Raw genomic sequence first — 230,686 nt, 5'->3', positions numbered from 1 at the left:
GTTCCTTGCAGGTAGAAATGCTGGCTGCCAGTCGGCAGTTAGGCCGTCTGCCATTTATTATACCTGGTACCTTGCGCGCCGTTATCACAGAGTTGGCAGCTGATAATCCGGTGCTGGTATTCCAGAACCTTGGGCTGTCGATATTCCCGCAGTGGCATTATGCTGTTGTCATTGGTTATGACATGGCGCGCCGCGAACTCATACTGCACTCCGGACTGACAGAGAATTACGTAGTGTCGATGAGAACTTTCGAGCGAACCTGGCAGCGGGCCGGACACTGGGCGATGTTGACACTCGCACCCGGGCAGCTTCCCGTCAGCATGCTTGCTGCAGATTATTTTCGCACGGTTGCTGAGTTTGAAGCCTTACATTCGGACTCTGCAGAAATGGCCTGGCGGGCCGGCTATAAACGTTGGCCGGATGATCCTTTAATTGCCATGGGATATAGTAACTGGCTGGCCGCTGCGGGGCACACTTCCAGAGCGATCGAAATACTGCAAGAATTGCTTGCGACGCATCCGGACTATGGCCCGGCGCAACAGAATCTGCAGGTTTTGCAGTCGCCCGATGCCAGTGACCTATAAGGTATCAAGCGGGAAGTACAAGCCCGCGCGCAGACTGCGACTTTTTTTATTGTAACTGATCAGTGCCTCGCCATAACCTTCGTAATAGACCAGATAAAAAGCACTGTTCAGCCAGGGGCGCTGGTATCGTATGTCGGCCTGATAGCTGATCTTGGAATGATTACGGCCTTTGATGATTCGGGCACGGATCACGGTCCTGTCATTAGGCTCAAAGTTCAGACCAAGCTGGGCTGACCCCAGATAATCCCGGATATCTGCATTGTTTTCTTCATCTGATACAACTGACCACAGTTTCAGGTCGACAGTGAAATTGTCAGCAAGCTGAAATGATTTCTGTGCATAAAGTCTGTCCCAGCTTCGCGAATCCAGGCCACTCTGTCCATTCGATTGGTGCTCAAAACCGATTATGTCGATCAGCGGGTGATCAAAGCGCCAGAACATTTCCGGATTGTAGTTGTGCTCAGTAAATGGCGAGGAATCCTCTGTAATATTCCACCATGAGCGCTGCGAATAACCAAAGCGGAGTGGGTCCAGAAAGTCGAAGGACTCACTGTTGTCAAAAAAACTGAAGGTCATGCCCAGTTCAAATTTGATATCCAGATCCTCTCCGCTGAATGGCGTGCTGCCGTCTTTCATCCGCATGCGCCCGACAGACAGGTAGTTATCTTTGTAGGGACTGAAGAAGCGTGCAGGTTCCTGGTCAGCATCGACAACCGGCGTTTGCGCCTGCAGGCTGCTGCCAATTGATAGTGTGAGAATCAGCGAAATAACAGATGATAGTAGTGTTCGGGTGACAGACATGTATTTTAACAACCAGAGGTGGAGGTGAACGGACTTGCCAAGGGCGTCATTTTACTGCATCGTCCTCACAATTCCATTACAAGTCGAATAAGCGGGATGAAGTTATGACACTGAAGGTTTTAAGGGTGTTTGCGTGGGTGGCGCTGTTTTGCGTTCCCGGAGTTCAGGCTCAGGATGCGGCGCCGGTTGTGCAAACGCAGCAGGGTAAGCTGATTGGTACTTTGTCTGAGCGTAATGCGCGCGTAGCAGAGTTTAAAGGTATACCGTTTGCCGCACCGCCTGTTGGTGTCAATCGTTGGCGCCCGCCGCAGCCGGCGCCGGGTTGGACGGGTGAGCGCATGGCAGACACTTTTGGGCCGGATTGTATGCAGCAGCCCTACCCTGAGGGTTCGTTTTTTTATCGCCCCGCTCGCATCAGCAGCGAAGATTGCCTGTATCTGAATGTATGGAGTGCTGCGCAAGCGGACACAGAGGCGAGAAAACCGGTTATGGTCTGGTTGCACGGTGGAGCTCTGACGCGTGGCTCCGGTGCGATTGACACCTATGATGGCGCTGAGCTTGCGTTGAAAGATGTTGTGGTTGTTACCGTGAACTATCGTCTTGGGGTCTTTGGCTACTTTGCGCACCCGGAATTGATTGCCGAGTCACCGAACTTTTCCGCCGGTAATTACGGGATTCTTGATCAGATTCAGGCTCTGCAATGGGTGCAGGACAACATCGCGGCGTTTGGCGGAGATCCGGACAATGTCACCATTTTTGGCGAGTCTGCCGGTGCCTGGAGTGTGCACTTTCTGGTCAGCAGCCCGCTGGCCGCTGGCCTGTTCCATAAGGCTATCGCGCAAAGCGGAGCGCGACTGGATACCCGGGTGGAGCTGGATCGCCCCACCTCAGCCGGTCCGGCGGCTATTTCTGCCGGTACCCGTCTTGCCGAACATCTGGGGGCGCAGGATCTGAGCGCACTACGTGCCTTACCAGCCCGCGAGCTGATGGATTCGGCAATGAGTGCTGGCTTCCGTACGGATGGCATTGTTGACGGCTGGGTTATCCCGGAGCAACCCTATGCCTTGTTCTCTGAGGGGCGTCAAAACCCGGTACCGGTGATGGTCGGCTTTAACAGCGAAGAGGGAACAACCTTGGGGGCCGCTGGCAATCTACCGGTCTCTGCAGAAGCATACAGGGCTCGATTGCAGGCGCAGTATGGTGAGCTTGCCGATCTGATCGAGGATGTGTACCCGGCCACTGATATACGCCGGTCAGTACTGGACAGTTTCCGTGATGCGACTTTTGGCTGGAATATGGTGACCTGGGCCAATTTGAATCGCCTGGTTGATCAGCCAGCCTATCTCTATTACTTCACCCACCGTCCCCCGGGTCCGGCGTCGGAGGAGTTGGGTGCTTATCATGCGGCTGAAATTGCCTATGTATTTAATAATGTACATACGTTGCGCAACCGGGCATCGGCCATGGATTATCGGCTGGCCGACATCATGTCTGATTATTGGGTGAATTTTGCGCATTTTGGTGTTCCGTCGGCACCGGGTCAGCCTGAGTGGCTGCCATACACTAACAGCGCGCGAAATTATCTGCTATTGGACACTGAAGTCAGCGCCCGCACGGATCTGATGCCGGAAAACTGGGCCGTTTTTGACAGGGTGATGGACCGGCGGCGCCAGGCGGTCGCCCCGTAAACTGTGATCAGAGCGCTGTACTCAGTAAGCAGCAAAGTGATCCTTGAGCAGTCGGGCCAGGGCCGTGGTGGCCGGCCCGATACTGTCAGAAGAGGCCATGATCATATATAGCTGCAGCTGCCGTTCGGCCCCCATGCTCAGAGTTAATTGTTTTAGCTGACCATTTTTCAGATCGGCCGCGACCCAGTCTTCAGGCAGAAACGCAAAGCCGTGGCCGGCCCGCAGGATTTTTAAGGTCGTGGAAAAATGGCTGACGGTCCAGCGCTGCTCAGAGCCAAGCCATCCGGCGTCCTGCTCACGCCGCTGGCCACTGTCGCGCAGCACAATCTGACGCCAGCTTCTTAGTTCATAGTCGTTGATGCCGGAATCGGTGCTTACACTGAACAGCGGATGCTCAGGATGAGCAACGGCAATCATGCGCACCCGTTTCAATGGTGTACCCATGTATCCGATCGGGATATGACTGCCGATGACCAAGTTGGCTTTTTTTTCCAATAACGCTTCTTCGGTGCCGGACAGTTGAGTTTCCAGCACCCGCAAACGTGTCATAGGGTAGTGCCGTGAGAATTTATCGAGAACTGGCAATAGTTGCGATGGTTCCAGCAGCCCGTCAACCGCAATCACAACTTCCGGCTCCGTGCCGCTGGCAAGCTGTCTGGCAATATCCTCCGCAGTCTGGGCTTGTTGCAGAAGCTGGCTGGCACGCCGGTACATGACTTTGCCCTCGGCTGTCAGTGTCGCCTTGCGTCCGCTCAGCACCAATACGGGTTTTGGCAGCAGCTCATTAAGTCTGGCAATCGCGTAACTGATACTGGACTGGCTTTTGTTCAGTCGCTCAGCCGCTTTTGCAAAGCTGCCCTCATCGACTACCGCGATAAATGCAGCCCACTGGTCCAGCGATATTTTTGGTAGTTTCATGTCTGATGCCTTATCTATCAGAAAATCAGATCTTTTTGTGCGTTAATTTGTATTAAAAGATCAGTCAGGCAGGGTTAATATGGCAATCGTTACTCAGGAGGCAGAATATGGCAAGTAAAACTATTGAAGAAATCATCGTCGCACGTCCTTCCTCGGATGGGGACGGTGTCAAGCTGTTGAGAGTCTTTGGAGGTATGGGTGATCCTGCGCGATTCGATCCGTTTCTGATGATGGATGAGTTTGGATCCTATGAGGCCAGTGACTATATCGGTGGATTTCCGCCGCACCCGCACCGGGGGTTTGAAACCGTGACCTATATGCTGGAAGGGCATATGGAGCATCAGGACCACATGGGCAATGTGGGTGATTTGCAAAATGGTGATGTGCAATGGATGACGGCCGGAGCGGGCATTATCCATTCGGAGATGCCCAAACAGACCGAAGGTCGCATGCGCGGTTTCCAGGTCTGGCTGAACCTGCCGGCTCATAGCAAGATGCAGCCTCCGGCCTACCAGGATATTGCCTCAGATCGCATTCCAGTAGAGTCAATGCCCGGCTTACAGGTCAAAATGATTGCGGGGCAGGCGCTTGTTGATGGACAAGCATTGAGCGGCCTGGTGGATCGTCCGGATACCCGACCGGTCTATTTTGACCTGGCATTGACACAGGCCGGGCAGAAGCATGTCATTGAGCTGGCCGCGGATTCGACTGCACTGGTGTATGTCTATGAAGGCGAGCTGCAACTGGGTGAAAACTTGACAACGGTCGCCCGTGGCAAATTGGTTCGCCTGTCGCGTAAAGGCTCTCATCTGCACATGCAGGCAGGCAGTGATGATACCCGGGTGGTGTTGCTGTCGGGTGTTCCGCTCAAAGAGCCCATTGCACAGTATGGTCCATTTGTGATGAATACCCGTGAAGAAATAGAGCAGGCTCTGGATGATTATCGCAAGGGCACACTTGCCCGGCGGTTCTGATTTTTTAGTCCATTAGTGAAATATATTAGAATCAATAATTCTTTTATGTAATAAAAAGTCTGCTCTATACTGCCTTTCCCGATAACGAAGAGAGTCTTTAGTGTGGAATGGCAGGCATTTCTGGCCGTAACGGCCACCCTGGGCGTGCTGGTCACATTGATCAGCACGCGTCTGGCTCCTCATGTAGTATTGATGACGGCACTGGCCGTCTTGAGTCTGTCCGGCGTACTCACGCCGACCGAGGCTCTGGCAGGGTTTGCTAACCCGGGGCTGGCCACTGTGGCAGCCATGTTTGCAGTGGCGGCTGGACTGCATGCCTCCGGTGGCATTGACCTGTTGATTAATCGGTTTCTGGGTCGTCCACGATCCGTGCGCACGGCCATGCTGCGGCTGTTTTTGCCCGTTGTGCCGCTGAGTGCATTTTTGAACAATACCCCGGTGGTTGCCACCATGATTCCGGCAATTAATGCCTGGTCGCGCAAGACCGGGATTGCGCCATCACGGCTGCTGATACCACTGAGCTATGGCGCCATTGTCGGCGGTAGCCTGACCCTGATCGGTACCAGCACGAATCTGGTGGTTGCAGGACAGTACCAGGCTTTGACCGGGCGTCAGGATTTCTCTGTTTTCTCCATCACCATGATTGGCCTGCCGGTGGCTCTGGTGGCCATCACCTTCATGCTATTAGTGTTGCCGCGTATTCTGCCGGACCGCAGCGCCCGACAGCCCTTTGCCAATATGCGTGAATTTACGTTGGAAGTTGCCGTTGATCCACAGGGGCCATTGGTAGGAATGACCGTTGAGCAGGCCGGGTTACGCGACCTGGAACGGCTTTACCTGGTGGAAATAAGCCGGGGTGATTCTGTTGTTACGGCGGCGCCATCGGAAGAAACCCTGCTGGCCGGCGACCGATTGGTATTTGCTGGCGAAACTGAGGCGGTGACCGATCTGCTGCGGATTCACGGCCTGACAGCCTCGGCCGGGGAAAGCACGCTGATGCAACACGAGCGTGCCGAGCGCCGTCTGATAGAAGTGGTAGTCTCTCAGTCCTGTGCGGCCGTTGGTGAAACCATCCGCAGTTGCCGCTTCCACGATCGTTATGGTGCCGTGGTGATGGCGGTGGCCAGAAATGGTGAGCGGATTGCGGGAAATCTGGGCAATATTATTATAAAGCCGGGTGACACACTGTTACTTGAAGCACGTCCGGCATTTGTCAGTCGACAGCAGTTCAACAAGGATTTTCTGTTGATTAATGACCTGGACAAGGTGACACCGAGGCATGAAAAGGCCGGGCTTGCGTGGGCTATTCTGTTGTTGTCGGTCAGTGCCGCAGGCCTGGGATTGTTGTCGATGTTGAATGCCGCTTTGCTCGCGGTGATTGTCATGCTGACCACTGGTTGCCTGACGGTCAGCCAGGCGGAAAAGAGTCTGGACCTGCCAGTACTGATTACCATTGCGGCATCGTTTGCACTGGGCGCCGCGTTGCAGAAGACCGGCGTTGCAGCCATGCTGGCTGAGGGGATAGTCAGCCTTAGTGGCGGCCGGCCCTGGCTGTTATTGATTTTGACTTATATTTCTGTGTCCGTGCTGACTGAATTGATTACCAATAATGCGGCAGCCATTATCATGGTGCCGCTGGTTCTGGCTATCACACATGCGGCAGGGCTCGATCCGCGGGCTTTCATGTTTGCGATCATGATCGCGGCATCATCCAGTTTCGCAACACCGCTGGGTTATCAGACCAACCTGATGGTCTACGGCCCGGGTGCTTATCGTTTTACTGATTTTCTGCGTGCCGGTATTCCCATGAATATTGTGGTGGCCGTCACGACGCTGTCAGTTTTGTTATGGTTAATGCCATTACAATGACGTTGGTCGTGACGGTTCCGGATTCGTGTTGCCGGTGTCAGGGCAGCGCAAAAACGTAGACCGCATTCCCGCTTCTGGGAGGGTTTATTTCGGAGGCGACCACGCGCGGCACCATGCGTGGACTTGTTCCGCCATTTGCCGTGGTGACAGCAATGTATTGCTTGCCATCAATGCTGAAGGTCAAGGGGTGCCCCTGGACTGCAGTTCCCAGGCGCGTTTCCCACAGTATCTCACCACTCAGTGCATCAAACGCACGGAAACGACGGTCCAGGTCACCTACAAAGGCCAGGTTGCCGGCGGTAGACAAAACGCCGGTGATAAACGATGCCCGCTGCTCGTAACTCCATTTCTCTTCAAGTGTGTCAACGTCATAGGCGGCCAGCTTGCCAAGATTGCCATCAGTGCCGGGCATCTCGTAAAAGCGTCGATTGGAGGCCAGACCGCCTGATCCGGGGGCCAGCTCTACCGCACGGGCGCGATTGTCCAGGCAGGTCTGGCTGAGTGGCGCAATCAGCGCGCCACTGGGTTCGTGATAACTCATGGCGTGCCAGTTTTTGCCGCCGGCGCTGCTGGGGCAGGCGGGAATCCACTCGTCAAGCTGGGCATTGATAATATCATCACGATAGGTCACTGCACCGGTTTCAGGGTTAATGTGCGTGAAGACATTCTGATACATGGTCTCGGCATAACCCAGAAATTCGCCGGTCTCCCGGTCGTTCTTCCATAGAATGCCGTGTTTGCCAATGGACAGCACCAGCTTGCGTCCGTTGCGATCAACCAGTACCCGCTCAAACACCTCATCCAGATCCAGCGCTTCGCCGGGGACGTGCTGGAAGTGCCAGACCAGCTCGCCGGTATCTACATCCAGGGCCAGAGTCGAGTTGGTGTACAGGCCCGCATCATGTATGGACATATGACGGCTCGGCGGCGCCCAGGGTTTGGCCTGTGCAACGCCCCAATAGGTCAGGCGCAGCTCCGGGTCGTAACTGCCGGTGATCCAGGTTTCACCGCCGGCACGGAAAATATCATCCAGATTACCCCAGGTATCACCGCCAGGCTCTCCCTGCTTGGCGATTGTATTGAATCGCCATTCCAGTTCGCCGGTGTCCGCATTGTAAGCGCTGACATAACAATCTTCAGGGATATAAGTGGCGCAACCGGCCAACCCGACAATGATTTTGTTGTCTGCTATCAGCGGCCCGCTGGAGTTGGCAAACCCCTTGCTGCTGTCGGCAAGAATCTGTTGCCAGACCTGTTCGCCGGTGCGGGCGTCCAGAGCTATCAGGCGGGCATCCGTCGTGGCCTGAATGATCTTGTCGTTGTAGATAGCTATATTGCGCATGTCTTCGCCGGTGTCAGGTCCGGCGGCGTGTTCCCAGATCAGTTCGCCGTTGCGGGCATCCAGAGCCTGCACAATATTGCCCGGGTTAATGAGATACATGATGCCATCATAAACAATCGGTGCGGGTTCAGAGTCGCCTTCGTGCATGTTCCAGACCCACTCAAGACGCAGGCTGTCGATATTATCTCGATCTATCTGATCCAGTCGGCTGTAGCTCCATGCCTGCGGATTGCCGCGCCACATCAGCCAGTTTTCAGCCGATGGATTCATCAGCTCGGCTCTGCTCAGTGGCCTGAAGTTGGTGATAGTGCCGGCGACGGTCAGTCGCGGACCGGTTGGTTCGGCTGACGAAGCCTGCTGCAAGCTGCCAGCGCTGGTTCTGGGTAGTGACTGCAGGGTCGCCGTATTATTTGCGTTCAGCGCGACATCGCCAGCACTTACACCATTGGCATTCAGGATATAGGCAGTGACGTTGTAGAAATCTGCTGTTGATAGACTGGCAGCGCCACCGGGCGGCATGCTGGTATTGATCAGCTGAATCAGTGCGCTCACCGACTGCCCTCTCCAGCGACTGTTGAAGGCTTCGCCCTGCAGTGCCGGGCCGGCACCACCACCTTGCAGTGACTCGCCGTGACACAAGGCACACTGCGCGGTATAGATATCGGCACCGGCATCAGCCTGCTCACTGGTGAACGTTGCAGCAGTTTGTGCCTGCAGCGAAGGCACGCCCAGACTGGCCAGTGTCAGGGTAATCAGGCTGAAAAATTTAAGTTTTTGGTTTAAAAGTCGCAATTTCGGGTCAGAAAGTCGGGCAGGTACTGGCATGATGACGTCCGTTAGTATTATTGTTGGCATAAACTCTATATGATTCCGGTAGTTGAGTATAGCGGATAAGGTCACAGGGTCGGAATGGCTGGCATGGAAGTTAAAACAACCTCTGCAATCTGGATGAGTATCGTGCTGCTGCTGTTATTGGGGCGGTTGCCTGATGCAGTGGCGCTGGAACTGGACAGCTTTCCCGGCGGGCTGGTGCCCGGCACGGAAATGCTGCTGCTCGATGATATTGAAGGTGAACTGAGTTTTGAGCAGGCCCGCGACCAATTGAACGCGATCGGACAGCCCTGGGTTGCGCCCGGGCAGCCTAACCTTGGCTATCGCCGCAGCGCGCTCTGGGTTCAGGTTACCTTGTCAAACCGCTTCGATGACGAGCGCACCTGGCTGGCCTTCACCAACTTTGCACAACTGTCCCGGGTTGACTTCTATTATCAGGACCAGGCTGGAGAATGGCAGCAAAAATCGGCCGGCAGCGAGTTGCCATTCCGGGCCCGTGACCGGCTGCATCGCAGTATCAATTTCGAATTCCCCGTGCTCCCGGACCAGCAACAACAACTTTATTTCAGGATTGAAACAGCAGGATCCCTGCAGTTCCCTCTGGCTCTGGGCAGCGAAGCATATTTCTCGGCTGAAACCCAGCGGGTACTGTTTACATCGGGCCTGTATTTCGGGCTGATGCTGATGATTGTGATATACAGCTTTACAGTCTGGTTTACCAGCAAGGAAGAAGGGTTTCTGTATTTTGGCCTGCTGGTAGTCTCCGGTGCTCTATATTCTCTGGCATCCATGGGCCTGGGCTACCAGTACCTGTGGCCGGAAAGTCCCGCCTGGGCAAACCGTGCGACCAGTGTGTTTGCATTGACGGCAAACGTGGCGGCCATGGCCTTTGTGCGCAGCTTTCTGAATTTACGACACCTGCATGCCGGACTTGACAGGCTGGCGCGTATTTATCTGGCCGTTGCACTGTTGGCCCTGGTTCTGGGTTTGATACTCGACTCGGCAACAGTCAATCGACTGGCTTTGGTAACCAGCTTCACTCTGATGGCGATTATCACAATCAGCGGATTGTTGGCTAAACGTCGACAGGCTCGTGCTGCCAGCTTTTTTATATCCGCCTGGATTATCCTGTTGATTGGCGTCATGATGGAGCTGGTGCAGCGACTCGGCGTGCTGATACCGCCATTGCTGGCTTACAACGGTGTGCAACTGGCCACGCTAGCGGCAATCACGGTGCTGGCAATCGGTCTGAGTGATCGCCTGCAGGGAATGATGGAGGGCTTCAAAACAGCTCAGGAAGATCTGCTGAAAGCCAATCAACTCAAAATTGATGCCCTGCAGCAGGCGGACACCGTCAAGGAAGAGTTTATTGCCAATGTCTCACATGAATTGCGCACGCCGCTGACCGGCATTATCGGCCTGGCTGAAATTATGTTGGCAGACCAGGCTGGCAATCTTAACAGTTCACAGCGCGAAACACTGACGTTAATGAAGGTCAGTGCACAGAGATTGTCCAGTCTGGTCAATGATGTTATCGATTTTTCAGCCATAAAGAACGGACAACTGGCGCTTAATCGAAAAGATGTTGATTTGAAACAGGTCTGCGGGGTGGTGGTCAGAATGACCCGGCCACTGATCGGTGATAAACCCATCAAGTTAATTGAAAATTACCCGCCGGGTCGTGTGATTGTTGAAGGGGATGAGGACCGCCTGCAACAGGTACTGTTTAATCTCGTTGCCAATGCGATTAAATTCACGCCACACGGCAGTGTTACCATCGCCGTCGAAATATTGGAGTTGGATGTACGTGTTTCAGTGAGAGATACCGGTATCGGCATTTCCCAGGAAGAACAGAAAAAAATATTTAAACGTTTCTATCAGGTCGATTCGGATGAAGCCCGTCATGCAGGTGGCACTGGCCTTGGATTGTCTATTTCACAGCGGTTGCTTGAACTACATGATTCCGAGATTGTCTTGCGAAGTACGCCCGGCGAAGGCTCGCTGTTTTACTTTGATCTGGTGTTAAAAGAAGCGTTACCGGAAGACAAATCATCCGTAAGGAAAGGACAAAAACAAGACTTGGAACTGCTTGCAGAAGTAAGCGAAAAATCACCTGATCTTGATGCAGCGCTTAAGGCGACCGGCTTGTCGGATCGACGTCGTGGACTGAGACCTGGTACCGAGATAATCGAGCATGAGTCCGCTGCGCTGGATCGATCGCAGGTCACTGGCAAAATCCTGGTCGTGGATGATGAGTATCTTAATCTGCGTATTGTGGAGTCTCATCTGTCTGAGTCGTATGAGTTAACCACGGCGCTCAGCGGCGCCGAGGCGCTGGATAAGTTGGCGCATGAAAAACCTGATCTGATTATCCTTGATTTAATGATGCCGGTGATGACCGGTTATCAGTTCTGTCAGATTGTACGTAAACGCTACGATGCCGATGAGCTTCCAATCGTTATTCTGACCGCAAAAAATCGTGTTGAAGATCTTGTTAAAGGACTCAGTCTGGGTGCCAATGACTACATCACCAAACCTTTTAGCAAGGAAGAGCTGCGTATTCGTATTGATAAACAGTTTGAGTTGCTGCATCTGCAACAATTGAAAAGAGATAATCAGCGTCTCAATTGGCAGTTGCAACGCTACGAGGAAAACGAAAAGCGGTTACGTGAGCGAGAGCAGCGGCTGGCGGCTCTTTTGGACGTGACAGGTGACCCGTTGTTGGCGATTGACGAAGCCGGCATAGTGATTTTCATCAACGGCCCGGCTGAAGAACTATTGTCCGTGGAGAGTCGTGAGTTTTCACATCAGTCAGTCAACCGTATTGCTGATCATCTGATGGAGCGATCACCTGCGCTGGCAGATGCTGTGCACTTTCCGTTTAATGAAGCCATGATTTCGCGCCAGGACCGAACGGAGTATTTTGATTTTGAACTTGGAAATCAAAAAGGACGGTTCTGTCTGTTGACCATGAGCCAGCCTGACCAGGAGTTTTATCTGCTGGTGTTCGAGTTCAACCGGTCCGCGATATCTCATTCCGAAACTCCGGATGCTCAAGATGAAGATCCTGGATCACTGACCCTGCCCCAGATTATCGCCGAAATTAACCGCAATGTGGAGCGCACCCAGACGCTGGGTGAGTACCTGTCACATATCAAGCCAGAGGATCTGCAGAACCATAAAGAGCTGGTCACCGAGCTGAAAAATATTGATTCGCTGATTTCCAACCTGTCCAGCTCTCTGGGAGCCGAGACAGATGAAGATACCGAGATGCTATATCGTGAAGCATTGGTAAAGGTCATGCAGGATTGTCACTATTACTGGCAGAAGGTGACGGGTGAGTCGATTATTGACCTGGCCGAAAAAAGTCGTATCTGGAGTGTCAGTGTAGACAACGGGCGTCTCAGGACTCGTTCAATGAATCGCTATCTGTCTCTGGACAAATTGCCATCTAATCCGCGTTGGCGACAGGTGGCCAGGACGGCCTACTTTGTGTTGTCCAAGGTCAGTCATGATCAGGAGGCACGCGACGCACTGGAGGCTTCCGTTGCGCGTCTGCAGGAGATTGTTGAGCAAAAAGCGTTGAACTGATTCGGTAACCCGGCTTGTCAAAAAATGATAATAATAACAGGAGAAATTTAGTGATCCGGTTCAGTCTGCCGTTCTTGTTGCTGCTGTTGATGTCTCAGACAGGCATGGCACAGTATGGTGCGCCGGACGGTGAATGGCATACCTGGGGTGGCGACCATGGATTCACCCGTTATTCAGCTCTGGATCAGATAACTGCGCAGAATGCGCAGACACTGGAAATTGCCTGGCGATGGCGTGCCCTTCCTCTGGGCGATCGCCCGGACCGCAATATGAAAGCGACTCCATTGATGGTCAACGGGGTTCTGTATGTTCCAAGTGGCCAGCATCAAGTAGTGGCACTTGACCCTGCAACTGGCATCCCGCTTTGGCAGTTCGACCCGCAGCCCCCCACTGTTGACGATCGGGGGCTGGGATTGGGAAGTCGTTCACTGGCCTGGTGGTCGGACGGCCAGCAAGCCCGTCTGTTCCACAATACTCTGGACGGTCGCTTGATTTCGATTGATGCGCGGACCGGTCTGGCTGACCCGGCATTTGGCAACAACGGCACGGTATTGTTGAAAGAGCAACTCTATCCTGATGGCTCCGACGCGGAATCCGTGGGTTCGTCCTCCCCACCCGCGGTGGTCGGGGATGTCGTTGTGGCACAGGTGGTCGGTACTATCACGGCGCCAAATATCCGCGCTACACCTGGTCACATCCGCGGATACGATGTCAGAACCGGGGAGCTGCTATGGCGCTTTAATACCATTCCACAACCCGGCGAGACCGGTCATGAGACGTGGCAGGGAGACTCATGGCAATACACCGGCAACACCGGCGTCTGGTCCATGATGAGCGTGGATACTGAAACCGGCTATATTTATCTGCCGGTTGAGGCTGGCTCCAATGACTTTTATGGCGGACATCGCCATGGCGATAACCTCTTTGCACAGAGCCTGGTCTGCCTGGATGGCCGCACGGGCGAGCTGGTCTGGTATTACCAACTGACGCGACACGGACTCTGGGACTACGACCCACCGTCGGCACCGATACTCGGCGATATTGTTGTCAACGGGCGTCAGATCAAAACCGTGACTCAATTGACCAAACAGGGTATGTCATTTGTATTTGATCGTCTGACCGGCGAACCTGTCTGGCCGATCGAAGACAGACAGGTTCCATCAAGCGAGGTGCCTGGTGAGCGCGCGGCTCCCAGCCAGCCTTTCCCGTCGCTGCCTCCGCCCTATCTGAGCCAGGGCTTTAACGAGGATGACCTGATTGATTTTACCCCTGAGCTGAAGGCTGAGGCACTGGCGATTGCATCACAGTATGTGACTGGTCCCATGTATACCCCTCCAACGCCGATTCGTGATGGGGGTACCCAGGGCACATGGGTCAATCCCGGGTATCAAGGTGGCTCAAACTGGAATGGTGCCGCATTTGATCCGCAGACTGCCATGATGTACGTGCCACTGCGAAATGCGCCTATGGCGGCGGGGCTTCTTGAACCAGAGCCGGGTCGCACAGACTGGAACTATCTGCGAGCGCCTTCAGTGTTTATCCAGGGACCACGCGGACTGCCCATCATGAGACCTCCGTGGAGTCTGATCACTGCAACGGATATGAACCGCGCTGCACATACATGGTCTCGCAGTATCGGGCCGGCCTCCGATTACATCCGGGAGCACCCTGATCTGCAGGGGTTGGGGCTGGACTTTGATAACATGGGACATCCGATGATTCGCCCCGCTCCGTTGTTGACTTCGACCCTGTTGTTTATGGCCGAGGCCGGGCATCTGAGTGGCGACCCGGGTGGCCCCATGTTCAGGGCTTACGACAAACTCAGCGGTGACGTAGTCGCCGAGCTGACACTGCCCGCTAAAGCCAGCGGTGCGCCAATGACCTACTGGCATGATGGATTTCAGTATATCGTTATCGCAGTATCTACCGCTGAGCATCCGGCAGAGCTGGTGGCGCTGGCCTTGCCGGATGCTGCCGCCAGGGCGAGCAGCGCGCAAAACATACAACAGGCGCCTGCAGATAGCGGTGCAACGACGCAGCCGTTGCCGGATTTGACTCCTGAACAGCATCGTCTTGGCGAACAGGTCTACACTCAGTATTGTGTTGCCTGCCACGGTGTTGATGGACAGGGTGTAAACGGAGGCTCCGCGCCTTCAATCCGGAGTATTCGAAATCTGCAATCGATTCAGCAAATGGTCAGCCGGGGCGGTGTAGAGATGCCGGCGTTTGCATTGCAGATAAATGAAAATCAGATTGATGCCGTCAGCCGTTACGTTGCAGTGGTCTTAAGCTCGAGATGAGGTGGGATAACGTATGAACAATGAAATGATGAATCTGTTTGCCGTACCTGTGTATCGCGCCAGACTGGGCAGAGATTTCACCGCGCAGGAGCGTGGTTTTTTTCAGGATTGTCTGACTCAGCCAATCTCCGCGGTCTCCAATCTGGCATCACGTGACAAGCATGTGCTTGGCGCGCTACCGATGCAGGACATCCGTGCCATGATTGAGGGACACCTGGCCAATTACCTGGATACTGTATTCAAGACTACAAATGACGTGCGCTTGAAAATAACACAATCCTGGTTGACGCTTTCAGGAAAGGATCAGGCGCATCATATTCACACGCACCCCAACAGCGTGGTCAGTGGCGTGTTGTATATCAGTCTGGCGCAGGTTGATGGTATCAATTTCTACAGAGATGAAGACCAAAACTGGTTTGAACTGCTGCGCTCGGAGGAAACGTATTACAGCGCCCCGCAGTACTTTATTCAGGCAAGTATTGGTGACTTGCTGTTGTTTCCGTCGAATATCAGGCATGGTGTGCCGCCCGTGCGGGAAGATATAGAACGAATCAGCCTGTCGTTCAATACGTTTTTCTCCGGTAAACTGGGTCAGGATGAATTCTCCAACGCATTAACCATAGAGGTACTATGAGCGACAGACACGAAGTGCTGGCATTCAGTCAGGCCATCGCCCGGCAAGCCGGTGCGTTGATGCTGGCAGAGTTGAAGCGTGCCGGCGGTCCCCAGCAACACTATAAACAGGCAGGTCAGGAATTGGTGACCGAGGCTGATATCAAAGTTGACCGGCTGATATGCGAGGCGATAGCCAGACACTATCCTGAGCACCAGATACTGGCTGAAGAGTCGGCGCCTGATCTGGACGCACTAAGCAGTGTTAACACCCCCCTTTGGATAATCGATCCGATTGACGGCACGGTAAACTACGCCCATGACCACGCCCACTCAGCCGTATCCATAGCCTGGCTCAATGGTGGCCGGGTTCAGAGCGCTGTCGTCTATAATCCGTTCAGCGACGAAATGTTCACGGCGAGTTATGGTGATGGGGCCTTTCTCAATGACAAAAAAATCAGTGTGGGCAGCAAGACGGAGATGCGCCGTGCGTTGTTTGCGACCGGTTTCCCATATATAAAGGAAGACATGGCGCGGTTGGTTCGTCGCCTTGAAGTCATGTTGAACCATTGTGCAGATTTACGTCGCATTGGCTCTGCTGCACTGGATATTTGCTGGGTGGCCATGGGCCGACTGGATGTCTACTACGAAAATCTGAGTATCTGGGATTTTGCTGCAGCGCAGTTGATTGCTCAGGAAGCCGGGGCCTGTTATGGACACATTATGCCCGTGCCCGATGGGGTCAGTCCGGTATTCCACAATAAAAATATTCTGGTGGCTAACCCGGCGTTGTTCGACCAGGCCCGGGCCCTGCTCAGGTCGGTGGAATAGCCGTCAGTCTGAGTCCATCGGCACGTTTCAGCAGCAATGGCAGAAAGGTCAGGTCCAACAGAAGAGCCAAAACTACAATAGGCACCAGCAAAGTGGCAGCCTGTTGAAAATAGAGTGTACTGGCAAACAGTAATATGAATGTGCCCAGGGCTAACACAGCGGTTGTGATGGTCAGTGCCGGTCCTGCCAGCTGCGCAGCTTCTTCGCAGGCGGTATCGATATCCGCACCACCTTCGCGTTGGCGCTGAAAATGGCTGATCAGATGAACAGTATCATCAACCACTAATCCTATGCTGATGCTGAATAACATCATGACAAACGGGTCAATCTGCCCGACGAGTATTGCCCAGGCACCAAAGACCAGTGTGGCTGGCAACAGGTTGGCGGCGACAGATATCAGTCCCAGCCTTACACTGCGCAGGCCCAGTGTCAGAACCAGTGTAATCATGGTCAGGCTGATCGCATAGCTGATGATCAGCTCCACAGTTACAGTCTTGTCCATGCGTGCAAATAAAACCGTATCACTGCCATGCAGCAAGCGAAAAGTATCAGACAGGCCGCTGCGGTTAATGTGATCTGCCAACGCCGTATCCAGGTCGATAATCTGTTGATTGCTGAGCGGGCCGGTCGTCACAAAAAGCCGAACGGTTGATGAGGCGTCATGCAGAAAGCGGTCGAGAGCGTAGCTGTCACGCTGTACGGACAGATAGTTCATCAGATGCTGATCGATAGTGGATTGATCAGCAGGTATCCTGAAAGCCTGTTCCGGTGAGTCGTAGCGATTGCCTTCCAGTGTCTGGTTAATGGTTTTGATCACATCTGCAAGGCTGACAACAGCCGTGACGTCGTCGCGTGAGCGAAGCCATTCCGCAAGTCTGTCCAGCTCATGCAGCGTCGCTGGATCGGAAACCTCAATGTCGTGAATTTCCACTCCCCAACTGATCACATTTCCTCTGCCCATGTGTCGGGCAAGTAACTCAAAGTATTGGTGTAGTTGCGAATCCTGATCAATAAAATCCGTGCGATCGAAGTCGGTCTGATTGAGAGGCAGCAGCAGTGCAGCGATGGTGCCGGCCGCTATTGTGCCGAGGAATATGGTGCGCGGGTAAAATTGTCGCAGATGTCGACATGCGGTCAGGAACCGTCCGGCAAAGGCTATGCTGTCCTGTTTTTCGATATTGCCGCTGTCAGTCATAAGTACCAGCGCAGGAAAGGCCAGGAAGGCATAGCACCAGGCATACGTGACGCCTGATGCAACAATGCTGCCGAATTGGCTGATGGCTGGCGAGGACGCGTAGTTGAGGCTCAAAAATCCAATGGTTGTGGTCAGTGCCGCCAGTGTTACCGGTCTCAGGTTCAGGTTCAGGCTCTGCTGCATGGCTTCTTCAGGTGCGGTGCCATTTCTCCGTTGCTGTCTGAAAATAGACAGTAGATGCGCCGTGTTGGCAACAGCAATAATCACCACTACCAGGGGCGCCATAACAGAAATACTGTTGAATGCAGTACCTGACCAGGCCAGCGTGCCGACAGTTGATGCGACCGTAAGCAGGGTGACTATCAAAATAGAAGCGCCATGGCGCACAGATTTAAAACAGTAGCAGATAAATAATATGCAGATCAGAATCACCCAGGGGAGCAGGTAAATCAGGTCTTGCAGCATGGCGGCGCGTGTAGACATTTCATACATGGCCTCGCCGCTGCCGAAGAATCTGACGCCAGGGTGGTTGGTGTGCAGCTCATCGATTAACCGGGTCAGAGATGATGCGATTTCACGATTCTGCTCGGTAGTAGTATCAGTCAGGGACAGGGTTATGCTGAACAGGGCTACGACCTCGTCAGCAGACACCATGGTGCGACCGATCAACTGGTTGTTCATGGCTCGTTCGCGAGCATTTTGCAGTATCTCTGGATTGACGGATTCAAAGTTGCGGAAACGGCCGGCAATCAGGCCTATCTCGCCATAAGGCGAGTCGAAGGCAACAACGGAGCTGGCGCTCTTGGCGTAGGGGATCTGCCGGTAAGCAAAGTGCATATCACCCAGAGCATTGAGTACCGGCGGCGAAAACACCGAGATATCTGCTTGTGCGGCTGTGACCGCAATGTTTATCTGCTGGGGTTCCTGAAAGCGTTGGTTGAGCAGGTCGCGCTCGGCGATGAATGGATCGTTGTCGCCCAGCAGAATTTCTATGCGGGTGTCAAAGTCGGCGTGCCTGATGCCAGCCGCCAGAAACAGTGTCAGGCACACGCTGCCCAGCAATAACAAATTGCGTTGGCGAACCAGGAACTCAAACATTATTGATCAGGGCCATAGGTGCTGAAATGATCGGCGCCTTCCTCCTGGCACAGGGTCAACCAGTTGCGAATGCCAGCCGTGCGATACTTTTGTTTGTGCAGGATGAAATAAAAGCGCCGCATCCAGTCGCGTTGTGGCGCGTAAAGAGGGAGCAGGCTGCCACGGCGGAACGCTTCCTGTAGTGTAATCCGTGACAGACAGCCAATGCCCAGACCGGCCTCCACTGCGCGTTTAATAGCTTCAGTATGCTGCAGCTCCAGGCGCACATTCAGTCCCGACATCAGTCCATACATAGCGTGCTCGAAACCTTGTCGTGTGCCTGAACCCGCCTCGCGTATAATCCACTCCGCCTCTGCCAGATCGTCGTCATTAAGCGTAGGGCGGCCCGCGAGCGGATGATCAGGTGCGCAGAACAGGCTGAGCTCATCATCACGCCAGTGGATAATATCGAGATTATCATTTTGCAGCTCTCCCTCAACCAGACCAATATCCAGCTCAAAGTTCAGCACCCTCTGTGTGATTGAGCGTGTGTTTTCCACAGTCAGATCTACGCGGGAGCCAGGGTAGCGGTTCATGAATTCGGCCATAATGGGCACGGCCAGGTAGTTGCCGATGGTCAGGGTGGCGCCAACATTAATGTGGCCGATTTCGCCGCGCATGGCTAACAGGTTTTCGAACTCAACGGCCTGGCTCAGCAATGACTCAGCCTTTGGTCGCAGGCTTTTGCCAAAATCATTCAATTGCAGACGTTTGCCAACCCGGTCAAACAACTGAATACCAAAGCGTTGTTCCAACTCCTTCAATGCCGAACTGGCGGCTGATTGGGACATGGCCAGACTGTCGGCCGCTTGCGATACGTTTTCGTGGAATGCAGTTGCCAGGAATACCTCGATTTGCCGAAGGGTGTAATGCATGTCGAGCCTCCTTATTTGTAAAACAGATAAAGTTTAGCTTATTAAATCATTTTGGTTCTATTTGTTCCATGCGTATCATGCGTGCGTCGAAATTTGATGTTCAGTAGCTTTAAGGAATTTTTATGGCCGCAATATCCAAACAAAGTGTGACCAGCGTTCATCACTGGAATGAGTCGCTATTCAGTTTTACCACGACCCGCGATAAAGGTCTGCGTTTCGAGAATGGTCATTTTGTGATGGTGGGTCTTGAGGTGGATGGCCGACCCCTGATGCGGGCTTACAGTATCGCCAGCGCAAACTATGATGAAGAGCTGGAATTCTTCAGTATTAAAGTGCCGGACGGCCCGCTGACATCACGCTTGCAGAATATCAAAGTAGGGGATGAAGTCTACGTCAGCAGCAAGCCAACGGGCACTCTGGTGGCCGAGCACCTGCGTCCGGGTCGTAACCTTTACCTGGTTGGCACCGGTACGGGGCTGGCTCCGTTTATGAGTATCATTCGTGACCCTGAGGTGTATGACCGCTTTGAGCGAGTAGTGCTGGTGCATGGTGTACGCCGTATCGTTGACCTAGCCTACAAGGACTACATTACCAAAGAGTTGCCGCAAAATGAGTTTTTTGGTGATGTGGTGCGTGAAAAACTGCTTTATTACCCGACTGTTACCCGTGATGAGTTTGAGAATCAAGGGCGAGTGACTGATATTCTGGAAGATGGCACACTGGCTAGAAAAATTGGCCAGCCACAACCTGATCCGGAGCATGACCGTTTTATGTTGTGCGGTAGTCCCTCAATGCTCAAGGATATGTGTCGCATCCTGGACGAAGCCGGTTTTACCGAGTCTCGCCATGGCATTCAGGCGGAGTATGTGATTGAGCGGGCATTTGTTGAATAAGGAGCTAACAGGCAATATCAGCCCCTGAGAAAAAGAAAGGCCCGGCGGATTAGATCCCCGCCGGGCCTTTTTTGTCGCTTGGGCTGAACCGGATGCTCTAATCAGCTCAGGAAATAGCCAACCAGGCAGCCTTTGGCATCCGGGATGTCATTCATGTTGACAGTGCCGCCGGCCATCACGGTATCCAGCGCGTCGCGCAGATAGTGATGATTGGTCTCCAGTCGCTGAGTTTCGTAGCCCAAAGAGTCATCAATCGGGCCGCGGAAATGAACTTTACGCGTGCGCGGGTCAATGATGAAGACCTCTGCTGTTCGCTCCACACCCAGTGAGCGGGCGACTGACTGATCCGCGTCCTTCAGAATCGGGAAGGTGATATTGAACTCCTGCGCCTCCTTCTGGATACGAGGAATATCATCCTGAATGAAGGAATTGAGCATCAGAAATTCAATGTTTTTGTCAGCGTAGTCCTGACGTATTTTCTGGAAAGCCGGAACTGACAATCGGGCAATCGGACAGCCCGTGCCGTGAATGTACATGACCACCCAGTCACGTTCCAGGTACTCGTCCATGGTGTGCGACTGACCCATGTGGTCGGTCAGTTCGAATTCCTTGATGGTCTTCAGGAAGGACTCGTTGGCCATGGCCAGAGAGGCCAGACTGCCAACAGCCAGCAGTAATAATGTTGTGATTGCCTTACGCATGGTAGAAACTCCTGTACATAACTGTGAAGCCTCAATGCCGCCGAAGCTCATTTAATCTTACCTGAACTGGCGCGGACTTCCACCGATATTACGAAATACGCTCCCAAATAGACCAATTATGTTGACCCATATCAAGGCTCAATTTGTGACGAATTGTGAGACCCTGATTACCCGTGGGGCCGCATTCCCCATAACAATTTAAGTGCCGACAAGGTATAGTTCTCCGGTTGTTTCAGGAATGGAAAAATAGACATGCGAGTTTTTTTGGCGCGGCTGTACCGCACACTGGTTTTTCAGCGACCCTTGGTTGTTATCGCCCTGTTGCTGTTGCTGACAGCAGGTTTTGCCTGGTATGCGCAATACTTCCGGCTGGATGTGTCGGCTGACTCGCTGCTGATGGAAGATGATAAAGAACTGGAGTATTCCCGTGAGGTCAATCAGCGTTATGGCGTGCGTGACGCTGTCACGATTGCCTTCACACCCCGCAATGTGGATCTGCTGAGTGAGCAATCACTCTCAATCATGGCTTCGATACGTGATGAGCTTCTGGCAATGGAGCGTGTGGAGTCCGTCGACAGTCTGTTAAACGTGCCGGTCTTTGGAGATACCCCGCTGACGGGTATTTCTGAAGACTACGCTACTGTTACGGACGAAGGTCTGGACCGGGAAGCTGTGCGTCAGGAGTTGATGACGAATCCGGTTTTCAGTAACGCGATTATCAGTCCTGACGGAAGCACCGGGGCCATGCTGGTCAGTTTCTATCTGGACACCCGTTATATCGAACTGATAAATCGGCGTACTGAACTCAGTAATAAGCAACGTGCAGAAGGGCTGACTGACGCGGAGAGCGCCGAACTGCGTCAGGTGAGCAATAAATTTGACGCCTACAGCGTGGAAGCCGCTGAACGGCGGCATCAGGATATCGGTCAGATCCGGGAGATTCTGGCAGGCTACCAGGATCAGGTGCAGCTCTATCTGGGCGGTGCACCCATGATTGCCGATGATCTGGTGACCTTTGTACAGAGTGACCTGGCCACGTTCAGCCTGGGCGTATTTGCATTTATTGTGCTTGCCCTGGGGCTGATTTTCAAGCGCCTGCGCTGGGTTTTCCTGCCGCTTGCCTGCTGCGCCATCGCTGGTGTCATCGTGGTGGGCATATTGGGGGTGATGGACTGGCGAGTGACGGTAGTGTCGTCAAACTTCATGTCCTTGCTGCTGATCATTACAATTTCGCTGACCGTGCATCTGATTGTGCGCTACCGTGAGTTGCGTGCCACGCGCCGTTTCAGCCCTCACCATCGCCTGCTCAAGCACTCAGTGCTGGTCATGTTCCGGCCCTGTCTTTATACAGCACTGACAACCATTGTGGCTTTCGGTTCGCTGGTTGTCAGTGGCATAACACCCATTATTTCTTTTGGCTGGATTATGGTGATGGGGGTGCTGACCGCACTTTGTGTTGTTTTCCTGCTGTTTCCGGCCATGATGAGTCTGCTGCCTAAAGACGTCACTGATTATTCGAGGCCGCCAAAACTTAACCTGACTGGAGCGCTGGCGACTCTTACGGAGCGTTCCGGCAATAATCTACTGTGGATCTATGGTCTGGTGTTCCTGGTCAGCGCGCTTGGCATCAGCAGATTGCAGGTAGAAAACAGTTTTATTGCCTACTTCGACAAGGACACTGAAATCTACCAGGGGATGAAGCTGTTTGATGACAAGCTGGGTGGTACTCTTTCCTTTGATGTGCTGGTCAGTCTGCCCGTGATAGAAGACAGCTTTGACGATGGTTTTGACGATGGTTTTGATGACGGTTTTGAGGAAGAGGATAACGACGCCTATTGGTTCACTGCGGACAAGATGAACGAGATCAAGCGCATGCATGAATATCTGGATGCGCATCCGCAAACCGGTAAGGTTCTGTCCTTTGGTGCAGTGGTGCAGTTGGCTGAGGAGCTGAATGGCAATCAGCCGGTTGACAGTTTTCTCTGGGCTCTGCTGTACTCCATGTTGCCCGAGACCTTGCGTTCTACCGTGTTGACGCCGTTTTTATCCGTGGAGCATAACGAGGCGCGATTCAACGTGCGGGTTATTGAATCCGATCCCGACCTTAACCGTGATCAGCTGATCAGTGATGTGAAGCAGGGCATGCAGGACGAATTTGGTCTGGCCCCGCAAGAGGTCAGGGTTACGGGCATGCTGGTGCTGTACAACAACGTCCTGCAGAGCCTGTACCAGTCGCAGATTTTGACTTTGGGGGTCGTGCTTGGTGCCATCATGCTTATGTTCCTGGTGTTGTTCCGCTCCCTGAAGATAGCGGCGCTGTGTATTATCCCTAATATAATTGCGGCGGCACTGGTGCTTGGCATCATGGGCTGGATGGGCATCCCGCTGGATATCATGACTATTACCATAGCCGCCATTTCTATCGGCATTGGCGTCGATAATACCATCCACTACATGCACCGATTCCGGCGAGAATTCCATCGTATCGGCAACTACCGGCAGACCATGTTCTATTGCCATGACAGTATCGCCCGGGCCATGTATTTTACGTCCATGACCATTGTGGCCGGTTTCTCGATCCTGGTACTGTCCAATTTTATTCCGACCATGGTGTTTGGTCTGCTGACCAGTATCGCCATGATTGTAGCTCTGCTTGGTGCGCTGACGTTGCTGCCACAGTTGCTGATTACCTTCAATGCACTGGGGGCTGAGTCACACCCGGACGCTGCCGACTGAAGCCATGTTATGATTGGGTTTACGCACGTCAGATTACGCTGCGATTTTGAGTTTCTGGAGAGAATTGATGATGCAAGAAAGTTCGACAATGTCTGCTGAAGAGCAGGAATCACCCCGTGGTCGTCTGCTGGACGAGAAGCTGTTCAAAACCCGTACGGTAACAATCTTTGGTGAAATTAATGATCGGCTGGCAAGACAGGTGACTGAGCGCTTACTGGCACTGGCGGGCGAGAGTAATGAGCCGATCACTTTGTATATCAGCTCTCCGGGTGGACATGTAGAGTCGGGAGATGTTGTTTATGACATCATCAAATTCATTGAGCCTGAGGTCAGGGTTGTCGGTACCGGCTGGGTGGCCAGCGCAGCTACCAACATCTACCTGGCCGCCAAAAAAGAACATCGCTTTGCCTTGCCGAATACCCGGTTTCTGGTACATCAGCCTTCCGGCGGATCACGCGGCAGTGCATCGGACATCAAAATTCAGGCTGAGCAGATCGTGAAAATGCGTGCCCGTATTAATCGCCTGATTGCCGAGGAAACCGGTCAGCCGGTCGAGCGCGTTGCCAAGGACACTGATCGTGATTATTGGATGACGGTTGACGAGGCCATTGACTATGGCATTGTAGGCAAGTGTATCCGTACCATGGCGGAGCTCGGTTAAGCTTGGTTTAATCCGGAATGCGCTTGATAAAACGGGCCTGCTGATTGCGCACCAAAGTGCAGATCACGTGGTAATCGGGCTGACAGGACATGGGGCGGACAATCGCGCTGACTGTGTCCTGCAACTGCACCAGCACCTTTGCGGTCACGCCCTGGTATTCAATATCAATTGTCCCGGTGTTGCCGTTGATGACGCCATTGCTGGCCTGCCACTCGATAGAAGCAGGCTCCAGTGGCAAGACAGTGAAGCGTTCGCCAGCCGGAATGACCCGCAAACTGAATGGCATGCCTTCAGCCTGCCACTCCCCATGCCAGACATGCTCGCTTGCAGGGCGTTCAGCACCCAATGAATGTGTGGCGTCGATAGCCAGGCTGAACAGGATCAGGATTTTAGCTGCTGGATTCGTCATAGAGGCGAGTATATCAAAACGTTTGACTCAAGAACTTAAGAGAGGGCAAAAAAAAGCCGGAATGACTTTTGGGGTTACATTCCGGCCAAGAGGGATCGTCAATTCAATACACCTTCCTTCAGTTACTGAGGTTTGTACGTCAGCAAACTCAAACTCGATGACGTCATGGTAGTTTTTTATTGTAAATAGATAAAATGAATTAAATGTATTACTATGATATGGAAAACGAATCGTCGATGGGTCTCCTATGAGTCATTTACCTACTACCAAGCAGTTGCGTTATTTTGTTGCCCTGGAGCAATATGAGCATTTTGGCAAGGCCGCCGAAGCCTGTTTTGTATCTCAGCCGGCTTTCAGTGTAGCGATCAAAGAATTGGAGAATATGCTTAATATTCAGTTGGTTGACAGGACAAACAAGAATGTCACCATTACCAGCCTGGGTCGCGATATTGCCCGGCAGGCGCGAGTAGTGCTGCGAGATCTGGAAGATCTGGTTGATCTTGCCAAAGGCAATCAGGCCCCGTTGACGGGGCAGCTGAAAATGGGTGTGATTCCGACCATTGCGCCTTTTCTGCTGCCTAAATTATTACCAGCTCTCCGTAGAGCCTATCCAGACCTGAAGCTCTATCTGAAAGAAGATCTGACCGAGCGGGTGTATGAGCGGCTGATGGAAGGTGAGTTGGATCTGGTATTGATTGCATTGCCTTACGAGTTGCGTAACGTCACGGAGATGCCTCTGTTTGACGATCATTTTTTTCTGGCTCACCACAAGAAGAGCCGGTTTGTGAGTTCCAGCCACTACAATGTGAGTGAATTGCCGACTGACAGCGTTTTACTGCTGGAGGATGGGCATTGTCTGCGTGACCATGCTCTGTCGGCCTGTAATATCAAGAATGCTGATAAAGTCAGTGACATTACGGCAACCAGCCTGTTGACTCTGGTGCAAATGGTTGATGCTGATCTGGGCATTACCTACTTGCCGGAAATGGCTGTGCACTCTGCGCTTTTGAAAAATACCCACATCCAGACCGAACCGCTGGACCCGGGCAGTTATCGTCAGGTGGGTCTGGTCTGGCGAAAAGCCAGTACACGTCATAAAGAGTTCACTATGCTGGGTGATTTCATACGTCAACATTATCGTCCGGATTAACACCGGGGGCGTTCCGGCCATTGCGTTCGGGAGTGGATGACTTTTGACCGATTGACTTGAAAATGAACTCTATATTGAATTGGCACGTATACAATTACGTACATTCATCTATCAACCGAGTGAGGTTGCCATGAGCATTGTCAGGTCGTTTGTTTGGCTGACTTTTACAGTTTTTTCACTGCAGGCCGCGGCGCAGTCATCTGAGACTGTCAGTCGGGCTGCAGACTTCACCTTGATCGATCATCAGGGCAAGGCCTTTAATCTTCATTACCATGCACAACGTCCGGCGATTGTGCTGATTGGTCATGCTGAAGGTTCGAGTGATGCATTGCAGGCGGCGAAAGCGCTGGAGGCTCGCAACTGGCAGGGACGTGGGCTGGTTGCAGCGCTGGTCAATCCCGACAGCCAGTCATCGCGGCAGAGCAGTGCTGAGCTTGCCCGGCAGCATGATGTGGCATTACCAGTGCTCATGGATACAGCCGGTCTGATCGCCAATACCTATCAGTTAAGCCATGTCGGCGAAACCCTGGTGATTGACCCACGGCGCTGGCAGATTGTCTACCGCGGTCCTGCGATCGACGCAGGCAGCATTCATCCGCAATTGCAGGCCACTGTTGAAGCATTGCTGGCTGAGCAGGATGTGACGCCGGCCACTGTTCCAATGCTGGCAGCCGATCCACTGCCGGATGTGACGCATAGCAGCACAATTGCTTCGTACAGCGAAACCATTGCCCCATTACTGGTTGAGAAATGTGCTGACTGTCATCGCCCTGGCGGTATTGGACCGTGGGCCATGACCAGTCACGCCATGATTCAGGGATTCTCGCCCATGATCCGGGAGACCATCCTGACCCGTCGTATGCCACCCTGGCATGCTGACCCTGAAATCGGCGAGTTTGAGCATGATCTCAGCCTGAGCACCGCTGAGCAGCGGCAGGTGGTTGCCTGGATTGATGCTGGCGCACCGCGTGGAGATGGACCCGATCCCCTGGCTGAGGTCGCCGCGGTCGATACGGAGTGGGAAATGGGCGAACCGGACCTGATCGTAACCCTGCCCGCCTTTGATGTGCCCGCCACTGGTGTTCTGGACTATCAGTTCTTTGAGGTCAAAAATCCCCTGGATCGGGACGTATGGGTAAAAGCTGTGCAGATTGCGCCGGGTGATCGCCAGGTGCTGCACCACGCCATCGCGACCTTTGGTGCGAGTTCAAGTTTCGAGGGTCAGGTTGACAGCGGTGAGTCATTGCTGCAACCGCAACTCATGACTTTTGTGCCCGGCAACGAAACCTATATATACCCGGAGAACACCGGGGTGTATGTGCCGGCTGATAGTTCATTCTATACGCAGATGCACTACACCACCTATGGGCGCGAAACACGTGATGAGACGCGGATCGGTCTGTATTTTGCTGATGAAGCGCCTGAGCACGTGTTGCAGCACTACTCAATTCTTAACCTGGGGCTCGAGATACCGCCAGGAGTGGCGGAGCACGAAGAGGCTGCCTATTATCAGCTCCAGCGGGATGCGGTTATCTATGCGCTTTTTCCGCATGCCCACTATCGAGGACGTGCATCTGAATTTGCCATACGCTATCCGGATGGCAATGAGGAGATAGTGCTGTCAGTCCCGGATTATGATTTTAACTGGCAGCGATATTTCCAGTTTAAGGATCCCATTGAAGTACCGGCAGGCTCTATGGTTATTCATCGCACCACTTACGATAACTCCACGGCCAATCTCAGCAATCCGGATTCAAGTATTGCGGTCAATTTCGGCGAGCAGACCTGGGAGGAGATGTTGTACGGCGGAATATCCTTCCGCTACGCGGAGCCTGGGGAGAACGATTTCGAGATCAATGTCGAGGACTATCTGACCGCTGTTGTGATGGGTTATATGGATAAAGAGATGAAAGGTCAGATCGCGCTGAGCGATATGCCGGAATCTTCGCGGCAGTCGCTGGCTTTGCCGTTTACCATTCTTGACCGCGACAAGTCAGGCGGCCTGGATTTTGACGAGTTCAGGCAATTGATGATCCAGACAAATATGACCAATGAACGTTCTATTATGGATTAGGTTCAGAAGGCAGTGGTAAAAAGCCCGGTCGCTGTTGAGGCGACCGGGCTTTTTTGTGGTCAGGTATTTTTGAGATTCTGTCTTAGACCGAGTTGCGGCCCTGTTCAACCGGGGTGGGCAAAAAGCGATAATGCTTGAGTGGCAGTTCACGCACCCGTTGGCCAGTCAGTGCGTAAATCGCATTACCGACAGCGGCGGCAACCGGTGGTGTTGCCGGTTCACCCAGGCCGCCTACCGGCGCATCCGGTGACTCCAGGATCACAACATCTATCTCGGGTGATTCGGCAGGCCGGAGCATCTCGTAGTCATGGAAATTACTTTCTTTGACGCGACCCTGTTCAATGCTGATCTGGCCGTAAAGCGCGGCTGTTAATCCGTAGATGATGCCGCTTTCAATCTGCGCCGCAGCACCATCCGGATTAATTGCCCGACCACAATCAATTGCACACACTACCCGGTTTACCCGGACAGCGCCGTCTTCTTTCAGGCTGACTTCTGCCACCTGGGCCACAATGCTGCCAAAGCTTTCCTGAAGGGCAATACCTCTGGCTCGTCCTTCAGCCGGGGGCGTTGTCCATCCGGCACGCTCGGCCGCTTCTCGCAGCACTCGGGCATGTCGCGGTTTGTCAGCCAGCAAGTCCAAACGGAACTGTAACGGATCCTTGCCCTGGCGCCAGGCCAGTTCGTCGGTGAATGATTCCAGGAAGAAACCGTGCTGGGAATGTGCCACACTGCGCCAGGCCCCGAACGGGATATGTGTGGGACTTTCTACAAAATCAATCTGCTGATTAGCTATTCCGTAGGGAATATGGGCGGCTTCGGCTGGTTCATTTTTACCTATGTAAGCGTTTTCCCAGGCGATGATATTACCCTGCGCATCGAAACCAGCGCGGAAGCGGCTGCTGACCGCCGGCCGGTAGTAATCCTGCCGGGTGTCTTCTTCGCGACTCCACAAGGTTTGTACCGGAACATCAAATTGCCGCGCGATCAGGGTAGCCTGAACAATTGTGTTGGTTGAAGTGGGCAGTCGACGGCCGAATCCGCCACCCAGATAATGCGGGTGGACGGTAACCTGATTTTCATTCAGCCCCGCCGCGCTGGCGACCTGGCCCCGAATACCCAGATTGTCCTGGGTGCCAGTCCAGACATCACAAACGCCATCATGGAAATGCACGGTACAGTTCATTGGCTCCAGCGCCGCGTGTGCCAGATAGGGAACCCGGTAGCTTGCGGTTACCACTTCGTCGGCTGAGGCCAATGCAGCCGTTGCGTCACCGGCAGCGACATCATTGTTGCGCTCCCCTGACTCCAGCGCCTGGTCAAAATCCGCGAAAATGTCAGCGCTGCTGCGCTGATCATGCTCTGTTGTTGAAAACTGCGGTTGCAGCAATTTAAGGGCTTCGCTGGCGCGCCAATAGTTGTCCGCCACGACCGCTACAGCATCTTCTAGCTCAATGACCTCCTTGACGCCCCGACGCTGCATGACTGCATCGATATTGCCAGTGTTCTGCAACTTGCTGCCAAACACGGGTGCGGTCATCACTGCAGCAAAAAGCATATTGTCCGGGCGGGCATCGATGCCGAATTTTGCGCTGCCATCCACCTTGGCAGGAATGTCTACGCGAGCTATGGGTTTGCCCATCAGCGTGAACTGACCAGGATTTTTCAGCAGTGGCGAGCGTGGTGGATCAAATTGTGCTGCTGCGCTGGCCAGCTCACCATAAGTGGCGCTGCGGCCACTGGCTTGATGGCTCACCAGGCTGTTGGCAGCCGTTATCTCACCGGCGTCAACGTTCCACTGCTGAGCTGCCGCGCTGACCAGCATCTGGCGCGCCGCCGCGCCAGCCGCGCGCATGCCCATTTCGCCGGTAAAGCGCACTGAGCTGCTGCCTCCGGTAATCTGCAGGTTCATGATCTCGGCGGCCTTCAGGGTCAGCGCATCCATGCCGCGATCCAGAAACGCGGGCACTGTAAAACCCAGGGAGGCAGCAAAACCTTTTACCAGCACGCCGTTGGCAAACAGGTCTGTTGCCGGTGCCTGCTCGACACGGACCTTATTCCAGTCTGCATCCAGTTCGTCAGCCGCCATCATTGCCAATGAGGTGTGCACACCCTGACCCATTTCTGAGTGCGGAACAATCACAGTAACCTGATTGTCGGGGTCAATGCGCAACCAGGTGGTCAAAAATGTCTGCCCCTCTTCGGCCAGATCCCGATTGGCCAGGCTTTGTCGACTGGGGCGGGTCGCCGCATAGCCGATCAGCAGGCCGCCGCCTGCGAGCGCCGTACCCAGCAGAAAACGTCGTCTGGAGATACTCATGCTGTTTCCTCCTGCAGGGCCGATTGCTGTCTTTGTGCGATCAGTTCCTGCACGGCCTTGCTGACCCGTGGATACGTGCCGCAGCGACAGACATTGCTGAGGCTCTCGGCGATGGCGGTCTCATCGGCCTGTGGGTTGCTTTCCAGCAGGGCGCTGACAGCCATGATCATGCCGGACTGGCAGTAACCGCACTGTGGAACCTGGTGGTTGATCCAGGCTTGCTGAACATCGGTCAGCGATGCTGCATTGTGAGCCAGACCTTCAATGGTGGTGATATTCATATTGCGGGCAGCGCTGACCGGAGTCATGCAGCTTCGCACGGCCTGGCCATTAATGTGCACGGTGCATGCACCGCAGGCGGCGATACCGCAGCCGAATTTGGTGCCGGTCAGACCCAGTTCATTGCGCAGCGCCCAGAGCAGCGGCATCTCTGGCTCAATGTCCAGTTGGTGCTGCTGCCCATTTACAGTAATTTCTATCATGGCAGGCCTCAAATTTTTTGTATGACTAGACTTCGAGCTTAATGCAGAACCGGGTCAGCATCAATTTAAACGCGATGAAAGAACCACGTAAAAAGGCCTGTTGCCGACGAATTATGAAAAGATTCAGCAATCCATCACAAAAATCGGGGCATCAGCCGATTTAGTCGTTGACCTGCGTCGTTTTCGGGATCAAAGTAAGCGCGCAAATTTTGCATTGCTGTTTGGCAAAAATTTCAACGGGAAATATTTGAAGGGGATTTCAAAATGATTAAAAGAACTGGATCGCTGGTCGCAGGCATGCTGGTAGCACTGCTGTTGAGTGCATGTGCAGGGACATCGGCACCACACCCGGCAGTGGGAAATTGGGTGATCACCATTGATACTCCAATTGGTGCCATGAATGCCAACCTGGTTATTAATGAAGATCTCAGCGGCGAAATGCGATCTCAGGATCTGGGTTCATCACCGCTGCACTCTGTTCAGCTGGCTGATGAGCGCGTCGCCTTTGCAGCTGATATCGATGCCCAGGGCACAGCTATGACACTGGCGTTTTCCGGCACAGTGGAAGGCGACAGCATGAGTGGCAGCTTTAATACTGACTTCGGTGCTATTCCGGTCACTGGTCGTCGCGCTGAGTAACAGGCCAGTCTGCTGTTTGATGTGACTCCGGCCCGGCAACCGTTCTACGGGCTGCCGGGTTGCTTGTCCTGCCCGCCTTTTGTCGCCGGGTTCTCCCGTTTTTCAGTGCAGCATCAGATAATGCTCAATTCGCCGCTTGATTCCCGAGAGCAATGCTGCCTGTCGTATAATCCTTTCACTTCCTGAACGTCCCTGATACTCTTTTCTGTTGATGTGAGCCGCGTACAAGTGGCCTGAAAAAGAACAAATTCTGCAGGAGATTATCATGTTGCAACAACATCTTTCGGATTTGGGTAGTCTGGGCAGGCGCTGTATGGTTCTGCTGGTGATCAGTGCCGCCTTGCTTCAGATACCTGCAACTCAGGCTCAGAATGCCCAGCCAGAGTTGCCACGACAGATGGCGTGGACGGCTTACAACCTCGGTACCACTGGATATAACCAGTCGGTTGCCATTGGTGCCATGTTGCGTGATGAATACAATATTACCCTGCGTGTCATCCCCGGCCAGAATGACGTCTCCCGGCTGTTGCCACTCAAAAATGGTCGGGTAGAGTTTTCAGCGAACGGAGTGGCCACCTATTTTGCCCAGGAGGGGGTTTATCAGTTCGGCGATCAACAGTGGGGACCGCAGGCTTTGCGGATGCTGATCACATCGAATGGTTTGAGCAATCAGGCGGTTGCGGTCGCCGCCGATGTGGGCGTCAGCAGTTTCGCGGAGCTGAGGGGGCGTCGAGTACCCTTTGTACGGGCTGCGCCTGCACTCAATATATCCATGGAAGCTTACCTGGCCTGTGGTGGCCTGGGCTGGGACGATGTGGTCAGAGTCGACTTTCCCGGTTATGACGCTATGTGGGAAGGGCTGATAAATGGCGACGTTGATGTGGCATTTGGCACGACTGTGTCAGGCCCGACCCGCCGTCTGGAGGCCTCGCCGCGCGGTATTGCCTGGCTGCCCGCTCCACACGATGATGAAGCCTGCTGGGCGAACTTGCTTTCAGTAGCTCCGTATTTCACCCGTCACATGGCAACGCGTGGACCGGGCATCAGCGACGAAAATCCTCAGGAGGCCGGTACTTACCCCTATCCCATGCTAATCACACAGGATAGTCAGGATGAGAACACAGTGTACTGGATGACACGCGTCATTCACGAAAACTATGATGCCTACAAAGATGCTGACCCTGGTGCCATAGGCTGGGCGCTGGACCGCCAGGTGTTTGACTGGGTGGTTCCGTATCATGAAGGTGCCGTGCGGTACTGGCGCGAAATCGGTGCCTGGACCGATGCTCTGGACGCTCATAACAATGAGCTGATACGACGTCAGTCAGTGCTGGCCGCTGCCTGGCAGGAGGCGACATCCGAGCGAATCCGGGATCGCGATGAGTTTCAGCGCAACTGGCAGCAGGTGCGTAGCAGGCATCTGCGCGAAGCCGGCTTTAATCCTGTGTGGGAGACCTGGGACTGATGAGTCGTTCCTCAACTGCGATACCCGGCGCGGTTCGTTGGCTGCTGGCCTTCAGTGCGGTGGCCAGCGTGTTTCTGGCCATGGACTCTCTGCGGTTGTTTTCCGAACAGCCGCTTATGGACTTTGTGATCACAGTACAGAACCATTACTACTACGCATTAATGGCCTTGTTGCTACCGATGTGTTTTCTGGTTTACCCGCCAACGGCAAAATCTGAGCGTTATTGGTATGACATCATACTTAGCCTGGCAGCGCTTGGCGCCTGTGGTTTTTTCTTTTTTAATGCTGAGACCATGCTGGATTTTGGCTGGGAATTTTCGGCTCCGACCTATGCCGTGTTTATCAGTTACCTTTTGTGGGCGCTGACGCTGGAAGCGGTCAGGCGCTGCGGCGGCACCACCCTGTTTGTTCTGGTACTGGTTTTCTCACTGTACCCGATTGTCGCCGATCGCATGCCGGGACCAATTTCCGGCATGGCGTCATCAGCGGCAGAAACTGCGTCATATCATGTAATGAGCATCGAGAGCATTCTCGGTTTGCCGTTCAGGGCCTTTGCGCAACTGGTAATCGGGTTTCTGGTGTTCGGTATTGCCTTGCAGCATACCGGTGGCGGGCGATTCTTTATCAATCTGGCGTTTGCGCTGTTTGGTCATGTGCGTGGCGGTTCCGCCAAAGTGGCTATCGCCTCCAGTGGCTTGATGGGATCCATGAGTGGCAGTGTGATTACCAATGTGCTGACCACCGGGCAAATGACGATTCCAGCCATGAAAAAGAATGGCATGTCACCGGCTTATGCCGGCGGTGTTGAGGCCTGTGCCTCAACGGGTGGCGTGCTGCTGCCGCCCATCATGGGCTCAACGGCGTTTGTGATGGCCACTTTTCTGAACGTGCCCTATACCTCGGTCGCGCTGGCGGCGGCCATACCCGCATTACTGTACTTTTTTGGACTGTTTGTGCAGGTGGATGCTTACGCAGCACGCACCGGGCTGCAGGGAACACCCAAGTCGGAATTGCCGGATCTTAAGGAGACCTTCCGGGATGGCTGGTTCTACATCGCCTCCTTCGCTGTGCTGATTTTCCTGTTGATATTCATGCAACGTGAAGCGGTGGCGCCGTTTTATGCCACTGGTCTGCTACTGATTCTTAATCAATTGTCTGGCAAGCATCGTTGGGATCTGACGGCGGCCGCCACATTTTTGGTGGCATCCGGAAAATTACTGGTGGAATTATTGGCCATCATGGCTGGTGTTGGACTGATTGTCGGTGCGTTGTCAGTGACCGGCTTGTCAGGAACACTGGTAAATGATTTGCTATATCTGGCTGGCGACTCAGTTTTGATGTTGCTGCTCATGGGTGCCCTGACCAGCTTTATTCTGGGTATTGGCATGACGGTAACGGCCGCCTATATTTTTCTGGCGATCGTGTTGGCACCGGCGCTGGTGCAGGGCGGTCTTAGCCCGATGAGTGTGCACCTGTTTATCCTGTATTGGGGCATGCTGTCCTTCATAACGCCACCGGTAGCCCTGGGCGCGTTTGCGGCGGCCAGCATCGCCGGTGCCTCCTCACTGGCCACTGGTTTCAAGGCTATGCGATTGGGCAGTGTCATCTATTTCATTCCCTTCTTTTTTGTGCTGGACCCGGCGCTCATTCTAGAAGGCAGTCCCGGGCAGATTGCCATGGCCACGCTCACCGCTGGAGTTGGGGTTTTGTTGATTGCCGGCTCACTACAGGACTATCTGCCAGGGTTTGGCTTTCTGGATAACGGCGGAGTCGCGGGTTCAGTCGGTCGTTTACTGACTGGCACCGGCGGGGGGTTGATTGCCTTGCCCGGGCTGGAGACATTGGGTTTTAATGTCAGCAATACAGTATTATTGATCTCAGGGCTTGTACTGGCAGCGGTAGGCGTTGTCCTGTCGCGTCGCCGAATTGTCCCGGAGGAAGGGTATGCGAATCATTGAGCTGTTTGATTGCAAGGCATGGGTGCCCCGATGGTTGCTGCTGATTATCAGCCTGTTGGCAGGTCCGACTGCTGCGCAGTTTGCTCCGGATCCCTTCCCGGTGGAGCCCGATGAGGCAGGCGAGTTCGCCTTTGTCAGAGTTCAGTATGATTCTTATTATCAGGGTGGATTTGGTTATGGTCCCTGGTCGGTCGATTTCCCGGATGCTGATCGAAACTTCTTGCGTGGTGTCTCACGCCTGAGCAATGTGCGTGTTCAGCCAGAGCCAATTGTCCTGCGTCTGGACGACGAGCAGATCTTTGAGTACCCCTTTCTGTATATGCTGGAAGCCGGCCGGAATGGCGGCCCGTTTTTTAATCCGACGGAACTGGAAAACCTTCGAGAATACCTGCTGCGGGGCGGTTTTCTGCTGATTGATGATTTTTGGGGTAGCCGGGAGTGGCAGGCTTTTGAGAATTCGTTCAGAGCCGTCTTTCCGGAGCGTGAAATTGTGCGATTGCCACCGGATCATGAGATTTTCAGAGTGTACTACGACGTGGATGGCGCGCAAATGATTCCGGCGCTGGGAAATCCCGACAACATCCCGGAACGCGATGCGGTTGCTGCCGAAACATTCGGAATTCTTGATGACAGCGGCCGAATCATGGTGCTGATCAACTGGAACTCTGATATGGGGGATGGCTGGGAGCATACCTATCACCCAAACTACCCTACTCGATATGCGAATCTTGCCTACCAGATGGGGCTGAATTTCCTGATTTATTCCATGACGCACTAAGTCTTGCAGCTTCAGTTGTCTGAGCTGCTTTGCAGTTCGGCGCAGTAATCATCAGTTCGGACAGCCGGTGTAAACCAGATAAAATCATAGGCTTTTCGGCCGCCCGTCTCAGGTACATAGTCGCCTGCCTGCTCCAGACCGGGAATCACCTCCAGGAAGGCCAGGTTGACGACGCTGCCGCTATTGGGGGGCAGATAATTGCTTACTCCCAGATCATGGCGTACATGAAAGTTACCGGCCAGCAGCGCGGCGGCCTTCTGCTCGGGGGCATTCTGTAAGGAAATGGCCAAGGCGCGGTCACGCGCCTGCTGCACGCGAACCATGGCCGGGAACTGTGATTCCGGCAGCATCCCGCAATGGCTCAGATCAATTTCCCGCGTCAAGGCCGCGAGTTGCTCAGAATCAAGCTCCTGAATTGATGTGTCGGACTGTGTATAAATATTGCGGACCTGCTGTCGATCAATATTACCTGCCCGCAACTCCAAGCCTGATTGTATGGCCAGCAACAGGGGGCTGCGATAGAACTCCCAGGTCCATGCCTCGTCCCAGGACAGAGCCTCAATTACCTGCTGCTCACCATGAATAGCGTTGCTGTCTTGCAGCCCGGTCAGTGCCGTTTGCTGGGAGTTATCCATCATCTCAAAGCTGAGTAATGAGATATGGCCATCGTGAATTAACGATTCCAGCAGTGACAGTCGCAGTCGGTGATGGTCGGGGTTGTCGTGTTTTTCGCCCAGCAAAACCAGTTGGTTCTGACTCAGACTGCCAAGCAGCATGGTCGGAGTAATAAACGTCTCTGTAGTCGTTTCGAAGATCAGGCCGGACAAGGGATGGTCGGTAAAGTGTTTACTTTGCCAGGCTTGTTGCGATTCACTTTGTCCATGGCAGGCAGTTGCGCTCAGTAGCAGACAAAAAATTGAGGTGACAACGCTTCGGCGCATGCTGCTTTCCTGTTGGCGGGTCAGCGGACTTTCTTGGGGTAGTCCAGCTCGGCCAGGCGAGACATGCCGAACTCGAGTCGGGACCAGCTATCTACCGGAATCTCCAGCTCTGCTACACAGCAGGTCGGCATGTTGTCCAGTCGGGTGTTTTCACAAAGGTCGTTTAAAAAATCGGTCAAGGCCGGATTGTGACCAACCAGCATGATGCAATCTATATTGTCATCCTGATGACGTACCAGATTCAGGAGATGTCCGCTACTGGCCAGATAGATCTGCCGTTCGTGGTGGATCAGCTCATTGGGAATGGCCAGAATGTTAGCAAACACCTCTGCCGTCGATACGGTCCTGAGCGCCGGGCTGCAGAGAATTCGCTGCGGATGAGTGCCGCGCTGGTTCATGCGCTCTGCCATCATCGGCGCGTCATGACGTCCACGCTCATTCAGTGGGCGGTCTATATCGCGCTGCGCCTGATCGTTCCAGCTTGACTTGGCATGTCGTACCAGAATCAATGTCTTCATGCGAGTGATCTCCCGTCACTACCAGTTCCGGCATTGTAGCGCTTCTTGCAGATATTGAACACTCTGCGCGCCTAAAGGCAAAGCGCTGGACAATAGCGGGTGAATTGCTCAGAATCACGCTTTTGGCAGCATGCTGTCATGATCTACAAGCTGCACCTGTTTGAGTTGCAGACCTTTATTTTTTTGCGAGGACTTTTGCATGGCTTTTCAACTCCGGCACGCTCTGTGTGCGAGCTCAATCGTTTGCGCCCTGGCTGCCACGCAGACGCAGGCTCAGAGCTGGGATCTGGCGTCCGAGATAGAGCTCGGCGCAGTAATGACCACGGGTAATACGGAAGACGAGAATATCCGCTTCCGGACACGCTTTGATGCGGTCAGAGAAGCCTGGTCATATCGGCTGACGCTGGACGGGTTCAGATCGTCAAAAAATGATCAGCTCGCCGCTCAGCGACTCTATACGGTGGGCAGTTCAACCTACAATTTTGATCCGGATAATTTTGTGATGGGCCGGGTTGCTCACGAAGATGATCGCTTCAGTGGTTATGACAGCCAGACAGATATTTCAGTGAGTTATGGTCAGGTCCTGCTCAGAGATCGTGAGAATATGTCATTGAGCTACACTGTGGGTGGTGGTATGCGATCTTCCCGTGGAGCTGAAAACGGTGCGGATGATTTTGATGAAGCCATACTGCGTCTGTCTACTGACTATAGTTGGGATATCTCCGACAACGCCCGTTTTCTTCAGACCTTGTCAGTTGATGCGGGTGAGCGCTCCAGCATTGCCCGTTCAGAGTCGGCCATTGAGTCCGACATCATGTCCAATATGTCGATGAAATTTTCAATCAAGGTGAAGCATCAGACAGAGGTGCCGGTGACGCGCGAAAAGACAGACACAGAAGCGGCCGTAACTCTGTTATTACGGTTCTGATATTTATGAGATATGTGGCACCTTTGTCAGTCGAAGAGGCGGCGAATGTTCTGGGCTCAAGTGCGGGACGGGCCCGGCTCATGGCGGGTGGTACTGATCTGCTGCCCCGTTTTTCATCAGGATCCGGGTATCCCGATGTGCTGGTTGACATCAAGCGCATTCCCGAGTTGATGCAGATAGGCACGCATGCTGATGGCAGTGCGACAATTGGTGCGGCAGTTTGCGGGGCTGATATTTATGAGCATGCCGAGCTGCGTCGCTATTGGCCGGGTGTCACCGAAGCGACGGATCTGATTGGGTCAGTACAGATTCAGAGCCGGGCCAGTCTGGGGGGGAACTTGTGCAATGCTTCACCGGCTGCGGACTCAGTGCCGGCGCTGATTGCTGCGCGGGCACAATGTCTGCTGGTCGGTTCGACCGGCATGCGGCAATTACCGGTTGAACAGATCATCGTGTCGCCAGGCAAGACCTGCCTGCGTGCTGATGAAATCATGCTGTCTATTACGCTGCCATCGCGTCCTCCGCGCAGCGCAGATGCATATTTGCGCTTGACGCCGCGGGCTGAAATGGACATCGCGGTGGTGGGTGCTGGCGCTAATCTGGTATTGGACGAAGAGGGAGCTGTCGTCCAATGTCATGTTGCATTGGGCGCGGTTGCGCCGGTACCGGTGTTAGCCAGCGAAGCGGCTGCATTGCTGCTGGGATCCAGGCTGGAAGATGATGTGATCAAACGCTTTTCCCACAGGATCAAGGCTGCATGTCACCCGATTGACGATAAGCGTGGGACGGCTGATTATAGAACGGATATGGCGGCCGTGTTGGCCGTGCGGGCAGTCAGAACAGCCAGGCAACGGGCTTTGTCGGGGGAGAGATGACAACGCAGGTGAACACGACAATCAATGGCAACCCAGTACAGTTTCATTGCGAGCCGTCGGATACCATGCTCAAGGTGTTGCGTGATAATCTGCATTTGACCGGAACAAAGGAGGGCTGTGGGTCTGGCGATTGTGGAGCATGCAGCATCATATTTGATGGTAGGCTGGTGTGTTCCTGTCTGTTGCTGGCAGTGGAGGCGCAGGATAAATCGCTGGAAACTGTTGAGGGCATGGCGAGTGCCGCTGCGTTACATCCGCTGCAACAATCTTTTCTTCAGCATGGCGCCCTGCAATGCGGAATTTGTACACCGGGTCTGTTGATTGCAGCAGAAGCTTTGTTACGTAAAAATCCTCGCCCGACTGAGACCGAAGTGCGCTTTTGGATATCCGGGAACCTCTGTCGATGCACAGGATATGACAAAATTGTCCGGGCTATTCTGGATACCTCCAGGCAAATGTCGCAGTCGGGCTTGCCTGACAAAACAGGTCTGCAGCCATGAGTGATGTATCGGCTCAAGCCTGGCGTGTATTGGGTTCGCGACCAATCAGGCCGGATGGTGCTGATAAAGTAACGGGCGTAGCCCTGTATGGTGCCGACAAAGACTTGCCGGACAGTCTGACGGGCAAAGTCTTGCGCAGCCCCTACGCTCACGCACGCATTCTGCATCTTGATGTTTCGGCGGCGCTGGCCATCGAGGGTGTAGAGGCAGTTATAACGGCAGCCGATATGCCGGAGCTGCCCGATGATCAGTCTGAAGATTCGCCGCCTCCCAACTTCAGAGATCTGTCGGCCAATCTGCTGGCGCGCGGCAAGGTGCTTTATGAAGGTCATGCGGTGGCCGCTGTTGCCGCAATTGATGAAGAGACCGCTGCCCGGGCTCTGCAGGCCATTGATGTTGAATACGCTGTTCTGCCGCACGTCATTGATGTGCAAAAAGCAATGGAGCCGGATGCGCCTCTTTTGCACGAGCGTCTCTATACCAAAGGTATTGAACCTGCGCCAAAAGCTCCGTCCAATATTGCCAGTCGCTATGTGCAGTGTGTGGGAGATGTTGAAGTGGCGTTTGCCCAGGCAGATATTATTGTCAGTGAAGAATTTACTACGGCGCCTGTGCATCAGGGGTATATCGAACCGCATGCCTGCCTGGCGCGGGTCAATGCCGATCAAAAGGTCGATATCTGGTGCTCCAGTCAGGGGCAATTTATGGTGCGGGATTATTGTGCCCGATTGTTGGCGATGGATTCTTCTGCAATCCGCGTGCACCCTCTGGAAATTGGTGGCGGATTCGGCGGTAAAACTACTATCTATCTGGAGCCATTGGCGGTACTGCTGGCACAACGCAGCGGGCGGCCAGTCAAAATGCAGATGAGCCGTGCCGAGGTGTTCAAGGCAACCGGTCCAGCCCCGGGTACTTATATCAGTTTGCGCCTGGGTGCCCGAGAGGATGGCTGTCTGGTGGCTGCGCAGGGTGTTCTTTGTTACCAGGCTGGTGCTTTTCCGGGATCGCCGGTGCGTACAGCCTGCATGGCTGCGTTCGCGCCTTACGACATTCCGAGTGTGAAGCTGATTGGCTATGATGTGGTGGTCAATCGGCCCAAGAGCGCGGCCTACAGGGCGCCCGGTGCCCCTATGGCGTCTTTTGCCGCAGAAAGCCTGCTGGATATGCTGGCCAGAAAACTGGACATGGATCCTCTGGAGCTGCGCCTGAAAAATGCAGTTGCCGATGGCAGTATGACTTCATACGGCGTCATATTGAAGAATGCCGCCTACCGGCAGGTCCTGCAAGCGGCCCGTCGTCATCCCCACTGGACGGCGCCGTTGGCGGAAAATCAGGGGCGAGGCATCGCGTCCGGGTTCTGGTTTAATATTGGTGGCCAGTCCAGTGCATCTATCACACTTAACGACGATGGTACCGTCAATGTGCTGACAGCAAATCCCGATATTGGTGGTTCGCGAGCTTCCATGGCCATGATGGCCGCCGAAACACTGGGTATAGATCTGCAGCAAGTCGTGCCGCAGATTGTTGATACAGATTCTATCGCTCATTCGGATCTGACCGGTGGCAGCCGGGTCACTTTTGCCGTGGGTACTGCCGTTACTGAAGCCTGTCATGCGATGATAGCGGAGCTGCGTGAGCGCGGGGCTAACATCTGGGGTCTGGATATTGATGCTGTGCGATGGTCGGATGGCCAGTTACACGCTTCGATTGACGGTAATGATGTCTCCCTGTCGCTGGTTCAGATCGCTGCCCTGGCCCGCCAGGCCGGAAAGTCGGTGGCCGGGCATGCTTCGTTAAACGTAAAAGGTGCGGCACCGGCTTTCGGTACGCATATCTGTGATGTTGAGGTTGATCCGCAGACGGGCCAGGTCCGGGTGCTGCGTTATACAGCAGTACAGGATGTGGGCACGGCTATACATCCTGATTTCGTTGAAGGGCAGATTCAGGGAGGCATTACACAGGGCATTGGCTGGGCCCTGAATGAAGCCTATTTGTATGATGACAATGGTTGTCTGCTGAATCCGGGTTTTCTGGATTATCGCATGCCGGTTGCGGCTGACTTGCCAATGATCGAAACCGTGCTGGTCGAGGAACCAAATTCGCGCCATCCTTATGGTGTGAAGGGAGTGGGCGAAGTGCCAATCGTTCCGCCACTGGGCGCTGTTGCAAATGCTATTGCCAGTGCCACAGGTGTGCGACTGACAGATTTGCCAATGAATCCGCCGACTGTTTACAAGGCACTGAAACGTGCAGCTATGTTGAGGCGACGCTGATGCACTATCCCAAACGCAAATTGTTCCTTGACCTTGTGCGGGCTGTTTTCCGGCTGAATGGCCTGCTGTTGGCCGATGGTGACCGAATGGCTGAGCGTGTTGGTCTGACCAGTGCGCGTTGGAAGGTGATTGGCATAGTCGCCTTATCCAGAAACGGAGTGACTGTGCCGGCTATTGCCAGAGCACTGGGGCAGTCACGCCAGGCGGTGCAGCGCATCACTGATGTGATGTCTTCCGACGATCTTATCGAATATGCAGAGAATCCCCGACATAAACGTTCCTCTCTGGTAAAGCTGACGGAGCATGGGCAGGAAGTCTACATTTCTTTGCGGGCGGTTCAGGATCCATGGGCAATCGGTCTGACCGATGATGTACCGGCCGCCGAACTGGAAACGGCATTGCGACTGATGCAGCGCCTCATTAACCGGATGGAATAATTGATGGCAGAGCCTCTGTACACGGCTGAACAAGTCAGACAGATGGACACGCAGGCTATTGCGTCGGGGATCGGTGGTTTTGAGCTGATGCAGCGTGCCGGAGCGGCGGCGTTCCAGACTATCGGCAAGCTATGGCCAAACGTGCGGCGATTGCTGGTCTTTTGCGGTCCCGGCAACAATGGCGGGGATGGTTATGTCATTGCTTACCTGGCAATGCGCGCCGGATTCGATGTGCAGCTGTTTAGCCTGACCGATCCGCAGAAATTGCAAGGCTCGGCCTTGCAGGCCCGGCAGATGGCGGAAGATGCCGGATTAGTGACGGGCAGCTGGCAATCAGCCGGTTTTCAATCGACCGCTGCCCGCTTACGCAATGAAACGCTGATTGTTGATGCGTTGCTTGGCAGTGGTGCTCGTGGCGGGCTGCAGGGGCTGTTTGCTGAGGCGGCGCAGAGCATCGCTCAGAGTGGTCTTCCTGTGCTGGCGATCGATGTCCCCAGCGGCGTTAATGCCGATACCGGGCAGGTGATGACCTGTGCGGTTCCTGCTTCGGCAACCCTCAGCTTTATCGGCCGCAAACAGGGGCTTTTTACCGGGCAGGCGCCGGACTATACAGGGCGCCTGCTGTTTGACAGCCTGATGCTTCCTCAGCAGGTTCTGATGTCTCATCCGGGTAACAGTCCTTCGGCGCGCGCGATCAGTATTAATGATGTTATTGGGTCGCTGCCGCGACGGCGCCCGGCCGACCACAAAGGCCGTGCCGGTCGGGCGGTGATTGCGGGGGGCGACCTGGGCTTCGGCGGTGCTGCTCTTATGGCGGCACAGGCGGCGGCCCGGGTCGGCGCCGGGACGACGACTGTTTTGACCCGTCCGGAGCATGTTTCCGCCATTCTGGCGCGTCAGCCGGAAGTCATGGTTCACGCGGTGGGCAGCAGGCAGGCAGCGGCTGCGCCTGATTGCCGGAAGCTGCTTTCGGCGGCGAGCGCCCTGGCGGTGGGGCCGGGATTGGGACAGTCTGATTGGTCCCGGGTCCTGCTGAATGAAGTGCTCAGCCGTGCCGGAAAATCATTAACTCCTCTGGTGCTGGATGCCGATGCACTGAATTTACTGGCCACTTTTATTGATGACTGGAGTGAGTTGGCGCCAGCCGAAGCGAGGCGTCATTGGGTACTGACACCACATCCCGGGGAAGCTGCCCGACTTTTGAAAGCCAGCGTTGCTGATGTACAGTCAGATCGTTTTGCTGCAGTACGGGCGCTGCAACAGAAAACAGGTGCTGTCTGCCTGTTAAAAGGCGCCGGCAGTCTTCTGGCTTGTCCGGGTGATGGCGGTGCTGTCGTGGATGTCTGTGTTGAAGGTAACCCCGGCATGGCATCTGGCGGTATGGGAGACGTGTTGACGGGCATCACACTTGGCCTGCTGGCGCAGGGCATGAGCGCCGACAGTGCTTTGCGTCTGGCTGTGTGTGTGCATGGAGAAGCTGCTGACCGGCAGGCGCAGTTGCACGGAGAGCGAGGAATGCTGGCAACTGATCTACTGCATGAGGTACGCGGGTTGTTACAATGAGCGTTGGTACACACTTTCTTCAGGATGAGTATGCTACCGAGCAATTTGGTGCGATGCTGGCTAAGTCCCTGGGCAGAGACGGGCTTATCATATTCCTTCAAGGCGACCTGGGTTCGGGAAAAACGACCCTCAGCAGAGGCTTGATTCGCGCCCTGGGTCACAAGGGTGCTGTTAAAAGTCCGACCTACACACTGGTCGAACCTTACGAAGATTTTGACTTTCCCCTCTATCACTTTGATCTTTATAGACTATCGAACCCGGAAGAGGTAGACTTCCTGGGTGTTGATGAGTATTTTCAGCCGCCCGCCGTGTGTCTTATCGAGTGGCCGCAGCGTGGCAGCGGGCATCTGCCGGCAGCGGATTTGCAGTTAAGGCTGACTGACAAAGGGCGTGGACGTCAGATTGAATACCAGCCGCTGACCCATCGCGGCCAGGCTGTGGTTGGTCGCATGCAGGCTATGTTGTTGTAATATACTGATCAACAAATATTTTTTTGAAAAAATGCCGGGAACGTTTTAATGCGGTCAGTTGTCGCTGGACATATCAGGCTGTTGCCGACATTGCTTGTGCTGCTGTGGACGTTGGCAGGTGCCCAGGCGTGGGCGGCTGATGTGCGCGAGCTGCAGGTGCAACAGTCAGGTGATGCCACGCAACTGGTGCTGGACCTGAGCGAAGCGGTTGAATACAGCGTTTTTGTGCTGGAGAATCCACACCGGGTCGTGATTGATCTGAAGCATTCGCGTTTGCGGGCTGACACCCGCCGCCTGTCGCTTCGCGATCTACCGGTACGCGCCATTCGCAGTGCCGTGCGCAACACAACTGACACTCGAATTGTGCTGGATATGGATCGCCCGATGAATCCCAGCAGCTCCCTGCAGACATTTGCTGGCGGTGCGGGGCATCGGCTGATTGTTGATCTGTATGACCTTGACAGAGAGGTACCGGCCCGTGGCGTCCGCCAGCATACCGGTACAACGGCGATAGCCAGTGATTCCAGCTCGCGGCGCAATATTGTTGTGGCAATAGATGCCGGACACGGTGGCACAGATCCGGGTGCGATTGCCTATGATGGGAAAATCTTTGAAAAAGAAGTGGCGTTCTCGATTGCTCGGGCACTTTACGAGAGGATCAAGTCCTTGCCTGGCTTCGAACCTGTCATGATCCGCCAGGGCGACTACTTTGTTCGACTGCAGCAGCGGCCTCAGCTTGCCAGGCAGAACCGTGCAGATATATTTCTTTCTATTCACGCCGATTCCCACAGCGGCTCTCGCGCAGAAGGTGTGACCGTTTACGCACTGTCGCAGACAACGGCTGAGGACGAGAATATTCGCAGAGTGACCGAGAAAGAAAACTCGGCTGATCTTCTGGGCGGTGTGTCAGGCGATACCAGTCTTCGGAATTTCGAAGATGATCTGGCCCTGACTCTGCTGGATATCTCCATGGCCTGGAGCATAGAGCAGAGCATGTCAGCGGGTTCCCACATACTCGAATCGATCGGGCGTGTCACGCGGCTTCGCCGGGACGTGCCGCAGCAGGGTAATTTTTGGGTGCTGCGCTCCCCGGACATCCCGTCGCTGTTGATTGAAACGGGTTATTTGTCGAATCCCAATGAGGCGCGCAAACTCAACTCGCCCGACTATCAGCGCCGCCTGGCCGATTCCATAGCGCAGGGAGTGGTGAATTATTTCTATGACCGGCCGCCGGATGGAACGCTGCTGGCCTGGCAAAAGGCCAATAATCAGGGACCTGACCGAGAGTACGTTGTTGTGCGGGGTGACAGTCTCTCGATGATCGCCCAGCGCCACAATGTCGAGCTCGCTCGCTTGCGGGCCGCAAACAATCTGCGAGGTGATACCATTCATGTTGGTCAGAAGCTGATCGTTCCGGGTGGCGGACCAATCGCCATCGCGTTGACTGCGGCGCCGGTTATCTCGGAGCATACGATCAGTCGAGGTGAGACTTTGTCCGGTATCGCACAGCGCTACCGTGTCAGCCTTGCAAGTTTGCGTGATGCCAATAATCTGCGAAATGATACAATCCGCATTGGTCAGGTATTGATAATCCCCTCCTCTTGAAAACATCGCAGGACTGCTTATGAAACGAATAGCTTTGCTCAGCCAGCGTCTGGCCAACCAGATTGCGGCCGGCGAGGTAGTTGAGCGTCCGGCATCGGTGGTCAAAGAGCTGCTGGAGAACAGTCTGGATGCCGGTGCACACCGCATCGATGTCGAAGTGGAGCAGGGCGGCAGCAAACTGATCCGTATTCGCGATGATGGCAGCGGGATCCCGAAAGACGATCTGACTCTGGCTCTGAGTCGACACGCCACCAGCAAAATTGCTGACCTGGATGATCTGGAAAATATTCAGAGCCTCGGGTTTCGCGGGGAAGCCCTGGCCAGTATCAGTTCTGTCTCCAGGCTGACGCTGACATCACGTGCTTCAGACAGTGGCGAGTCCGGTGGCTGGCAGGTTGAAGCGGCCGGGCAGGATATGGCTGCCACACTCAGCCCTGCGCCGCATCCGACCGGTACAAGCGTTGAGGTGCGTGATCTGTTTTTTAATACGCCGGCGCGCAAAAAATTTCTGCGCACAGAAAACACTGAGTTTGGTCGTATCGATGAGGTGGTCAGGCGCCTCGCGCTGAGCCGTTTCGACGTCAGTCTGAGTCTGCGTCACAATCAGCGCACCGTGCATCAATTACATAGTGCGCAATCGGTACAGGAAAAGCAGCGCCGGATCGGCCTGGTCTGTGGTCCGGCTTTTCTGGAACATGCTGTTTATATCGATATGGAGGCGTCGGGGCTCAGGCTTTGGGGCTGGGTGTGTCTGCCGACTTTCTCGCGCAGTCAGCCTGATCTGCAATACTTCTACGTGAATGGCCGCGTGATACGAGACAAACTGGTCTCGCATGCTATCAAGCAGGCCTACCGTGACGTTATGTATGGTGGTCGCCATCCCGCGTTTGTGCTTTACCTCGAACTGCAGCCGTCTCTGGTGGATGTGAATGTGCATCCGACCAAGCATGAAGTCAGATTCCGTGATCAGCGTCTGGTGCATGATTTTCTGTTTCGCTCTTTGCATAAAGCGCTTGCTGATGTGCGACCGGATGATCAACTGGCCACGGCCCAGGGCAGCGCGTCTGCGCCGCCGCATGTTCCATCGGCACAGCAATCATCGTTGGGGTTGCGGGTTGATCAGGTTACCGGAGAAATTCTTCCCTACAGCGAGCGAGACCAGTCCGCGCCGATCAGGCCGACTGGGCTTGGGTCGCAGGGACACGCCAGTGGGTATGGTCGATCCATCTGGGCGTTATCGCCGGAACCTTCGTCAGCACAACTCCAGGATCAGGCCGCTGCTTATCAGCGCCTTGTTGCCGATGGCGAAGTCCCGCCGCTGGGCTTTGCTCTGGCTCAGCTGCATGGCGTTTATATATTGGCACAGAATGCTGAGGGCTTGATTGTCGTGGACATGCATGCCGCCCATGAGCGTATAACTTATGAGCGGATGAAATCAGCGGTTGATGCGCAGGGTATACGCGCTCAGCCTCTGCTGGTGCCTGTCTCAGTCGCGGTGAGCAGCGCAGAGGCAGATTGTGCGGAAGAGCAGGCATCGGCCCTGGCCGCTCTGGGCTTTGAGCTGGAGCGTGTTGCCAGTGAATCAGTTTTGGTACGACAGGTGCCGGCCTTGCTGGTGCGCGCCGACATAGAACAACTGGTGCGTGACGTATTAGCCGATGTGCGTGAGCATGGCAGCAGCCAGAGAATCAGCGATTATCGTGATGAGTTGTTGTCCACCATGGCCTGTCATGGGGCGGTGCGAGCCAACCGGCAGTTAAGTGTGCCGGAAATGAATGCTTTGTTGCGTGACATGGAGCGCACCGAGCGTAGTGGTCAATGTAATCATGGTCGTCCAACCTGGGTGTTTCAGAGCATGGCAGATCTGGACAAGCTGTTTCTCAGAGGGCGCTGAGGACTGTGCACTTCGACCCTGAAACATGCCCTGCTGTCTGCCTGATGGGTCCGACTGCATCGGGCAAAACGGCACTTGCCGTTGAACTGGTAAAGCGATTACCGATGGACATTATCAATGTTGATTCGGCGCAGATCTATCGTGATATGGATATCGGTACCGGAAAGCCGGATGCTGCAACACTGGCCATAGCACCCCACCGGCTGTTTGATTTTCTGGATCCTGCGCTGAGTTATTCTGCGGCGCAGTTTTGTCAGGATGCGGTATCGGAGATGGCGCAGATCCGCCGGGCAGGCAGGGTGCCTTTACTGGTTGGCGGCACCATGCTTTATTTCAAGGCACTGCGCGACGGCCTGGCTGTTATGCCGCCTGCCAACCAGCAGATTCGCGATGAAATTACTCTTCTGGCACAGAAATCGGGTTGGGATGCGGTTCATGCCGAGCTGGCTGACGTGGATCCGGCGTCGGCAGCGCGAATTCATCCCAATGACCCGCAGCGTCTGCAGCGGGCTATGGAAGTTTACCGGTTGACGGGGCAAACCATGACCGCCCTGCATGAGCAGGCCAACCGGGGAGCAAGCAAGGAGAATCTGCTGTTTCTATCAATCCAGCCGTCGGCGCGCAGCGTATTACACAGCAAGATCGCCAGACGATTTCACCTGATGCTGGAACAAGGCTTCGTTGCTGAGGTCGAACAGTTGTACAGGCGTGGAGATCTCAATGTCGCCATGCCGTCGATTCGCTGTGTTGGATATCGCCAGATCTGGCAATTTCTGGCTGGTGAAATCCGCTATGATGAGATGGTGGAAAGAGGTATCATTGCCACGCGGCAACTGGCTAAACGTCAGGTGACCTGGCTCAGAAGTTGGGAAAATGCGCTCAATTTCGACAGTGAACGCGACGATACCATGGATTCTGTCTTGAAATATCTGCAGACAGTCTCCATGTAATGCTCAGATAATTTGCCACGCTGGACGGACCCGTACTGCTTGGTTATCACGGTCAACGCTTTTATTTTTAAGGAGAATAGCAATGTCAAAAGGGCATTCCTTACAAGACCCTTTCCTGAATGTGCTTCGCAAGGAGCGTATTCCTGTATCAATCTATCTGGTCAGCGGTATCAAGCTGCAGGGCCAGATAGAGTCATTCGACCAGTTTGTCATCCTGCTGAAAAATGCCGTGAACCAGATGGTCTATAAGCACGCGATTTCCACAGTCGTTCCGGCCCGGACGGTAAAGATCCCGACCCAGGGCGGCGACTTCAACCAAGATGACGATGAGTCAGCGCCAGGTAATGTTGCCTGAATCGAGGGCATGATTGTTTTTTGAACGTCCCGAAGGTGGCGAGTCTTCCGTACTTGTTCACATAGATCTGGATTCAGAGCGTGAGCAGGAAGACCCCGTAGAGTTTGAGGAACTGGTCAGATCATCTGGATCGGAGCCGGTTTGTTTCATCAAAGGCAGCCGCAAGACTCCAGATGCCCGGACTTTTATTGGTCAGGGCAAGCTGGAGGAAGTCGCGGAAGCCGTCAGGCAGCATGAAGCCGGGCTGGTGCTCTTTAATCATTCGCTGTCCCCGAGTCAGGAGCGAAACCTTGAGAAGGCACTGAAGTGCCGGGTTCTGGATCGTACCGGACTGATTCTTGATATCTTTGCGCAGCGTGCGCGCACTTACGAAGGCAAGTTGCAGGTCGAGCTGGCTCAGTTACAGCATATGGTCACGCGTCTGAAACGTGGTTGGACTCACCTGGACCGCCAGAAAGGCGGAGTTAATCTGCGTGGTGCGGGGGAAACCCAGCTGGAGCTCGATCAGCGCATGATTCGTCAGCGCATCAAAAATATCAACAAGAGTCTTGCCAAAGTGCGGGCGCAACGCGAGCAGGGACGGCGTTCGCGCAAGCGTGCAGAAGTGCCCATCGTTTCTTTGGTTGGCTACACCAACGCCGGCAAGTCGTCGTTGTTCAATGTGATGACTGAATCCCATATTTACGCGGCAGATCAATTGTTTGCAACGCTGGATGCAACGCTCAGGCGTATTAATGTGCCCTCATTCGGGGAGGCGATTCTGGTTGATACGGTCGGGTTTATCAGCCACCTGCCACACAAGCTGGTAGAGGCGTTCCGGGCGACCCTGGAAGAAACCAGTCAGGCAGATTTGTTGTTACATGTGGTGGATATCGCCAACGAAGACCACGATTATTACATCGAGCAGGTGCATGAGGTGCTGACTGAAATCGGCGCTGATGATATCCCGACACTGCAGGTGCTGAACAAGATCGATTTGCTGGATGGTTTTGAGTCCAGGATAGATCGCAACGACCAGGGCCAGCCGGAGCGGGTGTGGATCTCAGCACGTGACGGCCTGGGTATTGATCTGCTTCTGCAAGCAATCAGTGAGCGACTCGGTCACGATATAGTCAACCGGCAGCTGACCCTGTCTCCGAATCAGGGCAAGTTAAGGGCACGACTCTATGAGCGTGGTGCAGTCACGACAGAGCAGGTTGATGATCATGGGCAGGTGGTGCTGAGCGTCAGATTGCCCAGACAGGATTTCGATCGATTGATGCAGGAAGACGCCCGCCGCTGAGCTTTGTCAGTAATGCTGGGTTAATGGGTAATAATTCGTTAAAATCGTCCGGCATTCGCTGGGTATGGAGTAGACGATGGCTTGGAATGAACCAGGAAATAAAGGTAACGACAACGACCCATGGGGTAATGGGGGTGGTGGTCGTCGCGGCAATGATCAGGGTCCGCCCGACATTGACGAGCTGATACGTAATCTCAGCAAAAAATTTAATGCTCTGTTCGGTGGTAAAGGCGGTCAGAGTGGTGGCAGCGGCGGTTCCGGCGGTGCTGGCGTGTCGGCAGGCATGCTGGGTGGGCTGGTGGTGCTGGCAGCCGTTGTCTGGGCGGCGATGGGTTTTTACACAGTTGATGAAGCGGAGCGCGGCGTTGTGTTGCGTTTTGGTGTGTTGCAAAACGAAGTCGTGATGCCGGGTCTGCGTTGGAACCCCCCCATTATTGATGAAGTGCAGAAGGTCAATATTTCCAGGGTTAACACCCGTTCATATTCTAACGACATGCTCACTACAGACGAGAATATCGTCACGGTAAGCATCTCTGTTCAATATATCGTGCTCGATCCGGTTCGCTTTGTGCTGCAGGTGCGGGATCCGCAGCGCGGTCTTGATCAGGCGGTTGAGTCAGCTGTACGCCATGTTGTTGGTGGCACTACAATGGATCGGGTACTGACTCAGGGGCGTGCGGATGTGGCGGCCGAGGTACGTGAGCGGACCCAGAGCTATATGGAGACCTATCAGACGGGTATTCAGGTCACTCAGGTTAACGTTGAGAATGCTCAGCCGCCGGTCGCTGTGCAGGCCGCCTTTGACGACGTGATCAGGGCAAGAGAAGACGAACAGCGTGCCCAGAACCAGGCACTGGCCTATGCCAACCGTGTGATTCCGGAGGCACGTGGTGAAGCGCAACGTATCATTGAACAGGCAAACGCCTACCGTGATGAAGTCATTGCGCGGGCAGAGGGTGAAGCCTTTCGTTTTGAGCAACTGCTGACCGAGTACGAAAAAGCACCTTCAGTGATGCGCGAGCGTCTTTACATCGATGCCATACAAGAGGTGTTGAGCAACACCAGCAAGGTGCTGATTGATGTAGAAGGTGGCAATAACATGATGTTTTTGCCCCTGGATCGCCTGCTGAGTGAAGCCAGCGATACCACGACGGGAGCAACGCCCCGGTTGCAGCTCAACAGTCAGCAGATTCGGGATCTGGCTGACCAGGTCAGCCGTGAAATCAACTCACAGTCAGGATCGGACCGGGCCCGTGTCCAGTCTGTCCCGGTACGGAGGTAAGCGACGTGAAAAATTTCTTTTTTGGAGCTGTCGTAGTATTGGCGGTATTGATTGGTGCCAATTCGATTTTTGTGGTCAAGGAAACCGAGCGCGCGGTGTTGCTGCAGTTTGGCGATATTGTGCGAGCAGATATCCCGCCGGGAATTCACTTCAAAGTACCCTATATCAATACCATCAGAAAGTTTGATGCCAGGGTGTTAACCGTTGATGCGACTCCGCAACGTTACCTGACACTGGAACAGAAAGCCCTGCTGGTTGATTCTTATGCCATGTGGCGTATTACCGATGTGTTGCGTTTTTATACCGCCACATCGGGTGACGAGGCGCGCGCCAATGCACTGCTGGCACAACGTGTCAATGACGGACTGCGTAACAAATTTGGTGAGCGCGATCTGCAGGAAGTCGTCTCCGGTCAGCGTGATGCGCTGATGATGGAATTGACCGAAGAGCTCAACACATACACAGCCGATGAATACGGCATTGAGGTGATTGATGTGCGAGTCAAGCGTATCGATTTACCTGACGATGTCCGTTCCTCTGTTTATGAAAGGATGACCTCGGAGCGTCAGCGTGAAGCTCAGCAGTTGCGTTCGCGTGGTAATGAGCTGGCTATTGGTATTGAAGCAGATGCTGATCGCCAGGAAGCCGTTCTGCTGGTTGAAGCATACCGGGATGCGGAACGCATCCGCGGTGAAGGTGATGCCCAGGCGGCCGCCATTTACTCTGCGGCCTACACCAAGGATGAGGAGTTTTATTCATTTACACGCAGCCTGAACTCCTATCGGCAGACTTTCTCCTCCAAGAATGATGTCATGCTGTTGGAGCCGGATAGTGAGTACTTCCGATACCTGAGATCTGAACAGGCGCGCTGAACAGGCCTTACAATACCGGCACCGCACGTCAGTGCGGTGCCGTTTTGATTTTAAGTAAACAGTAAAAACAGGACGCAACAATGACAAAGGCTGACCGCTGGCTGCTGCCAGAAGGGGTGGAGGAACTGTTACCCCCGCAGGCTGCCAGGCTTGAGTACCTGCGCCGCGAGATTCTGGATCTGTATCAGGCCTGGGGTTATGAATTTGTCATTACACCACTGGTTGAATATCTGGATGCTTTGCTGGTTGGCTCATCGCACGACCTGGATCTGCATACCTTCAAGCTGACAGATCAGTTGACCGGACGGATGATGGGCTTGCGGGCAGATATAACGCCACAGGTCGCGCGCGTTGATGCACGCAATCTGCATCGAGAAGGGCCCGTGCGGTTGTGTTATGCCGACAGCGTCGTACACACACGTCCGCGTGGCCTTCTGACGTCGCGCGTGCCGATAAAGCTTGGCGCTGAGTTATTCGGCTATGCCGGCATTGCCTGTGATGCTGAAGTGATTTCCCTGATGGCGGAAACCCTGCGCGTTGCGCAGATCGAGTCAGTGCACATTGTGCTGGGTCATGTTGATATATTCCGCAGTCTGGTCGCAGCAGCCGGCCTGGATGCTGATGCCGAAAACGAACTGTTTGACGCCATGCAGCGCAAAGTTTACGACGAGATTGATACCTGGCTGGATCAACGGGTGGAGAATATAAACCTTGCCCGCATGCTGAAGTCGCTGGCCCGTTTGAGCGGCGATGCCGCGGTGCTGGCAGAGGCCGAACAGGTCTTGGCGCATGCGCCGCCCCAGACCCGACAGGCGCTTGCTGAACTGCAGCAGATAGCAGAATTGCTGCAGCGGAATCTGAGTGATGTCACCCTGGGCTTCGATCTGTCAGAATTACGAGGGTATACCTATCATACCGGCATCGTGTTTGCCGCTTACACGCCTGGTTATGGTCGGGCTGTTGCCAAAGGCGGACGCTATGATGATATAGGTAAAGCATTCGGACGGGCCCGCCCGGCTTCAGGGTTCGATGTCGACCTGAAAATACTGGCCAGGCTGAGCAAAAGTTTGCCGCCACATCGTAAAGTTGTGCTGGCACCCAATTCTGATGATGCCATGCTGGTTGCATTGATTGGATCATTGCGCAGTAGCGGCAGTGTGGTGATTCGTCACCTGGATGATTCAGAGGCGAGCAGGGACTTGTTGGCAGAACTGAAGTGCACGCACCAGATTGTTGAAAAAATGCCGGGTGACTGGCAAGTAGTTGAATTGAACACCACAACTGATTGATATTAGAAAGCAGAGACAAATGGCTATGGGTAAAAGCGTTGTTGTTTTAGGCACACAATGGGGTGACGAAGGTAAAGGTAAAATTGTTGACCTGCTGACTGAACAGGCGGCGGTCGTCACTCGCTTCCAGGGTGGTCACAATGCCGGGCATACGCTGGTGATCGGTGGCAAAAAGACGGTTCTGCACCTGATTCCGTCCGGCGTTTTGCGTGATGGCGTTACCTGTGTGATCGGCAATGGCGTGGTGGTCAGCCTGGAAGCCCTGATGAAAGAAATTGCTGCGCTCGAAGCGCAGGGTGTGCCGGTTCGTGAGCGGCTGAAAATCAGCGGTGCCAGTCCGGTCATTCTGCCATCCCATGTCGCTTTGGATCAGGCACGTGAGCAGAGATTGGGCTCCGGTAAAATTGGCACCACGGGTCGGGGTATCGGCCCGGCCTATGAGGATAAGGTTGCGCGCCGTGGCATTCGTCTGGGTGAATTGTTTAATACGGAACATTTTGCTGCCCGTCTCAAAGAGGTCATGGAGTTCCATAACTTCATGCTGACCCAATACTATAATGCCGAAGCCGTTGATTATGATCAGACGCTGAGTCAGTGTCTGGACTATGCTGAACAGATCCGTCCAATGCTGGCAGACACTGTGGAGCTGATTCACGAACATCGTAAAGCCGGCGACAACCTGATGTTTGAAGGTGCCCAGGGGTCGTTGCTGGATATCGACCACGGCACTTATCCGTTTGTCACGTCTTCTAACACCACCGCTGGAGGCACAGCAACCGGCAGTGGTTATGGGCCACTGTATCTGGATTATGTACTCGGTATTACCAAGGCTTACACGACGCGGGTTGGTTCAGGTCCTTTCCCGACAGAACTATTCGACGAAGTGGGTGCGCATCTTGCGGATGTGGGCATGGAAAAAGGTGCGACGACTGGCCGCGCAAGACGCTGTGGCTGGTTTGATGCGGCGGCCGTAAAACTGGCTATTCGTATCAACAGTGTTTCCGGCATCTGTCTGACCAAGCTTGATGTACTGGACGGGCTGGAGACTATCAAGGTCTGCGTTGGATATGAAGGACAGGATGAAAGTCAGAACGGTCTGATGACTGTGGATCGTTATGAAAGCCTGCGGCCGGTTTATGTGGAATTGCCAGGCTGGAAGGAGTCCACGGTTGGCGTGCGCTCACTTGAGGCTTTGCCCGAGAATGCCCGAGCTTATATCCGGTATATTGAGCAGGCCATTGAGGCGCCAGTTGACATTATCTCGACCGGACCGGATCGTGATGAAACCATTGTTTTGCGCCACCCTTTCCAAAGCTGATTGATCAATACTGAAGGCTGCCGAGCAGGCGCTGCCGGTATCAAGTCGGAGGTATCATGGACTTTGTGTCCATTAACAGTCTGTTTCTGATTGGTGCTTTGCTGGTCGGATTCAGTGTTCTGGTCAGTGCATTGTCGTCGCGCCTGGGGATACCCATTCTGGTGATATTCCTGGGTGTCGGCATTCTCGCCGGTGAGGAAGGCCTCGGCGGCATTCTGTTTAACGACTATTCTCTTGCTTTTTTCGCCAGTAACCTCGCGCTCGCCATTATTCTGTTTGATGGTGGTATGCGAACCCGTGTCGCCACTTTTAAAGTGGCACTTGGCCCAGCACTGTCATTGGCAACCATCGGCGTAGTCATCACCGCTGCTCTGACAGGTGTGGTTGCGGCCTGGTTATTTGAGTTAAGTCTGCTGCAGGGGTTGTTAATCGGGGCCATAGTTGGCTCTACGGATGCGGCTGCGGTATTCTCATTGCTGGGTAGCCGACATATCAATGAACGGGTGCGGGCAACGCTGGAAATTGAATCGGGCAGCAACGATCCGATGGCAATATTTCTGACCGTAGCGCTGATCGGTATGCTGGCGCAGGTTCAGCAAGCTGACCCTCCCACCGCCATCGATTTTGCCTTGCAATTGGTTCAGCAGTTTGGTCTGGGCATTGTGTTCGGTCTGGCCGGTGGCTGGGCACTGCTAAGGATTGTCAATTATTCAACATTGGCGAACGGTCTCTATCCATTACTGGCGGTCAGCGGTGGGCTGCTGGTCTTCTCGATAACCAATTATTCAGGTGGAAGTGGCTTCCTGGCCATTTATTTGTGTGGGCTCTTTCTGGGAAACAGACCATTGCGCAGCCGGGTCTCGATTCTCAGTGTGCTGGATGGCCTGGCCTGGCTCAGTCAGATTGGTATGTTTCTGGTGCTTGGACTGCTGCTCACGCCCAGTGAGCTGCTGCCGGTTGCCTTGCCTGGATTACTGCTGGCGTTGTGGATGATTCTGGTTGCGCGGCCACTGGCGGTGATGCTCAGTTTGATGATGTTCAGTCGCTTCAAGATGCGCGAGCGCTGGTATATCTCATGGCTGGGACTGAGGGGTGCGGTACCGATTATTCTGGCGGTTTATCCGGTGATGGCCGGACTGCCGGATGCACAGCTTTATTTCAATCTGGCATTTTTTGTTGTCCTGGTGTCCCTGGTGGTGCAGGGCTCGTCAATACCGTTAGCGACCCGACTGGCAAAAGTTCAGATTCCGGCACAACCGCAACCCATTTCGCGCGCGGGGCTGGAAATTCATCCGACCAGTGAATGGGAGTTGTTCGTCTATCGGCTGGGTTCGGAAAAGTGGTGCATTGGTAAAGAGTTACGCGGTTTACGAATGCCGGAAGGGACCCGCATTGCCGCGCTGTTCCGCGGCCACGAGTTGTTACACCCTACCGGCAGTACGCGACTTCTGGCCGATGACATTCTCTGCATAGTTGGCCACGAACATGATTTGCCCGCTCTGGGTAAACTGTTCAGCCAGGCACCGACACGCGGTATGGACGACTGGTTTTTCGGAGACTTCATTCTTGACGCCGCCGCGCGAATTGCGGATCTGGTGCCGGTATATGGTCTGCACCCGGATCCATCCGCGCTCGACCAGACCATCGGCGAATTTCTGCAGCGCCGAATGGGTGGTAAACCGGTCCTGGGTGATCAGCTGGAGTGGCAGGGGTTTGTATGGACAGTTGCCGCCATGGATGAGCGGGGCATAAAGCGCGTGGGTATGAAACTGGCGAGCTAACTTTTAAGGCCGAATAAGGTACACTTGCAGTCAACCAGCTAAAGACTGTCTTAAAAACAATAACACCAGGCAATTACAGGAGAATTTCATGTTATCAGATCGTGTGCTTACCGGCTTGCGTCGGCCGCTTTTAGGCGTCGCTGCAATTATTTTGAGTGTTAGTGCCGTCGCCCAACAAACATTCACTCCGCCGGATGAGGCGCCATCTGACTGGGGTCCGGTTTCCATGATGATGGAAGAAATCGCCTACCCGCACCCCGTCGAATTCATGCCGATCCGCCATTTTGGTCAAGATGGTGTGATGGCTTATATGGACGTGGCTCCGACAGGTCCGGCGAACGGGCAGAATGTTATGTTGTTTCACGGCATGAACTTTGGCGGAATCGGGTTTGCGCCAACCATTGATGAACTGGCGGCGGCTGGTTTTCGCGTGATCATTCCTGACCGCGTGGGTTACGGCAAATCGTCCAAACTGGATATCCCCTACAACCTGCACATCTTTGCGTCGGATTCAAAAAAGCTGCTTGAGCATCTCGGCGTGGAAAAAACCGCGATTGTCGGGCATTCCATGGGAGGCATGCTGGCAGCACGTTTCACCATGACTTATCCGGAAACAACCACGCACATGGTGCTGGTCAATCAGATTGGCATGACAGATCAGCGACAATCGCGCCCCTGGCGAGATGTACATGAGGCCGCTGAAGGTGTGAGAACGGGCACGACTTATCGCTCCATCCTGGCTAATCATATGCGCTACTACAACACTGAAATCAAGCCGGAATATCTGGATTTCGTGCGGCTCCAGTATGGTCAGACGCTGATCGATGAATGGCCCATGCTGGCGCGTGTGCGCGCCTGGCAGCAGGCTATTCTGTATTTTGATCCGGTGGTTTATGACTGGCAGCACATCAGCACCAAGGCGCTGGTGCTGGGCGGTCAGGATGACCGACTGAGCCCCGGATTTGCAGAGTTGTCCCAGCATATTGCTGATACGCTGCAGAATGCTGACATCCATCAGTATCCAGGCATCGGGCACAATCCGCACTTTGAATATCCGGAGCAGTACCACAGAGATCTGATTGCATTTTTGCGCTCAGATCCGGATACGGCAGCGACAGATTGGTAGTTCGGTGAGTCTGTTGTCAGATCAAAGAGGGGAGGTCTGAATGGCCTCCCTTTTTAGTCTGGAGGCAGACGGTTGAACTGGATGGTCGACCAATACTCAGCGCAGGTCTATAATGTTCGAGCGGTCGTTCTACTGATTGCTGCGCAAATTTCAATTGAAAGTTAAGGAAACTGATCATGTCAGATGATTCATTCAAGGACAGTGCACTTCGCTACCATGCCGAACCTGTGCCCGGAAAACTGGCTATTCGGCCGACCAAACCACTGGCCAATAATCGTGATTTGTCCCGAGCCTATTCACCGGGCGTGGCATTTGCCTGCGAAGCGATAGCCGAAGATCCCACTGAAGCGGCGCGATTGACTGCACGCGGCAATCTGGTGGCGGTGGTTTCCAATGGCACCGCCGTACTGGGACTGGGCAATATTGGACCACTGGCGGCCAAACCCGTCATGGAAGGCAAGGCTGTTCTGTTCAAGAAGTTTGCTGACCTGGATGTATTTGATATTGAAATCAATGAAACGGATGTCGACAAGCTGGTAGAGATTATTGCCTCCCTGGAGCCGACCTTCGGTGGTATCAATCTGGAAGACATCAAGGCGCCCGAGTGTTTTCTGGTGGAGCGTAAACTGCGCGACATCATGAAGATTCCGGTTTTCCATGACGATCAACACGGTACCGCCATCGTGGCGGCGGCGGCTGTGTATAACGGCCTGCGCATCGTCAATAAATCCTTTGAGGATATCAAGCTGGTCGCTTCCGGTGCAGGAGCGGCCAGTATCGCTTGTGTGGAACTGCTGCTGACCATGGGCGTGAAAAAAGAAAATGTCCGCATGCTGGATCGCAATGGTGTGATCTATAAGGGGCGCACGGAAGGCATGAATCCCTGGAAGGAGAAGTTTGCCGTCGAGACTGAGGATCGCACCATTCGTGATGCCATCGTCGACGCTGACCTGTTCCTGGGGCTGTCAGGTCCCGGCGTGCTGGATGCCGAGATGGTCAAAACCATGGCCCGCGATCCGCTGATTCTGGCCATGTCCAATCCCATTCCGGAGATCATGCCGGAACTGGCGCGTGAAGCCCGACCTGATGCCATTCTGGCCACCGGCCGTTCGGATTATCCGAATCAGGTGAACAATGTATTGTGCTTCCCGTTTATATTCCGGGGTGCCCTGGACTGCGGCGCAACACATATCAATGATGAAATGAAGCGTGCCTGTGTGCGGGCGATTGCTGACCTGGCAACACGGGAGATTTCTGAAACAGTTGCCAAGGCCTATATTGACGAAGACCTGAAGTTTGGTCGTGAGTATCTGATTCCCAAGCCCTTCGATCCGCGGTTGATCGAAGAAGTTCCGCTGGCGGTGGTCAAGGCCGCCATGGAAAGTGGTGTGGCAACACGACCGATTGAAGATCTGGATGCCTACCGGAACAAGCTGAGCGCCTATGTAAACAGCAGTCGCCTGTTCATGCAGCCGAATATTGATCTGGCTAAAAAACACCCGGCACGTATTGTTTATGCGGAAGGTGAAAATGATGATGTGCTGCTTGCCATGCAGGCTGTCGTAGATGAAGGTGTTGCCAAACCAATCCTGATCGGGCGTCCCCAGGTCATCGCAGAGAAAATTGAACGTATTGGTCTGCGCCTCGAGCCGGGCCGGGACTTTAAGGTGTTTAACTCGGAAGAAGCCGATGTGCATAAACGCTATTGGCAGTTCTACCACGAACATGTGGGCCGCTCAGGTGTCTCCGTGGAGGCTGCCAAGAATGCTGTTCATACCAATACAACGGTTTTGGCGGCACTGATGGTGGCACTGGGAGAAGCTGATGGTATGGTGTGCGGCAAGGTCGGCCGTTTTGATTCACATTTGCGTGACATCCGCCCCATCATCCGTTCTACGAAGCCCGGTGCCAGACTGTCTTCTATCTGTGTCCTGCTGATGGACGATGGGCCGCTGTTTCTAGCCGATCCTTTTGTCAATGTGGATCCAACAGAAAATGAGATTATCGAGATTGCCAAAGACGCTGTTAAATTTGTCCAGCAGTCCTTTGATATCGAACCTGTTGTGGCTCTGCTTTCACATTCAAACTTTGGCACTTACGAAGATGCTTCGGCGTTAAAAATGAAAAGTGCCGCGCACCGCCTGCGTATGGAAATGCCTGAGGTGCAGATTGATGGTGAAATGCATTCTTTTTCAGCATTGAATCCGGAGCTGCGTGCCACGGTATTTGAAGGGGCAAATATCAAGGGTCGGGCCAATGTTCTGATTATGCCTAACATGGATGCTGCCAGTATTGCGCTGGGACTGCTGCGTTCGCTGACCAATGCACGTTTGATAGGCCCTTTCCTCAATGGCCTGGAAAAACCAGCGCACATCCTGATTCCGTCTGTTTCTGGTCGCGGTATTCTGAACCTGACAGCACTGGCATCTGCGGATATCTACCAGCGCAATCAAAGCAGCTCAGTCTGACTGAGCTGCTTTTGAATCAGGCAGCACTGGAGTCCTGCGGTGTTGTGTGGCCTGCTCATAACTGTAAGCAAAACCGATCAGCTTTGCCTCGCTGAACAAGTGGCCGATCAGACTGATGCCGGCTGGCAATCCGGGGCCGGCAAAACCCATGGGGACGGTGATGGCGGGCAGTCCGGTGTGCGGGGCGATATGTTGGCTGTTATCTCCGGCGGGACTACTGTTATCGCCGATACGGCGTGGTGGAAAACTCCACGTCGGGTAGACGATGGCATCAACACTATAAGTCCGCATGGCATCAAGCACGGCTGCTCTGAAGGTGTTGTTGCGAGCATGATTAAACAGGTCCGGGCAGTCGGCAGACGATTGTGCACCGGCTTGCATTCCCTGCAAACTGTCGGCGATTCCCGGTAAATACAGACCAGACTCGATGACTTCTGTCAGCGAGTGGGTGGCAAAGGCCTGTGTTTGAGTACTCAGGTAATGATTCACGTCGATTTCAAAAGTGTTGCACCAGTTGTTCTGAATCAATAATTCAAAATCTGGAATGCTGAAATCCTCGATAATGATGGCGCCCAGACTTCTCATGTCTTCCACGGCCTGATCAAACAGCCCAAGAATTTCCGCATCAATTGATCCCTGACGCCGGTAGTAGCCCATAACGCCAATGCGGGCACCTCGCAGGCTGTCGGCGTCCAGCGCATTTACATAGTCGGTCGGCAGAACATCAGGTCTGTGGACGCTTGCCGGATCGGTGTCATCGATGTCTGCAATAGCCTGCAGCATAATGGCAGCATCAGTAACAGTGCGAGCCATTGGTCCGGCGATGTCGTTGCGAAGATACAGCGGGACGATTCCCATGCGGCTGACCAGGCCCATGGTGCTGCGTATGCCGACCAGGCCGTTATGAGAGGAGGGGCCCCGAATTGAGTTGCCGGTGTCCGTGCCTATACCAGCTACCGCAAAATTTGCTGAGACACCTGCCCCGGTCCCGCCGCTGGAGCCTGCCGGCGTGTGTTGCAGATTGTAGGGGTTACGGGTAATGCCCGCTGCCGAACTGACCGTCACATTCGGGCTGAACGCCCATTCAGCCATATTGGTCTTGGCTAAGATGATAGCGCCTGCAGCCCGCAATTGCTGAACCAGAAAAGCGTCAGTTTGGGCGATATTGTTTTTTAAGGCCAGGGAGCCGGCCGTGGTTGCCAGTCCGGCGACGTCGACATTGTCTTTGATCAGCACCGGAATGCCATGCAGTGCTCCTGACGTGCCACCAGTCCGGCGCTGTTCGTCGGCTTGTCGGGCATCGTCCAGCGCGTCGGGGTTGATCGTTGTAATGGCATTGATGCCGCTCTGCTGGTCGATTTCGCTGATACGCTGCAGATAGAAGCGGGTGAGAGTCTCACTACTCAATTGGCCGCTGTCAAACATCGCCATGATGTCAGGAACCGACAGTTCCAGCCATTCATCATTGGCCTGGCCAGCTGTGGTGTTGAGTCCCAGTATCAGCCCGGCTACCAGCGTCGCAATCCAGTGTTTTGACATTATTGTTGCTCTCTCAGGATGTCAGGGGCGCTCGACGATGGCGGCAACGCCCATGCCGCCTGCCGTGCACACGGAAATCAGGCCGCGACCGTTGCCACGTTCCTCCAGAATGGCAGCCATGTTGCCAAGCACGCGGGCGCCGGTGGCGGCAAACGGGTGGCCAAAGGCCAATGATCCGCCTTTGATATTCATCCTGTTTCTATCGATGGCACCCATGGCATGGTCGCGGCCGAGTTTGTGGCGACAAAAGTCAGGGTCTTCCCAGGCCTTCAGGGTGCATAAAGCCTGTGCGGCAAATGCCTCGTGAATTTCGTAGCTATCGAAATCCTGCAATGTCAGACCTGTGTGCATCAACAGCTCGCTGACGGCAACGGTCGGCGCCATCAGCAGGCCTTCGCCATGCACAAAATCGATGGCGCTGCTGCGCCCGGCGGTCAGGTAAGCCTGGATGGGCAGGTCGTTAGCCTTGGCCCACTCCTCACTGCACAGCAGAACGGCTGCGGCGCCGTCAGTCAGCGGTGTGCTGTTGCCGGCGGTTAAAGTGCCATGTTTTTTGTCGAAGGCTGGCTTGAGTGCTGCCAGTTTTTCCAATGTGCTGTCAGCGCGCAGATTATTGTCGCGGGCTACCCCTTCGTACATTTGCACCATGTCATCAAAAAAACCGGCATCGTAAGCCGCTGCGGCTTTCAGGTGACTTTCCAGGGCCAGTTGATCCTGCTCCTGACGGGTGACCCCCCACTCGTGGGCCATGAGTTCACAGTGTTCACCCATTGCCAGGCCGGTGCGTGGTTCGCCATTAGCCGGGGCTTGAGGAGCAAGCTCAGACAGCCTGAATCCTTTCAGAGCCGCCAGCCTGGCTTTCATGTTGCGGGCCTGGCTGACTTTTAATAATCGATGGGCGAATCGGCGCTTGAAGACAATAGGCGCATCGCTGGTGGTATCAGTGCCGGCGGCAATAGCACAATCGATTTGTCCGGTAGCAATTTTAGCGGCTGACATCAATGCTGCCTGCAAGGATGTACCGCATGCCATCTGAAGTGTGATACCTGGCGTAGCGGGGGAAAGTTCTGTGCTCAGCAGGGCCTCGCGGGCCAGGTTCCAGTCTTTACTGTGCGATGTGACTGCGCCAGCCACCACTTCATCGATTTTTTTGCCAGCCAGTGAGAATCGGGTGCTTAACATCTGCAGAGTGTCCGCCAGCATATCCAGATTGCTCAGCTCAGCATACACAGAATTTGATCGGCAGAAGGGGATGCGTACGCCGCCGGCAATGACGACTTTGCGAAGCGTGTTACTGTGATTCTCTGAGTTATACACGATTATCTGTCTCCTGCTGCTTATGTTGCTCCAGGTAGTAGAGCGGGCCACCACGAAACGGCGCGAAACCCGTGCCGAAAATCATACCGGCGTCCAGCAGGTCCGCATCTGCCACCACGCCATCAGCCAATGCCGCCTGACATTCCCTGGTATAGGCCTGTACCAGCTTGTGAGCCAGCTCTTCAAGATTATGTCCGGCAATGTTGTTGGCGTTCTTTTGCGGTTTATCTTTCTCCCAGCGATATAAACCTTCACCGGATTTTTTGCCGAGTTTGCCGGCGTCGACCAGTTTCTGGATAAAGGCTTTTTCCGGGCTCTCGGGCAGACCTTCTTCCTCGTTGCCCAGAACACCAGTAACCATCAGGCAGACATCCAGGCCCACGGTGTCAGCCAGTTCAACCGGACCCATGGGCATGCCGAATGCCTCGGCTGCTGCATCCAGTGCTTCAGCCGGTACGCCTTCCCTGTGCAACTGCAAAGCTGTCATCATGTAGGGTGCCAGTATGCGGTTGACCAGAAAACCGGGACTGCTTTTCACTGGCAGCGGAAAGCGACTGATCTGCTGGCAGAATGCGGCGCCCTTGCTCAGTTCAGCCGGATCTGAGTCCTTTCCGCCAACCACTTCGACCAGTGGCATTTTGGGAACCGGATTAAAAAAGTGCAGTCCTATCAATCGCTGCGGTTTAGCCAGCACTGCTGCCAATTCTTCAAGTGGTATTGCGGAGGTATTTGTGGCCAGTATCGCGCCCGGCTTTAATGCCGGTTCCAGTGATTTGAACAGCTCCTGTTTGGCCTCTCTGTTTTCGAAAATAGCTTCAATCACCACATCGGCCATGCCAACAAATTCGGCCTCCGGATCGGGTCTCAGCCTGTCCAGCGCAGCCTTGACTTTGGCGGGATCGCGCAGTTTTTTACGGAACAGGCTTTCGGCGCGCTTCAGAGCTGGTGTGATGTATTTCATCTCACGGTCCTGCAGGCTGACATTAAGTCCACGCAGGACACACCACGCGGCAATGTCACCGCCCATCACGCCGGCACCAATCACGTGCACATGTCGCGCTTTAAAATCTGCCTGCTTGCCCTGGGATTTTAGACGTTCCATCAAATGAAATACACGTCTCAGGCCGATAGCGGCGGGTGAAACCATCAGCTCGCCTACGGCGCGAGCTTCCTCTGTCATCATTTTCTTGCGATTGCCGCCAAACTGCTCCCAGGTATCGATCAGACGATAAGGTGCCGGATAGTGCTCCGGACGGGCTTTGCGACGGGTCTGTTTGCGCATCTGCTCGGCCAGTAATGGTCTGATGGGCCAAAGGTTGCTCAGCCTGCCGACCAGACCAGGGCCACGGTGCCGCTTGCCTTTTAATACCGCATTGCGGGCTGCCCACAGCAGCTCTTCATGTCGTCCGATCAATTGGTCAATCAGGCCGATCGCCTTTGCCTGCCGCGCTTTAAGCTGGCGGGCTGTCAGCATCAGCTCCATGGCTTTCAGCCCACCAACAGTTCGTACAGAGCGGACTGATCCGCCAAAGCCGGGGAATATACCCAGCTGCACTTCCGGGAAACCAATGCGGGTGGCGGGTACATCTTTGGCGATCCGGTAATCGCAGGCCAGAGCCATTTCCAGACCACCGCCCAGGCAATAGCCTTCAATGGCGGTCACAGTTGGGCATTTCAGATTTTCCAGACGGTTGAACATGTCATGCACGCGCTGGATCTCTGCGGTCACTGCTGCCGGGTCGGTAAAGCCTTCAAATTCTTTGACATCGGCCCCGAATACAAAGCCGGTGGATTTGCCGGACAGCAGCACCAATCCACGTGGCGATGAAGTTTCTGCCATGACGATGAGCTGCTCAAACTCTTCCAGAACGGCTCTGGACAAGGAGTTTACACGCTCACCTTCTCTGTCCAGGTAAGCGTAGATAATATTGTCGCGATCCCGGCTCAGACGCCAGTGGCGAAATTTACTCGCATTGGCGTCGATCGCTTCCGGCACCGTATTGGCTGATGTCTCTGACATGACTACCTCGCTCAGTCATTGCATTGCTGCTGAATCCGTTCATTTTGCCTGAGCGAGCAGTGGCTGACAAATGCTTAACTCACCAGCCCAGTGCGTGCCGCATGACATAGTAGATATAGTGTTGCTCATGTACACCATGGAAAAGATGTGCCCATGGTCCCTGAGCGAAGATGGCTACGTCCTCGCCGGCATGGCCCTCCGATTCAAGAGGCACCAGCGCCTCTTGATGGAAGTCCGGGTGTGTGGTGTCTACCTCTGACAGATTATGGCGTCCGGCAGCTACCGGCTGCGCATAACGCCGATCACCTCCGGCGGCTTCCGAATATCCCATACCGTCGCGGTAGCCTAGAGTGGTGAAGGGCATCTGGTCTTGGGCCAGGCGAGGGGTGTCGTGAGCATGCCCATGATCGTTGTTGGCGATGACGGTGCCAAGAATCGGGTTGCCGCGGGTGGCGTAACCGCCGATGGTCAGGGTATGACTGTGATCGGCGGTGACGATAATAAGCGTGTCTTGATCCTGCGTCAGTGACTGTGCAACATCAACGGCTCTCGCCAGCTCTTCAGTGTCATGCAGTGCACGAAAGGCATTGCCGGCATGATGCGCGTGATCAATACGACCAGCCTCGACCATGAGGAAAAAACCGTTATCCCCGGACTGATTCTGCAAGAGCTGAATGGCCGCCGAAGTCATTTCTGGCAGCGTGGGTTGACCGGATTCGCCCACCGGTCGGTCAAAGGCATAACTCATCTGTGAGCGGCTGAACAGGCCCAGCAGGTGCCGGGTATTTTCAAGATCCAGGCTGTTTAACTGATCGCGATGCCAGATAAAGGCACTGTTGTCGTATTTTTCCTGCCATTCACGGGTCAGGTTGCGACCATCCTGGCGCGCTCCTGCCCGCCCGCTTACCGGCTCTGTTTCTGTGCTCGGCACAAATGCCTCAATGCCGCCGCCCATGGCCACATTGATGCCATGCCCATAATCAAACGCCAGCAGTTGCGCAGCAATATCCACACAGCCGTTGCGGCGCGCTTCGTCACTCAGGTCTGCATCGCTTTCCCAGTCCCGTTCCGGGCTGTGGGCAAAGGTGGCTGCCGGGGTGGCGTGGGTGACCCGGGTGGTTGTCACAAACCCGGTGGCCATGCCGCGCCCGGCAGCCTGCTGCATGAGCGAGGGAACTTCAGTGCCCTGAGCCGAGGCGCAGTCCGCCCGGGTTGCATATTGATTGACACCGATAACACCAGCGCGGGTTTTGATACCGCTCATCATGGCGGTCATGGTGCCGGCAGAATCTGAGGTCTGCTGATTGGTGTTGTAGGTTTTTGATAATGCGACATGCGGGAAGTGTTCAAAACTAAGCAGGTTTTCTTCACCGCTGGATCCCTGCATCTGGCCGACGAAAATCCGAGCTGCCGTGATAGTTGAGATGCCCATGCCGTCGCCAACGAACAGGATGACATTACGAGCCTGGTTGGTATTGGGTTGAGTGGCCAGCGCCTGCTGCAAAGCCGTCGCGCCGCTTTGCTGCCAGAATTCGGGTGTTTCATCAGTCGGTGCAGGGTAGATGGTTGGCTGCGCTGCAACAGCCGCACTCAACAAGGTGGTCAGAATGGTCCCGGCGAAAAGGTGTCGGACTGTCATAATGTCTCCGATAGAATTGATTTATCGAAATTAACTAAAAAAATGAACGCATTCATAAAGACGCTGTCATGTGAATTGCGTACAATGGGTATACCATAATTTATTACTGTTGTTGTGACACGCTGAGAGGAATCTATGTTTGGTGCAATTATGAAGTTCATGCGCGATAACAATGTATTGCCGCGCATCTCTGATACCGAACGACAGGCATTGGAAGCGGGCACCGTCTGGATAGACGGGCAAATCTTTTCGGGCAATCCGGACTTTGTCAGCATGCTGAAAGAGCCCTACAACCGCCATTCAGAAGAGGAACAGGCCTTTATCGACGGACCTGTTGAAGAACTGTGTCGCATGATTGACAGCTACGACATCATTACCTCCCGCCGCGTGCCCGAGCAGGTGCTGGACTTCATCAAACAACAGGGGTTTATGGGACTACTGATACCCAGAGAGTATGGCGGCAAGGAATTTTCGACCCTCGCTATTTCCTCGATCATGGCCAAAATTAACGCCTACAACCCGACCGTTGGCACCTTTGTAGTGATACCGAACTCGCTGGGCGCTGCAGAGCTGCTGAAACATTATGGTACTGATCAGCAAAAGAAAGATTATTTGCCCAAGCTGGCCAGCGGCGAATATGTGCCGTGTTTTGGTCTGACAGAGCTGACGGCCGGCTCCGACGCCGCTTCAATCAAGGCCGAAGGCGTGGTGTTTAAAGACGAGGCAGGCGAAGTCAAAATCAAGCTGAATTTCCGCAAGCGTTATATCACTCTGGCGCCGGCCGCCAATCTGATCTCACTGGCCTTTCAGATGCATGACCCGGATAACCTGCTTGGCAAGGGAGAGTACCCCGGCATTACCGTCATCATGCTGCATAAAGGCACGCCTGGTCTGCATAATGGTGATCACCACCTGCCCATTGGCATGAGTTTCTATAATGGTCCGATTATCGGTGAGGATGTGATTGCCTCGCCCGAGCAGATTATCGGCGGACCAGAGTACGCGGGGCAGGGCTGGCGTATGCTCATGGAGCAGTTGGCCGGAGGTCGCGCAGTGTCGTTGCCGGCGGGTGCCATCGGTGGCATGAAATATATTGCTGCGGCAACCGGAGCCTACTCCATGATTCGTCATCAGTTTGGCATCCAGATTGGTCTGATGGAGGGTATTCAGGAAAAACTGGCACGTATTGCCGGATTTGCCTATATGTTTGAAGGTGCTCGGGTTTATTCCTGCTCGGCACTCGATGCGGGTGAACAACCGCCGGTGATTTCGGCACTGCTCAAGTCAAGTAGCACGGAATACACGCAAAAAGCTATTATTGACGGCATGGATGTGTTCTCCGGCGCCGGTGTCATGCAGGGGCCCAATAATATTCTGGGTGGCGGTTACGCCAGCGCACCGGTCAGTATTACGGTGGAAGGCGCCAACATCATGACGCGCACGCTGATTACCTTCGGTCAGGGCGCAACCCGCTGTCATCCTTACGCCCTGCCGCTTGTGAAAGCGGTTGAAGACGGCGATGCCGGTGCTTTCCGCAACAAACTGCTGGGCTGGTTGTGGCATACCGCCAGTAATTTCTTGCGCAGCAAAGTGCGCGGCCTGACCCGTGGCTTCAGTGCCGGCAGTCCGGAGCCTGGCCCGGTGGCGACCTATTACCGCCGTCTGGCATGGGCGTCATCACGCTATGCCTTGCTGGCTGACCTGGCGCTTTATCTGATCGGCGGCAAACTGAAAGCGCGTGGCAGCCTGGGTGGACGTTTCGCTGATGCACTGACCTGGCAAGTACTTGCGCTGTCTGCGCTGCGACGTTACAAAGCCGAAGGAAACCGGCCGGAAGATCTGCCGCTGCTGCAGTTCAGTTGTGAGTTCGCGCTGGCGCAGGTACAAGAGGCTTTTGAAGGCATACACGCCAATTTTGAAGCGCCATTGGTTGGGTGGTGGCTGCGAGGTCCGTCTGCATTATTCCTGCGACTGAACCCGCTGTCGCGAGGCCCCTCCGATAAGGTGGTACGCAAGGCGGCGGCATCCATTCAATTAATGGATGAACAATACAAACGTCTGACCGATGGCATTGCGCCGGCACCGGAAGATGAGCCTGGTATGGGGCGTCTGATGAAAGCCTTCCGTTTATACACCGAGGTGCAGCCAATCTCCCAAAAGATTGCCAGGGCACAAAAGACACGGACTCTGCCGCGCGGACTGCCTTATGAACTGGCCGATCAGGCGGTGGCCGCAAAAGTCATCAGTCAGCATGAGGCCGAGCAGTTAAAAGCTGCCAATGAGGCGGCGATGGCGGCCATTGAAGTGGATGTTTTCAAGCCGGAAGATTATTTTCAGGACAAGTGAGAGCCGCCATACAGCGCCTGAGTTACAGGCGCTGTATGGCAACACCGTCCTGCACCAGATCAGACGGGAAAATGATTACCTCATCACCGGCGCTCAGGCCATCCAGGACCTGAGCATCATCCCGGCTGCGCTCGCCGACAGCCACTTCGCGTAATACGGCTGTATCGTTCATCACAGCAAACACATGCCAGCGTCCATCACGTCTGAACAAGGCGCTGGTTGGCACTTTCAATACATTGTCGTGCTGCCAGACTACGATGGCCGCTTCAATTCGGTATCCTGCGCCTAACGGATGGTTGTCTTCCACCAATGAGGCGATGACATTGACTCGTTGCTCTTCCACACCCAATGCCGAATACTTGGTAAAGGCCAGTGGTTCCACGTAGTCAACCACCGCTGACAGGACCTGCTCACCACCCCAGCCGGAAACCTGTATCGAAGCACCAGGGGTTACTCTAACGGCATCCTGAGTCAGTAAATCGACTACCAGTTCCAGGGCGTCATCATTGCTGATCTGGAACAGGGGGGTACCAGCGGTCACAACACGATCACCGCGTTCGTAGATTTGCTGGATGGTGCCTGAAGCGGGCGCTGTAACCACAATCGCGGAACTGTCACTGCTGTCGGTCTCTGTGCCCATCAGCCGGGCGCGGGCACTGGTTTCATCAGCCTCGGCAGCACGCAGCGCGGACTGTGCACTTAACAATCGTGAGCGGGCGGCTTCCTGAACCTGCAGATAGGCGTCGCGTTCCTCCTCGCCAATCATACGATCAAGAAACAAGCGTTCACGCCGCTGAGCTTCCCGCTCGGCGCGTTCAAGTGAGGATTCGGCCTCTGCCAGTGAAGCGGCGGCCGCATTACGCCGGGCAATGGCGGCGGCCAGGTTAGCCTGATAGCTGGCTTCCGTGCGAGTATCTTCAGTAAGCAGCGCCAATGTGGCCAGCGCCTGTCCGGCCTCTACGCGTTGCCCTTCCAGCCAGGTGGTGCGTCGCATGTGCGCATTGACCGGGGCTGACACCGTAAAAGGCAGTCGGGCCCGTGTGCGACCCTGTTCCTGCACTGTTACAGTAAGGGGTCCGTTTTCTGCCACCCTGGTCTGCACCCGCACTGTCTCCTCACCGCTCAGGCTGAAAAGCAGCAGGGCCAACAGGCCAACAGCAGCGACTATCCATTTAGTCATGTTCTACTCCCGGGTTTTCAGTACGCTGATCAGATCAAATTGATCCAGCCGATGCCGCACGGCCACCGCACTGGCTGCCGACGCAAGCAGAGTAATGGCTCCAGAATACAACCATGTATCGGGGTTGACCACATACGGCAGCCGAAACATGTCGGTCTGCATCGCCTGCACGACGGCCCAGGCCTGTCCGTAACCAAGCAACCAGCCCATGGGTATGGCGATCAGCGTAATCACAGCCTGTTCGCCCAGCAAAAGCACGGCTACTTCGCCTCGCTGAAATCCCATTACCCGCAGGCTGGCCAGTTCTCGACCCCGCTCAGACAGGGCAATACGGGCGCCGTTGTAAATGACGCCTACGGCGATTACCGAGGCAAAGCCGACCAGAAAGCCAACCGATATAAATATATTCTGAGCCATTTCTGTTTCGAATGAGGCCAGTGACTCGGCGGGTGCAGCTACACCGGCTACCATCGGAATTTGTTTCAATGTCCGGTAAAGCTCATCCCGACTGCCTTCCTGGACGCTCAGGTAGGCACCGCTGATCAGATTCTTTTCGCCGCTAAGCTCGTAGAGCGCCGGTAGATCCATGTAGGCCGTGACGCCCATAAAATCATCCAGAATGCCGCTGACCAGAACCGGTGCCTGTTGACGCTGACCCTCCAGCATTTGAGCATCCACATAATCCCCTGCAGATACCTGCAGTCGCTCCGCCAGCATTCGGCTCAGCACGATGCCTTGCGCTGGCAAGGGATGCACAAAACCACTTTCTGATACCAATCGCCGCAGCGCGCCATCGCCGTTTAATCCCATGATTGCAGTGTCCCGGCTGAGATGCTGGTTGCTCAGTTTTACCGGGGCTGAGCGGAAAGGCTCCACACGTGTGACGCCGGGTAATCGCCACAGGGATTCCAGAACCTGATCAGATTGATGCTGGTGGAAATTGACGGATACATCTTCGCGCTGAATCTCCCGGAATTGCAGATCCATCAGATAGCGGACGCCGTCAAACATAAAAAAGCCGATCACCAGAATCGCGACTGAAAAAGCAACGCCCAATGATGAGAAAAAACTTTGCCAGGGCTTACGCTCAAGGTTGCGCAAGATCATGCGTCCGGATGAAGGCAGCAATCGACCAACGCCGGAACGCTCCAGCAGTCCTGGCTTAAAGCGCGGCGGTGGTTCCGGCCGCATGGCTTCTGCCGGAGGTAATCGGATCGCCTTGAGTACACCGCTCAAGGCGCCAGTGCAGGCGCCCGCCAGACTAATTAATGACGCTGCAGTCAATAATTGCCAACTCAGCCTGAACTCCAGACCAGGCAGGTCAAAGTACTGATCATAAATCCCGATGTAAGCCTGGCCCAGCATGCCACCACCTGCCGCTCCCAGCAGCACACCCAGAAAAACCGCTGTCAGGGCAAACATCAGATAATGCAGGCCGACTTCGAAATCACGATACCCAAACGCTTTTAATACGGCAATCTCGCCACGTTGTGTCGCAATTAATCTGCTCAGTACCAGGTGTAACAGAAATACCGCGACAGCAAGAAAAATGCCCGGGACGATGGTCCCCATGACGCGGTTCTGATCGAGTTCGCTTTGCAGGATGAGGTGGGAGGGTTGATCCCGGCGCAGGTAAGCGCCATAACCGCCATAGGGGTAGAGCAGGGTGTTCAGGGCATCAATCACTGCCAGTGGACTAGCATCCGGCGACAATTTCACAAAGGCTTCATTAAAGGCGCCGTCCATATCCCAGGCCGGCCCCAGTGCCCGTTCGCCCATCCACAAAATACCATAGCGCTCATCATCGGGCATCAGGGAGCCAGGTGGCATGGCGTAAATATGCTCGGGTGAGATGGCAACGCCCACAATATCCAGATCTCTGGCCCGACCATTGATAATGGCAGTGATGCTGTCGCCCGGATTCAATTGGCGGGCAATGGCGAACTTTTCATTAATAATCACTTCGTCGGCAGATCCTGCTTCAATATAGCGGCCGCGCAGAATCATGATATCGTTCAAAACCGGCGTCCGGGATTCAGGCAGTGAAATAAATCGCCCAATGGCCGGTGCCTCAAGCCCGGGCAAGTCGAGTGTCGCCATTAGCGTTATACGGCGTTCCGCTGATGCAACCCCGGGAATATTGCTGATATGGGGCATAAGGGTTTCGGGTGCTCTTCTCAAGGATACCCAGGCATCGGCAAAGCGGGTTTGCTGGTAATAATCCTGTTGCGCGACGACCAGAGATTCATAGCTGCCACGCATAGTCACAACGGTCATGATACCGGTGGCAACGACCAGCGCGATGGACAGCATCTGGCTCTTCAAATGCCAAAGCTCCCGCAGTAATTTCAGGTGCAGAGCGCTTACCATTCGATACTCTCGACATCGGCTCGGCTGGCGTTACTTTGTCGGTCAACGATTTGTCCGCTGCTCATGCGTACAACTGTGTCACCGAGCGCGCCAATGGCTGCATTGTGGGTAATGATGGCGGTTGTGGTGCCGGTTTCGCGATTGACCTGATCCAATACCGACAGAACCAGCTTGCCGGTTCTAGCATCAAGTGCGCCCGTTGGTTCATCACACAGCAGAATGTCAGGTCGCTTGGCGACAGCTCTGGCTATGGCCACGCGCTGTTGTTCGCCGCCAGAAAGCTGGGATGGAAAGTGATTGATTCGGTCTGACAGTCCCACCAATTCCAGTGCCTGTTCCGGACGCATGGGTTTGTGAGCTATATCCGTGACAAGCGCGACGTTTTCCAGGGCTGTCAGGCTGGAGACCAGGTTGTAGAACTGAAAAACGAAACCGACATGATCGCGCCGGTAGCGGGTCAGCTCCCGGTCGCTGGCCTGGCTGAGGCGGGTTTTGCCATAGTAAAGTTCGCCGGACGTCGGGACATCAAGACCTCCAAGAATATTGAGCAATGTGGATTTGCCGCTGCCCGAGGCGCCCAGTAAAACCAGCAGCTCGCCACGCACCAATTGCATATTGACATCGCGCAGTGCGTTCACTTTGACGTCGCCCATCTCGTAGACTTTGCAAAGCTGGCGCGCTTCTATGACGATGTCAGCTGTTACATTGTCCACTTTGTTGCCGTATCCATTCATTGATCAGTGCCAGTCCGCTGTCGTGAGTCAGACTGCGGCCGACCTCAGGCATCAGTACACCCACTTCCTGACTTTCTATCCGATAGCTGAGTATGGACTGTTCAGGGTGACCTGGCACAATGGAATAGCGGTGTCCGCCAGCACCACGTCCTGCGGCTACCGGCGGTTTGCAGACACCCATAGCCAAAGCGGAAGTCTCTTTGTAGTCCAGAAACAGGCCGGAGGTATCGCCGCTGCCGCCGCGTTGATGGCAATGACCGCAGTTAACATCCAGATAACTGCGTGCCCGGTGCTCCAGATTGTCGGTGGCACCAGGTGACCAGAGCGCGGCCGCAGGCAGCTCGGACGCCGCTGGCAATCCGCTCAGCCAGTCGCGTTCAGCCAGTGCCTGCAACTGGTTGAGTTCCTGTTCGGAGGAATAAGCAAAAAGCCGGTTAAGGTTGCGAGCTGATGGGCCGATTGGTGATAGCTCATCACTGTTTTGATCCAGAACGTGACAACTGGCACATTCGTTCCGGTTGGGCACTACATAGGCAAACGGTTCAGAGTCCATAGCCAGCCGAAAAACAGCGCCGGTGATCTGCAGCTCAGCATCGGTTTGCTGTTCATTCCAGACATAGGGCAAAGCCTGCCAGCCGTCAGTTTGCCGAACCAGCAGGCGGGTTTCTATCAGGCGCACTTTAGTCAGGTCGAGTTGCTGGCCAACAAAAGCATACAGGCTCTGCTCCGATTTCGTGACGCTGCCGTCATCGGCAGCCAGCGTATCAGTCGGGTAGTAGAACGTCTTGCTGATGACGGTGCCTACCGGAAATTCCAGGCTGCCTGATTCGGTATACTTGGCCTGAGTATTATCCGGCAGCCACAGGGTACGCAGCTTCATGGCATAGTCACTGAACAACGGTGTCGCCAGATCGTAAGGCATAACATCATCATCAAGTTGCAATGTGCTGCCTTGCACAGACATCAACTGCCATTGCGAGAGCAGGTCTGGTGTGCTGTCCCGCCCATAAGAGCGGGCATCCTGCTGCGGGGTGCAGGCCAACAGCAAAGTGCCGAGCATAAAGACCAGACCCGATGAGTGCAGACCTTGCATATCAGCTATCCATGAATTCAGGCAGCATGACCTGCGGCAGCCGTTCGTGCTGGCATTGATGTGGTTCGGCTTCGATGCGTGGATTCTGGCTGTCGTTGGCGCCATCTATGTTAAGAACCTGAGCATCGCCGTTGTCGACGCAGATCGCGTAAGCGGGTGCTGTGCGTTCGGGGTGTACGATACCGTCCCAGACGATGTCCGGGAAGCTGCCTGATTCGCCGAACATGGCCTGACGCAACATGTCCAGTTCCGGGAAGCCGGGCGCATTGCCACCTGGCCCGAAGCGATTGTTGTAGATGAAAATGGTCTCCGGGTAAGGGTCAAATGCCTCTGCCATCTGGCGATCCGAATAGCCGGCGCTGAAGTAGCTGGAAATCAGAATATTGGCAGTCTGATTACCACTCAGATCGTTGTCAAAGATTTCGACCTTGTCATTGGAATTGATAATCACTCCTGATCCGGCAGGCACACTGGCGACAGCCGTGCCGGGTGGCGCAAAATTGACTGTGTTGTTGTTATTGATCGTGTTGTTGTACACGCGCGTTGTATGCCCTTCCACTGGCAGGTTGGGCATATTGAAGACCAGAATGCCACCTGTATTATTGATGGCCACGTTTTCATAGACATCTGCGCCGCGGGTGTTTTCGATTTCTATACCGGCGACATTAAATTCCGCCCGGTTGCGGCGCACGATGACATTTTCTGACTGGCCAATATAGATGCCGGCATCAGAGGCAGCAATAGCAACGGAATCTTCGATCAATGTATGCCGGGTCTGCACCGGATAGATACCGTAGGCACCGTTGCTGGTATCGGGACCGTTGGTCCACTCAGTTCTGACGCGTCGGATGATGATGTGATCGCCGCGGGCAACCTTTAGTGCGTCACCCCGTGAGTCCTCAATAGCAAGATCCTCGATGGTGAAATGACTGGCATTGACCATTAACCCTTCGGCACCGGCCACCTGATCCCTGAAGCTCAGTACAGTCTGATCCATGCCCGCACCGCGCAGCGTAATATTGTCAATGTTCAGGGTCAGGCCTCTATCGAAACTGAAGGTGCCCGCTGGCAGCTCGATAACATCGCCGGGCTCAGCCTCCAGCAGGGCAAGTTGCAGTTCGCTGGATGGGTCAACCAGTCGTGTCAGGGCTGAATCGGTATTGATGCCGGTGGTGTTTGTGTCGGGACTGCAGGCGGCCAGCAGAACGACCGTCATTATGGAAAGCAGTGTAGTGAGGGGGCTTCTGTTCATGTTGTTATTCATCAGCTTGCACCTGTAGGGAAGTGGCCGGAGTTCCTGTTCAAAATTACCCCTGTCCGGCATAATTTGCAACTTGTCGCGCCCAGACAGGCGGGCTAAGCTGGCGGCATGACAGATCAAATACAGCAGACGGATGCAGAAGACTGGAAATCACAACTTTATGAGCGTCTCGCAGAAGATGATGAGGGTCGCGTTTGCAAGGACATCAGCGACGAGGCCTGCCGCGAGACGCCCGGTAATTTTCTTGCCACTCTGATCGCCAATACCTGCAGCAATATTGCTGACAAACTGGCCAATTCTAAAACCACGCTGCCATGGTTGTTATTGCAGTTGGGCGCGCCAGCCTGGATTATCAGTGTGCTGGTGCCGATTCGCGAGTCGGGCTCGATGCTGCCCCAGATGTTTATTGGTGCGCTGGTTCGCAGGCAGGCCATCCGCAAATGGATCTGGGTGGCAGGTGGCACGGTGCAGGGTTTTTCCCTGTTGGCGATGGCCTGGGCTGCCCTGGTGTTGCAGGGACTGACATTGGGTCTGATCGTGGTCGGCTTGCTGATTCTGTTCAGCCTGGCACGGGGGGCCTGCTCGGTTGCCTACAAAGATGTGCTGGGCAAAACCATACCCAAGACCCGGCGCGGCAGATTGTCAGGCTGGATCAGCGCGATCGCCGGGCTCTGTGCATTTATGACGGGAATGTGGCTGAGCGCGCAGGGCGAGAGTGAATCCGCCGCTTTGTATATTAACCTGCTGGTGGTAGCGGCATTGCTCTGGTTTGTGGCAATCGCGGCCTACGCGCGTATTGTTGAGTTTCCAGGTGCCTCCGGGGGCGGCGCCAACGGGTTTACCGAGGCGGTACAGAAACTCGACTTACTGAGGCAGGACATTCCTTTCCGGCGCTTTGTAACGGGGCGGGCATTGGCCATGGGTTCAGGGTTGGCCGCGCCTTTTTATGTCTCTTTAGCGCGTAATGACCTGGGCAGCGCTGCCTCCCTGCTGGGCATGATGATTGCGACTGAGGGGTTGGCTGGCCTGCTCAGTTCGCCGGTCTGGGGCCGCTGGGCTGATCATTCCAGTCGTCAGGTCTTTGCCGTTGCCTGTGGGTTGTCCGGTCTCACTACTCTGCTGGTGGTCGCCTGGTCACTGATTGACTTTTCAACAACGGCATCCCTGTGGTTTTTCCCCCTGGCGTTTTTTGTGCTGGGCATTTCTCACGCCGGTGTCAGACTGGGCCGCAAGACCTATCTGGTTGACATGGCTAGTGGTAACAAACGCACGGACTATGTGGCGGTCAGTAATACAGTTATTGGATTTTTGCTGCTGTTGACTGGCTTGCTGGGCGCGCTGGCGGCCGCCGTATCAGTGCATCTGACACTGATACTGTTGGGGTTGGCCGGTTTGCTGGGTGCGGGATTGAGTCTGAAATGGAAGCAAGTTTCCGGCTGACCACCGGCAAGCTCAGTCAAGCGGTTTGTGCAAGGCCGGGTGGTCGGCATCAGGGCGGTCCAGAAAGTAGCCCTGTGCCAGATCAATGCCCAGTTTTTGCAGCATCTCAAAGGTCTCGCGGTCTTCAACAAACTCGGCCACAGTGATCTTGTTGAGTCCTTTGCCAACGTCGACCATGGCTTTGACAAATGCCTGGTTATCCCGGTTGTTGGGTAAGTCACGAATGAACATGCCGTCAATTTTGAGGATCTCCACGCCCAGGTATTTCAGATAGGCAAAGGTCGAGAAGCCAGTACCAAAGTCGTCCAGACAGACTATGCAGCCGGTTTGCTGCAGGGCCTCGATAAAGCGCTGGGCGTCCTGCATTTCTGATACGGCGGCTGTCTCGGTCAGTTCGATCAGCAAGCGCTGGGGAGCGACATTGTATTCGTGCAGCAATTGCTGAATGGTTTGTGGTAAGCCGGGTTCATCAAAGCTGCGGCCGGAAATGTTGACAGATAAGGCATTCAGCTCAGGGTGATTCGCAAGCAGCGCTATGCTGTTTCTGAGCACCCAGCGATCAATCTCCAGTATCTGACCACTTTTTTCTGCAATCGGGATAAATTGCCCTGGCATAATCAGCTCATCGGGTTGCGCGGGGTCCCGCATGCGCACCAGGGCTTCCAGGTGACTCAGACTTCGGTCAATCGTCTGATAAACACCCTGAAAATGCAGCTCCAGTAAATTGCTTTCCAGGGCGTGCGCAATGCGGCTGACCCAGTTCATGCGCGTGATCATCGCCTCGGTGGCATCCTTGTTAGCATCATAAATCGCCCAACTGTTTTTACCGGCGTTTTTGGCCTGATACATGGCCGTGTCGGCATGCGCGACCAGATCTTCCGCGTTATCACCATGCTGCGGGAAGATGGTGATACCAACACTGGTAGTCAGGCGCAGATTGCTGCCACGAAAGCGGAAGGGGATGGCAGCGATTGCATGGCAAATGCGCTCTGCCAGCGGTTCCGGGTGGTCTTTGTCGTGCAATTCAGTCAGGATGGCAAACTCATCACCACCCAGACGGGCAAACATTTCACCCTGACGCACCAGGCTGGCGACTTCACCGGCGGTGCGTACCAGTACATTGTCACCAGCCCGATGCCCGAAGGTATCGTTGATGTACTTGAAGTCGTCCAGATCGAAATACAAAAGGGCAAAGCGTGTGCCGTTGCGTCTGGCACTGAGGATCATCCATTCCAGCTGTTCCTGAAAACGATGACGGTTGTGCAAACCGGTCAACGGGTCATGTTCGGCCAGGTAGACCAGTTGTTGTGCTGTCTGGCGCTCATGCGTGACGTCTTCATAAATCCACAAACGACCGATCAGACGGCCATCTGTATCCGATACGGGATAGGAAAGCTGGGTGAGAATACGGCCGTCGTACAGGTCAACCTCAAAGCGCTCGCTGATTTCATGGGTATCCAGAACGTGCAAGACATGACGGGAGGCATGGTCGGGGCGGGCGAAGCGATGTGTTGAATGCTCAAGAACACGGCGGGTTGGTTCGCCTATCAGATTGACCTTGTCACTTACTGCCCACATGCGACGAAAAGCCGGGTTAAGATACTCCACCCGGCCATCGCGGTCTTCAAACAGGATGCCAATGCTCATGGCGGACAGCAGAGCCGCCATGCGACCTTGCTCTTGTTGGGCCAGCGTCAGTGCCTTGCGCTGAGCCTGTTCGGATGCTTGCACCTGTTGCATGCTGATCTGCTGCCTGGTTACATCCAGCAGAGTTCCGCTATAGCGTACGTACTTGCCCCGGCCTTCAAAGTGCCAGCTGGGCATAAAATAATGAACGGGGCCAAAGTCGGGGTTGCTGCGGAAAACTTCCGCTGTCGGCGCTTCGCCATTGGCCATATCCTGCAAGGCCTTGCCCGTTTTGTCACGATCTTGGGGATGAATGCGTTCGAGAAAAGTGGATGCGTCTGGCGCAGCATCTTTCTCAACTGGAAGTCCCAGCATGCGAAACATTTGCTTGGACCAGATGCCGGTGCCGGTGGCGGGATCGAACTCCCAGTGACCCAGCCTGGCGAGCTCTTCCGCACGCTCCAGTCGCAGACGGGCCTGGATCAGCTCGTCCGCGTCAACCACATGTCCCTGAAAATAAATCAGTTGTCCTTTTTGATCGTAGATGCCGTGTCCGCGATCAGACACCCAGCGCGATTCTCCCTGACGGGTTACAATCCGGTAGCTTAGATCGAACTGAGCACCGTGTTTAAGAGATTCCCTCAATTCGTCGGCAACCCGCTGTTGGTCATCGCGATGAATGCCCGCATTCAACGACACTGTTTCGGACTTTCTGATTGATTTGATGTCAAAACCGGTGACCGCCTCAACGTTGCCGGCGATATACACCAGCGTCCAGTCGCGGTCATTGCGGCATCGATAAACAAAGCCGTTGAGGCTTTGCATAAGGGTTTCCAGATCGACGGCCGTTTTATGATTGGCCCGAAATACCTTAAAGCACAGAGCAATTGTTGCGACCAGAGCACAGATTGCCCTGAGTACCTGTACAGGCAGCCCGGTGTTTTGCTGAAACCATTGCGTACTTGGCAGCCCAAGTCCGGCAGGCATCAAAGTCGCATCTGAAAACAGGGTCAGAGCAGCATAGACCAGGAAAGCCCATGCGATGACATCGGCCCAGATAACCCGCAGAGCTTCATCCTGAGAGCCTTCCAGATATGGCTTCGCGCGCATGAACGCAATGCCGGTCAATAGAGCACCGAATACACCGAAGGTCAGTCGTGAACCGATGCCAAGAGTCGTAATCAGGCTACCGGATATTAGCCCCATCAATCCGATCGGAAGGGCTGCGAGCAGATAGCTCAAGCGCAGAGGCATGCTCAATGCCCGGCGCCCGAACTCAAACAAGGCAAGAAATGAGCTGGATGCCAGCACGCTGCTTAGGTTCACCAGGGTTTGAGACTCGCGGATCAGCCTTTGTGCATCAACAAACTCCTGCAGGCCGTGCAGCAAGCCGAAAACGCCAAGTAACCAGATGTGGTCGATGAAAGGTAGTCGAATCTGCCGGGGGGTTGTAAGAGCTGTCAGGCCCAGCAACAGAAAGGCGACGCCGTAAATCTGGTAAATAAAATATAAATTCTGGTCAAACCACTCGGCCATCGCAGCTCTCCGTAGCACTTCCGAATCAAGAATAGGACAGCTTGCTACGGATTACCAGAGAATGGATTCGATGCAAGATAAGAATTGCGGTAGCGCGGATCAGAGGAGACTTCCTGGCCGAGCCAGTCGGGTCGCTCGAATGCGGTGTGCTCATGAGGCAATTCCAGTTCTGCTACTATCAATCCGTGATGTCTGCCATGAAATTCATCGATTTCCCAGGTCAGTGCGTCTACAGGTACCAGATGGCGGGTCTTTTCTATGAGCTGGTCGTCGCACAGGGTCATTAACATTTGGTCAGCATCGGCCGGGGGGATGGCATATTCATATTCCAGTCGGCTGATTCCCTGGCTTGGGCCTTTGATGGTCAGCCAGGCCTGATTGCCTGACTTCCTGATGCGCACCGTCGTTTCGTCTCGGCTCAGGTATCCCTGGATAATCTTGATGCTCGTGACAACTTTCGTTCGCCAGTTGCCATTCGCCAGTAAAAACTTGCGTTCAATTTCTGTCGCCATCAGATAAGGTGCTGATCTATAAAGCGACGCAGTGCCTCTGCATCGGCAGGGCGGTCACTGCGCTGGAGCGCCGTTCCCTGGCTGTCAAACAGCACCAGTTCTCCGTCGCGGACATTGTGCTCACGTGAAAATGCCTGACCGTCCGGATGGCCGGTATGAACTACCAGAAAAACCATGTCCTGCTCATAATCAGGATAAATACTCAGCATGTCTTCCATGACGCGTTCACCGCCCATGACGTGAATCTCACGCAGCATGACCAGGGCCGGTCTTCCCTGACCGACCAGGCTGAGATCACTGGAGAAAGACGCTTTGGGCAGCAGTTGCCACAATACCGCACCGACTATTAACAGACAGGCCAGTGTAATGACCGGTTTGCTGAGTCGTGAACTGATTGAAGCCTGCGTTGCCTTGTTCATCCCGAATCTCCACTTAGTTAAAAACCTTGATTTACAGTCAGCAGCGCATGTCTGCCCAGGGTGTTGTAGCCGTCAACCACCTCGTATTGCTGGTCAAATACATTACCCACTTTTAACTGTACGCTGAGCTGGTCAGAGAATTGCCAGCTTATGACTGAGTCCAGCAAACCATAACCAGCCACGCGTGACCTGGAATAGTCTACCGGATCCAGATCGGCTCGCGAGCCATTGGCCTGCCAATCCAATAATACCGACAGTCGTTCAAATTGTCTGCTGATTTGCAGATTGAGCATTCTGTCAGGTCTTCGCACCAGTCGCTGACCTGTCGCACGATTCTCGTGGTCCAGCCAGGTGAGCGAGAGCATGGTCTGCCAGCCAAACAGGTCTCTGTTCATCGTAATCTCCGAGCCATCAATACGTGCCCGACTGATGTTGGCCAGTGTCGTGAAACTGGTATCGGTGCCGATCAGGTCGCGTATGTCGTTACGGAATACATTGACGGTCAGATCGGTGGCAAACCAATGTGTGTTGAATCCCAGCTCCAGATTGCGGGCTTTTTCTGGCTGCAGATCAGGATTGGCGTAGAACCAGAAATCCGGAAAATCCACATACAGATCCAGCATGGTGGGGGCCTTGTAGGCGGTACCCGCGGCCAACCAGATGTTGCTGTGATCTCCAAGGTGTCGGCCCAGCGAGAGACGACCAGATTGATGCTTGCCAAACTGCTCATTGTCATCGTGTCGGGCAGACAGTGTTGAGGACCAGTCCCCCCAGCTTTGCTGATGTACCGCGAATAGTCCAACGTTGTCACGTGAGTTTTGATTAAGCACGGCGCCAGGGTTCTGATAATCCAGAGACTCCCGGTCAACATCCAGACCAACAACGCTGTTGCTGTTTGATGACAGTGTCAGCTCGTGTTGCCACTGCAGACTTTCACGGCGTGTGGTGCTGCGTGCTTCCCCAAAACTGCGCGTGATGTTGGCATCACGAAAACGACTCAGCTGCAATCGACTTTGCCACTGATCCGTCCAGGTATTATGCAGGCTCAGTGCAATCGTCTGGCTGTCGGCCTCTGAGTCGCCGCCATCAAAGGTTTTTTCGGCATCACTGCTTTGCCAGCTCAGCGAAACGGAATGCTGTGGGTCAAACTGGTGATTCAGTCGCAATGAGGCGGACTGATTCTGATAGTCAGCGTCTTCAGTGCTTGGCATCGGAGCATTGAGAGAAGGAATGCCATCGGTCTGGCGGTGCGACAGATTAAGGTGCAACGATGTTGATGCAGTGCGACCGCTGAGTGCAGCGCTGGCCAGGCGAGTCTGTTCAGTACCACTGCCCAGGCGGAGTTCCCCTGCCAGGCTCTCTGCTGCCACATCCTTGCGAGTAAATATCTGCACCACGCCCCCAATGGCATCGGCACCGTAAAGGCTCGATTGCGGACCTCTTACCACTTCTATTCGGTCAATGCTGTCCAAAGGGATATTTTCCAGTCTGGCAGCGCCTTCACTTGCGGTATTCAGGCGCACACCATCCAGCAGAATCAGTGTGTGGTTAGAGTTGCTGCCGCGCAGGAACAGACTGGTCTGTGAGCCTTCTACACCAGTGCGCGCCAGTTGCATGCCTGGAAGAGTAGATAATACATCGAACAGACTCTGCGCGGCGCTGCGACGGATAGCTGTGCTGTCGATGACGGAATGCGCCGTATGTGTGTCGGCACGTAACTGGGAAAAGCGGTTGGCAGTGATCAGCATTTCTGCGGGCTGATCGCCTGGCTGGGCTGCAGGGTTATCCTGCGCCGTGCTGATGCCGGCAAAGTGCAGCAGGCAGGTAGCGCTGGCCAGCAGCAGTGGTCGTTTGGTTGTCATGGCATTGTCTCCTGACACACTCTCACCCGAGTGTGTGGTGTATAAACAATGCGCTACGACGGACTGCTGCGACAGACCGGTCGAAAGCCTGCCCACCGCAGCGCGTTCACTTGCAGCAGGCCGGTCTCCGGGCTTGCAAGCTGGCCGCTGTCAAAAGCTGACCTTGTGCGAGTCGCCTTCCCATCCTGGCGCATGATGCATGCACCTGGACAGTGGCATTGAGACTGCACTGACTTGCCTACCGTTGCGGGGGCAGCGTCGGAATTGGCTGGCTATCATATGGCCGCACCGACTTCCCGTTTCATTTACTGACTCTCTATCCCGATAGACAGTAAACACCTGAAGCGAGGCCACCTTAGGCCAAAGCGCTGAGCAAGTCAATCGGCTATCGCTCATGTATACTGGGCGCTTTAGCTAACGAGATGTGACGCCGGTAATACAGTGATTAACCGATCTTTCACCAATCTGTTGCGCTGGTCGTGGCGCAGGAAGCAGGATAAAAAAGGGATTTCCCTCAATCGAGAGGATACTGAGCAGCTTGATCAGTTTGCCCGCAGTGTTCGGCGGGTACGCATTTCGCGCAGTCTGTTGGGGCTGGCGTGGACGGCAGGGCCGGTCACGGCATTGGGCTTGTATGGTGGATACTATATCGGCTTCGGTCAGGCGCCATCAAATCAACAACTGATTTATTTTGTCAGCTTTACGGTGCTGAGTGGCTTGATCGCCCTGATTGCCAAAATTGTTTACGACAGCACACTGGGTTATCGTTCTGAGAGGGCGCAACTTGCCGTTACTGAAGTAATCGACAAACTGGGGGACTTGATACTTTCAGTAAAAAATCTGGTGGTAAGCAGCCATGAGGGCGAGACTCGGGAGCGGGAATCTGCTATTCAACTGTTGCAACGCGTTGATCTTTCACCGGGAGGTGTCGTGATGGCCAGTCAGCAGTTGACTGGCGACGCAGAGTTGGCCGAAATCCTGGGGAATATAGATAATTTTCGTCGTGCTGGTCTTTTTTCACGTATCGACGATGTTCATTCCCAATGGAACGAAAGGTTTGAGACTACCATGATTTCTTTGGCTGAAGTTTCGCCGCAGGCAGCCGAAATCCTGCGACTGCGATACCAGGGAGAAATTGCCAGATTGAGACATGGTACACCGCGTACGGAGCACTTTATCGCGCGGGTACTGGCGGCCATTGAACAGGATAATCTGCTGCTGATAACCATGCAGGATGTTGAGTCGATGCTGGTGCTGGCATTCGAGCTCATTAATGGTCGCGAACTGCCCATGCTGATATTTGATTACCGGGGGCGTTGGCGATTGGCGGCCGCTCTGGACAGAATGGAGCGCAAGCGCAGCCGTTACCGTATTGCTCAGGCAGCCGGCAGCAATCGAATCCGCAGTCTTGCCTCCTGGCTGGTGGAGGTGGGGCTGATGAACTATGAGCAAGTACCCGAAGGCATTGGTGCCAACATACTGGTAGAGCGGGTAAGTGAGGCGCTTGATGAACTGGCGGAACAAATGCAGCAACAAGTGAAGGATCTGTCAGAGGGCAGGTCGGATAGACGGCTGATCCTGCGCAATAACGCCGAATCAATGACCGAAGCATTGAAACTATATCGGAATGCTCACGATGCATTTAAACGAATCGGTGAGCTGCACGCAGACTTTCTACTGGCAGCAGAGGACTGGAATCAATTGATGGATGCCGCCAGGCTGGACACCGAAGAATTACGTATCGGCCCGCGCGGGCGCGGGGTACACATTCTGGAGAAGGTCGTGCGCCTGGATGATGAAGAGAGAAAAGAAGTTTGCAGCCACCTTGCGCGTTACATGCGCGATCAGCACCTGGAGACGCACGAGACCAAAGGTTTGTTTGAGCGTCGCGCGGAGCGGGACAATCCGTTGACCTTTGACAGTGCCAGGCAGTTGGCCATTGAAACGGCTCTGGCACTGGAACCGCATATTCATCTATCCTATCCGGAAATTCAGCGCGGGATTGGTGCGACACTTGCCACTTATATGGGCGACCTGGAACCAGGCATGAGTGCGCAGGAGAAAAAGCTGCTGGGTGAATCCATGGCGCAGGATGTGGAAGAAGATATGAGTCAGGCCGCCGAGCATCTGGCAGTTGCGCTGGTGCGCCATTATCGGGTGAGTCTGAGTGAAGAGGCCTGCCGCTTTCTCAATGAAACCTATGGTGCCAGACAGTCAGTGCTGGATATTCTGGTCAATCACAGCGCTGGCGATGAGCCGCCAGCCCAGAGTCTGCTTACAGTGAGGCCTGCTGCAGTTCCGGCGGCGCAACGCCGCTGGTACCGAAGCCTGGTATTGGCTCGTCGATTGGTTGGTGACCGTCGTCAATAGCTCAAGCCATTATTGAAGGACGCTCATAAAGACGTTCATACCAGGCCTGCAAATTGCCTTGATCTGGCGCGATACGCTGTTTGATGGTCTTGTTAAAGTCCAGGGCGCAAAGCGCATTGATGTCGGCGGCTGTAAACTGATCCCCGCAAATATACGGTTTGTCTGCCAAATGGCGATCCAGGAAACGGAAAAAGCCACCAGCCTGCCTTTTGCATTCTTCACCCCATTCAGGGAAAGGCGTCATGCGGTCCTTGAAGTAGCCACTGGTGTGTTGAAACGCCATGCCTGTTGGCAACATGAAATAGAAGTCTATCCAGCGCAACCATTGCTCAATGTACGCCTTTTCTAATGCGGTCTGGCCCAACAAGGCCGACGTGCCAGGAAATGCCTCTTCAATATACCGGCAGATGGCCATGGTCTCCGAAATGCAGGTGCCGTCCTCCAGTTCAAGTACCGGTACTTTTCTCATCGGGTTGCGGGCCTTGTGTTCTGGCGTCAGGTTGTCGCCTTTTTGCAGATCCATCTCAATGAGTTCAACCTGGTCCAGCAATCCCTTTTCTGCCAGAAATATCCGCACACGCCTGGGGTTAGGGGCGATCCGGGTTTCATACAGCTTCATCATTTTTGTAGCCTTGTCAGTCAGTAAATACAGGAGAGGCACCCATTTCCCAAAGAATCACTGTGGCGGCCATCAGTGAAACCATCAGTACCAGGCCGACCGCGACTGTGGCGCTGGCAAACAGAAAGCCTCGTTCTTTTGGCATATCGTACACAATGGGTATGCCGATGTAGAGCAGATAAATTGTGTAGGCTGAGGCGGCTGTCGCCAGAAACATATCCAGCCACAAATTGGGGTAAAAACCAGTCAGGCCCACGACAAACATCGGTGCACACATATAGGCTGCAATACCAACACCGTGCGCGATATCGTCGTTTTTCGCATCATAGGTTTTTGCCATCCAATGAATCATATAGCCCAGAAAGCCCACACTGAGCAGAATTGTCACATAGAACAATCCCATAATCTGGGCAGCCGATGCAGAAGTCAGGCGAATTTCACGGCCGGACAGCTCCCAGCCGATCTGACTGGCACCATACCACCAGGCCAGTGGCGGCAGGATGGCAATCCAGATGAGATAGCGCAGATAGTGTCCCGCGATTGAATCGTCGCGATCCCTGATTCGCGCCCACTCCGCTTTAGGGTTAGTCAAAATGCCAAGCAGGTGATTCATGGCCTGTTCTCCTTTGTTGTGGTCTTCTTAATTGATTGTTGTTAACACATTTACATCGTGCATTCATTTATCTCATCGCCATATATAGAGTGCCGATGCCAAAACCTATCAGCACCAGACCCAGCAGCGATCGAAACCAGCGGCTGCTCATCCAGCGACTACTGAGTTTGACCAGGCCGCCGGCGCTGAGTACAAACGGCATGGTACCCAAACCAAAACTCATCATGATCAGCATGCCCTGCATAATATTGCCTGATGCCAGTGCTGTTGCCAGCATGGTGTAAACGATGCCGCACGGCAGCAGGCCCCAGGCTGCGCCTGCAAGCAGTTTTCCATGCCAGCTTTGCAGGCTGACATGTCTGATTCGTGATAACAGCGGTTGCCAGAATCGGTAAACGCTTTGTTCCACATGTCTTAAACCATTCCACCAACCTGCCGTATAAAGCCCCAGCAGTATCATCAGCAGGCCGGCCACCATTCGCAGTCCACCCAGCGCCTGCTGCTGGGTGTTGATCAGCAGAAAGCCCCCCAGCCCTGCCAGCAGACCCAGTCCCATGTAGGCCAGCATTTTCCCCGTACCAAACAGCAGCGCGGCCTGTATGGCCGAATGTCCGGGCCGGTCGGATGCGATCATCGCCTTATCCGTCGACTGGCTGCCAACGATCAGGGCCGAGGCGATGCCGCCACACATCGCCATGCAGTGTGGCGCACTGCTGACACCCAGTAAAAATGCCGCCCAAAGCTCCATTACGGCAACTTGTCTGGTGCTTCTGGTGTTTTGGGTGGCTCTTTAACCTTATCTTCCTCTTCAAACAGAATGGACCAGCCCTGCCGCTCCAGGTCGTCAAACTGGTCGTTTTTCACCGACCAGATAAAGCTCCACAGGGCGAATGTCACCAGTCCCAGGCTTAACGGTATCAAGACAAACAGAATTTCCATGGTCAGCCCCCCAGCCGGGTCAGTCGTGCAGCATTGCCGACAACCAACACTGAAGAAAGACTCATACCCAAGGCCGCCAACCAGGGTGGAACCATGCCAAGCAGGGCAAAAGGGATGACTGTGAAATTGTAGCTGACTGACCAGACGATGTTTTGACGGATAATGCGTCGGCTTCTGCGCGCAAATTGCAGGATTCTGGGCAGCAGCGTCAGTGTGTTATTGACCAGTGTGGCATCGGCGCTGTTCTGCACAAAGGTGTCGGTAGGCGAAACACATAGTGATGTATCCGCCGCCGCCATGGCCGCGGTATCGTTGATCCCGTCTCCCACCATCATGACCCTGTATTGTTTCTGAAGCTCACGCATGGCCTGCACTTTGTCATCCGGGCTCATGGCCGTCTGTACCTGTCGCACACCGAAACGATCCTGAATCTGTTGTGCAACCAATGACCGGTCGCCGGTAAAAACGGCGGTGTGCAGGCCCAGCGTATGAGTCTGGCTGATCACCTCAGCTGACTCGGGCCGTGGGCTGTCCTGCAGATAAAATGCCGCCAGAGCCCTTTTGTCACGGGAGAGAATGACTACAGTTACAGCATTATCACTCGGAGGTAAGAGAGCCTGGCATGCGGCTATTGCGTTGCTGTCATTGTTCAGCGCAAAGTCAATGTGCCCAATCCGATAGTCCTGCCCTTGCATCCGGGCGCTGACGCCGCTGCCGGGGATGATGCTGATCTCATCAACTGGCAGAGAATGCGGTGCGCTAAAGGCCTGGGCGATCGGATGCTGACTCTGTTGCTCCAGCGCGCTGGCAATTTCCAGGCAGGTTTGGCTATCGCTGTCTGCCAGCGGAATCGTTTGTCGTATCTGTAATCGGGCTTGCGTCAGTGTGCCGGTTTTATCAAACACTATCGCCTGGGTAGCAGCGGCCCGCTCCAGGAACATGCCGTTCTTGATGACAACGCCGTGTCGGCGCAGGGTCGTTGTCGCAACGCTATAGGCTACAGGTGTCGCCAGTGATAGTGCACATGGACAGGCCACCACCAGCACCGTCAATGCAATGACCAGGAATTCAGGGTTGCCTGCCTGATACCAGAAAAGTCCGGCTGCGGCCGCAATCAACAATACGGCACCGACGAAATAGCGGGCTGTCTGGTCAGCCAACTGTGCCCAGCGTGGTCGGTAACGACTGGCCTGTTCGTAGAGATGAGCAATCTGGCGAATGACGAACTGAGCGGGATCGGTCGCCACCCGGATGACAAAACTGCCATCATGATTTTGTGAGCCAGCCAGCACACGGCTACCGGGTTCCTTGTGCATTGGCATGGGTTCACCGGTGAACGCCGCTTCACTGACGCCGCCCAGTCCCTCTATCACAACGCCGTCAGCCGGTATGATTTCGCCGGCAGCCACTGCAATCAGGTCACCAGGCCTGAGCGCGTCCAGCGACCGTCGACTGCCATCCTGCATAGTCACATGGCGAGGTAGCAGATGTTCCAGCATGTCCTGGCTCTGCTGGAAGTGAAAGCGTGACACAAGCTCCGCGAAGCGCCCGATCAGCAGGAAGAAAGTGAACATGCAGGCTGTGTCGAAATAGACTTCAGCGCCGCCGGTCAATGTACTGTAGACACTTAATACCCAGGCCGCCAGAATTGCCAGCGATACCGGCACATCCATGACCAGACTGCGATTGGCCAAAGCGTACCAGGCCGCCCGGTGGAAGGGCCAGGCGCTGAAGAACACGACCGGCGTTGTAAGGGCAAAACTGGCCCAGCGCATCAGATCTTCGTAGGCCCGCTCTATATCATTGCCACCCAGGTAAGAGGCCAGTGCGAACATCATCACCTGCATCATGCCGATGCCGGCAATACCCAGTCGCATCAGCATTTGCTTGCGTTCAGCTTTATAAGCGTCACGGGCTGCATCCGGTTGGTCGGCCTTTACGGTATAACCCAGCGCCCGCAGACGTTCAGCAATGTTGACGACGTTTAAGGGTGCCTGAAAGCTGATAGTGACCCGGCGGCTGGCAAAATTAGCTGACACGTCCAGCACATCCGGCAGTCGCTGTAATACTTGTTCGATGAGCCAGGTACAGGCGACGCAGCGGATATCGGTGATCAGCAGGTTAATCTTGAAATGACCCTGCGGGTCGCACTGAACGGCTTCCCGCAGACTGTCGTCATCGGATTGGTTGGCGGCCTTGCCGGGCACTGTGGAGGTATCGCATTGCGAGCGGAAACGATAATAATCATCCAGCTTCAGATCATGAATAAATTGCACCGCGGCCCGACAGGCCGGGCAACAGACAGCGCGCGATTCGCCATCAACGCTTACCTGCAGTGCGTGTGAATCGGGCAAGGGGAGCTGACAGTGAAAACAAAGCTCTGAACTGTTCATGACGGCAGCCATTACAATTCAATCTCCGAGGTTGGAGACTCTACCCGCTGGCGCAGGCGCCAGAGATCTGTTTCGCCACGTACCTCAAAGTACCAGATGTTGTTGCTGCGCAGCAGCGTGTCCAGCGCGGCTTCTTCTTCAGCAGAGGCGGGCCGGAAACCGTTGCTCTCATCAGGCAAGAGGATGAATTGCTGATCCCGTTGTGGATCGGTGGCATGATAAATGAAAAGGCGAAGCGCAGCGTCGTCCGAGCCGTTCAGGGTGACCCGGAATCCATCGCCGGACAACTGCAGGTTTGCCGAGATGCCGCGCTCAGTGGCAGCATCGTCCATAGCCAGGGATTGATTAATCGCTCGTCCTTCCGAGTAATAATTGTCGACGACGAGGATGGCCGGGTTATTAAAGGCGATTGTAAGCAGCACAACGCCCAATATGACTGAAATAACCGGCACAGAAATCAGAATCCATGGCCAGCGGTGACGATACCAGGGCTGTTGACTCATGGTGAGGTTCCTCGTGTCGGAACTGGCTGAGGGCCCAGAAAGCGACTTTCACTGCTTGAGCGAAGACGCTGATCGGCCGATTCAACCAGGAACTCAATAAGCTGGTTGGATCCCGACAGTGCCGATGCCGGGGCCTGCACGCGCAGCAGCACGTCACGAATCTCGCCGGCTTCGACATCGAATTGATTGCCGGGCAGCAGGGTGGCATCCGACAGACCGTTCAGCGATACCTGAAAGGTCTGGGCCTGGCGATCCATGTTGATGATTCGCAGGGTAAACACATTTTCAATGTTGCCGTTTGCCAGTTCCTGATAAAGCACGCCGCGATCGCGGATGACTTCGGTATTCAAAGGCACGCGCAGCCAGAGCGCAGTTGCAAACAGTAATGTCATTACCAACAGCGCAGCGCCGTAACCGATGAGTTTGGGGCGCTTCCAGGTCCAGCTACCGCCGGCCAGCTTATTCTGGGTAGTGTAAGAGATCAGACCCTTCGGGTAGTGCATTTTCTCCATGATATCGTCACAGGCATCAATACAGGCTGCGCAGCCAATGCACTGATACTGAAGACCATCCCTGATATCGATGCCTGTCGGACAGACCTGCACACACATGGTGCAGTCAATGCAGTCGCCCAGCCCCTCTTTCTTGTAATCGGCATCGCGGCGTCGCGGGCCGCGTTGTTCGCCTCGTGATTCATCATAGGAAATGACCAGTGTGTCGCGGTCAAACATCACAGACTGAAAGCGTGCATAGGGACACATATAGATGCAGACCTGCTCGCGCATCCAGCCGGCGTTGATATAGGTGGCCAGGGTAAAAAACACCACCCATGAGGCTGCGACTAACGGCAATTGCCAACTGATTGAATCTATAACAAGATCCCTGATGCCATAAAAATAGCCGATAAAGGTAATGCCGGTCAGTGCTGCAAAACCCAGCCACATGCTGTGTTTGAGCAATCGCTTCCAGGTCTTGATCAGCCCCGCTTTGTTCCAGCCACGCGGTGTCAGAATAGATGGGACTTTATCCAGTTTGATGCGCTGATTACGCTCGCCTTCAGCAAACTGTTCGGCCCACATAAAGATGGCTGTCCAGACAGTTTGCGGGCAGGTATACCCACACCATACCCGGCCCCACAGGGTTGTCACAAAGAACAGGGCGAAGGCGGCGATAGCGAGCAACCAGCCCAGCAGGACAAAGTCCTGTGGCCAGAAAGTCAGCCAAAGGATGTGAAACTGCCTGGCAGGCAAATCAAAAAGAACAGCCTGGCGCCCGTCTATATTTATCCAGGGCAGCAGAAAATACCCGAGCAGCAGGGGCCAGCCGGTTAACAGCCTTATCCGCTGAAAGAAACCCTCTACGCCACGGGTATAAATCTTCTCGCGCTTTTCGTACAGGTTGAAAACGCGTGAGTCCAGATTATCGGGCCTGATTTCCTGGGTCGGTATTTTCTGCATGTGACGTCCGTCCCGGTCAGAAGCCGCGCTTATTGAGCGAGGCTTCTGACATAGGCGTTGAGTATATGAATGCGATCTTCGCCCAGGCGATCTGCAAATGGGGGCATAACGCCATTACGCCCATTACGCAGTACGTCAGCTATCTGTTCCCGGCTGCCACCATAGAGCCAGATGTCATTAGTCAAATCCGGCGCGCCCAGCATGGGCTGACCGCTGCCATCGGCGCCGTGACAGGCGGCACATAATTGCTGGAAGTGTGCCTGGCCGGCGTCAGCCTGGTTGCTGATATGATCGCGGCCCGACAAGCGCAGCAGGTATTCGGTGACATCGCGAATACCATACTCATCCAGAGTGCCGGACCATGCAGGCATGATGGCGCGCCGTCCCTGAGCGATGGTTACTGTCACCTGCTCAGGACTGCTGCCCCAGGTCCACTCGGCATCGGTCAGGTTGGGAAATCCATTGCCACCTGTGCCGGCGGATCCGTGGCACTGGGCACAGTTAGTGGCATACAGTCGCTGACCCATGCGCATGGCGGCAGTGTTCTGTGCCAGTTCTTCTACCGGTACCTGGCGATACTGCGCGAAAATCGGGCCGTACCGCTCTTCTGCAGCCTGCTGCTGATCAGCGAGACGCTGCTCCGATGTCCAGCCACCGATGCCGGGGAAATTGCCCAGGCCGGGGAAATAGATCAGGTAGCCCAGTGCAAAAATAATGCTCAGTACAAAGCCCCAGAACCACCAGGCGGGCATGGGATTGTCGTACTCCTCGATACCATCATATACGTGACCAGTGGTCTGGCCGGGATTTTTCACCTTGCGGTTGAAAAATAACAGCAGCGCGAAGACGATCAATGAGCCGAGTGTGCCGATAATGACAAACAGACTGAAACCGGTACTCATGAGTGGTCTCCTTTGGACGATGTTACCTGGTTTGCTTCATCTTCCTTGAATGGAAGCTGTGCGGCTTCGTCGAAATATTTTTTGCGACTGGGACCGAATGCCCACCACACAATTGCAAAAAAAGCGAGCGCAACCAGTACGGTTGAAAGGGTTCGCAGATCATTAATATCCATCAGCGTCGCTCCGATACCAGGGTGCCAAGATGTTGCAGATAAGCCACCAGTGCCTGAGCCTCGGTGACCCCCTCCAGGCCGTCCGTTGCATTGGCAATGTCCTCATCGGTGTAAGGCACGCCGATACGCTGCAGGGCTCGCAGTTTGCGAGGTGTCACATCCAGGTTGAGTTCGCGTGAAAACAGCCAGGGGTAAGCGGGCATATTGGAACCGGGTACAACCGCGCGTGGATCTAACAGATGCGCATAGTGCCAGTCATCACTGTACAAACCACCAACACGCGCCAGATCCGGGCCAGTTCGTTTGGAGCCCCACAGGTGCGGGTGGTCGTAGACCAGCTCACCAGCCACCGAGTAATGCCCGTATCGCTCTACCTCAGCCCGCAGTGGGCGGATTTTTTGCGAATGGCAAGTGTTGCAGCCCTCACGGATGTAAATGTCGCGACCTTCCAGTACCAATGGTGGATAGGGCTCCAGATTTTCCATGGGTTCCTGCACAATGCGCTGCGACATCAACGGAATGATCTCAACAGCACCACCAAAGCTGACCGCCAGAATGATCAGGGGGATCAACAGGCCAAGATTTTTCTCGATCAGATCGTTCATGCCAGTGCCTCCTTTGCAGCCTCGGGCTGGTCAGTGGCAGCAGCCTGTGCCTGCTGCGCCGTTTTCCAGACGTTATAGGCCATGATCAACATGCCAAGCAGGAATATCGCGCCGCCAATAAAGCGCACAACGTAACCCGGATAGCTGGCAATAACAGATTCAATAAAGCTGTAAGTCAGGGTGCCGTCGTTGTTAACGGCTCGCCACATCAGCCCCTGCATCAAGCCGTTTACCCACATCGAAACGATATACAGAACGGTACCGATAGTGGCCAGCCAGAAGTGCAGGTCAATCAGCTTGACACTGTACATCTCGCCGAATTTGCGTCCATACATGATGGGTATCATGTGATAAACCGCGCCAATGGAGATCATGGCCACCCAGCCCAGCGCACCCGCATGCACGTGCCCCACTGTCCAGTCAGTCATGTGTGACAGGGCGTTCACCGACTTGATCGACAGCATTGGTCCCTCAAATGTAGACATACCATAAAAAGACAATGACACTACCAGGAATTTCAGAATCGGGTCGGTGCGCAATTTGTCCCAGGCACCTGACAGGGTCATGATGCCGTTGATCATGCCTCCCCATGAGGGCGCAATGAGGATGATCGACATGGCCATGCCCAGACTCTGAGTCCAGTCAGGCAGTGCGGTGTAATGCAAGTGGTGGGGACCGGCCCAGACGTAAATGGCAATCAGTGCCCAGAAGTGCACCACTGACAGGCGATAGGAGTAAACCGGTCGCTCCGCCTGCTTGGGTACAAAGTAATACATGATGCCCAGAAAGCCTGCTGTGAGGAAAAAGCCTACGGCGTTGTGACCCCACCACCACTGCACCATGGCATCTACTGTGCCTGCATAGATGGAATAGGATTTGGTCAGTGTGACCGGTACTGCCAGGTTATTGACAATGTGCAAAATGGCAACGGCAAGAATGAAGGCTGAGAAAAACCAGTTGGCCACATAGATATGTTTTTGTTTGCGCTTCATGATGGTGCCAAAGAACAGGATAGCGTAGGCTACCCACACGATGGCAATGAGAATTGAAATCGGCCACTCCAGCTCGGCATATTCCTTTGAGGTGGTCATGCCCATTGGCAGGGTGATTACCGCCAGCACGATAATGGTTTGCCAGCCCCAGAACACAAAAGAGGCCAGCCCATCGCTGATCAGCCTGGTCTGGCAGGTGCGCTGGACTATAAACAGGGAGGTTGCCATTAGCGCGCTGCCGCCGAACGCGAAAATCACACCGTTGGTATGTAGCGGACGCAGGCGACCGTAACTCAGCCAGGCGGTGTCAAAGTTCAGTGCCGGCCAGGCCAGTTGCGCGGCAATCAGTACACCGACTGCCATGCCAACAATGCCCCAAAGGACGGTGGCTATGGTGAACTGATGGACAACTTTATAGTTATATTCCGTATTGAGGGACATGGGAAAACCATCCGTATTTTTATAGGAGTGGGACTCAGAAACTCTACTACAACGCACTAGGGCTGTGAACCGATTCGTTAGATCGATATCGACGGCCATCAACAGCGGGGGATAGTATTTTTATTGGTGCCTGCCAGGCGTGAAGCGGGTAGCGCCGAGCATGATAGTGTAGGAATGCATTTACTGATATTGACCCAGATCAAGTTTTGCAGGAGCTGGGTCAATAAGGATTTTTTGGGAGAAGTATTTATGTCAGAAACGCTCGAAGGCGCCCTGAGTCAATTAGGCAAGGCGGCAAGCTATGTCGATTTGCCGGACGAAGTGCTGGACATGTTGAAGTATCCGGCGGAGGTCCTTGCCTGTCGCCTTACTATCCGCATGGATAATGGTGCCCGCAAGACATTTCAGGCCTGGCGCTGTCGCTATGACGGATCGCGCGGGCCAACTAAAGGTGGTATCCGGTTTCATCCGGATGCCAGTGAGGACGAAGTGATCTCGCTGGCGTTCTGGATGACTTTCAAATGTGCAGTGGCGGGGTTGCCGTTTGGGGGTGCCAAAGGTGCTATTCGAGTTGATCCGCGCAGCCTGTCCAGGGCGGAGCTGGAGCGTCTGTCACGCGCCTACGTCAGGGCATTTGCCTCGATGATAGGCCCGGATCGCGATATTCCTGCACCGGATGTTTACACCAATGCCATGATCATGGGCTGGATGGCTGACGAGTACTCATCGCTGGTGGGGCGTCCGACGCCCGCTGTGATTACAGGCAAGCCGCTTGAACTGGGTGGCTCAGTCGGGCGTGTAGAAGCCACGGCGCGTGGTGGTTTTCATGTGCTTAAGCACCTGATTACCGAGCTGGGGCTCGACCAGACAGAAAAACGGGTGATCATACAGGGATTTGGCAATGCCGGTTCGGCCATGGCAAACATGTTGCACCGCGATGGCTGGAAGATTGTTGGGGTGGCTGACTCCGGTGGAGGCATCTATTGTCCGGATGGTCTGGATCCTGAAAAAGTGAAGGCCTGCAAGCGCGATCGTGGATCAGTCACCGATTACGCCAATCAATCCGGGGTGTCTGCCAACGTGATGGAGCGTGATGAGCTGTTTTCCCAGGTTTGCGATGTGATCATTCCGGCAGCTCTGGAAGATCAGATCAATAGCGCCAATGCCGGCAAGATTTGTGCAAAGGTGATTCTCGAGCTTGCCAATGGCCCGGTTACATCGGGTGCCGATAAAGTACTGGCGAAAAACCATGTAATAGTTGTGCCAGACATCCTGGCAAATGCCGGAGGGGTCACGGTTTCCTATTTCGAGTGGGTGCAGAACCGGCAGGGTTTCTACTGGACGGAATCAGAGGTGAATGAGCGGCTGCAGCCAATTATGGAACGCGAAAGTCGTGTGATCTGGGAGCTCGCGCAAGAGAAGTCCATCACGCTGCGCACGGCGGCTTATGTCCTGGGTCTGCGGCGCCTGGCCGATACCATCAGGGCGCTGGGGACGCAGGCGTACTTTTGCCCATGAGGCTGCTGATGCCCGGCAATAGCAGTCGGGTGCGCAGCCCCTGAGTTGAACTGAACCACTCGATCTCTGCCCCGATTTCGGCAGCGCGGGTGCGAAGATTCTTCAGGCCGTTGCCCTGGCTGTGACTGTTGTTCAAACCTCTGCCATCATCGTTAACAGTGATGATCAATTTATCGTCGCTGAAATCGGTCGTGATATGCACCGCATTTGCGTTGGCGTGGCGAATAATATTGCTGACCAGTTCTTTCATGATCCGGTTGATATTGAAGGCGATCGCCGAAGGGATTATGTAGGGCGGTGTGCTGTCAGTTTGCTCCCAACGCACCGTGTGGCCAGAGCCGACCAATCGTAGCTCAGACTCTTCACGGATGTCAGCCATCAGCTCGGTCAGGTTCTGATCGGGCGTGTTGGCCCGTGAAACCGCCTGACGCAGACTTTCAAGAGTTGACCTCGCCAGGTCTCCCACTTTTACATCGTGATTGGCATGGATAATGGACAGTAGTCTTGAGCCCACATCATCATGCAGATCACGGTATATTTTTTGGCGCTCCATTTCTGCTGCCTGACGGATTTCCAGTTTGCGGCGCTCCTCAAAGCTGCGTGCGATGATCTGTCGACTCACCTCAATTTTTTGTTCAAGCTCCCGGTTAAGTGTTTCTGAAATGGACAGTGCCTGCGTGAAGCGCCGCAACAGCACGGCCGCAAAGATCAACAGTAATACCGGGATACCGAAGTGTGAATATACCAATGTACCGTCCCAGCCATCGTTCTGATTGAAGAACATTTGCGATGCGTTGAGCAGGAACAAAGCGATCTGTGCCGAGATGGTTGTTGCCACGATTATCGCTTCCGTTTTATGTTCGCGCACCGCCAGCAATATTACCCGGACGATCATGGACAGCAGCACCGTAACGCCGACCAGGTGCATGGCATAGGCGCTGTACCAGAACATGCTGGCCGGAACCAGCAGATGCACGAGTGCTGCAAGAATTGTCCAACCCAGAAATAGTTTTTCCAGCGGTGGTCTGTAAGTACCGGCCAGGCGCCCGATAAATCCGTAGATAAAAAAGATGCAACTGTCCATGGCGATATGCACGATGGGCAGCCATAGACCGTAGGGTATCGGATTGTAATAAATCACAGTTTGCAGGGTACCTATGGCCCAGGTGCAACAAATGCAACTGAACCACAGGTAGATAGTGTCGTGGCGTCGGATGAGCCATAAACCCAGGGTGAATGCGGCCATGGTGGCGGCGAAGGCCAGCAGTATCTGATTCAGAGTCACCTGCTGAAATAGTCGACGCTCCTGCATATCCTGCAGGGTGTCCTTGTCTCCCAGTATGGGAGGCGCCAGATTACCACCCCATTCTGTGACGTGAAGCTGTACCAGGATTTCATTGGGTCCGGAGCGCCACTGGTTATCAGCGATGTTTGCCAGCAGTGGGCGATTCCAGGCCGTAGTTGTGCGTCCCGGACGCCTCCCGTTGGCAGCGATCTCTATGCCGTTGAAGTAGACAGTCAACGCCAGATTGTAGCGCCAGAACAGAATGCTCAAATTCGGTTCGCTTGACGGGCGTGATACTGTGAAGCGCAACCAAAGATGCCCGGTAGAGGTGGCCTGTTGCCATTGTTCTGCGGTCAGATCAGTGCTGACAAATGGCAGTTTTGCACTTTGCCAGCTGGCCGTTGCCGGCGGCAGCTCCGGGCTGCTGTGAGTGAACAGTTCCGCGTTCTGCAGTTCAACGAAGGGCGTTGAACTCTGCTGCGCGCAAGCGGCGAAGCTCCACAGCCCCATCATGACAGTCAAAAACAGTTTTACCACGGCGGTCTTATCCCTGAATATGGACCCCTAATTCTGGGGGTATACTTCCTGTTTCTCATTGTCTACAGTCAGTCGCTAAAAGCAACGGTTTCATGAAGGAAACAGGCATGATGTGGTCTTCGGACGAGGCCAGCGCACTGGTCGTTGAAGATAATCCCGACACCCGGCAGTGGCTGGTTTCCTGCGTGAAATCCGCCTTTCCCGAACTGCGGGTAGAGGTGGCGGCGGATCTGGCAACAGCGCTTGAACTGATTGACGGTCGGCTGTTCGATCTTGCCCTGGTCGATCTGGGTTTACCTGATGGCAGCGGTATGGATGTGATCCGGGCCCTGAATCGACAGGAACATACCTGCTACGTGGTAGTGGCTACCATTTACGATGATGATAAAAACCTGTTTTCGGCGTTAAAAGCGGGAGCCAGAGGGTACATTCTGAAAGATCAGGATCAAGATCGTATAGTCGGTTACCTGAAAGGCATCAAAAAGAATCAACCGCCCATGTCGGCCGCCTCTTCACAGCGATTGATTGACCATTTTAACAACAAGGGTTCAGCACTCAGCCAGGTTAATCTAACTCCCCGGGAAATCGATGTGTTGTGCCTGATAGGCAAGGGTTATAGTGTCGACGTGGCCGCCAGCATGCTGGCACTGTCTGCCGATACTGTGAAAGGGTATGTGAAAAGTATTTATGCCAAGCTGGGTGTTTCCAATCGTTCAGAGGTGACGCTGGAAGCGATCCGGCTTGGCATAATTGAGGCCGATTAAACGTCTGTCAGCTTACCGGCTCTGACTCTGTCGGTTGTCCCGGCGGGCGGACATGGGGCGATCGGCATTGAACCCTGAGCGTCGTGATGGGACGTTCGGTCGTGAACGACGCGGTGGCTGCGCCCGACGAGCGGGTGCTGGTGCTGCACTGGGTCGTGCCGTTGGCTCAAAGCCAGGCACTGCTGCAGATGGCAGGCGTTGCTTGAGCAGTTTTTCGATAGCGCGCAATTGCTTGTGCTGCTCCTGATCCACCAGTGAGATGGCTTTGCCGTCCGCGCCGGCCCGTGCAGTGCGGCCAATACGATGCACGTAGTCTTCCGGTACATCGGGCAGATCATAGTTAATGACGTGCGGCAGCTGGTCAATGTCGATGCCGCGGGCGGCTATATCAGTGGCCACCAGAACCTGTAGACCACCATTTTTGAACTGATGCAGGACTTTGGTGCGCTGCGCCTGGCTTTTGTTGCCGTGGATGGCGGCAGCGTGGATGCCGTCTTTTTCCAGCAGCTGAACCAGTTTGTTGGCACCATGTTTGGTACGGCTGAAAACAAGTAACTGATACCAGTTGTTACTGCGGATCAGATGGCTGAGAAGGGCCGTCTTGCGGGACTTGTCAACCGGGTGGATGATTTGCTCAATGCGCTCGGCCGTGGTGTTACGCGGAGCGACATTAATTTCCTGAGGGTTATTCAGCAGGCCTTTTGCCAGTTGCTGAATCTCATTGGAAAAGGTCGCCGAAAATAGCAGGTTTTGACGCTTGGGTGGCAGCAGGGCAAGGATCTTGCGAATGTCACGAATGAAACCCATGTCCAGCATGCGGTCAGCTTCATCCAGAACCAGTATCTCCAATTGGTCGAATTTCACAGCGTTCTGTTGATGCAGGTCCATCAGGCGGCCGGGTGTGGCGACCAGTATGTCCAGTCCGCCACGCAGCAAAGCCATTTGCGGATTAATTTTTACCCCGCCGAATACCACGGCAGAGCGAATGCGTTCATGAACACCATAGGTCTTGATGCTGTCATGCACCTGTGCGGCCAGTTCGCGGGTTGGCGTCAGCACCAGAGCACGAATCTGGTTGCTGCCAGCACGTTTACCATTGCTGAGTTTTTGCAGCATTGGCAGGGTGAAACCGGCTGTTTTGCCGGTGCCGGTTTGCGCCGATGCCATGATGTCAGAACCGCCGATAATGGCCGGGATGGCTTTAGCCTGGATGGGAGTGGGTTCGGTATATCCTTGTTCGTGAATAGCTTTAAGCAGGGTGGCCGACAGGCCAAGGTCTTCAAAATTCATTAATAATCCGGATCTTAAGTGGGAAATCACCGGCATCTTGACGGGTGTCTGATGCCTGAGGGATCCGGCAGATTGACCACTGGATCTATTTCATAAGCCGCCAGTGTAACACACTGATGCAAGTTAGAGGCACAAATGATTTGCCACTGCCGCTGCTTTTCCTTAACTTATCGGTTTTTTATAAATAATAACGAGAAGTACTGGAATGCGAGCCTCTGTTTTCCCATCTGCAATACTCACACTGACTCTGTTAGGGTCAATTTCATCCCTGCATGCACAACAGACGACGGATGAAAACTCCACCGTTGTTTATGGTGCTGATTATTTCGAGCAATGGTCGCCTGTCACCGCTCAGGACATGATAAACCGTATTCCCGGGATCGGCGCGCCGACTGGTGGCAACTTCGGCGGAAGAAACAGCGGACGAGGGCTTGGTGGCGGTGGCGGAGATCAGATACTGATTAACGGCAAGCGTGTAGCGGGCAAGGAAAATGAGGCTAACGCCCAATTGCAGCGAATTTCCGCTGACAAGGTGCGGCATATCGAGCTGATCCGCGGAACCTCGGCCGAGCTGGATGTGCGCGGAGACCAGATTCTCAATATTGTGCTGACAGAAGAGCTGTCCAGTCGCAGTTACTCCTACGAAATCAATACCGACCGATACATGGACGACCATGTCCAGCCGGGCGGCAAATTTGCGGTAAATGGCAAACAGGGCAACCTGACCTATCTCTTGAGTGCAGAAGCTGAACCCAGACATGACTACCGACCCAGCCAGGAATTCAGTGTGCTGGGTGATTTTTCGCCTAACGATCAGATTCGTGAAGAACGTAGTCGCGACCAGACCACTTACACCTATGCGGCCAATATCGCTTATGACATCACGCCTTCCAGTAGTGCGCGTCTGAATGTGCTGTATTCCGATTACGACAATACCTGGGACATCGATCGCGCTATTACTGACCTGACTGTCAGTCCGGCCGTGGCGCGTGTGGAGCGCGAAGAGACACCGGGTGAAAACAGCAACTGGGAAGTGGCTGGAGACTATGAGATTCGTTTTCAGAATGATCACCGCTTCAAGATATTGTTTATCACCAATGAGCGTAGCCAACTTAGTCAGCGAAACCGGTATCAGGTGATGCCAGACGGCTCCGAGGACAAAAACCTGTATGTGCGCTCGGATACCACCGAGCAGGAAAAGATTGTGCGGACTTCCTATTCCATGGGCCTGCTGGAAGGGCAGGATGTGGAATTTGGCATTGAGGGGGCGCAGACGACACTTGATTCAGCATTGCGGCTGGGTGTTGCCGGCACCGGTGCGATATCAGATCAGCATGGTGGACTGGTGCCGGTGCGTGTCAATAATGCCAATTCCACCGTTGAAGAAATGCGCTACGAGCCGTTTCTGGTGCATAACTGGCAGATTAATCCCCGGTTAACCCTGGAAAGCTCTGTGATTTATGAGGCATCCGAGATTACCCAGACAGGTGATGTGTTCAATCAGCGTGATTTCAGTTTTGTGAAACCCAAGTTTGACTTGCGCTTTGACTTGCGCCCGGGTGTGCAATTGCGCGCCAGTGCCACCAAGTCGGTTCGGCAGTTGAGTTTCTCTGACTTTGTGGCATCCAGCGATGATCGGGACGATGATGCCAGTACCATGGCCGGTAATGCTAACCTGCGTCAGGAGCAGGTCTGGAATTTCAATGTCAGCGGTGAATACCGTTTGCCTGACGATCTGGGGGTGATCGATGGCAATGTGTTTTACATGGAGCACTACGATGTGATTGAGCGGATCGATATTACCCGGCCGGGTGGCTCTATTCAGTCGGCCAACGGTAATATCGGTGATGGAAACATGTGGGGCATGGCGATCAACGCCAGTATTCGCATGAACATTATCAATATGCCTAACCTGATGATCACGTCGCGTTTTAACGTCAAAGATTCTGAAATCACTGATCCATTTCTGGGTATCACCCGACGTTTTCAGAACTACGATCGCGGTCGCTTTCAGCTCGGATTCCGTCATGATGTGCCGCAGTTACGGATGAATTACGGCCTTAACTGGAACAACCGCCTGGACGGCAATATCAAACGCTATGATGTAGATAATATCGAATCTACTTACGGCGATCCGAACGTGACAGCCTTCCTGGAGTTCGTGACCCGTAACAATGTCAGGGTGCGTTTTGATGCGCGCAATGCCACCAATAACGAGCAGTGCCGCATCAGAACCCGTTATGATGGACGAATCAGTTCCGGTGTCGTGCGTGAAATCGAAAACTATTGTTTTGATGCTGCCCGAGTGGTGTCGATCAAGATCAATGGTACTTTCTGATCGATAAGCGTGCTGCAGACCTGCTGGATTAACCGCGGACAATGACGCCGCGGTATTCCAGTGAGGCAACGCTGTGTTTGCACACACCGGCCTTCTGAATCAGTTTGCTCTCGCAGATATCACAACGCACGCATTCCTTGAAATCGACTTTCTCTTTGCGGATAGCGCCGGTCGGGCAGGCGTGTTCGCAAACCTTGCAGACTGTGCACTGCTCAACCCGTTTGATGCGTGAGATGCTGACCAGTGAAAGCACGCCCAGGGCGGCTCCCAGCGGACACATATACCGGCAATAAAAACGTTTCACAACGGTTGATGCCAACAGTATCAGAGCCAGAAGGGTCCAGAGTACCAGCGAGCTGCTGTAGAAAAACAGTGTGCCAAAAGGCTCGAAGTACTGAAAAATACTGACGCCGCTCTGCACCACCGCCATGACGATCAGCAATGCCAGCACACCATACTTGATGTAAATCGCCCTGTCGTGCAGCCAGGCGGGGACATTGCGCTGCCAGCGTTTAGGACTGAATCGACTGATGAAGTCCTGCAGTGCGCCGAATGGACAGACTGTTGAGCAAAATATTCTTCCCCAGATCAGGGTGGTGATCAATGTAAACAGCACCATCAGCAGTAAAGGAATATCGCCCAGTATCATTGATGGGCCTAGATTGATGGTGTTGGTGATATGAGAAACCGACAGAAAGCCGCCCGTCACAAAACCCAGGTATACCAGTGTTACGCTTAGTGCAGTCCATCGCAGGCGGGCGTTTTTGGTCATGAATGCGGCCATCACCAGCCAGAAGACGGCAAGCAGACCGGCGACCCGCAGCCAGTTGATATCGCTGCCTGGGCTGCCCATAGCCAGGTCTGCATCGGGCGCCTGAACTTCTCTGCCCAGCGCCAGATCCAGTTGCACGCCCTGAATCTGCACTTCAACGCTGGCGGGTGATTGTCCATTTTGAGGGTCGTAAAAAATGGTGAACGGCTGCGTAAAATCCATGCCGGGATCCAGCACCATGGCAACGGCAAAATTGCTGGTGCCGGGCTCTGCAATTTTGCCTTCGTTAGCACTGCCCGCATACACAGTTCGCAGACGCGGCATGGGGTAGGTGATATCACCCTGCTGAATTGACAGGCGCTCCTGTCGGAAAGGATCCGAGGCATTGCCAAAGATGCCGGTCAGCATCAGTTTGCCATCGTCAAAACGGCTGCTGGCTGCCCGCTCGGCGGTCGAATAGGCATCAGCCCCAATCAATATTTCGCCTAGCGCTTCATGCCCCATGTAGGTAAAAGCCAATCCAAGCTCAGTGCCATCGGGATAACCATGTTTGAGCTCGCTGATCAGGCCTTTGTCTAACATCTGCGCCCAGCTCAAAGGCTCCATATGCGCCTTGATATTGCTGGCGGTATCGACTTGAGCGCTGATGCCGCTGTCCGGCAAATAGACTGCGGCGACTCTTCGCGCTGCGTTGTAAATGCCGCGTGTTGTGGCCCAGCTGGTGATGGTGGCGCGTGAGACGCCGTCAATGTCTCGCCCGACCCGAAATTCGTCGGTCAGCGGTTTCTGGCGGAATTGTCCGCGGAACACAGGGCCGCCCATAAAATCACCGCGACTGGAGCGGAAGGATTCATTGTAATCCAGTATTCGGATAGCGGTCACAGTAGCCGTCAGATCAAGCCCGGCCAGTACATCGATAGTTGAGCTGAAACCAATTTCCTCAGGCGGCAAATCCGAGGTCTGGAATACATATCCAATGATCGGGGCGTTGCCCTGCTGATCAGCCGGTCCGTAGGCCGTAAACACCGGGGGGGTGCCCTGTTTGGCACTGAAGTGTGAGGCTTCAGGAAAGACGGCTTTTAATAATGAATCATCAACCTGGTCAGTAAATGGTGTGCGGGCGTGCAGAACAGTTGCAAACAGCAAGCTGAGCAGGAGTACAAGACTGCTTTTTTTCATGTGTTGTTATTATTCCCGGATCAGTAATTACACGTCCGCACCGACGAATACTGTCCGGATCAGCCAGGCGGAGTACATCAGGTAAGCGCTGACAAGAATAGCCCCTTCCCAGCGGTTGATACAACCCTGTTTGTTCTTGAAACCAAAGCCAAAGACAAACAGTGATAAAGTCAGGCCGACCATGACTGCCATATCCCGGGTCAGTACTTCGTGACCAACTGCCATCGGGTGGATGGCGCCGGCGATTCCTACGACAGCAAGAGTGTTAAACACGTTGGAACCCAGAATATTACCTACCGCCATATCGTGCTCGCCTTTGCGAGCGGCGATAATGGAAGAGGCCAGCTCTGGCAGTGAGGTGCCCACTGCTATGATGGTCAGCCCGATGATCAGATCGCTTACACCCAGACTTTGGGCGATGGTGACTGCCCCCCAGACCAGAATTCGTGAACTGGCAATCAGCAGTGCTAGTCCCAGCACCAGCCACAGGATGGCAGATTTAAGCGGCATGGGATGGGCCAGAGCCTCATCTACCTCGTTGGAAAGCGCGTCGTGCTGCACGCGTCGTTGATCTTTAATGCCTTGTCTGATGGTCCAACCCATCAGCAGGCCAAAAGACACAAGCAAAATAATGGCATCCAAACGACTGATCTGGTCATCCAGCATAAGGCCTGCAGACATCAGTGTGACAATCGTCAGCAGCGGCAGAGTGCGTCTTAACACCTGAGAATCCACAACGATCGGGGCGATTATCGCCGTCAGGCCCAGAATCAGAGCGATATTGCTGATGTTGGAGCCGTAAGCATTGCCCAGCGCTATGCCCGGGTTGCCCTGAGTTGAAGCCAGAGCGGAGACCACCATCTCCGGCGCTGAGGTTCCGAACCCGATGATGACAATGCCAATCAGCAGCGCTGGGACATTAAAGTGCCGTGCGGCGCTGGCGGCACCACCAACAAATCGGTCGGCACTCCAGACCAGTACAACCAGACCGCAAAAGACGGCCAGAGCAGGTAATAGCATAGTTGGTTCGCGGATGATCAAAATTCCAGAGTGTTGGAGTGTATGTCTTATGAGCTCGTTTGTCAGCGTCAATGACTGCGGAAAGACCAGTATTTGTGCCCGAGAAAACTGGTGAAAACAGGAATGATTATGCCCGTAGCATGAGCGATTTCAGGGGCATAACGGATCACTCCCAGTGCCGGCAATGCATACAGAGCCATCAGCATGCTGACGGCCCAGGTTTGAGCCAGCGCCAATGCATTGACCAGCAGGAAAAACAGAATCGAACGGGTCAGGGGCTGCGTGCTGGTTTTGAATACGAAATGGCGCGCCAGAATATAGGCCGTCACCATGCCTGTCAGGTAAGCGAGGATGACCGCAGCGGAAAACCCCATCCACGCGCTGTAGATAATACGCGAGGTAAAGTTCACAATGGCAGCGGTTCCGCCGGTGAGCAGAAATACAACAAATTGTCGTGACAGGAAGGCTTGTATCAAGCGATTGCCTCTCTGGCCAGTTTGCGACCGAATTCAATGCTTTCAGAAATGCCGCGGTCATAGGGGTAGTAGTAGGACGTATCCGCAATCCAGAGTCCGTCAATATCGCTGCGGCAGGGCGGCAGACGCTCCATAAAACCGGGTTCACAAACCGGCTGCGCATAACGGTAACGACTGGCCCGTACGTCAATGATATCTGCTTCTGTCAGGCTGGGGTTGATCCTGCACAGGTAATTTTTTACCTTTTGGATGAATACCGAATCATCCTGCTGAAATTTTTCATGATTGCCAGGCAGATAGAACGGCACATAGACCACGGCGTGATCCAACGGCCGCAGGTTTGTGTACTCGACCAGACCCGGAATATCCATCTGCGGATCGTTGATGTTGAGCCAGAACTTGTCGCTCAGCGGTTTGCGCAGCTTGGCTATGACGCAAACCACCGCAATATTGTTCAGGGCTCTATACATTTGCAGCGTGGTCTCAGGCAAATCTGGCACAAGTCTGGGCACGAAAGGCAGTGGGACAGTGCTGATGATCCGGTCAAAAGGCAACAAGCTGTTGTCAGGTAATACGATTCCGCGGATCCGGTTATTCTCTGCAGCGACCTGCCGGACCGGAGTGGCAAGTCGTATGCTGCCTCCGGCTCCGGTAATCGCGCTCGACAGTGCCTGCAGCAAAGTCTCTGAGCCGCCATCCAGATAACCCAGTTTTTCTCTCATCAGGCTATAGCGGGAATTGCCAATCCGGTGAATTCTGCTCCAGATCCAGGCCGCTGACAGGTTATCCGCAAAATTGTAAAACTTGTACTCGAACAGTGTGCGCCACAACACCCGCCAGGCTTCTTCGCCGACCCAGCGACGGATCCAGTCACCGGCTTCTAAATGATCAAGGGGGCGCCAGTCCTTGCGTCGCGTTGACAAAAAAGCGTGCAGGCCATAGCGGACCTTGGCGGGCAGGCTCAGTCCCTTAAACATAAGCAACGCCAGCGGGTTGCCCCAGTCCTGCAAACGATTATTGTGCCAGTAGCCCATGCGGGTTTCCGTCCAGCGCATTTTGTCTGCCAGGTCCAGTTCGTCCAGTATTTGCAGCAAACCATGGTCAGAGGTGCAGTGGAAATGGTAATAGCGTTCAATCTGCAATCCACTGAAATCAAAGCTGGCAGTCATGCCACCGAGTCGGTCATCAGCTTCAAATATCGTTGGTCGATGACCATCAAGCGTCAACTGATAGGCTGCAGCCAGTCCCATCGGTCCCGCTCCGATCACGGCTATTTCCATTCAGAACTCCAGAACAACGGAGCTGTAACGCGGATCATTAAAGGTCTCCTGTAAGGCATCATGGAAGGGCGTGCAGCGCACGTCGAAAATCGCAGGCCAGTCAATCACCTCAAATTCATCTTTGGCTATCAGCGCAGCCAGTTGTTGCGTTGTAAAAGGTGGCGAGCGGTCAAAGAGCGCCCAGATCCACAGCAGGCTGTGGAATACCGTGATCGGTATACGCACAATCGCAGTCCGGGCTTTGGTGACCTGTCTGATTGCACGGATCATGTCGATATAGTGGATCTTTTCATGACCGGAGATATTAAAGATACCGTGCTCCGGCCGCGTTCTGATGCAGCTGATAATGATGTCGCAGAAATCGCCAACATACAGCGGCTGGCGCACATAGCGGCCATGACCGGGAATGGGAAATATTGGCACTCTTTTCATGAATCGTGACAGCCAGCCAAGGTGCTTGCGATCGAACCAGCCAAACATCAGTGTCGGTCTGAGAATGGGGCAGGCGATGCCGCTGTTGATCACAAGTTTTTCCTGTTCACGTTTGCTGCGACTGTAGAAGTCATCGGCAACCGATTCCACAACAGATGAACTGATGTGAACCAGATAAGGTGGATTGTCCGCAGACTGGATGGATTCCAGGATAAGGCGAGTGGTGTCCACATTATTGCGGACAAATTGCTGGTAATCCAGGCCACCGATCTGTGCCTGCAGCATGATGACAATGTCGGCTCTGCTGACCTGTGTCTGCCATGCTCCGGGCTCGGCGAGATCTGCGTATTCGCATACTACGTCAGGTTGCACTTGTTGCAGAATCTCGAGATTACGGCGGTGTTTGTCCAGCACCAGCAGATTTTGGTAGCCTTTTGCCTTAAGCCGTGCGACCAGATTCTGGCCTACCAGCCCGGCACCGCCCGGCAGTACTATTCGAATGTCTGATCTGTCGGTCATGCTTGTCTCATTTGTATCGTTAAATCTGCGCCGGGACATCTATTATCAGACTGCAATCGACGTCAAGGCCTGCAAATTCAATGGGTTCGCCGAGGCTGTCGATTGCCAGATATCCCCGGAGGCCGGCCAGGTAGGCCTCTTTGGTCACGGCGTCGCGTACATCAGGTCGGGGCTGTCCGGTCAGTGCAAATCCGGCTGTGGTGCCGGTCGCGCTCACCAGTCTGATAAGATGCGGTGCCTGGTTGTGAGAGGCACTGAACAGCCAGCCATCTATGCGCACAAAGCGGGGTTCAGTTGCAATTGCACTGACCTGATCAAGATGGCCGACGCACTGACTGCCTGTCCGCACTGCGGTGCGGCGGCCAATCTGCTCTCGCAGATTATGCCATGGATAATCGGCAAAAATACCAACATCGTAGGCCGATGCCACCTCGACTGTATTAATGAGCCCCTCATCCATTACATAGATGGTATTGATCTGGGGTTCATCCCGGACGTCCATCTCCAGAGCCAGCATCGCTACAGCACGATCGAATATCCGTTGATGCTGAGGTGTCAGTGCAGCGGTTTGATGCCATAGCATCACGCTTGCCAGCGCTGCAGCAATGATCAGGCTCAAGATCCTGTTGTTTTTCATCCGATTGATTAATGGGGGCAGGTACAACCATAAGAGGGCCGCCCATGCCATCAGGGCAGGTGTTGTGTAACGGTAGGTCACCGCCTGATTGATGCCAAAGATCAAGCGGCCGCTGCCGGTGCCAAGCGCTGTGCCCGTCAGGTACACGATATAAAAAATAAGTGCCAGCCGGATCAGGTTGTCACGCGGTGCCCGCACCGCAGGCCATAATGCACGGAGTGTTAGTATGGTCATAACAACTGTGCTGATGCGGGCTGCCCACAGGCCGGTTTCTCCTTCGCCCGCCAGCACATAAAAAGGCGTGCCGAGATAAAGCAGAACATAGTGTGCCAGCTCGACGGGTTGCGTCACCAGTGTTGTGATCACCGAGCCATGATCACCTGGCCTCTGATAGTCCAGGAAATAGGCAGTCAGCAGAACGACCGACAGAGCTGCCAGCGCCAGTATACGTTTTGCGCTCATTCGGGTGATGAATGCGTAAAGAGTCATTAAAGGCAGTGTGATGATGCCGTTGGCCATAGTGCCCATTGCGAGTGCGCCCGCCCCGCAGGCGCCGGCAAAGTGCCAGATGCCTGATGTGCTCAGGTTGGCAGCCCGGCTGAGCAGGTACAACGCAATCAATGGCAGCAATTGCGCCAGAAAAAACTGACTCTGGAATGCCCAGGCCAGATTTTCCTCCTGCATCCATTGAAACAGCCAGGCGCTTAGAAAAGCGGTTGCCACATACAACGGGGCATCTGATTCCCGGTTGTGCAGGTATTGCCTGGCTATCACGAAAAAAGTTGCGACAGCCGTGAGCACAATGACAAAATTTGCAGTGAGTAGAAAGACACTGCGACCGCCGAAGAAAGCATAATCCAGCCAGAACAGCAGTCGGGACAGCACGATCCGGTGCTCGTTGTGTTGAGCCCACCACACGGCATGATTGCCATCAGCCACAGCCATGTAAAATCCGAGTGTAGCTCCCCACATATCCCAGTAGGGTACCGGTGAAAAACCGATCACCGTTCCAACAGCAGCCATACCCAGCATGCTCAGCGCGAACAGCATTGCTATCGAGACAAGTGGATTATGACTCAACCAGTGCATCGTTCAGATATCCATACGATTGAATACAAAGCCGGGTAAATGTCGGATAAGCATCATGATAATCGCCCACTTGCCTGGCACATAAACAATCGGTTTGCCCCTGGCGATGGCGCTGACGATGTCGGCGGCGACGCTTTCGACGGGCGCCAGTCGCGCACCCTGTTGCTTCAGGTGACGGGTCATAGGTGTGTCGGTAGGCCCTGGTTTGATCAACACAATCTTTACGCCGGTTCCTGCTGCCCGGTGTTGTAATCCCTGTGCGTAACGTGTAACCAGACCCTTGGCCGAACCGTACACATAGTTGGACCGGCGACCACGATCACCGGCCACTGAACCGATCATTGCCAGGGTGCCGTGTCCGCGCTCGAACATACGTCTGGCAAAAGCTTCGGCGAACAGTACCGGCGAAACGCCGTTTAACTGCAAGGCATCAGCAGTTTCCTGCAGAGACGATTGGCAAGCAACCTGATCAGGCAGGGTACCGTGCGCGATGAGGACTATATCCGGACTGCTTGCCGCCAGAATCGCGCATACCTGCTGTTCAATGTGCGCCGGATCCGTAAAGTTCATGCACACAGGAGTGATAGTTGCTTCAGGCTGCCTTATACGCAAGTCGTCGCTGACCATTCCCAGTTTTTCTGCGTCTCTTGCCAATAAATGAAATGACCTGGCGCCTTGCCTTGCCCACAGACGGGCGCACTGTTCCGCAATGGCTGAAGTGGCGCCAACGATGACGATGTCTGGTCCGGTCTGTTTCATGTAAGTGCCTCCTGCAGCATGCGGTCAGCTGCCCAGTAATCGTCTGGACAGATCGGAACTGACACCCGGATCCCTGTGCGGGAGGAAGTCAGGTAGTTGTGGGTAACCCCGCCTAAACATAGCGGCTGCCATACGGGCGTCTTTGGCTGCGTAAAGGCGACCGCCGGCTTGCATGACAATCTGGTCCAGACGATCAAACAGCGCCAGTGTGGTTTCGCCGCAGTCGGGAAAATCGAGTGCCAGTGTGGCACCGGCTTGTGGAAAGCTGAGCAAACCGGCAGCTGGGCGATCAGCAAAAGTTTTCAAAACCGCGAGAAAAGAGCCTTGCCCACTGGCATTAATTTCGTCAAGCAAGGATTGAATGGCATCCGCAGCCATTGGTTCAGGAATCACGCATTGATACTGGTAGAAACCTCTTGGGCCATACATTCGATTCCAGTTGCGAATACCGTCCAGCGGGTAGAAAAAAGACTGATAGTGAGCCTGAGCCAAACCTTTTTTTCGGGCGTTTAACGAGTAGTAGGCCTGATTGAACGGACGCAGACTGAAACGGTTGACAAGCGAAACGGGGGGCGTAAACGGCATGTTCAGACTTTTGCCGGTCGAAGGAACGGCTGTCTTTTCCGGCATGGCAATATGGTTGGCACGCAAAAATATACCACGTGGCTGTCTGCCGGACAGGCAGTCGATCCAGGCGACGGTATGTTCCCAGTCTACTTCTGATTGCTCTGCCAGTTCAAAAAAATCAGCCAGGCCGCGGAAGGGCACTGATTCGGTCTGCAGCCAGGGTGATTCTACCTTGCGCAGTTGCAACTCCGCTTCGATAATGATCCCGGTTAATCCCATGCCGCCAATAGTGGCCTGTCTGAGAGAGGCATGCTGGTTTTGTCGGGTGCAATGCTGTACACCATTGTCTGTGCGATGCAGATGGATCGACAGAACATGGTCCCCGAATGTCCCGTGGATGTGATGGTTTTTACCATGCACATCATTGGCGATAGCACCACCCACTGTGATTAGTTCGGTGCCCGGTGTCACTGGCAGCATCCAGCCGCGCGGCACCAGCAGCTGCTGTATATCCCTCAACAGGACACCGGCTTCGCAGCGAAGCACACCGGTTTCTTGATCGAATGCTATCAGCCGGTTCAGTCCATAGGTAAGCCAGATATTGCCGCCTTTATTAAGACACATGTCACCGTAGCTTCTGCCCATGCCGTAGCAGATTCCCGGTATGTTATTGCTGACAGAGTTGCCCACCTTTCGCCGGTCATGCAAGACCACCGGGGCATGCGAGTGGCTGCTCAAACGCCCCCAGCTCTCCAGTTTCACCATGGGAGCCCCACGGTGGCCAGTACCAGCACAGCGGCGAATCCGACTCCGGCCGCCAGGCTGGCTTTGTCCTTTACTGCAAACACCAGTGGATCGTCGTGCATCTGGCCCCGATTGGCTTGCAGCCACATCCAGCTGATCCAGAACAGCATGAAAGGCAGGGCTATCCACACGATTTCATTGTAGCGATATAACTCGATTACAGTGTCAGAATTGAAATACAGAGCGAGCACCAGAACAGCGATGTAGCCTGAGGTGACCCCTAGTGTCTGAATCAGGGGTGCGTCAGCGATAACATAACCTCGCCCGTGTGCTCGTTGTTCACCTGCGCCTGCCTGCAATTTCAGTTCGGCATAGCGTTTCACAAAAGCCAGCGACAGGAACAGAAATACTGACTCAGCCAGTAACCAGAACGTCAGCTCATTATTCGATGCTGCAGCGCCGGCCACAATGCGCAGCGTGTACAGCATCGCCAGTGCCAGGCAGTCGACCAGCATCAGGCGCTTCAGACCAAACGAATAGGCACAGGTCATAATGAAATAGACACCCAGCCACTGTACGAATGAGGTGCCGACAGCTGAGGCCAGCGCGACACTCGCCAGCAGTAACAGTGGCACCAGCATCACGCCTTGCCATGCATCGATCGCACCTGCTGCAAAGGGTCGGCGCCGCTTGCGAGGGTGGAGCCGGTCACTTTCCAGATCCAGCAGATCGTTAAGAATGTATACCGATGACGCACACAGACTGAACGCCAGAAAAGCCAGTACCAATGATCCGATGGCATCGCTGCGGTGAAGTTCGTGGGCAGCGATCAGCGGCATAAAGAGCAGGAGGTTTTTCAGCCAGTGATGAGCGCGCAACATCTTAAGCCAATTGGCTGGGCCGCGCGCCGGGTGCACAAACACTTTTTCGACTGAACTGCATTGATGTGCTTTTCTTGTGACTCCCCGGTTGGCATTCACAACAACCGCCTGACGGGCGCCGGCCCACACAGGTAAATCCTTGGCTGAGTTGCCGGCGTAGTCGTATCCACCTTTGCCGAATCGCTGAATCAGGGATTCGGCCTTTTGTTGTCCCGACAGGTTCACAACACCATCGCTCGCCATGACTTCATCAAACAGCCCCAGGTGTGAAGCTATCGCATCAGCCACGCTCCGGTCTGACGCTGTGCACAGGACAAGGGGGCGGCCAGTTTTCTTCTGTTTTCTCAGCCAGCGTATAAGGCCTTGATTGTAAGGTAATATTTCAGGATTAAAAGGGTTGCGCCGGGCCAGTTTTTCTTTAAGTGCTGCCTTACCCTCCAGCAGCCAGACAGGAATCAACATGGCAATCCAGGGCGTATCCCGGAAAGCCTTCAATGCTGATTCATGCAGCATATCGGTGTGAATCAGTGTGCCATCAAGATCGACTACAAGTGGTCGCAAATCAGTTGCCTGCTCAATCAGTCAGGTGTGTATACAGTCACAAAATCGTCGTTAATGCGACAACAAACGGTCATGGCGTCGTCGCAATTGCTCACTAATGTATCTGCACCAAACTTTACATTCGGGGACGTATAAAGTGAACAAAAAACTTATCTCAATTGCGATTCAGACAGCTTTGAGCGGTCTTGTCGTGACCCACAGTCTGGGAGCTGGTGCTCAGTCACAGGCGCCTGCCATCGAAGAGATGGTTATCGTCAGCCAGACGCGGACATTTGCTAACAGCTCGGTGACCGAAGATATGCAGAACCAGGTCTCCGCCGCTTCCAGCGTGCTGGGTGCGATTGATTACATCCCGGGCGTCCTGGTCAATGAAGGCGACGCCTTCGGCGGTGACGACTGGTCGACAACCATTTCCATTCGAGGATTTCAGGTCAGTCTGGATGAGCAGCAATTGGGCATGACCATTGATGGCATACCCAACGGAAATTCAAATTACGGCGGCGGCTCAAAAGCCAACCGCTTTATCGATACTGAAAACCTTGCTGGCATTGACGTTGTTCAGGGTACCTCAGACATCTCGTCATGGTCTCACGAGGCACTGGGTGGAAGCATGAATTTCCGTACCATGGACCCAACCGAAGAGGCCGGCCTGACGACTTCTTTGACGGTTGGTGACAACAATGCGCGCAAGTTCTATGTTCGCTATAACACTGGCGAAATCCTGCCCAATACTTACGCATGGTTGAGTGTCTCGGGTTCAGATATTGATGCCTGGATTGATGCCTCGGGTGAATCGAACCGTGATCACTTTGCGGCCAAACTGAAAGGTTACTATGAAGCGTTTGAACTGACTGGCTACCTGTCCTTTGATGATACTCACGAAGACAACTACCAGCGTGTTACCCCGCAGGAGTTTCGGGAAGACCCAAACTGGGACCGATTGACCGGTGACTGGACGGGTATTCCGCACATTGATCAATTGTATCGTCGAGGCTGGTCAACATTACGTGAGAATACGCTTGCCTATCTGAGTGCTGCCTTCGAGATCAGTGGCGTCGATGTGAATGCTTCTGTGTACTATCATGACAATAAAGGGAGAGGTGACTGGTTACCCCCTTATATTGTTGATGTTCGCAATGATGGGGCTGGCAATGCACATTCTGAATTGCAAAGCGGCAACACTGTTCTGGGCGGTTCGCCCCTCGGCAGAATCACGTTCGTTGACTCTTCGGGCGTGGCTTTGCAGCCCATTGCCGGCTGTCAGAGCTCTCTGACGTTCCCGTACGGCGGAGCGGGTGCTGCCTATGATCCGGCCTGCTTTCCCGCTGGCGCTATTCCTGTCGGTTCATACAGACATACAGTGTATGACAAACAGCGCACCGGATTTGTCGCTGATTTTGCCTGGGAGACCCAGCAGGATGGTTTCACCAACACGCTGCGCGGCGGTTTCTGGTACGAGGACAACAAGCGCAATGAATCTCGCAACTGGCTGAAGATAATCGATTCAAGGACCAGCTACAACTTTAACCACATACCCTACTGGACACAGTATGACCGCGCTTTTCCTCAGGAAACCCTGACCTGGTATCTGGAAGACACCATTCAGATGGGGGATCTGACCGCACGTCTGGGCGCGAAGCAATATCTGGTTGACCTGGAGCGCAAAAACAATCACCTGGGAGGTGTGCGCACCGCAACAGTCAATTCAGATTCTGACGTACTGCTCAGTGCCGGTCTTGTCTACAACCTGCCTGCAGAAGGCATGGAAGTGTTTGGTGGATATGCTCAGAGTTTCTCTTCGATCAAAGATGGTGTTCTTGAAGCCAATCAGACAGCGTTGGACCAGGTGGAGGCGGAAACTGCAGACAGTATGGACGTAGGTCTGCGTTATAACGACCGCAACTACAGTGTCAGTCTGACCTATTACGATATCGAGTTTGAAAATCGTATCACCTACATACCTGAGGGGTCATCAGCGGGTATCGATTACCTAGGCGAGAGCGACGGAGCTTACGTAAACGTCGGTGGTATTGAGTCGTCTGGAATCGAAGCGGCTGTCCGTGCCAATGTCACTGATGCGTTGAGCCTGTATGTGTCGTATACCAAAAATGATTCTACTTACATTGGTACACCTGACCCGGCTGCCAATGCACTGTTGGGTGTATTCCCCGGCAACACTGTCTTTGGCTCTGCTGAAGACATGTACGTGGTGTCAGCTGATTGGCGTCAGGACCGTTTCTATGCGGGCCTGAACTACAAATATGTCGGTGATCGCTGGCTGGATGCCGGTAATACCACACGTCTGGACGGCTACGGTGTTGCAGATATGTACGTGGGTGTAGAGCTGTCACAGCTCTCACCGGCCCTGAAAGGCGCAGACCTGCGCCTGAATGTCACCAACCTGACCGACAAATCCTATATTGGTGGTGTTGCTGGTGGCTGGGGTGGCTGGATAGCACCGTCCAGAACGGCGACTGCAACGATAAAAGTGGACTTCTGAAGACAGGGATGTCAGCAAGGGAACTGTTACGGCTTGCAGCGTTTTGCTGCAAGTCGTTTTTTTTCGTGCAGAAAACAGCGAGAGGAGAATGCAGAATGAAACAATTATTGATGGCCGCAGTTTTGACTCTGACTGGCAACATACTTCATGCTGCTGAGCATGTTGTGCTGATTACCATTGACGGCGTTCGCTGGCAGGAGGCATTCCGGGGCCTTGACCGGGAGCTGGCGCTGGATGACGAGTACTCTGAGCGGCAGCAGGAGCTTCTGGACCTGTTTTGGCATGACGATGCGAATCAGCGTGCGTCACTGGTCATGCCGTTTATACATCACACCGTCATGCATCAGGGTGTGGTCGTAGGTAACCGGGATCTTGGTTCGTGCGCACGACTGACCAACGATTATAACTTCTCATACCCCGGCTATAACGAAATCTTGAGTGGTGTGATTAATGATGACATCAACTCGAATGCCAAGCGGCCCAATCCGGAGAAGACCTTTCTGGAATTACTGTCTGCTAATGAGCAATTCGGGGGGCGCATGGCAGCCTTCGGCTCCTGGGATGTTTTTCCTTATATTTATAACACTGAGCGCAGTGGTATACCGGTAAATGTCGGTCCTCTTGCAGCGCCGCTGACCGACTTTGAGCACACACTGAATTTGCTGCACAGGGATATATCGGCACATTGGCCGACGGTTCGTCATGATGCGTTTACTCACCACTATGCCCTGTCATGGTTACGTGAGAGACGGCCGCGTGTTGTGCACATTGCCTATGGTGAGCCGGACGATTTTGCTCATGATGGTCGCTACGACGAATATGTACTGGCCACACGGCGGGTAGACCGGTTTGTCGAAGAAGTCTGGAGCACTTTGCAGGACATTGATGGTTACCGCGACAACACAGTGATGTTTGTCACCGTGGATCACGGACGCGGCGAAACGCCCCGAGATAGCTGGATGCACCACGCCAGTGAGCGCGCCGTGCAGCAATACATGCAGTCACTGGCGCAGCGCTTCCCACAGGGCATTGAAGGTTCAGACGCCATCTGGATGGCTGCGCTGGGGCCGGGTGTGCCTGCTTCGGGCCAGATCACCACGGAAGAGTGCCTGACGGCTGATCGGATAGCAGCCACACTGATGACTCTTCTCGGGGAAGACCCCGCGAAATACAACGCTGTCATGGGCAGAGTCATGCGGGAGTTTCTACCATGAGCCGAGTTTTTTTATTGGCGATAGCGCCCGTGTTGTGGGGAGCGACAATGATGCCGGCAGTTGCGCAGCAGGAGTTTGTGCTGGCCTTTGGTTCGTGTGTCCATCAGGATCGTCCTCAGCCCATCTGGGATCAGGTATTGGCCGCCCAACCAGATGTCTTTGCTTTTTTGGGAGACAACATCTATGGGGACAGTGATGACCCGCAAGTGCTTGCTGCAAAGTATGCGCAGCTTGGCGCTGTTCCCGGCTTTAGCCGGCTACGACAGCAGACTGAGGTGGTCGCCATCTGGGATGATCACGACTACGGGCGCAATGATGCGGGTGCAGAATACCCTGCCAAGGAGGCCTCGCGGCAAGTGATGCTGGATTTTTGGGAGGAGCCGGCCCTGTCTGACCGACGTAGCCGTGAAGATGGTATTTACACGGCCTATTTCTATGAACATCAGGGCAAACGCATTCAGCTCATCCTGCCAGACCTTCGCTGGAATCGCACGGCGTTGCATCAGTTGTCGGACAGTCAACTGAGGCAGCTACGTGAAAGCCTGAACATGGGGCCCTACGAGGTCAGCCTGGAAAAGGGCGCGACAATGCTGGGTGAGTCTCAGTGGCAATGGCTAGCCCGCCAGTTTCAGGAGCCAGCGGATTTGCGCATTATCGGTTCCAGCCTGCAGATGCTGGCCGAATTTACTGGCTGGGAGAGCTGGGCGAATTTCCCGGAAGACCGTCAGCGTCTGATCAATCTGATCGAGCAGCACGCTGATGTACCCACGTTGATAGTATCCGGCGATACGCACTGGTCTGAAATCAGCCAGGTGCAGCATGCATCGCTGCCCTGGCCGATAACAGACGTTACGTCTTCAGGTCTGACCGAGGAATGGCATGCCATCAGCCCCAATCGTCACCGTGTAAGCGAGGCATATGCCATTGCCAATTTCGGATTGCTGCGTATTCATTGGGCAGAAGACGATGCATTGACGGTGGAAGTGGCGATTCGTGGAGTCGATGGTGCCGATTTGCTGAATGCGACTCTGCAGTTTCCAGTCCGGCATTAGTGAGTGACGGAAAAAAGGCGTAACATACACATCCTGGTGAATTGACGCGCAGGCCACTGTGTTATGGATACGTTTGCAGCCGCAGTAACTTTGTTTCTGATTATGGACCCGTTGGGAAATATCCCTATATTTCTCAGCGTGCTGTCGCGGGTTGCGCCAGAGCGTCGCCGCAAGATTCTGATTCGTGAGTTGTTGATTGCACTGAGCCTGATGCTCATCTTTCTGTTCATTGGGCCGGGCATTCTGCATCTGTTGGGTCTGTCGCGAGAGGCGATCTCGATCGGCGGCGGTCTGGTGCTCATGATCATTGCCATTCGCATGATTTTCCCCTCGCGGGGCGGTGTCATGGGCGATGATGAAAACGACGGTGAACCGCTGATCGTGCCGCTTGCTGTGCCCTTGATTGCCGGCCCGTCTGTCCTGGCGACGCTGGTGCTGATGGCTGAGACCGGACCGGATCGTAGCGTTGACTGGCTGATCGCGCTGGGAGGCGCATGGCTGGTGACGGCGATTATTCTGCTGATGTCCCAGCAGCTCTACAAGTTGCTGGGACAGAGAGGGCTGAAGGCGATTGAACGATTGATGGGGATGATTCTGATATCTGTAGCAGTTCAGATGTTGCTGGACGGCTTCAAGAGCTACCTGGGCTGAAGTAATCAGCCCGAGTAGCGCCTGTCTCGATCAATGCTTGGTTTCACCATTCGATTGCTGTTCAGCAGCGGCAACTTCTTTTGCCCGTCGCTCTTCCCAGAAGGTCGCGTTCTTTATACCCAGTTTGATCGGGTCAAAATGAATCGGGCCGCCCGATTTCTGCTGTTCCTCATAATCCTTGAGACAGAGAATGGCCGGCTTCGACATGAAGAAGATCACCAGAATGCCGACGATGTTGATCCAGGCCATGAGCCCCACACCAATATCACCAATGGTCCAGATGTAACCGGCACTGTTCACCATGCCGTAAGAGACCATCATCATGATGACTATCTTGACTGCCACCAGCGGAATACGCGCCTTGAAATACCGGTTCAGATAGGCTGTGTTGGTTTCGGCAATGTAGTAGTAGGCCAGGATAGTAGTAAAGGCAAAGAAGAACAGGGCAATGCCCACAAACGCCGGACCAAAGTCGCCGAATACACTCAGTAATGCCATCTGCGTGAAGGCGGCGGATGCAATCTCTGTGTCGGCGGCCACGTTCTGAACCACAAACTGTCCCGCTTCCAGCGCACCCTGCACATTGTATTGCTGGGTGATGATGATCATAAACGCGGTGGCCGAGCAGACAAACAGCGTGTCAACATACACAGAGAATGCCTGCACCAGTCCCTGTTGCGCCGGATGTTCAACTTCTGCCGCGGCGGCTGCGTGAGGGCCGGTTCCCTGACCCGCTTCGTTTGAGTAGATACCACGACGCACTCCCCAGCCGATGGCCGCGCCAAAGCCCGCCTGAGCCGTAAATGCATCCCCGATGATCAGAGCAACGACGCCTGGAATCTGCTCGAAATTGATGAACACAATGATCAGCGCCATGATGATGTAACCCAGCGCCATAAACGGAACGACAATCTGGGTGAAATGTGCAATACGCTTGATGCCACCAAAGATGATAAACGCCAGCACCATCAGGATCAGAGCCAACGCGACCAGCTTATTGGTGCCGACTTCACCAAAATTGGTGCTGACCATATTGCCATCGCCGAACACCTGTACCACGGCATTGCCGACGGCGTTAGCCTGCACACCCGGCAGAAATACCCCACAGGCGATAATGGCTGCCAGCGCGAACATGACAGCCAGCCAGCGCTGTCCAAGGCAGCGTTCAAAATAGTAGGCCGGACCACCCCGATACTGGCCGTCTTCTTCTACCTTGTATAACTGACCCAGCGTTGATTCAGCATAGGCTGTGCTGGCACCAAGAAAGGCCACCACCCACATCCAGAACACCGCCCCGGGACCGCCAAAACCTATCGCGGCTGCCACCCCGGCGATATTACCAACACCTACGCGCCCGGATAGCGATACCGCCAGCGCCTGGAACGAGGAAATACCTTCCGGTGATTCGTTGCCTCTGAACAGCAGGCGCCACATCTCTTTGAAATGTCTGACCTGTGCAAAGCGGGTCAGAATGGAGTAGAAAAGACCTGCTCCCAGGCAAAGCACAACCAGGGCAGGGCTCCAGATAATATTATTAATCGCGGTGACGATGGCTTCCATGGATAAACCTTTGATTCTGTTGGCGGCTTCCCAACAATAACCGAGCCCCCCGCGCGGTTCAATGCTGAATTGCCCGTTAGCCTATTATTTATGTGTTGGAGGGAGTTCTGGGGCGTGCCTTTACTACCGCCATGGTTAGCCGGGAAACACAGACTGTTTTGCCCTGTTCATTCTCAATGACGATTTCCCAGACCTGAGTGGTCGCCCCAACATGGATGGGACGGGCCGTGCCATAAACCCAGCCAGATGCTACCGGACGAATATGGTTGGCGTTGATGTCCAGGCCAACGGCAGCCATGTTTTCAGAGCCAAGACAAAGGTTAGCGGCCACGCTGCCCAGCGTTTCTGCCAATAACACTGATGAACCGCCGTGCAGAATGCCATGCGGCTGGATGGTACGGTGATCAACCGGCATGCGGCCTTTCAGAAAATTTTCACCGATTTCTGTGTATTCAATGCCAAGGTTGGCGGCTGCTGTGTTCTGAGCCTGCTCAGTCAGTTTCTCCAGCGAATGCGCGCGTTGCCAGATCGCCATAATGCCTGTCTCCGAAAATTGCAAAACCCGCATTCTAAGCCCCGCTTCCTGTAAACGTCCACGCTGAAAGTGCGCGCAGCGGGCAAGTGGCAGCCTAATTGTGTATTATTAGCGGCTGATTCAGATTTGGAGTGCAAACCGTGCTGCATTTTGAGCACACTATCGTCATTAACGAGCCCCGGCAGCCTGCGCACGAGCGGATTGATATCGAATCATTATGGAAAGCCTTGCTGTTTCGTGCCCGTTATCCGGGTCATTTTAACCCTGCGTTAAAGTGTCGCTTGCTTAACGAGCAGGAGAACAGTTTTACGCGGGTCATCATTGCGGGTGAGATGGAATTGCATGATGAGGTGACCCTGATCCCCGGGCAGGAAATCCGCACACTCATCGACGGCCGTCATCAGTCCATGCATGCCGAGAGTGTGACCCGTATCGAGCAGCCCGCACCAGGTGTGCTGCAGATCAGGTTCATTTATCGTCGTGACTCTCTGGGCGAGCAAGGTGGTATTGATGCCGATGCCTATCTGAAATCTGCCTATGTGCAGAACGATCGCGAGGCGGTTGCGACCATTCGAGAGATGATAGCCCACGGCTGGTCCGCTGCACACATGTGACGTTTTCCACCTCAGAACAATTCAGGAACTCCCATGCATCCATTAGATGAAGCATTGCAGATGCAACAGCAGGATCCCGGTCTGTATACGGCGGCCACGCACCCGGGCTACGCCAATGCAGTCGGTCCGTTCGGCGGCATTACGGCCGCACAATTGTTGCAGGCGGCTTTGCTGCATCCTCAACGGCTGGGGGAACCAATTTCCCAGACTGTGCATTTTGCGGCCCCGGTGAATGAGGGTGAGTTTGTCATTAATGCACAACCTGTGCGAACCAACCGTTCGACCCAGCACTGGTTGATTCAGGCCAGTCAGGACGGACACATGGTGGCCATGGCAACCGCCGTGTTTGCCAAACGCCGGGACACCTGGTCAGGTGTTGATGCCACCTTTCCGCACAATCTTCCTGATCCCCAGAGCGTGGCGCCCATGCAATGGCAAAAGCGGCCTGAATTTACCAACCGTTACGATTTGCGCTACTTTGATGGAGTGATTCCGCATGAGTTGAGCGGGCAGGAGCGGCCACACGGTCAGTCCAGTTTATGGGTGCGTGACGAGCCACCACGGCCGCTGGATTTTGCAGCGCTGGCCTCCATCTGTGATGTGTTTTTCCCGCGTATCATGATTCGTCGGCAGCGCTGGGTCATGATTGGTACCATCACGCTGACATCGTATTTTCATGCCGACAGCGCCCTCTTGACGCAGGTCGGATCAGACTACGTGCTGGGCGTGGCCCGTGCTCAGGTTTACCGGGACGGTTATTTTGATCAGAGCGCCGAAGTCTGGTCCGCAAAGGGTGATCTGCTGGCAACCACGCATCAGATGGTGTACTTCAAGGACTGATTACAGCGCTTCCAGCAGCATATTGAGGCTGAAGGCACCGCCAAAAATATAAATCGCGCAGATAATGCCTTCGCCGATAGAGACGCCGAACAGCGTCTTCCAGACACTGACTCGCAGAACACTGCAGACATAAACAATCATGTCACTGGGTACCACCGGGATGAAGCCCCAGGCGGCAATGACCGTCAATTCTGCCTTCTTTAACAGGCGTGTCAGACGCTCAATATGAGTCGGGTAATGGGCGTGAAAGTAGTTGTCGAATCTCAGGTGACGCGCCATGTAGTACACAATAGCGGATGAAGTGTATACGGCTAGCTGATTAACGATCCATAGCGGCAGCGGCGGGAACACCAGAATGCCGGCAAGCACTATGGGGGTGGAAGGAATGAGTGTGAAACCGCGCAGTGTCGATATGACAAAATAGACAAACAATCCGCTGACCAGGTTTTCCGAAAAGAACTGCCGAATGTATTGCGGTTCAAACAGGTCGGGCCGGAAAAAATACAAGGATAGACAGACCGTCACCAGTCCCAGCCAGGTGTACAATCCGAAAAAGTTCAGATGCTCCAGTTTTTCCAGTTTGTCTTTCTTCATCCGGCGTTCATTCCGCCGTGACCGTTTGTGAGAGTGCCGTCGGCTTGGACATTTCGTATACAAAAGCAGGCAGAATATTGAGCGGTACAAAGCTGACCGTGTCCATGGATTTGCCAAAGACCTGCTCAATGTCGGTCTGATTGCTCTTGAAGTACTGGTACTGCAGATATACGCCTCCTTCTTTTAGTCCGTATTGCACGGCATGCAGCACCTTGTAGAGAAACGCGTTGCGCGTGGCGCGATCCTCGAAGTTTTTCAGTGGCAGCGAGGAGATAATGACATCGTAATAATCGGCCTGGCGCAGCAGGTCGGTGACGCAGCAGTTATGCAGACGAACCACTTTACGCGGGCTGTCGGCGATGATTTTTTCTATCCAGGGATTATATTCTGACTTGATCTCGCAAACATCCAGGGTTGACCCCGGGCTCATGCGGGAGGCCAGTTGACGGGTGAAGGGACCCTTGCCACTGCCAATTTCCAGAATGCGCAGATCCTTGCTGAAGTCCACTTTGGCCAGCATGGCGCGCACCAGAAAACCGGAACTGTTGACGATCAGACCGTCTTCGCGGATGTTCTTCTTGAGATTCTTATAGAGTTTTATGAGCATACAACCTGCATGATACGGACAACTGCTGCATATTAGCCCGATACGCGGCACTTTCCAATTGCTTCCGCATATTGTCGTGCCGCCAGCCGGTATTTCAGTGTGTCCCTGTGATCGGGTCCCTTAACCCATCGGATAGGGGAATTGCTTATGCACGTCGTCGCAGGCCTTCATGATCTCATCGCTCAGGGTGACATCCAGTGCCGCCAGCGATTCTTCCAGTTGATCAGCGGTTCTGGCGCCGATGATGGTGGAGGCAACAAAATCAAAGTTCATGCTCCAGGCGGTGGCCAGTGTGACTGGCGACATACCGGCGTCTCGCGCAATCTCCAGGTAACGCGCGGTGGACTGCAGGGTGCCAGGGTTGACAAAGCGGTCTGCCATGGCGCGCTGGCGTGGGTTGTCCATCTGCAGATATTCGCCAAAGCGACTGTTGCCGGGGATGTTGTCGGAATTGTATTTGCCGCTGAGTACCCCGCCACCAATCGGCGAATAGGGCAGCAGTGAGATCTTCTCGCGGCGACAGACGGTGGCCAGCTCATCGAGGAAGCGGCGGTGCAGCAGGGAGAAGTTGTTCTGGATGGACTGGAATCGCGCCAATCCTTCGTAGTGCGCAACGGTGTTGGCCTTGGTCAGGCCGTAGGCGTTCTCGTTGGACGTGCCCAGGTAACGCACCTTGCCGGATTCCACCAGCCGGTCCAGTGCGGCCATGGACTCTTCGATCGGCACCACGGTATCAGGCCAGTGCACTTGATACAGGTCGATATAGTCAATGCCCAGGCGCTTCAGGCTGCCTTCCACGGCGCGTTCAATGTGATGGCGATCGATGGCCGTCATGCCGCTGCGCACCGGCGGTACAAACCAGCCTGATGCCGCGCCGGCCACCTTGGTGGCAATAATCAGTGAATCCCGGTCTCGGGTCTTGATCCACTTGCCAAAGATGGTTTCAGTGATGCCCACAGTCTCTTTGCGTGGTGGAACCGGATACACCTCGGCAGTGTCGTAAAAGTTGATGCCGCGCTCGTAGGCGGTGTCCAGTATTCGGAAGGATTCGGCTTCGTCGCTCCAGCTGCCAAAGCTCATGGTGCCCATGCAGATGGGGCTGACACGTAATCCACTGTTGCCGATATAACGATACTTCATGACGGGGTCCACCTTGGTCTGTAGGAATGTCTGTCGCAGAAAATTAACCGATTATGGCATTAGTGACTTGTGGACTGTCAAACGCTCGCCCGATCGGCTAGCATTCAGACAGTTGTAAAAAAGACTCATTCCGATCAAACCGTGGAGATTGATATGAAAATGACCTGGCTGAAATCTGCTGGAACCGCCGCCCTGCTGCTGATGAGCAGCACCCTGACCTGGGCACAGCCGCCGGCCGCCACGATTGAAGACCTGGCGTGGATGACCGGTAACTATGCCGGGCAACTGGGCCCCAATACTCTGGAAGAAAACTGGATAGGTGCCGAGGCCGGCTCCATTGCCGCCATGGTGCGCATGACCGGGCCCGATGGCACCAGCATGTTTGAGATGATTACCATCGAAGAGGTCGACGGGTCTCTGGTGTTGCACCTGCAGCAGTTCGATCCTGGCTTCAAGCCACGCACGGCAGCCCCGCTGAAAATGGAGCTGTCCATGATCCGGGATAACCATGTGCACTTCAATAACGTTGGCTCAGAAGGCATGAGACGCCTGGGGTACACCCTGTCCGGCGATACCTTCACGATTCACATCGATCAGCCCAATGGGCAGACCATGAATATTGAGCTGCAAAAACGTGAGTTGTGGTAATTAGTCAATAAAATATCCGGGAGAGCCTCGCCATGAACCCCATGCATAAAACCCTGCTGACAATTGCTGCCAGTGCGCTGCTGCTGAGCGCCTGCGGTTCTGTTTCGACCACCGGTGTTCGAGAGCATGACAGCCGTCAATTCGCGCCGGCAGCCGAGCTTGCTTTTGAAGCACGACCGGGGGCAAGGGCATATTACGGGACGTATGACGGGGTTCAGGGGCCGGCTGTTTACGCCGCAGAAATTCCCGACAACTGGAATGGCGGGCTGGTCATGTATACGCATGGTTATCGTGGTACTGGCAGCACACTGGCACCGTCACCAGCCCCGGCGGCCTATAGAGATACCTTGCTGGCCGCCGGTTACGCCTGGGCAGCGTCCTCTTACTCGGCCAACTTCTACGATGTGCGTGCCGGCGTGGAGGATACCAACCAGCTGGCGCTGGAGTTGCCTGTCTATCTGGCGCGTGACTGGAATGTGACCATTGAACAGCCCACACAGTACCTGATCTCGGGCCACTCCCTGGGTGGGCATACCGCCGCCGCAGCAGTTGAGCGTGAGAACATGCAGCGCACCCGCTACCCGGTACCTTACGCTGGTGCGGCGCCGCTGTGTCAGGCCGAGCAGAATCAGTTTCAGTGGCTTGGGGACTACACACGACTGGCCATGACCCTGGCCGGCTTTGGGTATATGCCGTATGAGCGATATCCGGATCTGATCGGTGTACTCGACGGCAGTGGTGAACCCGGTCCGATTGTCACCAATCTGTTTAAAGTGAACCCTGAAACGGGACAGTCGACCTGGGAGCCGGCCAACCTCAATGGTGAGCGATTGAAGGCCATGGCCATGCAACTGACTGGCGGTCAGCGGCCGATTTTTGATGACGGTTTTGGTTCTCGTTATCAGATTACGGTGCTGTCTGGTGGCGGTGATGACGGCTCGGTCCGCGGCATACTCAGCGGCAATATCTACGACAATACTGGCCGTGAATATCGCTGGACTGACGGTGCCGAGCCCTCTGCCGAAGAACAGGCCTTTAATGCGTCCATCATGCGGCAGTCTGCAGATCGTGGTGTGAACCCGCCGCGCAACGACGGTGTGCGCTGGCTGCCGGAAGTTCATGGTGATTTTGATGTGCCGGTGCTGACCATGCATACCCTGGGTGATTTTTATGTGCCCTTTGTGCATCAGCAATTGTATCGACAGGGCGCCATTCGCAATGGCAATGATCACTTGCTGGTGCAGCGTGCCATCCGTGCGCCGGGGCATTGTGATTTCTCGGCTGAGGAAACGCAGCAGGCGCTCACTGACTGGCTGAACTGGGTGAATGGCGGTGACAAGCCCGCCGGAGACGTGGTGCTGGATCCGGTGGTAGTGGCTGATGATAACTATGGTTGCACGTTTACCACACCGCAGCGGGATGGGTTGCCTGCCTGTTCGCGCTAGAATTAGGGTAAATAATTAGGGAGTTGTAACCGCACCGAGTTTGATTGGAGATCGCGTACCATCGTGGAGTACACTGTTTCCTTGATGGTGCGATCTCAACAGTTATGGGCTGACTTTCACGAAATTACCATAATTGCGTATAACCGAGCCATCCACCACAACCGCCGACGTTTCTATACAAATGATAGCTATTTGTAGGAACGTAGTGATACTCGAAATTTCCAGTCCAACAATAAGGGTTATGTTCGATCAAAGATGGGGGGGTGTCGAGACTGAACTCTACCAATGAATGGATAGTTGTATAAATGTCGACTTCATTTATTGGTCCCGGGTAAGGAGCGGAGGCGCCGTTGTTTTCTGAGTGAACTCCCTGATAGCCCGCGGACGTGTATACATGAGAGGATACATACATTGATACAAATACCTGATCGACATCAGGGACTACAGGTTCATCCCAAATCTGTAAAACGCAGTCGTTAGCAGTAGCGTCAGGATACTGACTTGGGGACCATGGGTAGCAGTCGGCGATGACGCCTGCGTGGCTGTGAGTCTGGAATAAGAAAGATATTATCAATAGGAAAAACGTTGAAATCGCTTTTTTCATTGGACACCCCCACATATTGTCTCTAGTTCTTCAACTGAGTTGCCTCTTCGGCTTACTCCATCCGCGAAACTAAGGTAGCCGATATCTGGTTTTGAGCGTTGACGAACATCTAAATGGAATAAGATGAGTGAGGACGAATTGTTGTCGGTGTAACGGCTAACCATTTCTTTCAAATCTTTAATTTGATCTCTTTGGTCTGAAATGTCAGCATCAAGTTCTCGATGAAAATTTAGAACTAAGCTGGCATTGACTTCATCAGAAAGAGATCTGTTTCTTGTGTTCCACTGTTCGCACATCTTTGCAATTTTTTGGGAGGCGTTTACTGCTGTTTGTTGTTTCCATGCCCCCAGTAAGGTCACTATGTCTTCTGCCTCATTTGTTGATAAGTCGTATCTTTTCAAAGTTTGCTCTATGTCATTCGGCGATGATGATAGCCGGGAGTGAAGGCCTCTGAAAAATGAGATTTCCACAAGTAGTTCTTTGAGTGCTCCGGTCGTCGTCTCTTGAATAAGAGGTATACGGCTTTCAGAGTCTATAGGAAAACCTGAACTTTGCTGCATGCCCTGATTGAGTTCGGTGAAATGGAATGGATTATCCTGAGCTATTGCATGCGTTTGGAAAAGTATCATTGCTGATATCAATACGTATTTCATCGCACATGTCTCCGTTCTGATTGAAAGATATGAAACGAACGGTAAGGATAATATCATTTCTTTTGTATGTGTATATGATTGCATCGTGCAAGATTCAAGATTCAAGATTTGTGATTGGCGTCACGTTACGCCAGCTGGCTAGCCTAGCTTAAAGATAAGAAAATCGACCATTGCCCTCAGTCTGGGTGTTGGGAACTTGCGACTGGGATAGATGGCATAGACGCCAAGTTCCAGGGATGGATATGCCGGCAGCAACGCGACAAGTTGGCCGCTCGCGAGATACTGGTTGATCAGAAAGTCAGGTTGCAGCGCTATTCCGTGACCGGCCAGAGCCAGCGCTACACAGGTCTCACCGCTGTTGCTGCGCGCTCGTGGTCGGGTGCGGACAGTCACTCGCCCCTCGGGCCCCTCGAAGTACCAGTCATCGCCGCCTGACCAGTAGCTGTAGGCAATGGTGTCATGCCGCGCCAGTTCGCAGGGATGCATTGGAGTACCGCGCTGCTTCAGATAAGCGGGTGCAGCACACAAGGTGACTTTGGTGGTTGTCAGGCGGCGGCTGATCAATGTCGAATTGGGCAGTTGTGCAATGCGAATGGCCAGATCGTACGCTTCCTCAACCAGATCCACCAGGCGATCTGACAGGGTGATATCCAGCTCTATCTGAGGATGTCTGGCGATGAACTCTCCCCACAAGGGTGCCAGGTGACTCAGGCCAAAACTGACAGGTGCATTAATGCGCAGCCGTCCGCGCGCCACAGCTGTATGCTGGCTTAATTCGTCTTCTGCTTCCTTCAGTGATGCCAGCAGATCGCGGCTGCGGTCATAAAATAGTCGGCCTTCTTCTGTCAGTGATAACTGTCGTGTAGTGCGCTGTAATAATCTCACCCCAAGCTTTTCTTCAAGCTGGCTGACATGTCGTGAAACTGCCGCCTTGGATGTCAGCAATAGCTCGGCTGCGTTCACAAAGCTGTCTTCATCCACAACGGTGCAGAATGTCTGCATGGCCTGAAATTTATCCATGGGATTCCTCAATAGATCTGGATTATTGTTCCACATATCGTAACAGTAAATCTTATTTATGAGTATTTATCTCATTTTGTGATGTCAGTAAAGTACACTGCATCAGATTCTTCGATGTGGATTTACGAATAGTCTGCATTCAGGCAATAAATGTCACTTAAGGAGATTAACCATGAACACTTTGATAAAACAGACACTGAACACACAGGCGGGCTGGGAAGCGCTGGCGCTGCGCCTGCCCATCGGTATCATCTTTGCTGCGCACGGCGCGCAGAAACTGTTTGGCTGGTTTGGCGGTTATGGCCTGGAAGGCACGGGCCAGTTTATGGCCTCGCTTGGCCTGGAGCCGGGTTATTTGATGGCCCTGCTGGCCGGCAGCGCTGAGTTTTTTGCCGGCCTGGCGTTGATCGTCGGTGTACTGGTGCGCCCGGCCGCTGCCGTGCTGGCCTTCACCATGGTGGTTGCCATCTTCAGTGCGCACTTCGAGAATGGCCTGTTCATGAGCAACAATGGGTATGAGTTTGGTTTGGCGTTGTTGGCGGCATCGGTGGCGCTGGCTATCAGTGGCGGCGGCAAGGTATCAGTGGACAAAGTGCTGGCACAGCGACTGGTTTAAATCCGGCCTGACGCTCAGAGCAACAATGAGTTTGGTATGTGCCAGGAGGCATCATGAATCAACCGGTCTTGTTTGTATCGCACGGGGGCGGGCCGCTGCCCCTGTTGGGTGATCCGGGGCACGCAGGCATGGTCGAGGCATTTGCCGACATTCGCACTACGCTGAATGAATTGCCTCGCCCCCGCGCTGTGTTGTATACCAGTGCGCACTGGGAAGCAGAACCACTGAGGCTGACGGCTGCGCCGGACCCCGGCCTTTACTACGATTATTACGGTTTTCCTGATGAGTCCTACCAGATTCAATATCCGGTGCCTGGCGCACCTGATGTCGCTGATACGGCAGCCGCTGTGCTGCAGGCTGCCGGCATCCATGTGATGCTGGATGAGCAGCGCGGCCTGGATCACGGGGTGTTTGTGCCGGGGCTGCTGCTGTTTCCAAAAGCCGATATCCCGACCCTGCAGCTGTCGCTGCACCCTTCGCTGGATCCGGCATTTCATCTGCGCATTGGTCGGGCATTGAAGGCACTGCGAGAACAGGGAGTGCTGATTATAGGCTCGGGCTTCTCCTTTCACAACATGCGGGCATTTTTTGGTCCGGCGGATCCGGCGGTGGACAAGGCTAATCGCGACTTTGAGAGCTGGTTGCAAACAACGGTCGAGTTGCCTGAACAAATGCAGCGCGAGCAGCGTATGTTAGAGTGGACGGATGCACCCGGCGCCCGGCTCAGCCATCCACGGGAAGAACATCTGCTGCCGCTGCATGTCTGCCTGGCGGCGGCCGACACAGCAGCCTGGCGGCAATGGCACTTCACTGTGCTGGGCCGACAGGGCAGCTGCTATCTTTGGAATTGACGCTTTAAGGAGCTTTACATGACAGGTATCTACACGCCACCCAAAGTCTGGAAATGGGACAAACAAAGCAGCGGACGGTTCACCAATATCAACCGGCCCATCGCAGGCGCGACGCACGACAAAACACTGCCGCGCGGCAAACACCCCATTCAGCTGTATTCGCTGGGCACGCCCAATGGCGTGAAGGTCACCATCATGCTGGAGGAACTGCTGGCGCGTGGCCATACGGGAGCTGAGTACGATGCCTTCCTGATCAATATTGGCGAGGGGGATCAGTTTGGCAGCGACTTTGTGGCCATCAATCCCAACTCCAAAATACCCGCGCTGCTGGATACCTCGGTTAATCCGCCGCTGCGTATTTTTGAATCCGGCTCCATGCTGGTGTATCTGGCAGAAAAATTCGGTGAGTTCTTGCCGACTGATCTGGCCGGTCGAACGGAGACCTTAAACTGGCTGTTCTGGCAAATGGGCAGTGCGCCCTATCTGGGTGGCGGTTTTGGGCATTTTTACTGCTATGCGCCGGAGAAGTGGCAGTACCCGATTGACCGCTTCACCATGGAGGTCAAACGCCAGCTGGATGTGCTGGATCGTCAGCTTAAGGACAATCGTTATATTGCTGGTGAAGACTATACGATTGCCGACATGGCCATCTGGCCCTGGTACGGCGCGCTGGTGCTGAACAAAGTTTATGATGCGGCCGAATACCTGGAAGCCCACACCTATACCCACGTGATGCGTTGGGCTAACGAGATCGCTGAACGTCCGGCCGTGCGTCGCGGTCGAATCGTTAACACCACCTGGGGTAAAGAAGAGAAGCAGCTGCGTGAGCGTCATGATGCGGCAGACATTGATGCGGTGCTCACGCCACGCTGAGCAAAACGCGGTTCCGTGATACAATCGCTGATTATTTACGCAGCGTCGGCCTTGGGCTGGCGCCTGCCGAGCGACCGAACCGCAAAGAGACCGCTTACATGAAACACCTTCTGGCACTGCTAACTCTGATGGGCATCAGCCTGCAGGCTCACGCCGACATCTTTGCCGTGTTCCGCTACGAAGACGGCAGCACCAACTGGCAGTACATTGCCAACACCAGCGCCAGCCTGCTGATCATTATTCTGCTGGTGGTGCTTGGTTTTCTGATTCGCGCCCATCTGCGTGCGCGACGCTCCAACCGCGCACTGACTGAAATCAAAGCCACCCTGGAAGAACGCGTTGCCCAGCGCACCCAGGTGCTGCAGGAAACCGCCGAGCAACTGCGCAAGCGCGAGGCCTATATTGCCAGCATCGTCAACTCCATGCCGGTCATGCTGGCGGGTATTAATGACAAGCTGGAGGTGACGCAGTGGAACAAAACGGCTGAAGAATTTACCGGTCGTCCCTATGCCGATGTGGTCGGTGAGAACCTGTGGAAAGCCTACCCCGGCATTACGCTGACCGAGGAGCAGGTGCAGGGTGTGCTGGACAGCGGCGAAACCCTGCACCTGAAGCACACCCAGCGCGGACAATATACCTACGACATTACCCTGTATCGTCTGAAGCATAATGACGAGACTGGCATTGTGATTCTGATTTCCGATGTCACCAAACAGGTTAATGCGGAGAACAAGGTTGCTGAACGCGACAAACTTTCTGCACTGGGTGAGCTGGCCTCGGCCATGGCTTTCGACATCAGCCGTCCGATCGACACCATTTTGCAGCGAGTGGATCGCTCGCGTGAACGCCTTGATGCCAGTGAGCTGGGTGAGGTCAAAACCTTCCTGCTGAAAGAAGTGGATGTTGTCGGTCAGAGTGCCCGTCAGGCCAACGCCATTGCCCAGAATCTGCTGGATCTGTCGCGCGGTCACCGTGATGTGAGACAGCCAGCGGCTATTACGGCCATCATGGATCGCAGCATCGCACTGGCTGCAGAATTGCTGATCGATGTGGACGGGCTGGACTTCAAGGACGTGGATATTCGTCGCGACTATGCCGACGATCTGCCCGAGGTCGCCTGCTACCCGAACGAGTTGCAGCAGGTCTTTATGCGGGTGTTGCGCAGTGCCTTTTACGCGGTCAAGCCCCAGGCCGACAGCGCCGGTGCCGCGCCGCAGATCAAGGTGGGTATTGGCAAGTTTTTTGATTCGGTCTGGGTCAAGATTGAGCACCGTGGGCAGGTGCTCAGCGAGCAGGCCCAGCTCTGCATTTTTGAACCCTTCTTTGCCTCGGCGGCCGGTGCTGATGAGTGCCCGGTGGAGCAGCGGCTGTCTTATCCTTACTTCATTGTCACTGAGCATCATCGGGGGCACATGTCAGTGACTTCAGATGAAGAGCTGGGGACGACGTTTAATATTCAGTTGTCACTGGTCTAGGTTCGGCGGGCGTCGTTGAGGCCAGGCTTGTTCGATGGCGTGGCCTATGGATAGCAAGTGCGCATCACTCATAAATGGCCCCAGCAATTCGATACCCATCGGTAATCCTTCTGCGCTGAAGCCGATGGGGAGTGATAGTGCCGGGTAGCCCGCATTGGCGGCCAGGCTGCAGTTGTTGCCGGGTTGGTTTTCGCCGGTGGGGACAGGCAGGGCGCCGATGGGTGGGTAGGCAATGACGTCTATCTGGTGTTGTTGAATGACTGCGTCGATCGCGGACTGCAAAGGTTGGCGAGCTTCGAGTGCGGTCTTGTAGGCGACAGGATCCTGCTCACCGGCGGCACTGCGCTGCAGCAGCATGGCCACAGCATCGTGGTACAGGCCGCTGTCAACGATGCTCTGAAGTGTCGGGTATTGTGTACTGCCAAAGGTTTTCAGGTAGTTATCCAGATCTGCTTCGAACTCATGGCCAATCAGCCCTGACGCACTGATCAATGCAGCCATGTCGGTGATGGTCACATCCACTATCTCTGCGCCCAGTCTGCTGAGTTCCGCAAAGGCATTCTCCATTAACGCCGCTACTTCTGGTGTCGCGCTTTCCATGTAATTGCTCAATCGTCCGATTCGTACACCGTCCAATTTACTGCTTTGCAAATGACGTTGAAACTGCGGCTGCGCTTGTTGCAGCATGATCGCCGTTGCCGCATCCTGCGGGTCATAACCCACTGTTAAATCCAGAACAATGGCCAGGTCTTCAATATGCCTCGCCAATGGCCCGCCGACATCCGGCGTGCTGGCCAGTGGCATGATGCCATAAATACTGCTTAGGCCCTTGCTGGGTCGAAGGCCCACCAGGTTATTAAAAGCGGCCGGGATACGAATCGAACCACAGGTGTCCGAGGCGGTGGCGATGGTGGCAAACCCCGCCGCTACTGCGGCTGCTGATCCGCCACTGGAACCACCTGGCACTCTTTGTGGGTGATAGGGGTTGCGCGTTTGTCCGCCCAATGAGCTGATGCTGGTGATGCCATAGGCAAATTCATGCAGATTGGTTTTGCCCAGAATCACCGCACCGGCTTCGCGCAGCAACCGCACCTGGGTGGCTTCCGCATTCGGTACAAAATCGGCCAGAGCACGTGAGGCGCCGGTCGTGGGCATATCGGTGGTGTTGTAGTTGTCTTTAACCAAGACCGGGATGCCGTGTAACAGACTGCGCGGACCGCTGTGTTGACGCTCGGCATCCAGGGCTCTTGCTTGCTCGATGGCGGCAGCGTTCAGGGTGATAATGGTATTCAGGGCGGGGCCCTGTTGATCGTATGTCTCAATACGCGCCAGCATGTGCCGGGTGAGGATTTCCGCTGACAGGGAGCCGTTGGCCATCTGCTGCTGCAGGCTGAGAATGGAATGCTCACCCAGGTCGGCAGTGGTTGCGGACGGCGCATGCTGCGCTGGTGGCAAAGGCAAATTGCGTTCGGCCAGCTCACGACGCAGACGATCCGGGTAATCGGTAATAATGCCATCAACACCCAGATCCAGCTGGTGCGCCATGGTGGCTGTATCATTGATGGTCCAGGGGATGACTTTCATGCCCAGTGACCGGGCCTGCTGCACCATCTCGCGGGTGGTGAAGGCTTCGTAGTTCGGGTCGTTGACGGTGCCGTCCTGTGGATGGCCGTGCACTGGCGAAATGGCATCCGCGCCAAAAGAGGCGGCGGCCGCCGGCAGATTGCAGTCAAAATCGTCCATGTCGATGCCGCCCGTCCACGGCGATGCGCCGGGCATGCCGCACTGCAAAAAGGATTGCGCGTTGGACAACGCAATAATCGGCAGCTGCGGCGCCAGTTCGCGCACCCGCATCAGGGCACCCCAGTCGAAGCTCTGTATGGTCACCTGATCCTGAAAGCCATGACGGAATATCTGATCAATCACCGCCTGCACAAACACCTCACGCGGTGCGGTTTCGTGCGGCGCGCCCGCTTCCACCTTGGTCTCAATGTTCAGCATCACATCAAAGGCGCGATAGCGTTTGACCAGATCAAACACCTCGCTCAGCAGCACCATGCGCGCACCGGGCACTGTTTGCTGCGCCGGATGAGCCGCCGCCTGCTGGGTGCCGCAATCCAGCGTGCGAACCTGCGCCCAGCGCAGATCCTTGATGTATTTGCCCACATAGGGGAATTGTGGATCACCCGGCGTGGCCGCTTCGGTATCCAGGCAGCGATGTGCCAGCACCTGCCGGTCATGGGTCACGACCACATAGCCATCAGCCGTTACCTGCGTGTCCAGCTCCAGCGTACTGACCCCCAGCTCCAGGGCTCTGGCAAAAGCCTGCAGCGTACTTTCGGTGACCAGGCCAATGCCGCCACGGTGCGCCTGCAGGTCGAAGGACCGGGCGTTGTTCGATTGGGCGTGCGAGGCTGGCTGGGTGCTGGCAGCCAGGCAAAATACCAGACCCGCTGCCAGAAATGACGCAGAGAGACGCATTATCGGAGTCTTTATGTAATGGGCTTGCTGGCGACTATAGTATTTTTGGAACGTGCTGCGCCAGCCCCACTTTAAACCGCTGCCTCACTATTACGGTCGAACGGCAATCTCGTTTCTGACTTCTGTGACGCCATTAACGCCACGTGCGATCGACTCCGCCGTCGCCTTTTCGGTGTTGGTGGTGGCAAAACCTGACAACATCACCGTGCCATTCAGCGTCTCAACGCTGATGCTGGTACCGGACACCTCTGAGTCACTGAGCATGCGCGCCTTGACCTGTGTTGTGATGGTGGCGTCATCTATATAACCACCAACAGTCTGTTGATCGCGCGCGACCGAGCAACTGACAGTGGCGGAGAGGATAACCAGGGATGTGATAACGGCGGTCAACGAGGTATGCAATGACATGATAAAGCTCCTTTTTTCGGGGGGGAGTGGTTGGCAACAAGCGCACATTAGCGTTGCGAGGGGTTTCTGTCTGTGCGCTATAACACGCAGTGGGAAGTTCTGGGCGTAGCAGTGCTAGTGGGATTTTCAGCAACAGATAATTTTTTGTGCAAAGTCGCTGATAGCCGTCTATATCAGTATTGCAGGATTCATTAATACACAGGGAGATAGTGTGATGAGAGAGTTGAGTGTGCAGGAAGTTGGGATGGTGGGTGGTGGTAACGATAGTCCGCCAGAGACGATGAGTGTGCAGTGTTTTGTGTCGTTGGTTGCGTTCGGGGTTTCTCCATTTTTCGGCCCTGGAGCCGTGTATGGTGCAGCAATTAATGCGTTTACCAACTGCTATGGAACTGATTTCACTTCCTAATCAGGCTTCATAATAAAGCGCTGGCTCGATAGTGGGAGGAAATTGCCGTCGAGCCGGCGCGGATTTTGGGGTGTACAAATGTTCAAAAAGATTTTTGAAAGGATGTTTTACTCGGAGCTACGATATGCCGCATCTAAGAACTTTCAAGTCAATCTGACGGTTATGTTCGTTGGCTGTCTGATGCTTACGTCGTTGTCTTTGTTTGTTACCAAGGATGGTGGTTTTGGAGTGCTTTTTGCTGGACTATTGTTCTGGCATCGGTACGTGATGTTGAAGGTGTCAAAAGTCTACCTTGAGGCCGATCCTTCGAGAGCAACTGCTGGCAAAACTGGTTCGAACAATGCCGACACATAGCTCAGAAAGAGAGGCCAGAGAATTCCGCCACCAGCAAGCGCTGAGGTTGGCCTCACGAGGCCCTAACGCGGTGTGGCTGCACCTGCTTTTGCCGCTGACTCTGCTGATAGGCGCTACTGTGTTGGTCGGCGTACCGATATTGGCTGCCAATTTTGCTCCGCCGCTGTTGTCAAAGCTGGCTATGATCTATCTCGATTGGTGCGCTCCGGTATTTATCGTGTTCGCTCTTTCTTTTCAGCATTGGGCCAGCAAACGATTGCTGGCACCCTACCTGGAGCAAGTGTCCCGGGAAGAGACCTAGGTTAGCATTCATGACAGCTGATTAAAGGCGACAAAGCCAGCCTGGATGTGTTCCAAAAGCCAACACGCCATCAGCATCAAATGATTCGGGCCGGTACTCAGGCATCCGCCTCGTCAGAATCCCGAACAGTCCTGATACCGTCAACCAGCTCATTGGCAGCGCTGACCGACGGGCGTTTGAGTTTTACGCGCAGCTGCCCACCGCTGGCGCCGGGGGCATTGCCGAATACGCGCATGTTTTTACCCTGAAGAACCAGGTCGGCGCCCCAGAGTTTTTGCTCAACGCGTGCAGAAGATAAACGGTCCAGCGGAATATCCACCACTTTCACGCCGGTCTTTAACACGCCCAGCACGGCGTCGACCGTCTGATATTCCAGAATCAATTTGTCATCTTCCAGACTCAGCATACCGGAGGTTTCTGTCATGCCCATGGAATCACTGGTGGTGAACAGCACGCGGTCTTCGGTGTCAGCCAGGGTGTCCTGACGGCTGTTCATGAGCTCGCGTGTGCGCTGTTCAGCCATCTCGACAAACTGCGGTGCATAGCGAAGTCCGGCGTAGTGGCCGAGCAGAAACAGGCCCCAGCCGAATACCACGTACATGGCCCAGAAGGTATCGGCACCACTGAACAGATTGATAATGATCAACAGCAGGTTGATGGCGGCAAAGATAAACGTATGACTTTTGAAGCGTCTCCATAATGCTCGTTCCTTGTCGCGGGTGAGTTGTTCTTCCTCCAGCAGGTGCACAGCCCGGTCAATCTGCTCACTGTCCACGCCCACGTCTTTGGCAATAACCAGCAGTTCGTCGTAGTCAACCGAGTTGCCGCTGTGCCGGCGACTTTCATCCTGCAGGCTCAGGCGAATGATATCGGCGACCTCGTCACTACTGAATCGGCGATCCGGGTTATGTTTTTTCTGGTTGCTCTCGCTGGAATCCATGGATGATTCACTCCTGTGCTGTCAGCGTCTCAAGAAATATGGTGTCGAAGCCAAAAGCTGCAAAAACTTTGCCAGTTCCGCGCGCTCCCGCTGGAGCCCGCATTCTACGGGCACCTGCATCGGTTGCCAGATGGCTGCCAGGGTCGGCCCCCTTGGTGTAATCGACGATTATTTGGTCAATCTGGCAGGCCAGCCCGAGTTGTCTTTGCTGCCATCCGGTTAAGGACGGTCTGCGGGGCTCTGCGAGCGCACGCTTTCCGCCTGCCGGATCAGACCCGACTGTGTCACTGTATACATCGGCTTGATGGGCAGGCCTGCGGCACGCAGTGCGCGTGCAGTCCACATGTTAGATGTGTGAGGCAATATATAGATACCTCTGGCTGCGAAGAACGCACTGTGTCCGTATAAACCCGCTTGTCGGTAGATCGCCTGACCCTGCTCGTCCGTCTGCAGATGATCTGCCAGAAATTTGCCAAGTGCCATCATGCCACCTTCGGGCAGTGGCAACGATAGGGTGTGGCTGTGTGGAAAACGCTGCTCAACCGACTGATCAAAGCCCACAAGGTGCATCACGGTGGGGGTGGGCAGGAAAGCCGCTTTGAGCAGGGTGAAGACACCGGGGTCTGGGTTGGAGTAATAGCTGGCATCGCCCCAGCCGAATTCCAGCCAGCGCCCGGCCGGATAGTGAGCTGATGGTGGCAGAAAAGGTCTGACCCGTTCGGCTTCGACCACAATGCCGACGTGCCAGCCGTGCGCGGTCAGGTAAATGCTATCTGGCGGGTGCGGCGGATCTGCGGGGTAGACATCGTTTGCGGGTACGAGACAGGCGGTCAGCAACAAATGCGCTGCAGTAAGCAGGCACAACAGAATGCGGTTTGTTGAGAATCGGCGTGAGCACATGTTGCCAGCTTACCCTGTTTCTGGCCGCTATTGAAAAGCATGTGAGCGACATGGGACGAGCGCCTTAAACCAACACCCGCCCCCCGTTACCATCCGGCACGCACCGCGCATGGTACTGCCAGTGCTGCGCCACCGACTCAGGTGTTAACACCTGCTCGGGCGTGCCGCAGCGCGCTAGCTGGCCCTGGTGCAGCACACTGCAGCGGTGAGCATAACGCAGTGTGTGGTTCAGGTCGTGCAGGATGGCGACCACGCCATAACCTCGCTCCTCGCAGAGTTCCCGCACCAGGGTAAGCAGATTGTGCTGCTGATTGAGATCCTGAGCCGAGGTGGGTTCATCCAGCAACAGGCAGGGCGACTGTTCGGCCTGGCTGATCTGCAGCAGCACGCGGGCCAGATGCACGCGCTGCTTCTCTCCGCCGGACAGGCTGGGGAAGGGTTGCCCGGCCAGCGCGGCGCTGTCGGTCAGGGTCATCATGGCGTTGATGGCGGCGGGCAGATCGCGCCAGCTCAGACTCAGCGGCGTGGCACCCAGCGCCACAACTTCAGCGGCCGAGAAGGAGAAATTGAGCTGGCTGGATTGTGGTAGCACGCCCAGGTGACGGGCACGTTCAGTGGCTGGCCACTGCGAGAGTTCACGGCCATGCAGCATGATGTTGCCGTCGTGCGGCAGTTCACCAGCCAGGCAGCGCAGCAGGGTGGATTTACCGGCGCCGTTGCAGCCGAGCAGGGCGTGCAGCTCACCGGCCTCGCTGTGCCAATGATCGATACTCAGGTCGAACTGACCTTGTTGAACGGAAACATCATGCAGAGTCAGCATCTCAGAAGCGTCCTTTTAGTTGTCGCAGCAGCAGAATGAAAAACGGCGCGCCCAGCAAGCCGGTGACGATGCCGACCGGTAGTTCGGCGGGAGCGACCAGTACGCGGGAGATCAGGTCCGCCAGCAACAGCAGCAGCGCACCCCCCAGGGCGGACAAAGGCAGCAGGCTGCGATGATCGGGGCCGGTCAGGGTGCGCACCAGATGAGGAACGACCAGTCCGATAAAACCGATCACCCCGGCAGCGGCGACTGCCAGTCCCACACCCAGGGCCACCAGCAGAATCAGCTCGCGCTTCATGACTTCCACGTCAATGCCCAGGTGGCGTGCTTCGGCTTCCCCGAGCAGCAGGGCGTTAAGCGCGGCGGCGCGTTGATTGAAGCGAATTGTCAGCAGCACGGCAGCGGCGGCCAGCAGCGAAAGGCGCCAGGTGTCTGCGGCGGCCAGTGACCCCATCTGCCACAGGGTGACATCACGCAGCCGGGCATCATCGGCCAGATAGCTGAGCAGGCCGATCAGGCTGCCGGCCAGTGCTGAAATGGCGATACCGGCCAGCAGCAGAACCAGTACTGAGGTTCCCAGCGGGCTGCGTGCCAACTGATAAACCAGCAGGCTGCAAATCAGTCCGCCGCCGAACGCGCCTAGTGGCACACTCCAGACAGTCATGGCTGAGGTAGAAAAGAAGATGGCCAGCACAGCACCAACGGCGGCACCGGCCGACACGCCGATGATGCCCGGGTCGGCCAGTGGATTACGGAACATACCCTGCATGACGGCGCCACACTGGGCCAGCAGGGCGCCCACCAGCATCGCCAGCAACGTGCGGGGCAGGCGCAGCTCCCAGACCACGGCCTGCTCATGCGGTGCCAACGCGCTGCTGCCCAGTCCGGTCAAGCGCTGGCCAATAAACAGCAGGGCATCGACCATCGGCACGGACATGGCACCGGTCACTACCGATGCCAGCATGGCGGCCAGCAGCAAAGTTGCCAGAATCAGTATCGATGATAGTAGAGGTACCCTGAGCATTCTGAAAGAACCGTGAGTCAGGGTTGCAGAATATTTTTAATGCGCAGCGCCTCATCCAGTGCCGCCAGGCTGATGCCACCGACCAGCGCATTAGGATCAACAAGCAGCAAATAACCCTTTTCGTGGGCGCTGCTGAAGCGGAGCACTGGCATATCTGCAAGCAGCGCTGCGGCTCCACCGCCCTGTGTGTCGGCGAACAGCAAAAGATCCGGCTGCATCTCCAGCACGGCCTCCGGTGACAGGCTGCGATAGCCTTGATAGTCGGCCAGGTTGCTGGCGCCGATCAGCTCAACAAAGGCATGGCCAGCCGTGTCTGAGCCGGCCATGCGCAGTTTGCCGCCTTCTGCACGTAGCAGAAACGCGGCACTGAGCGGTTTGTTGTTGGTGTCATTTTGAAGTTGCTGCTGTATGTTTTCTAATTCTTGCAGTAAGTCTTTACTCTCTTGCACGCCCATAGCTGCTGACAAAGTTGTGATATTGGAAGCCAGTTCTCCGACCGTCAGAGGGGTATTAAGCTGCAGCAGCGGAATCCGGGCCCGGGACAGCGCATCGACGACATGCGGCGGGCCCATGGTGTCAGAGCCGATAATCAGATCGGGCGACAGCGCCATCAAACCCTCAGCCGCTAATGCCCGGTGGTACCCCAGACGCGGTAGTTGGTGATCTATAAAGGTTTGACTGCTGTCATCAACGGCGACCAGCCGATCAGCCACTCCCAGTGCAATCAGAATCTCGGTGGCGCCAGCATCCGTGCTGATCAGTCGTTGCGGCGAATCTGCCGACAGGGTGTCTGCCTGAATAGAAGGCAACATCAGTGTTGTCAGGCAGATCAGCAGCAGGGTGCTGGTTCGGGCTGTATCTGTAAGTCGCATGGTGTCCTCGGTGTTCAGTTCGGCGCTTGATTTGTTATTGTAAATATAAATGATAATAGTTCGTATTTACAACAAAAGAATCTGCTGGTAATTTATAGGCCACGCTAACCATGCTGAGGAAGGAACAATGACAGATGCTTTTCTGCCACAGGATCAGGTGCTGCCGCTGCTGAAGAATCTGACCACCTTGGGTGATATGACCACCATTGTGTTCAGTGGCGGTTGCGTATTCGAATTCAAAGGACCATTCCCGGCCGGCGAGTTGGGAGAGGATTTTTATAACCTGGATGGCCCTGTACCTGGCTTGCATGGCCATCTGAGGGTCGCCGCCATGCACCATGTGCGCTTTCAGGATCGCCCGCATCGCGGGCGTGACAGCTACGCGTTTGTGTTCGAGACGGCAGAGGGTCAGGTCATCTTCAAGGTTTTTCTGGGCCGCGACAGCCAGGGTCAAATATTCCCGGAGCAATTGGCCGCATTCAACAATATCCGTGACGCTCTGCGCGTCCAACCTTCGTAAGGAAACCACCACCATGAAAAATAAACAGATGGAAAGCCGTCTCAGCGACGAAGTTATGCAGATGATTGAGGGGCGCAAAAGCCTGCAACTGGCCACCCTGGATGCGGACGGCCAGCCCTACGCCTCCTATGCGCCCTACGGTATCGGCGAACACTGCCTGTATGTGCTGCTCAGCGACATTGCGATTCATGCGCTGAACCTGCGCAATCACCCGCGAGCATCGGTATTGATCATCGAAGATGAGGATACGGCAGAGGAGCTGTTTGCCCGTAAGCGGGTCAACTACAGTGTCAGAGCGCAACTGCTTGATTATGGCAGTGAGGACTGGCACCAGGCGATGGCGGCCTTGGTAAGCAGGCATGGCGAGCGGCCGCGTAATCTGGGCGAACACAGTGACTTCAAGATGTTCCGCCTGATTCCCCAGCGCGGTCGATATGTGAAAGGTTTTGGTAAAGCCTACGACCTGGAGGGAGAGACACTGGCCGGCGAGTCGCTGATGCATTTGCGTGATGGTCACAAGCAGCGTGCGAGGGCATAATGCAATGACACGCTCCAGGTCAGACTGACCATTAAACGTCTGTTAGCGCAAGTCAGCTTGCGGTAACCACCTGCTATGTACACGGCACTGTTGTATGATGGTTGCCTGTGTTTGATTCGCAAGGAGAGTGTGTCCGGTGACCCATTTCTGTGATTCTGCGTTGCAGGCGGTGCAGCCCATTCAGTCAGGCTTCAGGGTGTGGTGCCATTCTATGGCCGCCACACCGTATCGACTGCTGGAGGCGCTGGCCGAGCATAGTCGTCAGTTGCAGGACGTGGAACTGTTGCAGTTGCATCTGGAACATTCCGAAGCCGTCTGTGATCCCGCCCTGAAGGGGCATCTGCGCAATCGCTGCTTTTTTGTTGGCAAAAGTTCGCGTGAGCTGGTCAATCAGGGACTGGCCGATTACGTGCCGGTTTTTTTGTCCGACATCCCAACCTTGTTTCGGCGTGGTGAGCAGCCGCTGGATGCCGCCATCATTCAGGTCTCGCCGCCCGACCGCCACGGTAACTGTTCCCTGGGTGTGTCTGTGGAAGCCACGTTGGCAGCCTGCGAAGTGGCACCATTGATCATCGCCCAGATCAACCCGCAAATGCCACGGACTCACGGCGACGCCATGATTCCGCTAAAGCGTATCGATTACGCGATAGAGATCGATTCACCGATCGCTGAACACAAACCCAAAGAATTTGCCGATGTACATCGGCAGATCGGGCAGCAGGTCGCACAGTTGATTCGTGACGGAGATTGCCTGCAGATGGGAATTGGCGCAATACCGGATGCCGCGCTTGCCGCGCTGCACGGGCACAAACATCTGGGCATTCATACCGAGATGTTTTCCAACGGTGTGCTGCCTCTGATTGAGTCAGGTGTTATCGACAACAGCCGCAAAGTTATCCAGCCAGGCAAGATTGTCACCAGCTTTGGCATGGGCGACCGTGCTTTTTACGACTACGTGGACGATAACACCCAGTTGCTGTTTCTGGATGTCGGCTATGTGAACTCGCCGGCGGTTATCCGCAAAAATCCCCAGACGGTGTCGATTAACAGCGCCATTCAGATCGATCTGGGCGGGCAGGTTTGTTCGGACTCCATAGGCAACAAGATTTACTCGGGATTTGGGGGGCAGGTGGATTTTGTGACCGGCGCCCGTTTATCTGTAAATGGGCGTTCCATTATCGCATTGCCGTCCACAGCCCGGGGTGGAAAAGAATCGCGTATTACCGCCCAACTGGCTCCTGGTGCCGGCGTTGTGACGTCCCGCGCTCAGGTGGATTATGTGGTGACAGAGTTTGGCATCGCCAAGCTCAGCGGCAGCAGTCTGCGCGAACGGGCGCAGCAATTGATAAATATTGCACACCCGGATTTTCGGGATCAATTAAGAAAAGGCATCTGAATCATGGCTAAGTCACTGGCAGACCAATTATTAAAAGCGGGCCTGGTCGATCAGAAAAAAGTGAAAAATGCGCAGAAGGAGCAGCGCAAACAGAGTAAGCAACCTAAACAGAAAAAGGGCGCTGCAACAGTGGATGAAACACAGGCCCGCCTTGCACAACAACGTGTCGAAAAGGCTGAGCGTGACCGCTTGCTGAACCTGCAACGTGTGGAGGCCGAGCGGCAGAAAGCCATGCGCGCGCAGATCAGACAGATGCTCGACCACAGTGGTTTTAGATCCCAGGGAGATATCCGTTTTAATTTCACTGATCCTGCCAGCAAAAAGATCAAGCAGATCTATGTTACTCAGAAAGAGCAGGATCAACTGGCCAAGGGCGTACTGGCAATCTGCCAGAATGACGACAAATATGTGCTGGTGCCACGTAACATCGCTGACAAAATTGCTGAACGTTTCGGCGAAGCCGTGGTGTTTCTGGCGGCCAAAAATGAATCAGATACGGCAGAAGACGATCCCTACAAGGACTATCCGGTGCCTGATGATCTGATGTGGTAGCTGGCTTATTCCACATCCAGCTCTGTGAGGTTATTGAAGCGAATCATTGATTGTAACTCTTCAATATAGTCATCGCCGCGCTCGGAGTAGCGTCTCAGGTTATCAACAAGATCGAGCCCGGTAATGGGTTCGCCTTCCTCTCTCAACTCGGCGCGTGAAATGCGCAGTTGGGTATAGGCTTCATGGCTGTTCAGGTTGAACAGATATCGCTGCACTGAATGCAAAGGCGAACCGAGAGCTGCCCCCCTCAGTGCAGGCCGTACCAAACTCCACGGCCACTGCCGTGCCGATCAAGCGTGCCGCGCTCGACCAGCGCCCGGAAATGCTGCTTGAGCGTGTTGCGGCTGGCCCCCGTCAGTTTGATGGCCTCGCCGATAGTCACGCGCCCGTGCTCGCGGGCGAACTCCACGATCTGTAGCTGCAATTCCGGCATGGCTGCAAGCACGATCTTCTCGCGCTCGACTTTCTTCTCCAGACGCCGCACCTGCTCGGCCAGTGAGCGCAGGAAGAACTTCAGCCACGGTTGCCAGTTCGGCGCCTCTGTGCGGATCGTGCCCTGTGTCTGCCGCAAAGCCAGGTAGTACGTTTCCTTGCTTTGCTCGACCGCACTTTCCAGCGAGCTGTACGGCACATAGGCGTAACCGGCCTGCAGGAGCAGGAGCGTGGTCAACACGCGGGAGAGTCGCCCGTTGCCGTCCTGGAAGGGGTGGATCTCCAGGAACACGACGACGCACAGGGCGATGATCAGGAGCGGATGTAGAAGAGCCTTCTCGCGCTCCTGGTTCACCCAGGCCACCAACTCGGTCATCAGGCGAGGTGTGTCGAAGGGTGAAGCCGTCTGAAAGACGATACCGATCTGCGCGTCGGTCTCGTCGAAGGCGGCAACGCTGTTCGAGTTGGTCTTGTAGTTGCCGCGATGCCAGGTGTCCTTCTCGCTGTGGCGCAGCAGAATCTGGTGTAACTGTTTGATGTGGTTCTCGGTGAATGGTATGTCCTGCCACGACGAGAACACCAGGTCCATCAGCTCGGCGTAGCCGGCCACCTCCTGCTCGTCGCGGGTGGCGAAGGACTTGATCTCCAGGTTCGACAGCAACTGTTCTACTTCTCGGTCGGACAGCTTGCTGCCCTCGATGCGGGTTGATGAGCCGATGCTCTCGATGGTGGCTACGCGGCGCAGGGCCGACAGCCGATCGGGCGCGAGCGTGCCTAAGGCGCGCCAGGCGCCCTTGAACTCGTCGATCCTGGCGATGAGACTCAGGATCTCCGGGGTGATCTGGATGGTGTCGGTTTTCAGCATGAACCAATACTACACCCATTTACACCCATTTTCGAGATGCATCCATTAAAACGCCCATTTGCACCCAATTTGCCAGAGTTGGGATCTTGCGGGGAAAGACCGACCTATTCGCCGCAGGAAATGCCGCGAATAGGCTTCTGCAAGGAGATCGCTTGGCTCTCGGGCCCAGGTTCCTGAGGCGCTGCGGCCGGGTGCGCTACTTCTTCAGACGCGGCTTCCTGTAGCAGTTGCTTGACTGGCGCGCTTGCACGAACGTCGAGACGTTCGGTCCTAGAATGATTCAGGGTGCTCATGGTGCCCATCCGGATTGATCTTGGATGCCCTCGTTGCAGTTGTCCGGACGGCGTACTGGCAAGGTGTTTCTGGTCGAGGTGCTCGGTACGCAGTGGCGCAACTCGGGACTGCCTGCGTACCAGCTCAGCGGCGGCTATCGGTCGACGGGCGTTCAACTGGTGCATCGCAGGGACATCGAGTTTGAACTCTCCGTTGCGCTGGTTTGGCGATTCTGACGCCAGCACCAGCGAGACTACCGTTCGTTCACCAGTTTAACCATTGGTTCAGGCTGTCTGGGGACAATCATAGTGGTTCGCTATAGTCCTGTCCGCTGCCCTGTTGATAGCAAATGGCCGGGTGGCTGACGTTGTTCCTGTTATTTTTCTGGAGTCTTTAACCATGAATATTGTTCGTCCCTTGTTTTCATTAGCTCTGACGGGTTGTTTTGCGATCGCCACGATGCCAGCACTGGCGCAAACTGAGCCACAAGGTTTTTATGTCACCGCCTACGCGCAGGCCAGCCGCTTGAGCTCAACCAGCTTTGATGAAGTCGGCAATGCCAATCTTGGCGCCGGCCTCAAAGCACAATTCGACGCCGGCCTGGGTCTGGGCGGTGATTTTGGCTTCAATTACGGCAACGGCTGGGCGGCCGAATTTGAGTGGAACTGGCGCCGTCATGATCTGAAATCGCTCAGCGGCGTTGGCAGCGCGGCGGTCACCGAAGGCGACTTCGCCTCGAATATCCTGTTTTTGAACGGCCTGCGTCGCTTTGTGAGGCCGGACAGTGGATGGGTTCCCTATGTTGGCGTGGGCGTGGGCTGGGTGCAGGAGATCGATTTCGACCTCAACACCGGAGCAACCGAGCGAGCCTGGTCCAAACAGGGTGATATCGGTGTGCAACTGATAGGCGGTGCTGAGTATGCACTGAGCGATACCTGGCGGCTCACGGCAGATGTTCGTGTATTGCGTTTGGGCAATCAGCAACTGTCGGCTGAGGAAGGCGTGACCGGCCGGCTGGCAAAACCGGGTTATAACCCCCTGTCTGTGCAGATCGGACTGCGGCGCATGTTCTGATCAGGCGAATTGGTCGGGCCCGGGTGGCTGTGGCGCTACTGTTTCGTAACGCGACGCTTCGCCAAAGCGGGCCAGTACCTCTGCCTTGCGGCGACGGCTGACCGGAATCTCGCGGCCGTCGCTTAACTGACAGACCAGCCCGTCTGCTTTGCGCCGCACAGTCCGGACATGGCTTGCATGAACCCACCAGGAGCGGTGGATACGCATGCCGGCCGTGGTTTCCGAGTCTTCGACCTCCTGCAAGGCCCCCAGGATGAGCGTCGATCCCCGGGTGGTCCATACGCGCAGGTACTGCAGCTCCGACCTGACGGCAATGACATCATTGCCCAGTTCTCCGGGCAGCGACTGACGCCACAGTGGCCGCTTATGGATGATATCTGGCGCCGCCACCGAAGGCTCGATGGCTGTCTGTGAGTTATCGTTTGCTTGCCGCTGGACAAGCACTGGCGGTAACAAGCCCTGCAATCGCGGCAACGAAATCAACAGCCAGGCGGCCGTGACCGGGCCAACAAACTCGCTGAGCTCCTGAGCCAGCGCGGAGAACCCAAAATCCGCTATCGCGCCTGCATCCAGCTCATCATCAGCTGTTGCCTCAAAACCGAGCAGTGCCTGCATCAACCCCTCGCCGATCAGCCAATAAAGCGGCGCCAGCACCAGCGAGCCGAGGATGCCACTGGCTGCTACCAGCGTCCACAAAGGCCACTGCTGCAGTTGCTGGCTGCGGCTGAGTGCGTAAAGAGCGGACTGCAGGACGATCAGGCCGCTGCTGATGGTCAACAACCAGAAAAAGCCCATCCAGGACCAGGGTGCGATGAACCCCACATCCGGCTGCAGAGCCATAACCAGCAGCCACAGGGCGCAGCCGGTGCTGCCGAGGTAACGAAAAATAGATGTTGCGCTGGCAGGATATGCGCTGCGATGCACGGTGCTCATTCAGGTTTCAACACCTGCATTGGCGCAGCCGGGGTTAATTGACTGAGAGCATCAAGTGCGCTTTGCATGCCAAGTTCAATTAACAACTGCAAGGCATCAGGTTCAATTTGCGTGGTCCAGCGCAATTCGCTGTGATGCTCATCTACGGTCAGCACCTGCATGTTGGCTTTGTGCAGCGCCACGGCCGGACGGTTGATCAGGCCGTATTCCAATATCATGGCGTCGCTGTCGCGCCTGTATATACGTTCTTGCACCGTGCCCGCTCCCACCATTTCCAGTGTGCGCACGTCACCTTCCAGTGTGCAGGCCGTAATCACTGGCACCCAGTCGATCCGGGTAACGTTGCCGACAATTGCCCAAAGGTCGGAGGCAGGAATCGGTAAGCGCATGTGTTTAGTGACGGTAGCCATGTAAGATATCCTCAAAATTAGTTCAATTCTGGCAGAACAACGTTGTAGTGGAAAGCGCCTGACAGTTTCGCCATCCTTGGCGGTCACCCCGACCAAGCAAGTCCAATTCCTCCGATCTCCAATCCATGAAAAAAGGGGACTCCCTTGCGGAAGTCCCCTTTTTCATGGATTGGTGGAGCTGGCGGGAGTTGAACCCGCGTCCGTCAGTCCGCTGTCCCAGGATCTACATGCTTAGCGTCGTCTATTAAGTTAACCCGTGTCGGCCCGACGGGCAGGGCGATTTGGGCGAGCCCGGTAAGTTTTAGCTGCTTTGCGCCAGGCGCACTCCACAGCGATCCTGTTCTATATGACGATTGCGATCACTGGTTTACAGGCATCCCGGTGGCAATCGCTCGCGGCGCTATTTAGGCTGCGAGAGCGTAGTTTTCGTCGTTGGCAACTATATAAGTTGCATAGATTGATTTACGAGAGTCTATACCCTCTCGGCATGCACCTTGGAGTTTGATACCGGCGTCGAATCCAAATCAGCCCCAAAATGTTCTTTCAGCTTAGCACACTATAAGACATGAGGGCGCGCTCTTTTATTTCAAGAGCTGCTGTAATTCTTTTATGTCACTGACGATGGCGACGGGTTTATGCATGGCCAGTTGTTCCGGCGGGTGTACACCCCAGGTGACGCCGATGGCCGGCATGCCGATCGCTTCAGCCATGGCCATGTCATAGGTGGTATCGCCAATCATGATGGCATCGCCCGGTTCCAGCTCCAGGTGCTGCAGGATTTCCAGCAGCATGGCCGGGTCGGGCTTGGAGCGGGTTTCGTCGGCGCAGCGGGTGATGTGAAACCAGGGCTCCAGCTGGCTGGCCTGCAGGGCCAGGTTGAGACCGCGGCGGCTTTTGCCGGTTGCAACGGCACAGTGGCGTTGGCTGGCATGCAAATCCTGCAGAATATCGGTCATGCCCGGAAATACACGCTGATGTGCCGCTGACGTCGCCATGAAATGGCTGCTGTAGGCCTCTCGCATGGCGGCCATCTGATCAGGGGTGATGCCGGGGTAGAGCCGTTTTAGCGCTTCCACCAGGCCCAGACCGATAATGTCACGGTAAGCGGCGCGTTCCAGAGACTCAAAACCAGTTGTTGTTGAGGCGTGGTGCAGGCAATCAGTGATATGTTCTACAGAATCGACGACGGTGCCATCCCAATCGAAGATGGCGGCTTTGATGCTCATATTGCGATGTTACCGATTCTGCTGGCGCACCAGGCGCTGTTTCTGGATGTTCCACTCACGGTCCTTGATGGTGTCACGCTTGTCGTGGTCTTTTTTACCCTTGGCCAGCGCCACCTGGCATTTGACCATATGGCCTTTCCAGTACAGCTTGGTAACGATGCAGGTGTGCCCTTTTTGCTGCACGCTGTTGAACAGCGTGGCCAGCTCTTTTTTGTGCAGCAGCAGCTTGCGGGTGCGATCCGGATCGGCCACTACATGAGTGCTGGCGGTATTCAGAGGATTAATGCGGCAGCCGATCAGAAAGGCCTCGCCGTCCTTTAACACCACATAGCTGTCCACCAGCTGCACTTTCTTCTCGCGCAGACTTTTGACTTCCCAGCCTTCCAGGGCCATGCCGGCCTCAAAAGTGTCCTCCACAAAGTAATCGTGGGACGCTTTTTTATTGCGGACAATGGTAGTATCAGGGACTTTGGATTTCTTTGCTTTGGCCATGGCGGCGGATTATACCTTGATTCGGGTGCGCACGCTCAAATTGACCGGGTATTTTTGCGATTGCTAGAATCCGCTGATCGATAACAAGAGGGAAGATCATGGCAATAGAACGCGGTCAGTTCAGTTCGCGACTGGGATTTGTGCTGGCGGCAGCAGGCTCGGCGGTGGGCCTGGGCAATCTGGTGGCCTTCCCGGTCATGGCTTCGAAAAATGGCGGGGCCGTGTTTCTCATGGTCTATGTCCTGTTTGTGGCCCTGATCTGCTTTCCGGTACTGCTGGCTGAAATTGCCATGGGACGGGCCACGCGCCGCAACCCGGTGGGTGCTTTTTCTGCGTTGACCAACGGCAATGCACTCTGGCGGACAGCTGGGAAGCTGGCAATCCTGACGCCTTTTATGATTGCCGTTTTTTACACTGTGGTCACGGTCTGGATTCTGATTTTCCTGTTTCGCGCAATGACGGGCGGTCTGTCCGATCTGGCAACTGCATCTGCTTTTGGTGACATGATAGGGTCACCCGGTATTTTTCCCTGGTTCATCCTTTTGCAGGTAGCTGTTTTTGGCGTATTGCTGGGCGGTGTAAAGGGCGGTATCGAACGACTGGCGAGGGTGCTGATGCCAACGCTGGCCGTTATGCTGGTGGGTCTGATTCTGTTTGTCATGACCCTGGATGATGCCATGCTGGGGGTGCGTTATTATCTGGTGCCTGACTTCAGTCGTCTGAATGGCACCGTGATCAACTCGGCATTGAACCAGGCGTTTTTCTCACTGTCGCTGGGCATGGGTATCATGATTACCTATGGCTCGTATTTCAGCCGTCAGGACAATATTCTCAACTCCGGCAAAATGGTCGCGATGGCTGATACCTCGGTGGCCTTTATGGCGGGTCTTTTGATTCTGCCTGCCATTTTTGCTTTTAACCCGAATACCAACCCTGACGATCTGTCCACCAGTAGCGTCGGGTTGATCTTTACCTACCTGCCGCAGATTTTTCTCTCTATGCAGGAAGCCGTTGGCTACTTTGGAGCCAGCGCGGTTGCTGTGGTGTTTTTTGCCCTGGTATTTTTCGCAGCCATGACATCGCTGGTCTCCATTCTTGAAATACCCATTGCCTATATGATTGATGAGTGGAATTTCTCACGCCGCAAGGCGGTGCTGGTGCAGGCCGGGCTGGTTACCACCTTTGCTGTGCTGGCGGCGCTGTCCTTTGGAATGTCGCCATTTTTGACGGATTTTATCCCCTATGGTGGCGGACCCAAATCGTTTTTTGATCTGATCGCAGATACCTTCTCTGAAGTCATTCTGCCGCTGGTTGGTTTTTTTGCCTGTATTGTCTGCGCGTATCGATGGCGGCAGGGATTTACGGATGAATTGAGTGCCGGAGATGAAGGCTTCAGAAATTCGGCCCTGGCGGGTTATCTGACGTTCTCATTGCGAACCTTTGTGCCTGTGGTCCTGCTGTTTGTTTTTGTGAACTCAGTGGCCGCCAAATATTTTGCTGTTGATCTGATCAGCCTGATTGCCGGATAGTTTGATGGTCACTATTGAACGCAGTGCTCTGGTTAATTATTCGGCCGGGCAGATGTATGCCCTTATCGATGATATAGAGCAGTACCCGACGTTTATGCAGGGCTGCATCAAAGCGGAGGTGTTGGAGCGCACGGCAACGCAGGTGACCGGTCGGCTGACGCTGGGTAAAGCCGGTCTTAAGTACAATTTTACAACTCGTAATTCCGTTGTGCCCGGTCGATCCATGGATATGGAGTTACTTGACGGACCGTTTAAGAGTTTTGATGCGACATGGCACTTTAAACCACTGTCTGAAACGGCCTGCAAGGTTTCGCTGGTGATGCATTTTGAATGGGCGGGCGGATTTCTGGGAGCAGCCATGGAAAAGCTGTTTCAGCACTCGGCCAATTCACTGGTTGATGCTCTGGTTGACAGAGCAGGTAAATTGTATGGCTGAAATGATGGATATCTGTGTGGTTTACGCGCGGCCAGATACGCAGCAGCAGGTTAATCTGCAATTGCCGCCGGGCAGCACCGCGCAGCAGGCTTTGCAAGCCAGTGGATTGCTGGAGCAATGGCCCGAGATTGATCTGAGAAAAAACCGCATTGGTGTTCATGCCAGGATTCTGGATGGGCGGGTGAATCCTTCACCTGAGCACTATGTGTTGCAGCACCTGGACCGTGTGGAAATTTACCGTCCGCTGCAGATAGACCCTAAACAGGCGCGACTTCTGAGAGCCGAACGAGCCAAAGCAAGACATAAAAGAGTGCAGGAAAATCATGAGTCAGAGTGACAAAGACAGTCTTTTTAAGCGACTGGAAAAAGGCCTTCGGGAATTCTACGTGGCGCCTTTCCGGCAGTCTTTTGCCAGGGCACAGCGCGACGAAGAAGATCTGTTTATGTTGATGGTGTTTGCCGAGACTCTGGGTGTGCCTAATCCGGCTGCTTATTACACCCTGGAACTGTTGCCGGTTGTATATGAGCGTTTCCATGAGTGGCACAAGCGCATGGGACTGGATCACTCTCCATTGGATCATATCAAATGTTGTTAGAACTGGCCGGTTCACGGCGTATATTGTTTTTTGGTGGCAAGGGCGGTGTTGGCAAAACAACAGTATCGGCTGCGACTGCTGTGGCAATGGCGGAAACTGGCAAACGCGTCCTGCTGGTATCCACTGATCCTGCGCACAACCTCGGGCATTTATTTGGACGTGAGATAGGTCCCTCCCCGGTTAAGTTGGCTGAGGGCCTGGACGGACTGGAGTTGGATCCTGATCGTACTGTGGATCAGCACCTGGAAGAAGTTACGGCGGCACTGCGGCGAATGATGCCAGCGCATCTGGGCTCCGAAATTGACAAGCATATCTCGTTATCGCGTGATGCCCCTGGCATGCAGGAGGCTGCCATGCTGGAGCGGATTGCAGAAGTTGTCGAACTGAAAAGAGAATATGACCTGATTGTCTTTGACACTGCACCATCGGGGCATACCGCTCGCCTGATGGCACTGCCTGAGATGATGTCGGCCTGGACGGAGGGTTTGATTCGTCAACGAGAGAAGGCCGACAGTTTCAGTGCTGTGCTGCAAAGCCTGTCGCGCGATAGCAGCGTGGGTGAAAAGGCCTTCGGTGACGAGCCAGCCAGGCAGGATGAGGACCGAAACAGTCGTATTAGACGACTGCTGAACCGGCGCAAACAGCGCTTCGCCGGGCTGCGTGAAACCATCGCTGACCGGCGGCAGACTGCTTTTGTTATTGTGCTGGCGGCCGAGCGCTTGCCGGTGCTGGAGACGATAGAGTTAAATGCACAGTTGCTGCGCGCCGGCGTTGATGTGGCCGCTCTGGTGGTTAACAAGCGCTTGCCGGAAGGCCTGCAGGGTTTCCTGGCGGAGCGCAAGGCTCAGGAGGAGATTCATCTGGCTACTCTGCATGAGCAGCTTGCTCATATCCCTCGTAAGGATTTGACGCTGGCTGCACATGATGTGCTGGGTGTTAATGCGCTCAGGGCATTTGCTGCGGAGTTTTGAGCTGGCTCATTGTCATCGATCTGTCAGAGGCATACTATAGGATTGTCGGTTGACAGGAGTCAGGGTATATGCAGGCTCTCTCACCTAATAATCATGAAAGGAGTAGGCTCATGCGGGAACAAAAAAAGAGTACGATGCTGCAGCGGCTTAAGCTGGGTTTGACAGGTCTGGCGATGACGGCTCTGGCTGCCTGTGGCGGCGGTTCTGAAACGGCTGACAGTGGAACGTCAGAGATCACGTTGCCAGTCAGTCTCAACGAAGTGATGGTGGCCCTGATCAATGATGCGGCAGATCCGATCTGGGCTGCAATGTGGAACAATCCGCAGACTGATCGTGATTGGCGGCAACTTGAGCGTCTGGCTTATCAGATTGAAATTGGCGGTTCACTGCTGGTGTTTCCGGGAACCGGCCCGCTGGACGAGGCGTGGACATCCAATCCACGCTGGCGTGAACTGGCGTCACAGTTAAGTCAGGATGGAGCAAGAGCCGTGAATGCTGTGCGCAGCCGTAATTTCGACTTGATGCAGCGCGCCGGCGATCAGCTGATAGAGACCTGTGAAACCTGTCACCGCGAATTCAAGCCTGATTTGCCCACGATGGATATGTTCGGTGAGCTGCCGCAATTGCCGCCGGTATCTTTATAAGGCTGCGGATCAGTCTTTTAATTCCAGTTTGCTGTCGACGCCTGCCTTCTGGCAGGTGCGGCACAAACCGTGGAATTCCAGCTGCTGACGAGCAAGAGCAAAACCCGTGTCCTCGATATTGGCGCTCAGCTCCTGCAGGATTTCCTTGCGAATACCTACTTCGTCGACGCCCCGACAGTTATCGCAGATCAGAAACTGCGGTACTTCGTGGTCGTGCTGGCAACTGATGTGTGAACATGGCAGGTACTGATTGGTAGTCTCTAATCGATGCACCAGCTCATTTTCTTTCAGAAAATGCAACATCCGGTAAACAGACATAACGGACAGGGATTTGCCGTATTCATCACGGTAAAGGTCAGCAATCTGATAGGCCGATAGCGGTTCGGCTGACTCAAGAACCACCTTCAGCACACGTCGTCGTTTGTCTGTGAGCCGCGCGCCGTGATCCGCGCAGATATGCTGGGCGCGCTCCAGTGTCTGATCGATGTCGGCCTGGTTCGATCGCATAGCACCTTATTCCTTCAGGGGTTACTTGCTGAAGAGTTGTTGGCCACCTGATGCCATGCCGCGTTCGGGCCTGGCTCAAAATCGCCTTCGTAACGCATCAGCTGTTCATTTTCGAAATAGAGTGTGATGCGCTCTTGACCACGGACGCCGCCGCCGGGCTGGTAGTTGTAAACATAGTCCCAGCGGTCCTGGTTAAATGGATCTCTGACCAGAGGAGAGCCCATGACAAAGATCACCTGACGAGGTGTCATGCCTGGTTCAAGCTTGTCGATCATGTCCTGTGTGATGATGTTGCCCTGAGCAATAGGAATCTTGTAGACGCCGGGAAATTGCGGGACTGGCAAGGATGAACAGGCCGTCAGCCAAAGGCTGATCAGCGACAGCAGCGACAGGCGCAGGGTAAATCGGGATATATTCGAGCGGGGTACGGCAATAGTCATGGAGTGTTGGCCTGAACTTTTAACTGAATGCATTAATGTGCATAATAACCCATGCGGTCGCCTGTGGTAAAACAGGCCTTATCGTCGTCATAGATTGACGCCAGCATAGCTTTATTAGCCAAGAGAATCACTATGTCTTCAGAAAATCAGGAATTACGTAAAGCCGGACTCAAAGTGACTCTTCCGAGAGTAAAGATCCTGCAGTTACTGGAAAGTTCCGAGACCCGTCACATGAGTGCTGAAGATGTATATAAGGCGCTGATTGAGGCCGGAGAAGAAGTCGGTCTGGCAACTGTGTACCGTGTGCTGACCCAGTTTGAATCAGCCGGGCTGGTGATGAGACATCGATTCGAAGGCGGGCATTCAGTTTTTGAACTGCATACCGCCGAGCACCATGATCATATCGTATGCAATAAATGTGGCTTGGTGGAAGAGTTTTACGATGAAGTTATCGAAGAGCGGCAGGACAAGATCGCCGCCCAGTTCGGCTTTGAGATCACCGATCACAGCCTGTATCTGTACGGCATCTGTGCGGAGTGTCAGAAGGCCGCTTCCTGATGAGGTCCCGACTGCTCCGTCAGTTGGCGATCAGCTCGCGTGCATGCGCCAGCGACTTTTCTGAATTGCCGCCCAGCATTCGGGCTATTTCCTGAAGGCGCTGCTCTGCGTCCAGCGTGTTGATATAGGATTGGGTTGCCCCATCCTCGGCAGTCTTGCTGACCAGCAGGTGCTGATTGGCCTGGCTGGCGACCAATGGCTGATGCGTTACACACAGGATCTGGCTGCGTTGACCCAGTAGTTTCAACAGGCGTCCCACCGTTTTTGCAACATCGCCGCCAATACCGACATCCACTTCATCAAAGACCAGAGTGGGGGTGTCGGAGGTCAGTGCGGTAATGACCTGAATGGCCAGACTGATGCGCGATAACTCACCACCAGAGGCAATACGCGCCAGTGGTTTGGCGGCCTGCCCGGCATTGGTGCTGATCAGGAATTCAGCCTGCTCAAGCCCGAATTGCTGGGGCTTTTCTGCATCAGTCGCGTTAAATGCTATGTGTAGCCGGGCATCCCGCATGGCCAATGCCTGCAATTGTTCATTAATGGCCAGAGTCAGCTTGTCTGCTGCATGTCTGCGGGCGGCACTGACGGTTTTGGCCAGGGTCAGCCATTGACCGTTCAACTCGTCGACGTTTTTCTCAAGAAGTCTGATTTCATCATTGTTGTCGGCCAGTGACTGTAGCTGCTGCTCAATTTGTGCTTGCAGCTCTGGCAGCTGTTCTGGTCTGACTTTGTGCTTGCGGGCCAGTTGATGAATGTCACTAAGGCGTTCATTGACCTGGGACAGACGCTCGGGGTTGATTTCAATGGCGTCCATACGCCGATTGATCTCGCCGGCGGCCTCCTCTACCTGAATCAATGCGGTGTTCAGCAGCTCGAGAATGTCCTGAAATGCAGTGGCACTGGCATCGCAGTCAACCAGCAACTGCTGGCTGTGTTGCAGCATCTGAATGATATTGACTTCGTCATCTTCCCGGCACAGTAACAAGAGTTTCTGCAGGCTGGCCAGTCGGGTTTCGGCGTGCGTCAGCTGATCGAGTTCCGCGTCCAGTTGTTCGAGTTCTTCTGTACTGACTGCCAGTAGCTGAAGCTCCTCCAGCTGGTACCGTGCCAGCTCCTGCTGCGCTGACTGTTCATCGCTGAGCTGCTGCAGCTCAGTCAGTTTGCGTCGTGCTGCACGCCACTGTTCGCTGAGCTCTGCTAACCGTTCGCTCTGCTTGCTGATCGAGGCAAAATCGTCCAGCAATTGCTGGTGAGTGGTTTTTTTGAGCAGAGAGTGATGTTCGTGCTGGCTATGAATATCCATCAATAATGCGCCAAGCGCGGACAGTGACTGCAGAGTGACTTGAGAGCCGTTTATCCAGGCCCGCGAGCGGCCGTCCGCAGTGATGCTTCGCCTGATCAGGCAGATGGCGGGGTCATCACCATGCAGCGTGTTTTCATCCAGCCAGTGTCGGGCAGCTGTCAGGTGGCTCAGATCAAACTCTGCGCTGATATCGGCACGCTCACAGCCGCTGCGCACAACATCTCGATCGGCCCGGTCACCAAGGATCAGGCTCATGGCGCCCAGAATAATCGATTTGCCGGCACCGGTTTCTCCGGTAATGGCTGTCATGCCACTCGAAAACTCGATTTTCAGGGCTTCGGCGATGGCATAGTTACTGATAGACAGATGTGTCAGCATGATGATGTGATTATAGTCATTGATAAGCAATTTCGCTGAATTCAAGCCTTGAATCATATCACGGCGTCCCCATATTGAGCAGATAACTCAACAGGTGGGAAATTGAGGTTTCGGAAACATGACTGAACAGACACCGGAAACGGGTAAACAGGAAGAATTCGAGAGTCGCGGTGCGGAAGAACAGCTGGAAACAGCTGCTCAGGATAACACCGAGACAGTGGACGAGGGTGGACAGCCCCGCACGCTGGAGCAGGCACTGCTGAAACTGGCAGAGGCTGAGGCGGTCATGGCTTCGCATCAGACCGAGGTGCTGCGATTGCATGCTGATATGCAGAATATTCGCCGACGCGCCGAGCAGGATGTGGAGAAGGCCCATAAATATGGGCAGGAAAAACTGGTCTCGGAGCTGCTGCCGGTTATCGACAACCTGGAGAGAGCACTGCAGGCCACTGATGACCAGGAAGATCAGCGCGTCAGTGCACTGCGACAGGGCGTTGAGTTGACGTTAAAAAGCTTTATTGGCTGTTTGCAGAAATTTAACGTGGAGCCGCTGGACCCTATCGGCGAGCCCTTCAATCCTGAATATCATCAAGCCATGGGCATGATGGAAAGCTCGACGGCTGAGCCCGATTCTGTGACGGCTGTCATGCAGAAAGGATACACCCTTAACGGACGTGTCCTGCGGCCAGCCATGGTGATGGTGGCGCGTGCTCCCGATGGCGATGGCGTCGACGTTAAGGCCTGAGGAAACCGCAATTTATTTCGCGGCTGCTCTTGAAATAGGCCGTAAAGAACCAATATAGAGCTTCAACAGTTTTTAATTCAGAGGACGTCAGCCCTGGCTGGAAATATCGGCAAAAGCGGGCGACATCATTGGAGAGGATAGTATGGGCAAGATTATCGGTATTGACCTGGGCACCACCAACTCATGCGTGTCAATTCTGGAAGGTGGCAAGGCGAAAGTCATTGAAAATGCGGAAGGCGACCGCACCACGCCGTCAGTGATCGCTTACACCAAAGATGGCGAGACTCTGGTAGGTCAGCCAGCCAAGCGCCAGTCTGTGACCAACCCCAAAAATACTCTGTTTGCGATCAAGCGACTGATCGGTCGTCAGTTCCAGGACGAAGTGGTTCAGAAGGACATCAAAATGGTGCCTTATGAAATCACCAAGGCCGACAATGGCGATGCCTGGGTGCGTGTTAACGAAAAAGACATGTCCCCGCCGCAGATTTCAGCCCAGGTGCTGAAAAAGATGAAAAAAACGGCTGAGGATTACCTTGGCGAACCGGTGACCGAGGCTGTGGTGACAGTGCCTGCGTATTTTAACGATTCGCAGCGCCAGGCGACCAAGGACGCGGGCAAGATAGCCGGTCTGGAGGTCAAGCGTATTATCAATGAGCCAACTGCTGCGGCACTGGCTTATGGTATGGACAAAAAGTCAGGTGACAGCACGATTGCTGTATTTGACCTGGGTGGTGGTACTTTTGATATCTCCATCATTGAAATTGCCGAGACTGATGGTGAGCACACCTTCGAGGTGTTGTCGACTAACGGCGATACTTTCCTTGGTGGTGAAGACTTTGACCTGCGTTTGATCGACTATCTGGCCGATGAGTTCAAGAAAGAGTCGGGCATGGATCTGCGTAGTGATCCGCTGGCCTTGCAGCGTCTTAAGGAAGCCGCTGAGAAGGCGAAAATTGAGCTGTCATCTGCTCAACAGACTGAAGTCAATTTGCCATATATCACAGCTGATGCCTCTGGTCCCAAGCATCTTGCGCAAAAACTGACACGCGCTAAATTTGAGTCACTGGTTGAAGGTCTGGTGGATCGTACCCTTGAGCCGGTCAAAATGGCCCTTAAGGATGCTGGTCTGGATGCCAGCAAGATTGATGATGTCATTCTGGTTGGTGGTCAGACCCGTATGCCACTGGTTCAGAAGAAAGTCGCAGACTTCTTCGGTAAGGAAGCACGTCGCGATGTGAACCCGGACGAGGCAGTTGCCATGGGTGCCGCCATCCAGGCTGCGGTATTGTCTGGTGAAGTGAATGATGTTTTGCTGCTGGATGTGACACCGCTGTCTCTGGGTATTGAAACTCTGGGTGGCGTGACCAGTGTTCTGATCGACAAAAACACCACTATCCCGACCAAAAAGACGCAGGTGTTCTCAACCGCTGATGACAATCAGACGGCTGTGACCATCCACGTTGTGCAGGGCGAGCGTAAGCAGGCCAATCAGAATAAGTCGCTGGGGCGGTTCGATCTGTCAGACATCCCGCCGGCACCGCGTGGCATGCCACAGATTGAAGTGGCCTTCGATCTGGATGCCAACGGTATCCTCAACGTGTCTGCCAAAGACAAGGCGACTGGTAAAGAGCAGTCCATCGTCATCAAGGCCTCCAGTGGTCTGACCGATGAAGAAATCGAGCGTATGGTTAAAGATGCCGAAGCCAATGCGGCTGAAGACCAGAAGTTTGAGAAGCTGGTGACCGCCCGGAACACAGCCGACGGCCTTGTGCATGCGACCCGCAAGACACTGGCTGATGCAGGTGACAAGGTCGATGCTGACGAGAAAGAAAAGATCGAGTCTGCTATCGCGGCACTTGAGGAAGCCATGAAAGGCGGTGAGCTGGAAGAAATTGAAGCCAAAACCAATGCTTTGACTGAAGCGTCTTCGGGCCTGGCTCAGAAGATGTATGCTGAGCAGCAAGGTGCGTCGGCACAGGCTGATGATGCCGCCGCTGGCGACAACAGCGGTGCCGCTGATGATGCTGTGGACGCCGAATTCGAGGAAGTTAAGGACGACAAATAATGTCCAAGCGTGACTATTACGAAGTACTGGGCGTCGCCCGTGGCGCGTCGGATGCCGAAATAAAAAAGGCGTACAGGCGCGTCGCCATGAAGCACCATCCGGACAGAAACCCTGACAACAAAGAGTCAGAGGATTTGTTTAAAGAGGCCAATGAAGCTTTTGAGGTGTTGTCGGACGCTGACAAACGGGCTCGTTATGATCAGTATGGGCATGCCGGTGTCAATCCGCAGGGAGGCGGTCATGGTGCCGGTGATTTCGGAGACATTTTCAGTGATATCTTTGGTGACATCTTTGGCGGTGGCCGTGGCGGCGGTCGCAGCGGTGTGCGCAAGGGAGCGGATTTGCGCTACAACCTGGAACTGGATCTGGAAGATGCAGTCAAAGGCACCACGGTCAAAATTCGCATACCGACGGCCGTAACCTGTAAGACTTGTGACGGCTCAGGTGCCAGGAAAGGTTCCGCGCCAGTGGATTGCAGCACCTGTAATGGTGTCGGACAGGTACGAATGCAGCAGGGATTTTTCTCTGTGCAGCAAACCTGTCCCCGTTGTCATGGCAGCGGCAAGCAAATCAAGGACCCTTGCAATACCTGTCACGGTCGTGGGCAGGTTGAAGAACAGAAAACGCTGTCTGTTAAAGTGCCAGCCGGCGTTGATGAGGGCGACCGGATTCGTCTGACTGGCGAAGGACAGGTCGGCGTCAATGGAGGTCCCTCCGGCGATTTGTACGTACAGATTCATATGCGTGAACATAAGCTGTTCGTGCGAGACGGCCGTGACCTGCATTGTGAGATACCAATCAGTTTTGTGGACGCGGCTCTGGGTGGAGAGCTGGAGGTTCCGACACTGGATGGTCGGGTTAAGTTGAAGATTCCTGCCGAGACGCAGACAGGCAAATTGTTCCGTTTGCGTGGTAAAGGTGTAACCTCGGTTCGTGGCGGTGGCGCCGGTGATCTGCTGTGCCGTGTTGTAGTAGAGACGCCTGTGAAATTGACGCGACGCCAGAAAGAGCTGTTGCAGGAGTTTCAGACCATCGGAGACAGCGAGGGTCAGCAGTCACCCAAGAAAACCACCTGGTTTGATGGCGTGAAGAAATTTGTTGATGATCTGCGCGCCTGATCCGGCGCGCAGAGTCTTATGAAGGCCTTAACTCAATTGCTTCAGAAGCTCGCCGTGCTGCTCTGGCCGTAATCTGGGGCCAAATTCCGTGACGACAGTTGCTGACGCCAGGCTGGCCAGGTCGCCTGCCTGGCGGAAGCTCATGCCCTGAGTGATACCGTAAAGAAAAGCGCCTGAAAACATGTCCCCGGCACCGTTGGTATCGACCGCCTTGACTGAGTGCGGTGCGATATCGATGTACTCACTGCCATCGTACAACAAAGCGCCGCGCGCGCCGCGTGTAATACAGAACTGCCTGGCCACTGCGGACAGTCGTTCGCAGGCCATGGCAAAGTCTTGTTCGCCAGACCATATCTTCGCTTCCTTCTCGTTGCAGAACAGCAGGTCGACACCGCTGCCGATGACTTCGTTAATGCCATCCCGGAAATATTCCACCATAGCTGGGTCCGAGAAGGTCATGGCGGTCTTGATATTGTTCAGTTCAGCCGTCTGTTTAAGATTTACTGCAGCGGCACGAGCCGATTCTGAGGTCACCAAATAGCCTTCTATGTAAACATACTTTGACTGCGTAACGATTTCTTCGCGAACGTCATCTACCGAAACCTCAGAGGAAATGCCCAGATGCGTGAGCATAGTGCGTTCAGCGTCGGGAGTGACCATAACCAGGCAGCGGCCGGTCATGCCGGTTTCGCGCACTTTGCCCAGATTGGTGTGGATGTTGTGATCACCCAGTTCTGACACGTAAAAATCACCGGTTTCATCATTTGCGACTTTGCAGGAATAAAACGCAGTGCCACCAAATTGGCTGAGCGCATACAGGGTATTGGCCGCCGACCCCCCGCCAGCTCGTTTTCTAAGAGAATAACGCTCGGTCAGCAGATCCAGAATGCGCTGCTGCTGGTCGGCCTCGATCAGCGTCATAAATCCTTTTTCTATACCGGCTTCCGTGAAAAACTGATCATCAACTTCAAATTCCTTATCGACCAGAGCATTGCCGATGCCATAAACATCAAAACGTGTCATTACATGAATCCTGTCGTTATATTTAAAGAGCTGCAAATGCCTTTTCGGCGGCGTCCAGTGTCAGTCTGATTTCATCATCGCCGTGCGCGGCGGACACAAAGCCGGCTTCAAAAGCCGAAGGTGCCAGGTAAACGTTATTGTCCAGCATGAGGTGAAAGTAGCGCTTAAAGCGTTCAACGTTGCATGCCATGACCTGTTCGAAGCGGGTCACGGCCTTTTCTTCAGTGAAGAAGCAGCCAAACATGCCGCCGACCTGATTGGTGGTGAAAGCAATACCGGCTGCATCAGCGCGCTGTTGCAGCCCCTCCAGCATTTGTGAAGTGCGCTGGGTCAATCCTTCATAGAATCCGGGTTTCTGTATCTCATTCAGCATGGCCTGGCCGGCGGCCACGGCCAGCGGGCTGCCCGCCAGGGTGCCTGCCTGATAGACAGGTCCGAGTGGGGCGATGCAGTTCATGATATCAGCGCGGCCACCAAAAGCGCCCACTGGCAAGCCGCCGCCGATCACTTTGCCAAGAGTTGTCAGGTCAGGTGTCACACCATAGACAGACTGCGCTCCACCCAGTGCCGTTCGGAATCCTGTCATCACCTCATCGAAAATCAACACGGATTCATATTGCGTGCAGAGCTCGCGCATTGTTTCCAGAAAACCCGGTACTGGTGGCACCAGGTTCATGTTGCCGGCGACTGGCTCAACAATGATGCAGGCAATTTCACCGCCATGGTCGGCAAATAATTGTTTCATGGCATCAATGTCATTGTAGGGCAGTACGAATGTTTGATCAGTATAAGAGCGCGGCACTCCTAATGAGTCAGGTTCGCCCAGTGTCAGAGCGCCGGATCCGGCCTTTACCAGCAGACCGTCGACGTGGCCGTGATAACAGCCTTCGAATTTGACCACTTTATCGCGGCGCGTAAAACCTCGCGCCAGGCGGATGGCGCTCATGGTGGCTTCTGTGCCAGAGGTCACCAGTCGCACTTTTTCGATGGAGGGAACCAGTTTGCAGATGGTTTTGGCAATCTCAACTTCGGCGGCTGTTGATGCGCCGTATCCCAGCCCTTTGCTGAGTTGTGTCTGTAACGCGCTGATCACAGCCGGATGACAATGACCCAGAATCAGGGGGCCCCAGGCGCCGACATAGTCAACGTAACGGTTGCTGTCTTCATCTAGCAGATAAGCGCCCTGCCCACCGCTAAAAAACAGCGGGGTGCCGCCGACACCACGGAAAGCTCGCACAGGTGAGTTGACCCCGCCGGGGATGTAGCGCTGCGCCTCTTCAAACAACTCGGCAGATCGTTTGGGCTCGTAGTGAGTAGAGTCAGTCATAAGTACCTCTGTTTCAAAATTGACGCGCCTTAAACAGATTATTCAAGGCGTGGACGCGGTTGCTGATGTCATCCGCGCTAAAAATATAATTGATGGCGGCCAACATATTAGCGCCGTGCTCGACCAATAAAGCACCGTTTTCTGCGCTGACACCACCAATAGCAACGATAGGCAAAGTTGTCATGGCCCGGATACGTTGCAGGTCCATCAACGTGGCTGGTGGCGCTCCGGGTTTGGTCAATGACGGGAAGAAACGCCCCAGCGCGATATAGTCAGCATGGTTACGTACGGCTTGCTGCACCAGTTCATCGCTATTATGACAGCTTATGCCAATGATCGCCCGGGCACCCAGACGCTCGCGGGCATCGAGCAGGCCGGTGTCGGATTGGCCCAGATGCACACCGTCGGCATCCACAGCCTGACACAGGTCGATATCGTCATTGATCAGCAATCGGGCACCATAGGTCTGGCAAAGGGATTTGAGTTGTGCAGCCTCGTTGACTTTGTCTGCAAAACTGGCGGTCTTGTTGCGATACTGGATTAAAGCCGCACCGCCGACCAAAGCCTGCTCTACGGCATTTATTAAATCACCACCCCGTTGCAGGTGCTCGTTGGTGATGGCGTAGACGCCGCGCAATGGGTGATGCGGATTCAATTCTCGGTGTCGCTCTTTTGTTTGTGTCGTTTGCGGGTTGTCACTGTGACGCGTCATTCTAGCAGAGGCATGTCGACTGTCCCAGACGCTGGTCGACGATTCGGAAAGTGCTGGCCGGAGCCTGGCCGGAAGCCATTATTCAGCGCGTGCCAGGTGAAATTCTGAGCCTGTTGCGCTGAATCAGAAATACTCAGACCTTTGGCAATGCAGGCTGCCAGAGCGCTGGCCAGCGTGCAGCCTGAGCCATGATAGCTGCCTGTCAGCCGGGGCCAGGACCACTGTTGTGCCGGAATCCTGGCATCCTGTGCGTAAAGCCGATTGATGACGCTCTCAGTGTTGTCATGAGTGCCCGTGACCAGCACAAACTCGCAGCCAGCAGATAGCAGTTCATTGGCAGCGGACTCCTGGCTTGCCGAGTCCGGTACCAGGCGTCGTAGCTCATCCGTATTCGGGGTCAGTACCCATGTGGCGGGAATGATCAGTTTTCGGTACAGCGTTAGCAGATCGGCGGTGTCGAAGTCGAAGCCACCGCCGGCTTTCAGTACCGGGTCGGCAATCACCGGGATATCCGGCATGTCTGCCAATATCTGTGCAACTACTTTCAAAGTCTCCGGGCTGTCGATCAGGCCGATTTTGATCGCCTGGATTTGGAAGTCAGCCACCAGGGTGCTGACCTGCTGTCTGATCAGATTCCCGTCGACTGGCTGAGTGGCTATAACGTTGACACTATTCTGAACGGTGAGTGTGGTAACGACCGGCAGTGCATGTGCTCCCATGGCCGAAATGGCTTCGATGTCGGCCTGAATGCCGGCGCCACCGCTGGGATCCAGTCCGCTCAGGCACAGGACACACGCTGTCTGCGTAGTTGCTGCTGTCACGATTAAAAGGGTTTAACCACAACCAGAATGACAACTGCGATCATCACCAGCACAGGGGCTTCATTATAAAAACGGAAAAATTTGTGGCTGTGTGTATTGCGATCCTCACGAAAACGCACCATGAACCACCAGCAACTGATGTGGTAGATAATCAGTAGGACCACAAGACTCAGCTTGGCATGCAGCCAGCCCTGGCGCAGATAATAATCCGGCGCAGAAGCAATCAGCCAGCTGCCAAACAAGACAGTGGCGATTGCCGATGGTGTCATGATGCCTTTGAACAGCTTGCGTTCCATAATGACAAAACGGTCTTTGCTCACCTGGTCATCACTCATGGCGTGGTAAACGAATAATCTGGGCAAATAGAAAATACCTGCAAACCAGGTGATCACCGACATTATATGGAACGCTTCTAACCAGGCCATAATCGACTCGCATGTGGAGATGTATTAACAGGCAGTCATTATGCAACCGGTGAGCTGTCGAGTACAGACGGGTGACGTCAAAAGCAGTGATCTAGTGCTAGAATGAGCGGGCAATGCATATCAAACAGATTGAGGAGATTGTTGTGATCAAGGTGGGAATAGTCGGAGCTACGGGTTATACAGGCGTGGAATTGCTCAGGCTGCTGGCGCTGCGAGATGATGTGTGCCTGCAGGTAGTGACTTCCCGCGAGTTGGACGGTACACCCGTTGCTGACGTTTTCCCCAACCTGCGGGGTTATATCGATATTGCCTTCAGCAATCCGGATGACGAGGCTCTGGCTGCCTGTGATGTGGTCTTTTATGCTACGCCTCATACCGTGGCGATGAAAAGTGCGGCCTCACTGATGGCAAAAGGTACCCGGATCATAGACCTGTCCGCTGATTTTCGCCTCAAGGACAGAGCGCTGTGGGAGCAGTGGTATAAGGAAAAACATGAAAGTCCCGAGCTGATTGAGCTGGCTGTCTATGGACTGCCCGAGGTTAACCGTGATGCCATCCGCCAGGCGCAATTGGTGGCGGTTCCGGGATGTTACCCCACTGCCGTTCAGCTTGGCTTTTTGCCCTTGCTGGAAGCGGGGCTCGTTGATACTTCGCGTCTGATCGCTGACGCCAAGTCCGGAGTCAGCGGTGCCGGGCGAAAGGCTGCTGTAGGCAGTCTGCTGTGCGAGGCGTCCGAGTCGCTGAATGCCTATGGGGTAGCCGGTCATCGACATTTGCCGGAGATCAGCCAGGGCTTGGAGAAAGCGGCAGGGCAGGCTGTTAATCTGACATTTATTCCGCATCTGACGCCGATGATTCGTGGTATTCACGCAACGCTCTACGCGACTCCCCTGGGCGATGTTTCGGCGCAGCAATTGCAGTCTTTGTACGAAGCGCGTTATGCGGACGAGCTATTTGTTGATGTGATGCCTCCGGGCAGCCAGCCGGCTACACGAAATGTTAAAGGTTCTAACCGATGCCAGATGGCAGTTCATTACCTGCCAGCCAGCAACACCATTGTTGTCTTGTCGGTTATCGACAATCTGGTCAAGGGTGCCTCTGGTCAGGCGGTTCAGAATATGAACATCATGTTTGGTCTGCCGGAGAATGAAGGCCTGCAGACCTTGTCTCTGTTGTTATAACAACCATGAGTGCGGAGCGGCTCGGAGAAGGTGATAACTGATGGCCGGTAATGTCAAAGGTCGTCGGCACTATCGAATGAAAGTTGTGCCACACCGTCCCCGTATGCAGGCGCTAGCGGTACTGATGGCAGTTGCATTATTGCTGTTCTCCATTGGCGGTGCCTACTGGCTCGGTTATCAACGGACGGCAAATGAATTGACTGCCGCCAGGGTAGTTCAGGCAGATTTTCAGCGCCGGGCAGTTCAGGCAGAAAATGAGCTGTCAGAGGTCAGGGAGCGGCTGACATTTGTTGAGCGGACCAGGTTACTTGACCAGCAGGCTGCTCAGAATGCCCGTCAATTGCTAAGCGAGTTGCGTCAGCAGTTATCGACCACAGAGCGTGACAACGCGCTGTACCGCCAGGTCCTGGGTACAACGGGTCAAGCGCAGCCTGAACTGCTGGTCTTGCGCTGGGAGGTGAGAGCCACAGATGTGCCGGGTTATTTTTACTACGAGCTGGACGTGGGCATGACCGGGAGCAATGGTGAATCAGCCGACATTTTGCTTGATGTCGATTTGCTGGGTCAGCAACTGGACCAGGCAGCCGCAATCAAGGTGCTGGAGTCTCATGCCATTGCTCTGAAATATTTGCGCCGACTCAGTGGTTTTCTGATTGTTCCGGAGGATTTTGAGCCGGACAAGGTGAAGGTTCGCGGCGCAGGCAGATCGGCCAGTGTGCCTGACATAGAATTTGAATCGCAGTGGGTACTGAAGCAGGAGTAACACATGTTTGGCGCAAAAAATAAAAACCTGGCCCGATCGGGTAGTCTCCATCATACGCTTATTTCTGTTGGTACCGAGATCCAGGGCGACATCCGCTTTACCGGAGAGTTGATTATTGAAGGTCAGTTGGCAGGAAACATTGTTGCTGATGATGACTCCGAGGCCGTATTGAGAATTGCTGACCAGGGAAGGGTAGATGGCAATATCAGTGTGCCGGTTGCTGTGGTTAATGGCAGTGTTAACGGTGATGTGAGAGCAAGCAAACAGCTTGAGCTGGGCGCCCGCGCCAGGGTCAGTGGCACAGTCTACTACCAGTTGCTTGAAATGGTGATGGGTGCCCGTGTTAATGGCAGTCTGGTCTGTGATACCAAAGCCAGGCCGGAGCCCAGGGCTTTGTTGCGTGGCGAGACCTACTCTGACACGGACTAATAGTTGACTAAAATACTCGGATATGGCCATAATTTCACGCTTAGCTTTAATCCCAACTTCTGTGGACCCGCTGTTTTATGTCAACCGTACAGACTCATGAACCCGTCATCATCGCGCTGACAGATAATGCCGCTGACAAGGTGAAAAGCCTGATCGACGAGGAAGGTAAACCTTCGCTCAAGTTGCGGGTTTTTGTGACCGGTGGCGGCTGCTCTGGATTTCAATACGGCTTCAGTTTCGACGAGGAAGTTGCTGACGATGACACGATCGTCAAGCATAAGGGAGCAACACTTATCGTTGATCCGCTCAGCTATCAATACCTGGTCGGGTCCAGGGTGGATTACGTCGAAAATCTGGAGGGATCCAGATTCGTTGTTAATAACCCGATGGCGACCACGACTTGTGGTTGCGGATCATCATTTTCTATCTGAGCGACCAGGGTAGATTCCACCCAGAATAACCGGGTGTCTGGCGCCCGTAAGTGAGCCACTGTCAATGGCCTTTTGTGCAAGGGTGTTCGCAGCCAGCCACGCAAAGGTTGCTGCTTCCACCCAGTCTGGCGCCATGCCAAGCGCCTCGCTGGAGCATACGTGCCTGTCAACAAGTAGCTGCTGCAGGCGCGAAATCAGCGCCCGGTTATGTGCTCCGCCGCCACATACAGCCAGTCGTGTATATCCTTTGCCATGTCGTTCGACAGCTCTTGCGACTGTGACAGCGGTCAGCTCAAGCAATGTGCGCTGAATGTCGCGGGGTGAGCTGTTCGCTTCGCCCGTGCGGGCCTGAGCGGTCTGAATCTGTCGGGCCAGCCAGGTTCCGTTGAAGTATTCGCGCCCGGTGCTTTTAGGTGGTGGCCGCTTAAAATAGGCATCATCCAGCATCTGAGCCAGTAGTGATTCATCGACCTGGCCGCCCTCAGCCCATTGCCCGCCATTGTCAAAAGCGGCGCCGGTCTGCGCGTTTATCCAGCTGTCCATCAGCACATTGCCGGGTCCGGTATCAAATCCGCTGGGTGTTTCATCGATATCTCGGGCCAGCATCGTCAGGTTTGCTATGCCACCAATGTTCAGCACCATTGCCGGCTCGTCAGGTTGATAGAAAAAGTGTTGATGAAAAAGTGGTGCCAGTGGTGCACCTTGTCCGCCGGCTGCCATATCGCGCTGTCTGAAGTCGGCTATGGTGGTAATGCCGGTGATTTCTGCAATGGTGCTGGGGTCGCCAATCTGCATGCTGAACGGGCTGGCGCTCTCCGGGTGGTGGTAGACAGTCTGGCCGTGACTGCCAATAGCGCTGATCTGCTCTGGTCTTAATTGTTGTGCGTTCAAAAGTTCAAGTGCCGTGGCGGCAAACTGTCGTGCAACATCAATGTCCGTCTCGCCCAGCAGAGACAGTGGCACCGGCTCGCCCGAGCAAAGAGTCAAAATACGTGATCGGAGTGAGTCGGAGATTTTGCCACTTTGAGTGGCCAGCAGGCGTGTCTCCCTGCCGCTGGTCTCAATCAGGGCGCAGTCTATTGAGTCAACGCTGGTGCCCGATATCAGCCCGATATAATAGGCAGACGCCGGGTGATTCACTTTAATTTACCGCCGGCGGCACAGGACCCATTGCCATGCTGAGCAGGCGGCCGTCTGGCCGGGATTGACGGAAGCGCTCCAGAATGGCGTCGGTGTGTGCCCGAAAACGCGGCATCTCGGCCTCAGCCAGAGTGACTGCCTGTGGCAATTGATCCACGATTGTTCGAGGGTCTTTATGAACACCAGCCACCAGAAACTCATAATGCAGGTGTGGGCCGGTAGCGCTGCCAGTGGCGCCTACATAACCGATCACCTGGCCTTGAGTCACTTTGCTGCCTTTGCGGATGCCTTTGGCATAGCTATTCAGGTGGGCGTATTTGGTTTCATAAGAGCCGCGATGCTGGATGACTACCAGGTTACCAAAAGAGCCGTTGCGAGCCGCCCAGGTGACTGTGCCGTCGGCCGTGGCGCGAACCGGAGTGCCGGTTGGTGCCGCGTAGTCAGTGCCTTTATGGGCGCGGATTGTGTTGAGAATGGGGTGACGACGATTTGGGTTGAAGTTGGAGCTGATGCGAAAAACATCCAGCGGGTTACGCAGAAACGCTTTCTGCATACTTTCCCCGTCCGGGCTGAAAAAACCCGATTCGCCCTCTGCATTTTCATAATGCACGGCAACGTGCTCCCGGCCACGATTGATAAACTGGGCACCTATAATTTCGCCGGGACCAATGTATTCACCATCCAGGTACTTTTCCTGATAGATAATGCTGAACTGGTCTCCCTGGCGCGGGTCGAGCAGAAAATCAATCACGCCACCAAAAATGTCTGCCATATCCATGATGATGTTGGCAGGAATATCAGCACGCTGCGCCGCCATAAACAGACTGTCGGCAATCTCACCCTGCTTGATGACTTCTAAAATCTCTGGTGTGCGCTGAATTGGTTCAACTTCAAAGCGGGTGTCGTGACGCGTGAACACAAAACCTTCCAGCGGTGATGTAAGGACCTGAAGCTTATTCAGCTGGCCTTCTTCGGGCATAAAAAAGCCAAGCTGGTAGCCAGGGTGGAGTCTGTTCAGCACACTGGAGCTGTCGCTGCTGCTGACGACTCGGTGTAGCTCCTGGGCTGACAGGCCTACTTTAGTGAAGATCGATGAAAGTGTGTCGCCTGGCGCGACCGTCAACTCGGTCCAGCCGTAGTTTTCCGGTAATTGGGGTCCGACTGGTAGAGATTCCCGTGTGCCATCCGGAACCGCCGGGGTGGGGACAGGTTGTGCAGTTGCTGCGCTCAATTCTTCTGAAACGGATTGCTGATAGAGTCGATCACCATGCGCTGACTCATCGGGCAGCAATACCGTGACAGCGATGAGGATCAGGGCCAGGCCACCGGCAAGGAATAAGTGATTGCGTGGAAAATGTTTACGAATGGCGCGTTGTGCCTGAACAATCTGTTCCATGGGGTTGTTATTGTCTCGAAAACGAACTTTTGGCTAATAAAATCAAACCCCAATTCTTAAGAGTTTTGTGGACGAGGTCAAGTCTTATTCCGGCTCTTGGTGTAGAATTGCCGACTTAGCTTAATACCGTCATTATGGAATTGCCTCTATGTCACTTAATAACGTGAATATTGTCGCTGATCTGGAAGCGCGCGGGCTGATTGCCCAGACTACCTCGGGGGACGAGCTGGCCTCGCACCTGGCCGAAGGCAGCCGGACTTTGTACAGCGGTTTTGATCCGACTGCGGATAGTCTGCATATCGGTCATCTGGTTCCATTGCTGGTGCTGCGCAGGTTCCAGCTGGCCGGACACAAACCAGTGGCTTTAGTGGGAGGCGCAACCGGTATGATTGGTGATCCCAGTTTCAAGGCGGCCGAGCGTCAACTTAACTCAGTGGAGGTAATTGCCGGCTGGGTGGACAGCCTCAAGGGCCAGCTATCTCAGTTTCTGGATTTTGACTGCGGACCTTCATCGGCTGTTGTGGTTAACAACCTGGACTGGACCAAAGAGCTCAGCGTGCTGGATTTTTTGCGAGGTATTGGCAAGCATTTCTCCGTAAATGCCATGATTCAGAAGGAGTCTGTCAAACAGCGCATTGAGCGGGAAGGTTCAGGCATATCTTTCACCGAATTCAGTTATATGATTCTGCAGTCATACGATTTTGCTGAGCTCTATCACCGGCATGGCTGCACTTTGCAGGTTGGCGGCAGTGATCAGTGGGGCAATATTACCGGTGGCATCGATCTGACCCGTCGTTTGTATCAAGGCCATGTCTACGGCCTGACTGTGCCTTTGGTGACCAAGGCGGACGGGCAAAAATTTGGCAAAACTGAGACCGGAACTGTCTGGCTGAATCCAGATAAAACATCCCCTTATGCTTTTTACCAGTTCTGGATGAATGCGGCTGATGCGGATGTGTACAAATTTTTGCGTTATTTCACATTCCTGTCTCCGGTGGAGATCGAGGAAATAGAGCGCGCTGATGCAAAGGCCACGGGTCGGCCGCAGGCGCAGGGAATATTGGCACGCGAGGTGACCGGGCTGGTGCATGGTGCTGAAGGATTGCAGGCAGCAGAGAGAATCAGTGCTGCATTATTTTCTGGCGATCTGTCGGACCTGACCCAGGCTGATTTTGAACAGTTGCGCCTTGATGGTTTGCCTGCCACCGATGTTAGCGAGCAGGCAGTGACATTAGTTGATGCGCTGGTAAGCACAGGCTTGGCGAGCTCTAACAGGGCGGCTCGCGAATTTGTGTCTGCTAACGCGGTTGCTGTCAACGGGAACAAGCTTACTGATCTTGACGCCCGGCTCACGTCTCAGCAGGCCTTGTTTGGTCGCTACATGATTCTTAAGCGCGGCAAAAAGCTTTTCCATTTGCTGCGCTTTAATGAAGCGTGATCGACGGGCCAGATAAAAATGACGAAGTTGTCATAAAAAGCTTGCAGCAAAAAATGTCTATGGCATAATGCGCGCCCCTGACAGCTGAAGGGTCACTTTCAGGTTGGGGCAGCAAGAGAACTGATCGACAAATTGTTTGAAAAAGCTCTTGCCAGAATGATTCAAACGCGTATAATACGCGGCCTCTTAGCCACGAAGGCTGATGAGGAAAGGTTCTTTAAAAGACAGAGATTAAGTAATAGAGGTGGGTGCTTGCCGGGGTGTTTTTGCGACATTTCGCAAAGATATCAAAGGTAAGCAACTGCGTTAATTTACTGAGTAAATTATTTAAGTCTTATAGACAGTAGTTGTGACTTTGAGCGTGATTTGGCTGGGGAGTTATTCGGTTAGGTAGTACGGATAATGTAACTGGCACAAAACTTAAACTGAAGAGTTTGATCATGGCTCAGATTGAACGCTGGCGGCAGGCTTAACACATGCAAGTCGAGCGGTAACAGGGGTAGCTTGCTACCCGCTGACGAGCGGCGAACGGGTGAGTAACGCGTAGGAATCTGCCTGATAGAGGGGGATAGCCCGGGGAAACCCGGATTAATACCGCATACGCCCTACGGGGGAAAGCAGGGGATCTTCGGACCTTGCGCTATCAGATGAGCCTGCGTCGGATTAGCTAGTTGGTGGGGTAAAGGCCTACCAAGGCGACGATCCGTAGCTGGTCTGAGAGGATGATCAGCCACACCGGAACTGAGACACGGTCCGGACTCCTACGGGAGGCAGCAGTGGGGAATATTGGACAATGGGGGCAACCCTGATCCAGCCATGCCGCGTGTGTGAAGAAGGCCTTCGGGTTGTAAAGCACTTTAAGCAGGGAGGAAAGGGCAACGGTTAATACCCGTTGCAGTTGACGTTACCTGCAGAATAAGCACCGGCTAACTTCGTGCCAGCAGCCGCGGTAATACGAAGGGTGCAAGCGTTAATCGGAATTACTGGGCGTAAAGCGCGCGTAGGCGGTTTGGTAAGTGTGATGTGAAAGCCCAGGGCTCAACCTTGGAACTGCATCACATACTGTCAGGCTAGAGTACGGGAGAGGGGGGTAGAATTCCACGTGTAGCGGTGAAATGCGTAGAGATGTGGAGGAATACCGGTGGCGAAGGCGGCCCCCTGGATCGATACTGACGCTGAGGTGCGAAAGCGTGGGGAGCAAACAGGATTAGATACCCTGGTAGTCCACGCCGTAAACGATGTCAACTAGCCGTTGGGAGCGTAATGCTCTGAGTGGCGCAGCTAACGCACTAAGTTGACCGCCTGGGGAGTACGGTCGCAAGATTAAAACTCAAATGAATTGACGGGGGCCCGCACAAGCGGTGGAGCATGTGGTTTAATTCGACGCAACGCGAAGAACCTTACCTGGTCTTGACATCCAGAGAACTTTCCAGAGATGGATTGGTGCCTTCGGGAACTCTGAGACAGGTGCTGCATGGCTGTCGTCAGCTCGTGTCGTGAGATGTTGGGTTAAGTCCCGTAACGAGCGCAACCCTTGTCCTTATTTGCCATCATTTAGTTGGGCACTCTAAGGAGACTGCCGGTGACAAACCGGAGGAAGGTGGGGACGACGTCAAGTCATCATGGCCCTTACGACCAGGGCTACACACGTGCTACAATGGGGCGTACAAAGGGTTGCCAAGCCGCGAGGTGGAGCTAATCCCATAAAACGTCTCGTAGTCCGGATTGGAGTCTGCAACTCGACTCCATGAAGTCGGAATCGCTAGTAATCGTAAATCAGAATGTTACGGTGAATACGTTCCCGGGCCTTGTACACACCGCCCGTCACACCATGGGAGTGGGTTGCAAAAGAAGTGGGTAGTCTAACTTCGGAGGACGCTCACCACTTTGTGATTCATGACTGGGGTGAAGTCGTAACAAGGTAGCCGTAGGGGAACCTGCGGCTGGATCACCTCCTTAAACAGAAAGCGCAAAGCATCTCGGACAAGTGTCCACCTCTATTACTTAATCCTGTGTTTTAAAGACATATTGGGGCTGTAGCTCAGCTGGGAGAGCGCCTGCCTTGCACGCAGGAGGTCAGCGGTTCGATCCCGCTCAGCTCCACCAATACGTTCTTTAACAATCGATGAATGAAGACACAGCTTGTTAGTGTTTTTTGTGCTGTTTGTCACGGAGACGATCTGTGATGGGCATTTAAGTGCAAGAGATAACTGATGAGATGTGTATGCTGAATAAATTTATACAAGCGCAAAATCTGTACGATGATCGAAGGCGAGTTTGGTTGTGTAATGTTGGGCTTTTAAAAGAGTCTGAGGTTATATGGTCAAGCAATTAAGCGTACGTGGTGGATGCCTTGGCAGCCAGAGGCGATGAAGGACGTGGTAGGCAGCGAAATGCTTCGGGGAGCCGTCAAACAGGCTTTGATCCGGAGATGTCCGAATGGGGAAACCCGGCCCACTTGTGGGTCATCCTTAACTGAATCCATAGGTTAAGGAAGCGAACGCGGGGAACTGAAACATCTAAGTACCTGCAGGAAAAGAAATCAATTGAGATTCCCTAAGTAGCGGTGAGCGAACGGGGAAAAGCCCTTAAGCAGTTTTAGTGTTAGTGGAACGGTCTGGAAAGTCCGGCGACAGTGGGTGATAGCCCCGTACACGAAAGCACTGGGATTGTGAAAACGAGTAGGTCGAAACACGTGTAATTTTGACTGAAGATGGGGGGACCATCCTCCAAGGCTAAATACTCCTGGCTGACCGATAGTGAACTAGTACCGTGAGGGAAAGGCGAAAAGAACCCCGGAGAGGGGAGTGAAATAGACCCTGAAACCGCGTACGTACAAGCAGTCGGAGCAGGCATTGTGTCCTGTGACGGCGTACCTTTTGTATAATGGGTCAGCGAGTTAATGTCAGTAGCAAGGTTAACCGTGTAGGGGAGCCGTAGGGAAACCGAGTCTTAACTGGGCGAATGAGTTGCTGGCATTAGACCCGAAACCGGGCGATCTACCCATGGGCAGGTTGAAGGTGCCGTAACAGGCACTGGAGGACCGAACCGGGATCTGTTGAAAAAGATTCGGATGACCTGTGGGTCGGAGTGAAAGGCTAATCAAGCCCGGAGATAGCTGGTTCTCCTCGAAAGCTATTTAGGTAGCGCCTCGTGGAATTGACTGCTGGGGGTAGAGCACTGTGTCGGCTAGGGGGTCATCCCGACTTACCAACCCGATGCAAACTCCGAATACCAGTAAGTTTTATCACGGGAGACAGACGGCGGGTGCTAACGTCCGTCGTCAAGAGGGAAACAACCCAGACCGCCAGCTAAGGTCCCAAATATCAGTTAAGTGGGAAACGATGTGGGAAGGCTCAGACAGCTAGGAGGTTGGCTTAGAAGCAGCCATCCTTTAAAGAAAGCGTAATAGCTCACTAGTCGAGTCGGCCTGCGCGGAAGATATAACGGGGCTCAAACTGATAACCGAAGCTGCGGATACGTGTTTACACGTATGGTAGAGGAGCGTTGTGTAGGCCGTTGAAGGTGAATCGAGAGGTTTGCTGGAGGTATCACAAGTGCGAATGCTGACATGAGTAACGATAAGGGGGGTGAAAAACCTCCCCGCCGGAAGATCAAGGTTTCCTGTCCAACGTTAATCGGGACAGGGTGAGTCGGCCCCTAAGGCGAGAGCGAGAGCTGTAGTCGATGGGAAATCGGTTAAAATTCCGATACCGGCTGTTACTGCGATGGAGTGACGGAGAAGGCTAGGCCAGCGCGGCGTTGGTTGTCCGCGTTTAAGGTAGTAGGCTGAGGGTTTAGGTAAATCCGGACCCTTAAGGCTGAGAGCTGATGACGATCCTGTTTTTAAACGGGAGAAGTGGTTGATGCCCTGCTTCCAGGAAAAACTTCTAAGCTTCAGGTAACAGACGACCGTACTGTAAACCGACACAGGTGATCAGGTAGAGAATACCAAGGCGCTTGAGAGAACTTGGGTGAAGGAACTAGGCAAAATGGTACCGTAACTTCGGGAGAAGGTACGCTCCTTTTGGTGAACTATTTACTAGGTAAGCTGAGAGGAGTCGAAGTGACCAGGTGGCTGCAACTGTTTATTAAAAACACAGCACTGTGCAAACACGTAAGTGGACGTATACGGTGTGACGCCTGCCCGGTGCCGGAAGGTTAATTGATGGGGTTAGCGTAAGCGAAGCTCTTGATCGAAGCCCCGGTAAACGGCGGCCGTAACTATAACGGTCCTAAGGTAGCGAAATTCCTTGTCGGGTAAGTTCCGACCTGCACGAATGGCGTAATGATGGCCACGCTGTCTCCACCCAAGACTCAGTGAAATTGAAATCGCTGTTAAGATGCAGTGTACCCGCGGCTAGACGGAAAGACCCCGTGAACCTTTACTATAGCTTCACACTGGACTTTGACACTATCTGTGTAGGATAGGTGGGAGACTTTGAAGCAGGTGCGCCAGCACTTGTGGAGTCATCCTTGAAATACCACCCTGGTATTGTTGAGGTTCTAACTCAGTGCCTGAAACGGGCACGAGGACCGTGTGTGGTGGGTAGTTTGACTGGGGCGGTCTCCTCCCAAAGTGTAACGGAGGAGCACGAAGGTACCCTAAGAGCGGTCGGAAATCGCTCGTTTAGTGTAATGGCATAAGGGTGCTTGACTGCGAGAGCGACGGCTCGAGCAGGTACGAAAGTAGGTCATAGTGATCCGGTGGTTCTGAATGGAAGGGCCATCGCTCAACGGATAAAAGGTACTCCGGGGATAACAGGCTGATACCGCCCAAGAGTTCACATCGACGGCGGTGTTTGGCACCTCGATGTCGGCTCATCACATCCTGGGGCTGAAGCCGGTCCCAAGGGTATGGCTGTTCGCCATTTAAAGTGGTACGCGAGCTGGGTTTAGAACGTCGTGAGACAGTTCGGTCCCTATCTGCCGTGGGCGTTGGAGATTTGAGAGGAGCTGCTCCTAGTACGAGAGGACCGGAGTGGACGAACCTCTGGTGTTCGGGTTGTCACGCCAGTGGCATTGCCCGGTAGCTATGTTCGGACAGGATAACCGCTGAAAGCATCTAAGCGGGAAGCCTCCCTCAAGACGAGATCTCCCTGGGGCCTTGAGCCCCCTGAAGTGCCGTTCGAGACCAGGACGTTGATAGGCTGGGTGTGTAAGCGTTGTGAGGCGTTGAGCTAACCAGTACTAATTGCACGTGAGGCTTGACCATATAATCGCAGGTTTTTTTAAAGCGACAATTATATGAGACGAACTTGCATGTTCGAATCAGCGTATGGATAACGTGGTTTGTATAGATTTTAGAAAGACAAAGACAGCATACGATCTTCATTCAGTCGATTGTCAAAGGGTAAGCGGTGGTGTGTTCAAATGGACACAGCCATCCACGGTTTGCCTGACGACCATAGCGAGTGTGAACCACCTGATCCCATCTCGAACTCAGAAGTGAAACTGCTCAGCGCCGATGGTAGTGTGGGGCCTCCCCATGTGAGAGTAGGACATCGTCAGGCATTAAAATCAAAAAGGGCTATCCCGTATGGGGTAGCCCTTTTTTTTATGCCCGGGATTCTGGGCGGGGAAGTCAGCGAAGGACAACGTTTACATCGCCCACACCAACATCAACACGAATGTCGTCACTGCCATCGCCTTGTGCGGAACTCTCGCTGCTGACCAGAGCGCGACGGCTGTCGGTCTTGTTTTTGGCACTGATATAGGTGTCTCCGACTCCTGCGGCCAATTCAACATGACCCGTATTGGCGTTGTCTGTTTCAATGTCAACGCTGCCAACGCCCACGTCGATATTGAACTCGCTCCTGATATCAGTAATTTCTATAACCCCGACACCAAGATCGATGCTGGTATAGTCAAGATCCGGCATTTTTATGAGCCAATGAGCGCTGACATCCTTCTCGTCAAATCTCAGCCTTAATTCATCCCCGCGCACTCTGTCGACTATTTGCATAGCTGATAGATCGGGGTCGCGTCGGAACCAACCCATTCGTGTATTCGGCTTGATTGTGAGTTCAACAGTGATCGTGTCGTTGTCACTGGGTTCGATAATGATCTCGCCGACACTTGATTCAATGCTCAACTCCTTCAGATCCCTGGCCGAGTATTCATAGTGCTGAATTTCATCGGCGCAGGCCAGACTTATGGAAGCTGCCAGAAGGACAAAAGTGGCAAGAGTTCTTGGGATGATCATGTTGCTGCTCCATGCTGATTAGTTTGTGAATATTGCTTGTTACGAGACTTGATAGGGTAGCAGCAATTAGCATGCCATTTTTATAATTATATAAAATACAATGGGTTATATGCTCTTGCATGTCTCTTCATTGAATTTGGCGCTAATAATTAATCAATTTAGCTAACAAGTATAGTGATCGGAGTACGTTCGTAAGTTTTGGAATATGACTTTCGGGGTATTGCTTTTGCTGAAAAACGAATGTATTCATGAAAGGTCTTATAAGCAAACTGGCAGGGTACCCTGTGGTGATCTACCTGTCCTAATTTCTCAAAAGTAATACTGTAGGAGAATTACAATGACTGACCTCAGTAGACTGCTGCGCCGCTCGATAGTGGCCATTAGTGCCGGAGCGGTAATATCGCTGGCAGCAGGGAGTGCATTGGCGCAGGACCGAGTCGGTGACTTTGCCTTGCTGGACCAGGATGGCACCTATCACAACATGAGTTGGTACGATAACAACAAGGCCATTGCACTGTTTACACAGGTCAATGGTGACGCAACGAGCCTGGCATCTATTGCACAGATTGAAAAGTTGCGTGCTCAATACGAAGAGCAGGGCATTGTCTTTATGATGCTGAATCCATTGGGCCAGTCGCGTGAGTCTGTTAAGGCGTCTCTTGGCGATGATTTGACCGTTCCAGTTTTGATTGATGACGCCCAGATTGTTGCCGAGGCGTTGAATATTCAAAAGTCAGGCGAAGTCATCCTTTATAACCCCTCCAGCTTTCGTGTCATGTATCGCGGGCCGGCGGGTGATGCGCTTAACGAGGCAATGTCCGCGGTAGTCGCTGGTGGCCTGGATGCTCCAGTAGAGCTTGCGGTTAATGGTTCACAGATTGAATACCCTGCCAGAGACAGCAATATGACGGCCGGGGTTTCTTACAGCAAAGATGTCGCCCCGGTTTTGATACAGCATTGTGCCGATTGTCACCGCGATGGTGGTATTGCACCGTTTGCCCTTGATAGTCACGCTATGGCTCAGGGCTGGTCGCCAATGATTCGTGAAGTACTGATGACCAAACGTATGCCCCCGGCTCAGGTTGATCCGCACATTGGCGAATTCTCCAATAGCTATAATGTTCCCTTCGAGGATCAGCAGAAAATTCTGCACTGGATTGCTCAGGGCGCGCCGCGAGATGGTGAGCAAGACCCGTTGGCCATGATTGAGTGGCCGGAAACCGAATGGGCATTTGGTGAGCCGGATCTGATTATTGATCTTCCACCCCAGGAAATTCCCGCAACAGGCGTGCTGGACTACATCAATGTTGTTGTACCCATACAAGGTCTGACCGAGGACCGTTGGCTGAAAGCCAGTCAGTATATCCCCAGTGATCGCACTGTACTGCATCACACCCTGAATGCGTTGATCGAGCCAGGACAGCGTCCGAAGCCGGGTCTCATAGGCTCTTTTACGCATCCAGACCAGCCTTATATCACTCCATATATTCCAGGAGCCGAGCCTTATATTGAGGACCCGGATACTGGTGGTTTGCTGAAAGCGGGAACCACGCTAGCGCTTAATATGCACTATACAACTAACGGTCGGGCTTCAGTTGATCAGGGGCGCATCGGTCTTTGGTTTTATGGTGAAGATGAGATACCCACACAGCGTAAGCTGGGCGAGTGCGCATGTATCTTCGCTAACGACTGGACGGACATACCGCCCCATGACCCGAACTTTGCTCAGGTGAAAAGCGTCAAGGTTGGCTACGATGCCTACCTGACAGGTTTCCACCCGCATATGCACTTCCGGGGTAAGAGCATGGTATTCGAAGCGCATTACCCTGACGGTCGTGTTGAGCAATTGCTGAACATCGCCCGTTATAACTATGACTGGCAGGTTGAGTACAAACTGGTTGAGCCCAAGTTTGTTCCGGCAGGCACAGAAATAGTGGTGACCGGCGTATTCGACAACTCCGAACAGAACAAGGCGAACCCCGATCCGGACCGTCTGGTCCCCTGGGGAGAGCAAAGCTGGGATGAGATGTTCTTTGGTCAGGTTTACTGGAAGGCGGCTGACCCATCAGTACTTGATCAATTGAGGGAGCGCTTTGAGGCCCGCAGCGCAGGATTTGCTGCTAACTGATCCATATAAGCGGAACGAAAAAAGGCTGGTTGTTAAACCAGCCTTTTTTTTACCTTGCAGTCTGGAGTTTGATGCCCCGGTTGGGCATCAATCCACCAAAGACCTATTGCCGGACATAACGCTTGATGCCGCCAACAGGGCCAACTTCGGCGCCATAGATCACGCCATTGCGATCAACAGTGACACCCTCGGCAGTACAAGTACCGCGGCAGTCGGGCTGTGGATCAGGTATCAGGTACTGAACTTCGCCTGTGCGGGCGCTGCCGATTCGGATACCGCGGGTCCAGTGCCCCCACTGCGGCGCAACTGAGCCTGACTCGGAATCGGCCGCATATAAAGTATCGTTGGCATCAATGAACAGGCCGCTGATACGGCTGAATTGGTACCAGGTGTCCAATAACTGGCCATCCTGTGTATAGATCTGGATGCGATTGTTGCTGCGGTCGGCGATAAAGAGGCGACCCTGTGAATCCATCGCCAGAGCGTGCGGCTGCATAAAGTTATCCGGGCCGGTACCGTATGAACCCCAGGTCTGAACCAGATTTCCGGCCGGGCTGAACTTCAGAATCCGGGCTGTTGATCCCTCGGCATTGGAGTGCCCTTCGGCGACAAAGATATGCCCGTCCGGAGCGACCAGTACATCATTGGGCTGGAACAGATAGTTTGGATCACGCCCACCGCCAGGCATGCCCAGAGTCATAAGGTGACGGCCTTCCGGGCTGAATTTGTGCACCTGATGGCCGTAAACCTGATTTTCAGCAACACCATCGCCACGATTATCCCGGGCGTCGGTTACCCAGACATTGCCCTGCGGATCAACTTCTATGCCGTGCGGCCAGGTGATCATACCGGCTCCGAAGCTGGCGACCATATTGCCATTCTGATCAAATTTCATGATTGGATCCAGATTGGCATTCTGCACGCAGGCGCCTACGTTGCCTGAGCAGCGCTCAGCAACCCAGACGCTGGTACCGTCGATGTCTATATGCACGGCGCTGGTGGATCCCCACTGACGGCCCGCTGGTAGCTTAAGGTAGCCTTCCACAGTCTGGTAGGGATTGGGCAGGTCATTGGTTGGTTCCATATCGGGGTTACTGTAGTTCTGGGCACAGGCCGCAATGGAAAATGCGCTCAGAGCTGCTGTAAGAGTCAGCATCACCGATTTGAGGGGTTTTCTGTGATTCTTTTGACTAGTGTAAGACATGGGTGGAATGATCTCCCTTCTGTTATCTGTTTTGGGTAGATCAGGATAAACCACCTGCCAGTGTAACTCAATCGATACCGGAGGGCGGGTGCAACAGTTACTCAAGAGACCAGATGCGCTCAGGAGACAGGGGCTTTTGGTAGATCAGACTGGAGTCAAAATTGGTTCGGTCAATGCCGTATACATCATATAAAGCCTCAAATGCTGAGGTGTCCTCCAGTGCCTGAAGGTGTTGCTCCTGAGTGGCAACCTTGGCTGCGTGAACAAGCCCGGCATCCCGGGTGCCACTGATCAGGACAAACTGGTTACCGCTGCTTCCGGGCCAGCTAGCCAGCAAAGCCAGATCCCGAAATGGCTGACCCTGCTCGGGTAATCCCGCGTTGCTGCGATATAGTGTGCCTGTGTTCTTTTCGTATAACTCATCGAAAGTGCTGCCCGGCAATAAACCCGAAGCATTAAAAAAAAGGTTGTTCAGCTTGTCCATGGCGCTGATATAGCCGATGTAGACGATGTGATTATTGCGCAGGTCTGAGGTTGTGACTCTGGACATCATCTTCAGGTGTATCGGTTTATTCATTTCCCTTATCAGCGGCGCAACGTCCATAAGCGCGTTGGCGCTGCCTTCAGGCATGTAGGTCATGTCCAGGTCACGAAAATAATTCTGCAAGTCGCTGTCCTGCATAAACAATGTCATCAGGTCATCTCTTGAGTTGATAAAGAAGTCTCTCACCATGCGAGCAATGCGACCTTCTTCATCAAGCTCGCCAAATATATAGTAGTCTCCCATCACCACCATTATCGGTAGCTCGTCGTCCTGCATTGCCTGCCATGGAGATTGCGCAATCAGTTGCTGCAGATTCCCATTATGTGTCTGAGACGGCCAGAACCATTGCCAGAGATTGCCTGAAGCAAGAACAACGGCCAGCAGAATCCAGGGAAGTCGGCTACGCAGTATAGGATTGCCACGTCCCGTGATCGGCACCTCAGAGGATGCTGTCTGGGTTACGGAAGGTTCGCGCAGCGTGATGACATACTGGCCTTTTGGTATTTCAAATCTGATCTGGCTTGTCGCCTCATGCTGCTCATAATATTTTTCCAGCCGCTGCCTTAACTTGTGGATATAGACACGTACCACAGAGTCACGCGCGACATCGAAACTGCTATCCCTGCCCAGGACGTCAACGGCGATGTCAAACTCCTTGGGTTGGTGTCCGGCTCTGGCGCAGTTCAGAAGATAATCCAACAGGCGTGCATAGACAGGCGAGCGACCCAGACAGCCGCTGGCAACGATTGCATCGCGCGCCTGCTGAACTTGCTTGGCGCTGTCATGTATCGAATCGTGCATTGTTGAATATGCCGTGACCTGCGAGCTGTCTATTAAAGCGCTCAATGTGCGTTCTGTCCAATGTTGTACTCTATAGGTCGCAAGCGCGACTCCGGGTCGAAGTATTCATGCTAATCTGCGCTCTTGAATACGACAGAGTGTTGGGGTGGATTTGGCAGCGGAGCTGAGCTATTCTTCGCCGCACTCAGGTCAATCGTCAGGCAGGAAACCCGGCCTGGCTTGACCAGGCTCAATATATGCGTCACCGCTCTGGCACTATACTGCGACCATTGTTGGTAGAAGTGCGTTTGCGGCTTGGTTTATATCGGGCGACTTAAGGCATACTTATGCCACAAGGATACGACTGGGGGAGGTCATCATAGTGATAAACGAGTTGCTGTTTCAGTTCGCCGAATGGCTCTACGCGACGGAATGGAGTCGCGCGATAGAAGAGTCATTTTATTTATATAACTGGATAGAGACGACACACGTCCTGACCGTTATGTTGAGTCTGGGTATGCTGGTGTTCATCGATCTGCGTATGCTGGGGTGGGTCATGCCGACTGTGTCGGCGGTGAAACTTGCCGAGCGACTCAATATTGCGATGATGATCGGCTTCATCATTATGTTTGTGACAGGGCTGCTCCTGTTTTATGCCAAGCCGACGTATACCATCCAGAGTATCTGGTTCAGGATCAAAATGGTTCTTTTGTTGGGGGCATTCATTAATGCGGTAGTTTTCCACAAACGCATGATGGCATCGGCAGGGACCTGGGATACAGAGCCGAAGGCGCCTCGCCATCTGCAGATTGGTGCTGCGTTGTCGCTTGGCTTGTGGGCAGGCGTGGTGACTACTGGCCGTTTGATCGCGTATGACTGGTATCACTGCTATCGCGATCTGCCAGCATTCCTGAGCTGGGCAGCCGGTTGCGTGGCAGATTGAGAATTCTGAACAAATAGGCAGTTGTTAATCAAAAATTACCCGGTGCCGGCGGAGTCCGTCGGCCCAATGGAAAAACAGGAGTTCCCTGATGGAGCTGTTACCTTTATCTTTCTTTGAATGGGCTGAGACCTCTTTTCTGGGGTATATCGGCAAGACTTATGGCGGCATTTACGCCACATTCGGCCAATCGCTGCATCTGATCTCACTGGCCGTGCTGGGCGGGTCTGTATTGGTCAGTGATCTTCGCCTGCTCAATGTGATTCTTAAAGATGTACCGTCTGAAGTTGTGGCTGATCAGGCGCATAAATGGTTTCGAATGGCGTTGATCGCGATTATGGTGACGGGCGTTTTCATGGCGGCGGCTATTGCAGTAAAACTTTATTATAACGCCGCATTCTGGGCCAAAATGTACGCACTCATTGCGGGTATATTGTTTGTATTTTTTGTGCGGCGACCGTTACTGCAGGGGAATCATTCAGAGATTAAACCCTGGGTGCTGAAGATGGTGGCGGTATCGTCAATACTGGTCTGGGTCAGTGTTGCGGCTACTGGTCGCTGGATTGGTTTTTCATAATTCGCGGAGCGTGTGGAATGAGTGAATCTAGAGAGTTAAGTAAAAGAGAAAAGATTGCTGTTGCCAGCTCTGCCGTCATTATTGGTGCCGGGATAATCTACTGGTCTTTTCAGGTAATGAACGTTATCGAGCTGCTGAGACTGGCTTACGGATGAGTTCGGCAAACTTCGTGTCCGGGGCAAACTGATGTTGTTTCAGGTTTTGCCCCGGAAGAAAGTGAGTCCTCAGAATATCCCGAGTTCCATCAAGAAGTAATCATCCATAAATAGCTCCGAAACCAGGCGGTCGAGGCCTTTGCTCAAGGCTTCATTAATGTCTTTGCTGTCTGTTTGAGTGCGACTGAAAACTACGCTTTGCCAGGCATTTCTGCCCTGGTTATTGAGGCTGAGTTCACAGCGAATCAGTACTTCCAGTCCGTCGCCATTGTCAGCAATCTGCATTTCCAGAAGATTGCCTCGCAACTGAAGAGCACTGTCGTCTGCCAGGTTGGCGTCAGACGACTGCAATGCCTGATAAAATGTATCCTTCACCAGCGCAGCAGGTGCGCGGTCGGGCAGTGAAATCGACGCATTATCGTTGTGTTCGATGGAGTGCTTGTCAGTCACGGAGCGTCCGTCAGAAAATTCAGCAACACTCAAAGGGCCGCCAATCATGGATGCCAGGCTGACGCCGGTATCGCCCTGATACTTGTAATTGATGCTGATTTCTTCACCGTAAGCAGGAAGGCTTGTCGCCAGCAAACCGGCGATAGCCAGCGAGCAGATATATCTGAAAGTCACGTTGTGGTACCTCTTCTGTTTTCGTTTTCTTAATTTAAACAATTGGTCGACAAATAAAAAGGGCTGTGACATTTAATGCCACAGCCCTCTTTTTGCCTTTTGACTGATCTGGCAGGAATTACATGCGATCAGCTGGCCAAGGTACACCCTGGTGACCAGCTGGCATTGTCTTCATGCCCTGATAAACAAACTTCTGGATTCGCTTACCTTCATAGGTCTCAGTAGTGTATATGTTGTTGCGAGAGTCGGTTGCTATGCTGTGAGGTGCATAGAACTGACCGGGCTGGCGACCGCCGCCCCCGAAGCTGACAAGGACTTCCAGAGATTCACGATCCAGTACATAGATCTTGAAGTTCTGGCCATCTGCCAGGTAGATGTATTTCTGCTCAGGATCGTTCGAGAAATCGATGTCCCAGGTAGAACCCTGAGCCAGTGTTTCCGGTGCGATGTACGCTTCTTTTACGTATGTGCCGTCAGTACGGAACACCTGGATCCGGTCTGAACCACGGTCGCAGACATAAACCAGGCCGTCGTTAGATGGAATGGCACAGTGCACGGGGCCGCGGAATTGCTGCGGACGATCACCGGGCTGGTAATCCACGCGGCCATCAACCGGACGGTTGCCATAGGCACCCCAATAACGCTTGAACGCGCCAGTATTCAGGTCAAGAACGGCAACACGCTTGTGTCGGTAACCATCAGCCAGGAATACTTCATTGTTATCGCCGTCAATCTCGATTTCGGCAACCTGTCCGAAGAATGTAGTGCTGTTGCTGTCCGGTTCACTGCCGGGGATGCCGTATTCGGCCACAAATTGTCCATCGCCGGTAAACACCAGTACGTGAGCGTCGCCGCCGCCGTTACCGCCGATCCAGACATTGCCGTTCGGAGCCACTGCGATACCGTGGTTGGAGGCTGGCCAGGTGAAGCCGTCGCCAGGACCGCCCCAGGCGTTAACCAGGTTGCCTTGCGGGTCGAATTCGAGAATTGGCGGAGCTGCGGTACAACATTCACTCACACCCATGGTAAGGCCAATTTCGGTCGCGCCACCAAACATGGAATCCTGGTCGCGGTGTACCATGAATACGTGATCGCGCTCGTCGACTTCAACGCCGATGGCGCGGCCTATAATCCACTGATTTGGCAGTGGTTTTGGCCAGAACGGATCTACTTCGAAGCTCGGAGCCGTTACCATGGAGCCAGATTGTGCAACAGCCGGTTCTTTCAGTATTGATTGCCCCGCGCTGAATGCAGCAATGGCCAGTGTCAGGCTTGCGCCGACTGCCAGTTTCATTTTTGTTGTCATTATAATCCCTCCGGGTATTTATTATTTCCGAGCATATTGATCATATGTACCGAAAGTATACTCAGTTCTCGATGCCCAGTATACTCACGAGTTCAAAAAAGGACCCGATGTCAGATGTCAGGCTGAGGTAGATATGAAAAATAACAAGATCAGGCGGGCTCTAGCGGCCTCCAACAGAGTGAAAGCACGGATAATGTGCTGGTTTTTTCTGCTGATGGCTGGGGCAGGGATGTGGAATGCGCCTGTATACGCCGACGAGATTCCCAGCCGCGTGGCAGTTCAGGCTTTTGTGCAGGCTGAAGACGGACGTCTTAATCTGCTGATGCGGGTTCCAATGGATGCGCTGCTTGAAGCGCAATTTCCACTTCGTGGTGAGATCGGCTATGTCATCTTCTCGCAGGCGCGCGGCGCTATGGAAGATGCGGCATACAACCAGTTGCTGCAGGCAGTTCAGGTCTTTGAGGGTGACCGTCTGCTGGGGAGCCCGAGACTGGACGCGGTGCGGATAGCGCTGCCATCCAACAGAGGATTCGTGGATTTCGCGAGTGCCCGCACGACGGTTAATTCCCCAGCGCTGGACGACTCGGTTGATCTGTATTTCCGTCAGGGTTTTCTGGATGTACTTGCATCCTATGAAATCGAGTCAGAAGATGCCCGCTTCTCGATTGATGCCCGTCTGGGCGGCCTGGGGCTGGAGACGACCACCGTTTTACGTTACGTGCTGAGTGATGGCAGCGAGCGGACATTCAGCTATATCGGTAATCCCGGACGAGTCTATCTGGATCCGCGCTGGTATCAGGCGGTATTCAATTTTGTGACGCTGGGGTTTGATCATATTCTGGAGGGCACAGACCACCTGTTGTTCCTGCTTTGTCTGCTGATCCCTCTTCGTCGTATCCGTGCTTTGATTCCTGTTGTGACCTCTTTCACTATTGCGCACTCGGTAACCTTGATTGCGTCAGCATTGGGCTGGGTGCCCTCGGCAATCTGGTTTCCGTCGCTGATCGAGACCTTGATTGCCTTATCGATTGTTTACATGGCGCTGGAGAATATTGTTGGCGTGAAGCAGGAACATCGCTGGAAGATGACCTTTGGGTTCGGTTTGGTCCATGGTTTTGGCTTCTCGTTCCTGCTTACAGAGAGTATGCAGTTTGCAGGTTCGCACCTGGTGTCATCTCTGCTGGCCTTTAACGTCGGTGTCGAGTTGGGGCAGATATTGGTCCTGCTGATTGCCGTGCCCGTGATTCACCTGGTGTTCAAGTACATGTTACCGGAAAGAACAGGTGTCATCCTGTTGTCGGCTATTGTCGCGCATTGGGCGTGGCACTGGATGGAAGATCGGTTTGCTGGCCTGATGGCCTATCAGATCAATATGCCGGCCATTGACCGATATTTCTTTGCCGGTCTGCTTCAGTGGTTTGCATTGCTGGCACTCTCTGCGGCGCTGTTATGGTTGCTGCAGGGTCTTTTCACACGATTTGTAACACAAGACCGTGTTGTCTAGTTTGGCGGTTAATTGATATGATTCGGCGCTGCCTGAGCGCCGGCAGATCAAAAATTCTGATAATAATAATCGGGAGTATGCAGTATGAGCGGGATTGGAATTGTAATTTTCGGGGTGGCGGGGCTGCTGTTTGGGTGGTTCGTTTACTCGAAATTTATCGCAGAAAAAATTTACAGGTTGGATCCTGACTTCCAGACACCTGCTCATGAACTTAATGACGGGATCGACTACGTACCGACAAACAAGTACGTTTTGTGGGGGCACCACTTTACCTCGGTTGCTGGCGCGGCGCCTATTGTGGGTCCGGCGATTGCGGTCTATTGGGGATGGGTTCCGGCGGTGCTCTGGGTTACTTTCGGTACTATATTCTTCGCTGGTGTCCACGATATGGGGGCGCTTTGGGCGAGTACCCGCAACAAGGGTAAGTCGATTGGTGCGTTGTCAGAAAATGTAATCGGCAAACGCACCCGTTCCTTGTTCCTGATTGTGATCTTCCTGCTTCTGCTGATGGTGAACGCCGTGTTTGGCGTAGTGATTGCCACGGGTTTTGTTGGAACGCCCGGGTCAGTTTTCCCGGCCTGGATGGCGATTGTTGTTGCGCTGATAATTGGTCAGCTGCTGAGACGTAACTACAGCTTGATGATTCTGACGGCCGCAGGCGTAGCTATTCTTTACCTGTCCATCTGGGCTGGTACCTTTATCGAATTATCGTTGCCGGAGACCATGTTTGGTCTGACAGCCAGCGCAAACTGGATCATCATCCTGTTTGTCTACGCGGCAATCGCTTCCATGCTGCCGGTTTGGATGCTTCTGCAGCCGCGAGACTTTATCAATGGTATGCAGTTAATTGTCGGTCTTATTCTGCTCTACGGCGCCGTTTTCCTGTCTATGCCAGAGATGGTGGCTCCTGCATTTAACGGACAGACTGCAGAGGGCACGCCCAGTATGTTCCCGCTGCTGTTTGTGACCATTGCCTGCGGCGCAATTTCGGGCTTCCACGGCATTGTCGCATCGGGTACCAGTTCCAAGCAGCTGGATAAAGAAACAGATGCGCGCTTTGTTGGTTATCTGGGTGCTATAGGTGAGGGTTCGTTGGCGCTGATCACGATTGTGGCTGTCTGTTCGGTGGCTTATGCAGCTAACACCGAGCAATGGCACGCCGTTTATGCCCAGTTCTCGGATGGCGGGGCGCCGGCATTCGTGGCAGGAGGTGCAGCGTTGATTTCTGGCGCCTGGGGTATGTCGGAAGGATTTGCTCAGGTACTGCTGGCAACGATGGTAGCGTTGTTTGCCGGCACTACAATGGACTCCGGGGTTCGCTTGCAGCGATATATCATCCAGGAGTGGGGTGATATCTATGGTATCAAAGTGTTCCGCTCCGGCATGGTGGCTACCTGTGTGGCTGTGCTGGCCTGTTTGCTGCTGGCCTTTGGTGCGGGTGGTTCGTCAGGCGCTGGTGGTATGATCATTTGGCCACTGTTCGGTGCGACTAACCAGATTCTCGCCAGCCTGACCTTGCTGGTAATCACGGTGATGCTGATCAAAATGGGGCGCCCAGCTTACTATACACTGCTGCCGATGATTTTTGTGTTGATCACATCGTTCCTCGCCGGGCTGATCCAGTTGGTTGCTTTCTATGAACAAGGTAACTATTTGCTGGTGGCTCTGGACTTCATTGTGCTGGTAGTCAGTGTGCTGGTTATGCTCGAAGCGGCTTCTGTTGTGAGCAAATTCCGCAAAGAAGGCGCTAAGTCAGCCGACCAGGCCTGATACAGTTCTGATCATGAAAAAAGTCGATCCGGGGTCCCCGGGTCGACTTTTTTTTCGAGCGAGCGTTACAAATAATTGCAATGTGACTCGCCGCATTAAATAATCTGGACCCACGCATTGTCTATAATCCTGGATTACCAACACCCATTCAGCCAAAGTATGTGGAAACTGTGGGAATGCTTCGAGGCCTGTTACTGATTGCATCAATGTGGAGTCTGTCCTGTGGGGAGGCTATGGCTTCGCGTGCTCCCGATTTCGCATTGATTGACCAGAATGGACGCTTTCATCAGCTTGGCCGGTATGTGGATAAAGAGCTTGTTGTTGTCGCGGCCTATCAGTCAGGATGTGCCCGGGATGATTCGGTGTTGCGGGAATTAGCGTCCTTGCAGCAGCGATTTCGTGATGCTGCGGTCAGCTTTCAGGTGCTGGTGCCTGATCCAGATGAATCGCGCAAGAGTCTGAAAGATCTGGCTGACAGACTGGGTACTGACCTTCCATTTTTACTGGACTCCTCTCAGTTGGTCGCAGATGCGCTCTCGTTTACACATTGCGGAGAAATACTGGTTGTTGATCCCGCACGTTTCGATGTGCTGTATCGAGGCGGCATTGGTTTGTACGATGATCATCCCTTGCAACTCGCTTTGGCCGCAACAATTCCCGGATTAAGCTCTCATCTTCACTACATCGTGCATTCTGAATTGCGAGGTGAGCCGTTCATTCAGGATGTAATGCCAATTAACGGCGACCCTCTTCAGTTGGCTGAGCTGCGGGCCGCCAGAGCCAGGTCGGTCAGCTATGAACAGGATGTGGCGCCGATTCTTATTGAACGCTGCCTGGGTTGTCATTCGGAGCGCGGTGCAGCTCCCTGGGTCATGAGCGGACATCAGATGGTTCAGGGCTGGAGTCAGATGATTCGCGAGACCTTGTTGACCCGCCGAATGCCGCCGGGTCAAATCGACTACGAACACGCCGATCGGTTTGACGATGTGCATCATATTACCGATGATGAGATGAGCACTTTGTTGGCGTGGATAGAGAAGGGAGCCAGGCGTAACCCCGAGCAGCCGGATCCGCTGGTACTGGCACCATCAGAAAGCAGTGAATGGGAGTTGGGTGAGCCGGATATGATCGTTGAGTTTCCGGCGCATGAGATTCCGGCAACTGGAGTGCTTGATTACATGTTTGTGCCCATCGAGTTGGGTTTGATGGAAGATAAATGGGTGCAGGCTTATGAATTTGATGTTGATGACAAATTGTCCTTGCACCACATCATTGTTTATACGCAGGATGCGCGTCAGCAGCGCCAGAATGCCAGTCGTGGCGGTAGCCGGACCAATTTTGGTGGTTATGCGCCTGGTCGAGAGCATGTCGTGCTGGATGACAGTACAGGAATACTGCTGAAGCGTGATATGCGTTTCATGATTCAGTTTCACTACACAACTGTTGGTCGTGAATTGACAGACAGGTCGCGAATTGGCCTATACTTTCGTGACAGTGCGCCAGATTACCCCTTGGTGCGAACCGCTGTCATGAATGGCGAATTCCAGATCCCGCCTGGAGTCCGGGAGTTCCCGGTGCAGGCGGAGACTGTAATAAATGAAGACAGTTATTTATTCAGTTTTGCCCCTCACATGCACTACAGAGGAAAGCACATCAAGTTTACATTGCGCTACCCCGATGGTTCCGAGGATGAGTTGTTGTCCATTCCAAACTTTCAGCATAATTGGCAAATGGTTTATCGATTGCGTGATCCGGTATTCCTGCCCGCTGGCTCGCGGATTGTTGCGGAAGGTGCGTTCGATAACTCTCGCTTCAATCCCCTGAACCCGGACCCGACGCAGACTGTAGGCTGGGGGGATCAGGTCTGGGATGAAATGTTTCTCACCTGGATGCGGATAAGCCCTGCTGATCAGCCTTTGTTGCGGAACTGACACCATGAATGTACTTCCACTGCTGCATTGTCTTGCCGACGGTGAATATCACTCGGGTCAGGATATCGGGCGTGAATTGGGTGTGAGCAGAGCTGCCATCTGGAAGCAGATGCAGGTGATCAAGGATCTCGGTGTGGGTATAGAAGCGGTAACCGGACGAGGCTACTGTATCCCCGGTGGCCTTGATTTACTCAATAAGGAGCGGATTATCTCAGCGTTCAGCGAATTGGCTCGCCCGTTGTCCGCTCACCTTGAGGTTAAATTCTCGACAGGTTCCACCAATACTGATGCCCTTGCCTGCGCGGAGGCCGGTCTTTCTCAGTGTCTCATTATCGCCGAGCACCAGCAGGCCGGTCGCGGACGACGTGGTCGGGAGTGGGTCAGCCCTTTTGGTCATAATGTGTACATGTCTCTGTTGTGGACATTCCAGAGTGGAATTGCTGCGCTGGAAGGTTTGAGCCTTGTGTGCGCGATCGCTGTTCGACGAACACTGCAGAACCAGGGGGTGGAGGGTGTCAGGTTGAAATGGCCCAATGATGTCTACCTGGATTCGCGCAAGGCGGCCGGTATTCTGCTTGAGGTAAGAGGCGATATATCCGGGCCTTGTCAGCTGGTCATCGGCCTCGGGGTCAATACCTGGCTTCCACCTGAGGTCGCCGGTCGTATCGAGCAGCCCTATAGTGACTTGCGCTCAGCGGGCCTCGCTATTGTGAGTCGTAACGATCTGGCGGCAGCGTTGGTCAACGAACTTGTATCTGCGCTGGTCTGTTTTGAGGCGCAGGGATTTGAGCCATTCAGAGAAGAGTGGATGGGTGCGGATCTATATGTTGGAAACAAAGTGGAGATTCATGCCGGAAGTCAGGTCAAGGTGGGTGATCATGCGGGCGTGGACCTGTCAGGAAGATTGTTATTGGACACCGAATTGGGTCGGGTTCTTGTGGCGGGTGGAGAAATGATGCCCGGACTGCGGCCGGCCAGTGTGTAATGCGACGGGCAATCGTCTGTCTTGTGGCGATTAATCTCCTGGTGCTGTTGTGGCACGTCATACGACCACCATCTGTTGTTACTGGAAGGGTGCAGGAAGCCGGGGATGAATTGCTGTTGTTGGCTGAGATGGAAGCGGCGCAACTGAAGTTACGGGATCGATGCTGGCTGGCGGGCCCGCTTGCTCCCGGCTACCGCGCAGATATGGATGAGGTGTGGCCAGTTATTGATGCTGGTCGCTGGCTGATAGTTGAGCGCAATGGAGATCAGCAGAGCCTTCACAGAGTCTACATTGCGCCGCCCGAGTCAGTTCCTGCTGGTGTATTCTTGACGCAGCTCAATGACGCCATTCGGGATGCTTCGTACAACATTGACAGTTATCTGGTAGCTGAAGGTGTGCTGGCTGGAAATGTGTCTCTGGGGTTGTTTGCCGACATGGCCAACGCGGAGAGAGTGCACGCGCAGCTCGAAGTGCTTGGTTACGAACCGGTGATTGCTGCAGAGTCAAGGTCTGTGGCGTATGAGTGGCTGCAGATATGGTACCAGGATCTCGAAGTGCGTGCCCGTCAATTGCTGTTGGAGCGATTCGATGCCATGGCGCTTGCTATCACAGAAAATCTCTGCGAAACGATTGCACATCAGAAATAATTCCCATAAAATGCCGCCTCTGCTTTAGAGACCCGGGAAAAAAGATATCTCGTCGGCTCTTCAGGGAGGGGTTCCCGAGCGGCCAAAGGGATCAGACTGTAAATCTGACGCGAAAGCTTCGGTGGTTCGAATCCACCCCCCTCCACCACTTATTTAAGTCGGTAAAGAGTTGATTGTTATCGAATAATTCTGGCGACAGGCGGGTATAGTTCAATGGTAGAACACCAGCCTTCCAAGCTGGATATGCGGGTTCGATTCCCGCTACCCGCTCCAATGCAGGGCTCGGTCTCTGGCTGAGAATTTTGCTCGCATAGCTCAGGCGGTAGAGCACTTCATTGGTAATGAAGAGGTCACCAGTTCGACTCTGGTTGTGAGCACCAGTTTGATTTAATGGATGTGCCGGCGCTGTTTTATGTGTCGATCGAATGAAAATGGCGGTCCTGGTCTGTGTTGGGGTCGTTTTCAGGCATGCTAGGTATAGAAATAAGAGGCGGTCACAATGGCTAAGGGTAAATTTGAGCGTAATAAGGTACACGTCAACGTTGGCACAATTGGTCACGTTGACCATGGTAAGACAACACTGACAGCGGCGCTGACACGTGTGTGTGCTGAGACCTGGGGTTCAGGTGAGGCGCGTGCTTTTGATCAGATCGACAATGCGCCGGAAGAAAGAGAGCGTGGTATCACCATCTCTACTGCGCACGTTGAGTATGACTCACCGAACCGTCACTACGCACACGTTGACTGCCCCGGACACGCTGACTATGTGAAGAACATGATCACCGGTGCGGCGCAGATGGACGGCGCGATTCTGGTAGTGTCAGCTGCTGACGGCCCCATGCCGCAGACGCGTGAGCACATCCTGCTGTCTCGTCAGGTAGGCGTTCCTTACATCGTTGTGTTCATGAACAAAGCGGACATGGTTGACGATGCGGAGCTTTTGGAGCTGGTGGAGATGGAAGTGCGCGAATTGCTCGACACTTACGATTTCCCGGGCGATGACACGCCGATCATCATCGGTTCTGCGCTGATGGCGCTGAATGGTCAGGACGACAACGAAATGGGTACAACCGCTGTGAAGAAGCTGGTTGAGACTCTGGATGAGTACATCCCTGAGCCTGAGCGTGACATCGAAAAGCCTTTCCTGCTGCCGATCGAAGACGTGTTCTCGATCTCTGGTCGTGGTACGGTGGTAACAGGCCGTGTTGAGCGCGGTATCGTTAAAGTGGGCGACGAGATTGAAATTGTTGGTCTGAAAGACACCACCAAGACTACCTGTACGGGTGTTGAGATGTTCCGCAAGCTGCTCGACGAAGGTCGTGCAGGTGAGAACGTGGGTGTTCTGCTGCGTGGTACCAAGCGTGAAGATGTTGAGCGTGGTCAGGTACTGGCCAAGCCGGGTTCAATCACGCCGCACACCAAGTTTGAAGGTGAAGTGTACGTACTGAGCAAGGAAGAAGGTGGTCGTCACACGCCGTTCTTCAAGGGCTACCGTCCGCAGTTCTACTTCCGTACGACTGACGTGACTGGTGCGGTTGAGTTGCCGGAAGGTGTCGAGATGGTAATGCCTGGCGACAACCTGAAGTTCCTGGTAACGCTGATTGCTCCGATTGCGATGGACGAAGGTCTGCGCTTTGCGATCCGGGAAGGCGGCCGTACTGTCGGTGCGGGCGTGGTCTCCAAGATCATCGAGTAATCGCAGAAAAATAATCTGGAATGGTGCAAGCCGAAACGCCCGCGAGGGGTTTCGGCTTGTGCATCTTGAAAAAGTATAGGCCAGTAGCTCAATTGGCAGAGCGGCGGTCTCCAAAACCGCAGGTTGGGGGTTCGATTCCCTCCTGGCCTGCCATTTATGGCAGCGCTGAGATAAAAACTATGACTGACAAGTCTACGACGCAGGCACCAAAGCAGGATTTGCTGAAGTGGATTGCAGTTGCAATTATCATCGCAGGCGGCATTTACGCCAACGCATACTTCTCTGCTGAGGCACTGGTGTTGAGAGTTGTTGGCATGCTTATTCTGGCTGGTTTGGCTGGCTGGATAGCCGTGCAGACTGCAAAAGGGTCCGCTTTTCTGAATCTTTGTCTGGAAGCACGCACGGAAGTGCGGAAAGTCGTCTGGCCAACCCGGCAGGAGACCACGCAGACAACCATGATTGTACTGGTTGTTGTCTTTATTGTGGCGGTCATTCTGTGGTTGCTGGATACCGCGCTTGGGGCAATTATCTCACGGATTATCGGATAGTCAGGAGAGAGCAGATGGCAAAGAATTGGTACGTGGTTCATGCCTACTCTGGCTATGAGAAGCGGGTTATGCAGGCGCTCAAAGAGCGTATTGCGCGTTCTGGAATGGAAGATTTGTTTGGTGAGGTGCTGGTTCCCACTGAAGAAGTGTTGGAAATGCGCGCCGGCCAGAAGCGAAAAAGCGAGCGAAAATTCTTTCCTGGCTATGTGCTGGTGGAGATGGAGCTCAACGATGATACCTGGCATCTGGTAAAAGAAACCCCGCGTGTGCTTGGTTTTATTGGTGGTAAGGCCGATCGACCTGCGCCCATTACCACTCGAGAGGCCAATCGTATCCTGCAGCGCCTGGAAGAGGGGCAGGACAAGCCGCGGCACAAGGTTATTTACGAGCCGGGTGAAATGGTTCGGGTTACTGATGGTCCGTTTAACGACTTCACAGGCACGGTCGAAGAAGTTAACTACGAAAAGAATCGATTGCGTGTGGCGGTTCTGATTTTCGGGCGATCTACACCGGTTGAGCTGGAATTCAGCCAGGTCGAAAAGAGTTAATAACCCCTGTCGGGCTGCCAGGCCTGACAGATAAACGGGGAGCTGATAGCGGCCGCAAGGCTGGCGTCAGCGCTTGTACCCAAAGGAGAAAGTAAAATGGCAAAGAAAGTCACTGCATACATCAAGTTGCAGGTTGGCGCGGGCAAAGCGAACCCTAGCCCGCCCGTTGGTCCTGCGCTCGGTCAGCATGGTGTGAACATCATGGAATTCTGTAAGGCCTTTAATGCCCAGACTCAGGGCATGGAAGCAGGCCTGCCGATTCCGGTTGTTATTACGGTTTATGCGGATCGAAGCTTCACATTTATTACCAAGACTCCTCCCGCTGCAGTTTTGTTGCGCAAAGCTTTGAATATTCCGAAAGGAAGTGCGCGCCCAAATACTGAAAAGGTGGCGAAGATTACCCGTGCACAGCTGGAAGAAATCGCCGCTGTCAAAATGCCTGATCTAACTGCAGCCGATATGGATGCAGCAGTTCGCACGCTGGCGGGCACAGCCAGAAGTTCTGGCATTGATGTGGAAGGAGTGGAATAAGTCATGGCTAAATTGTCAAAAAAGCAAAAGGCGATAGCGAGCAAGATTGATAGCAACCGGACTTATTCTGTTGAAGAAGCCGTTGCATTGCTGAACGAATTTGCCTCTCCGAAATTTAAAGAGTCTATCGATGTTTCTGTGAACCTCGGCGTTGATCCGCGTAAATCAGATCAGGTTGTTCGTGGTTCCACTCTGTTGCCAAACGGCACAGGCAAAGATGTGCGCGTGGCTGTATTTGCTCAGGGCGAGAACGCCACAAAAGCGCAGGAAGCGGGCGCTGACATCGTCGGATTTGATGATCTGGCAGAAAGTATTGCTGGCGGTAACCTGGACTTTGACGTGGTAATTGCGACTCCGGATGCAATGCGCGTTGTTGGTAAGCTGGGCCAGGTACTTGGTCCGCGCGGTCTGATGCCGAACCCGAAGGTTGGCACCGTGACGGCTGATGTTGCAACGGCGGTGAAAAACGCCAAAGCGGGTCAGGTTCGCTATCGTACCGACAAGAAAGGTATCATCCACGGTGCAATTGGCAAGATCGGTTTTGCTGCTGACGCTGTTCAGGGAAACCTGGAAGCATTGCTGGCGGATCTGAAAAAAGCCAAGCCGGCATCTTCCAAAGGTGTCTACATACAGAAAGTGGTTCTGTCCTCGACCATGGGTCCTGGCATTCAGGTAGATCACGCAGCACTTAAGGTTTAAGGCTGCAATGAATTACGGCGACCTGACGGTCACCGCAGACTTTGGGGTTTTGATCCGGTTGCGACCGGATCAGAGCTGTCAAAGACCGTAGGTGCTGATGATGGATTGGTCAGCTTAATTGCCTACGCAGATGGTGAGACCCGCTCCGGTTTAACGGAGTCATTCCACCAGTTAATGTTCACCTCCTCAAAACCTGGAGAGGTGGAGCAAAACAACAAGGGCCGCTTTGTGTGGTCCCTATCAGGAGTAAAGCTAGTGGCTATTAGACTTGAAGACAAAAAGCAAATCGTCTCGGAAGTCAATGAAGCTGCTAACAGTGCTTTGTCTGCAGTGCTCGCCGATTATCGCGGTGTCACTGTGTCTGACCTGACTGCGCTGCGTAAAACAGCGCGTGAGCAGGGTGTGTATCTGCGCGTTGTGCGCAACACGCTGCTCAAGCGAGCTGTTGAAGGTACTCAGTATGAGTGCATCAACGACGCGCTGACAGGTCCGACCATTCTTGCGTTTTCTATGGAAGATCCGGGTGCCGCTGCGCGCGTGCTGAAGGATTTCGCCAAAGCAAATGACAAGTTTGAGGTTAAGGCATTGTCCGTCGGTGGCAAGTTGTTAGGTGCCGACCAGATTGATGCTCTGGCTACATTGCCGACATACGACCAGGCTGTGTCTATGTTGATGAGCGTCATGCTGGCCCCGGTTACCAAGCTTGTTCGCACCTTTAATGAGGTACCGACCAAGGTTACGCGTGCTGTTGCAGCAGTGCGTGATCAAAAGCAGGCGGCATAATTCCGTATACGGTTTATTTTATTCATATTTTATTAGGAGATTAGAGTCATGGCTCTGTCTAAAGACGATATTCTGAATGCAATCGCTGAAATGTCTGTAATGGACGTAGTAGAACTGGTCAGCGCAATGGAAGAAAAGTTCGGCGTTTCTGCCGCAGCGGCTGTTGCTGTTGCTGCACCTGCTGCTGGCGGCGATGCTGCTGCAGCGGCTGAAGAAAAAACCGAGTTCGACATTGTACTGACTGCTGCTGGTGACAAGAAAGTTAACGTCATCAAAGTAGTTCGTGGCATCACTGGTCTGGGTCTGAAAGAAGCTAAAGATCTGGTTGATGGCGCACCTTCTACTGTTAAAGAAGCAGCCAGCAAGGATGAAGCTGAAGACGCCAAGAAGCAGCTGGAAGAAGCCGGCGCTACAGTGGAACTGAAGTAATTCAGGCCACAGTTTGTGATGTAAATTGTATACCGGCAGGGGGGAATCCCCCTGTCGGTATTCAATGTTTTTGAGGCAGGCATAAACGCGTTGCCATCACCGACCGAAAAATCGGCGGTGTATAGGTCTGAATCAGACCTCAAGATAGTGGGGTATATCCGGACTTCATTAACAGCGTCGCCACCCGGATATCAACAGACATACTTGCTAGGAAAACACAATGGCCTATTCGTATACAGAGAAGAAACGTATCCGCAAAGACTTTGGGAAGTTGCCGGCTGCGATGGATATTCCATATCTCTTGTCAACCCAGATTGACTCCTACAGGCAGTTTACCCAAGCCGGTGTAGCCGCTGACCAACGTCAGGATATCGGCTTACAGGCGGCTTTCAAGTCGGTGTTCCCCATTGTCAGCTACTCCGGTAAAGCAATCCTGGAGTTTGTCAGCTATGAATTGGGCAAACCTGTTTTTGATGTTAAAGAGTGTCAACTCCGCGGCACAACGTATTCGGCGTCATTACGTGTTCGCGTTCGCCTGATCCTTTACGATAAGGAATCAACTACACAGGCCATCAAGGACATTAAAGAGCAGGAAGTGTACATGGGCGAGATTCCGCTCATGACAGACAGTGGTACATTCGTGATTAACGGCACTGAGCGGGTCGTTGTGTCGCAATTGCATCGATCACCTGGTGTGTTCTTTGACCATGACCGTGGTAAGACTCACAGTTCAGGTAAGCTTTTATATTCAGCCAGAATTATTCCCTATCGTGGCTCCTGGCTGGATTTCGAATTTGACCCCAAAGATCTGGTTTACGTGCGTATCGACCGTCGCCGTAAGTTGCCCGCTACTGTATTGCTCCGTGCGCTTGAGTTTACAGCGGAGCAGATTCTGGCAATGTTCTACGAGAACAATAACTATCGTCTGGGCAAAACGGCAGAGCAGCTCATGCTGGAGCTGGTGCCGACACGTTTGCGCGGCGAAGTGCTGAACTTCAACGTTGTTGATAAAAAGGGCGAAGTCATTGTTGAGGCGGGTCGTCGTATCACCGCGCGTCATATTCGCCAGATGGAAAAGGCCAAGCTTAACGAATTGCAGGTCAGTCCCGAATTTGTTTCAGGTCAGTCACTGGCTAAAGACATTGTCAATCCGGAAACGGGCGAGATTCTGTTCGAGTGTAACTCGCTGGTCACAGCCGAGATGCTTGAAGCCATGGCTGCAGCCGGCGTGGAAACCTTTGAGACTATTTATACCAATGATCTGGATTGTGGGCCTTTCGTTTCAGAAACATTGCGTATTGATAGCACGACGTCACGCCTTGATGCGCTGGTTGAAATTTATCGCATGATGCGCCCTGGCGAGCCGCCGACCAAAGATTCAGCTGAGAACCTGTTCGGTAATCTGTTCTTTTCCCAGGAACGCTACGATCTGTCTGCGGTCGGTCGCATGAAGTTCAATCGTCGTTTGGGTCGTGAAGAAATTACAGGTGAAGGTGTGCTGAGCATTGACGACATTGTTGATGTTCTGAAAACATTGGTTGGTATCCGCAATGGTTTTGGTACGGTTGATGATATTGATCACCTGGGTAACCGTCGTATTCGTTCTGTTGGTGAAATGGCAGAGAACCAGTTCCGCGTGGGGCTGGTCCGTGTTGAGCGTGCAGTCAAAGAGCGCCTCAGTATGGCGGATTCCGAGGGTCTGATGCCGCAGGATATGATCAATGCCAAGCCGGTGGCGGCGGCGATCAAGGAATTCTTTGGATCCAGCCAGTTGTCCCAGTTCATGGATCAGAACAACCCGCTGTCGGAAGTGACGCACAAACGTCGTGTATCTGCTTTGGGACCGGGCGGTCTGACCCGGGAGCGCGCGGGTTTTGAGGTGCGTGATGTCCACCCGACGCATTACGGGCGGGTATGTCCGATTGAAACGCCGGAAGGTCCGAACATTGGTCTGATCAACTCGATGGCGACTTATGCGCGGACTAATGACTACGGTTTCCTTGAGAGCCCATACCGTCGCGTAATCGATGGTGTCGTCAGTAACGAGATTGACTACCTGTCAGCCATTGACGAAGGGCAGTACGTTATCGCCCAGGCCAGTGCGTCGCTGGATGACAAGGGTCGGTTTGTCGACAACCTGGTCACCGTTCGATATAACGGCGAAACCACGCTGATGCCCAAGGAACAGATCAACTATATGGATGTTGCTCCACAGCAAATGGTATCTGTGGCGGCAGCGTTGATTCCCTTCCTGGAACACGATGATGCTAACCGTGCATTGATGGGATCCAACATGCAGCGTCAGGCTGTGCCGACCCTGCGTGCTGAACCGCCGCTGGTTGGTACCGGCCTGGAGCGTAACGTGGCGGGTGATTCTGGTGTGTGTGTGGTGGCAGAGCACGGTGGTGTTATCGAAAGCGTTGATGCTTCGCGCATTATCGTTCGTGTCAGTGACGAGGAAACTGAGGCGGGTGAGGCCGGTGTGGACATCTACAACCTCACCAAGTATACCCGCTCCAACCAGAACACCTGTATTACCCAGCGACCGCTGGTTAAAGAAGGCGACCGCATCAGCCGTGGTGACATTCTTGCTGACGGCCCGTCCGTCGATTTGGGTGAGCTGGCACTGGGTCAGAATATGCGCATCGCATTCATGCCCTGGAACGGCTACAACTTCGAAGACTCGATCCTGATATCGGAGCGGGTAGTCAGCGAAGATCGTCTGACCACAATCCACATTCAGGAATTAACCTGTGTGGCACGTGATACCAAGCTGGGTTCCGAGGAGATTACCTCTGATATCCCCAATGTTGGCGAAGGTGCGCTGGGTAAGCTGGATGATGCGGGTATCGTGTACATCGGCGCAGAAGTTGGCGCCGGCGACATTCTTGTTGGTAAGGTGACACCAAAGGGCGAAACCCAGCTTACACCGGAAGAAAAACTGCTGCGTGCCATTTTTGGTGAAAAAGCGTCTGACGTTAAAGACACCTCACTGCGTGTACCGTCCAGCGTCAAGGGCACAGTCATTGATGTACAGGTCTTTACACGTGATGGTCTGGAGAAAGATCAGCGCGCCAAGGAGATTGAAAAGTCTCAGCTGGACAAAGTACGCAAAGACATCAACGACGAGTTCCGCATTGTGCAGGGCGCGACGTTCTATCGTCTGAAGCAGGCATTGCTGGGCAAGAAAGTAGCGGGCGGACCAGGCCTCAAGAAAGGTGCCGAGCTGACGTCTGAGTACCTTGATGGTTTGGGCGCGGACGACTGGTTCAAGCTGCGTTTGGCCGATGAAGAGCTGAACAAGCAATTGGAGCTGGCGGAAGCGCAATTGAAGCGTCGTCGTGAAGAGCTGGATGATCGTTTCGAAGACAAAAAGCGCAAGCTGGTACAGGGTGATGATCTGGCGCCGGGTGTTCTGAAGATTGTAAAAGTCTATCTGGCCATCAAGCGACGCATACAGCCTGGTGACAAGCTGGCAGGACGACATGGTAACAAGGGGGTTATCTCCGCCATTATGCCAGTTGAGGATATGCCGTTTGATGAGAGCGGTAATCCTGTCGATGTGGTGCTTAACCCATTGGGTGTGCCGTCGCGCATGAACGTCGGTCAGATTCTGGAGACGCACCTGGGTGCTGCCTCGAAAGGACTTGGTATTCGTATCAACGAGATGTTGCAGCAACGCCGCAAGGTCGACGAAGTCAGAAAACTGCTTGACGAGATTTATAACTCCGTCGGCAACCAGAAAGAAAATCTGGATGAGTTGACAGACGACGAGATCCTGGAGCTGGCCAGCAACCTCAAAAAGGGCGTGCCAATGGCAACGCGCGTGTTTGATGGTGCCAATGAGGGTGAGATCAAACAGATGCTGAAGCTGGCCGGTATGGACGAAAGTGGTCAGGTAACTCTTTATGATGGTCGTACCGGCGATGCATTTGATCGCAAGGTGACAGTCGGCATCATGTATATGCTGAAGCTGAATCACCTGGTCGATGACAAGATGCATGCCCGTTCTACCGGATCATACAGCCTGGTAACACAACAGCCATTGGGTGGTAAGGCTCAGTTTGGTGGTCAGCGCTTCGGTGAGATGGAAGTCTGGGCACTTGAGGCATATGGTGCGGCCTATACACTTCAGGAAATGTTGACAGTCAAATCTGACGATGTGGCTGGTCGAACCAAGATGTATAAAAACATCGTGGACGGTGACCACCGCATGGAGCCAGGTATGCCTGAATCGTTTAACGTGCTTCTGAAAGAGATCCGCTCGCTTGGTATTGATATGGATCTGGAAGTTTCCGGTAAATAACGAATCGCCGACATTGTGATGCCTGCCGCAAGACGGCAGGCGGAGGAAAGTAGAATGAAAGACTTGCTGGGATTATTGAAGTCACAGTCACAATCAGATGAGTTTGACTCGATTCGCATCGGTCTGGCGTCACCGGAGATGATCCGCGCCTGGTCGTTTGGCGAAGTAAAAAAGCCGGAAACCATCAACTACCGAACATTCAAGCCAGAGCGTGATGGTCTGTTCTGTGCCAAGATTTTTGGTCCGGTAAAAGACTATGAGTGCTTGTGCGGCAAGTACAAGCGTCTGAAACATCGCGGTGTGATCTGTGAGAAGTGCGGCGTGGAAGTGGCGCTGTCTAAAGTACGTCGTGAGCGCATGGGCCACATTGAGCTGGCCAGCCCTGTCGCGCATATATGGTTTCTGAAGTCACTACCATCTCGTATTGGTTTGCTGCTGGATATGACGCTGCGTGATATCGAGCGCATTCTCTACTTCGAGTCATTTGTCGTGACCGATCCGGGTATGACTACCCTGGAAAAAGGACAGCTGCTGACGGATGAGCAATATTACGAAGCAATGGAAGAATTCAGTGATGAATTCGATGCCAAGATGGGTGCTGAAGCTATTCAGCAGCTGATGCGTGATCTGGACCTGCCAGACGAAATCAATCGTCTGCGCGAAGAGATTCCGGCCACTAACTCAGAGACCAAGCTCAAGAAACTGTCAAAGCGCCTGAAACTGCTGGAAGCATTCGCTGAGTCGGGCAACAAGCCTGAGTGGATGGTGCTGACTGTGCTGCCTGTGCTGCCACCGGATCTGCGTCCGTTGGTCCCGCTGGATGGTGGCCGATTTGCAACGTCCGACCTGAATGATCTGTATCGCCGGGTCATCAATCGTAACAACCGTCTGAAGCGTCTGCTGGATCTGAATGCGCCGGATATTATCGTGCGTAACGAAAAGCGTATGTTGCAGGAAGCCGTGGACGCCCTGCTGGATAATGGACGTCGCGGTCGCGCTATTACAGGTACCAACAAGCGCCCATTGAAGTCTCTGGCTGACATGATCAAAGGCAAGCAGGGTCGATTCCGTCAGAACCTGCTGGGTAAGCGAGTCGACTACTCTGGCCGTTCGGTTATTGTTGTGGGACCGACTCTCAAACTGCATCAGTGTGGTCTGCCCAAGAAAATGGCCCTGGAACTGTTCAAGCCATTTATTTTCGGCAAGCTGGAGCGTCGGGGCCTGGCTACGACCATCAAAGCCGCCAAGAAGATGGTAGAGCGCGAAACGCCGGAAGTATGGGATATTCTGGCTGAAGTGATCCGCGAACATCCGGTTATGCTTAACCGGGCGCCGACACTTCACCGTCTGGGCATCCAGGCGTTCGAGCCAGTGCTGATTGAAGGTAAAGCGATTCAATTGCACCCGCTGGTGTGTGCCGCTTATAACGCTGACTTTGACGGCGACCAGATGGCTGTCCACGTACCGTTGACGCTGGAAGCCCAGCTGGAAGCGCGTACGCTGATGATGTCCACCAACAACATTCTGGCACCAGCAAACGGTGAGCCGATCATCGTTCCGTCGCAGGACGTGGTTCTGGGTCTGTATTACATGACTCGTGAGCGCGTTAATGCGCAGGGCGAGGGCATGATCTTTGCCGATGTTGATGAGGTTAAGCGTGCATATGACACCAAGCAGGCGCACCTGCAGGCTCGAATCAAGGTGCGTTTGCATGACTACGAGCTGAATGAGGCGGGTGAGACGGTCAAGGTTCGGCGTATGGTCGATACCACTGTCGGGCGCGTATTGCTTTATGCCATCGTGCCGGCCGGCCTGCCGTTCGCCATGGTCAATCAGAAAATGACCAAGAAACAGATCTCTGCTGTCCTTAACGCCTGTTATCGTAATGTGGGCCTGAAGGAAACGGTTATCTTTGCAGACCAGTTGATGTATACCGGTTATCGCTATTCAACCGTCTCCGGTTCATCGATCGGGGTTAATGACTTTGTTATTCCTGATGCAAAAGCCAAAATCATTGGTCAGGCTGAGGCTGAAGTTGAAGAGATCGAGAATCAGTATGCATCCGGTCTGGTGACTCAGGGTGAGAAGTACAACAAAGTGATCGATATCTGGTCGCGTGCCAATGATCTTGTTGCCAAGGCGATGATGGAGGGCCTGTCAACAGAGCCTGTTATCAATCGCGATGGTGAGGAAGAGCGGCAGGAATCGTTCAACTCTGTATACATCTATGCCGACTCTGGTGCGCGGGGTTCGCCTGCCCAGATTCGTCAGCTGGCAGGTATGCGGGGTCTGATGGCTCGTCCTGATGGTTCGATCATCGAGACGCCGATTACCGCTAACTTCCGGGAAGGTCTGAGCGTTGTGCAGTACTTCACCTCAACGCACGGTGCGCGTAAAGGTCTGGCGGATACGGCGTTGAAGACAGCCAACTCAGGTTATCTGACTCGACGACTGGTTGATATTTCCCAGGATCTGGTAATCACCGAAGAAGATTGTGGTACGCAGGACGGCCTTATCATGCGTCCCATCATCGAGGGTGGTGACATTATTGCGGCCCTGGGTGAGCGTGTGCTGGGCCGGGTGCTGATCAATGATGTAGTTCACCAGGATACCGGTGAAGTGCTGCTTGAAGCGGGCACTATGCTGGATGAAAAAATGGTCGAACGACTGGAAACCATGGGTGTGGATGAGGTGCATGTGCGCTCAGCCATCACCTGTGATACACGCTTCGGCATCTGTCGTCAGTGTTATGGTCGTGACCTGGCGCGTGGTCATCTGGCTAATGTTGGTGAAGCCATCGGTGTCATCGCGGCGCAATCCATTGGTGAGCCTGGCACCCAGTTGACCATGCGCACCTTCCACATCGGTGGTGCGGCATCACGGGCGACTGCGGCGGATAACGTTCAAGTGCGTACAACCGGCTCGGTACACTTGCATAATATGAAGACAGTGCAGAACACCAATGGTGGCCTGGTTGTGGTCTCCCGTTCTGGTGAGCTGATCGTAAACGACGAGGCCGGTCGTGAGCGTGAAAAGTATAAGCTGCCTTATGGTGCGGTCATTACGCTGAATGAAGATCGCAAGGTTGAGTCAGGTCAGGTTGTGGCAACCTGGGATCCACACACTCACCCGATCATCACAGAAGTGGCCGGTAAAGTTGCCTTCACTAACATGGAAGAAGGCCTGACAGTGCGCCGTCAGACAGATGAAATCACTGGTTTGTCCAGTCTGACGGTAATCGATCCGGCCGAGCGTCCGTCGGCGGCGAAAGAGCTGCGTCCGGCGATCACGCTGCTGGATGAGAAAGGCAAGGAACTGCCGCTGCCGGGTACTAACATGCCGGCTGTTTACTTCCTGCCTTCCAGCGCGATTATTGCGGTGCAGGACAGCGTACAGCTTAACGTCGGTGACGTTATCGCCCGTATTCCTCAGGAAGGCTCCAAGACACGCGACATCACTGGTGGTCTGCCGCGGGTTGCTGACCTCTTTGAGGCGCGCAAACCCAAAGAGCCAGCCATTCTTGCGGAGATCTCCGGTACGGTCACGTTTGGTAAGGAAACCAAAGGCAAGCGTCGCTTGGTGATTACGCCGAAAGAAGGCGAGAGCATGCCGGATGGCAGTACTCATTATGAGGCGCTGATTCCGAAATGGCGTGCGATGACCGTGTTTGAAGGTGAATTTATCGAGAAGGGTGAAGTCGTGTCTGACGGTCCGCCCTCGCCGCACGATATCCTGCGCCTGAAAGGCGTCCAGGCGCTGGCCGAGTATATCGTCAACGAAGTGCAGGAAGTTTACCGGTTGCAGGGTGTTCGAATTAACGACAAGCATATCGAAGTGATTGTGCGGCAGATGCTGCGTAAAGTTGAAATCACCGATCCGGGTGATTCCAGCCTTATCCGCGGTGAGCAGGTCACCATTACGCAGGTGCTTGAAGAGAATGACAAGCTGCGGGAAGCAGGCAAGGTTGAAGCGCGCTACCAGCGTCAATTGCTGGGTATTACCAAGGCATCGCTGGCAACTGAGTCGTTTATCTCTGCGGCGTCATTCCAGGAAACAACCCGCGTGCTGACTGAGGCTGCCGTGACCGGTAAGCGTGATCATCTGCGTGGACTGAAGGAAAACGTGGTTGTTGGTCGTCTGATACCTGCGGGTACCGGACTGGCATACCACGAGGCGCGCCGCCAGCAGGCCGCCGCAAACCGGGCCATGCAGGAAGAAGGCTCGGGCGTATCTGCCAGTGATGTGGAAGCAGCACTGACAGAAGCGCTGAAATCCGGCGTCTGATTGGGCGCTATTTAAGTTGACTATGGGATGCGGGATCTTTAAACTCTCGCATCCTTTACTCTGGTGAGTAGTCTTGACTGTGTTTCGGAAGATGCGCAGCAAGTGGCTACACGCCGGAGTATAAGTATTTAAACGACAAGTTCAGGAGTAATGAATGGCAACTATCAACCAGTTGGTTCGTAAACCAAGACAGAGCAAGGTCGCTAAAAGCGACGTGCCTGCTCTGCAAGGTTGCCCGCAAAAACGTGGCGTGTGCACCCGCGTCTACACAACTACACCAAAGAAGCCGAACTCAGCACTGCGTAAAGTATGCCGTGTGCGTTTGACTAACGGTTATGAAGTCACCTCCTACATTGGTGGTGAAGGTCACAACCTGCAGGAGCACTCTGTGATCCTGATCCGTGGTGGTCGTGTAAAAGACCTTCCGGGTGTGCGTTATCACACAGTGCGCGGCAGTCTGGATACATCCGGCGTTTCTGCGCGTCGTCAGGGCCGTTCCAAGTATGGTGCGAAACGTCCAAAGTCTTGATTTTCAATTAAAAACAGTAAGGCTGCGTGGCTTTGCAAACTTGCATTGTAAAGTGAATCGCAGATTTACCTGAATAGTGAGGTGTGTTATGCCCAGAAGAAGAGTGGCAGCAAAACGTGAGATTCTGCCTGATGCAAAATATGGCAGCAAAATACTAGCCAAGTTCATGAACCATGTGATGGAAGATGGCAAGAAGTCTGTTGCCGAAAAGATCGTCTATGGTGCCCTGGATACCGTCAGCAAAAAAGAAGGCGGTGACCCGCTGGAATCCTTTGAAAAAGCCCTTGAGCAAATTGCACCGATGGTTGAGGTGAAGTCTCGAAGGGTAGGTGGTGCAACCTATCAGGTTCCGGTTGAAGTTCGCGCCGAGCGTCGCACGGCACTGGCCATGCGTTGGCTGGTTGAGCATGCCCGAAAGCGTGGCGAGAAGTCCATGGCGCTGCGCCTGGCCGGTGAAATTTCAGATGCTGCGCAGGGACGTGGCAGTGCCGTCAAGAAGCGTGAAGATGTGCATCGTATGGCGGAAGCCAACAAGGCGTTCTCGCACTACCGTTTCTGATCGAATCATTAAATTCAACATATTAAGTATATAGGTGCGATTGTGGCCAGAAAAACCCCATTGAGCCGTTACAGAAACATCGGTATCTGTGCTCACGTAGATGCAGGTAAGACAACGACCACTGAGCGTGTATTGTTCTACACAGGTATGAACCACAAGCTGGGTGAAGTGCATGATGGCGCGGCCACCATGGACTGGATGGAACAGGAGCAGGAGCGTGGTATCACCATTACCTCTGCTGCTGTAACCACCTTCTGGCGTGGCATGAGCCAGCAGTTCGATGAGCACCGTGTAAACATTATTGATACTCCCGGACACGTTGACTTCACAATTGAGGTGGAGCGTTCTTTGCGTGTGCTGGATGGTGCGGTTGTTGTACTTTGTGCATCTTCTGGTGTTCAGCCTCAGACTGAGACGGTGTGGCGTCAGGCCAACCGTTACGAGGTTCCGCGCCTGATCTTTGTCAACAAGATGGACCGTGCGGGTGCTGATTTTCTGAAAGTTGTTAATCAGGTCAAGAATCGTCTGGGCGCTGTGCCTGTTCCCATGCAGCTGGCTATCGGTTCCGAAGATAACTTTACTGGTGTCGTCGACCTGGTCAAGATGAAGAGCATCGTCTGGAATGAGGAAGATCAGGGCGTCACTGTGCGCTATGAAGATATACCCGCCAGTATGCAGGCTGATGCCGAAAAATGGCGCGAACATATGGTGGAGGCGGCAGCCGAAGCCAATGAAGAACTGATGAACAAATACCTGGAAGGTGAAGAGCTGACCGAAGAGGAAATCAAGAAGGGCATCCGTATGCGTACGCTGGCCAACGAGATTGTTCCGACCTTCTGCGGCTCGGCGTTCAAGAACAAGGGTGTACAGGCGGTGCTGGATGCCGTTGTAGAGTATCTGCCTTCGCCAACCGAAGTAAAAGACATTGAGGGTACGCTGGAAGACGGTACCGTTATCCGCTGTGAATCCAGTGATGACGAGCCTTTTGCGGCGCTGGCATTCAAGATCGCGACTGACCCGTTTGTGGGCACGTTGACCTTCTTCCGTGTTTATTCGGGCAAGCTCAATTCAGGCGACAGTGTCTATAACTCTGTCAAAATGAAGAAAGAGCGCGTGGGTCGTATGGTGCAGATGCGCGCCAATAACCGTGATGAGATCAAGGAAGTAATGGCGGGCGATATTGCGGCCGCGATTGGTCTGAAGGATGTCACTACCGGTGAAACCCTGTGTGATCCCAGCCGTATCGTTGTGCTGGAAAAGATGGACTTCCCGGATCCTGTTATCTCTGTGGCTGTAGAGCCCAAGACCAAGGCAGACCAGGAAAAGATGGGTATCGCGCTGGGTAAACTGGCTCAGGAAGACCCCTCATTCCGTGTTGAGACAGATGAAGAATCAGGCCAGACCATTATTTCCGGTATGGGTGAATTGCACCTGGACGTTCTGGTTGACCGTATGCGCCGTGAATTCGGTGTAGAGGCCAATATCGGCAAGCCTCAGGTGGCTTACCGTGAAACTATCCGCAAGTCTGTTGAGGTGGAAGGTAAGCATGTCAAGCAGTCTGGTGGTCGTGGTCAGTACGGTCACTGCTGGTTGCGTCTTGAGCCGCTGCCGGCGGATGAAGAGTACCAGTTTGTCAACGAGATTGTGGGTGGTGTGATTCCTCGCGAATACATCCCGGCAATCGACAAGGGTGTTCAGGAGCAGATGAAAAACGGCTGTCTGGCTGGTTATCCTCTGCTGGCGATGAAAGTGACTGTGTTTGACGGCTCTTTCCACGATGTTGACTCCAGTGAGATGGCGTTCAAGATCGCTGGCTCTATGGCGCTGAAGAAAGGTGCCTTGCAGGCTGATGCCGCGCTGCTGGAGCCAATTATGAAAGTTGAAGTAGTAACTCCCGAAGAGAACATGGGTGATGTCATGGGTGACCTTAACCGTCGCCGTGGCATGGTGCAGGGTATGGATGACAGTGCCAGTGGCAAGATCATTAATGCTGAAGTACCGCTGGCAGAGATGTTCGGATACGCCACGGACCTGCGCTCCATTTCTCAGGGTCGTGCGACTTACACGATGGAGTTTCTGAAGTATGGTGAAGTGCCTTCCAATGTGGCTGAGGCAATCATCAACAAGAACAAAGGCTGATTTTTTGAATATTAAAGACTAGTTTCACGAGGTGATATTGTGGCTAAGGGTAAATTTGAGCGTAATAAGGTACACGTCAACGTTGGCACAATTGGTCACGTTGACCATGGTAAGACAACACTGACAGCGGCGCTGACACGTGTGTGTGCTGAGACCTGGGGTTCAGGTGAGGCGCGTGCTTTTGATCAGATCGACAATGCGCCGGAAGAAAGAGAGCGTGGTATCACCATCTCTACTGCGCACGTTGAGTATGACTCACCGAACCGTCACTACGCACACGTTGACTGCCCCGGACACGCTGACTATGTGAAGAACATGATCACCGGTGCGGCGCAGATGGACGGCGCGATTCTGGTAGTGTCAGCTGCTGACGGCCCCATGCCGCAGACGCGTGAGCACATCCTGCTGTCTCGTCAGGTAGGCGTTCCTTACATCGTTGTGTTCATGAACAAAGCGGACATGGTTGACGATGCGGAGCTTTTGGAGCTGGTGGAGATGGAAGTGCGCGAATTGCTCGACACTTACGATTTCCCGGGCGATGACACGCCGATCATCATCGGTTCTGCGCTGATGGCGCTGAATGGTCAGGACGACAACGAAATGGGTACAACCGCTGTGAAGAAGCTGGTTGAGACTCTGGATGAGTACATCCCTGAGCCTGAGCGTGACATCGAAAAGCCTTTCCTGCTGCCGATCGAAGACGTGTTCTCGATCTCTGGTCGTGGTACGGTGGTAACAGGCCGTGTTGAGCGCGGTATCGTTAAAGTGGGCGACGAGATTGAAATTGTTGGTCTGAAAGACACCACCAAGACTACCTGTACGGGTGTTGAGATGTTCCGCAAGCTGCTCGACGAAGGTCGTGCAGGTGAGAACGTGGGTGTTCTGCTGCGTGGTACCAAGCGTGAAGATGTTGAGCGTGGTCAGGTACTGGCCAAGCCGGGTTCAATCACGCCGCACACCAAGTTCGAAGGCGAAGTGTACGTACTGAGCAAGGAAGAAGGTGGCCGTCACACGCCATTTTTCAAAGGTTACCGTCCGCAGTTCTATTTCCGTACGACTGACGTGACTGGTGCGGTTGAGTTGCCGGAAGGTGTCGAGATGGTAATGCCTGGCGACAACCTGAAGTTCCTGGTAACGCTGATTGCTCCGATTGCGATGGACGAAGGTCTGCGCTTTGCGATCCGTGAAGGCGGCCGTACTGTCGGTGCGGGCGTGGTCTCCAAGATCATCGAGTAATTTTTGGCTGTGATTCAAAAAAGGGGCGGCCTTTGGTCGCCTCTTTTTGTAAGAAGCGTTTTGAGATAATTATTTTCCCGAGTCTGTATCCTTTGCTTGACAACAGGTGGCTGCAGTCTTAGAATTCCGCTTCCTTTTTTCCGGTGGCAAAAGTCTCCGGAGCTTATAAAAAAGTAAGTATTTAATTTAAAAAGTGTTTGGAGAGCAGACTAGATGCAAAATCAGCGTATCAGAATTCGGCTGAAGGCCTTTGATCATCGGCTGATTGATCAGTCTACTCAGGAAATTGTAGATACTGCCAAGCGAACCGGTGCGCAGGTACGTGGTCCTATCCCGCTGCCGACGAACAAGGAACGCTACACGATTTTGATATCACCGCACGTTAACAAGGATGCGCGTGATCAGTACGAGATCCGGACGCACAAGCGCCTCCTGGATATCGTAGAGCCGACAGAGAAGACAGTGGATGCACTGATGAAGTTGGATCTGGCGGCAGGTGTAGAAGTGCAGATCAGTCTTGGGTAAGGGCTGAGTGATCCAGAATTTTGTGTTAGGCCGGGTTTGTAAATAGAAGCGAGAATGGTTCAGTAATGGTTCGATTCTGAAACAACTGATAACAGCTGGCTTGGCGAGGCCAATAAGTGGTCTCCAGGCAAACATGGTGTAATGCGATAGCAGCCATAGCGGGTTAAAGCCCCGTACACGATGAGGTTCAAAAAATGTCGATTGGTTTGGTCGGTCGAAAGAGCGGCATGACCCGAGTATTCACTGAAACAGGGGAGTCAATTCCCGTAACAGTGGTCGAGGTCAGCCCAAACAGAATTACTCAGTTGAAGACTGAGGAAGTGGATGGCTATAGCGCTGTTCAGGTTACTGTGGGTGAGCGCAAGGCTTCCCGCGTATCCCGTTCGCTGGCTGGGCACTTTGCCAAAGCAGGTACTGAAGCTGGTCGCGGTCTCTGGGAGTTCCGTGCTGCTCAGCAAGAGCTGTCTGATTTCGCCCCGGGTGGTGAGCTGACAGTTACCCTGTTCGAGGCGGGTCAGAAAGTAGATGTCACCGGGACCTCCAAAGGTAAAGGTTTTGCTGGTGCCATCAAGCGTCATAATTTCCGCGCACAAGATGCAACTCACGGTAACTCGCTGTCTCACCGTGCGCCGGGCTCAATCGGTCAATGTCAAACTCCTGGTCGTGTCTGGAAGGGCAAGAAAATGTCCGGCCACATGGGAGACGTGCGTGTTACTACCCAGTCTCTGGAAGTGGTGCGTGTCGATGCTGACAATAATCTGCTGCTGGTTAAAGGCGCAATTCCTGGGGCGACTGGTTCTCACGTAATTGTACGGCCTTCCGTTAAATCAGCCGGATCCAGGGGGTAAGCAATGATGGAATTGAATCTTGCGCAGCCCGGTAAAAAGGCCGGGGCGGGAACTGTTTCAGTTTCGGAAGAGACATTTGGTAAGGAATTCAACGAGGCGTTGGTTCACCAGGCAGTGGTTACATACATGGCTGGTGCTCGTCAGGGTACGGTTAAGCAGAAAACCCGTTCTGAAGTGGCTGGTGGTGGTCGTAAGCCCTGGCGCCAGAAAGGTAGTGGCCGCGCTCGTGCCGGCACAACTCGTGGGCCAATCTGGCGTACAGGTGGTGTGACATTTGCCGCCCGTCCTCAGGATCACAGCAAAAAGCTGAATCGCAAAATGTATCGCGGTGCCATGCGCAGCATTTTGTCTGAGCTGCTGCGTCAGGATCGTCTGGTGGTGGTTGAGCAGTTCGCACTCGAGTCTCACAAGACCAAGGATCTGGCAGCCAAGCTGAAAGAGTTTGCACTGGATAACGTGCTGATTGTTGCAGAAGAAGTTGCAGAAAATCTGTATCTGGCTGCGCGTAATCTGCGTCACGTTGATGTGTTGGATGTCGCGGGTCTTGATCCGGTCAGCCTGATTGGCTTTGAGAAGGTGTTGATGACTGTTCCTGCGCTTAAGAAAGTTGAGGAGATGTTGTCATGAACCAGCAGAGACTGTATTCAATAATTGTTGGGCCTCATGTGTCGGAGAAAGCGGCCATCATGGCTGATGGCAATAATCAGATCGCTTTCCGCGTTGCTAACGATGCAACCAAGCCTGAGATTCGCGAGGCAATCGAAACGCTGTTCAAAGTAACAGTCGAGGATCTGCAGGTGCTGAACGTCAAGGGTAAAACCAAGCGTACAGCGCGCGGCAAGCTCAGACAAAAATCAAACTGGAAAAAGGCTTACGTGAAGCTGGCGCAGGGTCAGGAAATTGACTTTGCGGAGCTGGCGTAAGGAAGGGTCACGGTTATGGCAGTTGTAAAATGTAAACCCACTTCGCCAGGACGTCGTTTTGTCGTCAAGATCGTCAACCCCGAGCTTCACAAAGGTGAGCCGTATGCCGGTCTGGTGGCGCCCAAGTCCAAAACGGGTGGCAGAAATAATGCGGGTCGCATCACGCGCCGTCATGCGGGTGGTGGGCATAAGCAGAAGTATCGCATTATCGATTTTCGTCGCAACAAAGATGGCATCGCCGCCAAGGTAGAGCGTCTTGAGTACGATCCGAATCGTACCGCTAATATTGCGCTGTTGCTGTATGCGGACGGTGAGCGTCGTTACATCATCGCGCCGGCTAAAGTAAGTGCGGGTGACACGCTGTTCTCCGGTGAATCTGCGCCTATCAAGACAGGTAACTGCCTGCCGCTGCGTAATGTGCCGCTGGGTAGCACTGTTCACTGTGTTGAGCTGAAGCCTGGTAAAGGTGCTCAGGTTGCGCGCAGTGCGGGTGGTTCTGCGCAATTGGTAGCTAAAGAAGGTAACTACGTTACTCTGCGTCTCAAGTCTGGCGAAATGCGTAAAGTGCTTGCCGATTGTCGCGCTACTCTGGGTGAGGTTTCAAACTCGGAGCACAGTCTGCGCTCGTTGGGTAAGGCCGGTGCCAAGCGCTGGCGGGGTGTTCGCCCCACAGTTCGTGGTGTGGCGATGAACCCGGTTGATCACCCGCACGGTGGTGGTGAGGGTCGCACCTCCGGTGGTCGTCATCCTGTGACGCCATGGGGTAAGCCGACCAAGGGCTACAAGACCAGAACTAACAAGCGTACGACTAATATGATCGTCCGTCGCAGAAATGCTAGCCGATAAGGCCTGACAACAGAGGAAATTAAAGTGCCACGTTCACTGAAAAAAGGTCCTTTCATAGACCTTCATTTAATGAAAAAAGTGCAGGCAGCGCGCGATGCCAATGACAAGCGTCCGATCAAGACCTGGTCTCGTCGCTCGATGGTTTCTCCAGACATGCTCGGGCTGACGATAGCTGTACACAATGGCCAGCAGCACGTGCCGGTATTTGTGTCAGAGGATATGGTTGGCCACAAGTTGGGTGAATTCGCCATGACGCGCACCTATCGCGGTCATGTCGCTGACAAGAAAGCCAAGCGCTGATAAGCGGGGATAATGAGATGGAAGTTGTAGCAAAATTGCGCGGCGCTCGGCTCTCTGCCCAGAAGGCGAGGCTGGTAGCTGATCAGATCCGCGGCAAAAACGTCGAAGAGGCATTGCAGCTGTTGACCTTCAGTCCCAAAAAGGGCGCTGATGTAATCAAGAAAGTGCTGAACTCTGCGATCGCTAATGCCGAGCATAATGAAGGGGCTGATGTGGATGAGTTGAAAGTATCAACGATCTATGTCGACGAAGGTATGACGATGAAGCGAATCCGTCCGCGCGCTAAAGGCCGTGCTGATCGTATCCTCAAGCGTACCTGCCACATCACCGTTAAAGTAGCCGATAAGTAGGAGATCAGGATGGGTCAGAAAGTACATCCAACCGGAATTCGGCTTGGTATAGTTAAAAAGCACACTTCAGTCTGGTTTGCTGAAGGCAAAAATTATGCTGAGCATTTGCTGGTTGACTTGCAGGTGCGTGATTACATCCGCAAGCAACTCGCCAATGCGTCTGTTTCACGTGTTGATATTGAACGTCCGGCTCAGACAGCTCGGATTACCATTCATACAGCCCGTCCGGGTATCGTGATTGGTAAGAAGGGGGAAGATGTTGAGGTGCTGCGTAATACGCTGACGGCCAAAATGGGTGTGCCGGTCCATATCAATATCGAAGAGATTCGCAAGCCCGATCTGGATGCGCAGTTAGTGGCAGACAGTGTGGCTCAGCAGCTCGAGCGTCGTGTAATGTTCCGTCGTGCCATGAAGCGTGCGGTTCAGAATGCAATGCGCCAGGGCGCTGAAGGTATCAAGATTCAGGTGGGCGGTCGTCTGGGTGGCGCGGAGATTGCGCGTACCGAGTGGTATCGCGAAGGTCGTGTACCGCTGCATACATTGCGTGCTGATATCGATTATGCAACCTCTGAAGCAAGCACAACATACGGAATCATTGGCGTTAAGGTCTGGATTTTCAAAGGCGAGATCCTGGATCTGAAAGAAGCCCCCGCGGCTCCGCAAAAAGCGTCCAAGTAGAGGATAGGCCAAGATGTTACAACCAAAACGTACCAAGTTCAGAAAGGTGCAGAAGGGACGCAACCGCGGACTTTCGCATCGTGGTAGTAAAGTCGATTTCGGCGAGTTTGGCCTGAAGGCCATCGGTCGCGGACGTCTGACTGCCCGTCAGATTGAGGCAGCGCGTCGGGCTATGACACGTCATGTTAAACGTGGTGGAAAAATCTGGATTCGAGTGTTTCCTGACAAGCCCATTACTCAAAAGCCTCTGGAAGTTCGTCAGGGTAAAGGTAAGGGTAGTGTTGAATACTGGGTTGCCCAGATTCAGCCAGGTCGTGTGATGTTTGAGATCGAAGGCGTTGACGAAAGTCTGGCGCGCGAAGCGTTTCAGCTGGCTGCATCCAAGCTGCCATTTGAGACCTCATTTGTAAAACGGACGGTGATGTGATGAAAGCCAGCGAATTGCGTGAAAAGTCAGTTGCAGAGCTGAACGAGCAGCTCAATGGCCTGTATCGTGATCAGTTCAATTACAGGATCCAGCAGCGTACCGGCCAGCTCGGGCAGAGTCACTTACTGAAGGCGGTCAGACAGGACATTGCTCGTGTCAAGACAGTCATCACAGAAATGCAGAAGAGTGGGTCCTGATTATGTCGCTTAATGAAACAAACGAAGTAAAGACCGGTCGTGTTGCGACTGGCAAAGTAGTCAGCGCCAAGATGGACAAGTCTATCGTTGTGCTGGTTGAGCGTCGGGTTAAGCACCCGGTGTACGGTAAATTTATTACTCGCTCATCCAAAGTGCATGCTCATGATGCAAATAATGAGTGTCGCGAAGGTGATCGAGTAACAGTACGAGAAGTCAGACCGATCTCCAAGACCAAAACCTGGTCTCTGGTGTCAATCGATGAGCGTGCGACGCAGATCTGATTCTGATAATAAATGGGTTTCTGGCGCCAGTTGGCGTTGTTGCTAAAGCGACAGTTTAAGGGTTCGGAGAGAATCGATGATTCAGGTACAGTCATATTTAGATGTGGCAGACAACAGTGGTGCCAAGCGCGTTATGTGTATTAAAGTGCTGGGCGGTTCCCACCGTCGTTATGCCCGCATCGGGGATGTCATTAAAGTGGCAGTAAAAGAAGCGATTCCCCGGGGCAAAGTCAAAAAAGGTCAGGTGTTGTCAGCATTGGTTGTTCGCACCAAGAAAGGTGTTCGCAGAAGCGACGGCTCGCTGATCAAGTTTGATGATAATGCAGCCATTTTGCTGAACAACCAGCAGGCGCCAATCGGAACGCGTGTATTCGGGCCAGTAACTCGTGAGTTGCGAACCGAGAAGTTCATGCGAATCATCTCCCTGGCACCAGAAGTGCTGTGACAGATATCGAGGCCGCGGAATATGCGTAAGATTAAAGCGAATGATGAAGTGATTGTCATCACCGGTAAAGACAAGGGGAAACGCGGTACTGTTTCTCGACTGGTTGGAGACAACAAGGTGATTGTTGGTGGCATTAATATTGTCAAACGACACACCAAGCCCAATCCGAATGCCGGAGTAACGGGTGGTATTGTTGAAAAAGAGGCTGCCCTGGATATTTCCAACGTAGCCATCTTTAATCCGGAAACCAATAAAGCTGACCGAGTTGGCTTTCTGGTTGAAGACGGAAAGAAGAAGCGGATTTTCAAATCCACAAACAAAGTCATTGATTAACGGAAACTCAGGTCGCCAACATGGCTCAGTTGAAAGAATTTTACAAAAGTGACGTCGTTCCTGCGCTGACAAAACAGTTCGGTTTCGACAACCCCATGCGTGTACCCCGTATCACCAAGATTGTCTTGAATATGGGAGTCGGTGAAGCTGTCGGCGACAAGAAGTTGCTGGATAACGCCGTTGCCGAGCTGACAATGATCAGCGGCCAGAAGCCGGTGATTACCAAGGCACGTAAATCCATTGCGGGTTTCAAGATCCGTGCCGGCTGGCCAATCGGGTGTAAGGTTACCCTGCGTGGCGAGCGTATGTATGACTTCCTGGATCGTCTGGTTGATATCGCTATCCCGCGTATCCGTGACTTCCGGGGTCTGAATCCGAAGGCATTTGACGGTCGCGGTAATTACGCCATGGGTGTAACCGAGCAGATCATCTTCCCGGAAATTGAATACGACAAAATTGATAAGCTGCGCGGTCTGGATATCACTATCACAACGACTGCCCAGAACGACGAAGAGGGGCGTGCGCTGTTGTCAGCCATGCGCTTTCCGTTCAAAGCACTGACAGGCAAAGCTGCCGCGAAGGAGTCGTGATACATGGCTAAGAAGTCTATGATTGCACGCGAGGAAAAACGTACTCGTACTGTTGCTCGATTTGCTGCCAAGCGCGCTGCGCTGAAAGCAATCATTGCTGATGTGAACGCGAGTGATGATGACAAGTGGCAGGCACAGATCCAGTTGCAGAAGCAACCGCGAGATGCCAGCCCGGCGCGTCAGCAGAAGCGTTGTCGTATCACTGGCCGTCCACACGGCGTGTATAGAAAATTTGGTATTTGTCGTCACAAACTGCGTGAAGCAGCGATGCGCGGCGATGTGCCTGGACTGACCAAGGCTAGCTGGTAAGCGGAGAATAAATTATGAGTATGTCAGATCCTATCGCAGATTTGCTGACGCGCATCCGTAATGCGCAGATGGCTCGACTGCCGCAGGTCAGCGCACCTTCTTCCAAACTGAAAGTGGCTATTTGTGGCGTCCTGAAGGACGAAGGTTATATCAACGGCTATGCTGTTAGTGAGAATGGCAGCAAAAGCGACCTGACAATTGATCTGAAATATTACCAGGGTAAGCCGGTAATTGAAGAAATCAAACGCGTCAGTCGTCCAGGTCTGCGTCAGTATAAAGGTAAAGAAGAACTGCCACGTAACAGGCAGGGTCTTGGAGTTGTTATTGTTTCAACCAATAAAGGGTTGATGACTGACAAACAGGCCCGTGCTGCCGGTATCGGTGGTGAAGTTTTGTGTACAGTATTCTGATACACACGATTCCTACAAAACAGCATATAGAGCACGATTATGTCCAGAGTAGCTAAAAATCCGATTTCGCTGCCTAAAGGTGTAGAAACGACGATCGCAGGTAATGCGGTCACCGTTAAAGGCAGCAAAGGTAGTCTGAATCTTGATCTGCACAACGATGTGCAGATCGAAAAAGACGGCGATGTGCTGCGCGTATCACCCAGAAATGAGTCGCGTGCAGCAGTGGCGTTGGCCGGTACTTTCCGTGCGCTGGTCAACAATATGGTAGTGGGTGTGAGTGAAGGTTTTCAGCGTCGACTGCTGTTGCAGGGCGTAGGTTACCGTGCCAAGGCGCAGGGTAATACTGTCAACATCACTGTTGGCTATTCACACCCGATCGATTACCAACTGCCTGAGGGCGTGACAGCAGAAACGCCGTCGCAGACAGAGATTGTGCTGTCTTCTTCCGACAAGCAAAAGCTTGGTCAGGTAGCAGCAGAAATTCGGGAGTTCCGTCCGCCGGAGCCTTACAAAGGTAAGGGTATCCGATACGCTGACGAGAACGTGTACAGAAAAGAAGCCAAGAAAAAGTAGGGCGTGACATTATGAACGATAAAAATCAGGCTCGTATCCGTCGCGCACGACGCACTCGGGCCAAAATTGCGGAATTAGGCGTTAATCGTCTGTGCATCTATCGCACTCCGCGTCATATCTATGCACAGGTTATCTCTCCTGATGGCGGCCAGGTATTGGCTGCAGCATCAACAGTAGAGAAGGAACTTCGTGGTGGAGCGACAGGAAATATTGAGGCAGCCGGTAAAATAGGTGCATTGATTGCTGAGCGCGCTAAAAAAGCGGGTCTGAGCAAGGTGGCATTCGATCGTTCCGGATATAACTACCACGGTCGTGTTAAGGCACTGGCTGACGCGGCGCGAGAAGGCGGCTTGGAATTTTAAGGATTTAAGATTATGGCACTGAGAGACGAGGCGAAAAAGAACGAAGAAGGTTTACAGGAGAAGTTGATCCAGGTAAACCGTGTCGCCAAAGTGGTTAAGGGTGGACGTATTTTCGCCTTTACTGCGTTGACAGCAGTTGGTGATGGTAACGGCCGTGTTGGTTTCGGTCGCGGTAAAGCGCGCGAAGTGCCTCTGGCTATCCAGAAGGCTATGGAAGCAGCCCGTCGCAACATGATTTCAGTTTCACTGGACGGCAACACGCTCGAGTATCCGGTTAAGGCACGTCATGGCGCATCCAAGATCTACATGCAGCCAGCTTCGGAAGGTACCGGCATCATCGCTGGTGGCGCGATGCGCGCAGTGCTTGAGCTGGCTGGTATTCAGAACGTACTGGCCAAGTGTTATGGCTCAACCAATCCGGTCAACGTTGTAAACGCGACGTTTAAAGGCCTGAAAGAAATGCGTGCGGCTGAAAGTGTAGCGGCCAAGCGCGGTAAAACACTCGAAGAGATCCTGGGTTAAGCGTTATGGCGAACAAAACAGTTAAGGTTACGCTGGTACGTAGTCCGATTGGCACGATGGAGCGTCATCGTCAGTGCCTGAAGGGGCTCGGCCTGCGTCGTATGCACCAGACCGTGGAACTGCAGGATACACCTGCGATTCGCGGCATTATCAACAAAATCAGCTACATGCTGCAGGTTGAGGGATAACAGATGCATTTGAATACATTGAGCCCGGCACCGGGAAGCACCCAGTCTCCGAAGCGCGTTGGACGCGGTATCGGTAGTGGTTGGGGCAAAACCTGTGGTACCGGACACAAAGGTCAGAAGTCTCGTAGCGGCGGTACTGTTCGTCCTGGTTTCGAAGGCGGTCAAATGCCTTTGCAACGTCGTCTGCCGAAATTTGGTTTCAGCTCGCGCGTTGGTCGTGTTACCGGCGAAGTGCGAACCAGTGAACTTTCTCTGGTGGATGGCGGTGTTGTTAATCTTGAGACTTTACGCGCAGCCAATCTGATTAATGGCAGCGTCAAGCGTGTCAAGGTTATGCTTTCCGGTGATGTAACTCAGGCAGTTACCGTTGAAGGTCTGCGCGTCACGAAAGGTGCTCGTGCAGCGATCGAAGCGGCTGGTGGCAAGATTGTCGATCCGGTCACTCCGGATTATGTCGGCAAGAAAAAAGTTAAGAAAGCAACTGCGTGACAAGTTACTAACGATAGAGTTGATTGAATAAAAATGGCAAAGAAACCCAATATGGCAGGTGAAGGGATCGGTGCAGGGCTGGGCGAGCTGAAGGCTCGCCTGTTGTTCGTACTGTTTGCCATTTTTGTATATCGGGTCGGTACGCATATTCCTGTGCCCGGCATCGATCCGGCTCAATTGGCGAACATGTTCAGCCAGAACGAAGGGACCTTCCTCGGGCTGTTTAATATGTTTTCCGGCGGCGCACTGGAGCGAATGAGTATTGTTGCCCTGGGCATCATGCCTTATATATCAGCCTCTATCATCATGCAGTTGCTCAGTGCGGTGAATCCGTATCTGGCGCAGTTAAAAAAGGAAGGTGAGTCCGGGCGTCGCAAGATTACCCAATACACCCGTTACGGTGCCTTGGCCCTTGCTTTGGTTCAGGGTACCGGCATGGCGGTCGGCTTGTTGGCACCAATGGCATACAACCCTGGCTTTGGCTTCACCTTTACAGCCATCGTCTCCTTGGTGACTGGTGCCATGTTCATGATGTGGCTTGGTGAGCAGATCACTGAGCGTGGGGTAGGCAACGGTATCTCGCTGCTGATCTTTGCCGGCATCGTGGCAGGACTGCCAGCGGCGATAGGTAACTCTCTGTCGCAGGCTTATGAAGGTCAGATTAGCGGCCTGTTACTGTTTGTTGTGGCCATAATTGCTGTGATTGTTGTCGCGGGTATTGTTTACATAGAGCGCGGTCAACGTCGAATTACCGTTAACTATGCTAAACGACAGCAGGGCAACAAGATGTATCAGGCGCAGTCCAGCCACTTGCCTCTCAAAGTCAATATGGCTGGTGTTATTCCGGCCATTTTTGCCAGCAGTATTTTGTTGTTCCCGGCGTCCATCGGCCAGTGGTTTGGTCAGGCGGAAGGCGCGGAATGGTTACAGGACCTCGCGTTGTTAATTGGTCCAGGACAGCCGCTGTACATTATTTTGTTCAGTGCCATGATCATATTCTTCTGCTTCTTCTATACGGCGCTGGTGTTTAACCCGAAAGACGTTGCAGACAACCTGAAGCGTTCGGGAGCCTTTATTCCCGGAATCAGGCCGGGTGAACAGACCGCGAAATATATCGATTCGGTGCTGACGCGTCTGACAATGTTTGGTGCCATTTACATCACGATTGTGTGTCTGTTGCCTAACTTTTTCCAGATGATGGCAAACGTGCCATTCAATCTGGGTGGTACCGCACTATTGATTGTTGTTGTCGTGAGTATGGATTTTATGTCGCAGGTGCAGGCGCATCTTATGTCTCATCAATATGATTCATTGATGAAAAAGTCGAACCTGGGAAGCTTTGGTCGGGGTCGCTAAAGGCGGCAAAAATTGATTGTATGGCGCTGGTGGGAAGTCCTTAGGCGTCGATTGGAGAGAGCAACGTGAAAGTCAGAACATCAGTTAAGAAAATTTGTCGTAAGTGCAAAGTTATCAAGCGTAACCGTGTGGTGCGTGTGATCTGTGATGCAGAACCTCGACACAAGCAACGCCAGGGCTAAGTAACTGGTTGATTTTTAATTCGCCAGAGTATATCCTTTGCGCCCCCGAGAATTGAGGGGTCTGGCACTCTGGACCATGAGCAAATTAAAAGATTGGAGTTAAACTATGGCACGTATTGCCGGTGTCAACATACCAGATAACAAGCACCTGGTTATTTCCCTGAGTTATATCTACGGGATCGGCGCCACGCGCGCAAAGTTGATTTGCGAAAGCGTTGGTATCGCTCCTTCGACCAAGACCAGTGATCTGTCACCGGAAGATTTGGATAACGTGCGTGCCGAAGTGGGCAAGTTTACCGTAGAAGGTGATTTGCGCCGCGAAGTCTCCATGAGCATTAAGCGTCTGATGGATCTGGGCTGCTTCCGTGGTATTCGTCATCGTCGCTCGTTGCCTGTTCGTGGCCAGCGTACCAAGACCAATGCCCGCACCCGTAAAGGTCCGCGCAAGCCAATTCGTAAATAATAGAGATCGCCGGCGCCGTTTTCGCGCCGGAAACGTGAAAAACGCTTTAATCTTAATCAGGAATTTTCTATGGCAAAGCCAGCAGCTAAAGCAGCTCCGAAAAAGAAGGCGCGTAAAGCAGTCATCGACGGAATTGCATTTATACATGCTTCCTTCAACAATACTATCGTGACGATTACTGATCGTCAGGGTAACGCATTGAGCTGGGCGACATCCGGTGGGTCCGGTTTCCGTGGTTCACGGAAGAGTACGCCGTTCGCTGCCCAGGTTGCTGCTGAGCGCGCTGGTAAAACAGCCATTGAATTATATGGTTTGAAGAATCTTGACGTTAAAGTTAATGGTCCTGGTCCGGGTCGGGAGTCTGCGGTACGTGCCCTGAATGCATGTGGCCTGAAAATTGGCCTGATCACTGATGTGACGCCAATACCGCATAACGGTTGCCGCCCACCAAAGAAACGTCGTGTTTGATTTGGCGACTTTAACCGGATCAATTATAGCTTTTTTCGGCTGAACGCCGAAAACCAGAAAACAGGAGTCAGTGTATGGCCCGCTATCTAGGCCCAAAATGCAAATTAGCACGTCGTGAAGGAACGGATCTGTTCCTGAAAAGTGGCGTTCGTCCACTTGATAGCAAGTGCAAGGCTGAAACAATTCCGGGTCAGCACGGTGCCCGTCGTGGTCGTCTGTCCGATTACGGTGTGCAGCTGCGTGAAAAGCAGAAAGTGCGTCGAATTTATGGAGTGCTGGAGCGTCAGTTCCGTACCTATTATAAGGAAGCGGCTCGTCGCAAGGGTGCTACAGGCGAGAACCTTCTGCAGTTGCTGGAGTCGCGCCTGGATAACGTGGTTTATCGTATGGGTTTTGGCGCCACTCGCTCAGAAGCCCGTCAATTGGTGTCGCACAAGGCAATTTTGGTTAACGGTAGCGTAGTTAACGTACCTTCTTACCAGATTGCCCCCGGTGATGTTGTGGCTGTTCGAGAGAAAGCTAAAGAGCAGTTGCGCATCAAGTCCGCACTGGAGCTGGCTGGTCAGCGCACTCCCGCTGAGTGGATCAGTGTTGATACTGGCAAGCTTGAAGGGCAGTTTACCCGCAAGCCAGACCGTGCTGACTTGTCAGCAGATATCAACGAAAACCTGATCGTCGAGCTTTACTCCAAGTAAGCCTGGTTAGTCGGACAGGATATCAGGACGTATAGTTAACCATTACCGGGCTAATTGTTAAGGGTGACCCCATGCAGATTTCGTTGTCGGATTTTCTTACACCACAGTTGATCAAGGTTGAAGAGTTTGACAAGTATCATTCAAAAGTGGTGCTTGAGCCCCTGGAGCGTGGTTTCGGCCATACGCTGGGCAATGCATTAAGAAGAATTCTGCTGTCTTCCATGCCAGGTTGTGCAGTGGAAGAAGTTGAGATTGACGGCGTCGTACATGAGTACAGCAGCATTGAAGGCGTTCGTGAAGATGTTATTGAGATTCTTCTGAATCTGAAGGGTCTGTCGGTAATCCTGAACGGTCAGGATGAGGCGGTTCTGACCCTGAACAAAAAAGGTCCGGGCGTGGTTACCGCTGCTGACATCGAGCTTGACCACAATGTGGAAATTGTAAACCCGGAGCACGAGATTGCGAATCTTAATGCATCCGGTGAGCTGAATATGCGGCTGGTTGTGCGTAAAGGTCGTGGTTATGTACCTGCTGACGCTCGTCGTCGTGATGATGATGAAACTCGTGCCGTTGGCAAGTTGCAGCTTGATGCTACTTACAGCCCGGTTCAGAGTGTCGCCTATTCTGTTGAAAGTACACGTGTTGAGCAGCGTACCGACCTGGACAAACTGATTATCGATCTGCGCACTAACGGTACAATTGATCCGGAAGAAGCGATTCGTCGAGCGGCCACCATTCTGCAGCATCAACTGGCTGTGTTTGTAGACCTGCAAAGCCAGGAAGCGGCGGCGCCGGAAGAGCCCGAAGATGAGATTGATCCGATTCTGTTGCGTCCGGTTGACGATCTTGAGCTGACTGTACGTTCAGCCAACTGTCTGAAGGCCGAAGATATTTATTACATAGGTGACCTGATTCAGCGCACTGAAGTTGAGTTGTTGAAGACCCCGAATCTGGGTAAGAAGTCACTGACTGAAATTAAGGATGTTCTGGCCACGCGCGGATTGTCGCTGGGCCTGCGTCTTGAAAACTGGCCGCCGGCCAGTCTGCGTACAGAAGACAAGTAATTCTTGGTGCAGATTTAATCATAGCGTCTCAGCCGTGAGGCTGCGGTTAGAATAGGAATAGTAGATATGCGTCATCGTCATAGTGGACGTCAACTGAACAGAAATTCTGCACACCGTAAGGCCATGTTTCGTAACATGACTGCGTCGTTGGTGGAGCATGAAATTATTAAAACCACTGTGGTTAAGGCGAAAGAGCTGCGTATGGTAGCGGAGCCGCTGATCACTCTGGCAAAAAATGACAGCGTTGCTAACCGTCGTCTGGCGTTTGACAGACTGCGCAGCAAAGAAGCCGTTGGCAAGCTGTTTAACGACCTGGGGCCACGTTATCAGGCTCGCCCGGGTGGTTATATCCGCATTCTCAAGTGTGGGATCCGTGCCGGTGATAAAGCCCCTATGGCCTATGTGGAGCTGGTGGATCGACCTGAAAGTGCTGATGTCGGTGATGCCGCTGAAGCGTAAGATCAGATAGTCACAGCGTTAGTCGCTCTTATAATTAAAGCCGGGGTTTCCCGGCTTTTTTATTGGTTCTGGCAGGAGGTTTTTAATGCACAGCTCGTTCTGTCCACCACAAAGAACTTTGATGGGACCGGGTCCCTCCGACGTCAGTCCGCGTGTGCTCGCAGCAATGGCGAGGCCAACAATTGGCCATCTGGATCCTCAATTTATCCACTTGATGGACGAGATCAAGTCGTTATTGCAATTTGCTTTCTGTACCCGTAACCAGCTGACCCTGCCCGTATCGGCGCCAGGTTCAGCTGGTATGGAATGTGTCTTTGTTAATCTGCTGGAGCCCGGTGACACTGTTGTTGTGTGCCGGAATGGGGCCTTCGGCGGAAGAATGAAAGAAAACGTCGAGCGTTGCGGGGCGCGGGCAGTCATGGTGGATAGCCCTTGGGGGGAGACAATTGACATTGATGCGGTTGAACAGGCTCTCAAGGATCACCCACAAGCAAACGCCCTGGCTTTTGTGCACGCAGAGACATCGACTGGTGTGCGGAGTGACGCACAGTCCCTGGCTGCACTGGCTTCTCGCTACGGTTGTCTGTCGATTGTGGACGCCGTCACGTCGCTTGGAGGTATTGAGCTTCGGGTCGATGACTGGGGTATTGATGCGATTTATTCCGGCAGTCAGAAATGTCTTTCCTGCGCGCCGGGTATTTCACCTGTGTCCTTCAGTGATAGAGCGGTAGCCCGCATACGTAACCGCAAAAGTCGCGTGCAAAGCTGGTTTCTGGATATGAACCTGGTGATGGGTTATTGGGGCGGTGGCAGCAAACGCAGTTATCACCATACAGCGCCGGTTAATGCCTTGTATGGCTTACATGAATCATTGTTGATCCTTCACGAAGAAGGTCTGCAAAGTTCATGGGCGCGGCACAAAAACTGCTATCAAGCTCTGGCGGCCGGCGTAGATGCTCTGGAAATAAACTTACTGGTTGATAAGTCGTATCGTCTGCCGCAGCTCAATGCGATAGAGGTGCCTGAAGGAATTGATGAGGCGGCTGTCCGTGCACGTCTATTATCAGATTGGAATCTGGAGATTGGCGCCGGGCTTGGTGAGCTGACAGGGAAGATCTGGCGTGTCGGGTTGATGGGGCACTCAGCGAATCAGAAGAATGTCAGACTGTTTCTGAGTGCATTGGGTAGTGTGTTGGCAGCATCAGGATGGGAGCGTAAGGTCGATATCTCTCAATCACTGGCGGCAGCCGCAAATGTTTTCAACGATGCAGAAATAAACCGATAAAGAGCACGGGCCAGAGGCCGATGTGAATAAACACATCGGCTGTATTAAAAATATAGTTCCAGTAGGGGATGCCCAGTACGTCAATAAAATCGACAACACTGCCGTAGACAAACCGATCCAGAATGTTGCTGATCCCGCCGCCGGCAACAAATCCGAAAAATATAAATTCGTAAAGCCGAACGTCCCGCCCGCGTGCCAGATACCAACCAAGGCCGGCAATCAGGCCAATACTGAAGATGGCAAACAGCCAGCCCATACCCTGAGCCATTCCGAATACGCCACCCAAATTGCGGATGTGAGTGAACTGCAGCAGCCCGTCAATCAACACTCGGCTTTCACCTTGCGCCAAAGATGCGTTTATGGCCCAGCTGCTGAATTGTGATAACAGAAGACAGCAGGCTGCAATCACGCCAAACAGGCGCAATTCCGCTTTGCGACCACTGCCGGGCGTACTTAGCAGCCAGGCAGACAAAGATCGGGTTTTCGACATCACAGTTCCACGGGTATATCAGCTACAATCGGTCGACAAGCTTAGCGGAACTGAATTCAAAGTTCAGCAAAAAAAGCGCGTAATCGTGCTGCATTTTTACCAACATCGCTCACACCCACCCGGGAGGTTGATCGTGCGTCCAGCGCTGTACCCTCTGAGGTTTCCCGGATGCGTATTACCACATCATCTTTGAAGCGGAACCAGAATGTTGTATCGGTGGCTTCTATACGACCCTCTTCGGGAGATTGCGCAACCAATTCCCAACCAAGGCTGTCTACAGCCTGCAGTGCGCGGGCAAATACCTGATCGGCCGACTCTTCGAAATACTGAGTAGTGATGTCAGGATAGGCCTGGCGCTGCAATTCGGCCTGCCGCTCTGGTGTCATATTCGGGCTGGTGCCGTAGACTGTGGTGTTGCTGTTTTCGCCACGCAGAGGCATCACCGCTACAAACGCGGGTGGATTGCTCAGATCAGTTGTGATGTCGTGAATCGGTGGAATATTGCTGCCTTCACCGGGCAGGTAAGACTGTGGAATATACCAGGCAATCGCAGCAGCCAGAGTTGCAGCGGCGGCTATGGCGGTATTGCGGCCTGTCCGCTCATCCGATGATCGTTTGCCAAGCACAAAGACGGCCGCCGCTATCAGGGCGCAACCGATAGTAATCCAGGCAACCAGCGGCTGTGCTCCACGCAGGATGCTGAATCCCTGCCGGAAGTCCCAGAGTTGCAACCAGACGCCCAATGGGGCCAACAGGGCGGCGGCTGCCAGCCCGAGTCCGGCGATAGCTGCCAAAACGGTAAGAATCTGTGTCAGGCGCTGACTGCCAGTCTTGTTATTATTCATTGTGTGCTCTCCACTTGTTCGGACGAGTAAGGTTTATCTGAATACATCACTATACGCTGATTGCCATCGGGATGGATTGCAATTGTGCTCAGTGAGCAGTTATGCATTGCCGGTGGCTCCCAGAGTTTGGACAGCGGTCGTGGTTCCAGTGCGCAAAGCAGGGATTTGATCCAGATGCCATGGCTGACAATCGCAATGTTGTCGGCAGCACTGCTTTCCAGAATATGCCTGAAACGTTGCAGCGCCCGCTGCTGTATCTGTTCGAATGTTTCAGCGCCAGCCAGGCTGAATTTTTCCGGCGCATGCCAGAAAGCATGGAACTGCTCTGGCTCAGCACTCTGGATATCGACGTAGAGTTGCCCCTCCCAGGGGCCCATATGTATCTCTCTGAGCAGATCACAGTGTTCAATTTCAAGATTGCGATCAGCAAAAGCCAGTTCAGCTGTTTGGCGCGTGCGCTGGCTACTGCTAACAAAAACGGCTTCCAGTGGCGTATCGGTCATTCGCTGTCCGAGCTGCAAAGCCTGCTGCCGACCGGTGTCGGTCAGTATAGATTCTTGTTGCCCTTGTGCCCGACGTTCCCGGTTCCAGTTGGTTTCGCCGTGGCGGATGAGGTGTATCAGGCGCATAATTGAGTCCCTTCAGTTTGTCCGGGTGCGATTCACTGCGTCAAGCCAGCGGTTGTATTGTTGATCGCGCCAGTTTTTGTCCTTTTCGGGTGCAAAGCTGTGTTCAAGTTTCCAGAGCGCCGATATCTGTTGCAAGGAGTGGTAGATGCCGGCCTGCAGGCCGGCGACAAACGCGGCACCCAGCGCGGTTGTTTCGGTCACTTCCGGACGATCAACCTGGCACCCAAGCAGGTCAGCCAGTTGCTGCATGGCAAAACCGTTGGCTGCCATACCGCCGTCCACTCGCAAGGTGTTGGGTCGTTGACCATCGGCCTCCATGGCCTTTTGCAGATCTTTGGTCTGATAGGCGACCGACATCAGCGCTGCCGCCACTATTTCGGGAATGCCGG

213 protein-coding genes, 5 tRNA genes, 3 rRNA genes, 1 other RNA gene, 1 pseudogene and 1 riboswitch (2 of these 224 only partly in view) are annotated in these 230,686 nt (G+C 53.9%); of the genes and pseudogenes, 137 read left to right on the top strand and 86 right to left on the bottom strand.

The window, feature by feature from the left end:
* On the top strand, positions 1–584 hold the 3' portion of the coding sequence (locus PS2015_RS13240; protein WP_058022677.1) for a PA2778 family cysteine peptidase. The gene continues 274 nt to the left of window position 1, outside the view; 584 of the gene's 858 nt are visible here — the last part of the coding sequence; the start codon falls outside the window, past its left edge; it ends in the stop codon at positions 582–584.
* Here the strand turns inward: PS2015_RS13240 and PS2015_RS13235 are convergent.
* Positions 579–1,385: a phospholipase A gene (locus PS2015_RS13235; RefSeq protein WP_058022676.1), complete on the bottom strand. Its 807-nt coding sequence runs from the start codon at positions 1,383–1,385 to the stop codon at positions 579–581. The two genes, PS2015_RS13240 and PS2015_RS13235, sit on opposite strands and share 6 nt — an antisense overlap.
* A 104-nt stretch (positions 1,386–1,489) precedes the next feature.
* Here PS2015_RS13235 and PS2015_RS13230 point away from each other — a divergent pair, with 104 nt between their 5' ends.
* Complete coding sequence (locus PS2015_RS13230; RefSeq protein ID WP_058022675.1) at positions 1,490–3,073, top strand: carboxylesterase/lipase family protein; 1,584 nt, start codon at positions 1,490–1,492, stop codon at positions 3,071–3,073.
* 21 nt (positions 3,074–3,094) lie between these two features.
* Here PS2015_RS13230 and PS2015_RS13225 read toward each other — a convergent pair whose 3' ends face one another.
* On the bottom strand, positions 3,095–3,991 hold the full coding sequence (locus PS2015_RS13225; RefSeq protein ID WP_058022674.1) for a LysR family transcriptional regulator: 897 nt from the start codon (positions 3,989–3,991) through the stop codon (positions 3,095–3,097).
* A gap of 107 nt (positions 3,992–4,098) precedes the next feature.
* Between PS2015_RS13225 and PS2015_RS13220 the strand changes: the two genes are divergently transcribed.
* Together PS2015_RS13220 and PS2015_RS13215 are read left to right on the top strand one after the other, a co-directional pair.
* Positions 4,099–4,965 carry a pirin family protein gene (locus tag PS2015_RS13220; RefSeq protein ID WP_058022673.1) on the top strand — a complete coding sequence of 289 codons (867 nt, stop codon included), beginning with the start codon at positions 4,099–4,101 and terminating at the stop codon, positions 4,963–4,965.
* Between the two features lie 102 nt (positions 4,966–5,067).
* Positions 5,068–6,834 carry an SLC13 family permease gene (locus PS2015_RS13215; RefSeq protein ID WP_058022672.1) on the top strand — a complete coding sequence of 589 codons (1,767 nt, stop codon included), beginning with the start codon at positions 5,068–5,070 and terminating at the stop codon, positions 6,832–6,834.
* A gap of 37 nt (positions 6,835–6,871) precedes the next feature.
* Here PS2015_RS13215 and PS2015_RS13210 read toward each other — a convergent pair whose 3' ends face one another.
* Positions 6,872–9,001: an outer membrane protein assembly factor BamB family protein gene (locus PS2015_RS13210; RefSeq protein ID WP_058022671.1), complete on the bottom strand. Its 2,130-nt coding sequence runs from the start codon at positions 8,999–9,001 to the stop codon at positions 6,872–6,874.
* A 93-nt stretch (positions 9,002–9,094) separates the two neighbouring features.
* Here PS2015_RS13210 and PS2015_RS13205 point away from each other — a divergent pair, with 93 nt between their 5' ends.
* From PS2015_RS13205 to PS2015_RS13190, 4 genes are read left to right on the top strand one after another with little or no spacing between them, the layout of a single operon-like run.
* Positions 9,095–12,598: a 7TM diverse intracellular signaling domain-containing protein gene (locus tag PS2015_RS13205; protein WP_169792323.1), complete on the top strand. Its 3,504-nt coding sequence runs from the start codon at positions 9,095–9,097 to the stop codon at positions 12,596–12,598.
* Positions 12,599–12,648: 50 nt separating this feature from the next.
* Complete coding sequence (locus PS2015_RS13200) at positions 12,649–14,898, top strand: outer membrane protein assembly factor BamB family protein (RefSeq protein ID WP_058022669.1); 2,250 nt, start codon at positions 12,649–12,651, stop codon at positions 14,896–14,898.
* A gap of 13 nt (positions 14,899–14,911) precedes the next feature.
* On the top strand, positions 14,912–15,532 hold the full coding sequence (locus PS2015_RS13195; protein WP_058022668.1) for a TIGR02466 family protein: 621 nt from the start codon (positions 14,912–14,914) through the stop codon (positions 15,530–15,532).
* Complete coding sequence (locus tag PS2015_RS13190; RefSeq protein WP_058022667.1) at positions 15,529–16,341, top strand: inositol monophosphatase family protein; 813 nt, start codon at positions 15,529–15,531, stop codon at positions 16,339–16,341. Before PS2015_RS13195 ends, PS2015_RS13190 begins: the two co-directional genes overlap by 4 nt.
* On the opposite strand, the gene PS2015_RS13185 is transcribed toward PS2015_RS13190, so the two are convergent.
* Both PS2015_RS13185 and PS2015_RS13180 read right to left on the bottom strand, forming a co-directional pair.
* Complete coding sequence (locus tag PS2015_RS13185) at positions 16,325–18,634, bottom strand: efflux RND transporter permease subunit (protein ID WP_058022666.1); 2,310 nt, start codon at positions 18,632–18,634, stop codon at positions 16,325–16,327. The genes PS2015_RS13190 and PS2015_RS13185 overlap by 17 nt on opposite strands.
* Positions 18,634–19,548 (bottom strand): LysR substrate-binding domain-containing protein, encoded by a 915-nt coding sequence (locus PS2015_RS13180; RefSeq protein ID WP_058022665.1) that lies wholly within the window; start codon positions 19,546–19,548, stop codon positions 18,634–18,636. The genes PS2015_RS13185 and PS2015_RS13180 overlap by 1 nt, the downstream gene beginning before the upstream one ends.
* Positions 19,549–19,670: 122 nt before the next feature.
* Here PS2015_RS13180 and PS2015_RS13175 point away from each other — a divergent pair, with 122 nt between their 5' ends.
* Positions 19,671–20,441: a ferredoxin--NADP reductase gene (locus PS2015_RS13175; protein ID WP_058022664.1), complete on the top strand. Its 771-nt coding sequence runs from the start codon at positions 19,671–19,673 to the stop codon at positions 20,439–20,441.
* Between the two features lie 101 nt (positions 20,442–20,542).
* Here the strand turns inward: PS2015_RS13175 and PS2015_RS13170 are convergent, their stop codons facing one another.
* A complete protein-coding gene (locus tag PS2015_RS13170) occupies positions 20,543–21,142 on the bottom strand; it encodes a redoxin domain-containing protein (RefSeq protein ID WP_058022663.1) in 600 nt (199 codons plus the stop codon).
* A 252-nt stretch (positions 21,143–21,394) separates the two neighbouring features.
* Here PS2015_RS13170 and PS2015_RS13165 point away from each other — a divergent pair, with 252 nt between their 5' ends.
* Complete coding sequence (locus tag PS2015_RS13165) at positions 21,395–23,878, top strand: efflux RND transporter permease subunit (protein ID WP_058022662.1); 2,484 nt, start codon at positions 21,395–21,397, stop codon at positions 23,876–23,878.
* Positions 23,879–23,945: 67 nt separating this feature from the next.
* A complete protein-coding gene (locus PS2015_RS13160) occupies positions 23,946–24,539 on the top strand; it encodes an ATP-dependent Clp protease proteolytic subunit (RefSeq protein WP_237113330.1) in 594 nt (197 codons plus the stop codon).
* 7 nt (positions 24,540–24,546) lie between these two features.
* Here PS2015_RS13160 and PS2015_RS13155 read toward each other — a convergent pair whose 3' ends face one another.
* Entirely contained in the window at positions 24,547–24,948 is a 402-nt protein-coding gene (locus PS2015_RS13155) for a hypothetical protein (protein WP_058022661.1), read from the bottom strand.
* Between the two features lie 247 nt (positions 24,949–25,195).
* Between PS2015_RS13155 and PS2015_RS13150 the strand changes: the two genes are divergently transcribed.
* A complete protein-coding gene (locus PS2015_RS13150) occupies positions 25,196–26,098 on the top strand; it encodes a hydrogen peroxide-inducible genes activator (protein ID WP_058022660.1) in 903 nt (300 codons plus the stop codon).
* A gap of 130 nt (positions 26,099–26,228) precedes the next feature.
* Positions 26,229–28,172, top strand: coding sequence for a redoxin domain-containing protein (locus PS2015_RS13145; RefSeq protein WP_058022659.1), 1,944 nt, complete (start codon positions 26,229–26,231; stop codon positions 28,170–28,172).
* An 82-nt stretch (positions 28,173–28,254) separates the two neighbouring features.
* On the opposite strand, the gene PS2015_RS13140 is transcribed toward PS2015_RS13145, so the two are convergent.
* Together PS2015_RS13140 and PS2015_RS13135 are read right to left on the bottom strand one after the other, a co-directional pair.
* Positions 28,255–30,492 carry a xanthine dehydrogenase family protein molybdopterin-binding subunit gene (locus PS2015_RS13140; RefSeq protein ID WP_058022658.1) on the bottom strand — a complete coding sequence of 746 codons (2,238 nt, stop codon included), beginning with the start codon at positions 30,490–30,492 and terminating at the stop codon, positions 28,255–28,257.
* Complete coding sequence (locus tag PS2015_RS13135) at positions 30,489–30,974, bottom strand: (2Fe-2S)-binding protein (RefSeq protein WP_058022657.1); 486 nt, start codon at positions 30,972–30,974, stop codon at positions 30,489–30,491. The genes PS2015_RS13140 and PS2015_RS13135 overlap by 4 nt, the downstream gene beginning before the upstream one ends.
* A 264-nt stretch (positions 30,975–31,238) precedes the next feature.
* Here PS2015_RS13135 and PS2015_RS13130 point away from each other — a divergent pair, with 264 nt between their 5' ends.
* The 4 genes from PS2015_RS13130 to PS2015_RS13115 all read left to right on the top strand — a co-directional run bounded on the left by PS2015_RS13130 (position 31,239) and on the right by PS2015_RS13115 (position 35,814).
* Positions 31,239–31,613 (top strand): hypothetical protein, encoded by a 375-nt coding sequence (locus PS2015_RS13130; protein ID WP_058022656.1) that lies wholly within the window; start codon positions 31,239–31,241, stop codon positions 31,611–31,613.
* 265 nt (positions 31,614–31,878) lie between these two features.
* The gene (locus tag PS2015_RS13125; RefSeq protein ID WP_237113329.1) at positions 31,879–33,078 is read left to right on the top strand and encodes a TAXI family TRAP transporter solute-binding subunit; all 1,200 of its coding nucleotides are present in this window, start codon (positions 31,879–31,881) and stop codon (positions 33,076–33,078) included.
* Positions 33,078–35,036 (top strand): TRAP transporter permease, encoded by a 1,959-nt coding sequence (locus PS2015_RS13120; protein ID WP_058023365.1) that lies wholly within the window; start codon positions 33,078–33,080, stop codon positions 35,034–35,036. The genes PS2015_RS13125 and PS2015_RS13120 overlap by 1 nt, the downstream gene beginning before the upstream one ends.
* Entirely contained in the window at positions 35,023–35,814 is a 792-nt protein-coding gene (locus PS2015_RS13115) for a DUF4159 domain-containing protein (RefSeq protein ID WP_058022655.1), read from the top strand. Before PS2015_RS13120 ends, PS2015_RS13115 begins: the two co-directional genes overlap by 14 nt.
* A gap of 11 nt (positions 35,815–35,825) precedes the next feature.
* Here the strand turns inward: PS2015_RS13115 and PS2015_RS13110 are convergent, their stop codons facing one another.
* Together PS2015_RS13110 and PS2015_RS13105 are read right to left on the bottom strand one after the other, a co-directional pair.
* The gene (locus PS2015_RS13110; protein ID WP_058022654.1) at positions 35,826–36,755 is read right to left on the bottom strand and encodes a ChaN family lipoprotein; all 930 of its coding nucleotides are present in this window, start codon (positions 36,753–36,755) and stop codon (positions 35,826–35,828) included.
* A 20-nt stretch (positions 36,756–36,775) separates the two neighbouring features.
* Positions 36,776–37,273: a SixA phosphatase family protein gene (locus PS2015_RS13105; RefSeq protein ID WP_058022653.1), complete on the bottom strand. Its 498-nt coding sequence runs from the start codon at positions 37,271–37,273 to the stop codon at positions 36,776–36,778.
* Between the two features lie 199 nt (positions 37,274–37,472).
* Here PS2015_RS13105 and PS2015_RS13100 point away from each other — a divergent pair, with 199 nt between their 5' ends.
* The 20 genes and pseudogenes from PS2015_RS13100 (at position 37,473) to PS2015_RS15965 (ending at position 60,541) form a co-directional block, all read left to right on the top strand.
* Positions 37,473–38,201, top strand: coding sequence for a DUF481 domain-containing protein (locus tag PS2015_RS13100; RefSeq protein WP_058022652.1), 729 nt, complete (start codon positions 37,473–37,475; stop codon positions 38,199–38,201).
* Between the two features lie 5 nt (positions 38,202–38,206).
* Positions 38,207–39,076, top strand: a complete 870-nt coding sequence (locus PS2015_RS13095) for an FAD binding domain-containing protein (RefSeq protein WP_058022651.1) — start codon at positions 38,207–38,209, stop codon at positions 39,074–39,076.
* Positions 39,073–39,576 carry a (2Fe-2S)-binding protein gene (locus tag PS2015_RS16040; protein ID WP_058022650.1) on the top strand — a complete coding sequence of 168 codons (504 nt, stop codon included), beginning with the start codon at positions 39,073–39,075 and terminating at the stop codon, positions 39,574–39,576. The genes PS2015_RS13095 and PS2015_RS16040 overlap by 4 nt, the downstream gene beginning before the upstream one ends.
* Entirely contained in the window at positions 39,573–41,849 is a 2,277-nt protein-coding gene (locus tag PS2015_RS13085; protein WP_058022649.1) for a xanthine dehydrogenase family protein molybdopterin-binding subunit, read from the top strand. Before PS2015_RS16040 ends, PS2015_RS13085 begins: the two co-directional genes overlap by 4 nt.
* Positions 41,849–42,286, top strand: coding sequence for a MarR family winged helix-turn-helix transcriptional regulator (locus PS2015_RS15650; RefSeq protein ID WP_058022648.1), 438 nt, complete (start codon positions 41,849–41,851; stop codon positions 42,284–42,286). The genes PS2015_RS13085 and PS2015_RS15650 overlap by 1 nt, the downstream gene beginning before the upstream one ends.
* Positions 42,287–42,289: 3 nt before the next feature.
* Positions 42,290–43,849, top strand: coding sequence for a bifunctional ADP-dependent NAD(P)H-hydrate dehydratase/NAD(P)H-hydrate epimerase (locus tag PS2015_RS13075; protein ID WP_058022647.1), 1,560 nt, complete (start codon positions 42,290–42,292; stop codon positions 43,847–43,849).
* Positions 43,846–44,319, top strand: a complete 474-nt coding sequence (tsaE, locus tag PS2015_RS13070) for a tRNA (adenosine(37)-N6)-threonylcarbamoyltransferase complex ATPase subunit type 1 TsaE (protein WP_058022646.1) — start codon at positions 43,846–43,848, stop codon at positions 44,317–44,319. The genes PS2015_RS13075 and tsaE overlap by 4 nt, the downstream gene beginning before the upstream one ends.
* A gap of 48 nt (positions 44,320–44,367) precedes the next feature.
* Positions 44,368–45,924, top strand: coding sequence for an N-acetylmuramoyl-L-alanine amidase (locus PS2015_RS13065; RefSeq protein WP_058022645.1), 1,557 nt, complete (start codon positions 44,368–44,370; stop codon positions 45,922–45,924).
* A 19-nt stretch (positions 45,925–45,943) separates the two neighbouring features.
* A complete protein-coding gene (mutL, locus tag PS2015_RS13060) occupies positions 45,944–47,818 on the top strand; it encodes a DNA mismatch repair endonuclease MutL (RefSeq protein ID WP_058022644.1) in 1,875 nt (624 codons plus the stop codon).
* Between the two features lie 44 nt (positions 47,819–47,862).
* The gene (gene miaA, locus PS2015_RS13055; protein WP_058022643.1) at positions 47,863–48,768 is read left to right on the top strand and encodes a tRNA (adenosine(37)-N6)-dimethylallyltransferase MiaA; all 906 of its coding nucleotides are present in this window, start codon (positions 47,863–47,865) and stop codon (positions 48,766–48,768) included.
* Positions 48,769–48,850: 82 nt separating this feature from the next.
* Positions 48,851–49,123: an RNA chaperone Hfq gene (gene hfq, locus PS2015_RS13050; protein WP_058022642.1), complete on the top strand. Its 273-nt coding sequence runs from the start codon at positions 48,851–48,853 to the stop codon at positions 49,121–49,123.
* A gap of 13 nt (positions 49,124–49,136) precedes the next feature.
* Positions 49,137–50,405, top strand: a complete 1,269-nt coding sequence (gene hflX / locus PS2015_RS13045; protein ID WP_058022641.1) for a ribosome rescue GTPase HflX — start codon at positions 49,137–49,139, stop codon at positions 50,403–50,405.
* Positions 50,406–50,481: 76 nt separating this feature from the next.
* A complete protein-coding gene (hflK, locus tag PS2015_RS13040) occupies positions 50,482–51,687 on the top strand; it encodes an FtsH protease activity modulator HflK (protein ID WP_058022640.1) in 1,206 nt (401 codons plus the stop codon).
* A gap of 5 nt (positions 51,688–51,692) precedes the next feature.
* Positions 51,693–52,559: a protease modulator HflC gene (gene hflC / locus PS2015_RS13035; RefSeq protein ID WP_058022639.1), complete on the top strand. Its 867-nt coding sequence runs from the start codon at positions 51,693–51,695 to the stop codon at positions 52,557–52,559.
* An 80-nt stretch (positions 52,560–52,639) separates the two neighbouring features.
* The gene (locus PS2015_RS13030; protein ID WP_058022638.1) at positions 52,640–53,848 is read left to right on the top strand and encodes an ATP phosphoribosyltransferase regulatory subunit; all 1,209 of its coding nucleotides are present in this window, start codon (positions 52,640–52,642) and stop codon (positions 53,846–53,848) included.
* 25 nt (positions 53,849–53,873) lie between these two features.
* Positions 53,874–55,166, top strand: coding sequence for an adenylosuccinate synthase (locus PS2015_RS13025; RefSeq protein WP_058023364.1), 1,293 nt, complete (start codon positions 53,874–53,876; stop codon positions 55,164–55,166).
* A gap of 56 nt (positions 55,167–55,222) precedes the next feature.
* Positions 55,223–56,947, top strand: coding sequence for a potassium/proton antiporter (locus PS2015_RS13020; RefSeq protein WP_058022637.1), 1,725 nt, complete (start codon positions 55,223–55,225; stop codon positions 56,945–56,947).
* A gap of 88 nt (positions 56,948–57,035) precedes the next feature.
* A complete protein-coding gene (locus PS2015_RS13015) occupies positions 57,036–58,073 on the top strand; it encodes an alpha/beta fold hydrolase (RefSeq protein ID WP_058022636.1) in 1,038 nt (345 codons plus the stop codon).
* A gap of 176 nt (positions 58,074–58,249) precedes the next feature.
* Positions 58,250–59,476: pseudogene (locus tag PS2015_RS15970) on the top strand (malic enzyme-like NAD(P)-binding protein); the annotation flags it as partial.
* The gene (locus PS2015_RS15965; protein ID WP_335338276.1) at positions 59,450–60,541 is read left to right on the top strand and encodes a phosphate acyltransferase; all 1,092 of its coding nucleotides are present in this window, start codon (positions 59,450–59,452) and stop codon (positions 60,539–60,541) included. The pseudogene PS2015_RS15970 and the gene PS2015_RS15965, both read left to right, overlap by 27 nt.
* Here the strand turns inward: PS2015_RS15965 and PS2015_RS13005 are convergent.
* The 4 genes from PS2015_RS13005 to PS2015_RS12990 form a co-directional block, all read right to left on the bottom strand.
* Positions 60,533–62,080, bottom strand: coding sequence for an amidase (locus tag PS2015_RS13005; protein ID WP_058022634.1), 1,548 nt, complete (start codon positions 62,078–62,080; stop codon positions 60,533–60,535). The two genes, PS2015_RS15965 and PS2015_RS13005, sit on opposite strands and share 9 nt — an antisense overlap.
* A gap of 21 nt (positions 62,081–62,101) precedes the next feature.
* The gene (locus PS2015_RS13000; RefSeq protein WP_058022633.1) at positions 62,102–63,397 is read right to left on the bottom strand and encodes an acetyl-CoA C-acetyltransferase; all 1,296 of its coding nucleotides are present in this window, start codon (positions 63,395–63,397) and stop codon (positions 62,102–62,104) included.
* Positions 63,390–65,417 (bottom strand): 3-hydroxyacyl-CoA dehydrogenase NAD-binding domain-containing protein, encoded by a 2,028-nt coding sequence (locus PS2015_RS12995; protein ID WP_058022632.1) that lies wholly within the window; start codon positions 65,415–65,417, stop codon positions 63,390–63,392. Before PS2015_RS12995 ends, PS2015_RS13000 begins: the two co-directional genes overlap by 8 nt.
* Before the next feature lie 79 nt (positions 65,418–65,496).
* The gene (locus PS2015_RS12990) at positions 65,497–67,056 is read right to left on the bottom strand and encodes an alkaline phosphatase family protein (protein WP_082628135.1); all 1,560 of its coding nucleotides are present in this window, start codon (positions 67,054–67,056) and stop codon (positions 65,497–65,499) included.
* Positions 67,057–67,191: 135 nt separating this feature from the next.
* Between PS2015_RS12990 and PS2015_RS12985 the strand changes: the two genes are divergently transcribed.
* The gene (locus tag PS2015_RS12985) at positions 67,192–69,402 is read left to right on the top strand and encodes an acyl-CoA dehydrogenase (protein ID WP_058022631.1); all 2,211 of its coding nucleotides are present in this window, start codon (positions 67,192–67,194) and stop codon (positions 69,400–69,402) included.
* Between the two features lie 22 nt (positions 69,403–69,424).
* On the opposite strand, the gene PS2015_RS12980 is transcribed toward PS2015_RS12985, so the two are convergent.
* From PS2015_RS12980 to PS2015_RS12960, 5 genes are read right to left on the bottom strand one after another with little or no spacing between them, the layout of a single operon-like run.
* Positions 69,425–70,582, bottom strand: coding sequence for an efflux RND transporter periplasmic adaptor subunit (locus PS2015_RS12980; RefSeq protein ID WP_058022630.1), 1,158 nt, complete (start codon positions 70,580–70,582; stop codon positions 69,425–69,427).
* Positions 70,583–70,585: 3 nt separating this feature from the next.
* Positions 70,586–72,952, bottom strand: coding sequence for an ABC transporter permease (locus tag PS2015_RS12975; protein WP_058022629.1), 2,367 nt, complete (start codon positions 72,950–72,952; stop codon positions 70,586–70,588).
* Positions 72,946–73,665: an ABC transporter ATP-binding protein gene (locus PS2015_RS12970; protein WP_335338239.1), complete on the bottom strand. Its 720-nt coding sequence runs from the start codon at positions 73,663–73,665 to the stop codon at positions 72,946–72,948. The genes PS2015_RS12975 and PS2015_RS12970 overlap by 7 nt, the downstream gene beginning before the upstream one ends.
* Positions 73,646–74,779, bottom strand: coding sequence for an SO2930 family diheme c-type cytochrome (locus tag PS2015_RS12965; RefSeq protein WP_058022627.1), 1,134 nt, complete (start codon positions 74,777–74,779; stop codon positions 73,646–73,648). The genes PS2015_RS12970 and PS2015_RS12965 overlap by 20 nt, the downstream gene beginning before the upstream one ends.
* A gap of 1 nt (position 74,780) precedes the next feature.
* Positions 74,781–76,031 (bottom strand): parallel beta-helix domain-containing protein, encoded by a 1,251-nt coding sequence (locus PS2015_RS12960; RefSeq protein WP_058023360.1) that lies wholly within the window; start codon positions 76,029–76,031, stop codon positions 74,781–74,783.
* A gap of 117 nt (positions 76,032–76,148) precedes the next feature.
* On the opposite strand from PS2015_RS12960, the gene PS2015_RS12955 reads away from it, so the two are divergent.
* A complete protein-coding gene (locus PS2015_RS12955; RefSeq protein WP_058022626.1) occupies positions 76,149–77,480 on the top strand; it encodes an MFS transporter in 1,332 nt (443 codons plus the stop codon).
* A gap of 12 nt (positions 77,481–77,492) precedes the next feature.
* Here PS2015_RS12955 and PS2015_RS12950 read toward each other — a convergent pair whose 3' ends face one another.
* The 4 genes from PS2015_RS12950 to PS2015_RS12935 are packed head-to-tail and all read right to left on the bottom strand — an operon-like array spanning position 77,493 to position 83,435.
* Entirely contained in the window at positions 77,493–80,642 is a 3,150-nt protein-coding gene (locus PS2015_RS12950; protein ID WP_058022625.1) for a sensor domain-containing protein, read from the bottom strand.
* A 44-nt stretch (positions 80,643–80,686) separates the two neighbouring features.
* Complete coding sequence (locus PS2015_RS12945; RefSeq protein WP_058022624.1) at positions 80,687–81,154, bottom strand: CYTH domain-containing protein; 468 nt, start codon at positions 81,152–81,154, stop codon at positions 80,687–80,689.
* Positions 81,154–81,573: a hypothetical protein gene (locus PS2015_RS12940; protein ID WP_058022623.1), complete on the bottom strand. Its 420-nt coding sequence runs from the start codon at positions 81,571–81,573 to the stop codon at positions 81,154–81,156. Before PS2015_RS12940 ends, PS2015_RS12945 begins: the two co-directional genes overlap by 1 nt.
* Before the next feature lie 17 nt (positions 81,574–81,590).
* On the bottom strand, positions 81,591–83,435 hold the full coding sequence (locus PS2015_RS12935) for a TonB-dependent receptor domain-containing protein (protein WP_058022622.1): 1,845 nt from the start codon (positions 83,433–83,435) through the stop codon (positions 81,591–81,593).
* A gap of 101 nt (positions 83,436–83,536) precedes the next feature.
* Positions 83,537–83,793: riboswitch (cobalamin riboswitch) on the bottom strand.
* Positions 83,794–83,876: 83 nt separating this feature from the next.
* On the opposite strand from PS2015_RS12935, the gene PS2015_RS12930 reads away from it, so the two are divergent.
* Complete coding sequence (locus tag PS2015_RS12930; RefSeq protein WP_237113328.1) at positions 83,877–85,805, top strand: hypothetical protein; 1,929 nt, start codon at positions 83,877–83,879, stop codon at positions 85,803–85,805.
* Between the two features lies 1 nt (position 85,806).
* Here the strand turns inward: PS2015_RS12930 and PS2015_RS12925 are convergent, their stop codons facing one another.
* The 11 genes from PS2015_RS12925 to ccoN form a co-directional block, all read right to left on the bottom strand.
* On the bottom strand, positions 85,807–86,424 hold the full coding sequence (locus PS2015_RS12925) for a glutathione S-transferase family protein (RefSeq protein ID WP_058023356.1): 618 nt from the start codon (positions 86,422–86,424) through the stop codon (positions 85,807–85,809).
* Between the two features lie 16 nt (positions 86,425–86,440).
* Positions 86,441–87,037, bottom strand: coding sequence for a Yip1 family protein (locus tag PS2015_RS12920; protein WP_082628134.1), 597 nt, complete (start codon positions 87,035–87,037; stop codon positions 86,441–86,443).
* A 67-nt stretch (positions 87,038–87,104) separates the two neighbouring features.
* A complete protein-coding gene (locus PS2015_RS12915; protein ID WP_058022621.1) occupies positions 87,105–87,785 on the bottom strand; it encodes a sulfite exporter TauE/SafE family protein in 681 nt (226 codons plus the stop codon).
* On the bottom strand, positions 87,785–87,976 hold the full coding sequence (gene ccoS, locus PS2015_RS12910; RefSeq protein ID WP_058022620.1) for a cbb3-type cytochrome oxidase assembly protein CcoS: 192 nt from the start codon (positions 87,974–87,976) through the stop codon (positions 87,785–87,787). The genes PS2015_RS12915 and ccoS overlap by 1 nt, the downstream gene beginning before the upstream one ends.
* A gap of 2 nt (positions 87,977–87,978) precedes the next feature.
* Complete coding sequence (locus PS2015_RS12905) at positions 87,979–90,381, bottom strand: heavy metal translocating P-type ATPase (protein WP_058022619.1); 2,403 nt, start codon at positions 90,379–90,381, stop codon at positions 87,979–87,981.
* Positions 90,381–90,872: a FixH family protein gene (locus PS2015_RS12900; RefSeq protein WP_058022618.1), complete on the bottom strand. Its 492-nt coding sequence runs from the start codon at positions 90,870–90,872 to the stop codon at positions 90,381–90,383. Before PS2015_RS12900 ends, PS2015_RS12905 begins: the two co-directional genes overlap by 1 nt.
* Complete coding sequence (gene ccoG, locus PS2015_RS12895) at positions 90,869–92,329, bottom strand: cytochrome c oxidase accessory protein CcoG (protein ID WP_058022617.1); 1,461 nt, start codon at positions 92,327–92,329, stop codon at positions 90,869–90,871. Before ccoG ends, PS2015_RS12900 begins: the two co-directional genes overlap by 4 nt.
* 29 nt (positions 92,330–92,358) lie before the next feature.
* Positions 92,359–93,231 carry a cytochrome-c oxidase, cbb3-type subunit III gene (ccoP, locus tag PS2015_RS12890; RefSeq protein ID WP_058022616.1) on the bottom strand — a complete coding sequence of 291 codons (873 nt, stop codon included), beginning with the start codon at positions 93,229–93,231 and terminating at the stop codon, positions 92,359–92,361.
* Entirely contained in the window at positions 93,228–93,404 is a 177-nt protein-coding gene (locus tag PS2015_RS15490; protein ID WP_082628133.1) for a cbb3-type cytochrome oxidase subunit 3, read from the bottom strand. Before PS2015_RS15490 ends, ccoP begins: the two co-directional genes overlap by 4 nt.
* A complete protein-coding gene (gene ccoO / locus PS2015_RS12885; RefSeq protein WP_058022615.1) occupies positions 93,404–94,009 on the bottom strand; it encodes a cytochrome-c oxidase, cbb3-type subunit II in 606 nt (201 codons plus the stop codon). The genes PS2015_RS15490 and ccoO overlap by 1 nt, the downstream gene beginning before the upstream one ends.
* Positions 94,006–95,442, bottom strand: coding sequence for a cytochrome-c oxidase, cbb3-type subunit I (ccoN, locus tag PS2015_RS12880; protein ID WP_058022614.1), 1,437 nt, complete (start codon positions 95,440–95,442; stop codon positions 94,006–94,008). Before ccoN ends, ccoO begins: the two co-directional genes overlap by 4 nt.
* A 249-nt stretch (positions 95,443–95,691) precedes the next feature.
* On the opposite strand from ccoN, the gene PS2015_RS12875 reads away from it, so the two are divergent.
* Positions 95,692–96,960, top strand: coding sequence for a Glu/Leu/Phe/Val family dehydrogenase (locus PS2015_RS12875; protein ID WP_058023353.1), 1,269 nt, complete (start codon positions 95,692–95,694; stop codon positions 96,958–96,960).
* On the opposite strand, the gene PS2015_RS12870 is transcribed toward PS2015_RS12875, so the two are convergent.
* Positions 96,923–98,782 carry a sensor histidine kinase gene (locus PS2015_RS12870; protein WP_058022613.1) on the bottom strand — a complete coding sequence of 620 codons (1,860 nt, stop codon included), beginning with the start codon at positions 98,780–98,782 and terminating at the stop codon, positions 96,923–96,925. The two genes, PS2015_RS12875 and PS2015_RS12870, sit on opposite strands and share 38 nt — an antisense overlap.
* Positions 98,783–98,889: 107 nt before the next feature.
* Between PS2015_RS12870 and PS2015_RS12865 the strand changes: the two genes are divergently transcribed.
* Positions 98,890–99,546, top strand: a complete 657-nt coding sequence (locus PS2015_RS12865; RefSeq protein WP_169792322.1) for a response regulator — start codon at positions 98,890–98,892, stop codon at positions 99,544–99,546.
* A 12-nt stretch (positions 99,547–99,558) separates the two neighbouring features.
* On the opposite strand, the gene PS2015_RS12860 is transcribed toward PS2015_RS12865, so the two are convergent.
* The gene (locus PS2015_RS12860; RefSeq protein WP_058022611.1) at positions 99,559–100,836 is read right to left on the bottom strand and encodes a DEAD/DEAH box helicase; all 1,278 of its coding nucleotides are present in this window, start codon (positions 100,834–100,836) and stop codon (positions 99,559–99,561) included.
* Positions 100,837–101,041: 205 nt separating this feature from the next.
* Between PS2015_RS12860 and PS2015_RS12855 the strand changes: the two genes are divergently transcribed.
* Positions 101,042–103,174, top strand: coding sequence for a TonB-dependent receptor domain-containing protein (locus PS2015_RS12855; protein ID WP_058022610.1), 2,133 nt, complete (start codon positions 101,042–101,044; stop codon positions 103,172–103,174).
* A gap of 28 nt (positions 103,175–103,202) precedes the next feature.
* On the opposite strand, the gene PS2015_RS12850 is transcribed toward PS2015_RS12855, so the two are convergent.
* The 9 genes from PS2015_RS12850 to PS2015_RS12810 form a co-directional block, all read right to left on the bottom strand.
* On the bottom strand, positions 103,203–105,125 hold the full coding sequence (locus tag PS2015_RS12850; RefSeq protein WP_058022609.1) for a NosR/NirI family protein: 1,923 nt from the start codon (positions 105,123–105,125) through the stop codon (positions 103,203–103,205).
* A 27-nt stretch (positions 105,126–105,152) separates the two neighbouring features.
* The gene (locus tag PS2015_RS12845) at positions 105,153–106,145 is read right to left on the bottom strand and encodes a calcium/sodium antiporter (RefSeq protein WP_058022608.1); all 993 of its coding nucleotides are present in this window, start codon (positions 106,143–106,145) and stop codon (positions 105,153–105,155) included.
* A gap of 68 nt (positions 106,146–106,213) precedes the next feature.
* Positions 106,214–106,621: a GtrA family protein gene (locus tag PS2015_RS12840; protein WP_058022607.1), complete on the bottom strand. Its 408-nt coding sequence runs from the start codon at positions 106,619–106,621 to the stop codon at positions 106,214–106,216.
* Complete coding sequence (locus tag PS2015_RS12835) at positions 106,618–107,901, bottom strand: NAD(P)/FAD-dependent oxidoreductase (RefSeq protein ID WP_058022606.1); 1,284 nt, start codon at positions 107,899–107,901, stop codon at positions 106,618–106,620. The genes PS2015_RS12840 and PS2015_RS12835 overlap by 4 nt, the downstream gene beginning before the upstream one ends.
* Positions 107,902–108,852, bottom strand: a complete 951-nt coding sequence (locus PS2015_RS12830) for an NAD-dependent epimerase/dehydratase family protein (RefSeq protein ID WP_082628243.1) — start codon at positions 108,850–108,852, stop codon at positions 107,902–107,904.
* A gap of 19 nt (positions 108,853–108,871) precedes the next feature.
* Entirely contained in the window at positions 108,872–110,578 is a 1,707-nt protein-coding gene (locus PS2015_RS12825) for a hypothetical protein (RefSeq protein ID WP_156412741.1), read from the bottom strand.
* A gap of 3 nt (positions 110,579–110,581) precedes the next feature.
* On the bottom strand, positions 110,582–111,337 hold the full coding sequence (locus PS2015_RS12820; RefSeq protein ID WP_058022603.1) for an SDR family NAD(P)-dependent oxidoreductase: 756 nt from the start codon (positions 111,335–111,337) through the stop codon (positions 110,582–110,584).
* Between the two features lie 24 nt (positions 111,338–111,361).
* A complete protein-coding gene (locus tag PS2015_RS12815; RefSeq protein ID WP_058022602.1) occupies positions 111,362–112,669 on the bottom strand; it encodes an FAD-binding oxidoreductase in 1,308 nt (435 codons plus the stop codon).
* Positions 112,663–114,090: a UbiA family prenyltransferase gene (locus PS2015_RS12810; protein ID WP_257721204.1), complete on the bottom strand. Its 1,428-nt coding sequence runs from the start codon at positions 114,088–114,090 to the stop codon at positions 112,663–112,665. Before PS2015_RS12810 ends, PS2015_RS12815 begins: the two co-directional genes overlap by 7 nt.
* Before the next feature lie 136 nt (positions 114,091–114,226).
* Here PS2015_RS12810 and PS2015_RS12805 point away from each other — a divergent pair, with 136 nt between their 5' ends.
* The 4 genes from PS2015_RS12805 (at position 114,227) to PS2015_RS12790 (ending at position 119,507) form a co-directional block, all read left to right on the top strand.
* Complete coding sequence (locus PS2015_RS12805; RefSeq protein ID WP_169792321.1) at positions 114,227–116,590, top strand: TonB-dependent receptor; 2,364 nt, start codon at positions 114,227–114,229, stop codon at positions 116,588–116,590.
* Between the two features lie 95 nt (positions 116,591–116,685).
* Positions 116,686–117,804, top strand: coding sequence for an alkaline phosphatase family protein (locus tag PS2015_RS12800; protein WP_058022600.1), 1,119 nt, complete (start codon positions 116,686–116,688; stop codon positions 117,802–117,804).
* A complete protein-coding gene (locus PS2015_RS12795) occupies positions 117,801–118,856 on the top strand; it encodes an alkaline phosphatase D family protein (protein ID WP_058022599.1) in 1,056 nt (351 codons plus the stop codon). Before PS2015_RS12800 ends, PS2015_RS12795 begins: the two co-directional genes overlap by 4 nt.
* Before the next feature lie 63 nt (positions 118,857–118,919).
* The gene (locus PS2015_RS12790) at positions 118,920–119,507 is read left to right on the top strand and encodes a YhgN family NAAT transporter (protein ID WP_058022598.1); all 588 of its coding nucleotides are present in this window, start codon (positions 118,920–118,922) and stop codon (positions 119,505–119,507) included.
* A 30-nt stretch (positions 119,508–119,537) separates the two neighbouring features.
* On the opposite strand, the gene PS2015_RS12785 is transcribed toward PS2015_RS12790, so the two are convergent.
* Positions 119,538–121,067 carry an alanine/glycine:cation symporter family protein gene (locus tag PS2015_RS12785; RefSeq protein WP_058022597.1) on the bottom strand — a complete coding sequence of 510 codons (1,530 nt, stop codon included), beginning with the start codon at positions 121,065–121,067 and terminating at the stop codon, positions 119,538–119,540.
* A gap of 88 nt (positions 121,068–121,155) precedes the next feature.
* The gene (locus tag PS2015_RS12780; protein ID WP_082628242.1) at positions 121,156–121,602 is read right to left on the bottom strand and encodes a hotdog fold thioesterase; all 447 of its coding nucleotides are present in this window, start codon (positions 121,600–121,602) and stop codon (positions 121,156–121,158) included.
* 140 nt (positions 121,603–121,742) lie between these two features.
* Here PS2015_RS12780 and PS2015_RS12775 point away from each other — a divergent pair, with 140 nt between their 5' ends.
* Together PS2015_RS12775 and PS2015_RS12770 are read left to right on the top strand one after the other, a co-directional pair.
* Positions 121,743–122,216, top strand: a complete 474-nt coding sequence (locus tag PS2015_RS12775) for an AtaL-like protein (RefSeq protein WP_169792320.1) — start codon at positions 121,743–121,745, stop codon at positions 122,214–122,216.
* A gap of 33 nt (positions 122,217–122,249) precedes the next feature.
* Entirely contained in the window at positions 122,250–123,056 is an 807-nt protein-coding gene (locus PS2015_RS12770; RefSeq protein WP_058022594.1) for an acyl-CoA thioesterase, read from the top strand.
* Here the strand turns inward: PS2015_RS12770 and PS2015_RS12765 are convergent, their stop codons facing one another.
* The 3 genes from PS2015_RS12765 to PS2015_RS12755 all read right to left on the bottom strand — a co-directional run bounded on the left by PS2015_RS12765 (position 123,057) and on the right by PS2015_RS12755 (position 125,397).
* Positions 123,057–123,650: a TVP38/TMEM64 family protein gene (locus PS2015_RS12765; protein ID WP_058022593.1), complete on the bottom strand. Its 594-nt coding sequence runs from the start codon at positions 123,648–123,650 to the stop codon at positions 123,057–123,059.
* Positions 123,651–123,657: 7 nt separating this feature from the next.
* On the bottom strand, positions 123,658–124,257 hold the full coding sequence (locus tag PS2015_RS12760) for a class I SAM-dependent methyltransferase (protein ID WP_058022592.1): 600 nt from the start codon (positions 124,255–124,257) through the stop codon (positions 123,658–123,660).
* Between the two features lie 120 nt (positions 124,258–124,377).
* Entirely contained in the window at positions 124,378–125,397 is a 1,020-nt protein-coding gene (locus tag PS2015_RS12755; protein WP_058022591.1) for an aldo/keto reductase, read from the bottom strand.
* 153 nt (positions 125,398–125,550) lie between these two features.
* Here PS2015_RS12755 and PS2015_RS12750 point away from each other — a divergent pair, with 153 nt between their 5' ends.
* Together PS2015_RS12750 and PS2015_RS12745 are read left to right on the top strand one after the other, a co-directional pair.
* Positions 125,551–126,045, top strand: a complete 495-nt coding sequence (locus PS2015_RS12750) for a DUF6265 family protein (RefSeq protein ID WP_058022590.1) — start codon at positions 125,551–125,553, stop codon at positions 126,043–126,045.
* Between the two features lie 32 nt (positions 126,046–126,077).
* On the top strand, positions 126,078–127,490 hold the full coding sequence (locus PS2015_RS12745; protein ID WP_082628131.1) for a hypothetical protein: 1,413 nt from the start codon (positions 126,078–126,080) through the stop codon (positions 127,488–127,490).
* Positions 127,491–128,090: 600 nt separating this feature from the next.
* Here PS2015_RS12745 and PS2015_RS12740 read toward each other — a convergent pair.
* Positions 128,091–128,747: a hypothetical protein gene (locus PS2015_RS12740; protein WP_058022589.1), complete on the bottom strand. Its 657-nt coding sequence runs from the start codon at positions 128,745–128,747 to the stop codon at positions 128,091–128,093.
* A gap of 138 nt (positions 128,748–128,885) precedes the next feature.
* On the bottom strand, positions 128,886–129,767 hold the full coding sequence (locus tag PS2015_RS12735; protein WP_058022588.1) for a LysR family transcriptional regulator: 882 nt from the start codon (positions 129,765–129,767) through the stop codon (positions 128,886–128,888).
* 172 nt (positions 129,768–129,939) lie between these two features.
* Between PS2015_RS12735 and PS2015_RS12730 the strand changes: the two genes are divergently transcribed.
* The 4 genes from PS2015_RS12730 to PS2015_RS12715 all read left to right on the top strand — a co-directional run bounded on the left by PS2015_RS12730 (position 129,940) and on the right by PS2015_RS12715 (position 133,582).
* Positions 129,940–130,383 (top strand): DoxX family protein, encoded by a 444-nt coding sequence (locus PS2015_RS12730; protein WP_058022587.1) that lies wholly within the window; start codon positions 129,940–129,942, stop codon positions 130,381–130,383.
* Positions 130,384–130,436: 53 nt separating this feature from the next.
* Positions 130,437–131,234 (top strand): DODA-type extradiol aromatic ring-opening family dioxygenase, encoded by a 798-nt coding sequence (locus PS2015_RS12725; RefSeq protein ID WP_058022586.1) that lies wholly within the window; start codon positions 130,437–130,439, stop codon positions 131,232–131,234.
* A gap of 18 nt (positions 131,235–131,252) precedes the next feature.
* Positions 131,253–132,107 carry a glutathione-dependent disulfide-bond oxidoreductase gene (gene yghU, locus PS2015_RS12720; RefSeq protein WP_058022585.1) on the top strand — a complete coding sequence of 285 codons (855 nt, stop codon included), beginning with the start codon at positions 131,253–131,255 and terminating at the stop codon, positions 132,105–132,107.
* Positions 132,108–132,205: 98 nt separating this feature from the next.
* A complete protein-coding gene (locus tag PS2015_RS12715) occupies positions 132,206–133,582 on the top strand; it encodes a PAS domain-containing protein (protein WP_058022584.1) in 1,377 nt (458 codons plus the stop codon).
* On the opposite strand, the gene PS2015_RS15960 is transcribed toward PS2015_RS12715, so the two are convergent.
* Together PS2015_RS15960 and PS2015_RS12705 are read right to left on the bottom strand one after the other, a co-directional pair.
* A complete protein-coding gene (locus PS2015_RS15960; RefSeq protein WP_169792319.1) occupies positions 133,571–136,063 on the bottom strand; it encodes an amidase family protein in 2,493 nt (830 codons plus the stop codon). The genes PS2015_RS12715 and PS2015_RS15960 overlap by 12 nt on opposite strands.
* 90 nt (positions 136,064–136,153) lie before the next feature.
* Complete coding sequence (locus PS2015_RS12705; protein WP_058022583.1) at positions 136,154–136,471, bottom strand: BON domain-containing protein; 318 nt, start codon at positions 136,469–136,471, stop codon at positions 136,154–136,156.
* Positions 136,472–137,217: 746 nt separating this feature from the next.
* Between PS2015_RS12705 and PS2015_RS12695 the strand changes: the two genes are divergently transcribed.
* On the top strand, positions 137,218–137,532 hold the full coding sequence (locus PS2015_RS12695; protein WP_156412740.1) for a hypothetical protein: 315 nt from the start codon (positions 137,218–137,220) through the stop codon (positions 137,530–137,532).
* A gap of 97 nt (positions 137,533–137,629) precedes the next feature.
* Here PS2015_RS12695 and PS2015_RS12690 read toward each other — a convergent pair whose 3' ends face one another.
* A complete protein-coding gene (locus PS2015_RS12690) occupies positions 137,630–138,472 on the bottom strand; it encodes a 2TM domain-containing protein (RefSeq protein ID WP_058022580.1) in 843 nt (280 codons plus the stop codon).
* Here PS2015_RS12690 and PS2015_RS15725 point away from each other — a divergent pair.
* Positions 138,471–138,695 (top strand): hypothetical protein, encoded by a 225-nt coding sequence (locus tag PS2015_RS15725; RefSeq protein ID WP_058022579.1) that lies wholly within the window; start codon positions 138,471–138,473, stop codon positions 138,693–138,695. The genes PS2015_RS12690 and PS2015_RS15725 overlap by 2 nt on opposite strands.
* Here the strand turns inward: PS2015_RS15725 and PS2015_RS12680 are convergent.
* From PS2015_RS12680 to PS2015_RS12665, 4 genes are all read right to left on the bottom strand, one after another.
* The gene (locus PS2015_RS12680) at positions 138,692–139,372 is read right to left on the bottom strand and encodes a DUF2459 domain-containing protein (protein ID WP_058022578.1); all 681 of its coding nucleotides are present in this window, start codon (positions 139,370–139,372) and stop codon (positions 138,692–138,694) included. The two genes, PS2015_RS15725 and PS2015_RS12680, sit on opposite strands and share 4 nt — an antisense overlap.
* 64 nt (positions 139,373–139,436) lie before the next feature.
* A complete protein-coding gene (locus PS2015_RS12675; RefSeq protein ID WP_058022577.1) occupies positions 139,437–140,192 on the bottom strand; it encodes a heme ABC transporter ATP-binding protein in 756 nt (251 codons plus the stop codon).
* Between the two features lies 1 nt (position 140,193).
* Positions 140,194–141,216, bottom strand: coding sequence for a FecCD family ABC transporter permease (locus tag PS2015_RS12670; protein WP_058022576.1), 1,023 nt, complete (start codon positions 141,214–141,216; stop codon positions 140,194–140,196).
* Between the two features lie 17 nt (positions 141,217–141,233).
* On the bottom strand, positions 141,234–142,088 hold the full coding sequence (locus PS2015_RS12665) for a heme/hemin ABC transporter substrate-binding protein (RefSeq protein ID WP_058022575.1): 855 nt from the start codon (positions 142,086–142,088) through the stop codon (positions 141,234–141,236).
* A gap of 127 nt (positions 142,089–142,215) precedes the next feature.
* Between PS2015_RS12665 and hutX the strand changes: the two genes are divergently transcribed.
* The 4 genes from hutX to PS2015_RS12645 all read left to right on the top strand — a co-directional run bounded on the left by hutX (position 142,216) and on the right by PS2015_RS12645 (position 145,094).
* A complete protein-coding gene (hutX, locus tag PS2015_RS12660; protein ID WP_058022574.1) occupies positions 142,216–142,608 on the top strand; it encodes a heme utilization cystosolic carrier protein HutX in 393 nt (130 codons plus the stop codon).
* Positions 142,609–142,621: 13 nt separating this feature from the next.
* Positions 142,622–143,146, top strand: a complete 525-nt coding sequence (locus PS2015_RS12655) for a HugZ family pyridoxamine 5'-phosphate oxidase (RefSeq protein WP_058022573.1) — start codon at positions 142,622–142,624, stop codon at positions 143,144–143,146.
* 127 nt (positions 143,147–143,273) lie between these two features.
* Positions 143,274–144,542, top strand: a complete 1,269-nt coding sequence (locus tag PS2015_RS12650) for an acetyl-CoA hydrolase/transferase family protein (protein WP_491745269.1) — start codon at positions 143,274–143,276, stop codon at positions 144,540–144,542.
* A 3-nt stretch (positions 144,543–144,545) separates the two neighbouring features.
* Complete coding sequence (locus tag PS2015_RS12645; RefSeq protein ID WP_058022571.1) at positions 144,546–145,094, top strand: DUF2058 domain-containing protein; 549 nt, start codon at positions 144,546–144,548, stop codon at positions 145,092–145,094.
* Between the two features lie 5 nt (positions 145,095–145,099).
* Here PS2015_RS12645 and PS2015_RS12640 read toward each other — a convergent pair whose 3' ends face one another.
* Both PS2015_RS12640 and PS2015_RS12635 read right to left on the bottom strand, forming a co-directional pair.
* The gene (locus PS2015_RS12640) at positions 145,100–145,318 is read right to left on the bottom strand and encodes a glucosaminidase domain-containing protein (protein ID WP_156412739.1); all 219 of its coding nucleotides are present in this window, start codon (positions 145,316–145,318) and stop codon (positions 145,100–145,102) included.
* 23 nt (positions 145,319–145,341) lie between these two features.
* Entirely contained in the window at positions 145,342–146,391 is a 1,050-nt protein-coding gene (locus tag PS2015_RS12635) for a Fic family protein (RefSeq protein WP_058022569.1), read from the bottom strand.
* A gap of 317 nt (positions 146,392–146,708) precedes the next feature.
* Here PS2015_RS12635 and PS2015_RS15720 point away from each other — a divergent pair, with 317 nt between their 5' ends.
* Positions 146,709–146,900: a hypothetical protein gene (locus PS2015_RS15720; RefSeq protein ID WP_058022567.1), complete on the top strand. Its 192-nt coding sequence runs from the start codon at positions 146,709–146,711 to the stop codon at positions 146,898–146,900.
* A gap of 163 nt (positions 146,901–147,063) precedes the next feature.
* Positions 147,064–147,738: an outer membrane protein gene (locus tag PS2015_RS12620; RefSeq protein WP_058022566.1), complete on the top strand. Its 675-nt coding sequence runs from the start codon at positions 147,064–147,066 to the stop codon at positions 147,736–147,738.
* On the opposite strand, the gene PS2015_RS12615 is transcribed toward PS2015_RS12620, so the two are convergent.
* The 5 genes from PS2015_RS12615 to smpB form a co-directional block, all read right to left on the bottom strand.
* Positions 147,739–148,671 (bottom strand): LytTR family DNA-binding domain-containing protein, encoded by a 933-nt coding sequence (locus PS2015_RS12615; RefSeq protein ID WP_058022565.1) that lies wholly within the window; start codon positions 148,669–148,671, stop codon positions 147,739–147,741. It abuts the gene before it with no gap.
* On the bottom strand, positions 148,668–149,081 hold the full coding sequence (locus PS2015_RS12610) for an SRPBCC family protein (protein ID WP_058022564.1): 414 nt from the start codon (positions 149,079–149,081) through the stop codon (positions 148,668–148,670). Before PS2015_RS12610 ends, PS2015_RS12615 begins: the two co-directional genes overlap by 4 nt.
* A gap of 170 nt (positions 149,082–149,251) precedes the next feature.
* Positions 149,252–149,613, bottom strand: a transfer-messenger RNA (tmRNA) gene (gene ssrA, locus PS2015_RS15485).
* Positions 149,614–149,662: 49 nt separating this feature from the next.
* Complete coding sequence (locus PS2015_RS12605; RefSeq protein ID WP_058022563.1) at positions 149,663–150,307, bottom strand: HAD family hydrolase; 645 nt, start codon at positions 150,305–150,307, stop codon at positions 149,663–149,665.
* A 9-nt stretch (positions 150,308–150,316) separates the two neighbouring features.
* Positions 150,317–150,799 carry an SsrA-binding protein SmpB gene (smpB, locus tag PS2015_RS12600; RefSeq protein WP_058022562.1) on the bottom strand — a complete coding sequence of 161 codons (483 nt, stop codon included), beginning with the start codon at positions 150,797–150,799 and terminating at the stop codon, positions 150,317–150,319.
* A gap of 98 nt (positions 150,800–150,897) precedes the next feature.
* Between smpB and PS2015_RS12595 the strand changes: the two genes are divergently transcribed.
* The 6 genes from PS2015_RS12595 (at position 150,898) to PS2015_RS12570 (ending at position 154,975) form a co-directional block, all read left to right on the top strand.
* Positions 150,898–152,328: a sodium-dependent transporter gene (locus tag PS2015_RS12595; RefSeq protein WP_058022561.1), complete on the top strand. Its 1,431-nt coding sequence runs from the start codon at positions 150,898–150,900 to the stop codon at positions 152,326–152,328.
* A gap of 4 nt (positions 152,329–152,332) precedes the next feature.
* Positions 152,333–152,764, top strand: coding sequence for a type II toxin-antitoxin system RatA family toxin (locus PS2015_RS12590; protein WP_058022560.1), 432 nt, complete (start codon positions 152,333–152,335; stop codon positions 152,762–152,764).
* Complete coding sequence (locus PS2015_RS12585) at positions 152,757–153,101, top strand: RnfH family protein (protein ID WP_058022559.1); 345 nt, start codon at positions 152,757–152,759, stop codon at positions 153,099–153,101. Before PS2015_RS12590 ends, PS2015_RS12585 begins: the two co-directional genes overlap by 8 nt.
* Positions 153,088–153,360 (top strand): cory-CC-star protein, encoded by a 273-nt coding sequence (locus PS2015_RS12580; protein ID WP_058022558.1) that lies wholly within the window; start codon positions 153,088–153,090, stop codon positions 153,358–153,360. The genes PS2015_RS12585 and PS2015_RS12580 overlap by 14 nt, the downstream gene beginning before the upstream one ends.
* Positions 153,351–154,331 (top strand): ArsA family ATPase, encoded by a 981-nt coding sequence (locus PS2015_RS12575; RefSeq protein WP_058022557.1) that lies wholly within the window; start codon positions 153,351–153,353, stop codon positions 154,329–154,331. Before PS2015_RS12580 ends, PS2015_RS12575 begins: the two co-directional genes overlap by 10 nt.
* A gap of 110 nt (positions 154,332–154,441) precedes the next feature.
* A complete protein-coding gene (locus PS2015_RS12570; RefSeq protein ID WP_058022556.1) occupies positions 154,442–154,975 on the top strand; it encodes a cytochrome c in 534 nt (177 codons plus the stop codon).
* 9 nt (positions 154,976–154,984) lie between these two features.
* Here the strand turns inward: PS2015_RS12570 and PS2015_RS12565 are convergent, their stop codons facing one another.
* A complete protein-coding gene (locus PS2015_RS12565) occupies positions 154,985–155,482 on the bottom strand; it encodes a Fur family transcriptional regulator (RefSeq protein WP_058022555.1) in 498 nt (165 codons plus the stop codon).
* A 14-nt stretch (positions 155,483–155,496) separates the two neighbouring features.
* Entirely contained in the window at positions 155,497–155,922 is a 426-nt protein-coding gene (locus PS2015_RS16035) for an outer membrane protein assembly factor BamE (RefSeq protein WP_082628241.1), read from the bottom strand.
* Positions 155,923–156,054: 132 nt separating this feature from the next.
* Here PS2015_RS16035 and fur point away from each other — a divergent pair, with 132 nt between their 5' ends.
* The gene (fur, locus tag PS2015_RS12555; RefSeq protein WP_058022553.1) at positions 156,055–156,480 is read left to right on the top strand and encodes a ferric iron uptake transcriptional regulator; all 426 of its coding nucleotides are present in this window, start codon (positions 156,055–156,057) and stop codon (positions 156,478–156,480) included.
* A gap of 19 nt (positions 156,481–156,499) precedes the next feature.
* Here the strand turns inward: fur and recN are convergent, their stop codons facing one another.
* Positions 156,500–158,221, bottom strand: a complete 1,722-nt coding sequence (gene recN / locus PS2015_RS12550) for a DNA repair protein RecN (protein ID WP_237113327.1) — start codon at positions 158,219–158,221, stop codon at positions 156,500–156,502.
* Positions 158,222–158,282: 61 nt separating this feature from the next.
* On the opposite strand from recN, the gene grpE reads away from it, so the two are divergent.
* The 3 genes from grpE (at position 158,283) to dnaJ (ending at position 162,092) form a co-directional block, all read left to right on the top strand.
* Positions 158,283–158,909 carry a nucleotide exchange factor GrpE gene (grpE, locus tag PS2015_RS12545; protein WP_058022552.1) on the top strand — a complete coding sequence of 209 codons (627 nt, stop codon included), beginning with the start codon at positions 158,283–158,285 and terminating at the stop codon, positions 158,907–158,909.
* Between the two features lie 142 nt (positions 158,910–159,051).
* Positions 159,052–160,974 carry a molecular chaperone DnaK gene (dnaK, locus tag PS2015_RS12540; protein ID WP_058022551.1) on the top strand — a complete coding sequence of 641 codons (1,923 nt, stop codon included), beginning with the start codon at positions 159,052–159,054 and terminating at the stop codon, positions 160,972–160,974.
* Positions 160,974–162,092, top strand: a complete 1,119-nt coding sequence (dnaJ, locus tag PS2015_RS12535) for a molecular chaperone DnaJ (protein ID WP_058022550.1) — start codon at positions 160,974–160,976, stop codon at positions 162,090–162,092. Before dnaK ends, dnaJ begins: the two co-directional genes overlap by 1 nt.
* Positions 162,093–162,119: 27 nt before the next feature.
* Here the strand turns inward: dnaJ and PS2015_RS12530 are convergent, their stop codons facing one another.
* Genes PS2015_RS12530 through hemJ form a run of 5 tightly spaced genes read right to left on the bottom strand, consistent with a single transcriptional unit; the run spans position 162,120 to position 166,400 of the window.
* Complete coding sequence (locus PS2015_RS12530) at positions 162,120–163,115, bottom strand: adenosine kinase (RefSeq protein WP_058022549.1); 996 nt, start codon at positions 163,113–163,115, stop codon at positions 162,120–162,122.
* A gap of 22 nt (positions 163,116–163,137) precedes the next feature.
* Positions 163,138–164,442, bottom strand: coding sequence for a glutamate-1-semialdehyde 2,1-aminomutase (gene hemL, locus PS2015_RS12525; RefSeq protein ID WP_058022548.1), 1,305 nt, complete (start codon positions 164,440–164,442; stop codon positions 163,138–163,140).
* Between the two features lie 13 nt (positions 164,443–164,455).
* Entirely contained in the window at positions 164,456–165,154 is a 699-nt protein-coding gene (gene thiE, locus PS2015_RS12520) for a thiamine phosphate synthase (protein WP_082628129.1), read from the bottom strand.
* Complete coding sequence (gene thiD / locus PS2015_RS12515) at positions 165,151–165,975, bottom strand: bifunctional hydroxymethylpyrimidine kinase/phosphomethylpyrimidine kinase (protein ID WP_058022547.1); 825 nt, start codon at positions 165,973–165,975, stop codon at positions 165,151–165,153. Before thiD ends, thiE begins: the two co-directional genes overlap by 4 nt.
* Before the next feature lie 2 nt (positions 165,976–165,977).
* Complete coding sequence (gene hemJ, locus PS2015_RS12510; protein WP_058022546.1) at positions 165,978–166,400, bottom strand: protoporphyrinogen oxidase HemJ; 423 nt, start codon at positions 166,398–166,400, stop codon at positions 165,978–165,980.
* A 143-nt stretch (positions 166,401–166,543) separates the two neighbouring features.
* Here hemJ and argC point away from each other — a divergent pair, with 143 nt between their 5' ends.
* The 4 genes from argC (at position 166,544) to erpA (ending at position 169,204) form a co-directional block, all read left to right on the top strand.
* Positions 166,544–167,581, top strand: a complete 1,038-nt coding sequence (gene argC / locus PS2015_RS12505; protein WP_058023343.1) for an N-acetyl-gamma-glutamyl-phosphate reductase — start codon at positions 166,544–166,546, stop codon at positions 167,579–167,581.
* Between the two features lie 40 nt (positions 167,582–167,621).
* On the top strand, positions 167,622–168,344 hold the full coding sequence (locus PS2015_RS12500) for a DUF6776 family protein (RefSeq protein WP_058022545.1): 723 nt from the start codon (positions 167,622–167,624) through the stop codon (positions 168,342–168,344).
* Between the two features lie 3 nt (positions 168,345–168,347).
* Complete coding sequence (locus tag PS2015_RS12495) at positions 168,348–168,773, top strand: bactofilin family protein (RefSeq protein ID WP_082628128.1); 426 nt, start codon at positions 168,348–168,350, stop codon at positions 168,771–168,773.
* Between the two features lie 77 nt (positions 168,774–168,850).
* The gene (gene erpA / locus PS2015_RS12490) at positions 168,851–169,204 is read left to right on the top strand and encodes an iron-sulfur cluster insertion protein ErpA (RefSeq protein WP_058022544.1); all 354 of its coding nucleotides are present in this window, start codon (positions 168,851–168,853) and stop codon (positions 169,202–169,204) included.
* Here erpA and PS2015_RS12485 read toward each other — a convergent pair.
* Together PS2015_RS12485 and PS2015_RS12480 are read right to left on the bottom strand one after the other, a co-directional pair.
* A complete protein-coding gene (locus PS2015_RS12485) occupies positions 169,190–170,344 on the bottom strand; it encodes an anhydro-N-acetylmuramic acid kinase (RefSeq protein ID WP_058022543.1) in 1,155 nt (384 codons plus the stop codon). The genes erpA and PS2015_RS12485 overlap by 15 nt on opposite strands.
* Before the next feature lies 1 nt (position 170,345).
* The gene (locus tag PS2015_RS12480; protein WP_058022542.1) at positions 170,346–171,740 is read right to left on the bottom strand and encodes a peptidoglycan DD-metalloendopeptidase family protein; all 1,395 of its coding nucleotides are present in this window, start codon (positions 171,738–171,740) and stop codon (positions 170,346–170,348) included.
* Between the two features lie 148 nt (positions 171,741–171,888).
* Between PS2015_RS12480 and tyrS the strand changes: the two genes are divergently transcribed.
* The 5 genes from tyrS (at position 171,889) to rrf (ending at position 178,691) form a co-directional block, all read left to right on the top strand.
* Positions 171,889–173,178, top strand: coding sequence for a tyrosine--tRNA ligase (gene tyrS, locus PS2015_RS12475; protein ID WP_058022541.1), 1,290 nt, complete (start codon positions 171,889–171,891; stop codon positions 173,176–173,178).
* Positions 173,179–173,600: 422 nt separating this feature from the next.
* Positions 173,601–175,137: ribosomal RNA gene (locus tag PS2015_RS12470) — 16S ribosomal RNA — on the top strand.
* 71 nt (positions 175,138–175,208) lie between these two features.
* Positions 175,209–175,284 (top strand) — tRNA-Ala (locus PS2015_RS12465).
* Between the two features lie 215 nt (positions 175,285–175,499).
* A 23S ribosomal RNA gene (locus tag PS2015_RS12460) occupies positions 175,500–178,393 on the top strand.
* 182 nt (positions 178,394–178,575) lie between these two features.
* Positions 178,576–178,691, top strand: a 5S ribosomal RNA gene (gene rrf / locus PS2015_RS12455).
* The 16S, 23S and 5S rRNA genes sit together here with 1 tRNA gene alongside, the layout of an rRNA operon.
* 71 nt (positions 178,692–178,762) lie before the next feature.
* On the opposite strand, the gene PS2015_RS12450 is transcribed toward rrf, so the two are convergent.
* Positions 178,763–179,383: a hypothetical protein gene (locus PS2015_RS12450; protein WP_058022540.1), complete on the bottom strand. Its 621-nt coding sequence runs from the start codon at positions 179,381–179,383 to the stop codon at positions 178,763–178,765.
* Positions 179,384–179,720: 337 nt separating this feature from the next.
* Here PS2015_RS12450 and PS2015_RS12445 point away from each other — a divergent pair, with 337 nt between their 5' ends.
* Complete coding sequence (locus PS2015_RS12445) at positions 179,721–181,511, top strand: thioredoxin domain-containing protein (RefSeq protein WP_058022539.1); 1,791 nt, start codon at positions 179,721–179,723, stop codon at positions 181,509–181,511.
* 103 nt (positions 181,512–181,614) lie between these two features.
* On the opposite strand, the gene PS2015_RS12440 is transcribed toward PS2015_RS12445, so the two are convergent.
* Positions 181,615–182,667, bottom strand: a complete 1,053-nt coding sequence (locus PS2015_RS12440; RefSeq protein WP_058022538.1) for a peptidyl-alpha-hydroxyglycine alpha-amidating lyase family protein — start codon at positions 182,665–182,667, stop codon at positions 181,615–181,617.
* 145 nt (positions 182,668–182,812) lie between these two features.
* Positions 182,813–184,060 carry a hypothetical protein gene (locus PS2015_RS12435; RefSeq protein ID WP_058022537.1) on the bottom strand — a complete coding sequence of 416 codons (1,248 nt, stop codon included), beginning with the start codon at positions 184,058–184,060 and terminating at the stop codon, positions 182,813–182,815.
* Positions 184,061–184,421: 361 nt separating this feature from the next.
* On the opposite strand from PS2015_RS12435, the gene PS2015_RS12430 reads away from it, so the two are divergent.
* From PS2015_RS12430 to PS2015_RS15640, 3 genes are all read left to right on the top strand, one after another.
* Complete coding sequence (locus PS2015_RS12430) at positions 184,422–184,982, top strand: hypothetical protein (RefSeq protein WP_156412736.1); 561 nt, start codon at positions 184,422–184,424, stop codon at positions 184,980–184,982.
* Between the two features lie 88 nt (positions 184,983–185,070).
* Positions 185,071–185,556 (top strand): DUF6644 family protein, encoded by a 486-nt coding sequence (locus PS2015_RS12425; protein ID WP_058022535.1) that lies wholly within the window; start codon positions 185,071–185,073, stop codon positions 185,554–185,556.
* A gap of 17 nt (positions 185,557–185,573) precedes the next feature.
* Positions 185,574–185,711: a hypothetical protein gene (locus tag PS2015_RS15640; protein WP_156412735.1), complete on the top strand. Its 138-nt coding sequence runs from the start codon at positions 185,574–185,576 to the stop codon at positions 185,709–185,711.
* Positions 185,712–185,780: 69 nt separating this feature from the next.
* On the opposite strand, the gene PS2015_RS12420 is transcribed toward PS2015_RS15640, so the two are convergent.
* Positions 185,781–186,335, bottom strand: a complete 555-nt coding sequence (locus tag PS2015_RS12420) for a hypothetical protein (protein WP_058022534.1) — start codon at positions 186,333–186,335, stop codon at positions 185,781–185,783.
* Positions 186,336–186,453: 118 nt separating this feature from the next.
* On the bottom strand, positions 186,454–187,641 hold the full coding sequence (locus tag PS2015_RS12415; protein ID WP_058022533.1) for an NHL repeat-containing protein: 1,188 nt from the start codon (positions 187,639–187,641) through the stop codon (positions 186,454–186,456).
* A 133-nt stretch (positions 187,642–187,774) separates the two neighbouring features.
* On the opposite strand from PS2015_RS12415, the gene PS2015_RS12410 reads away from it, so the two are divergent.
* From PS2015_RS12410 to PS2015_RS12170, 51 genes are all read left to right on the top strand, one after another.
* On the top strand, positions 187,775–189,145 hold the full coding sequence (locus PS2015_RS12410; RefSeq protein WP_058022532.1) for a HupE/UreJ family protein: 1,371 nt from the start codon (positions 187,775–187,777) through the stop codon (positions 189,143–189,145).
* A gap of 84 nt (positions 189,146–189,229) precedes the next feature.
* Positions 189,230–190,915, top strand: a complete 1,686-nt coding sequence (locus PS2015_RS12405) for a carbon starvation CstA family protein (RefSeq protein WP_058022531.1) — start codon at positions 189,230–189,232, stop codon at positions 190,913–190,915.
* 233 nt (positions 190,916–191,148) lie between these two features.
* A complete protein-coding gene (locus tag PS2015_RS12400) occupies positions 191,149–192,846 on the top strand; it encodes a redoxin domain-containing protein (protein ID WP_169792318.1) in 1,698 nt (565 codons plus the stop codon).
* Positions 192,847–192,850: 4 nt separating this feature from the next.
* Complete coding sequence (locus PS2015_RS12395) at positions 192,851–193,831, top strand: biotin--[acetyl-CoA-carboxylase] ligase (protein WP_058022529.1); 981 nt, start codon at positions 192,851–192,853, stop codon at positions 193,829–193,831.
* Positions 193,831–194,478: a hypothetical protein gene (locus PS2015_RS12390; protein ID WP_058022528.1), complete on the top strand. Its 648-nt coding sequence runs from the start codon at positions 193,831–193,833 to the stop codon at positions 194,476–194,478. The genes PS2015_RS12395 and PS2015_RS12390 overlap by 1 nt, the downstream gene beginning before the upstream one ends.
* A gap of 64 nt (positions 194,479–194,542) precedes the next feature.
* Positions 194,543–194,626 (top strand) — tRNA-Tyr (locus PS2015_RS12385).
* Positions 194,627–194,677: 51 nt separating this feature from the next.
* Positions 194,678–194,751, top strand: a tRNA-Gly gene (locus PS2015_RS12380).
* A 31-nt stretch (positions 194,752–194,782) separates the two neighbouring features.
* Positions 194,783–194,858 (top strand) — tRNA-Thr (locus PS2015_RS12375).
* Positions 194,859–194,977: 119 nt separating this feature from the next.
* Entirely contained in the window at positions 194,978–196,174 is a 1,197-nt protein-coding gene (gene tuf / locus PS2015_RS12370; protein WP_058022517.1) for an elongation factor Tu, read from the top strand.
* Between the two features lie 77 nt (positions 196,175–196,251).
* A tRNA-Trp gene (locus PS2015_RS12365) sits at positions 196,252–196,327 on the top strand.
* A gap of 26 nt (positions 196,328–196,353) precedes the next feature.
* Positions 196,354–196,722 (top strand): preprotein translocase subunit SecE, encoded by a 369-nt coding sequence (secE, locus tag PS2015_RS15480; RefSeq protein ID WP_082628127.1) that lies wholly within the window; start codon positions 196,354–196,356, stop codon positions 196,720–196,722.
* Positions 196,723–196,736: 14 nt separating this feature from the next.
* Entirely contained in the window at positions 196,737–197,270 is a 534-nt protein-coding gene (gene nusG / locus PS2015_RS12360) for a transcription termination/antitermination protein NusG (RefSeq protein ID WP_058022527.1), read from the top strand.
* 96 nt (positions 197,271–197,366) lie between these two features.
* The gene (rplK, locus tag PS2015_RS12355) at positions 197,367–197,801 is read left to right on the top strand and encodes a 50S ribosomal protein L11 (RefSeq protein WP_058022526.1); all 435 of its coding nucleotides are present in this window, start codon (positions 197,367–197,369) and stop codon (positions 197,799–197,801) included.
* Between the two features lie 3 nt (positions 197,802–197,804).
* Entirely contained in the window at positions 197,805–198,500 is a 696-nt protein-coding gene (rplA, locus tag PS2015_RS12350) for a 50S ribosomal protein L1 (protein ID WP_058022525.1), read from the top strand.
* A gap of 255 nt (positions 198,501–198,755) precedes the next feature.
* Entirely contained in the window at positions 198,756–199,283 is a 528-nt protein-coding gene (gene rplJ, locus PS2015_RS12345) for a 50S ribosomal protein L10 (RefSeq protein ID WP_058022524.1), read from the top strand.
* Between the two features lie 48 nt (positions 199,284–199,331).
* A complete protein-coding gene (gene rplL, locus PS2015_RS12340) occupies positions 199,332–199,712 on the top strand; it encodes a 50S ribosomal protein L7/L12 (RefSeq protein ID WP_058022523.1) in 381 nt (126 codons plus the stop codon).
* Between the two features lie 220 nt (positions 199,713–199,932).
* The gene (rpoB, locus tag PS2015_RS12335) at positions 199,933–204,018 is read left to right on the top strand and encodes a DNA-directed RNA polymerase subunit beta (protein WP_058022522.1); all 4,086 of its coding nucleotides are present in this window, start codon (positions 199,933–199,935) and stop codon (positions 204,016–204,018) included.
* A 54-nt stretch (positions 204,019–204,072) separates the two neighbouring features.
* Complete coding sequence (gene rpoC, locus PS2015_RS12330; protein WP_058022521.1) at positions 204,073–208,302, top strand: DNA-directed RNA polymerase subunit beta'; 4,230 nt, start codon at positions 204,073–204,075, stop codon at positions 208,300–208,302.
* A gap of 154 nt (positions 208,303–208,456) precedes the next feature.
* On the top strand, positions 208,457–208,831 hold the full coding sequence (gene rpsL / locus PS2015_RS12325; RefSeq protein ID WP_058022520.1) for a 30S ribosomal protein S12: 375 nt from the start codon (positions 208,457–208,459) through the stop codon (positions 208,829–208,831).
* 88 nt (positions 208,832–208,919) lie between these two features.
* Entirely contained in the window at positions 208,920–209,390 is a 471-nt protein-coding gene (rpsG, locus tag PS2015_RS12320) for a 30S ribosomal protein S7 (protein ID WP_058022519.1), read from the top strand.
* A gap of 42 nt (positions 209,391–209,432) precedes the next feature.
* Entirely contained in the window at positions 209,433–211,529 is a 2,097-nt protein-coding gene (fusA, locus tag PS2015_RS12315) for an elongation factor G (protein ID WP_058022518.1), read from the top strand.
* Between the two features lie 39 nt (positions 211,530–211,568).
* Positions 211,569–212,765 (top strand): elongation factor Tu, encoded by a 1,197-nt coding sequence (tuf, locus tag PS2015_RS12310; RefSeq protein WP_058022517.1) that lies wholly within the window; start codon positions 211,569–211,571, stop codon positions 212,763–212,765.
* Positions 212,766–212,978: 213 nt separating this feature from the next.
* Positions 212,979–213,290 (top strand): 30S ribosomal protein S10, encoded by a 312-nt coding sequence (gene rpsJ, locus PS2015_RS12305; RefSeq protein ID WP_058022516.1) that lies wholly within the window; start codon positions 212,979–212,981, stop codon positions 213,288–213,290.
* Between the two features lie 194 nt (positions 213,291–213,484).
* Positions 213,485–214,138: a 50S ribosomal protein L3 gene (gene rplC / locus PS2015_RS12300; protein WP_058022515.1), complete on the top strand. Its 654-nt coding sequence runs from the start codon at positions 213,485–213,487 to the stop codon at positions 214,136–214,138.
* Between the two features lie 6 nt (positions 214,139–214,144).
* Positions 214,145–214,765: a 50S ribosomal protein L4 gene (gene rplD / locus PS2015_RS12295; protein ID WP_058023342.1), complete on the top strand. Its 621-nt coding sequence runs from the start codon at positions 214,145–214,147 to the stop codon at positions 214,763–214,765.
* Positions 214,762–215,061 (top strand): 50S ribosomal protein L23, encoded by a 300-nt coding sequence (gene rplW, locus PS2015_RS12290; protein WP_058022514.1) that lies wholly within the window; start codon positions 214,762–214,764, stop codon positions 215,059–215,061. The genes rplD and rplW overlap by 4 nt, the downstream gene beginning before the upstream one ends.
* A 15-nt stretch (positions 215,062–215,076) precedes the next feature.
* Entirely contained in the window at positions 215,077–215,907 is an 831-nt protein-coding gene (rplB, locus tag PS2015_RS12285) for a 50S ribosomal protein L2 (RefSeq protein ID WP_058022513.1), read from the top strand.
* Between the two features lie 24 nt (positions 215,908–215,931).
* Positions 215,932–216,207: a 30S ribosomal protein S19 gene (gene rpsS, locus PS2015_RS12280; protein WP_058022512.1), complete on the top strand. Its 276-nt coding sequence runs from the start codon at positions 215,932–215,934 to the stop codon at positions 216,205–216,207.
* Positions 216,208–216,224: 17 nt separating this feature from the next.
* Positions 216,225–216,557, top strand: a complete 333-nt coding sequence (rplV, locus tag PS2015_RS12275; protein WP_058022511.1) for a 50S ribosomal protein L22 — start codon at positions 216,225–216,227, stop codon at positions 216,555–216,557.
* Between the two features lie 9 nt (positions 216,558–216,566).
* Positions 216,567–217,235: a 30S ribosomal protein S3 gene (gene rpsC, locus PS2015_RS12270; RefSeq protein WP_058022510.1), complete on the top strand. Its 669-nt coding sequence runs from the start codon at positions 216,567–216,569 to the stop codon at positions 217,233–217,235.
* A 13-nt stretch (positions 217,236–217,248) separates the two neighbouring features.
* Positions 217,249–217,662, top strand: coding sequence for a 50S ribosomal protein L16 (gene rplP / locus PS2015_RS12265; protein ID WP_058022509.1), 414 nt, complete (start codon positions 217,249–217,251; stop codon positions 217,660–217,662).
* The gene (rpmC, locus tag PS2015_RS12260; RefSeq protein WP_058022508.1) at positions 217,662–217,859 is read left to right on the top strand and encodes a 50S ribosomal protein L29; all 198 of its coding nucleotides are present in this window, start codon (positions 217,662–217,664) and stop codon (positions 217,857–217,859) included. The genes rplP and rpmC overlap by 1 nt, the downstream gene beginning before the upstream one ends.
* A 2-nt stretch (positions 217,860–217,861) precedes the next feature.
* Positions 217,862–218,140 (top strand): 30S ribosomal protein S17, encoded by a 279-nt coding sequence (rpsQ, locus tag PS2015_RS12255; RefSeq protein ID WP_058022507.1) that lies wholly within the window; start codon positions 217,862–217,864, stop codon positions 218,138–218,140.
* A gap of 76 nt (positions 218,141–218,216) precedes the next feature.
* Positions 218,217–218,585 (top strand): 50S ribosomal protein L14, encoded by a 369-nt coding sequence (gene rplN / locus PS2015_RS12250; RefSeq protein WP_058022506.1) that lies wholly within the window; start codon positions 218,217–218,219, stop codon positions 218,583–218,585.
* 21 nt (positions 218,586–218,606) lie between these two features.
* Positions 218,607–218,918 carry a 50S ribosomal protein L24 gene (gene rplX / locus PS2015_RS12245; protein WP_058022505.1) on the top strand — a complete coding sequence of 104 codons (312 nt, stop codon included), beginning with the start codon at positions 218,607–218,609 and terminating at the stop codon, positions 218,916–218,918.
* Positions 218,919–218,938: 20 nt separating this feature from the next.
* On the top strand, positions 218,939–219,508 hold the full coding sequence (gene rplE, locus PS2015_RS12240) for a 50S ribosomal protein L5 (RefSeq protein ID WP_058022504.1): 570 nt from the start codon (positions 218,939–218,941) through the stop codon (positions 219,506–219,508).
* 3 nt (positions 219,509–219,511) lie between these two features.
* Positions 219,512–219,817 (top strand): 30S ribosomal protein S14, encoded by a 306-nt coding sequence (rpsN, locus tag PS2015_RS12235; RefSeq protein WP_058022503.1) that lies wholly within the window; start codon positions 219,512–219,514, stop codon positions 219,815–219,817.
* Positions 219,818–219,831: 14 nt separating this feature from the next.
* Positions 219,832–220,227 carry a 30S ribosomal protein S8 gene (rpsH, locus tag PS2015_RS12230; RefSeq protein WP_058022502.1) on the top strand — a complete coding sequence of 132 codons (396 nt, stop codon included), beginning with the start codon at positions 219,832–219,834 and terminating at the stop codon, positions 220,225–220,227.
* A 39-nt stretch (positions 220,228–220,266) separates the two neighbouring features.
* A complete protein-coding gene (gene rplF / locus PS2015_RS12225; RefSeq protein ID WP_058022501.1) occupies positions 220,267–220,800 on the top strand; it encodes a 50S ribosomal protein L6 in 534 nt (177 codons plus the stop codon).
* A gap of 11 nt (positions 220,801–220,811) precedes the next feature.
* Positions 220,812–221,162: a 50S ribosomal protein L18 gene (rplR, locus tag PS2015_RS12220; protein ID WP_058022500.1), complete on the top strand. Its 351-nt coding sequence runs from the start codon at positions 220,812–220,814 to the stop codon at positions 221,160–221,162.
* Between the two features lie 12 nt (positions 221,163–221,174).
* Complete coding sequence (gene rpsE, locus PS2015_RS12215; protein ID WP_058022499.1) at positions 221,175–221,684, top strand: 30S ribosomal protein S5; 510 nt, start codon at positions 221,175–221,177, stop codon at positions 221,682–221,684.
* A gap of 5 nt (positions 221,685–221,689) precedes the next feature.
* A complete protein-coding gene (gene rpmD / locus PS2015_RS12210; RefSeq protein ID WP_058022498.1) occupies positions 221,690–221,872 on the top strand; it encodes a 50S ribosomal protein L30 in 183 nt (60 codons plus the stop codon).
* A gap of 3 nt (positions 221,873–221,875) precedes the next feature.
* Positions 221,876–222,361, top strand: coding sequence for a 50S ribosomal protein L15 (gene rplO / locus PS2015_RS12205; protein WP_058022497.1), 486 nt, complete (start codon positions 221,876–221,878; stop codon positions 222,359–222,361).
* A 33-nt stretch (positions 222,362–222,394) separates the two neighbouring features.
* Entirely contained in the window at positions 222,395–223,717 is a 1,323-nt protein-coding gene (gene secY / locus PS2015_RS12200) for a preprotein translocase subunit SecY (protein WP_058022496.1), read from the top strand.
* Positions 223,718–223,782: 65 nt separating this feature from the next.
* Positions 223,783–223,899, top strand: a complete 117-nt coding sequence (gene rpmJ / locus PS2015_RS15475) for a 50S ribosomal protein L36 (RefSeq protein ID WP_082628126.1) — start codon at positions 223,783–223,785, stop codon at positions 223,897–223,899.
* Positions 223,900–224,005: 106 nt separating this feature from the next.
* The gene (rpsM, locus tag PS2015_RS12195; protein WP_058022495.1) at positions 224,006–224,362 is read left to right on the top strand and encodes a 30S ribosomal protein S13; all 357 of its coding nucleotides are present in this window, start codon (positions 224,006–224,008) and stop codon (positions 224,360–224,362) included.
* 69 nt (positions 224,363–224,431) lie between these two features.
* Positions 224,432–224,830, top strand: coding sequence for a 30S ribosomal protein S11 (gene rpsK, locus PS2015_RS12190; RefSeq protein ID WP_058022494.1), 399 nt, complete (start codon positions 224,432–224,434; stop codon positions 224,828–224,830).
* Between the two features lie 74 nt (positions 224,831–224,904).
* A complete protein-coding gene (rpsD, locus tag PS2015_RS12185) occupies positions 224,905–225,525 on the top strand; it encodes a 30S ribosomal protein S4 (RefSeq protein ID WP_058022493.1) in 621 nt (206 codons plus the stop codon).
* Positions 225,526–225,596: 71 nt separating this feature from the next.
* Positions 225,597–226,589, top strand: coding sequence for a DNA-directed RNA polymerase subunit alpha (locus PS2015_RS12180; RefSeq protein WP_058022492.1), 993 nt, complete (start codon positions 225,597–225,599; stop codon positions 226,587–226,589).
* Positions 226,590–226,655: 66 nt separating this feature from the next.
* Positions 226,656–227,048, top strand: a complete 393-nt coding sequence (rplQ, locus tag PS2015_RS12175; RefSeq protein ID WP_058022491.1) for a 50S ribosomal protein L17 — start codon at positions 226,656–226,658, stop codon at positions 227,046–227,048.
* A gap of 85 nt (positions 227,049–227,133) precedes the next feature.
* Positions 227,134–228,333 carry a pyridoxal-phosphate-dependent aminotransferase family protein gene (locus PS2015_RS12170; protein ID WP_335338238.1) on the top strand — a complete coding sequence of 400 codons (1,200 nt, stop codon included), beginning with the start codon at positions 227,134–227,136 and terminating at the stop codon, positions 228,331–228,333.
* Here the strand turns inward: PS2015_RS12170 and lspA are convergent.
* The 4 genes in view from lspA to glpK are tightly spaced (at most 56 nt apart) and all read right to left on the bottom strand, a layout consistent with a single transcriptional unit that may run on beyond the window.
* Entirely contained in the window at positions 228,308–228,823 is a 516-nt protein-coding gene (lspA, locus tag PS2015_RS12165; protein ID WP_058022490.1) for a signal peptidase II, read from the bottom strand. The two genes, PS2015_RS12170 and lspA, sit on opposite strands and share 26 nt — an antisense overlap.
* 56 nt (positions 228,824–228,879) lie before the next feature.
* Positions 228,880–229,668 carry a DUF1499 domain-containing protein gene (locus PS2015_RS12160; RefSeq protein ID WP_156412734.1) on the bottom strand — a complete coding sequence of 263 codons (789 nt, stop codon included), beginning with the start codon at positions 229,666–229,668 and terminating at the stop codon, positions 228,880–228,882.
* Complete coding sequence (locus PS2015_RS12155; RefSeq protein ID WP_058022489.1) at positions 229,665–230,297, bottom strand: histidine phosphatase family protein; 633 nt, start codon at positions 230,295–230,297, stop codon at positions 229,665–229,667. The genes PS2015_RS12160 and PS2015_RS12155 overlap by 4 nt, the downstream gene beginning before the upstream one ends.
* Positions 230,298–230,309: 12 nt before the next feature.
* Positions 230,310–230,686: the end of a glycerol kinase GlpK gene (gene glpK / locus PS2015_RS12150; RefSeq protein WP_058022488.1), read on the bottom strand. The gene runs 1,117 nt beyond the window's last position; 377 of the gene's 1,494 nt are visible here — the last part of the coding sequence; its start codon lies off the right edge, out of view — the gene reads right to left on this strand; its stop codon occupies positions 230,310–230,312.

The organism is Pseudohongiella spirulinae, assembly GCF_001444425.1.
Lineage (GTDB): Bacteria > Pseudomonadota > Gammaproteobacteria > Pseudomonadales > Pseudohongiellaceae > Pseudohongiella > Pseudohongiella spirulinae.
This window is presented reverse-complemented; position numbering and strand designations above follow the sequence as displayed.

Bases quoted from the DNA above. Each gene is read 5' to 3' on its own strand.
- PS2015_RS12500 (WP_058022545.1), top strand. From the start codon at position 167,622: ATGGCCGGTAATGTCAAAGGTCGTCGGCACTATCGAATGAAAGTTGTG.
- PS2015_RS12945 (WP_058022624.1), bottom strand. From the start codon at position 81,154: ATGGCGACAGAAATTGAACGCAAGTTTTTACTGGCGAATGGCAACTGG.
- PS2015_RS13075 (WP_058022647.1), top strand. From the start codon at position 42,290: ATGGCAGAGCCTCTGTACACGGCTGAACAAGTCAGACAGATGGACACG.
- PS2015_RS12865 (WP_169792322.1), top strand. From the start codon at position 98,890: ATGATGTGGTCTTCGGACGAGGCCAGCGCACTGGTCGTTGAAGATAAT.
- PS2015_RS12570 (WP_058022556.1), top strand. From the start codon at position 154,442: ATGCGGGAACAAAAAAAGAGTACGATGCTGCAGCGGCTTAAGCTGGGT.
- nusG (WP_058022527.1), top strand. From the start codon at position 196,737: ATGGCAAAGAATTGGTACGTGGTTCATGCCTACTCTGGCTATGAGAAG.
- PS2015_RS12180 (WP_058022492.1), top strand. From the start codon at position 225,597: ATGCAGATTTCGTTGTCGGATTTTCTTACACCACAGTTGATCAAGGTT.
- PS2015_RS12585 (WP_058022559.1), top strand. From the start codon at position 152,757: ATGGCTGAAATGATGGATATCTGTGTGGTTTACGCGCGGCCAGATACG.
- PS2015_RS12435 (WP_058022537.1), bottom strand. From the start codon at position 184,060: ATGCACGATTCGATACATGACAGCGCCAAGCAAGTTCAGCAGGCGCGC.
- PS2015_RS13135 (WP_058022657.1), bottom strand. From the start codon at position 30,974: ATGATAGAAATTACTGTAAATGGGCAGCAGCACCAACTGGACATTGAG.
- PS2015_RS12815 (WP_058022602.1), bottom strand. From the start codon at position 112,669: ATGGTGAAACTGGAGAGCTGGGGGCGTTTGAGCAGCCACTCGCATGCC.
- rpsH (WP_058022502.1), top strand. From the start codon at position 219,832: ATGAGTATGTCAGATCCTATCGCAGATTTGCTGACGCGCATCCGTAAT.
- rplO (WP_058022497.1), top strand. From the start codon at position 221,876: ATGCATTTGAATACATTGAGCCCGGCACCGGGAAGCACCCAGTCTCCG.
- PS2015_RS12935 (WP_058022622.1), bottom strand. From the start codon at position 83,435: ATGACAACCAAACGACCACTGCTGCTGGCCAGCGCTACCTGCCTGCTG.
- PS2015_RS12845 (WP_058022608.1), bottom strand. From the start codon at position 106,145: ATGCTATTACCTGCTCTGGCCGTCTTTTGCGGTCTGGTTGTACTGGTC.
- PS2015_RS15650 (WP_058022648.1), top strand. From the start codon at position 41,849: ATGCACTATCCCAAACGCAAATTGTTCCTTGACCTTGTGCGGGCTGTT.
- PS2015_RS12635 (WP_058022569.1), bottom strand. From the start codon at position 146,391: ATGCTGAAAACCGACACCATCCAGATCACCCCGGAGATCCTGAGTCTC.
- PS2015_RS13230 (WP_058022675.1), top strand. From the start codon at position 1,490: ATGACACTGAAGGTTTTAAGGGTGTTTGCGTGGGTGGCGCTGTTTTGC.
- PS2015_RS12400 (WP_169792318.1), top strand. From the start codon at position 191,149: ATGGCTTCGCGTGCTCCCGATTTCGCATTGATTGACCAGAATGGACGC.
- recN (WP_237113327.1), bottom strand. From the start codon at position 158,221: ATGATTCAAGGCTTGAATTCAGCGAAATTGCTTATCAATGACTATAAT.
- rplE (WP_058022504.1), top strand. From the start codon at position 218,939: ATGGCTCAGTTGAAAGAATTTTACAAAAGTGACGTCGTTCCTGCGCTG.
- PS2015_RS13205 (WP_169792323.1), top strand. From the start codon at position 9,095: ATGGAAGTTAAAACAACCTCTGCAATCTGGATGAGTATCGTGCTGCTG.
- PS2015_RS12405 (WP_058022531.1), top strand. From the start codon at position 189,230: ATGAGCGGGATTGGAATTGTAATTTTCGGGGTGGCGGGGCTGCTGTTT.
- PS2015_RS12960 (WP_058023360.1), bottom strand. From the start codon at position 76,031: ATGAACAGAAGCCCCCTCACTACACTGCTTTCCATAATGACGGTCGTT.
- PS2015_RS12975 (WP_058022629.1), bottom strand. From the start codon at position 72,952: ATGGTAAGCGCTCTGCACCTGAAATTACTGCGGGAGCTTTGGCATTTG.
- PS2015_RS12610 (WP_058022564.1), bottom strand. From the start codon at position 149,081: ATGGCTACCGTCACTAAACACATGCGCTTACCGATTCCTGCCTCCGAC.
- PS2015_RS12170 (WP_335338238.1), top strand. From the start codon at position 227,134: ATGCACAGCTCGTTCTGTCCACCACAAAGAACTTTGATGGGACCGGGT.
- PS2015_RS12730 (WP_058022587.1), top strand. From the start codon at position 129,940: ATGAACACTTTGATAAAACAGACACTGAACACACAGGCGGGCTGGGAA.
- rpmC (WP_058022508.1), top strand. From the start codon at position 217,662: ATGAAAGCCAGCGAATTGCGTGAAAAGTCAGTTGCAGAGCTGAACGAG.
- PS2015_RS15720 (WP_058022567.1), top strand. From the start codon at position 146,709: ATGCCCTCGTTGCAGTTGTCCGGACGGCGTACTGGCAAGGTGTTTCTG.
- lspA (WP_058022490.1), bottom strand. From the start codon at position 228,823: ATGTCGAAAACCCGATCTTTGTCTGCCTGGCTGCTAAGTACGCCCGGC.
- PS2015_RS12395 (WP_058022529.1), top strand. From the start codon at position 192,851: ATGAATGTACTTCCACTGCTGCATTGTCTTGCCGACGGTGAATATCAC.
- PS2015_RS13115 (WP_058022655.1), top strand. From the start codon at position 35,023: ATGCGAATCATTGAGCTGTTTGATTGCAAGGCATGGGTGCCCCGATGG.
- rplA (WP_058022525.1), top strand. From the start codon at position 197,805: ATGGCTAAATTGTCAAAAAAGCAAAAGGCGATAGCGAGCAAGATTGAT.
- ccoS (WP_058022620.1), bottom strand. From the start codon at position 87,976: ATGGAAATTCTGTTTGTCTTGATACCGTTAAGCCTGGGACTGGTGACA.
- PS2015_RS13105 (WP_058022653.1), bottom strand. From the start codon at position 37,273: ATGAAGACATTGATTCTGGTACGACATGCCAAGTCAAGCTGGAACGAT.
- rplP (WP_058022509.1), top strand. From the start codon at position 217,249: ATGTTACAACCAAAACGTACCAAGTTCAGAAAGGTGCAGAAGGGACGC.
- PS2015_RS12875 (WP_058023353.1), top strand. From the start codon at position 95,692: ATGTCAGAAACGCTCGAAGGCGCCCTGAGTCAATTAGGCAAGGCGGCA.
- PS2015_RS12445 (WP_058022539.1), top strand. From the start codon at position 179,721: ATGACTGACCTCAGTAGACTGCTGCGCCGCTCGATAGTGGCCATTAGT.
- PS2015_RS12715 (WP_058022584.1), top strand. From the start codon at position 132,206: ATGAAACACCTTCTGGCACTGCTAACTCTGATGGGCATCAGCCTGCAG.
- PS2015_RS12980 (WP_058022630.1), bottom strand. From the start codon at position 70,582: ATGACTAAATGGATAGTCGCTGCTGTTGGCCTGTTGGCCCTGCTGCTT.
- PS2015_RS12615 (WP_058022565.1), bottom strand. From the start codon at position 148,671: ATGAGCACCGTGCATCGCAGCGCATATCCTGCCAGCGCAACATCTATT.
- PS2015_RS15960 (WP_169792319.1), bottom strand. From the start codon at position 136,063: ATGCGTCTCTCTGCGTCATTTCTGGCAGCGGGTCTGGTATTTTGCCTG.
- PS2015_RS12655 (WP_058022573.1), top strand. From the start codon at position 142,622: ATGAAAAATAAACAGATGGAAAGCCGTCTCAGCGACGAAGTTATGCAG.
- rplW (WP_058022514.1), top strand. From the start codon at position 214,762: ATGAACCAGCAGAGACTGTATTCAATAATTGTTGGGCCTCATGTGTCG.
- PS2015_RS12995 (WP_058022632.1), bottom strand. From the start codon at position 65,417: ATGTCAGAGACATCAGCCAATACGGTGCCGGAAGCGATCGACGCCAAT.
- PS2015_RS12530 (WP_058022549.1), bottom strand. From the start codon at position 163,115: ATGACACGTTTTGATGTTTATGGCATCGGCAATGCTCTGGTCGATAAG.
- PS2015_RS12855 (WP_058022610.1), top strand. From the start codon at position 101,042: ATGCGAGCCTCTGTTTTCCCATCTGCAATACTCACACTGACTCTGTTA.
- PS2015_RS13130 (WP_058022656.1), top strand. From the start codon at position 31,239: ATGATTAAAAGAACTGGATCGCTGGTCGCAGGCATGCTGGTAGCACTG.
- rpsD (WP_058022493.1), top strand. From the start codon at position 224,905: ATGGCCCGCTATCTAGGCCCAAAATGCAAATTAGCACGTCGTGAAGGA.
- PS2015_RS12670 (WP_058022576.1), bottom strand. From the start codon at position 141,216: ATGCTCAGGGTACCTCTACTATCATCGATACTGATTCTGGCAACTTTG.
- PS2015_RS12665 (WP_058022575.1), bottom strand. From the start codon at position 142,088: ATGCGACTTACAGATACAGCCCGAACCAGCACCCTGCTGCTGATCTGC.
- PS2015_RS12925 (WP_058023356.1), bottom strand. From the start codon at position 86,424: ATGAAGCTGTATGAAACCCGGATCGCCCCTAACCCCAGGCGTGTGCGG.
- PS2015_RS12590 (WP_058022560.1), top strand. From the start codon at position 152,333: ATGGTCACTATTGAACGCAGTGCTCTGGTTAATTATTCGGCCGGGCAG.
- PS2015_RS13180 (WP_058022665.1), bottom strand. From the start codon at position 19,548: ATGCATTACACCCTTCGGCAAATCGAGGTATTCCTGGCAACTGCATTC.
- PS2015_RS13185 (WP_058022666.1), bottom strand. From the start codon at position 18,634: ATGTTTGAGTTCCTGGTTCGCCAACGCAATTTGTTATTGCTGGGCAGC.
- yghU (WP_058022585.1), top strand. From the start codon at position 131,253: ATGACAGGTATCTACACGCCACCCAAAGTCTGGAAATGGGACAAACAA.
- tuf (WP_058022517.1), top strand. From the start codon at position 194,978: ATGGCTAAGGGTAAATTTGAGCGTAATAAGGTACACGTCAACGTTGGC.
- PS2015_RS12850 (WP_058022609.1), bottom strand. From the start codon at position 105,125: ATGAAAAAAAGCAGTCTTGTACTCCTGCTCAGCTTGCTGTTTGCAACT.
- PS2015_RS13225 (WP_058022674.1), bottom strand. From the start codon at position 3,991: ATGAAACTACCAAAAATATCGCTGGACCAGTGGGCTGCATTTATCGCG.
- rpsQ (WP_058022507.1), top strand. From the start codon at position 217,862: ATGTCGCTTAATGAAACAAACGAAGTAAAGACCGGTCGTGTTGCGACT.
- PS2015_RS12790 (WP_058022598.1), top strand. From the start codon at position 118,920: ATGGATACGTTTGCAGCCGCAGTAACTTTGTTTCTGATTATGGACCCG.
- PS2015_RS12695 (WP_156412740.1), top strand. From the start codon at position 137,218: ATGCCGACACATAGCTCAGAAAGAGAGGCCAGAGAATTCCGCCACCAG.
- PS2015_RS12160 (WP_156412734.1), bottom strand. From the start codon at position 229,668: ATGAATAATAACAAGACTGGCAGTCAGCGCCTGACACAGATTCTTACC.
- PS2015_RS13145 (WP_058022659.1), top strand. From the start codon at position 26,229: ATGAGCATTGTCAGGTCGTTTGTTTGGCTGACTTTTACAGTTTTTTCA.
- PS2015_RS12835 (WP_058022606.1), bottom strand. From the start codon at position 107,901: ATGGAAATAGCCGTGATCGGAGCGGGACCGATGGGACTGGCTGCAGCC.
- hemL (WP_058022548.1), bottom strand. From the start codon at position 164,442: ATGACTGACTCTACTCACTACGAGCCCAAACGATCTGCCGAGTTGTTT.
- PS2015_RS12905 (WP_058022619.1), bottom strand. From the start codon at position 90,381: ATGGCTGCCGTCATGAACAGTTCAGAGCTTTGTTTTCACTGTCAGCTC.
- dnaK (WP_058022551.1), top strand. From the start codon at position 159,052: ATGGGCAAGATTATCGGTATTGACCTGGGCACCACCAACTCATGCGTG.
- PS2015_RS16040 (WP_058022650.1), top strand. From the start codon at position 39,073: ATGACAACGCAGGTGAACACGACAATCAATGGCAACCCAGTACAGTTT.
- PS2015_RS13120 (WP_058023365.1), top strand. From the start codon at position 33,078: ATGAGTCGTTCCTCAACTGCGATACCCGGCGCGGTTCGTTGGCTGCTG.
- PS2015_RS12390 (WP_058022528.1), top strand. From the start codon at position 193,831: ATGCGACGGGCAATCGTCTGTCTTGTGGCGATTAATCTCCTGGTGCTG.
- PS2015_RS13235 (WP_058022676.1), bottom strand. From the start codon at position 1,385: ATGTCTGTCACCCGAACACTACTATCATCTGTTATTTCGCTGATTCTC.
- rplN (WP_058022506.1), top strand. From the start codon at position 218,217: ATGATTCAGGTACAGTCATATTTAGATGTGGCAGACAACAGTGGTGCC.
- rpsM (WP_058022495.1), top strand. From the start codon at position 224,006: ATGGCACGTATTGCCGGTGTCAACATACCAGATAACAAGCACCTGGTT.
- grpE (WP_058022552.1), top strand. From the start codon at position 158,283: ATGACTGAACAGACACCGGAAACGGGTAAACAGGAAGAATTCGAGAGT.
- rpmD (WP_058022498.1), top strand. From the start codon at position 221,690: ATGGCGAACAAAACAGTTAAGGTTACGCTGGTACGTAGTCCGATTGGC.
- rplL (WP_058022523.1), top strand. From the start codon at position 199,332: ATGGCTCTGTCTAAAGACGATATTCTGAATGCAATCGCTGAAATGTCT.
- rplF (WP_058022501.1), top strand. From the start codon at position 220,267: ATGTCCAGAGTAGCTAAAAATCCGATTTCGCTGCCTAAAGGTGTAGAA.
- PS2015_RS12705 (WP_058022583.1), bottom strand. From the start codon at position 136,471: ATGTCATTGCATACCTCGTTGACCGCCGTTATCACATCCCTGGTTATC.
- PS2015_RS12690 (WP_058022580.1), bottom strand. From the start codon at position 138,472: ATGGATTCCAGCGAGAGCAACCAGAAAAAACATAACCCGGATCGCCGA.
- PS2015_RS15725 (WP_058022579.1), top strand. From the start codon at position 138,471: ATGGATGATTCACTCCTGTGCTGTCAGCGTCTCAAGAAATATGGTGTC.
- rpsL (WP_058022520.1), top strand. From the start codon at position 208,457: ATGGCAACTATCAACCAGTTGGTTCGTAAACCAAGACAGAGCAAGGTC.
- PS2015_RS12495 (WP_082628128.1), top strand. From the start codon at position 168,348: ATGTTTGGCGCAAAAAATAAAAACCTGGCCCGATCGGGTAGTCTCCAT.
- hfq (WP_058022642.1), top strand. From the start codon at position 48,851: ATGTCAAAAGGGCATTCCTTACAAGACCCTTTCCTGAATGTGCTTCGC.
- PS2015_RS12950 (WP_058022625.1), bottom strand. From the start codon at position 80,642: ATGGCCGAGTGGTTTGACCAGAATTTATATTTTATTTACCAGATTTAC.
- rpsN (WP_058022503.1), top strand. From the start codon at position 219,512: ATGGCTAAGAAGTCTATGATTGCACGCGAGGAAAAACGTACTCGTACT.
- PS2015_RS13190 (WP_058022667.1), top strand. From the start codon at position 15,529: ATGAGCGACAGACACGAAGTGCTGGCATTCAGTCAGGCCATCGCCCGG.
- rplV (WP_058022511.1), top strand. From the start codon at position 216,225: ATGGAAGTTGTAGCAAAATTGCGCGGCGCTCGGCTCTCTGCCCAGAAG.
- hemJ (WP_058022546.1), bottom strand. From the start codon at position 166,400: ATGGCCTGGTTAGAAGCGTTCCATATAATGTCGGTGATCACCTGGTTT.
- PS2015_RS12755 (WP_058022591.1), bottom strand. From the start codon at position 125,397: ATGAAGTATCGTTATATCGGCAACAGTGGATTACGTGTCAGCCCCATC.
- PS2015_RS12955 (WP_058022626.1), top strand. From the start codon at position 76,149: ATGACAGATCAAATACAGCAGACGGATGCAGAAGACTGGAAATCACAA.
- secY (WP_058022496.1), top strand. From the start codon at position 222,395: ATGGCAAAGAAACCCAATATGGCAGGTGAAGGGATCGGTGCAGGGCTG.
- PS2015_RS13170 (WP_058022663.1), bottom strand. From the start codon at position 21,142: ATGCGTAAGGCAATCACAACATTATTACTGCTGGCTGTTGGCAGTCTG.
- PS2015_RS12940 (WP_058022623.1), bottom strand. From the start codon at position 81,573: ATGAACAAGGCAACGCAGGCTTCAATCAGTTCACGACTCAGCAAACCG.
- rplQ (WP_058022491.1), top strand. From the start codon at position 226,656: ATGCGTCATCGTCATAGTGGACGTCAACTGAACAGAAATTCTGCACAC.
- PS2015_RS12780 (WP_082628242.1), bottom strand. From the start codon at position 121,602: ATGGCGATCTGGCAACGCGCGCATTCGCTGGAGAAACTGACTGAGCAG.
- PS2015_RS12860 (WP_058022611.1), bottom strand. From the start codon at position 100,836: ATGAATTTTGAAGACCTTGGCCTGTCGGCCACCCTGCTTAAAGCTATT.
- rplK (WP_058022526.1), top strand. From the start codon at position 197,367: ATGGCAAAGAAAGTCACTGCATACATCAAGTTGCAGGTTGGCGCGGGC.
- erpA (WP_058022544.1), top strand. From the start codon at position 168,851: ATGTCAACCGTACAGACTCATGAACCCGTCATCATCGCGCTGACAGAT.
- PS2015_RS12410 (WP_058022532.1), top strand. From the start codon at position 187,775: ATGAAAAATAACAAGATCAGGCGGGCTCTAGCGGCCTCCAACAGAGTG.
- rpoB (WP_058022522.1), top strand. From the start codon at position 199,933: ATGGCCTATTCGTATACAGAGAAGAAACGTATCCGCAAAGACTTTGGG.
- PS2015_RS12830 (WP_082628243.1), bottom strand. From the start codon at position 108,852: ATGACCGACAGATCAGACATTCGAATAGTACTGCCGGGCGGTGCCGGG.
- PS2015_RS13100 (WP_058022652.1), top strand. From the start codon at position 37,473: ATGGCTTTTCAACTCCGGCACGCTCTGTGTGCGAGCTCAATCGTTTGC.
- PS2015_RS12770 (WP_058022594.1), top strand. From the start codon at position 122,250: ATGCATCCATTAGATGAAGCATTGCAGATGCAACAGCAGGATCCCGGT.
- PS2015_RS13140 (WP_058022658.1), bottom strand. From the start codon at position 30,492: ATGAGTATCTCCAGACGACGTTTTCTGCTGGGTACGGCGCTCGCAGGC.
- PS2015_RS13165 (WP_058022662.1), top strand. From the start codon at position 21,395: ATGCGAGTTTTTTTGGCGCGGCTGTACCGCACACTGGTTTTTCAGCGA.
- PS2015_RS12725 (WP_058022586.1), top strand. From the start codon at position 130,437: ATGAATCAACCGGTCTTGTTTGTATCGCACGGGGGCGGGCCGCTGCCC.
- fur (WP_058022553.1), top strand. From the start codon at position 156,055: ATGTCTTCAGAAAATCAGGAATTACGTAAAGCCGGACTCAAAGTGACT.
- rpsJ (WP_058022516.1), top strand. From the start codon at position 212,979: ATGCAAAATCAGCGTATCAGAATTCGGCTGAAGGCCTTTGATCATCGG.
- PS2015_RS12990 (WP_082628135.1), bottom strand. From the start codon at position 67,056: ATGACAGTCCGACACCTTTTCGCCGGGACCATTCTGACCACCTTGTTG.
- thiE (WP_082628129.1), bottom strand. From the start codon at position 165,154: ATGACGCGTCACAGTGACAACCCGCAAACGACACAAACAAAAGAGCGA.
- rpsC (WP_058022510.1), top strand. From the start codon at position 216,567: ATGGGTCAGAAAGTACATCCAACCGGAATTCGGCTTGGTATAGTTAAA.
- PS2015_RS12900 (WP_058022618.1), bottom strand. From the start codon at position 90,872: ATGAGTCAACAGCCCTGGTATCGTCACCGCTGGCCATGGATTCTGATT.
- hflK (WP_058022640.1), top strand. From the start codon at position 50,482: ATGGCTTGGAATGAACCAGGAAATAAAGGTAACGACAACGACCCATGG.
- PS2015_RS13015 (WP_058022636.1), top strand. From the start codon at position 57,036: ATGTTATCAGATCGTGTGCTTACCGGCTTGCGTCGGCCGCTTTTAGGC.
- PS2015_RS13160 (WP_237113330.1), top strand. From the start codon at position 23,946: ATGATGCAAGAAAGTTCGACAATGTCTGCTGAAGAGCAGGAATCACCC.
- PS2015_RS12965 (WP_058022627.1), bottom strand. From the start codon at position 74,779: ATGCAAGGTCTGCACTCATCGGGTCTGGTCTTTATGCTCGGCACTTTG.
- rpsE (WP_058022499.1), top strand. From the start codon at position 221,175: ATGGCACTGAGAGACGAGGCGAAAAAGAACGAAGAAGGTTTACAGGAG.
- smpB (WP_058022562.1), bottom strand. From the start codon at position 150,799: ATGGCCAAAGCAAAGAAATCCAAAGTCCCTGATACTACCATTGTCCGC.
- PS2015_RS13065 (WP_058022645.1), top strand. From the start codon at position 44,368: ATGCGGTCAGTTGTCGCTGGACATATCAGGCTGTTGCCGACATTGCTT.
- PS2015_RS12760 (WP_058022592.1), bottom strand. From the start codon at position 124,257: ATGCTCATAAAACTCTATAAGAATCTCAAGAAGAACATCCGCGAAGAC.
- PS2015_RS16035 (WP_082628241.1), bottom strand. From the start codon at position 155,922: ATGACTATTGCCGTACCCCGCTCGAATATATCCCGATTTACCCTGCGC.
- ccoP (WP_058022616.1), bottom strand. From the start codon at position 93,231: ATGAGTACCGGTTTCAGTCTGTTTGTCATTATCGGCACACTCGGCTCA.
- secE (WP_082628127.1), top strand. From the start codon at position 196,354: ATGACTGACAAGTCTACGACGCAGGCACCAAAGCAGGATTTGCTGAAG.
- PS2015_RS12425 (WP_058022535.1), top strand. From the start codon at position 185,071: ATGGAGCTGTTACCTTTATCTTTCTTTGAATGGGCTGAGACCTCTTTT.
- PS2015_RS12480 (WP_058022542.1), bottom strand. From the start codon at position 171,740: ATGGAACAGATTGTTCAGGCACAACGCGCCATTCGTAAACATTTTCCA.
- PS2015_RS12450 (WP_058022540.1), bottom strand. From the start codon at position 179,383: ATGATCATCCCAAGAACTCTTGCCACTTTTGTCCTTCTGGCAGCTTCC.
- tsaE (WP_058022646.1), top strand. From the start codon at position 43,846: ATGAGCGTTGGTACACACTTTCTTCAGGATGAGTATGCTACCGAGCAA.
- rpsG (WP_058022519.1), top strand. From the start codon at position 208,920: ATGCCCAGAAGAAGAGTGGCAGCAAAACGTGAGATTCTGCCTGATGCA.
- miaA (WP_058022643.1), top strand. From the start codon at position 47,863: ATGGGTCCGACTGCATCGGGCAAAACGGCACTTGCCGTTGAACTGGTA.
- PS2015_RS13110 (WP_058022654.1), bottom strand. From the start codon at position 36,755: ATGCGCCGAAGCGTTGTCACCTCAATTTTTTGTCTGCTACTGAGCGCA.
- PS2015_RS12440 (WP_058022538.1), bottom strand. From the start codon at position 182,667: ATGCTGACTCTTACAGCAGCTCTGAGCGCATTTTCCATTGCGGCCTGT.
- PS2015_RS12745 (WP_082628131.1), top strand. From the start codon at position 126,078: ATGAACCCCATGCATAAAACCCTGCTGACAATTGCTGCCAGTGCGCTG.
- PS2015_RS13210 (WP_058022671.1), bottom strand. From the start codon at position 9,001: ATGCCAGTACCTGCCCGACTTTCTGACCCGAAATTGCGACTTTTAAAC.
- PS2015_RS13150 (WP_058022660.1), top strand. From the start codon at position 25,196: ATGAGTCATTTACCTACTACCAAGCAGTTGCGTTATTTTGTTGCCCTG.
- PS2015_RS12915 (WP_058022621.1), bottom strand. From the start codon at position 87,785: ATGGAGCTTTGGGCGGCATTTTTACTGGGTGTCAGCAGTGCGCCACAC.
- ccoO (WP_058022615.1), bottom strand. From the start codon at position 94,009: ATGAACGATCTGATCGAGAAAAATCTTGGCCTGTTGATCCCCCTGATC.
- PS2015_RS13020 (WP_058022637.1), top strand. From the start codon at position 55,223: ATGGACTTTGTGTCCATTAACAGTCTGTTTCTGATTGGTGCTTTGCTG.
- rplX (WP_058022505.1), top strand. From the start codon at position 218,607: ATGCGTAAGATTAAAGCGAATGATGAAGTGATTGTCATCACCGGTAAA.
- PS2015_RS12765 (WP_058022593.1), bottom strand. From the start codon at position 123,650: ATGAAGAAAGACAAACTGGAAAAACTGGAGCATCTGAACTTTTTCGGA.
- rpoC (WP_058022521.1), top strand. From the start codon at position 204,073: ATGAAAGACTTGCTGGGATTATTGAAGTCACAGTCACAATCAGATGAG.
- PS2015_RS12800 (WP_058022600.1), top strand. From the start codon at position 116,686: ATGAAACAATTATTGATGGCCGCAGTTTTGACTCTGACTGGCAACATA.
- rplD (WP_058023342.1), top strand. From the start codon at position 214,145: ATGGAATTGAATCTTGCGCAGCCCGGTAAAAAGGCCGGGGCGGGAACT.
- PS2015_RS13095 (WP_058022651.1), top strand. From the start codon at position 38,207: ATGAGATATGTGGCACCTTTGTCAGTCGAAGAGGCGGCGAATGTTCTG.
- tyrS (WP_058022541.1), top strand. From the start codon at position 171,889: ATGTCACTTAATAACGTGAATATTGTCGCTGATCTGGAAGCGCGCGGG.
- PS2015_RS12750 (WP_058022590.1), top strand. From the start codon at position 125,551: ATGAAAATGACCTGGCTGAAATCTGCTGGAACCGCCGCCCTGCTGCTG.
- PS2015_RS12565 (WP_058022555.1), bottom strand. From the start codon at position 155,482: ATGCGATCGAACCAGGCCGACATCGATCAGACACTGGAGCGCGCCCAG.
- PS2015_RS12675 (WP_058022577.1), bottom strand. From the start codon at position 140,192: ATGCTGACTCTGCATGATGTTTCCGTTCAACAAGGTCAGTTCGACCTG.
- dnaJ (WP_058022550.1), top strand. From the start codon at position 160,974: ATGTCCAAGCGTGACTATTACGAAGTACTGGGCGTCGCCCGTGGCGCG.
- PS2015_RS12680 (WP_058022578.1), bottom strand. From the start codon at position 139,372: ATGTGCTCACGCCGATTCTCAACAAACCGCATTCTGTTGTGCCTGCTT.
- PS2015_RS12605 (WP_058022563.1), bottom strand. From the start codon at position 150,307: ATGAGCATCAAAGCCGCCATCTTCGATTGGGATGGCACCGTCGTCGAT.
- rplB (WP_058022513.1), top strand. From the start codon at position 215,077: ATGGCAGTTGTAAAATGTAAACCCACTTCGCCAGGACGTCGTTTTGTC.
- PS2015_RS12645 (WP_058022571.1), top strand. From the start codon at position 144,546: ATGGCTAAGTCACTGGCAGACCAATTATTAAAAGCGGGCCTGGTCGAT.
- PS2015_RS15490 (WP_082628133.1), bottom strand. From the start codon at position 93,404: ATGGATATTAATGATCTGCGAACCCTTTCAACCGTACTGGTTGCGCTC.
- PS2015_RS12920 (WP_082628134.1), bottom strand. From the start codon at position 87,037: ATGAATCACCTGCTTGGCATTTTGACTAACCCTAAAGCGGAGTGGGCG.
- PS2015_RS12825 (WP_156412741.1), bottom strand. From the start codon at position 110,578: ATGCACTGGTTGAGTCATAATCCACTTGTCTCGATAGCAATGCTGTTC.
- PS2015_RS12575 (WP_058022557.1), top strand. From the start codon at position 153,351: ATGTTGTTAGAACTGGCCGGTTCACGGCGTATATTGTTTTTTGGTGGC.
- PS2015_RS13175 (WP_058022664.1), top strand. From the start codon at position 19,671: ATGGCCGCAATATCCAAACAAAGTGTGACCAGCGTTCATCACTGGAAT.
- PS2015_RS12735 (WP_058022588.1), bottom strand. From the start codon at position 129,767: ATGGATAAATTTCAGGCCATGCAGACATTCTGCACCGTTGTGGATGAA.
- PS2015_RS12595 (WP_058022561.1), top strand. From the start codon at position 150,898: ATGGCAATAGAACGCGGTCAGTTCAGTTCGCGACTGGGATTTGTGCTG.
- PS2015_RS12415 (WP_058022533.1), bottom strand. From the start codon at position 187,641: ATGACAACAAAAATGAAACTGGCAGTCGGCGCAAGCCTGACACTGGCC.
- rpsK (WP_058022494.1), top strand. From the start codon at position 224,432: ATGGCAAAGCCAGCAGCTAAAGCAGCTCCGAAAAAGAAGGCGCGTAAA.
- PS2015_RS15640 (WP_156412735.1), top strand. From the start codon at position 185,574: ATGAGTGAATCTAGAGAGTTAAGTAAAAGAGAAAAGATTGCTGTTGCC.
- PS2015_RS12785 (WP_058022597.1), bottom strand. From the start codon at position 121,067: ATGGAAGCCATCGTCACCGCGATTAATAATATTATCTGGAGCCCTGCC.
- PS2015_RS12820 (WP_058022603.1), bottom strand. From the start codon at position 111,337: ATGAAACAGACCGGACCAGACATCGTCATCGTTGGCGCCACTTCAGCC.
- PS2015_RS12580 (WP_058022558.1), top strand. From the start codon at position 153,088: ATGAGTCAGAGTGACAAAGACAGTCTTTTTAAGCGACTGGAAAAAGGC.
- PS2015_RS13220 (WP_058022673.1), top strand. From the start codon at position 4,099: ATGGCAAGTAAAACTATTGAAGAAATCATCGTCGCACGTCCTTCCTCG.
- PS2015_RS13155 (WP_058022661.1), bottom strand. From the start codon at position 24,948: ATGACGAATCCAGCAGCTAAAATCCTGATCCTGTTCAGCCTGGCTATC.
- PS2015_RS15965 (WP_335338276.1), top strand. From the start codon at position 59,450: ATGGAAAGTGGTGTGGCAACACGACCGATTGAAGATCTGGATGCCTAC.
- PS2015_RS13195 (WP_058022668.1), top strand. From the start codon at position 14,912: ATGAACAATGAAATGATGAATCTGTTTGCCGTACCTGTGTATCGCGCC.
- rplR (WP_058022500.1), top strand. From the start codon at position 220,812: ATGAACGATAAAAATCAGGCTCGTATCCGTCGCGCACGACGCACTCGG.
- PS2015_RS12795 (WP_058022599.1), top strand. From the start codon at position 117,801: ATGAGCCGAGTTTTTTTATTGGCGATAGCGCCCGTGTTGTGGGGAGCG.
- rplC (WP_058022515.1), top strand. From the start codon at position 213,485: ATGTCGATTGGTTTGGTCGGTCGAAAGAGCGGCATGACCCGAGTATTC.
- PS2015_RS13125 (WP_237113329.1), top strand. From the start codon at position 31,879: ATGTTGCAACAACATCTTTCGGATTTGGGTAGTCTGGGCAGGCGCTGT.
- PS2015_RS12985 (WP_058022631.1), top strand. From the start codon at position 67,192: ATGTTTGGTGCAATTATGAAGTTCATGCGCGATAACAATGTATTGCCG.
- PS2015_RS13005 (WP_058022634.1), bottom strand. From the start codon at position 62,080: ATGTCAAAACACTGGATTGCGACGCTGGTAGCCGGGCTGATACTGGGA.
- PS2015_RS12155 (WP_058022489.1), bottom strand. From the start codon at position 230,297: ATGCGCCTGATACACCTCATCCGCCACGGCGAAACCAACTGGAACCGG.
- mutL (WP_058022644.1), top strand. From the start codon at position 45,944: ATGAAACGAATAGCTTTGCTCAGCCAGCGTCTGGCCAACCAGATTGCG.
- ccoG (WP_058022617.1), bottom strand. From the start codon at position 92,329: ATGCAGAAAATACCGACCCAGGAAATCAGGCCCGATAATCTGGACTCA.
- PS2015_RS12620 (WP_058022566.1), top strand. From the start codon at position 147,064: ATGAATATTGTTCGTCCCTTGTTTTCATTAGCTCTGACGGGTTGTTTT.
- hutX (WP_058022574.1), top strand. From the start codon at position 142,216: ATGACAGATGCTTTTCTGCCACAGGATCAGGTGCTGCCGCTGCTGAAG.
- ccoN (WP_058022614.1), bottom strand. From the start codon at position 95,442: ATGTCCCTCAATACGGAATATAACTATAAAGTTGTCCATCAGTTCACC.
- PS2015_RS13085 (WP_058022649.1), top strand. From the start codon at position 39,573: ATGAGTGATGTATCGGCTCAAGCCTGGCGTGTATTGGGTTCGCGACCA.
- PS2015_RS13025 (WP_058023364.1), top strand. From the start codon at position 53,874: ATGGGTAAAAGCGTTGTTGTTTTAGGCACACAATGGGGTGACGAAGGT.
- PS2015_RS12740 (WP_058022589.1), bottom strand. From the start codon at position 128,747: ATGAAATACGTATTGATATCAGCAATGATACTTTTCCAAACGCATGCA.
- PS2015_RS13030 (WP_058022638.1), top strand. From the start codon at position 52,640: ATGACAAAGGCTGACCGCTGGCTGCTGCCAGAAGGGGTGGAGGAACTG.